Origin of the sequence: Janthinobacterium sp. BJB401, from assembly GCF_013372745.1 — a bacterium.
GTDB lineage: Bacteria > Pseudomonadota > Gammaproteobacteria > Burkholderiales > Burkholderiaceae_D > Janthinobacterium > Janthinobacterium rivuli.
Map to the genome: position 1 here is coordinate 1 of NZ_JABXFH010000002.1, position 230,686 is coordinate 230,686.

The window sequence follows — 230,686 nt, forward strand, 5'->3', positions numbered from 1 at the left end:
TCGACGGCGCCCCCGTCGAGGTGCTGGTGGCCGCATCGACGGCGCCGGCGGCGATCGCCGAAGTGTCGCGCCGTTTCGGCCAGATCCAGCTGACGGTGCTGCCGCGCGGCGAACTCGATGCGGCCATTGCCGGCGCCTACGCGGGCGGCGGCGGCGACGCCTCGCAGATGGCCGATGAATTCGACGCCGACCTGGATCTGACCAAGCTGCTGCAGGACGTGCCGGCCATCGAGGATTTGCTCGAATCGTCCGACGACGCGCCCGTCATCCGCATGATCAACGCCTTGCTGACGCAGGCGCTGCGCGAAGGCGCGTCCGATATCCACATCGAGCCGTTCGAGCAGACCTCCGTCGTGCGCTTCCGTATCGACGGCAGCCTGCGCGACGTGGTGCGCCCCCGCAAGGCCATTCACGGTTCGCTGATTTCGCGTATCAAGATCATGGCGCAGCTCGACATCGCGGAAAAGCGCTTGCCGCAGGATGGCCGCATCACCCTGCGCGTGGGCGGCAAACCCGTCGACGTGCGCGTCTCGACCCTGCCGACAGGGCATGGCGAACGGGCCGTATTGCGTTTGCTGGACAAGGAAGCGGGCCGCCTCGACTTGCAGCACCTGGGCATGAGCGCGCCCATGCTGGGGCAGTTCGACGGCTTGATCACGCAACCGCATGGCATCGTGCTCGTCACGGGCCCCACCGGCTCGGGCAAGACGACGACCTTGTACGCGGCGCTGTCGATGCTCAACGCCACCACCACGAACATCCTGACGGTGGAAGACCCGATCGAATACGACCTGGCCGGCGTCGGCCAGACGCAGGTCAACCCGCGCATCGACATGACGTTTGCCAAGGCCTTGCGGGCGATTTTGCGGCAGGATCCGGACGTGATCATGATCGGCGAGATCCGCGACCTGGAAACGGCGCAGATCGCCGTGCAGGCCTCCTTGACGGGCCACCTGGTGCTGGCGACCCTGCACACGAATGACGCTTCGGCGGCCGTCACGCGCCTGCTCGACATGGGCATCGAACCGTTCCTGCTGTCCTCGTCCTTGCTCGGCGTGCTGGCGCAGCGCCTGGTGCGCAAATTGTGCGGTTCGTGTAAAACCTTCGATGGCGAGTACTGGCAGGCGGTCGGCTGCGAGCATTGCGGCCAGACGGGCTACCAGGGGCGTGTCGGCGTATATGAACTGCTGCGCACGACGGAGCAGATCCGCGCGCAGATCCACAACCGCGCGTCGGAAGCGGAAGTGCGCGCGGTGGCCCTGCAGGACGGCATGACGAGCATGCGCGACGACGGCGAACGCTGGCTGCGCGACGGCACCACCACGCAGGCTGAATTGCTGCGCGTGACCAAAGACTAGGCCCGCCACCATGCCCGCATTCCGTTATGAAGCCGTCGACGCGCAAGGGGCCACCCGCAAGGGCGTGCTCAATGCCGACAGTCCCCGTTCCGCGCGCGCCGAGCTGCGCGTGCAAGGCCTGGTGCCGCTGGCCGTCGAACCGATCGCCGCGCAGGTCGACGCCGCCGGCGTCACCAAACGGCGCGGCTTCGGCGAGCGCCTGTCCAGCACCGAACTGGCCCTGTTTACGCGCCAGCTGGCCAGTTTGCTGGAAGCGGGCCTGCCGCTGGAGCAGGCCTTTTCCGCCTTGCTGGAACAGGCCGAGCGGCCGTATCTGCGCGATCTGATCGCCTCGATCCGCTCGGAAGTGATCGGCGGCGCCGCGTTTTCCGACGTGCTGGCGCGCCATCCGCGCGATTTCGCGGAAATTTACCGGGCGCTGGTGGCGTCGGGCGAGCAGATCGGCCATCTGTCGCGCGTGCTCTCGCGCCTGGCCGACTACATCGAGCGGCGCAATGCGCTGGTGCAGAAGGTCAAGCTGGCCTTTACGTATCCGGCCATCGTCACGGTGGTGGCGTTTTCCATCGTGATCTTCCTGCTCACCTACGTGGTGCCGCAGATCGTTTCCGTATTTGCCAACACCAAGCAAAAGCTGCCCATGCTCACCGTGATCATGCTGGCGCTGTCGGACTTCGTGCGCAACTATGGCCTCATCGTGGCCGTGATCCTGGTTGGCGCCTGGTTCGCCTGGCGCCGCGCGCTGCAGCAGCCGGCCCTGAAACGGCGCTGGCATACCTGGCTGCTGACGGCGCCTTTGTACGGCAAGTTCGAGCGCAGCCTGAACACGGCGCGTTTCGCCAGCACCCTGGCCATTACCACGGGGTCCGGCGTGCCGATCCTGCGCGCGCTCGACACGAGCCGCGACACCTTGACCAATGTGGCGATGCAGGAACTGGTGGCGGACGCCAGCGGCGCCGTGCGCGAGGGCGTCAGCCTGGCGCGTGCGCTGTCGGCGCAAAAGCATTTTCCGCCCATGCTGATTCACATGATACGCGCCGGCGAAATCACGGGCGAGCTGCCGGCCATGCTGGAACGCGCCGCCAGCGCGCAGGAGCAGGACCTGGAACGCCGCACGCTCACCATTGCGGGCCTGCTGGAGCCGGCCCTGATCCTGGCCATGGGCGTGGTGGTGCTGCTGATCGTGCTGGCCGTGCTGATGCCGATTATCGAAATCAATCAGCTCGTAAGATAAGAATCCAAGGAAGCCATGAAGCGTTTGCCTCAAGTTACAAGTTTGCTCGCCGTCGTGGCGCTGTCCGTGTCGCTGGCCTACTGGGCCATGCAGCTGTTCAAGGCGCCGCAACGCCCCATCAATCCGCCCCCCAATCCGGTGGTGCAGGATGCCAGCGTGGAGGCGGGTGCTTCGCTGTTCGGCGGCCAGGTCAGCGTGGCCACGGCCAGCAACTACCAGCTCAAGGGTGTGGTGGCCGCCGGCAATGGCCGCGGCAGCGTGGCCATCATCTCGACCGATGGCAAGCCCTCCGTGGCCTTGCCGGAGGGGGCCGAAGTGGTGCCCGGCGTGACGGTGCTGGAAGTGCATGCGCGCCACGTGCTGCTGCGCGATGGCGGCGTGAGCAAGCGCATCGACCTGGTGGCCGACGACAAGGCGCTGGCCTTGCCGGGGCCGGTGTCCGCCACCCCGACGCCGGCCGCGGCTCCTGCACCGGCATCGAACCTGGTGCCGCCGCCGCTGCCGATGGAGCAGCAGCGGCCGGCGACCATGATGCCGGCGCCGCAAGTGAGCGGCAGCGTGCCGCCGCCGTCAAACTAACGCTGTTTTTATCGTATTTTGCCGATGGCGCCATGCCGCCATCGCCACAGGAGTCTTCATGTTCTCGATCCGTGCCGTCCTGGCGGGCTGCGTGGCGGCGCTGTGCGCCTTGCCGCAAGCCGGCGCCGCCGCCGACGTCCCCGCCGCTACGTCTTCCCCTGTTTCCACCGTCGCCGTTCCCGCGCCGGCGCGTCCGCGCATCGCCCTGGTGCTGTCGGGCGGCGGCGCGCGGGGCCTCGCGCATATCGGCGTATTGAAAGTACTGAAGGAGCTGCATGTGCCGATCGACATGGTGGTCGGCACCAGCATGGGTGGCGTGGTGGGCGGCGCGTATGCGGCCGGCGCTTCCGTGGCGGACCTGGAAAAGATGGCACGCGAGACCAACTGGGCGCGCGTGGTGGCCGACCGGCCGCCGCGCGACGAACTGGCGTTCCGCCGCCGCGAGGAAGATTTGCTGCTGCCGTCGCGCATCGAGTTTGGCACCAGCCGCAACGGCATTTCCACGCCGCCGGCGGCGGCCAGCAATGCGGCGCTGGAAATGGCGCTGAACCGGCTGCTGCCGGCCGGCATGCGCGACCGTCCCGCCAGCCAGCTGCCGCTGCCTTTCCGTTCGGTGGCGTCGGACCTGGTCAATGGCGAGCTGGTGGAGCTGGTCGATACGCCTTTGTTCCTGTCGATGCGTGCCTCGCTGGCCGTGCCGGGCGTGTTTGCGCCCGTGCGCGTGAACAACCGGCTGGTGGTCGATGGCGGCCTGGTACGCAATCTGCCCGTCGACATGGCGCGCGCCATGGGCGCCGACATCATCATCGCCGTCAACGTGGGCACGCCGCTGGCGCCGGAAAAAGACCTGGGCAGCGCCATCGGCGTGGCGCAGCAGATGCTGCAAATCCTCACGGAGCAGAACGTGCAGCGCTCGCTCAAGGAATTGCGTCCGCAGGATATCCTGGTGGCGCCCGACCTGACGGGCGTCAGTTTCCTCGACTTTGAAAACTATGCGCGCGCCATGCGTGCCGGCGAGCAGGCGGCGCAAGCCTTGGCCGCCCGTCTGGCGCCACTGGCCCTGCCGCCGGAACAGTATGCGGCGCGCGAGCAGCTGCGCCTGGCGGCGCCGGCCCTGCTGGACGTGGCCCTGCCGCTCACGCGCCTGGCCGTGGAGAGCGAAGGCGAGATCAATCCACGCATCCTGCAGGCGCAATCGGGCCTGGTGGAAGGACAGTCGGTCAGCCAGGAAGATGTGCTCAAGGCGGCGGCCAGGCTGTATGGCCGCGGCGATGTGGCGCGCGTGGAGACGGACGTGGTCGACGCGGGCGACCAGCGCACGGTGAGCATCAAGGCCGTCGAGGCACCATGGGCCAGCAACCGCCTGCGCGTGGGCCTGGAACTGGCCAGCGATTTCAGGGACAGCAATAACTTTGCCCTGAAGCTGCTGCACGTGCGCTCGAATCTGAACAGCTGGGGCGGCGAGTTGCGCAGCACGGCGCAGATCGGCAATGAACGCGGCTATGGGGTGCAGTTCTGGCAGCCGCTGGGCGCCGGCAACCCGTGGTATATCGCGCCGCAGTTGCAGTACACCTCGTCAGCCATGGATGTGTTTGACAAAGGCCGGCGCAGCGCGCGCCTGGCCTATAACGGCCAGACGGCGGCACTGGTGCTGGGACGCCAGTTCGGTACCTGGGGCGATCTGCAGTTCGGCGTCGCTCGTACGGAAGTCAAGGGCAGGCGGGCGATTCCGGCCGACCCTACGCAACCGGAATCGCGCGCGCTGGGCACCACGCAGTTCGTGCGATTTCGCGCCGATACACTCGATTCGCCGGGCTTTCCCACGCGCGGCGCCCTGCTTGAGGCCATCTGGACGCGCGATACGACCACGGGGGTGGGCGAGGCGGCCCTGGGCCAATCGTCCATCACGGGCCTGAAGGCCTTTGGCCGTGGCAACTGGGCCGGTCACGTGTATGGCGAATGGGCGCGCTCGCAGCGTGACGAAGCGCCGCTCAATCTCGGTGGTTTCCTGCGCTTGTCCGGCACGGAATTTGAATCGGTGAGAGGACGCAGTATCGCCTTCGCGCGCTTCGTGATGGCGCGCCGCATCGGTTCCCTGCCCAGCACCCTGGGCGGCGTGGTGCGGGCCGGCTTTTCGCTGGAGATGGGCGGCGGCTTCGATCAGAGCGAGCGCTGGAAAAGCAGCAAATTCACTCAGGCCAGCAGCGCCTTTGTGTCCGTCGATACGCGCTTCGGTCCCGTATATGTGGCGGCGGGCGCGACCAAGGGTGGCGAGAGCACGCTCTATCTGTTCCTGGGACCGGTCTGGTAGGGCGCCGCGGGGGCGGCCGTGCTGCGGCGCAGGGCCGTGAAGGCGGCAAATTCCCATGAGCGAAAGCCCAGCAGCAGGGTAAAGCCGTCGCGCTCGGCGGGTGCCAGGCGCCGGTCGTTCTGGTGCAGGCGCGCCAGTTCCTCGGCCAGCTGGCGGATCTTTTGCACCAGTTCCTGCGCGCTCGACAGCGACAGGCGCGCCGGGATGCACATCAGGGTTTCGCCAGCGCCGTCAAAATGCCCGCTGAAATAATCGGCCACCACGTGTTCGCGGAAGTACTGCTGCACCGGACCGTCGGCCAGCCAGTGGAAGGCGTTCGAGACGCGCAGGCTGTAGCGGTTCAGCGGCTTGAGTTCGATCAAGCCCAGCCGGTCCAGCTCGGCCAGGCAGCCGATGCATTCGGCCTGCGTCAGCGCATACGTTTCCACCACCTGCTCCAGGCTCCAGTGGCCGAGGCAGCAAATCGCCACCAGCAGCAGGCGCGGATGCGCCACCAGCGACCTTTCCTGCACCAGGGTGAGCGTGTCGGCATGCGGCGTGATGTCGGCCGCGCCGCGCAGCACATCCTCCATGGCGATGCCCGAGGCCTTGCAGATCAGGGCCAGGCGCGACAGCGACATGTCGTGCTGGCCAAACATGCGCTTGACGCTCGATTCGCTCATGCCGATGCGTTCGGCCAATACCTTGTACGTGATGCCGGCGGCGCGCAGTTGGGTGCGCAGCACGCGCAAAACCAGTTCAGGTGAACTCACGATAGTTCCTTTATGCAAGTTTGGTAGCGGATGACGGTACCGAATGTAGCCGTAAATGGCACTTTGCACAAGATGATAGTACTTTTCTGCAAAAGCGATGACACTCCCGCTTGTGGCTCGCGCAGCGCGCTACAACCAGGCAATCCATCCACTTGTAGAGGTTATCCATGTTCTCCAAATTTCATTTTTCAGCAGCGCTGCTGGCGCTGGCCGCCATCGCCCCCCTGCATGCCGCCGCCGCCGAACCGACACCGGGTCCGTTCTATGCGGGCGCCAGCTATGGCTTTCGCGCCAGCACCGGCCTCGATTGCATCGCCGGACAAAGCGATTGCGACAAGAGCAGCAAGCGCAATGGCAAGGCCTACCTGGGTTACAGTTTCGACGCGCTGCCGTTTCAGGGCGGCGTGGCCCTGCCTTCGATTGAGCTGGTGGGGTATATGGGTGGCGAGGTCAAGTCCGGCTTCGACACGGAAGCCGGCAAGCGTGCGGGCCGCGGCAAGTTCACGGGCCTCGGCATGCAGGGCGTGCTCGGTTACCAGTTTGACGCGTTTACACTGAGCGGGCGTGCCGGCGCGGCCTACACGCAGGGCAAGGTCGATTATCTGGGCGGCGGTTCGGACAAGAAGAGCAAGATTGGCCTGACCTACGGCATCGGCACGGCGTATGCGCTGAACCAGAATTGGTCGCTGCACCTCGACTGGGACCGCGTGCCGGTCAAGTACAACAGCAAGCAAACGACCAAGGTCGACATGTTTTCGCTGGGCGCGTCCTACCGTTTCTAAGGGGATGCTGCTGCGGCACAGAGTGGCCTGATGGCGGACGCCCCCAAAATGGGGTGTCCGCGGGCGGCCTATTTGTCTGTTTCCACCTTCAACAGCAGTTTCGCCAGCAGGCGTTTTTCCTGCTGGCGCTGGCCTGACACGGTTTTCACGTGCGCCCCGGCGGCGCGCTGCAGGGCGGCAGTGGCGACCGGGTTGCGCGGTTTTTGCGAGGGCTCGACGCGGAACTGCATTTTCTGCCGCGTCGCCAATGCCTTGTTTGCCATCGGTTCCCCCTTCCTTCTTACAGCACGTAGCGCGACAGGTCCTCGTTGACCGACAGCGCTTCCAGGCGTTCGTTGACATACGCGGCGTCGATCACCAGCAGGTTTTCCGTGGTGCTGCTGCCTTCGCTGGCCGTAAACGACACTTCTTCCAGCAGCTTTTCCATCACCGTGTGCAGGCGGCGCGCGCCGATGTTTTCCGTGCGCTCGTTTACCGAATAGGCGATTTCGGCCAGGCGCGTGATGCCTTCCGGCGCGAACTGCAGTTTCAGGTTTTCCGTCGCCAGCAAGGCTTCGTACTGCATCGTCAGGCAGGCGTCGGTGCTGGTGAGAATGCGCTCGAAGTCCGAGATCGACAGCGATTCCAGTTCCACGCGGATGGGGAAGCGCCCCTGCAGTTCCGGGATCAGGTCCGACGGTTTCGATAGGTGGAAGGCGCCCGAGGCGATGAACAGGATGTGGTCCGTGCGTATCATGCCGTACTTGGTGTTGACGGTCGTGCCCTCGACCAGCGGCAGCAGGTCGCGCTGCACGCCCGCGCGCGAGACGTCGGCGCCGCCGGACTCCGAGCGCGAGGCGATCTTGTCGATTTCATCGAGGAAGACGATGCCGTTCTGCTCGACGTTCTGGATGGCCTTCTGTTTCAGCTCATCTTCGTTGAGCAGCTTGGCCGCTTCTTCCTCGACCAGCAGTTTCAAGGCTTCGCGGATCTTGACCTTGCGCGCCTTCTTGCGCTGCCCGCCCACGCCCGAGAACATGGACTTGATCTGTTCCGTCATTTCTTCCATGCCCGGCGGCGCCATGATTTCCATCTGCGGGCCTGCCTCGGCCAGCTCGATCTCGATTTCCTTGTCATCGAGCTCGCCCTGGCGTAAGCGCTTGCGGAAGGTCTGGCGCGTGCTGTCGCCGCTGCCGCCCGTATCCACAGCCGCGGCCGTATTCGGCGTGAAGCCGAAGTCGCGCGCCGGCGGCACGAGGATGTCGATGACGCGGTCTTCGGCCGCATCTTCGGCGCGTGCGCGCACCTTCTTCATTTCCAGCGCGCGCGTCTGCTTGATGCCGATGTCGATCAGGTCGCGGATGATGGTGTCGACGTCGCGGCCCACATAACCGACTTCCGTGAATTTGGTCGCTTCGATCTTAATGAACGGCGCCTCGGCCAGCTTGGCCAGGCGGCGCGCGATTTCCGTCTTGCCGACGCCCGTGGGGCCGATCATGAGGATGTTCTTGGGCGTGATTTCATGGCGCAAGGGCTCGGCCACCTGCTGGCGGCGCCAGCGGTTGCGCAGGGCGATGGCGACGGCGCGCTTGGCCTTGGCCTGGCCCACCACGTGCTTGTCGAGTTCGGTAACGATTTCCGACGGGGTCATGTTCATGATCATAGTTGGCTTTCTATTCTGTGCTCGGGGGACGCTTATTCCAGCGTCTCGATGATGTGCGACATGTTCGTGTAAATGCACAGTTCCGCGGCGATGGTCAACGATTTCTTGACCACCTCGGCCGGCGACAAGTCCGTGTTTTCCTGCAGCGCCTTGGCGGCCGACTGGGCATAGGTGCCGCCCGAGCCGATGGCGCCGATGCCGTCTTCCGGCTCCAGCACGTCGCCATTGCCCGTGATGACCAGGGTCGACTCGCTGTCGGCCACCAGCAGCATCGCTTCCAGGCGGCGCAGCACGCGGTCGGTGCGCCAGTCCTTGGCCAGTTCGACGGAGGCGCGCAGCAGATTGCCCTGGTGTTTTTCCAGCTTGCCTTCGAAGCGGTCGAGCAAGGTAAAAGCGTCGGCGGTGCCGCCGGCAAAGCCGACCAGGACCTTGCCCTGATACAACTTACGCACTTTGCGGGCCGTACCCTTCATGACGATGTTGCCGAGCGTTACCTGGCCATCGCCGCCCAGGGCGACTTGCTTGCCGCGCCGGACGCAGAGGATGGTGGTGCCGTGAAATTGTTCCATAGTGACCTCAAAAGATTCGTGCCGATGCGTGCAAGGCCATGCGATTGCGCGCCCATGCTACAAAAGTGGGGATGGAAAAGGCAATTGCAAGCGGCACTTGCCGCTGCAGTGCCTGCTTCAGTGTAGTCGGCGCGGGACGAAAAAAAAGCACGCAACCAAAGGTTGTGTGCTTTTTTATGCGCCATCGCGCAGCCGCCGGGGCGGCCGCGCAAGGGGAGGGTGATCAGTCGCCGTACAGCTTTTGCTTCAGTTCGCGCCGTTGCTGGGCTTCCAGCGACAGGGTGGCGGTCGGACGGGCGATCAGGCGGGGGATGCCGATAGGCTCGCCCGTTTCTTCACACCAGCCATAGTCGCCGGCGTCGATGCTGGCGATCGATTGCTGTACTTTCTTCAGCAATTTGCGCTCGCGGTCGCGCGTGCGCAGTTCCAGCGCATGCTCTTCCTCGATGGTGGCGCGGTCGGCAGGGTCCGGGACGAGCACGGTTTCACGCAAGTGTTCCGTGGTTTCGCCGGCGTTTTTCAGCAGGTCTTTTTCAAGCTGCTGCAGGCGCGCCTTGAAGAATGCCAGTTGTGCCGGATTCATGTAGTCATCTTCGCTCATGGCGCGAATTTGGTCTTCGCTGATGAGTGGGATGTCTTGGTTGGCGGCCGGGGTCGATTTATTAGTTTTGGTCATAACTTCGCTTACCTTCGATACGACAGAGTTTTCAAATTGATCAGTTGATGCGGCGATACCGAGCAACTGTACAGGTTCCGCTTGGCATTGCTGTCCCGCTGTACTGCGTGCGACCTTGGCTTGCCGGCGTAAGCCAGGACTACCGGCCGGCTAAGGTGCCATGTTGATAACTTTTTACCGCTCTATGCCAGTCGCGCTATGCGCGCGTCAACAGGCGTGTTGGGTGGATCGGTTGCATGCCTGGCATGCGGCCAGCGGCAGTTTGCCAGCATTTCATGACAGGCGAACGACATGGGCCGTTTTCGTCGCTGATTTTGGCACGCTTTGCTTTATATTGCCATCCCGATTTGTTGACTAGCCGATCAGAAACGGCTACTTGTTGGTTTCTACCAGCAAGATGGGTGTCGGACAGCGGGAAAGCGTGCTTAACTTTCCCTTTTGTTTCTGCTTTGCAACGGGTACTTTGCAAAACCCGGCTAGTTTATACCAAACATTGTTCGAGTCCGCGAATAAAAATGTCTTTTGGTAGATTCTTGCCAATAAACACCATTTTGCTGCCACGCACTTCGTTTTCGCCCCATTTGGCGCCCAGGTCGCTGCCCATTAGCTGGTGCACGCCTTGAAACACCACCTTGCGCTCGGCGCCCTGCATCAGCAGCACGCCCTTGTAGCGCAGCATGCGCGGGCCATACACTTGCACCAAGCCGCCGAGGAACTCGTCGAGCTTGGCGCTGTCGAACGGTTGCGTACTTTTGAAAACAAAGGCGGCGATATCGTCGCTGTGCTGCGCATGGTGGTGGTCGGCATGGCCGCAATCGGTGGCGCAGGCCGCAGTGTGCTCATGCTTGTGTTCATGTGCGTGCTCATGCTTGTGCTCATGTGCATGGTCATGATCGTGCACATGCGCCGTTTCCGTGGCGAGGAAATCCGGGTCCAGTTCCAACTTTTCATTCAGGTTGAAACCGCGGATGTCGAGCACTTCGGCCAGCGGCGCGCGGCCGAAATCGACCTTGGCGATCGGGGCGCGGGGATTGATGCGCTTCAAACGGCGCGTCAGGATGTCCACGGCCTCTTCACTGACGAGGTCGGTTTTCGACAGCAGCAGCTTGTCGGCAAAGCCTACTTGCCGCTGGGCTTCCTCGTATTCGTCCAGTTGCTTCATGGCATGACGGGCATCGACCACCGTGATGATGGCGTCGAGCATGTAGTGGCTGCCCACTTCCTCGTCGACAAAGAAGGTTTGCGCCACGGGGCCGGGATTGGCCAGGCCCGTCGTTTCGATCACGACGCGGTCGAAGGCCAGCAGGCCGGCCTCGCGCTTGCGCGCCAGTTCCGTCAGGCCCACGATCAGGTCGCCGCGCACGGTGCAGCAGATGCAGCCGTTGTTCATCTCGATGATGTGTTCGTTGCTATCCTGCACCAGGATTTCATTGTCGATGTTTTCCTGGCCAAACTCGTTTTCGATCACGGCGATGCGCATGCCATGGTCTTCCTGCAGTATGCGGTTGAGCAAGGTGGTTTTGCCTGCGCCCAGGAAACCGGTGAGGATGGTGGTTGGAATCAGTGCCATGAGAGATGCCTTGTAATCGGTGGTGCCGCCGCGCAAGCGGAAGAATGCGGACGATTATGCCGGAATTTTGCAAAAGCTTGCAAATGCGCGCCGATCCGCTTGATATGGATCAGGCTGGCCAGCGGGTGCGGCTGCCTACTTGAGCTTGGCGCGCGGGTGCGCCTGGTCGTACACGTGCGCCAGGTGCTGGAAGTCGAGGGCCGTGTAGACCTGGGTCGAAGTGATGCTGGAGTGACCCAGCATTTCCTGCACGGCGCGCAAGTCGCCCGACGATTGCAGCACGTGCGAGGCGAACGAGTGGCGCAGCACGTGCGGGTGCACGTTGGCGGGAATCTCGGTGGCCAGCGCGTGCGCCTTCAGGCGCAGCTGCAGCACGCGGGGCGAGATGCGCGTGTCGCGCGTGCTTAAAAACAAGGCAGCACTGCCATCGGCCGCCGGCGGGCGCACGCCCAGCCAGGCAGTCAGGGCCACGAGCGCCGCCTTGCCGACCGGCACCTTGCGCATCTTGCTGCCCTTGCCCGTGACGATGACTTCGAAGCTGGCCATGTCGAGCCAGCCCAGCGAGGCGGGCTGGCCATTTTCCGCCTTGCAGTAATGGGTGTCCAGGCTGGTCAGTTCGGACACGCGCAAGCCGCTGGAATACAGCAGTTCGAACATGGCGCGGTTGCACAGCTGTTCCGGTTCGGCCGCGCCTTGCTGGTGTTGCGCGGGCGCCACGAGGCGCACGGCGTCGTCCACCGACAGGGCTTTGGGCAAGGTTTTGGCCCGCTTCGGGGCGCGGATGCCGTCGACGGGATTGGCGTCGAGCGTGGTCTCGCCGCTGAGCCAGTTGAAAAAACCGCGCCACGACGACAGCTTGCGGGCGATCGAGCGCGGGTCGAGGCCGCCGGCGTGCAGCTTGGCCGTGTAGCGGCGCACTTCGTTGTGCGCCAGCGCCGTCCAGGGCGTATTGCCGCTCAGTTCCAGCAAGGCGCGCAGGTCACGCCCGTAGGCGTCGAGCGTATGCGGCGACAGCTTGCGCTGCGTGGCCAGTTGCGCCAGGTAGGCGTCAAGCCACTCGGCCTTGCCGCGCACCGCGTTCATGGCTGACTCAGGCAGGCGAGCCGGCGCGCAGCGCGGCCAGGGCGGCGCTGGCTGTGGCGCCGATATGCACGAGGAAATCCGTGCCCATGCTCGAGGTAAAGCGTTCGCTGTCGGGCGAACCGAGCACCAGCAGGCCGAAGGTGCCCGTGGTGTTCGGGGCGCGCAGGGCGATCATGACGGTCGATTCGATCTTGTCAGCTTGCAACCAGTGCACGGCTTCGAAATCGCGGTTGCTGCCGCAGTACGGGGTTTGCAGGCTGTTGGCGAACATGCGCACGTCGGCCGTGACATCTTCCGTGAACCAGCCGTCGGCGTGTTCCGGCAGCACTTGCCACAGGCGCAGGCTGACGTAAGGCACGTCGAAATTGCTTTGCAAGGCATCGACCAGCACGCGCGGCATGTCCGCATCGTTGCGCACTTGCAGCATGGCCTGGTTCCAGCCGTGGAACTTGCTGGCGATGTCGCCATTTTCCTCGGCCACACGGCTCAGCTTGGACATGCGCAGTTCCAGCGCCTTGTACTTGTCGCGCATCACTTCCATTTGCCGCTCCTGCAGCGAGATGGTGCGTCCCGTCAGCGGACTGCTCAGCTTGACCTCGCCGAGCAGGGCGGTATGCTCTTCGAAGAAATTCGGGTGCTCGCTCAGGTACTGGGCGACGGTGCTGGAATCGAGTGTGGCGGTCATTGAGAATATCTGTCAGTGAAAGTTGAACACTTCATTCTAACCGAGAGTGCGCCGGCATAGGCGCAAAGGGGACGGTAGCGATGCATTTTCCGCGCGCCCATGAAAAAAGCGGCATGGTTGCCCATGCCGCCTTGTACTCCTGGTTCAGCAGTCACCCGCGGAGGGTGACTGGCCGGCCATTAGAAGTTGTGATGCAAGCCCAGACCGATGTAGGTCTTCGACACAGCATCCTTGCGGTTCGAGATGTCCGCGTACAGGTAGGTGCGTTTCGACAGGTTGTAGTCGTAGCCCAGCGATGCTTGTTTGGTTTTGGTCACGCCGTCTGGCGTTTTTTGACCGTAGCCAGCGCGAACCTTGCCTGGGCCGACGTCGTAGTTGGCGCCAACCAGCCATGCTTTGGTGTCGGTGTTGATGATCTTGAAGTTGCTGTCATCCTGATGCTGGTACGACGCCATCAGTTTCAGTTCCGTTACCGGATTGAACGATGCGGCAACCGACCACAGCTTGGCTTGCACGCCATTGCGCTCATATGCGGCCATACCGGCGAACTGGCCGTAGTTGTACGTGGCCGAGACCGAGTACGGATTCGACTCTGGCGCGGCATTGGCAGCCACCGGGTAGTTGTTGGCTGGTGGCGTAGCTCCAGGTCCAGGGAATGCCGGATTGTTATTGGCTTCCTTGGCGGCGACAGTGGCGTTGAACTGGAAGCCGCTGATGACTGGCGAGTTGTAGAACACGGCATTCGAGAAGCGGTTACGCGAGTTGCCGGTTGCGCTCAGCGGATCGCTGCTGTAGGCGGCCACCGTGATGTCGGTCTGGAAGCCGGCTGGCGTAGGCATGCCCGACCATGGTTCGAACGCGGTGCTCGATTCCTGGAAGGCGGTCAGGCCGCGGCCCAGACGCACCATACCGAAGTTGCCTTGCAGGCCGACGCGGCTTTGACCCTGGAACAGCGGACGGGAGTTGCTTTCCAGCGTACCCGTATCGGATTCATAGCGAATTTCCAGTTGGAAAATAGCTTTCAAGCCATTGCCCAGATCTTCCGTGCCTTTGAAACCCAGCTTGTTGTTGTCGCGCTTGGTGACAGCGGTGCTCGAACCGGTCATTTTGCCCAGGCCAGCATCGATCGTGCCGTAGATTTGGACGGACGACTGCGCTTGTGCGGTTGCGGCAAAGGCGCCGAAGAGTGCGAGGGCAACGAGTGATTTTTTCATGTCTTATTCCCTATTAAAAGTGAGTTCCGTCCGAGATCCGAGCAGATTGAAACACGCTAACTGTCGCGTTTCGATGAATGAACCTTAATTCGTCGGCGCGCAAGACGTGCGGGATTGGTCAAATATGCGTGAAAAGATTGGTGAAAAGCGGCATAACTGCATGCCCCTGTTGTATTTTTGTAACGCGCGGTTTCTGCCGATCCTGCGCCGATGGCAAGCGTTTCCCCATCGCCACGGTAGCTGCGCATTGTGATATTGGCATGTCAGGGCTTGGACATTGTTGCGGTGAATCAAGTTCTTGAGGCCGCTTTGGCGGATTTATGACACAAGGACGTTACACTAAGGGAAGGCCTGCATTGATGGGCCTGGAGACGGCTCACTCATTAGAATCATTGACTCAATATCGAGAATCGATGGCAAATCGCGAAACATTAGGATTGATCAAGGGAGCGCGCGCGGGCGATGTGGCTTGCCAGCTGGCGTTGGGACGCGTGTATCTGTTTGGGCAGGGAGTGCCGCAAAGCCTGCCGACCGCCTTGCACTGGCTGGCGCGGGCGGCCCAGGAGGATAGCGCGGAAGCGTGCTTGCTGATCGGCACGCACGTGCCGTTCGAAGTGGCGCAACCGTCGGCCAAGGTGCTGATCCCGTATTACGCGCAGGCATTCGACGCGGGCCTGGTGCAGGCGGGGCTGGTGCTGGCGCAGCTGGTGCTGGGCAATGCCGCCAGCCACAGTGAAGCCTTGCGCGCCAAGGCGCGCGTGGCACTGGACGCCGCCGTGCGCGCCGGCTTGCCCGATGCGCAATGGTTGTTATCCATGCAAGAGGGATCTTCCGCAGCCTGCGGGCCGGACACCAGCGCCGCTGGCGAGAAATCCATCGATGGCGACGCGCCGCTGCATGCCTGGCTGGAGCAGGCATGGAGCCAGGGCAACCATGCGGGCTTCCTGTCGCAAGGCTTGCCGCTGGCGCGCGAGCTGCTGCAGCGCCAGGCGGCCGCCGGGGCGCGCACGATCACCCTCGACGCGCAGCAGGTGCTGTTGCTGTCGCGTTGCGCCCAGGCCCTGGCGCCTGGCGGCGATGCAGAGGGCTGGCAGTGTTGCGAGCTGGCCGCGCATGGCGGCGACCGTACGGCGCAGCTGGAGCTGGGGCTCGGCTATGCGCGCATGGATGCGCATGGCCAGCGCCTGGCCACGCGTAACGGCGCGGCCAATTTCAAGCGGGCCGTGCGCTGGCTGACCCAGGCTGGCGAGCAGGGTCTGGCCGAAGCCTGGTTCGTGCTGTCGCGCATCTACACGAAACCGGAATTTTCCCAGCGCAATGTGGTCGAAGCCCATTCCTGCCTGGAGCGTGCCGCCGACCTGGGGCATGGTCCGGCCCAGCTCGAGTGCGGCATGCATGCCTGGCGCAATCGCCGCGACGGCGTCAACAACGATGTGCGGGCCGCGTACTGGCTGCTGCAGGCGCAGGCGCAAGGCAGCCGTGAAGCGGAGGCGGCGCTGGCGAAGATCGCGCCGCAAGGCGAACCCGGCGACTGGGGCCAGTGCGCCGCCTTGCACGCCGATGGGCATTTGCGGCAACTGGGCCAGAGCCACCCCCTGCTGGCGGCACGGCTGGCATTGGCGCGCTGCTTTCATCTGTCGCGTGCCGAGGCGCTGCTGCTCGATATCCATGCGGCCGATCAGGGGCATTGTCTGTTGATCGATATCAGCGCCACACATGGACGCGGCAAGCGGCGCCTGGTGCTGATCCGCACGGCGCAGGAGCGCCAGCTGCTCGATCAGGCGGTGCGTTTGTTCGAGCGCGTCGATTGCGGCGTGGCGGGGCCGGAAGGCAATTACCGGCAGCGCCTGTACCGCCTGAAGTGCTACCTGGCGGAACTTGATGTCGCGCAGGAACAGCAGTTCCTGGCGGCATGATGCAGCGTTGATTACAGCTCGATCGTGCCTTCGAACACGGTCACGGCCGGACCCGTCATCAGGACGGGCTGGCCGGGGCCTTGCCAGGCGATCGACAGTTCGCCGCCGCGCGCGCTGATGCGCACGGGGGAGTCGAGCAAGCCGCGCAGGATGCCGGCCACGGCGGCGGCGCAGGCGCCCGTGCCGCACGCTAGGGTTTCGCCCGCGCCCCGTTCAAACACGCGCAGTTTCACATGATGACGGTCGACGATCTGCATGTAGCCGGCGTTGACCCTGCGGGGAAAGCGCGGATGGTGCTCGATGCGCGGGCCCGTCACTTCCAGGTCTTGCGCATCGACATCGTCGACCACTTGCACGGCGTGCGGGTTGCCCATCGAGACGACGGACACCAGCACGGGAGAGGGTTGACCCGGCAAGGCCAGGTCCAGCGGCCAGACAGTGTCGTTGCCTTGCGCTACACCGTCCAGACCGAGGGCATCGAAGGGTACCAGCGCGGGTTCGAGCACGGGCGCGCCCATGTCGACCGTGATGCTGCCGTCGAGTTCCAGGCGCGGCGCGATGATGCCGGCCATGGTTTCCACGCGGATGCTGTCCTTGGTCGATAAGCCCTTTTCGCTGACGAATTTGACGAAGGCGCGCGCGCCGTTGCCGCATTGCTCGACTTCGCCGCCATCGTTGTTATAGATGCGGTAGCGGAAGTCGCAGCCGGGCAGGCGCGGCTTTTCCACCACGAGGATCTGGTCGGCGCCGATGCCGAAACGGCGGTCGGCCAGGCGCTGCCACTGGGCCGGCGTGAAGTCGATCTCTTGATGGATGGCGTCGATGACGATGAAGTCATTGCCGGCGCCATGCATTTTGGTAAATTGGAGTTTCATGGTCTGCCGTATCACTTGTGCTGGTTATAGAACGACGCTTCGCCTTCCGGACGCGTCTTGAAGCGTTTATGCGTCCAGAAATACTCGGCTGGCGCTTCGCGCACGCGCTCCTCGATGAATTCGTTCATGCGGCGCGTGGCGGCCGTGATGTCGTCGCCCGGATAGTCATCCCACGCCGGGTAATACGTTACTTGCCAGCCCTGGTAATTGGGCAGGAAGGTGGCGATGACGGGAATGACTTGCGCCTTGGCGGCCAGCGCCAGGCGCGCCGTGGCCGTCAGGGTGGCGGCAGGCACGCCGAAGAAGGGCACGAATTCCGCATCCTTTTCGCCGAAATCCATGTCCGGCAGCATGAAATACGGCAAGCCGTCGCGCAGCGCGCGCAGAATCGTCTTGATGCCGTCCTGGCGCGTAAACAGCTTGGGCGGCTTGAAGCGCGAACGGCCATTGCGCAAGGCTTGGTCGAAGGCGGCGTTCTTTTGCTGCACATACATCGACGAGGCGGAGATCTCCATGGCGGTGGCGGCGCCGGCCACGTCGAGGCAGACGAAATGCGGGCACAGCAGGATGGTCGGCTTGGCCGCGATCTGCTGGCCCGGGAAGGCGGGCACCTTCCTGATCAGGCGGTTCAGACGCGCTTCCGACGACCACCACAGGATGCTGCGTTCCCACACGCTGCGCGAATACGCCTGGAAATGCTGGCGCGCCAGGGCCACGCGTTGTTTTTCCGTCAGTTCCGGCATGCACAGGCGCAGATTCGTCAGGGCGATCTTGCGCCGCGCGGGCATGGCGATGAACAGCAGGCTGCCGACGGCCACGCCGAAACGGCCGAGGATGGGTAATGGCAGCCAGTGCAGCAGCCACATGAAGGCGATCAGCAGTCTCATGCCTGCTCCCCGGCGGCGTCGGGCGTGGCGGGCGTGGGCGGCGGTGCGCCGCGCGGCACTTTATAGCGGTTGTAGCTCCACAGGTATTGCGCCGGGCTGCGCGCGATCAATTGTTCCATGGCCGCGTTGATCGTGCGCGCCTGCTCGGCCGAAGTGCTGTCCAGCGATTCGGTAAACGGCACGAAATGCACGACATAGCCGCGTCCGCCCGGCAGGCGTTCCGCGTAAGTGATGATGACTTCGGCGCCGCCCATCTGCGCCAGCTTGGCCGGCAGGGTCATGGTGTAGGCGGGGCGGCCGAAGAAATCGGCCCACACGCCTTCGCCCTCTTGCGGCACCTGGTCGGGCAGCAGGCCGATCGGCTGGCCTTTTTTCAGGCATTTGGCGAAGATGCGCACGCCCGACATATTGGCCGGCGCCAGCATCAGGTTTTCGCGCGCGCGGGCCCCTTCGATCAGCGGTTTCAAGGCGGCGCGCTTGGGCGGACGGTACATCACGGTCAGCGGCGTGCGCAGTGCGATCTGTTGCGCAACGATTTCAAAGCAGCCCAGGTGCGGCGTCAGGAAGACGATGCCGCGGCCGTGTTGCAGCGCCTTTTCCACCAGTTCCCAGTTTTCCACCGTCGCATGGCGCGCCACGCGTTCGGCCGGCGCGCACCAGATGAAGGGCAATTCCAGCACGCTCTTGCCCGCTTCGGCCACGGCCGTGTGCAAGTGTTGCGAAAACCCCGCACCTTGCATGTTCTCGCGCATGCGGCGGCGGTAGGACGGGGAAATGGCGTAAATCACCCAGCCGAGCGCAGCGCCCAGGGCATGCAGGACGGGCAGGGGAAAGATGGACAGGAAGCGGAAAATTGGGACTAACATGTATAAGCTGTTTCCAGGAATGGCGTGTTGCCGTGCCAAAATTTTTTAAGAAGCGTAAAATACCACGTATGCAGTAACCGCTGAGTTAATAGACAACTTGCGAAGCGGAATATAAATATCGCTAAAGCGTCGCAGGCAAAATCCTCTTTACTGCGACAGAACATTCACATAGTAAACAGGAGCTTGCAATGTCAAACGACTATCTCTTCACTTCCGAATCCGTCTCGGAAGGCCATCCCGACAAGGTTGCCGATCAAATTTCCGACGCCATCCTTGACGCCATCCTGACCCAGGATCCAGCCGCCCGCGTGGCTGCCGAAACCCTGTGCAACACCGGTCTGGTGGTGCTGGCTGGCGAGATCACCACGCACGCCAATGTGGATTATATTCAAGTTGCGCGCGAAACCATCAAACGCATCGGTTACGACAACACGGAATACGGCATCGACTACAAGGGTTGCGCCGTGCTGGTGGCCTACGACAAGCAGTCGCCGGACATCGCGCAAGGCGTCGATGAAGGTGCGGGGATTGACTTGGATCAAGGCGCTGGCGATCAGGGCTTGATGTTCGGCTACGCCTGCGATGAAACGGCCGAGCTGATGCCCGCCGCCATCCACTACGCGCACCGCCTGGTCGAGCGCCAGTCGCAACTGCGCAAGGATGGCCGTCTGCCATGGCTGCGTCCGGATGCGAAATCGCAAGTGACCCTGCGCTACGTCGATGGCCGCCCCGTCGGCGTGCACACGGTGGTGCTGTCGACCCAGCATGCGCCGGAAATCTCGCACAAGCAGATCGAAGAAGCCGTCATCGAAGAAATCATCAAGCCGATCCTGCCGCGCGAATGGCTGACCGACACGAAATTCCTCGTCAACCCGACGGGCCGTTTCGTCATCGGCGGTCCGCAAGGCGATTGCGGCTTGACCGGCCGCAAGATCATCGTCGATACCTACGGTGGCGCAGCCCCGCACGGCGGCGGCGCGTTCTCGGGCAAGGATCCATCGAAAGTCGACCGTTCGGCAGCCTACGCGGCCCGTTACGTGGCGAAAAACATCGTCGCGGCCGGTCTGGCGCGCCAATGCCAGGTGCAGGTCAGCTACGCCATCGGCGTGGCCAAGCCGATCAACATCACCGTCTACACGGAAGGCACGGGCGTGATTCCCGACGCGGAAATCGCCAAGCTGGTGCTGGCGCACTTTGATTTGCGTCCAAAAGGCATCGTGCAAATGCTCGACCTGCTGCGCCCGATCTACCAGAAGAGCGCCGCCTACGGCCACTTCGGCCGCGAAGAGCCGGAATTCACGTGGGAACGCACGGACAAGGTCGCCCTGCTGCGCGACGCCGCCGGCCTGAAGTAATCTAGTCCAACTCGCAAGAAAAGCGTCCCGGCCTCTGGCCGCGGGCGCTTTTTTTATGTGTTGTTACATGGCAATAAATGGCGAACAAACTGGCGCGCCGGCCTTGCCAATGTTAAAATCCACAGTCCGAGGAGCGTTGCGACGAAGAAATTCGCCAGGCTCGGAATATCCTGCAACTGCGCTCACGTACCTTTTTCAACTGAAAGGAGGGCGTGATGAACGCCGTACTCAAATCGCAACACGACTACACCATCGCCGATATCACCTTGGCCGCATGGGGCGACAAAGAAATCAAGATTGCTGAAACGGAAATGCCTGGCCTGATGGCCATCCGCGAAGAATTCGCGGCAGCGCAGCCTTTGAAAGGCGCGCGCATCACCGGTTCCATCCACATGACCATCCAGACCGCCGTGCTGATCCAGACCCTGGAAGCACTGGGCGCGCAAGTGCGTTGGGCATCGTGCAACATTTACTCCACGCAAGATCACGCTGCCGCCGCCATCGCCGCCGCCGGCACGCCTGTGTTCGCCATCAAGGGCGAGTCGCTGGATGACTACTGGGAATACACGCACCGCATTTTCGAATGGCCTAGCGTGGACGGCAAGGCTGTCTACTCGAACATGATCCTCGACGATGGCGGCGATGCCACCCTGCTGCTGCACCTGGGCGTGCGCGCGGAAACCGATCTGTCGGTGCTGGCGAATCCCGGTTCGGAAGAAGAAATCTGCATGTTCAACTCGATCAAGCGTCATCTGCTGGCCGACCCGACCTGGTACTCGAAGCGTCTGCCCGAAATTCTCGGCGTGACGGAAGAAACCACCACCGGCGTGCACCGTTTGTATCAAATGCACAAGGAAGGCAAGCTGGCTTTCCCTGCGATCAACGTGAACGATTCCGTCACGAAATCGAAATTCGACAACCTGTATGGCTGCCGCGAGTCCCTGGTCGACGGCATCAAGCGCGCCACCGACGTGATGATCGCCGGCAAAGTGGCCGTCATCGCCGGTTACGGTGACGTCGGCAAGGGTTCGGCCCAGGCCATGCGCGCGCTGTCGGCGCAAGTGTGGGTAACGGAAGTCGATCCGATCTGCGCACTGCAGGCGGCGATGGAAGGCTACCGCGTCGTGACCATGGATTACGCCTGCGAACACGGCGACATCTTTGTCACCTGCACCGGCAACTACCACATCCTCACGCACGATCACCTGACGCGCATGAAAGACCAGGCCATCGTCTGCAACATTGGTCACTTCGACAATGAAATCGACGTCGCTTCGTTGAAACAATACGAGTGGGAAAACATCAAGCCGCAAGTCGACCACATCATCTTCCCGTCGGGCCGCCGCATCATCCTGCTGGCCGAAGGCCGTTTGGTCAACCTCGGTTGCGGCACGGGCCACCCGTCGTACGTGATGAGCTCGTCGTTTGCCAACCAGACGATCGCCCAGATCGAACTGTACGCGAATACGGCCAACTACCCGATCGGCGTGTACACCCTGCCAAAACACCTGGACGAAAAAGTCGCCCGTTTGCAACTCAAAAAGTTGAATGCGCAGCTGACGGAACTGACGCAAGAGCAAGCCGACTACATCGGCGTGCGCACGGAAGGTCCTTATAAACCTGAACACTACCGCTATTAATCGGTAGTCCGGGGCTGTAACTCACCCTCTGAGGGCCGGCGCCTGCCGCCGGCCTGACCCTACTTTTGACAGGCTAGAGAAATGCGCTTGCTACTGATTTGGTTTATCAATGCGGCAGCCCTGTTTGCCGTCCCTTACCTGATGCACTCGGTGACGATGAGCAGCGGCTGGACGGCGCTGCTGGCTGCTGCCGTGCTGGGGCTGGTCAATGCGCTGATCCGTCCTTTGCTGATCCTGCTGACCCTGCCTGTGACGTTCTTGTCGCTGGGCCTGTTCATTTTGATCATCAACGGCTTCATGTTCTGGCTCGTGGCGCAGATAATCGACGGTTTCCATGTCGCCAGTTTCTGGTCTGCCGTGGGTGGTGCCATCTTGTACAGCATCATTTCCTGGGCCCTGTCGACCTTACTTTTGAGTAGCGACGATGGAAAAGCATAATTTCAGTATTGAGTTTTTCCCGCCGAAAACCCCGGAAGGGGCGGAAAAGCTGCGCGCCACGCGTGTCAAATTGTCTGAATTGCATCCGAAGTATTTCTCGGTGACCTTTGGCGCTGGCGGTACCACGCAGCAGGGTACGCTGGACACCGTGCGCGAGATCCTGGCGGCCGGCGAACAGGCCGCACCGCATTTGTCTTGCGTGGGCGGCTCGCGCGAATCGATCCGCGCCGTGCTGGCCGACTTCAAGGCGGCCGGCGTGAAGCGTATCGTGGCCTTGCGGGGCGATTTGCCGAGCGGCTATGGCGCTTCGGGCGAGTTCCGCTATGCCAACGAGCTGGTGGAATTCATCCGCGCCGAGACGGGCGACCATTTCCATATCGAAGTGGCCGCCTATCCGGAAGTGCATCCGCAAGCCCGTTCGCCGCAGGACGACCTGAACGCGTTCGCGCGCAAGGTGCAGGCTGGCGCCGATGCGGCCATCACCCAGTACTTCTACAATGCCGACGCGTATTTCCAGTTTGTCGAGCAGACGCAGAAGATGGGCATCAACGTGCCCATCGTGGCCGGCATCATGCCGATCACGAACTACACGCAGCTGATGCGCTTTTCGGACATGTGCGGCGCGGAAATTCCACGCTGGGTGCGTCTGAAACTGGCCAGCTTCGGCGACGACAGCGCATCCATCAAGGACTTTGGCCTGGACGTGGTGACGGGCTTGTGCGAACGCCTGCTGGAAGGCGGCGCGCCAGGCTTGCATTTCTATAGCATGAACCAGGCGGCGCCCACGACCGCATTGTGGCAGCGCCTGGTGAAATAAACCTTCTGATGCGTCAGAGCAGATCGCCCTCGGTCACGATGTGATCGAGGGCGATGTCGTATTCGCCGTTGGGAAAGCTGGCCGTCAGGCAGGCATACGCGATGCCGAGGGTGCGCGGACGCGGCGTGGCCGCCAGGGTGCGGTCGTAATAGCCGCCGCCATAGCCGAGCCGGTAACGTTGCTCATTAAAACCCAGGCAGGGCACGAGCAGGGTGGCGGGCGCCGCACGCAGGCGCAAACGGGCCGGCACGGCCACGCCCATGCCATCCTTGACCATGGGCTCGCCCGGCGTCCAGTCGGAAAATGCCAGCGGCGCATGCTTTTCCAGCACCACCGGCAAGCTTAATTGCACGCCGCGCGCGGCCAGTTGCGCATAGGCGCCGTGCAAGTCCGGCTCGCCGTGCAGGGGCCAGTACACGCCCAGTTCCTCGACATTTTCCTGCGCGCACCAGTCCAGCAGGCGCTGCGCGATGGCCGCATCCCACCTTACTCGCCTGGCGTCGGGCAGGGCGCGGCGGGTCGCCAGCAAGGCTTTGCGCAAGCCGGCTTTTTCCTGTGGCGCAATGGGTGGCCGTGCAGCCGGATCGCATGTTATTCTAGGGTCGCTATTCATATCACCATCAAGTTAAGATTGAGAGTCGTACATTGATTTCCCCACTGAAATGGATTGCCGGCACGATGCTGTGTGTTGCATCGGCCTTGTCTCCCCTGGCCGCCCTGGCCCAGGTATCCGCCACCGCAACGCCTGCCGCGCCCGACACGCGCAGCGAGGACGATGCCTTCCTGCTGCTGCGCGACGCCGCGCGCAAGGATGACGTCGAAAAAGCCGACTTTTATGCGGGGCGCCTGACGAATTACCAGATTCCATCGTATGTTGACTATTATCGGCTGAAACCGCGCATCAAACTGCTGACCGAGGCGCAATTTCGCGATTACCTGAACCGCTACAAGGGTAGCGCCATCGCCGACCGTTTCCGCAACGACTGGCTGCTGGAGCTGGGCCGCAAGCGCGACTGGGTTGTGTTTGATGAGCAATATCCGCAATTCGCCCTCGACGATGACACCCAGCTCAAGTGCTACGCGCTGATGTCGCGCGCCGCCAAGGGCCAGAACGTGGCGGCCGAGGCGCGCAACCTGCTCGTCTCGCCTCCCGGCTATGGCGAAGCGTGCGGCAGCCTGATCGCGGCATTGGCGCAAAATGGCCAGTTCGACACGAACGACCTGTGGGCGCAGATCCGCCTGGCGGGCCAGACCAACGCCACGGGCCCGGCGCGCCGCATCGCGCTGCTGCTGGGCGCGTCCGACGCGAAGATGGCGCAAGCGATCGACTTGCCGGCGCTGGTGCTGGCCAAGGGCGCGGGTCTAAGTCGCGCCGACCACGAGATGTATTTGGTGGCCGTCGGCCGCATGGCGAAAAGCACCCTGAAACTGGGCGTGGTGGCCCTGCAAAAGGCCAGTGCGCAACTGACGCCGCAGGAGCAAGCCATCGGCTGGGCCAGCCTGGCCCTGCAAGCGTCGTACTCGCTGGCGCCGGAAGCGTTTGAATATTGGCAAAAAACCAATGGCGCGCCATTGACCCAGGAGCAGATGCAGTGGAAAACGCGTATCGCCTTGCGTGAAGGCAACTGGCCGCTGGTGAAAACCGCCATCCAGGCCATGCCGGCGTCCCTGCGCGCCGATCCTACCTGGGTCTACTGGCTGGCGCGCGCGCAGCAGGCGGAAACGCCGGGCCGCCCGAACGCGCAGGCCGATGCCCTGTACCGCACAATCAGCGAGCAATCGAATTTCTATGGCTTGCTGGCCAATGAAGAGCTGGGCAACCACCTGGTACTGCCGCCGCCGGGCCAGCCCATCACGCCGGCGGAAATCGCCGCCATGGCTGCCAATCCGGGTTTGCAGCGCGCCTTGAAATTTTTCAACATGCGCTTGCGCTTCGAAGGCACGCGCGAGTGGAACTGGGAATTGCGTTCGATGACGGACCGCCAGCATCTGGCGGCCGCGGAATTTGCGCGCCAGAACAATGTGCTCGACCGCATGGTCAACACCTCGGATCGCACGCGCCTGGAAGTGGACTATACGCAGCGCTATCCGACGCCGCACGACGACGTCATGCATCCGGCCACGCAAACCCTGGGCCTCGACAAGGCCTGGGTGTATGGCTTGATCCGCCAGGAATCGCGCTTCATCATGGATGCGCAGTCGCACGTGGGCGCGTCCGGCCTGATGCAGGTGATGCCGTCGACGGCCCGGTATGTCGCCAAGAAGATCGGCCTCACCGATTTCGTCACGGAAACCTTGAGCGACGTGCGCACCAACGTCTTGCTGGGCACGAATTACCTGAACATGGTGCTTGGCGGTCTCGACGGTTCGCAAGTGCTGGCCAGCGCCGCCTACAACGCGGGGCCGGGGCGCTTGCGCATCTGGCGCGCCACCATGACGCGGCCGCTGGAAGGCGCCATCTTTGCCGAGATCATTCCGTACACGGAAACGCGCGGCTACGTGAAAAACGTGATGGCCAACGCCACGTATTACGCGGCCTTGTTCGAGAAGAGCCCGCAGTCGCTGAAAGCGCGCCTGGGCACCGTGGGCCCGAAAAACAGCGCCATCGCGGCCGATTTGCCTTGAACCATACTATTGATAGCTGACCATGCAAACGACCATCCTTGATCCCAGCCTGACGCAAACCCTGGCCGCCGCGCGCGAACCGGGCCTGACCCTCATCATCGGCAACAAGAATTATTCGTCCTGGTCGATGCGCCCGTGGGTGGCCATGACGGCCTTCGGCATCCCGTTCCAGGAAGTGCGCGTACTGCTCGACCAGCAGGACACGGCCACCAAAATCGCCGAATATTCGGCCTGCGGCCGGGTCCCCGTGTTGCTGGCGGGCGAGATCACGATCTGGGACAGCCTGGCCATCTGCGAATACCTGGCCGAGCAGTTTCCCGACAAACACATGTGGCCGCAAGACGTGGCCGCGCGCGCCATGGCGCGCTGTGTCTGCGCGGAAATGCACTCGGGCTTCACGGGCTTGCGCACGGATATGTCGATGAATATCAAGGCCAAGTTGCCGGGACGGGGCCGCACGGCCGCCGCGCAGGCGGACATCGGCCGCATCAGCGAAATCTGGGAAGAGTGTTTATCGCGCTTTGGCCACCACCAGTTCCTGTTTGGCGACTTTTCCATCGCCGATGCGTATTTCGCCCCCGTCGTCATGCGCTTTCGCACGTATGGCGTGAGCCTGGCGCCGGCGCTGAACGCGTATTGCGAGCGCGTGCAGGCGCACCCGGCCGTGGCCCGCTGGATCACGGAAGCGCTGGCGGAGACGGAAGTGGCTGCCAAGCACGACGCGGAACTGCCTGATTAAGAAAAGAGTGTTATGAAGATATACACGGTCGGTGGCGCGGTGCGCGACCAACTGCTGGGCTTGCCCGTGAAAGACCACGACCACGTGGTCGTCGGCGCCACGCCGGAAGACATGCTGCGCCGGGGCTTCCGGCCCGTCGGCAAGGATTTTCCCGTCTTCCTGCACCCGAAGACGCAGGAAGAATACGCCTTGGCCCGCACGGAGCGCAAGACGGCCCCCGGCTACCGGGGCTTCGTCTTCCACACGGCGCCCGACGTCACGCTCGAAGACGACCTGGTGCGGCGCGACCTGACCATCAACGCCATCGCCCAGGCTGAGGACGGGACGTTGACCGACCCGTTCGGCGGTATTCATGATATCGAGAACAAAATCTTCCGCCACGTTTCCGATGCGTTCGGTGAAGATCCCGTGCGCATCTTGCGCCTGGCCCGCTTTGCCGCCCGTTTTCATACTTTCACTGTCGCCCCGGCCACCATGGAACTGATGCGCCGGATGGTGCAGGACGGCGAAGTCGACGCCCTGGTGGCCGAGCGCGTGTGGCAGGAAGTGGCAAAAGGATTGATGGAAGCGCGGCCGTCGCGCATGCTGACGGTGCTGCACGAGTGCGGCGCGCTGGCGCGCGTCATGGGCGAAATCAGCATCAGCGAACGCTTGCTGCAAGTGGTCGACCATGCCGCCGCGCAAGGTCATGACTTGCCCGTGCGCTTTGCCGTCTTGATGCTGCATATGAGCAAGGATGCCATCGAACAACTGAGCGAGCGCCTGCGCGTGCCCAACGAGTGCCGCGAACTGGCCGTCATGGCGGCGCGCGAGCTGGACAATATCAACGGCGCGCTGGCGCTGAGCGCCGAAGCGATCGTCAGTCTGTGCGAACGCTGCGACGGACTGCGCAAGCCGCAGCGTTTCGTGCAGATGCTGGACGCCATCGCCTGCGATGTGCATGCACAGGATCCTGTATTTCCGCAGTCCGCCTGGCTGCAAGCCATGCTGGCGGCCGTGCGCGGCGTGGATGCGGGCGCGCTGGCACAAGCTTGCGCACAGGAACCGAAACGCATTCCGGCCGTCATCCATGCGGCGCGCGTGGAGGCCGTCACGAACGCGATCAGCAGCACGGAGCTGCCATGACCCTGCCCAAATTGTTCCAGAACCCGTTTCGCCGCTGGCTCAGCCGTAGCGGCGGCGGGCGTCCGAGCGTGCTCGTCAAGCAGTTGCATGAGCGCGACCGGCGCCGCATGATGAAGCATTTTCTTTCTCTGGAGAAAAGCGACCGCCTGCTGCGCTTTGGCAGCGCCTTGCCCGATGAGCTCGTGGCCCAGTACGTGCAAAAGATGGATTTCTCGCGTGACATGATTTATGGCGTCTACAACAGCTTGTTCAAGCTGGTGGGCGTGGGGCATCTGGCGTTCGCGCCGAAGGACACGTCGCCGGCGAAAAGTATCGTGACGGACAAGGAGCAGGTGGCCGAGTTTGGCGTGTCCGTGTCGAAATCCATGCGCGGCATGGGGGTCGGTTCAAAACTGTTCGAGCGGGCGGCGATTCACTGCCGTAACAACGACGTCGATACGCTGTACATGCATTGTCTGTCGTCGAACAAGACGATGATGCATATCGCCAAGAAAGCGGGCATGGAAATCCAGCGCGACTATGGCGAAGCCGATGCCTACCTGAAGCTGTTGCCGCCGAACCCGAGCAGCATGCTGCAGGAAGCCGTGCAGGAGCAGTTCGCCATGTTCGACTACACGTTCAAGGCCAACGCGCGCGCCGCGTTCAAACTGTGGGATCGTTTGCCGGGGCGCAAGAAGAAGCCCGGACCGCCGTCACCGCCGTCACCGTCGTCACAATAAGGGCAGGGCCGTCGTATCCTTGATGCGCTGCAAGGCAAAGCTCGATTTGACGTCCAGCACGGCCGGGTGGCGCAGCAGGGTCGCCATCATGAAGCGCGAAAAGTGCTCCATGTCTTCCACGTGCACGCGCAACAGATAATCCATTTCACCCGTCATCGCGTAGCAGGCCACCACTTCCGGCCATTGCGCCACGGCCACGGCGAAGTCGGCGCGCGGCGAGGTGTTCGTCACCAGATTCGGCGCCAGCACTCTTGCCGTGCTGTGGGCATGGGCGGAGGCGTCGCTGTGCTTTTCCAGCCGCACGTTGACGTAGGCCAATAGCCCCAAGCCGATCTTTTCCGGGTCCAGCAGGGCCACGTACTGGCGGATCACGCCCGCTTCTTCCAGCCGTTTGACGCGGCGCAAGCATGGCGACGGCGACAGGCTGACCTGCTCGGCCACGTCCTGGTTCGACAGGCGGCCATCGGCCTGCAGGACGGCGAGGATCTTGCGATCCGTTTTATCCAGCGTAATTTTGCTCATGCTTCCTCCGGTGGTTCGTGTTTCACGCAATATTATTGCGCAAATCATGATTGTTCGGGAGATCTTTGGCATTTAATGCCCACAGACCGCGCCTATACTGTGCGCTACTTCTTGGAGGAGACATCATGCAATTTCAGCCTTGGGATAACCCGATGGGTACCGATGGTTTCGAGTTCGTCGAGTATGCAGCACCAGACCCAAAAGCATTGGGCAAGCTGTTCGAGAACATGGGCTTCACGGCCATCGCGCGCCACCGCCACAAGGATGTGACCCTGTACCGCCAGGGTGACATCAATTTCATCATCAATGCCGAACAAGATTCGTTCGCGCAGCGTTTTGCGCGCCATCACGGCCCGTCCGTGTGCGCCATCGCCATCCGCGTCGACGACGCGGCCTTCGTCTACCGCCGCGCGCTGGAACTGGGCGCCTGGGGTTTCGACAATAAAACCGGTCCGATGGAACTGAATATCCCCGCCATCAAGGGCGTGGGCGATTCGCTGCTCTACTTCGTCGACCGCTGGCGCGGCAAGGGCGCCGACAAGGAAAACGCAGCGGCGCCAGGCGGCATCGGCGACATCAGCATCTATGACGTCGACTTCGTCGCCATTCCCGGCGCCGTTGCCAACCCCGTCGGCCATGGCCTGACCTATATCGACCACCTGACGCACAATGTGCACCGTGGCCGCATGAAGGAATGGGCCGGTTTCTATGAAAACCTGTTCAACTTCCGCGAAGTGCGCTATTTCGATATCGAAGGCAAGCATACGGGTCTGAAGTCGAAGGCCATGACTTCGCCATGCGGCAAGATCCGCATTCCGATCAACGAATCGTCGGATGACAAGTCGCAGATCGCCGAATACCTGGATCAGTACCACGGCGAAGGCATCCAGCATATCGCGCTGGGTACCGATGATATCTATGGCTCCGTGCAAGGCATGCGCGATACGGGTATCGATTTCCAGGATACGATTGAAACGTACTATGAGCTGGTCAACCGCCGCCTGCCGAACCACGGCGAGCAGCTGGAAGAACTGCGCCGTTTGCGCATCCTGATCGATGGCCACAGCACGGAAACGGAACGCGAACTGCTGCTGCAAATCTTCACGCAGACGGTGATCGGCCCGATTTTCTTCGAGATCATCCAGCGCAAGGGCGACCAGGGCTTCGGCGAAGGCAATTTCCGCGCCCTGTTCGAATCGATCGAGCTGGACCAGATCAAGCGCGGTGTGCTGAAAGATACGAGCGCGGCGTAAGCTGGTGGTGCCTGCAAAAAGAAGCACTAAAAAGCAGCAAAAGGTACGAACGCAGGAGTGCAGTGCAGCAAAAGAACTGCGCGCCTTCCTGTGGTAGTCTACGACAAACAAGTCATTTTTCCGCACCGGCATGCTCACAAAGCGCGGCCGGTACGTGTGAGTTCAACCGACTTTGCACGCGTAGCACAGAGAATAATGGAGACAAGTAATGAATGCACCAATCAAGGGCTCGAGTCTTGAGCCGGGCGCGCACGCGTCCGAAATTTCGCTAAACGACAAATACACCTTGGAGCGTGGCCGCGCCTTCATGACGGGCACGCAAGCGCTGATCCGCCTGCCCATGCTGCAGCGCGAGCGCGACCTGAAGGCTGGCCTGAATACGGCCGGCTACATCACCGGTTACCGCGGTTCGCCTGTGACGTCCGTCGACATGACGGCGATCAAGGCAAAAAAATATCTCGATGAACACCACGTCAAATTCCATCCGGGCCTGAACGAAGACCTGGCCGCCACGGCGGTGTGGGGCACGCAGCAAACGAATCTGTTCGAAGACGCGAAATACGACGGCGTGTTCGGCATGTGGTATGGCAAGGGCCCCGGCGTCGACCGCTGCGGCGACGTGTTCAAACACGCGAACAACGCCGGTTCCGCCAAGCATGGCGGCGTGCTGGTGCTGGCCGGCGACGACCATGCGGCCAAATCCTCGTCCACGGCGCACCAGTCCGACCATATCCTGAACGCCTGCGGCATTCCCGTGCTGTATCCGTCGTCGGTGCAGGAATACATCGATTACGGCTTGCATGCGTGGGCCATGAGCCGCTACACGGGGCTATGGGTGTCGATGAAATGCGTGACCGACATCATCGAGTCGGGCGCCGCCGTCGATTTCGACCCGGACCGCGTGCAGATCACCCTGCCGACGGACTTCGAGATGCCGGCCGGTGGCCTGAACATCCGCTGGCCCGACACGGTGCTGGAACAAGAAGTACGCATGAACAGCTACAAATGGTATGCGGCGCTGGCCTATGCGCGTGCCAACAAGCTCAATAAAATCATCTGGGACAGCCCGAAGGCGCGCATCGGCATCATCACGGCCGGCAAATCGTATCTGGACACGCGCCAGGCGCTGGCGGACCTCGGCATCGACGAGCAGACGGCGTCCGACATCGGCATCCGCCTGTACAAGATCGGCATGACCTGGCCGCTGGAAGCGGACGGCGTGCACGAATTTGCCAAGGGCCTCGATGAAATCCTCGTGGTGGAAGAAAAGCGGCAAATCCTCGAATACGCGCTGAAGGAAGAGCTCTACAACCTGAAGGATGGCGAGCGTCCGCGCGTGGTCGGCAAGTTCGACGACACGGGCGAATGGAGCAACCAGAAAGGTACCGGTCACGGCGACTGGCTGCTGCCGGCCACGTATGAACTGAACCCGGCCATGATCGCCCGCGCGATTGCCAGCCGCATTTCGCGCTACTACGCGGGCCACCCGGTCGAGCAGCGCGTGAAGGAGCGCATCGCCTACCTGGAAGCCAAAGAGAATGTGCTCAAAGCGATCAGCGTGAAACCCGATCCGCAAAAGGACCGCACGCCGTTCTTCTGCTCCGGCTGCCCGCACAACAGTTCCACGAAAGTGCCGGAAGGCTCGCGCGCGCTGGCTGGCATCGGCTGCCACTACATGGTGCTGTGGATGGACCGCGAAACGTCGACGTTTACCCACATGGGCGCCGAAGGCGTCACCTGGGTGGGGCAGGCGCCGTTCACGAATGAAAAGCACGTGTTTACCAACCTTGGTGACGGCACGTATTTCCACTCGGGCATCCTGGCTATCCGCGCCGCCGTCTCGGCCAAGGTGAATATCACCTACAAAATCCTGTTCAACGATGCGGTAGCCATGACGGGCGGCCAGGAATTCGACGGGCCATTATCTCCGGCCATCATTTCGCGCCAGATCGCCGCCGAAGGCGTGGGCCCGATCATCGTCGTCACGGACGAACCGGAAAAATACCCGGACGATTACGCCTGGGCCGAAGGCGTCACCGTGCGCCACCGTTCGGAATTGATGGACGTGCAGCGCGAACTGCGCGACATGCCGGGCGTGTCGGCCATGATCTACGACCAGACCTGCGCCTCGGAAAAACGCCGCCGCCGCAAACGCAATGAATACCCGGACCCGGCCAAGCGCGCCGTCATCAATGAAGCCGTCTGCGAAGGCTGCGGCGACTGCTCCGTGCAATCGAACTGCCTGTCGGTGGAACCGCTGGAAACGGAACTGGGGCGCAAGCGCCAGATCAACCAGTCGTCCTGCAACAAGGATTTTTCGTGCACGACGGGTTTCTGCCCCAGCTTCGTGACGGTAGAAGGCGGCGGCTTGAAAAAGCCGAAAAAAGCTGCTGCCGCCGACAAGGATGCGCCAGCCGCGCCGGCCTTGCCGACACCGACGATTCCCTCGACGGCCGAGCCGTTCGGCATCCTGGTCACCGGCATCGGCGGCACGGGCGTCGTCACCGTCGGCCAGATCCTGGCCATGGCGGCCCACGTGGAAGGCAAGGGCTGTTCCGTGCTGGACATGAGCGGCCTGGCGCAAAAGGGCGGCCCTGTCATGTCGCACGTGCGCCTGGCGGACCGCCAGGAAGACATCCACTCGACGCGCGTCGGCACGGGTGCGGCTGATCTCGTGATCGGCTGCGACCTGATCGTCACGGCCAGCCGTGACGCGCTGTCGCGCATGGGGGAAGGGCGCAGCTGGGCCATGATCAACTCGACCAGCTCGTCGACGGCCGCCTTCGTGAAGAACCCGGACTGGCAATTCCCCGGTGCTTCCGCGCGCATGGAAATTGAAAAGGCCTGCGGCAGCGACCACGTGGACTTCATCGACGCGGGCCAGATCGCCACGGTGCTGATGGGCGACTCGATCGCGACGAACATGTTCATGCTGGGCTACGCCTGGCAAAAGGGCAAAGTGCCATTGAGCGAAGCGGCCATCATGAAAGCCATCGATTTGAACAACGTCTCGGTGGCGTTCAACAAGGCCGCCTTCAACTGGGGCCGCGCCGGTGCCCACGACGCGGCCAGTCTGGTGCGCATGACAACGCCAGCCAAGGTGGTGGAATTCAAGCGCATCGAAACGCTCGACGACCTGATCGAAAAACGGGTCGCCCTGCTGACGGCCTACCAGGACCGCGCGTATGCGCAGCAGTACCTGGATTTCATCAAACAGGTACGTGCCGCCGAAAGCGCCTTGAATGGCCCGCATTTGCGTCTGACGGAAGCCGTGGCCCGCTACTTCTACAAGCTGATGGCGTACAAGGACGAGTACGAAGTGGCGCGCCTGTACACGGACGGCGCCTTCCAGGCGAAGATCGCCGCCATGTTCGAAGGCGACATCAAGCTCAAGTTCCACCTGGCGCCCCCGATCATGGCCAAGACCGACGCCCAGGGCCATCTGGTGAAGAAGGAATTCGGCCCGTGGATGATGAAGGCGTTCGGCGTGCTGGCCAGGTTCAAGGGTTTGCGCGGCACGGCGTTTGACATCTTCGGCCACACGGCCGAGCGCAAGATGGAGCGCGCGCTGATTCTTGAGTACCGCGCGACGGTGGGCGGCTTGCTGCCGAAACTGACGACGGCCAAGCTGGCGCAAGCCGTGGCCATCGCCAGCATCCCGGAAGACATCCGCGGCTATGGCCACGTGAAGGAGCGTCATTTGAAGGCGGCGAAAGAGAAGGAAGCCAGTCTGCTGATCGCCTTCAATGCACCGACGCCGCTGCCGCCCGTCGTGGCAGCACCCGTGGCGGCCACTGTGGCGTGATGGGGTGAGCGAAACACAGTAGCAATGGCGCCTGCGGGCGCCATTTTTTTGTATCAAAGAAAACAACGTCTGCTGGCAAAACGCATTATAATTTTTAGATAATTTCTTTTCAGAAAGTTTGTCATGCATTCCCTGCGCCTCTCGTCCCTGGCCGTTCCTCTCGTATTGTTGTTGAGTGCCTGCGGCGGAGGCGGAGGAGGCGGCAGCGATAGCGCGCCCGTCGTGCCACCCTTGACGCCGGTGGGCCCGACGGCGTTGGTCGCGTCCTCGACGGTCGCAAACCGCTGCGAGGCACCGCGCAGCGGCAGCAGCATCGACAAGTCTGGCAGCTTGCTCGATGAGCAGACGTGGGTGCGCAGCTGGATCGATGAAACGTATCTGTGGTACCGCGAAGTGCCGACCACCTACCAGCCGCAAAGCTTCACCACGGCCAAGGCGTATTTTGATGTGCTGAAAACGACGGCCACGACGGCGTCCGGCAAGCCGAAGGACCAGTTTCATTTCACCTTGCCGACGGCAGAGTGGGAAGACTCGCTCAACGGCGTGGAACTCGGTTACGGCATGCTGCTGGCGTTGACGCGCACCACGCCGCCGCGCACGGCGGTGATCTCGATCGTCGAGCCAGGCTCGCCGGCCGACCGGGCGGGCTTGCGGCGCGGCGACGTGCTGCAAACCGTCGATGGCGTCGATTTCGTCCATGCCCCCGACGCTGCCAGTGTGGGTATCCTTAACGCCGGCCTGTTCCCCAAGGCGCAAGGCACGCACGCGCTGGGCTTCAGCCGCAACGGCGCGCCCCTGTCCGTGAGCCTGACGGCGCTGGACGTGAGCACCAGCGCCGTGCAGAACGAGCGCATCATCGACACGCCGACGGGCAAGGTGGGCTACCTGACCTTCAACACCCACAACAACGTGGCCGAACGCCAGCTGGCCGAGACCATGGGCCGCTTCCAGGCGGCCGGCATCAGCGACCTGGTGCTCGACGTGCGCTACAACGGCGGCGGTTACCTCGATGTGGCCAGCGAACTCGCTTACATGATTGCCGGCCCGCAAGTGACCACCGGCAAGACCTTCGAACAGGTGCTCTTCAATGACAAGACGCGGCCGGAAGCACCCGTGCCATTCCATGCGCAAAGCCAGGGCTTTCCCGCGCCCAATCCCCTGTCCAAGGGGACGGCGCTGCCCACGCTGGGTCTCAAGCGCGTGACCTTGCTGACAACGGGTAATACCTGCTCGGCCAGCGAAGCCATCATCAACGGCTTGCGCGGCGTGGACGTGCAAGTGAACCTGATCGGCGGCACGACGTGCGGCAAGCCCTACGGTTTCTATCCCACGCCCAATTGCGGCACCACGTATTTTGCCGTGCAGTTCCAGGGCGTCAACGCCAAGGGCTTTGGCGACTTTGCCGACGGCATGGCGCCGACCTGCGACGTGGCCGATGATTACCAGCACCAGCTGGGCGATCCGGCCGAAGGCATGCTGGCGGCGGCGCTGCGCTACCGCAGCAGCGGCAGCTGCACGCCGGCCACGGGCGCCATCAGGCTGTTGAGTTCGATCGAGAGTCCGGCCGACACGGCCACGCGCCTGTTGCGGCCACTGCACAAGGAAATTGCCATCATGCGCCGCTAAAGCGTATATTCCTGCCATGCGCCAGGGTCAGCGCGTAACGATTTCCTGCTCATGAATCTTTCTATATAACAATTTTGATATATAGAAAGATGAATCCATTCGTTCTGGAATGACTGGCATTTTGCTATCTTCCCGCTTTTCTCCCACCTTGAGAAGCGCAACGATGTCGAAACAGTTCAAGTTAACCCCGCTCAGCCTTGGCGTACTGGCCATCCTGGGCGGCACCGCATGGCAGGCGCACGCGCAAACGCAAGCGCCCGCAGCGGATCAGCAGCCAGCGGCCACCCCGCCAGCCGTCGTGGTCACCGGTTCGCGCATTCCCCGCGCCAGCCTGGAAGGCCCGTCTTCCGTCACCATCCTGACCGGCGATGAAATCACCAAGCAAGGCTACAAGAACGTCTTCGACGCGCTGACCAGCCAGGTGCAGAACAGCGGCTTTACGCAGGGCGAGGACTACGGCAATACCTTCACGCCGTCGGCCAATACCATCAGCCTGCGCGGCCTCGGTCCAAACCATACCCTGATCCTGCTGAACGGCCGCCGCCTGGCCGACTTCCCCATCGCCTATGACGGCGCCGTCAACTTCACCAATCTGGCGAACATCCCGGCTAGCATTGTCGACCGCATCGAAATCCTCAACGGCGGCGCCTCGGCCATCTATGGTTCCGACGCCATCGCCGGCGTGGTCAACGTGATCCTGAAAAAGCAGGCGGAAGGCTTCGATATCAACGTCAAGGTTGGCGGTACCTCGCGCGGCGGCGCCGGCAACCAGCGCGTGCAATTGACGGGCGGCGGCAATGTCGACAAGCTGCATACCCTGTTTAGTGTGGAACTGAGTGAACGCGACCCGCTGTGGAGCATGGACCGCGACTTCATGACCAGCCGCTCCGGCGTGCCGACCACGATTGCTTCGCGCCGCACCCAGGCCTCCGGCACGTCCGGCAGCTATGTCGACCTGGGCGACACCTGCAACCAGTTCGGCGACATGTTCGGCGGCAGCGTCGTCAAATACCAGGCGAAGAATGGCAGCTATTGCGCCAGCCCGAAAGCCCGTCCGACCTACTGGACCACGCAGACCAAGAACAGCAGCCAGAACGTGTTCGGCAGCGCCAATTACGAGCTCGATGCGGAGACCACGCTGTTTGCCGATTTCCTGCTTGGCAAGAACAAGACCGTCAACACGACGCGCGGCCCGTCGTGGACCTCTGCCTCGCTGAACGGCGGCTCTTTCCTGAACCAGAACACCGGCGCCTACGAAGAGTGGACCCGCTTCATGGCGCCCGAGGAAATCGGCGGCGTGCAGCGCTACAAGCGCAGTTGGGAGGATGTGGCCACGGCCATCTCGCTGGGCGCCAAGGGCCGCATTCCCGGCACCGCCTGGCAGTATGAAGCCAACTACAACGCTTCCATCTACAAGAGCGAAGGCCACACGCCGCGCATGTTGTCGAACATCGACAGCTTCTTCCTGGGGCCCAAGCTGGGCACGGACGCCAAGGGCGTGGCCATTTACGCGCCGGATGCGGCGCGCCTGTCGCGCCGCCTGACGGCTGCCGAATTCGACGGCATCACCGGCTACAGCGACAGCCGTGACAAGGCCTGGACGAATACCCTGAGCCTGGCCACGAATGGCGACCTGTTCCAGCTGCCTGCCGGCACGGTGAAAATCGCCACGATTGCCGAGGCGAGCAAGCAGGGCTTCAGCAACGAACCCGATGCGCGCATCGACCAGGGCTATTTCAATATCGCCACCGGTTCGGGCACCACGGCCGGCACCCGTTCGCGCTATGCGCTGGGCGCGGAATTGAATGTGCCGCTGCATGAGAAGCTGACCGGTACCGTGGCTGGCCGTTATGACCGCTACAGCTTTGCCGGCCGCAAGGAAGGCAAGTTCACCTACAACGGCGGGCTGGAACTGCGCCCGGCGCCGGAGCTGCTGTTCCGCGCCAACTACGCCACCAGCTTCCGCGCGCCGGACATGAACTACATCTACCAGGCCCGCGGCAAAGGCTATTATGCGAGCACCACCGACTACTACCGTTGCGACGCCGCCGGACAAGCCATCGACGGCTGCGAGTACGCGAATAAATCGCCTGGCGCCGATTACGTGCAGAACGGCAGCCGCGAGCTGCAGTCGGAAAAGGGCAAGTCCTTTGGCGTGGGCGCCGTCTGGTCGCCAAGTGCCAATTTCGACGTCTCGGTCGACTACTGGAACATCAAGATCGACGACCTGGTGACGAACCTGGACGCCGACAAGCTGCTGCGCGACGAATCCGATTGCCGCCTGGGCAAGGCCGACATCGGCTCGCCGACCTGTATCGATACCGTGGGCCGCATCGAGCGTTACGCGGCCAATGCCTTGAACAAGGCGGGCGAGATCAAGACCATCACCGTCAACCCGATCAACGCGGCCAAGCAAAGCAGCAGCGGCATCGACGTCAGCCTGAAGTATTTGCTGCGCACGGCAGACTATGGCCGCTTCGCCTTCAAGGCCAACTACGCCCGGGTGCTGAGCAAGAAATCGCAGCAATTCGCCGGTGACGCAGAGACCGATGAAACCAAATCGATGACCAACAGGGACTGGCCCGACAAGCTGAACCTGAGCGTCAACTGGGGCGCAGGCGACTGGTCGAATACCTTGCTGGTCAGCCGCTACGGCAAGGTGCCTGACTCTGCCGGCAAGGGCTACCTGACGCCGACGGCGCTGGCCAACATCAGCACCGTGTACCGCATCAACGACCGCGCCACCGTGTCGCTGATCGTCAACAACGTCTTCGACAAGATCAAGCGCGACACCAGCAACGGCTGGCCGTACTACCCGATCGGCAACTACAGCCCGCAAGGCCGCCAGGGATGGGTCGAATTCAACTACCACTTTGGCTCGTAATTCACGCTTGCCAGAGCAAGGCCGGAGCAGCTGACGCTGTTCCGGCTTTTTTATTTGCCACGGCGTTTTTATCTCACCGCCACTCTATAATTGCCCGCTTGTCCTCTCTCGATGGAGTTTGACCCATGCTACGCCACGCCGTGTTGTCCGCCGCCTTGTTGTCTCTGTTTTCTGCCCCTGTATCTGCCGCTTCGCCGTTGACCACGGTGGCCGAGCGCTCGGGCTTTTTAAATACGGGCCGCTACGCTGAGGTGGAAGTCTTGTGCCGCCAGTTCCAGGCGCGCTATCCAAAGCAGGTGCGCTGTGTGGAATTTGGCCGCACGCCGGAAAACCGCCCCATGCTGGCGCTGGCCGTTTCCAACACGGGCGCGCTGACGCCGGACGCGGCCAAGCTGCGCAAGATACCGGTACTGCTGGTGCAGGGTGGTATCCATGCGGGGGAAATCGACGGCAAGGATGCGGGCTTCTTGGCCTTGCGCGAAGTATTGGAGGGCAAGGCGGCGCCCGGCGCGCTCGATAAACAGGTGCTGCTGTTCGTGCCCGTCTTCAATGTCGATGGCCATGAGCGCTTCGGCCAGTGGAACCGTCCGAACCAGCGCGGCCCCGTGGAAATGGGCTGGCGCAGCACGGCGCAAAACTACAATCTGAACCGCGAATACATGAAGGCCGATACGCCCGAGATGCAGCACATGCTGGCGCTGGTCAATGCCTGGGATCCGCTGGCGTATGTCGACCTGCACGTCACCGATGGCGCCCAGTTCGAACCCGATATCTCGATCCAGGTCGAACCCGTACATGCAGGCGATGCTGCCCTGCGCGTGGCCGGCACGGCCTTGCGCGACAATGTCCTGGCCGATCTGGCCAAGCAGGGCTCGGACCCGAAGCCGTTCTATATTTCGTTTGCCGAGAACGACAATCCGCAATCGGGTTTTGTCGATTCGGCGCCGAACCCGCGCTTCTCGCACGGCTATTTCCAGCTGCGCAACCGCTTCGGCATGCTGGTGGAAACCCATTCGTGGAAGGATTATCCGACCCGCGTGCGCATCACGCGCAACACCATCGTCTCGCTGCTGTCGCAAGTGGCGCAGCATGGCGCGCAGTGGCGGCAGACGGCGCTCGAGGCGGACGCGCGCGCCGCGCAGCTGGCCGGCACGACCTTGCCGCTCACGTATAAAACCACGGACAAGAGCCGCATGATCGCGTTTCGCGGCTACGCCTACACGCGCACGCCATCCGAAGTATCGGGCACGCTGATGACGCGCTACGACGAAACGACGCCGCAGATCTGGAACGTACCCCTGCGCGACGAGATCGTGCCCGACCTGCAGCAGGCTGCGCCGAAAGCCGGCTATCTGGTGCCCGCCGCGCAGGCGCAGATGGTGGCGGCCAAGCTGCGCCAGCACGGCGTGTCGTACCAGGTGCTCGCCGGCGCGCCGGGCAAGCTGCCGGTCGAAACCTTCCGCGCCACGGCCGTCAAATTCGGGGCGCAGTCGTTCGAGGGACGCCAGACGGCGGCCGTGCAGGGCGAGTGGCAGAAAGAGGAGCGCGTGATCGCTGCGGGCGCGCTGTACGTGCCCGTCAACCAGGCCAAGGCGCGCCTGGTCGTGGCCCTGTTCGAGCCGCGCGCGCCCGATTCCCTGCTGGCCTGGGGCAGTTTCAATACGGCCTTCGAGCGCAAGGAATACATGGAAGAATACGTGGCCGAAGACGTGGCGCGCGCGCAGCTGGCGGCCGACCCGGCGCTGGCGGCGCAGTTCCACGCAAAGCTGGCCAGCGATCCTGTATTTGCCAAGAGCCCGGCCGCGCGCCTGGAGTTCTTCGCCCGCCGCCACGCTTCCTGGGATGAGCGCCTGAACCTGTATCCGGTGCTGCGCACGGATGCCGCGCCGGCCGGCCTGGCATTGCCGCCGACGCGCACACCGAAGTTGTCACATCGCGCAGATTAATCGAAAGAAAATGCTATTCTCCGCTCGATGATGGCGCCGCCACCACGAGCAGGGAACAGGCATGGTCGACAAAACACTCTATAACCAGCACCGCGAAGCGTTTTTTCGCCTGTGCGACGCCGTCGGTGAGAATCAGGTGGAACAGGTGCGCAGCCTGCTGGAGGCTACACCGCTGCTGTTGACCTTGCGCCGCTACAACATGGATGACGGCGAATCGCTGCTGCACCTGGCCGCGGCCGGCGGCAGCCGCGAGGTCTGCGCCCTGCTCGTATCGCTGGGCATGGACGTCGATCTGCCCCTGCCCGGTTACCGCAACCTGACGCCGCTGGATGCGGCGGCCAGCCATGGCCACCTCGATACCTGCCGCTGGCTGCTTGAGCAGGGCGCCGCCGTCGATGGCCTGCCGGACAATATACTCTCGCCGCTGGACAGCGCCTGCGTTGGCGGCCACCAGGACGTGGTCGCATTGCTGCTGCAGCGGGGCGCCAATCCGAACCGCCTGCATACGCGCTGGAACCAGGCGCCCGTCGATATCGCCACCGGCTGGGGCTTTCCCGCCATCGCCCGATTGCTCGCTGCCGCCGGCGGCGTGAGCATACTCGACGTGCCGCAGCAAGCGGCCGCGTCGCCGCAGGAGGCGATCCGCACCTTCATGCACAACAGCGCCGGCTGGGTGCTGCCGGCCGTGTTCAGCCCGGACAGTGGCGACGCGCGCTTTTCGCTGGGCATCAGCTGCATCGGCGGCAAGCGCGATTTCAAGCTGTTGTTTACGGTTGGCCTGTTCCAGCAATCCCCGATGACGGAGCTGGCTGTGTGCCTGCCGGCCCGCTGGCCGCTGACCGTGCACGGCTTCGCGGAGCACAGCCCCTGGCGCTTTCCCGTGGCGCTGCTGGCACGCCTGGGACGGCGCACGCTCGACCAGGCCAGCCTGGCGGCGGGCGAGCTGCTGCGGCGCGACGATCCGCACCTGGCGGACCTGGCCTGGCCGGACGGCGTCGATGCGATGCTGGCCATCGACAAGCGCTGGAATCCGGCGCCGGAGGAAGAAGACATCGCCGACGATGACAAGGTCACCATCTATCTGCTGGTGCCGGTGACGTTCACGAAGAAAGGCGCGCCCGACGCCAGCGCCTTGCCGGCCTTGATGGAGCGCAAGCTCAAAGGCAGCTGGAAAGTGTCGGCCTTGCCCATCCCCGTCATTGGCTAGCGCCGGCCTGCACGCGCGCATGGCCAGATCAAGCCGGCCAGCTTGCAGCAATGTTATCCTGCCAATAAATTTTCCGCGTCCGCGCTCACCTGTTCCCCGGATTGGTTTTCCATGACACAAAAAATTCTACTCCTGAGCGTTTCGGCCGGCGCCGGCCACATGCGCGCGGCGCAGGCCATCGAGGCATATGCGGCGCGCGATGGCCACGGTGGTGGCCCTGCGGCGCTGGCCCTGCATCTCGACGTGATGGATTTCGTCACGCCCGCCTTCCGCAAGCTGTACACGGATTTCTATATCAAGCTGGTCAACAAGGCGCCCGCGCTGTGGGGCTATCTGTATCACGCCACCCACGACGCGCCGCGCGACAGTTCGATGCAGCGCTTGCGCCGCGGCGTCGAGCGCCTCAATACGCGCGCGCTGATGACGCAGATCGCCGCCTTCCAGCCCGACGCCATCCTCTGCACGCATTTCCTGCCGGCCGAACTGCTGTCGCGCGCACTGCGCCAGCAGCAGCTGGCTTGCCCCGTGTGGGTGCAGGTCACGGATTTCGACTTGCACCGCATGTGGGTGCACGAGCAGATGCAGGGCTATTTCGCCGCCACCGACGAAGTGGCGTTCCGCATGCGCCACGAAGGCATCCCCGCCGAGCGCATCCACGTGACGGGCATCCCCATCATGCCCGCGTTCGCGCAGGCGCCCGATCGCGTGCAGTGCGCGCAGGCGTTTGGCCTCGATCCGCGGCGCACGACGATCCTGCTGATGGGCGGCGGAGCGGGACTGGGCAGCCTGGAAACGGTCGCCGCGCGCCTGCTGGCGCTGCCAGGCGACTTCCAGCTGATCGTGCTGGCGGGGAAAAACGCCGCCGCGCTGGTGGCGCTGCAGACACTGGCCGGCCAGTATCCGGGCCGGCTGCTGGCGCAAGGCTTCACCAGCGAAGTCGAGCGCCTGATGGCGTGCGCCGACCTGGTGATCACCAAGCCGGGCGGCCTGACCACGTCCGAATGCCTGGCGCTGGGCTTGCCCATGATCGTCAACTCGCCGATACCCGGCCAGGAAGAGCGCAATGCCGACTATCTGCTGGAGCAGGGCGTGGCCTTGAAGGCATTCGATGCCGTCACCCTGGAATACCGCGTGCGCCTGTTGCTTGAACATCCTGAACAGTTGCAAGCCATGCGCGCAAAGGCGCTGGCCCTGGGCCGTCCGCGCGCCGCCTGTGACGTGTTGACGCAGGTGCTGGCGCAGAGCGTGGCATGACGGGCGCCGTAGCAAAACCCTGGCAGATCGCCCTGACGCTGGCCTGGGTGGCGCTGCTGGGATTATTTTTTGCGCAGGTGGAAATCCAGATCGAAGGCGCGGCCGGCTGGGCCGCGAACCTGCCCACCTGGCGCATCGAAAGCCATTGGCTGCTCGATATCTTCTGGGGCGGGCGTCCGATGACGGGCTACCATGCCTGGGTCTTTCCCTTTATCGCCCTGTTTTTCCATTTCCCCATGATCTTCCTGGCGCAATGGTCGCTGCGTCTTGAATGTCGCGCCATCGGCTGCATCATGCTGTTCTGGATCATCGAGGATTATCTGTGGTTCGTGCTCAATCCCGCCTATGGCGTGGCGCACTTCAATCCGGCCCACATCGCCTGGCACAAGCACTGGCTGTGGTGGGCGCCGACCGACTACTGGGTGTCGCTGCTGCTGGCCGGCGTACTGCTGTGGTTTTCATACAAGAGGAAGTCATGACCTTGCCACCCTCGTCGTATCTCCTGCTGTTGTCCCTGGCCCTGGCGGCCGGTTCCGCCGGCGCGCAGGCGCCCCTGCCGTCGCAGCGCAATGCCGAGTGGGCCACGCCGCTGCCGCAGGTGTCGAACCTGCACCAGGTCACGCCCGTCCTGTACCGCAGCGCCAGGCTCGATAGCAGCGACGTGGCCCAGCTGCAGGCGCTGGGCGTGAAGACGGTGATCAGCCTGCGCTCCTTTCACTCAGATACGCAGGTGCTCGATGGCAGCGGCATCCGTGCCGTACGCATTCCCATCAATACCTGGGCCATCCGCGACAAGCACGTGATCGACACCATGCGCGCCATCCGCGCCGCAGCACAGCAGGGACCCGTGCTGCTGCATTGCCTGCACGGCGCCGACCGCACGGGCATGATGGCAGCCATGTACCGCATGCTGTACCAGGACTGGCCGCGCGAGAAGGCGATCGACGAGCTGAAAAATGGCGGGTACGGCTATCACGCCGTATGGAAGAACATCGAAAGCTACCTCAAGCGCGTCGACGTGGCGGCACTGCGCGCGCAGATTGACGGAAAGGCTCCCTGAGCCATGCTGCTGGAGAGGCGTGACTGCCTCCCATCGCCGGCACTGACCGCGCATTCGCGACACATTAATAAAACCCGATCACCGCGCCGCTGGACAGGCGCTCTTCCCTTGGCAGCGATGTTTCATGCGAAAAAAAATGGTAGATCTCGGGATCTTCCAGCCAGCTCACTTGGCCGGAAGGCAGGCCTAGCCGGATAGCGGCGCTGGTGCTCCATTTTTCACGGTCATTGTCGGGCAAGGCGCTGCATTCCTCGAGACAGCACAAGCGCCTGGAGACCACATCATCCATGCTGGGCGTGGTGCTGGCATGGGGCGGCATCGAGCCACCCCATTGCAGCCACAGGGCCATGTCCGGCCAGCGTATGCATAGCACGATCCAGCGCTGGTATTGCGCCAGCGACGGCACCGGCAAGCCATGGCTTATCCGTGCAATGCGCAGCAGCAGCACAAAGCGCACGAAATTGAGCGTGCGCTTGATTTCCCGTGGCCCGCACGCATACTCTTTGCTGATGCCGCGCAGGACGGTCTGCACGTCTTTGCCATCCCGCATGAATTGCGAGCTGGCGCGGCGCTGCCGCTCACTGGCGTCCTGTGGCGCCTCGCTTTTCGTCCGGGCATGCGTTTGCGCTTCCGCTGCGCCGGCATGGGAAGCCTGTTGTGCCCCGGATCCTGCCGACGCGGTAGCGCCGGCCTGCGATTCCGAGCCGATCAGATAATCGATAAATTTGCCATTTTTCAAATGCCGGCTGGGCGGAATGGTAAACGCCAGCTGGATGAATTTGTCCATGAAGCGCCATCCCAGCGGCACCAGTTTTTCATAGGAGGGCAATTGCTTCTTGATGTCCCTGTGCGCGTGCTCGAGCGCCGCCGCCACGATCTGCGGATCCATGCCGATCACAAACAGGAATTCGGATTGGTCGCCTGCCAGGAACGTGTTGATACCCTCGACGACGCTGGCAATTTTGCCGGGCGAGCAACGGTCGAGGTCATCGATGAAGATGACCAGGGGCGCGATGACGGACGCGCCATCGCCATGTTGCGTGCGACGCTGGGGCAGAGAGTGCATCACGCGTCGCAAATCCTGGTGAATCTGGTGCATGATGCCGACCGTCCTGGCATAGTCGGGCACGCGGACATATTCCGCCAGACTGAATTTGGCAGGCTCGTCCGCTACCTTTTTTCTACTGCTGAAGAAGGCCTGTACCGCATACACGGTAATCGCAATTTGCGTGCCGATGGCTGTCGGAATGGCCACGGCAGCGGCATCGAGCCATGTCCTGATCGCCGCAGGCAGACTATCGGGCGGAATGAGCGACACGCTCACCAGACTGATGATCAGGCCCATGGCGCCCAGCAGCCAGCGGCGCACCTTGATCCACCAGAAAGTGCCGACCCGGTCATAGATTTTTCTGCGCACCACGCCATCGTCTATGCGCGACAGATTCAGGCGCAACAGGAATAGCTCGCGTTCGACAGGGCTCAGCCGGTCGCTGACCTGACTGACGATGGCGTCCACCAGGCCGGCCCAGACTTGCTCGGAACTTTCGTATTTCCAGGCATTGAACCAGACGGTCCAGCGCTTGCTTTCGTCGACGAATACTTGCTTGTCGGGCCCGGATTTCCGGTCGAGAAAGCGCAGCACATCGCGCGTCTTGAACGTGCCGCTTTCTGGCTCGGCGGGCCTCGGAGGATCGAGCTGATGCTGGATCTGGCGCATCAGCGAAGATTTGCCGGCGCCCCATGGCGCCTGGATGCTGATACTGATGGAGCCGCGGGTTTGGTCGCTGGTGAGGAAAGCCACGATCGCGATCGCGTATTGCGCAAATTCCATGTAGTCCAGCAATGAAGGGTGGTCATGCGCCAGAATGTCGAGTACGTTTTCGGGTGATTGCTGGGCCACCTTGGCCAGCGGGTGCCGTTCGTAGGCGGCTTGCAGCTGTGCCATGTCGATGCCCATCTGGTGCAGCAAGGACATGAATTTGCCTTCCTTTAAGGACCATAGCGCGCTGATCAAGTCGCCCACCGTGACGCTGTCGCGACCGGCCTGGCGTGCCGCGACAGCCGCATTGCTCAGCCATTTTTCGGCATTCAGCGAATAGGTAAGCTCGTCCTTACTGGTCTCGCTGGCCAAGGGGGCGCTGATACTGCTGTATTGGAACGAAAAATATCCGGACCATGTCGCCTGCAAGCTCTCACCGGCCAGTTCCTTGAGTGCGCGGCTAAAAAAGAGCGCGTCGGGCGGCGCCTGTATTGATGGCTGTACAAGGTCATCGGCCCTGGCCAGGGTGAACAGCATCAGGCTGGTGGTGATCGAACGTGACGGCGGATCTTTCATTGTGGCCAGCGCGTGGGCCTGGCGCAGCAATGCCAATAGCTCGCTGCCCGGGGCAGGCATCGCTGGCCGTTCTTCCACCAGCGCCGACCTGGACTCGGTGTTGCCGTCTGACTGTTCTCTCATGATGGCCGCTCCTCGATTGGCCGGCCGGGTATCCGGGACACTCAGGCTGCCATGCTTGATTTTTCGCCTATTTGACGTGCGCCATCTGTGCCAGATCAATCGTCTGGCTGTCTGTGCCAACCTGCTTTCAGGCATGGATTTGGACATGCCGGGGGCGAATCAGGCATGATTGCGATTCCAATCACGTTTTACCGGACTCCGCATGGAACACCACAGCTTTCTCATCAACATACTGTTTTACCTGGTCGCCGCCATCATCATGGTGCCGCTGGCCAAGCGTCTGGGCATGGGCGCCGTGCTGGGCTACCTGGTGGCTGGCGTCGTCATCGGACCGTGGGGCCTGGGCCTGATCAAGAATGTCGAGGTGATCCTCAGCTTTTCCGAATTCGGCGTGGTGCTGCTGTTGTTCCTGATCGGGCTGGAACTCGAACCGAAACGCTTGTGGCTGCTGCGCCGGCCGATTTTCGGCTGGGGCGGGGCGCAGGTGGGCGTCGTCAGCGCGGGCTTGTGCGCCGTGGCCATGGCCTTTGGCGTGGACTGGCGCACGGCGCTGGTCGGTGCGCTGGGACTGTCGCTGTCGTCGACGGCCATCGTGCTGGCCACCTTGGGCGAACGCAAGCTGATGACTACGCCGGCCGGTTCCGCCGGCTTTTCCATTTTGCTGTTCCAGGATATCGCCGCCATTCCCATGATCGCGCTGGTGCCGCTCTTGGGCGGCCTCGTCACGCACAGCGGCGAACCGGGCTGGCTGCGCGTGGCCAAGCTGGCCGCCGTGCTGGCGGCGCTGGTGATCGGCGGGCGCTTCCTTGTGAACCCCATTCTGCGCTTCATCGCCAGGACGGATTTGCGCGAAATCTTCACGGCCTTCGCCCTGCTGCTGGTGATCGCCATCTGCGTGCTGATGGAATCGGTGGGCCTGTCGATGGCGCTGGGCACCTTCATGGCGGGTGTGCTGCTGGCCGATTCCGAATACCGCCATGAGCTCATTTCCGACCTGGAGCCGTTCAAGGGCCTGTTATTGGGCCTGTTCTTCATCGCCGTCGGCATGTCCGTCGATTTCGGCGTGCTGCGCGCCCAGCCGCTGCTGATCCTGGGCCTGGTGGCGGGGCTGCTGGCGGTGAAAATCGCCTTGCTGTACGTGCTGTCGAAGTTTGTCGACATTCCCCGCGGCCAGCAGCTGTTCTTTGCGCTGCTGCTGTCGCAGGGCGGCGAATTCGCCTTCGTCGTGTTTGCCGCCGCCGAGGCCGCGCACGTGTTTGCGCCGGAGACGGCCGCGCTGCTGGTCGTGGTGGTGACCCTGTCGATGGTGGCCACGCCCTTGCTGCTGCTGGCGCACGACAAATTCGTCGCGCCGCGCCTGCAGAGCGACAAGAAGCGCCGCCCCGACGACCATATCGAGGCGCAGGACAACCCCATCGTCATTGCCGGCTTCGGCCGTTTCGGCCAGATCATCGGCCGCCTGCTGGCGGCCAACAAGATCGGCGTGACGGTGCTCGATCACGACCCGGACCAGATCGACCTGCTGCGCAAGTTCGGCTTTAAAGTGTTTTATGGCGACGCCACGCGCGTGGACTTGCTGGTGGCGGCCGGCATCGAAAAGGCCAGGGCGCTGGTGATCGCCATCGACAACGTGGAAGACAGCCTGGCCCTGGTCGACGCGGTGCGCCTGCGCCTGCCCGAATTGACGATACTGGCGCGCGCGCGCAACGTCACGCATTACTATGAATTGATGAAGCGCGGTGTGACCCTGATCGAGCGCGAGACGTTCGCGGCGGCCCTGCTGCTGGGCGAGCAGACCTTGCAGCAGGTGGGCTTCAGCGCGGAGCGGGCGCAGCGCGCGGCCGGCATCTTTGGCCGGCATAACCTGAAAACCCTGCTGGAAGTGGCGCCGCACTTCCAGGACCAGCAAAAAGTCATGTCCCTCACGCGCCAGGCGCGCGAGGAGCTGGAAGACATGTTCGAGAGCGATGCGGCGGCGTTTGCGGCAGAGAAGGTGGAAGACGGTAGGCCGGATTAGCGGCGGAGCCGCGTAATCCGACACAGTGTTGGCGTAGGTGGTGGTGTCATCATCCGCTTGCCGTCGGCCAGCGGCGCATAGATGGCGTAATAGTCGCGGTGAAGGAACGCACTGGCGCGCCGTTCGTCACGCTTTTCGACCGTTCGCCTGGCACATTGCGCCGTTCGTGTGGCGCCGCTGGCGTGGCCGGCGGCGCGCCGCTACGCTGGACTTCTTTCTACTCCGGAGTCCCGCCATGCTATCGCTCAAAGCGCTCGACAAAACCTACGACAACGGCGTTCACGCCATCAATAACGTCAGCCTGGAAATTCCCGCCGGTCTGTTTGGCCTGCTCGGGCCGAATGGCGCCGGCAAGTCCTCGCTGATGCGCACCATCGCCACCCTGCAGGATCCCGACAGCGGCAGCATGCGGTTCAATGGCGTCGACGTCGCCAGCGACAAGGCGGCGCTGCGGCGCCAGCTCGGCTACCTGCCGCAGGATTTTGGCGTCTATCCCCGGGTCAGCGCGGTCGAGCTGCTCAATCACTTTGCCATCCTGAAGGGACTGCATCAGCGGGGCGAGCGGCGCGAGGCGGTCGAGGCGCTGCTGCAGCTGACCAATCTGTGGGAGGTGCGCAAGCGCGCCGTCGCCAGCTATTCGGGCGGCATGCGCCAGCGCTTCGGCATCGCCCAGGCGCTGCTGGGCGCGCCGCGCCTGGTGATCGTCGACGAACCGACCGCCGGCCTGGATCCCGATGAACGCCAGCGCTTCCTGAACCTGCTGGCGCGCATCGGCGACAACGTGGTGGTGATCCTGTCGACCCACATCGTCGAAGACGTGACCAATCTGTGTCCCCGCATGGCCATGATCGCCAAGGGGCGCGTGCTGATCGACGGCGCGCCGCAGGCGGCGATCGCCACCTTGCAGGACCGCGTCTGGCGCCGCAGTGTCAGCGATGCCGAACTGGCGCAGTACCAGCGGCACTGCACGGTGCTGTCGAGCCGACTGGTGGCGGGCCGCACGCAGATCAACGTGTATGCGGACAGCCAGCCCGATGACGGTTTCCGACGCGTCGAACCGGACCTGGAAGACGTCTACTTTCTGCAACTGCGCGCTGCCTGAGGAGAACACCATGTGGCAGGAATTTTTTCGCTTCGATTTGCGCTACCAGTTGCGCCAGCCCTTGCTGTGGCTGATGACGGTGCCTCTGATGGCCGGCGCCTTTTTGACGGCTGGCAGCCCGACCTTCCGCCTCGGCGGCGGCATCGGCAATGTGCACCTGAACGCGCCGGCCGTGATCGCCAACCAGCTTGGCGTACTGAGCATGCTCGCCATGTTCCTCGTGCCCGTGTTCATCGCCGGCGCCGTGCTGCGCGACAGCGACGCCGGCATCGCCGACCTGCTGTACGCCACGCCGATGCGCAAGCGCGACTACCTGGGCGGGCGCTTCCTGGCCGGCCTGGCGGCCTGCCTGCTGGTCTTCGTGCTGGTGCTGCTGGCGATGATGCTCGGTTCGCTCACTTCCGCTGCCGATCCCGAGCGGCTCAACCCCGTCACGCCGCTGCCCTATCTGTGGAGCTTTGCCGTCTTTATCGTGCCCAATGTGCTGTTTGTCGCCGCGCTGCTGATGCTGCTGGCCGTGGCCGGGCGCTCGATGCTGCTCGTGTACGTGGGCGTGCTGGCGTTTTTCGTGCTGTGGGCGGCTTCCGGCCTGCTGGCCGGGCGTCCCGCGCTGGCCATGACGGCGGCCTTGCTGGACCCGTTCGGCGTGCGCGCCCTGGCGCTGGCCACGCGCTACTTCACCAGCGCGGAAATGAATACGGCGCTGCCGCCGCTGGCCGGCCTGCTGCTGGCCAACCGCCTGCTGTGGAGCGTGCTGTCGCTGTCGCTGCTGGCGGCCACCATCTGGCTGTTCAAGCCGCAGCGCGCCGGCGCTGCCCGCAGCTGGTTCCGGCGCGCCGCCCGCGCGCAGCCGGCACCTGTTGCCATCGCCGCGACCGGCCCCGCGCTGCGCCCCGTCACGCCGCAGTTTGGCATGGCCACGGCATGGCGGCAGTTCTGGCATGTGCTGCGCTTCGACACCTTGGGCGTGCTGAAAAGCGTGCCTTTCCTCGTCATGCTGTTGCTCGCGCTGGCCAACTTCATCGCCAATGTCAGCGTCGGCGGCTTGCGCTTTGACAGCGTGCCGTATCCGCTGACGCGCCTGATGCTGGTCGAGCTGGCCGACAGCCTGAATGTTGTGCTGGCCATCGTCGTGATGTTCTACAGTGGTGAACTCGTATGGCGCGACCGGCAGGCGAAGATCGCCGACCTGACGGATGCCCTGCCCGTGCCGGGCTGGCTGCCGCTGCTGGCCAGGTGCGGCGCCTTGACCGCCGTGGTGGCCGTGTTCCTGGGCGCCGGCGTGCTGGCGGCGCTGGCGGTGCAACTGCTGCAGGGCGGCGTGCGCCCGGAACCGCTGCTGTACCTGCAAGGCACGCTGATGAACACCGCCTGGTTCGTGCTGATGGCGCTGGCCATGCTGGCGCTGCAGGTCATCGTCAACCAGAAATATGTCGCGTATGCGCTCTCGCTGTTGCTGGTGATGCTCAAGCCGCTGCTGACCGCGCTGGGCTTCGAGCATCCGCTGTACCGCTTTGCCTCGCTGCCGGAACTGGTGTACTCGGATTTGAACGGCTATGGCGGCCTGCTGGCCGGCTGGCTGTGGTTCGCGCTGTACTGGACGCTGGGCACGGTGGCGCTGCTGCTGGTGGCGCAGGCTTTTCGCCCGTCGGGGCGCGCGGCCCGCTGGCGCGTGCGCTGGTCGCAAGGCGTGCGGCGCCTGCACGGCGCCAGCGGCTGGGCCCTGGCCCTGAGCCTGGCTGGCTTTGCCGTCAGCGGCAGCTGGATCGCCTACAACCTGCACGTGCTGAACCACTATCAGTCCGGCGCGCAGCAGCTCGATGCGCGCGCCGACCATGAGCGGCGCTACCGCCAGTATCTGGCGCTGCCGCAGCCCGGCATCACGGCCATTGCGGCCAATGTCGACCTGTATCCGGCGCAGCGCAGCGCGGCGATACGTGGCCGCTATCGCGTGAAGAATCGTGGCGCGACGCCGCTGCGCACGCTGTACCTGCAGATGGATACGGCGGCGCAGACCACCTGGCAGGCACTGCCCGCGCACCGCGTGCTGGTCGACGATGCGCGCCATGGCGTGCGCATCATCGAACTGGCGCAGGCGCTGGCGCCGGGCGCGACGCTCGATCTCGCGTTTCTCGTCAACGTGCGCCAGCAGGGCTTTACGGCCAGCGGCCAGCCCGAGGGCGTGCAGCACAACGGCAGCTATTTCACCATCGAGCAGTATTTCCCGCACCTGGGCTACAACGCGTCGCAGGAGATCGCGGACAGCGGCGAACGCCGGCAGCGCGGCCTGGGCGCGCCGCATGGCATGCCCAAGCTCGACGACCTGCAGGCGCGCTACAGCAATTACTGGAAGCAGTGGGGCATCTATGGCGACCTGGTCGACTTCCAGACCACCATTTCCACCAGCGCGGACCAGGTGGCGATCGCGCCGGGCACGCTGGAGCGCAGCTGGGAAAAGGATGGCCGCCGCTATTTCAGTTACCGCATGGCGCAGCCGGCGCTGCCTTTCTTTGCCTTCCAGTCCGGCCGCTGGCAGGTGCGGCGCGCGCAATGGCAGGATGTGGCGATCGAGGTGCATCACGATGCGAAGCACGCGTGGAATACCGGCAGCATGATCGCCGGCGCGCAGCAGGCGCTGGCCTACAACACGGCGCACTTCGGCCCCTACCCGCAGCGGCACTTGCGCATCGTCGAGTTTCCCCTGTACCAGCAGTATGCGCGCAGCTTTCCGGGCCTGATTCCGTTTTCGGAGTCGCTCGGCTTCATCAGCGACCTGCGCGACCCCGATGGCGTCGACCATGTGTTCTATGTCACGGCGCATGAAGTGGCGCACCAGTGGTGGGGCGACCAGCTGATCGCCGCCAACGTGCAGGGCAGCGGCATGCTGACCGAATCGCTGGCCGAGTATTCGGCGCTGATGGCGGTGGAGCAGCGCTACGGCGCCGAGAAGGTGCGGCGCATCCTGCGCTTCGACCTCGATGCCTACCTGGCCGGCCGTGGCCGGGAGCAGGGCCGCGAACTGCCCCTGTTTCGCAGCGAGGGCCAGGCGTATATCGAGTACCGCAAAGGCAGCCTGGCGTTCTACCGCCTGCGCGTCGAAATCGGCGAAGCGGCCTTGAACCGCGCCCTGAAAGCCTTCCTGACGCAGCATCGCTATCGCAGCGCGCCCTATGCGACCAGCCGCGACCTGCTGTCCTTTATCCGCGCCGAAACGCCGGCGGCGCAACAGCAGCTGGTCACCGACCTGTTCGAGCGCGTCGTCCTGTACGACAACTGCCTGGCCGGCGCCAGCGCGCTGCGCCGCGCCGACGGCCGCTGGGACGTGACCTTGCAAGTGCAGCTGGCCAAGCTGGAAGCCGACGGCAAGGGACGCGACACGCCGCGCGTCTACGATGAACCGGTCGATGTGGCGGTATATGCCGATGGCGCACCACAGCGCCTGCTGTACCGGGGCAAGCACCGCTTGCCCGGCGGGGCGTCATCGGCGGCGGTGACGGTGACGGTCGATGCGCCACCGGGCGAAGCGGTGCTGGACCCGGAGCAGCTGCTGATCGAACGCAATGCGGTGGACAACCGCCGGCGCGTACAGCTTACAGGCGGTTGAGTTGCCTGAAGACGAGGGCGCGCCGGCGCGACATGCCCACGCGCAGGTCGCCGTGCAGGGTGAGCGTCATGCCGCCTGCGGGCGCCGGCGCGATGCCCGTCACGCTGGCGAGGTTGACGATGCGGCTGCGGCTGACGCGCATGAATTTCGCCGCGTCCAGCCGCGCTTCAAGCTGCACCAGTGAGCGCAGCAGCAGCGGACGGTGATTATCGAAATACACGCGCGTGTAATTGCCTTCCGATTCGAACAGCGCGATATCGTCGAGCGCCACGAACCAGCAGCGCTCCCCATCCTTGATGAAGACCTTGCCATCGGCGGCCACCGCCCCGGCGTCCTGGGGCGCGGGCCGGCGCTTTTCGAGCGCTTGCGCCAGGCGTGGCGGATCGATGGGTTTGAGCAGGTAGTCGAGGGCGCTGACGTCAAAGGCGCGCAGCGCATAGCGGTCGTAGGCCGTGGTGAAGATCACGGCCGGCGCTTGCGCGAGCGCCGCCAGCAGATCGAAGCCGCTGCCATCGGGCATGTGCACGTCGAGGAACACCAGCTCCGGCGCCAGCGCCGCGATCTGCTGCAAGCCTTCCTGCACATTGGCCGCTTCGCCGACCACGCTGACCCATGGATGCTCGAGCAGCAGGCGGCGCAACTCGTCGCGCGCCAGCCGTTCATCGTCGATGATCATCACGCGCATGTCTTCTCCCGGGGTAGTGTGACGGTGGCGATGACCCAGCCATCGTGTTCGGCCAGGCGGCAGGTGGCGCCCGCGCCAAACAGCAGATGCAGGCGCTGGCCGGCATTGGCCAGGCCCACGCGCGTCGAGCCGCTGTCGGCTGCCAGCTTGCCCTGGTTCGCCACGCGCAGCAGCACCGTGTCATCGGCGCGGCGCGCCTCGATGCGCACGGCGCAGGGGCCGGTGCTGCGCTCGACGCCATGCTTGATGGCGTTTTCGACCAGGGTTTGCAGCAGCATCGGCGGCAGTGCCACGGCCTCGAGGCCGGGGTCGATATCCTGGCTCAGTTGCAGCCGCTCTTCAAAGCGCAGCTTTTCCATGCCGAGATAGGCTTGCAGCGCGGCCAGCTCGGCGTCGAGCCGTACCGTGCCGGACAAGCCCGTCTGCAGATTGTGGCGCATCATGGCGGCCAGCTGGTTCATGGCGCGCGCGGCCGCCTGCACGTCCTGGAACATCAGCGCGCGGATGCTGTTCATGCTGTTGAAGAAAAAGTGGGGATTGACTTGCGCCTGCAAGGCGCGCAATTCGGCGTCCTTGACATGGATTTCCAGCTGCAGCTTGTCGAACGCCAGCCGCGTGGCGTGGCGGCGCGCCAGCGCCAGGGTGTACAGCAGCGTCCACAGCGCGAACACGATATACCAGATCACCGTCAGGATCGCCACGGTGGCCGGCAGTTCGGCGCGGTCCTGCAGCAGGGCGCCGTTGCGGAACAGCAGCTCGGCCAGCAGCACGGCGCCCGTTTGCAGCACGCTGAGCAGCAGCAGGCCGGCGCCGATGCGCGCCAGCGGCAATCTGTCTTGCGCTCCCTTGATCCAGCCATGGCGCCGCAGGTGGTTGCGCCAGCCGTGCGACAGGCCCAGGCCCGTCAGCGCGCAAAAGACCTTGGCCACCGAGAACCACAGCACCTGGTCTGTGTAGCCGCCGCCCCAGGAGGCGTACACGCCCAGCGCCGCCAGCGCGCCCCAGCCGGCGCACTGCGCGATCCAGTAGTCGCGCGGCGTGCGCACGGTCAGGCTTGTTGCAGCGCGATGGTGCCGAACGTGGTCGGCGTCGAGCACGGCTCTTCATCGAAGGCGATGTCGCCCATGGGGCTGGCCACGCCGTCCGCTTGCAAATCCTTGAAGCCGAACAGTTTCGGATCCATCAAGTGCGATGGCGCCACGTTCGACAGGGCCGAGAAGATGCTTTCCACGCGGCCGGGGAATTTCTTGTCCCATTCGCGCATCAGGCCCTTGATCTGCTTGCGCTGCAGATTTTCCTGCGAACCGCACAGGTCGCATGGAATGATGGGGAAGCCTTTGACTTCCGCATAGCGCTGCGTGTCTTCTTCCTTCACGTAGGCCATCGGGCGGATGACGATGTGCTTGCCGTCGTCCGATTGCAGCTTGGCCGGCATGCCTTTCAGTTTGCCACCGAAGAACATGTTCAGGAAGAACGTTTCCAGGATGTCATCGCGGTGGTGGCCCAGGGCGATCTTGTTGGCGCCCAGCTCGTCGGCCACGCGGTACAGGATGCCGCGGCGCAGGCGCGAGCACAGTGAGCAGGTGGTTTTGCCTTCCGGGATCAAACGCTTGACGATGCTGTAGGTATCCTGGTTTTCGATGTGGAAGGCCACGCCCAGTTCCGTCAGGTAGGCGGGCAGGATTTCCGGCGGGAAGTTCGGCTGTTTCTGGTCCAGGTTGACGGCGACGATGTCGAAGTGAATCGGCGCGCGTTCGCGCAAGGTCATCAAAATGTCCAGCAGCGCGTAGCTATCCTTGCCGCCGGACAGGCAGACCATCACCTTGTCGCCGTCTTCGATCATATTAAAATCGCCGATGGCTTGCCCCACCAGGCGGCACAAACGCTTGTGCAGCTTGTTGTTTTCCAGGGCGATCTTTTCCGCCTTCTTGCGCGCCAGTTTCTGCGCTTCCACGTTGGCCGGGAATTCCACGGCCGTTGTCGTCGTTTCCATGACTGCGGTGTCGTTCATATTGCTCATGCTTCATCCTTGATCTTGAATACTTCCACGCCCACGCCTTCGCAGTCGGGATACACGTCCGGTTTCATGCTTGATACGCGCGCGGCGCGCACGCGCGGGTGCGCCAGCATGGCGGCCAGCACGTCGTCGACCAGGCTTTCCTGCAGCTGCACGTGGCCTTGCGCCATGCGTTTGGCGATGGTTTCGCGCATGAAGTCGTAATCGACCACTTCTTCCAGCTGGTCATCCTTGGGCGTCGACAGGGCCAGGGGAATGTACAGGTCGACGTTGATGAGGACGCGCTGCTCGCCCTTTTTCTCGAAGTCGTAGACGCCGATGTTGATGAGGACTTCGTAATTGCGCAGGAACAGGCGGCGGCAATCGGCCAGGCGAGGGTGGAACAGGGCGGACGACATAGTTTTACCTTTTAGGGAATGCTGGAATGCTGGAATGCTGGTTGTTTGGTGTGGCTGCTGATTATTTGGTCAAAAACATGACGTCGCGCGGCAAACCGATCAAATGCTGGCCGCCATCGACCAGCAGGGTCGTGCCCGTCAGCGCGCGCGCGCCGGCCACGTAACAGACGCTGTCGGCCACATCTTCTGGCGTGCTGGAGCGTCCCAGCGGCGTGTTTTCATGCGCCTTGGCAAAGTTCGCTTGCGTCTGCTCGCCGGAAACCATGGTGATGCCGGGGGCGATGCCCACCACGCGCACTTTCGGCGCCAGCGCCTGGGCCAGCATGGTGGTCGCCGACAACAGCGCCGCCTTGGACAGGGTGTACGACAAAAAATCAGGATTGAGATTGTACAGTTTTTGATCCAGCAAGTTGATGACCACGGCTTGCCCGCCTGCCGGGGTGGCCTGGTACAGCGCCTGCGCCAGCAGGATGGGGGCGGCCAGGTTGGCGTGCATGTGGGCGTCGAGCGCGGTGAAGGAAAAATCGCCCGCATTGTCGTATTCAAACAACGATGCGTTGTTGACCACACAAGTAACGGGCCCCAGCGCCGCCTGCGCCTGCGGCAACAGCTGGCGCACGGCGTCTTCCTGCGCCAGGTCGCAGGGGAACGCGTGCGCGCGGCGGCCCAGCGCGGCGATTTCCGCCACCAGACTGAGCGCTTCCTCGCGCGAGTCGCGGTAATGCACGGCGATATCCCAGCCGTCGCGCGCCAGGCCCAGGGCGATGGCGCGGCCGAGCCGGCGCGCGGCGCCCGTGACGAGGGCGACGCGGGGAGTGCTGTCGAATGGCGTTGTCGTTGCTTCTGTCATGTCTTTGCTATGGTTGAGATATTCGGTGGACGCCACACTGGCGGCATGCGCCGCCGATTCGCTACAATGCGGGAATGTCTCTTCCCGCACCCGATAGCGACGCGCTGGCCGCGTCCCATGCCTTGCAGCACCAGATTGCCGCCGAAATCGCGCGCAATGACGGCGCCATTCCCTTTGTCCGCTTCATGGAGCTGGCGCTGTATGCGCCTGACCTCGGCTATTACAGCGGCGGCGCCGCCAAGCTGGGCAAAGATGGCGATTTTACAACCGCGCCGGAGATTTCGCCCCTGTTCGGCGCCACCCTGGCCCATGTGGCAGCCGCTATTATGGCGCAAACGGCCCCCCGCATCCTCGAATTCGGCGCCGGCACGGGCAAGCTGGCCTGCGATATCCTGACGGAAGCGGCGCAGGCCGGCATCGCCATTGAACAGTATGCGATCGTCGAATTGTCCGGCGAATTGCGCGCGCGCCAGGAGCTGGCGCTGGCCGGCTTCCCGCAAGTGGTGTGGCTCGACGGTTTCCCCGACAGTTTCGAGGGCGCCGTGTTCGGCAATGAAGTGCTCGACGCCATGCCCGTCAACCTGATCAGCAAGACGCCTGCCGGCTGGTGCGAACTCGACGTCAGCATTGCCGACGGCCAGTTCGTGTTTGTCGAACGGCTTGCCGGCGATGACGTGGCCGCGCAGATCGCCGCCCAGGTGCCGGACGCCGATGCCTTGCCGGTCGGCTATGTCACGGAAATTCATGGCGTGGCCTGCGGCTTCATGCGCTCGCTGGCGCGCATGCTGACCAATGGCAAGGGCGGCGCGGCCGTGCTGTTCGATTACGGTTTTCCTGCGCACGAGTATTACCTGGACTTGCGCGCCACGGGCACCCTGATGTGCCATTACCGCCATCATGCCCACGCGGAACCGTTTTATCTGCCCGGTTTGCAGGACATCACGGCCCACGTCGACTTTACGGCCATGGCGGTGGCGGCGCAGGATGCCGGCCTTGACGTGCTCGCCTATATGAACCAGGCGTCCTTCCTGCTGGGCGCGGGCCTCGGCGATTTGCTGCTGCGCACCGATCCGCAGCAGGTCAAGACTTATTTGCCGCAAGCCAGCGCCGTGCAAAAGCTGGTGTCGCCGGCCGAGATGGGTGAATTGTTCAAGGTGCTGGTGGTGGGGCACCAGGTGGCGTTGCCGGAAGCGCTGTTGTCCAGCGACCGCAGTCACCGCCTGTAAGCGCCCGCAATATCAAGGCAGGGCAGTGCCGCCCTGCAATTTCCTGTCCGCCAGTGGTTATTATCTTGTCATATCGTATATGATGACCGACACAGCACGGTTCCATCCTGCAAGAACCCGTCGCCGCGCACCGATTTCAAGATAGAACGATGGGAAAGATACACACACACTATGACAACCTGAAAGTGGCGCGCCTGGCGCCGCAGGAAGTCATACGTGCCGCGTACAAAGCCCTCAGCCAGAAATACCACCCGGACAAGAATCCCGGCGACGAAAAGGCCGCCCGCATCATGGCGATCCTCAACAGCGCCTATGGCACCTTGTCCGATCCCCAGCGCCGCAAGGAACACGACGAGTGGATCGCCGCCGAGGAGTGGGAAATCGAATGGCTGGAAAGCACCCACCAGGAAGAAGGCAAGAGCCGCGATGGCCGCGCGAAAGGCCATGCCCAGCCGCATGAACACACGTGGGCGCAGGATGTGCCGCCGCCGAAGGGCAAGGCGCGGCGCGGCTTGCAACCCGTCTGGCGCAACTGGCGCTGGTGGCTGAGTTTGCTAGTCTGCCTGCTGCTGGGCTGGCTGGGCGCCTTGCTGATGCTCGATACGTCGCAGCCCGTGCCTGCCGCGCTGGCGTCGGCCTGGAGCGGCCTGGCCCGCGACGGCGCCCAGCCCCATGCGGAAACAGCCACGTCTGCGGCCAGTGCCGCCTCGTCGCCATCGAAAGGCGAGGCCGTGGCCGTCGATAGCTGGGCCGTGGGCAAGCCGTATGCGCCCGAACCCCCGCAAGCGAAGACGCCCGAGATCCGCGTGCTGGCCGTGTCCCAGCTGAGCCTGAAAGGCGTCCCGCCCGCCTGTGATGGGGCCGGCAAAGCCGAGTCCCCATCGCTGGTGGCGCCGAATGGCGAACCCTGGCCGGCCCATTCCGGCTATGTCGATGGTTTCCCGATTGGTAACAAGGGGGATGAACTGGCCGTGAGCATCGACAACAGCGGCAATGCCGCGCCCGTGTTCGTCAAGCTGTATGACACGGAGCGGCGCTCGAACGTGCGCTACCTGTATATCCTCGCGTACGACAAGCTGCTGGTGGAGCAGCTCAGCGCGGGCAAGTATGAAGTGCGCTACCAGGCCGTCGGGCCAGGCCAGGACAATTGCGGCGGCGCCACGCGCAGCGGCGCCTCGGCCTCGTCGCCGTCCGCCAGCGAAGGCGGTACGCAGAATCCTGTTGTAAGCAGCATCTAATCTGATTATGCTTGATAGGCGTCAACGCAGCGTCCACATCGAACTTATCCATTAGGAGTATTCATGACCGACCTCAAAGCCGATGCAGATGATAACTGGCTGCTCGACGAAGATGAGCCGGTGGCCAGTCCTGCCGGGCTGGCCGCGCCCGACCAGCGCCTGTGGCGTGTCCTGATCGTCGATGACGACGTCGATGTGCATGCGGTCACGCGGCTGGCGCTGCGCAATGTCAGTTTCAAGGGGCGTGAACTGGAACTGTTTTCCGCCTACAGCGGCCGTGAAGGGTACGAGATCCTGCGCGACACGCCCGATATCGCGCTGGTGCTGCTCGACGTGGTGATGGAAACGGATGATGCGGGCCTGATCCTCGCCAAGCGCATCCGCGCCGACCTGAACAACTCCATCGTGCGCGTCGTGCTGCGCACGGGCCAGCCGGGCCAGGCGCCCGAGCAGCGCGTCATCATCGAATACGACATCAACGATTACAAGGCCAAGACGGAACTGACGACGCAAAAGCTGTTTACCACCGTCATTTCGGCCCTGCGCGCCTACGAGAGCCTGATGATGCTCGAACGCAGCCGCATCGGCCTGGGCAAGATCCTCGCCGGCGCCACCAATCTGTACCAGATCCATTCCCTGCGCGAATTCGCTTCCGGCGTGCTGAACCAGGTCAGCGCCATCCTCGACGTAGGCGCCGACGGCGTGCTGTGCCTGATGCAGGGCGGCGCCGGGCGGCCCGAGGTGGTCGCCGCCACGGGCACGTATGCCGTGCTGGCCGAAGCGGAAGCCTTGCCGGCCGACCATGCCCTCACGCCCACCATCGCCAAGGCGTTCGCGGAAAAGCGCAGCCAGTTCGAGCATCCGGCCAATGTGCTGTTCATTCATACGGAAGGCAACCGCGAGCTGGCCATTTCCGTTACGCCGCCGTGGCCGCTGGCGCAGATCCAGCGCGATCTGCTGGAAGTGTTTTGCCAGCGCATCGCCGCCGCCTTCGACAACCTGTACATGTTCGGCCAGCTGCGCAAGGCGCAGGAAGCGACCGTGGTGGCGCTGGCCGACCTGGCCGAGTTCCGCGACAGCGACACGGGCGGCCACGTGCGGCGCGTGCAGCTGTTGTCCGACGCCATCGCCCGGCGCATGCAGCAGCGCGGCGTGTACGCCGACGAGCTCAGCCCGCAGCTGCTCGACATGATCGGCCTGGCCAGCATTCTGCACGACGTGGGCAAGGTGGCCACGCCGGATGCCGTGCTGCTCAAGCCGGGCAAGCATACGGATGAGGAACGGGCGCAGATGCAGCTGCACGCCGGCGTCGGTCGCAGCATATTGGAACGGGCCGCCAACATGGTCGACGGCGTCAGCTACCTGACGTATGGCGCGCAGATCGCCGGCGGCCACCACGAACACTTCGATGGCGCCGGTTATCCGAACGGCCTGAAAGGGCGCGACATTCCCGTGGCCGCGCGCATCGTTGCCGTGGTCGATGTTTTTGACGCCTTGCTGCACGAGCGGCCGTACAAGGAGCCGTGGCCGTATCCGCAGGTGCGCGAATACATCGAGCAGCGCAGCGGCAGCCAGTTCGATCCGGAAGTGGTGACGGCGCTGCTGGAGCTGATCGACCACGAGCCGCAACTGTGGCATCCGGAGCACGCCAGCGCTTGAGCCGCCACTTCGTTGGCATTTTTCGGCACGCCGCCATTCCCTTGCGCGCGGCGCCGTCATATACTCGGCAGCCTCATGCTGGCTGGCGCCACGCACCAGTGTGGCGCGCCGCGGAGTTTTCGGACATCACGACATGAAAGAACTCAAGGGCCTCAGCGCGCTGATCATCGAGCCGCATCCGGGCATGCGCGCCAGCCTGCACAATATGCTCAACCTGTGCGGCCTGGCGAAGATCGATGACGCGGCCAGTTCCGGCCAGGCGATCCGCATGCTGGGCAGCAAATCGTATGATCTGATCCTGTGCGAATACGATCTCGACGGCGGGCAGGATGGCCAGCAGATGCTGGAAGACTTGCGCCACCACAAATTGATGCATGCCTCGACCATGTTCTTCATGGTCACGGGCGAAGGCAGCTTCGCCAAGGTGGTCAGCGCCGTCGAACTGCTGCCCACCGATTACATCCTCAAACCTTTTACCGCTGACAACATGCTCGAGCGCATCGGCCGCGCGCTGGACAAGCGCAATGCCTTCGTGCCCGTGTATGAACTGATCGACGTGGGCAATGAGCGCGCGGCGATTGCCGCCTGCGCCGAGGGCGCCAGCCTGTATCCCCGTTATGCCACCGATTTCCTGCGCCTGCGCGCGGAACTGCATTTGCTGCTGGGCGAGGCGGCCGACGCCGAACCGATCTACGCGGGCCTGTACCAGGCCAAGTCCATCGGCTGGGCGCGTCTGGGGCAGGCCAAGACGCAGTTCCTGCTGGGGGAATACGAAGCGGCGCAGGGCACGCTGGAAGGGCTGCTGGAAAACAACAAGCGTTTTCTCGACGCGTATGACTGGCTGGCGCGCACGCATCTGGCGCAAGGCAAGCCGGACCTGGCGCAGGAGGCCCTGAGTGTAGCGGTGGCCCTGTCGCCGCATGCCGTGCGCCGCTTGCGCCGTCTGGGTGAGGCGGCCCTGGCGGCCGACGATATCGAGATGGCGGAAAAATCCCTCAAATTGGTGGTCAGCAAGGCCAAGTATTCGGAATTCCGCGACCCGGAAGACCATGTGCGCCTGGTGCAGACCCTGGTGCGCAAGGGCGACCCGCTGCAGGCGGGCGCCGTGATCCGCGACCTCGACAAGTCGATGGGCGGACAAAAGAATGCGGAACTGTGCAGCGCCCTGTGCAGCGCCATGCTGCATGCGCATACGGGCAACGAGGAGCGCCTGCAGCAATCGCTGGACGCGGCGCTGGCCGCCAACCGCCACAGCGTGGGCGGCTCGACCATGCTGAAAACGGAACTGGCGCGCCATTGCCTGGCGCATGGGCGCGAGGATGGGGCGGCCGAGGTGATGCGCGAAGTCATGCGCAACGCGCCCGACAGCGCCGCCATGACGCGCGCCATGGCCGTGTTTGAACAGGCGGGACGCGAAGAGCTGGCCAAGGCGCTGGCGCGGCAAAGCCGCCAGGAAGTGGCCGCCATGGTGGCGGCAGGCGCAGCCAGGGCGGGAGAGGGCGATTTCCGCGGCGCCGTCGACCTGATGGGCGAAGCCGTCACGCGCTTGCCCGATAATCCGCAAGTGGTCTTCAATGCGGCCGTGGCCGTGCTGAAATGCCTGGAGCACGAGGGATGGGATGAACGCATGGGACAGCAGGCGCTGACGTTTATCGCCGGCGTGCGCCGCCTGGACCCGCGCAATCCCAAATTGCCCGTGCTGTCGGGCCTGCATCAGCAGTTGTTGCGCAAATATAAGCCTTTGGGCATCTCCTGGATGCATCCGCCTGATGCCCGCTAAAGGGGGAAATGCGGGGCGAATGACGGAAAAATGCGGCTTCCCGGCAGGGGCGATAAAAAAAATCCAAAAAAAGAAGACTTTTTCTCGCCAACCCTTGCACATTCTCAAATCGGGAGCTTATAATCACGCCCCGAAGCAGCCAACTTCTTCTTTATACGCAAATGCAGCAGTCAGGCATCAGTAAATAAGGTTGACAGTTGTGAGTAGATGCTTCATACTCTGCGGTTCCCGCGGAGGGGTGGCCGAGTGGTTAAAGGCGACAGACTGTAAATCTGTTCTCTATGAGTACGCTGGTTCGAATCCAGCCCCCTCCACCAAGTTTTTGCAAGGAAAACTGGGTAGTAGCAAAAAGCAAGTGAAGATAAAGTGAACGATACCTCGCGGGTGTAGCTCAATGGTAGAGCAGAAGCCTTCCAAGCTTACGACGAGGGTTCGATTCCCTTCACCCGCTCCAGTTTCCGTTCAGATGCTTGATGCATCGCATGCAACAAATTACAGCCCTTGTAGCTCAGTGGTAGAGCACTCCCTTGGTAAGGGAGAGGCCACGTGTTCGATCCACGTCAAGGGCACCAGAATTCGCAGCAGGCAGCACAGAAGCAATTCAAACCAGACCGTCGGGCGTGTGCCTGAGCAATCTAATCAAATCATTAGGAGTTCAAAATGGCAAAAGGTAAATTCGAACGGACCAAGCCGCACGTCAACGTCGGCACCATCGGCCACGTCGACCACGGTAAAACCACGCTGACCGCTGCAATCGCAACGGTTCTGTCGAAGAAATTCGGCGGCGAAGCTAAAGCATACGACCAGATCGATGCAGCACCAGAAGAAAAAGCGCGCGGTATCACGATTAACACCGCTCACGTCGAGTACGAAACGGAAACGCGTCACTACGCGCACGTTGACTGCCCAGGCCACGCCGATTACATCAAAAACATGATTACCGGTGCTGCCCAGATGGACGGCGCGATCCTGGTGTGCTCCGCAGCTGACGGCCCAATGCCACAGACCCGCGAACACATCCTGCTGGCCCGCCAAGTTGGCGTTCCATACATCATCGTGTTCCTGAACAAGTGCGACCTGGTCGACGACGCAGAGCTGCTGGAACTGGTTGAAATGGAAGTGCGCGAGCTGTTGTCGAAGTACGAATTCCCAGGCGACGACCTGCCTATCATCAAAGGTTCGGCACGTATGGCGCTGGAAGGCAAAGAAGGCGAAATGGGCGTTGACGCGGTTCTGCGTCTGGCCGATGCGCTGGATGCTTACATCCCAACGCCAGAGCGCGCTGTTGACGGTGCTTTCCTGATGCCAGTGGAAGACGTGTTCTCGATCTCGGGTCGCGGTACCGTTGTGACCGGTCGTATCGAGCGCGGCATTGTTAAAGTCGGCGAAGAGATCGAAATCGTTGGTATCACCGATACCGTCAAAACGACTTGCACCGGCGTGGAAATGTTCCGCAAACTGCTGGACCAAGGTCAAGCAGGCGACAACGTTGGTCTGCTGCTGCGCGGCACCAAGCGTGAAGACGTGCAACGTGGTCAAGTTCTGGCCAAGCCAGGCTCGATCAAGCCGCATGCACACTTCACCGGTGAGATCTATGTTCTGTCGAAAGACGAAGGCGGCCGTCATACGCCATTCTTCAACAACTATCGTCCACAGTTCTACTTCCGCACGACGGACGTAACTGGTTCGATCGAGTTGCCAGCAGACAAAGAAATGGTCATGCCAGGCGATAACGTGTCGATCACCGTCAAGCTGATCAACCCGATCGCGATGGAAGAAGGTCTGCGCTTCGCTATCCGTGAAGGCGGCCGTACCGTCGGCGCCGGCGTGGTTGCAAAAATCCTCGCATAAGGAAATGTTATGCTTCCACCCGGGGCGTCCTGGGTGGTAGAATAGCACTCCTCGAAAGTTTTACGTAGGGACGTAGCTCAATTGGCAGAGCGTCGGTCTCCAAAACCGAAGGTTGGGGGTTCGATGCCCTCCGTCCCTGCCACCGTCAAGGTGCAGGGCACCGAAAGTAGAAAAATGTCAAATCAATCCGTGCAAACCGTTAGCACGTCGAGTGACAAGATAAAAGTCGCGCTGGCAATAGTGGCTGCGATTGCAGGAGTAGTCGGGTTTTATTACCTGGCAGGCCAACCAGCTCTGGTGCGTGCAAGCGCGCTTGTGGCTGGTTTGGTTATTGCTGTTGCGCTCTTGTATATCTCGACGACCGGCCGTGAATTTCTCAATTTCGCCAAAGAAGCTGTGCGCGAAACCAAGAAAGTCGTTTGGCCTACCCGCAAAGAAGCCACGCAGATTACTGCGATCGTGTTTGCCTTTGTGCTGGTCATGGCGATTTTCCTGTGGGGCACGGATAAATTGCTCGAGTTTTTGTTGTATGACGTAATTCTGGGTTGGAAAAAATAATGAGCGAAAATGTGCATGATGAAGCGGCGGACGAGTCCGTTCCGGGCGACGCTCCGGTAGCGGACACTGGTGCAGCGCTGAGCGTGCCAGTCAGCAGCAAGCGCTGGTATGTCGTGCATGCTTATTCCGGCATGGAAAAAAGCGTCATGCGCGCACTGACCGAGCGCATCGAGCGCGCGGGCATGCAAGACCAGTTCGGCCAGATCCTGGTGCCGATCGAAGAAGTTGTCGAAGTCAAAAATGGTGTGAAGTCCGTCACCGAACGTCGTTTCTATCCTGGCTATGTGCTGGTTGAAATGGAAATGACGGACGAGAGCTGGCACTTGGTCAAGAACACCAGCAAGGTTACCGGTTTCATTGGTGGCAAGTCGAACAAGCCGACGCCGATCTCCGCGCGCGAAATCGACGGCATCATGAAGCAGATGCAGGAAGGTGTTGAAAAGCCCCGTCCAAAAACCTTGTACGAAGTGGGCGAGCAAGTCCGCATCAAGGATGGTCCGTTCACCGACTTCAACGGCAATGTCGAAGAAGTCAACTACGAGAAATCCAAAGTACGCGTCTCGGTCACCATTTTCGGCCGCGCTACTCCGGTAGAGCTCGAATTCGGCCAGGTCGAAAAAGTTTAAGTTGTATCAGCGCCACCAGGAGCGTCGCGGCAGTCTCAGCGAAATCCGGTCAGAGGAGCCCCGCCAGGGTAGGATCGGCGGGGCGCTACTACTCAATCCAAGATAGGAGCCATCATGGCAAAGAAAATCATTGGTTTTATCAAGCTGCAAGTGCCAGCTGGTAAAGCAAACCCATCCCCACCAATCGGTCCAGCTCTGGGTCAACGTGGTCTGAACATCATGGAATTCTGCAAGGCCTTCAATGCACAGACCCAAGGTCTGGAGCCAGGCATGCCGATTCCAGTCGTGATCACCGCGTTCGCTGACAAGTCCTTCACCTTCGTGATGAAGACGCCTCCAGCAACCTACCTGATCAAAAAAGCTGCTGCGATCACCAAAGGTTCGCCGAAGCCACATACCGACAAAGTCGGTACGCTGACCCGCGCACAAGCTGAAGAAATCGCTAAATTGAAAACCCCTGATCTGACCGCTGCCGACATGGATGCTGCTGTACGCACCATCGCTGGTTCCGCTCGTTCGATTGGTATCACGGTGGAAGGTGTTGTATAATGGCTAAGTTATCCAAACGTATCAAGGCTTTGAAAGCCAAAGTCGACCGTACCAAAGTGTACGCTTTCGACAACGCTGTCGCTCTGATCAAAGAGTGCGCAACGGCCAAGTTCAATGAATCGATCGACGTATCGGTACAACTGGGTGTTGATCCTAAGAAATCCGACCAAGTGGTGCGCGGCTCCGTCGTGCTGCCAGCTGGTACCGGCAAAACCGTACGCGTGGCTGTATTCGCGTCGGGCGAAAAAGCGGAAGCGGCCAAAGCAGCTGGCGCCGACATCGTTGGTATGGAAGACCTGGCTGAGCAGATCAAAGCCGGCGACATGCCTTTCGACATCGTTATCGCTTCGCCAGATACCATGCGTATCGTTGGTACCCTGGGTCAGATCCTGGGCCCACGCGGCATGATGCCTAACCCGAAAGTTGGCACTGTTACTCCTGACGTCGCTACCGCCGTGAAAAACGCGAAAGCTGGTCAAGTTCAGTACCGTACCGACAAATCCGGTATCATCCACGCTACCATCGGCCGTAAATCGTTCGCTGACGCAGATCTGAAGTCGAATCTGGTCGCACTGATCGACGCACTGAACAAAGCCAAGCCAGCATCGAGCAAAGGCGTGTACCTGCGCAAAGTTTCGCTGTCGTCGACCATGGGCGCTGGCGTCCGTGTTGATCAGGCTAGCCTGGCAGCTTAAGTAACAGAATCAAGTCCTGTAGCGCCTTCGGGCGCTGCGGGCGCATCTTTGGGCTGTCTGTCCGGTGTTCGCACCAGGCAGGCAGACAATCAAAGACCGTTGGGCCGACTGTGATCGCACATGCAGAAGGTTAATAGGCTTGCCGGCAACGGCAAGTGCCCAACGCAGATGGTGTACCCGAACAAGTTTTGTAGTCCTCATGCTGCGTGAATCCATCCGCTCAGTTTAGTACTTCTTGACTTCGGACGCCGTGTTCGAACCGATGCAAGGCGCTCAACCACTCGGTTGTGATTGCCGAACATCATTTAAGGAGGTTGACCGTGAGTCTCAATCTGAATGACAAAAAGGCCGTCGTCGCCGAAGTTTCCGCACAAGTAGCAAATGCGCAAACGATCGTCGTGGCCGAATATCGTGGCATCCAGGTTGGTCACTTGACGCAACTGCGTGCTAAAGCGCGTGCCCAAGGCGTGTACCTGCGTGTGTTGAAAAACACTCTGGCTCGTCGCTCCGTTGAAGGTACCGCATTCGCCAGCCTGGCAGATGCCATGACCGGCCCGTTGATCTACTCGATCTCGGCCGATGCCGTTGCAGCAGCTAAAGTCATCGCTGACTTCGCTAAAACCAACGACAAACTGGTCATCAAAGCAGGTAACTACGCAGGCAAGCCGCTGGATACAGCTGCTGTCACCGCGTTGGCGAGCATTCCTAGCCGTGAAGTCCTCATTTCGCAGTTGTTGGGCGTTATGCTGGCTCCGGTTTCGGGCTTTGCACGTGGTCTGGCTGCCCTGGCAGCGAAAAAAGGCGAAGGCGCCGAAGCTCCTGCAGAAGCAGCAGCAGAAGAAGCCCCAGCAGCCGCTTAATTGCGCGCGCTTTTTTCTCTCAGTACCAATCTGATGTAACTAACGTAATAAATTTAGGAGTTTCAAAATGGCAATTAGCAAAGACGATATCCTGGAAGCAGTTAGCGCCATGTCCGTAATGGACCTGAACGACCTGGTTAAAGCATTCGAAGAAAAATTCGGCGTGTCCGCAGCAGCAATGGCTTCGGCCGGTCCTGCAGCAGGCCCAGCAGCAGCTGCTGAAGAACAAACCGAATTCAACGTCATCCTTGACACCTTCGGCGCAAACAAAGTTGGCGTTATTAAAGCAGTTCGCGAAATCACCGGCCTGGGCTTGAAAGAAGCTAAAGACCTGGTCGATGGCGCACCAAAAACTGTGAAAGAAGCAGTGTCGAAAGCTGACGCTGAAGCAGCACAGAAGAAACTGGTAGAAGCCGGCGCAACCGCTTCGATCAAGTAATATCTGTACCGGCGGCAGTTAGCGCCCGAGTCAAAGTCTGAGGTTTCCCCTCGCAAGGGGGGAAATCCGACTTTGGCTCCTTTGTCGTCTGCATCGTATTTGTCATGTAGTTGTAGCAGCAGTTTTTATTCGATTCAAGCCGGAAAGCAGAGCCTTGAGGTTTCGTCTGTGTCACACGCAGCGGTGCAAACGAACACTTGCAAAACCTGAATTTTCTATCCTTTCTGTCACTCACGGAGTGTCCATGCACTACTCATTTACTGAGAAGAAACGCATTCGCAAATCATTCGCGAAGCGCGCCAACGTTCACCACGTTCCGTTCCTGCTGGCGACCCAGCTCGAGTCTTATCATAGCTTCTTGCAAGAGGACATAGCACCGTCCGGCCGCAAGAATGATGGCCTGCAGTCGGCTTTCACTTCGATTTTCCCTATCGTGTCGCACAATGGTTTTGCGCGTCTCGAATTCTTGTCGTACGTTCTGGGCGATCCTGCCTTTGACGTCAAAGAATGTCAACAACGTGGCCTGACGTTCGCGTCGCCGCTGCGCGCGAAAGTGCGCCTGGTGATCCTGGACAAGGAATCGCCAACCAAGCCCGTCGTCAAAGAGATGAAGGAACAGGAAGTCTACATGGGCGAATTGCCGCTCATGACGACCACCGGTTCGTTTGTTATCAACGGCACGGAGCGGGTTATCGTTTCCCAGCTGCACCGTTCGCCTGGCGTGTTCTTCGAGCACGACCGCGGCAAGACCCACTCGTCCGGTAAACTGCTGTTCTCCGCGCGTATCATTCCTTACCGCGGTTCGTGGCTGGACTTCGAGTTCGACCCGAAAGACATCCTGTTCTTCCGCGTCGACCGCCGCCGCAAGATGCCAGTAACGATCCTGCTCAAAGCCATCGGCATGTCGCATGAGCAAATCCTGGCGAACTTCTTCGTCTTCGACAATTTCAACCTGCGCTCCGAAGGCGCGGAAATGGAATTCGTCTCCGAGCGTCTGCGCGGCGAAGTGGCGCGTTTCGACATCGTCGACAAGTCGGGCAAGACCCTGGTGCTGAAAGACAAGCGTATCAACGCGAAACACGTGCGTGATATCGAAGCTGCCGGCATCAAGCACATTTCCGTACCGGAAGACTACCTGCTGGGCCGCGTATTGGCGAAGAACATCGTCGATGGCGATACCGGTGAAGTCGTCGCTTCCGCGAACGATGAGCTGACCGAAGATCTGTTGGGCCGCCTGCGCGACGCCAACATTTCCGAAATCCAGACTTTGTACACGAACGACCTGGATCAGGGCGCCTACATCTCGCAAACCCTGCGTATCGACGACACCGCCGATCAGATGGCTGCGAAAGTGGCGATCTACCGCATGATGCGTCCAGGCGAACCGCCAACGGAAGACTCCGTTGAAGCGCTGTTCAATGGCCTGTTCTACAACTCGGACCGCTACGACCTGTCGGCCGTGGGCCGCATGAAGTTCAACCGCCGCATTGGCCGCGATGAACTGACCGGCGCCATGACCCTGTCGAACGAAGACGTGTTGGCCGTGATCAAGATCCTGGTGGAACTGCGCAATGGCCGCGGCGAAGTCGACGATATCGATCACCTGGGTAACCGTCGCGTACGTTGCGTGGGCGAACTGGCCGAAAATCAATTCCGCGCCGGCCTGGTGCGTGTTGAGCGCGCCGTCAAGGAACGCCTCGGCCAAGCCGAAGCGGACAACCTGATGCCGCACGACCTGATCAACTCGAAGCCGATTTCGGCCGCGATTCGCGAGTTCTTCGGTTCGTCCCAGCTGTCGCAGTTTATGGACCAAACCAATCCTCTGTCGGAAATTACCCACAAGCGCCGCGTATCGGCTCTGGGACCCGGCGGTCTGACACGCGAACGCGCCGGCTTTGAAGTGCGCGACGTGCATCCGACCCACTACGGCCGCGTCTGCCCGATCGAGACACCGGAAGGTCCGAACATTGGTCTGATCAACTCGCTGGCTCTGTATGCCCGCCTGAATGAATACGGCTTCCTGGAAACCCCGTACCGCAAGGTCGAAGGCTCCAAGATTACCGATCAGATCGACTACCTGTCCGCCATCGAAGAAGGCCGCTACATCATCGCTCAGGCGAATGCGACCATCAACGACGAAGGCATGCTGTCCGATGAACTGGTCTCGGCCCGTGAAGCCGGCGAAACCATCCTGGTCTCCCCAGAGCGCATCCAGTACATGGACGTGGCGCCTGGTCAGATCGTTTCCGTCGCTGCCTCGCTGATTCCGTTCCTCGAACACGATGATGCAAACCGTGCATTGATGGGCGCCAACATGCAACGCCAGGCTGTGCCTTGCTTGCGTCCGGAAAAAGCGCTGGTCGGTACCGGTATCGAACGCACCGTTGCGGTCGACTCGGGCACCACCGTGCAAGCGCTGCGTGGCGGTATCGTCGATTACATCGATGCGGGCCGTGTTGTGATTCGCGTCAACGATGACGAAGCGACCGCTGGTGAAGTGGGCGTCGACATCTACAACCTGATCAAGTACACCCGTTCGAACCAGAACACCAACATCAATCAGCGTCCTATCGTGCAAGTGGGCGACCGTGTTGCCAAGCGCGACGTGATCGCCGACGGCGCATCGACCGACCTGGGTGAATTGGCGCTGGGCCAGAACATGACCGTGGCCTTCATGCCATGGAATGGTCTGAACTTCGAAGATTCGATCCTGATCTCGGAAAACGTCGTCAAGGACGACCGCTACACCTCGATTCACATCGAAGAGTTGTCGGTTGTTGCTCGTGACACGAAACTGGGCGCGGAAGAAATTACGCGCGACATCTCGAACCTGGCTGAAAACCAGCTGGCTCGTCTGGATGAATCCGGTATCGTCTACATCGGCGCGGAAGTACAAGCCGGCGACACCCTGGTTGGTAAAGTGACGCCGAAAGGCGAAACCCAGCTGACCCCGGAAGAGAAGCTGCTGCGCGCGATTTTCGGCGAAAAAGCTTCGGACGTGAAAGACACGTCGCTGCGCGTGCCTTCGGGCATGATCGGTACCGTGATCGACGTGCAAGTCTTCACCCGTGAAGGCATCGTGCGCGACAAGCGTGCCCAGCAAATTATCGATGACGAACTGAAACGCTTCCGTCTGGATCTGAACGACCAGATGCGTATCGTTGAAGGCGATGCCTTCCAGCGTCTGGAAAAAATGCTGATCGGCAAAGTTGTCAACGGCGGCCCTAAAAAGCTGGCCAAAGGCGCCAAGATCACCAAGGATTACCTGGCCGATCTGGACAAATACCACTGGTTCGACATCCGCCCTGCGGACGACGATGCAGCGGTAGCGCTGGAAGCGATCAAGGAATCGATCAACGAGAAGCGTCACCAGTTCGATCTGGCCTTCGAAGAGAAGCGCAAGAAACTGACGCAAGGCGATGAGCTGCAACCAGGCGTGCAAAAAATGGTCAAGGTGTACCTGGCCGTGAAACGCCGCCTGCAGTCGGGCGACAAGATGGCAGGTCGCCACGGTAACAAGGGTGTGGTTTCCCGTATTGTTCCTGTGGAAGACATGCCATACATGGCCGACGGCACGCCAGCCGACGTTGTGCTGAACCCGCTGGGCGTTCCTTCGCGGATGAACGTTGGTCAGATTCTCGAGACGCACTTGGGCTGGGCTGCCAAGGGTCTGGGTATCCGCATCGGCGAAATGCTGAAGGCGCAAACCAAGGTCGAACAAGTGCGCAAGTACCTGACGACGATCTACAACGACAATGGCCGCGCGGAAGATCTGGATAACTTCGACGACGAAGAGATCATGAAGCTGGCGGAAAACCTGAAAAAAGGTGTTCCATTCGCCACGCCAGTGTTCGACGGCGCCAATGAAGAAGAGATCCGCCGCATGCTGGACCTGGCGTATCCGGACGACATCGCCAAGAACCTGGGCATGACCGCTTCGAAAAACCAGGTGACCATGTATGACGGTCGCACCGGTGAAGCGTTCGAGCGCAAGGTCACTGTCGGCGTCATGCACATGCTGAAACTGCATCACTTGGTCGATGACAAGATGCATGCGCGTTCGACCGGTCCTTACTCGCTGGTGACGCAACAGCCACTGGGCGGTAAAGCCCAGTTCGGTGGTCAGCGTTTCGGTGAGATGGAAGTCTGGGCACTGGAAGCGTATGGCGCGTCGTATGTCTTGCAAGAGATGTTGACCGTCAAGTCCGATGACGTGAATGGCCGTACCAAAGTGTACGAGAACCTCGTCAAGGGCGACCACGTGATCGACGCCGGCATGCCGGAATCGTTCAACGTGCTGGTCAAGGAAATCCGTTCGCTGGGTATCGATATCGACCTCGAACGCAACTAAACGACAGCACCCTGTCATTTGGTTTGGGAAACACAAAGCCCGGCTGGGAAACCACGCCGGGCAATGTAGTCTCAGGAATATAGAAATTTAATCACCTCTGGAGTGATACATGAAAGCACTGCTCGATCTATTCAAGCAAGTACAGACCAACGAGACCTTCGATGCAATCAAGATCGGTCTCGCTTCGCCTGAGAAAATCCGTTCGTGGTCCTACGGCGAAGTCAAGAAGCCGGAAACCATCAACTACCGTACCTTCAAGCCTGAGCGCGACGGCCTGTTCTGCGCCAAGATCTTTGGCCCGATCAAGGATTACGAATGCCTGTGCGGCAAGTACAAGCGCCTGAAACACCGCGGCGTGATATGCGAAAAGTGCGGCGTCGAAGTCACCTTGGCCAAAGTGCGCCGCGAGCGCATGGGCCACATCGAGCTGGCCTCGCCTACCGCGCACATCTGGTTCCTGAAGTCGCTGCCGTCGCGTCTGGGCATGGTCCTGGACATGACCCTGCGGGACATCGAACGCGTGCTGTACTTTGAAGCATACGTCGTGACCGATCCAGGCATGACCCCGCTGAAGAAGTGCCAGATCATGTCGGAAGACGACTACGCCGCCAAGTACGAAGAGTACGGCGACGACTTCACCGCCTTCATGGGCGCCGAAGGTATCCGTGAACTGCTGCGCTCGATCGACATCCACCGCGATGCCGAAACCCTGCGCGTGGAACTGAAGGAATCGAAATCCGAAGCCAAGATCAAGAAATACGCCAAGCGCCTGAAAGTGCTGGAAGCGTTCCAGCGTTCGGGCATCAAGCCTGACTGGATGATCATGGAAGTGCTGCCAGTGCTGCCGCCAGAACTGCGTCCGCTGGTACCGCTGGACGGTGGCCGTTTCGCGACCTCGGATCTGAACGATCTGTATCGCCGCGTCATCAACCGTAACAACCGTCTGAAACGCCTGATGGAGCTGCGCGCTCCAGAGATCATCACGCGCAACGAAAAGCGCATGCTGCAAGAAGCGGTCGATTCGCTGCTGGACAATGGCCGTCGCGGCAAAGCGATGACCGGCGCCAACAAGCGTCCGCTGAAGTCGCTGGCAGAGATGATCAAAGGTAAAGGCGGCCGTTTCCGTCAAAACTTGCTGGGCAAACGCGTCGATTACTCCGGTCGTTCGGTCATCGTCGTGGGCCCGCAATTGAAACTGCATCAGTGCGGCTTGCCGAAACTGATGGCGCTGGAACTGTTCAAACCATTCATTTTCAATAAACTGGAACTGATGGGTCTGGCTACCACGATCAAGGCCGCGAAAAAGCTGGTCGAGATTCAAGAGCCGGTCGTGTGGGACATCCTGGAAGACGTGATCCGTGAACATCCGATCATGTTGAACCGCGCACCTACGCTGCACCGTCTGGGTATCCAGGCGTTCGAGCCAGTCCTGATTGAAGGCAAGGCCATCCAGCTGCACCCGCTCGTCTGCGCCGCATTCAACGCCGACTTTGACGGTGACCAAATGGCGGTCCACGTTCCTCTGTCGATCGAAGCGCAGATGGAAGCACGCACCCTGATGCTGGCATCGAACAACATCCTGTTCCCATCGAACGGCGAACCATCGATCGTTCCTTCCCAGGATATCGTGCTGGGTCTGTACTACGCGACCCGCGAAGCGATCAATGCGAAGAACGAAGGGATGATGTTCCCTGACGTGTCGGAAGTGATCCGCGCCTACGACAACAAGGAAGTCGAACTGACGACCCGCGTTACCGTGCGTATTACCGAATACCCGAAAAACGCCGAAACGGGCGAATTCGAGAAAACGGTTACCCGCTACGAAACGACGATTGGCCGTGCGATCCTGTCGGAAATTCTGCCGAAAGGCCTGCCGTTCTCCGTCCTGAACCGCGCGCTGAAAAAGAAAGAAATTTCCAAGCTGATCAACACGTCGTTCCGCAAGTGCGGCCTGCGCGCCACCGTGGTGTTCGCAGACAAACTGATGCAATCGGGTTTCCGCCTGGCGACACGCGCCGGTATCTCGATCTGCGTCGACGACATGCTGGTACCGCCGCAAAAAGTGACCCTGATCGCGACGGCCGAATCGGAAGTCAAGCAGATCGAACAGCAATACGCCTCGGGTCTCGTGACCGCCGGCGAGCGTTACAACAAGGTAGTCGATATCTGGGGCAAAACCTCGGATGAAGTCGGCAAGGCCATGATGGACCAGCTCAAAGTCGAAGACGTGATCCGCCGCGACGGCACCAAGTCGACGCAAGAATCGTTCAACGCCATTTACATGATGGCCGACTCCGGCGCGCGCGGTTCCGCAGCCCAGATTCGCCAGTTGGCCGGTATGCGTGGTCTGATGGCCAAACCGGATGGCTCGATTATCGAAACGCCGATTACCGCGAACTTCCGCGAAGGTCTGAACGTTTTGCAGTACTTCATTTCGACCCACGGCGCTCGTAAAGGTCTGGCCGATACGGCGCTGAAAACGGCTAACTCCGGTTACCTGACGCGTCGTCTGGTTGACGTGACGCAAGACTTGGTGGTGATCGAGGACGATTGCGGCACCATGAACGGCGCCGTCATGAAGGCACTGGTCGAAGGTGGTGAAGTCATCGAACCGTTGCGTGACCGTATCCTCGGCCGCGTGGTGGTGCATGACGTCGTCAATCCTGAAACCCAGGAAACGCTGTACGAAGCCGGCACCCTGATGGACGAAGACATGGTCGAAGAGATCGAGCGTCTGTCCATCGATGAAGTCAAGGTCCGCACGCCACTGACTTGCGACACGCGCTTCGGCCTGTGCGCCAAGTGCTATGGCCGCGATCTGGGCCGCGGCATGCTGGTCAACGCCGGCGAAGCCGTCGGTGTGGTGGCAGCGCAGTCGATTGGTGAGCCTGGTACCCAGCTGACCATGCGTACGTTCCACATTGGTGGTGCGGCATCGCGTGCAGCAGTGGCATCGTCGGTGGAAGCCAAGTCGAACGGTACCATCCGCTTCACGGCAACCATGCGTTACGTGACGAACGGCAAGGGCGCGCAAATCGTCATTTCCCGTTCCGGCGAAGTGCTGATCACCGATGACCATGGCCGTGAGCGTGAGCGTCATAAAGTACCGTACGGTGCGACCCTGATCGTCAAGGACGGCATGGTCATCAAGGCCGGTACGGCCCTGGCAACGTGGGATCCGCTGACCCGTCCGATCATTACCGAATACGCCGGTCAAGTGCGTTTCGAGAACGTCGAAGAAGGCGTCACCGTTGCCCGTCAGGTCGATGAAGTGACCGGTCTGTCCACCCTGGTGGCGATCGATGCGAAACGTCGCGGTTCGTTGACGAAAACGTTGCGTCCGCAAGTCAAGCTGATCAACGACGCGAACGAAGAAGTCAAGATCGCCGGCACCGAACACTCGGTGGCGATCGGCTTCCAGGTCGGCGCGCTGATCATGGTCAAGGACGGTCAACAGGTATCGGTTGGTGAAGTGCTGGCACGTATTCCTACCGAATCGCAAAAAACGCGCGATATTACCGGTGGTCTGCCGCGCGTTGCGGAACTGTTCGAAGCGCGCTCGCCGAAAGATGCCGGTATGCTGGCGGAAGTCACGGGTACGGTTGCGTTCGGTAAAGAAACCAAGGGCAAGCAGCGTCTGGAAATCACGGACATGGACGGCAACAAGCATGAGTTCTTGATCACCAAGGACAAACAAGTGCTGGTGCATGACGGCCAAGTCGTGAACAAGGGCGAGATGATCGTGGACGGCCCGGCCGATCCGCAAGACATCCTGCGCCTGCTGGGTATCGAAGCGCTGGCACGTTACATCGTTGACGAAGTGCAAGACGTGTACCGTCTGCAAGGCGTGAAGATCAATGACAAGCACATCGAAGTGATCGTGCGTCAGATGCTGCGCCGTGTTCAGATCGTCAATGCCGGCGACACCAACTACATCGTTGGCGAGCAGGTAGAGCGTTCGGAACTGCTGGACGAGAACGATCGCATGGCCGTTGAGAACAAGATTCCAGCGACCTACGAAAACGTCTTGTTGGGTATTACCAAGGCATCGCTGTCGACCGATTCGTTCATCTCGGCCGCATCGTTCCAGGAAACCACCCGCGTGCTGACCGAAGCGGCGATCATGGGCAAGCGCGATGGTCTGCGCGGCCTGAAAGAGAACGTCATCGTCGGCCGTCTGATTCCTGGCGGTACGGGCCTGGCCTTCCACCGCGCACGCAAAGAGAAAGAAGCGTGGGAAGTGGAAGAGCGTCAAGCACTGCTGCTGGCCGAGAAAGCCTCGATGGCTGGCGAAGCTGCCGAAGCGCTGCAGGACATCGAAACCCAGCAACACCACGGCGACGAAGCGTAATCTACGCTGCTAGCTGACAAGAACGGCACCTTCGGGTGCCGTTTTTTTTATGTCCGTTACTGCGGCCTTCCACCGCGCACGCAAAGAGAAAGAAGCGTGGGAAGTGGAAGAGCGTCAAGCACTGCTGCTGACCGATAAAGCCACTCTGGCCGGTGAAACCACCGACGACCTGCTGGCCATCGAAACCCAGCAACACCACGGCGACGAAGCGTAATCTACGCTGCTAGCTGACAAAAAACGGCACTTTCGGGTGCCGTTTTTTTATGTCCGTTACTGCGGCCTTCCACCGCGCACGCAAAGAAAAGAAGCGTGGGAAGTGGAAGAGCGTCAAGCACTGCTGCTGACTGATAAAGCCACCCTGGCCGGGGAAACTACCGACGATCTTTTGGCTATCGAAACCCGGCAACACACGACGAAGCGTCATCTTTATCAAGCAGCGTACAATTTATAGTTAATTGCAATCGCATGGATGTCGTCCGCTTTATTTTCCTGGGAATTTTTAATCATTTAATTGATGGAAATTTCAGGTAATAGAAAAGATTTATTGCGTATGCCATTCAACGGTCATTCATTAATTATTTAACTTATTAAATATATGCATCTGCGCTGTTCGCTGATAAGAACGGCACCAGGGAGAAATTCCTGGTGCCGTTCTTTTATGTCCATGACTGCGGCCTTCCAGCGCACACGCAAACAGGACGCCGCACCCAGGGACGCTATGGCGTCAGCAAGTCTGCAGTATTGACCGGCACTCTTTTTTGCTGGCATCGTAAAACACATAGACGGCGGCGTCGTCATGAAAACAGCCGTCCACCGGGAGTTGCCCCAGAAATACCAGCGGACCGTCCGCCTCGATGGGCCAGCTCGGCGCTTGCAGCCAGCGGGGCGGCTTCTTCGCATAGCGAAATAACGCGAGCAATTGCGCCCGCAGCCACTGCGTCCGTTCACTTTTTTTCGCATGCGGCGGTGCCTTGTCCAGCAGTGCCGCCACATAGGCCAGATCCACATCCAGCCACTTCGGTTGCGCCGCCAGCAAAAGCGCGTGCAGCTGGCCAGGCTTTTCCGAGACGCATAGCGGAATGCCGGCGGCGTGCAAAAACTCGGCCAGGGCGCCCTGCGCGTTCAGCACATCCGCCGGATTGTGCAGGTCGAGCGATATCAGATAGTGATACAGCGTGTGCCCCGCATGCGCATACCTGGGCGCCGGCTGCGCCGACAACAGGCGCTCTGTTTCTGCGTCTTCATATAAAAGGTGTTCAAAGGCCGCCGTATCAAGCTGTCCTCCGACAAACCCGACCACGCTGCTGGTGGTTGATGACATACAAGTGTTCCCCTGAAAGTATGGTTCATTGGCAACTGCGAGTGTGAGAGGGCACGCCGTTTTCCGATCGATCGGCAGTGCGCAACCATGGCGATTATGCACGATGCCGTCCTGCCGGCACACTCTGTTGTCGCATAGCAAAAGCACGCATGCCACGCCAATTTTCGGCGTGCTCATGCTAATATCTGGCACATGATTGCCCAAGCCCTGTTTACTCCCGCCCAGCAGAAACTGCTGGGACTGCTCTTTGTCCGCGTGAATGAAGGTTTTCACTTGAACGAGATCATGCGCTTGACGGGATTGGGCAGCGCGTCGGCGCAGCGCGAATTGCGTCGCCTGCATGATTCCGGGCTGATCACGTCGGAGCGGATCGGCAATGTGCGGCGCTTCTGGCCCAACAAGGAAAGCCTCGTGTATCCGGAATTGAGCGGACTGGTGCAGAAAACCTTCGGCATCGTCGGCGTGCTCAGCATGACCCTGGCTCCCTTGCGTGCGCAGTTGCACCTGGCATTCGTGTCGGGCGCCACGGCGAAGGGGCAGGACATGCCTGGCAGTGCCATCGATTTGCTGCTGGTGGGCGAAGAAGCCAATTATGGCGATCTGTTGACGGGATTGGCCCCGGCCGAGCGAACCTTAAGGCGTAAAATCAATCCCAACCTATATACGCTGGCCGATTATCGCCGGCGGCTGCGCGAAGGCCAGCCATTTCTGCTGCAGGTATTACAGCAGCCGAAGTTGTTTGTGATCGGCGATGAAACGCTATTGCATGCGCTGGCATTGCCTGATTCTTCATTACAAGCGAATGACATGCCATCTGTATTCTAAAGGCCGGGCCTGGCATTCAATTTCCGATGCATGAAATTGTTGGCCAGAATAATATCTGAGGCGGATTGATCGTATGATGAATAAACTACAGGCTTTCGGTTTAATTGTTTCCCAGGCGGTGCGCGGAGAATTAACATTTCCCACGAGTGTTAATTCCGCATTGCAATTGCAATTGGCCCTGGCTGAACCGGACTGCCATATCGACCATGCGATCAAGCTGGTATTGGCCGAGCCCTTGCTGGCGGCGCGCACGGTCGCGCTGGCCAACTCGGCCGTGTACAGCCGCGGCGATGCGGCGCCTGTGACCAGCGTGCGCGCCGCCGTCATGCGCATGGGTTACCGCAATCTGTACGCGCTGGTGGCGGCCATGGTGGTGCGCCAGTTCGGCAGCAAGATCATCGATCCCGTCTTGCGCCAGAAGGCGACCCAGTTGTGGGAGCACACGGCCCATGTGGCGGCGCTGGCGCACGTGCTGGCCCGCCGCGTGACGCACGTCGATGCCGACACGGCGCTGTTCGCCGGCATCGTGCATGAGGTGGGCGGCTTTTACCTGCTGTCGCGCGCCGATGAATTCCCCGGCCTGCTCGACGACGATGCCGATCACTGGATGGAATCGGCCGAAGAAATCATTTCCCGCGAAGTCATGAAGAAGCTCTTGATCCCGCGAGCCGTCAGCGAAGCCATCGAAGGCTTGCGCGATGGCTTGCTATCGATCCCGCCCGACTCCCTGCTCGACACCTTATTGTTGGCCAAACAACTGTCGCCCGTGCAGTCGCCCTTGCAGGTGACGTACGTGGAAATGCTCACACCCTCCGATTCCGTCATCGATTTCATTATCGATAACGAAACCCTGCAAAGCATCCTGGCCGAGTCAAACGAGGAAGTGCGTTCGATGAGCGCCGCGCTGCTCGTCTGAGCTCGTCTGAGATCAGCGCATTGCTCGTCTGCCCCGGCCGCGTTGCCTGCCAGCGTGTCTGCCAGCGCCGATCAGGGGCCGGGATGCAGCACCACCTTGATGCATTGCTCCTGTTTCTTCTGGAAGATCTCGTAGCCATGCGGCGCTTCGTCCAGGGTCAAGTGGTGGGAAATGATGGCGCCGGGATCGAGTTCGCCCCGTTGTATCCGTTCCAGCAGCGGCTGCATGTAGCGCTGCACGTGTGTCTGCCCCGTCTTGATGGTCAATGAACGGTTCATGATGGAGCCAAACGGGATCTTGTCGCTGAAGCCGCCATATGCGCCCGGTACCGAGACGACGCCGCCATTGCGGCATGCCATCAAGGCTTCGCGCAGGGCCGTGGGACGGTCCGATTCCAGTTTCATCGTCTGCTTGAGGCGGTCGTAGATATAGCTGATGCCGGAACCGTGCGCTTCCATGCCGACGGCATCGATACAGGCATCGGGTCCCCGTCCTCCCGTTATTTCACGCAGGGCATCGGGCACGTCCACCGCATCGAAATGCAGGGTTTCCGCACCGGACAGTTCGCGCGCCATGCGCAGGCGTTCCGGGTAATGGTCGATGGCGATGACGCGTTCGGCACCGAGCAGGAGAGCGCTCTGGATGGCGAACTGTCCCACCGGGCCGCAACCCCACACGGCCACCACCTGTCCTGGCGTGATGGCGCAGGCTTCGGCCGCCATGTAGCCGGTCGGCAGTATGTCCGAGAGGAACAGCACCTGTTCATCCTTGAGCTCGTCCGGCACCTTGATGGGGCCGACGTCGGCAAACGGCACGCGCACATATTCGGCCTGGCCGCCCGCGTAGCCGCCCGTCAAATGGGAATAACCAAAGATGCCCGCGCCCGAGTGGCCCCACATCTTTTCTGCCATGTAGGCATTGGGATTGGAATTCTCGCACACCGAGTACAGCTGTTGTTCGCAAAAGAAGCAGCGTCCGCAGGCAATGGGAAACGGCACCACTACCCGATCTCCTACCTTGAGCTTGCGTACCGCGGAGCCCGTTTCCACCACTTCGCCCATGAACTCATGGCCGAGGATGTCGCCCTGCTCCATACTGGGCACGACGCCATTGTAGAGGTGCAAGTCGGAGCCGCAGATGGCCGTGGAACTGACTTTGATGATGGCGTCGCCGGGATTGAGGATGGCGGGATCGGGCACCTGTTCGATCCGTACGTCGCGCTTGCCGTGCCAGCAATTGGCTTTCATGACACACCTCCGTTTGCTTGCGGCCGAGGGGCCAGTGCCGTGCCGCCAGCCTTGTGCAGCAAGCGCGTCTTGAAACTGCGCTTGCCCGACGGCTGGCCCTCGGTGGTGCTGACCTCGCCCGTTTCCATCCACTGCTTGAAGCGGCGCAAGGTGGTTTCGATCTGGTAGGCGGGCGCCTGGCTGAACAGGCCGGCCACGGCAGTGCCCACCTTGCCGGCCGGCGGCTGCATGTGCAGCTGCATGGTCACCACGGTGCCGCGTCCGTCGGGTGCGGGCGACAGTTCCAGCGCTCCTGTTTCCGCATGGTTTTCCGCCGCGCGCCAGCGCATGCCCTGGCCTGGACGCTCTTGCGTCAGTTCGCCTATCCATACGCCTTCGACGCTGTTCCAGCGCGAGCGGTGCGCATCGATTACCTGCACCGATTGCAGGCCCGGCATGAAGCGGGGCAAGTTTTCCAGGTCGCGCCAGGCGCGGTAGCAATCGTCGGCGGAACGGTTGACGATGACGCTCTTTTGCAGCGCCAGTCCCGCTTCGCCGGGGGCGGGCAATTCGCTCAACTTGCGCGGCGCCAGTTGTGCGCTGGCGATATAGTCGATGGCCGTCACGCCCGCCACCACGGCTGCCGTCGCCGCCAGCCGCGTGCGCGCATTGCGCCGGCTGGCCATGGCCACACCCAGCAGCGACAGGTCCATGGCGTCGCCGGCGATGCGCGACCAGCGCCATGCCGGCCGGGTTTCTCCGCGCAGCAAGGCCACGCCGCAAGCCATTTCGCGCAAGCCGATGGCGCGTATCCAGAAGGACGAGACGCCGCGCAAGCCGCTGGCCCGCGCCAGGCCCTGCGGCGCCACTAACTGGGCCAGGCCCAGGCCGATGCTGAGCCAGCCAAGTGCCCTGATCATGGCATGGTTGCCGTGCGCGGTAGCGTCGGGAATGTGCCGCTGCAGCCGTCCATCGGCCTGGCCGCGCGTGCTCGTGTAATGAAGAATGGCGTCATGGCCATGGGCCGATGCGCCAGCATCATCGGGTATCTCCATTGACGCTTGCCATGCGTGCGGCCTGGCCGTGGCGCCATCGCTAATGTCTTCGTTTTGCATGCTGCCTCCCTTCTATGTATGGGAATTAGGCAGCATGGTCTGGTACGCGTTCCGGCAGGCGTGCGCGAGATGCGCTGGAACTGCGCCAGATCAAATATCGGCACGAAAAAAACGGCAGCCCGGACTGGCGCTGCCGCTATTGCGGGAGGGGCTTAATTTACTTCTGCTGGGCGATCCACCGGTCGACCTTGGCTTCCAGCAGTTTCAGGGGCAGGGTGCCGTCGCTCAGCACGACTTCGTGGAACTTCGGCAGGCTGAACTTGTCGCCCAGCGCCTGCTGCGCGCGCTGGCGCAGTTCGACGATTTTCAGCGAACCGATCTTGTAGCCCAGCGCCTGGCCCGGCCAGGCCATGTAGCGTTCCGTCTCGCTTTTCGCCACGGCGTCATAGCCGAGGGTGTCGCGCATGTACTTGATCGTCTGTTCGCGCGTCCAGCCCTTGGTGTGCAAGCCCGTGTCGACCACCAAGCGCACGGCGCGCAGCATCTCGTCATTCAAGTGGCCGAAATACTGGGCCGGATCCTCGAACAGGCCCATTTCCTTGCCCAGGGTTTCCGCATACAGGGCCCAGCCTTCCGTGAAGGCATTGTTGCCGCCGAAACGGCGGAAGTTCGGCAAGTCCATCTCTTGCACCAGCGCCAGATGGAAATGGTGGCCCGGTTTACCTTCGTGCAGGAACAGGGTGGTCATGCCCGTGTCGCCATACAGTTTCGGATCCGTGACGACGGACCAGAATACGCCGGGGCGCGAACCATCGGCGGCCGGCGCCGTGTAGTGGTCGGCGGCCGTGTCGCGGCTCAGTTCAGGTTCCAGGCGCAAGTCCAGCGGCGCCTTCGGCACCAGGGTGAACAGGGCTGGCAATTTGCTGTCCAGCAGCACGTTCAGCTTGCGATAGACGTCGAGCACTTCCTGTTCCGTCTTGAACGGGCGGAATTTTTCCTGCTGCGACACCCACACGGGCAGGCCGGCGGCCGGGCCGTTGTAGCCCATCTTCGGGCCCACGATCGCATATTGTTCCTGGATGCGCGCCACTTCCTTCAGGCCGATGGCGTGGATCTGCTCCGGTTTCAGATCCGTCGTGGTGCTGCTGGCCACGCGCGCCTGGTACCAGGCAGCCCCATCGGGCAGGGCGCTCCAGCCGCTGCTCGCGCGGCTGGCTGGCAGGTAATCGCGTTCCATGAAGGTGGACAGGCGCTGCAGCGCAGGCATCAGCTTGGCTTCGATGATGACGGTGTAGGTTTGCGTCAGGCGCGCCTTGTCCGCGGCGGAAAAGCTGGCCGGCAAGTTCTTGATGGGCGTGTAATAGACGCTGTCTTGCGGCGTGGCGCTGACGAGTTTCTTGAATTGCGGCAGGGCCGATTCCGTCAGCGCCTTCGGCAGCACGATGCCTTTTTGCATGCCGACGCGCATATTGGAGATGGCCTGGTCTATCCAGCCCGGCAACTGGCCGATACGGCTCAGGTAAGCGTCATACTCCTTGACGGTGGTCAAAGGCTGCGATGCCTCGCCACCCGCATAATTGGCCAGGGTGACGGGCATGCTGTCCATCTGGTTCAAGGGCAGCAGGTATTCGGGGAAGCGCTCGAAGCTCAGCGCCGTGGCCAGTTCATAGTCGAGGATATCGTAGTTGATCTGGTCCTGGTGCGACAGCTGCGCGCGGGCAATGCTGCGCAGCGTCTTCTGGTACTGGCGGTACAGCGCGAACTGTTTGGCGCGCGCGGCGGGCACGATGGCTGAACCGAGCTGGTCGTCAAAACGGTTGTCGCCGCTCTCGGTGGCGTTGATCGGCTCGAAACGGGCCAGCGCATCGTAGTACTGATCGGCCACGACCTGCAACCGCTGCTTGGCTTGCGGCGCGCTGACGGCCACGCTTTTGGCTGCGGACTGGGCCGCTTGCGCCATGGGCGCATGGGCGAGCAACAGAGAGATGGCCAGGGTGCCGAGGGTGCCGGCGGCAAAACGATGCTTCATGCGCGAAGTCCTTTGTAAGGAGGGTATGAACGGAGGCGTTGTGGGTCGGGGTGGCCGGTCGCGATGGAGCAGCCGGGGCGTAAGCATACGCCATTGCCCAGTACGTTTGGATAAATTGTACGAGGGGAATGTTGCTATTTTGCCGTAGGCGGCAAGGCCGCTTTCATCGCTTGCCAGTGGCTGCTGGTCAAGGGCAGGCAGGCGGGGCAGGGCGTGGCGGCGATCAGGCTGCGGATCTGCTGCGCGCGCGCCGCCGTTTGCGGGTGCGAAGAAATCCAGTCGGGCACCTTGGCCTTGTCCTTGTCATCGAGCTTCTGGAAAAAGCTGAGCATGCCATCGGGACGGATGTGTGCGCGCTGCAAGGCGAGCAAACCGCGGCGGTCCGCCTCTTCTTCCATGTCGCGGCTGAAATACAGGGTGCCGGCCTGGTGCGCCAGCATGGCGGCCACGGCGCTGATGTCGCCGATGGTCACGCCCACGAGGGCACCCCAGCCCAGGCTGCTGATCATTTGCCGCAGCGAATGGCGCTGCTCCACGTGCTGCACTTCATGCGCCAGCACGCCGGCCAGTTCGCTCGGATCGGCTGCCTGACGCAGCAAGCCTGTATGCACGACGATGATGCCGCCGGGCATGGCAAACGCGTTGACCGTGTCGTCGTTCTTGATCAGCCAGCGGTATTGGTAGCGCGAACCGGCCGTCAGCTTGCGGCCGATCTCCTGCACCGTCTGCTGCGCCACACCGCTTTCGCTGATGCCGCCTTGCGCGCGCACTTGCGACAGGGCCAGTTCGCCCAGCTGTTTTTCCGTCGACAAAGGGATTAATCCTGCCAACGCGCCGATGGCATGGCCGCCTTGCCACCACAGCAGGGCGGCCGCGACGACGGTCGCGCCCGTCAAGCCGGCCAGCCAGCCCGATACTTGTCGCCGGTTGCGCTGGCGCTCGCCCCACAGGCGTTGCAGTTGCGGCTGCAGCGCGGCCGGCGCTTCGCGCAAGACGATGGCGATGTCGCTCGCGGTCAGCGGTTTCAGCGACGCTTGCCGGCCTTGGTCGTCGAGCCAGTTCAGGAACAGTTCCGGTCCGTCGACACCGCCCACGCTGACGACCAGCTGCGCCACGTCGACGTTATAGCCGGGCGCATCGATGGCCAACTGCGCACCGAAAAAATGCGCGCTGACGGCCGTGCCGGCCGGGCCGCCATCGGGGCCGGTCAGCAGCGCCTGGAATGGCGTCATGCGGCGGCCTCGGCAAAGCGGCTTTCGTACAGGGCCGCCATCAGGTCGGATTGGCTGATGATGCCGGCCAGGCGTTCTTCATCGTCGAGGATGGGAATATGGTGGTAGCCGGCGTCGGCCATCAGGGGGACCAAATCGATGATGGGCGTGCCCAGGCGGGCCGTGTGCGGCGACGGCGTCATCAGCTGGCCCACCACTTCCGGCTTGTCGCTATGGGACAGGCCGCTGCGCTGCAGCAGGCCGCGCAGGCGCTGGCGCATGCCTTGATAATCGTCGAGGCCGCCATGGCGCAGGAAATCCGTCTGCGTGATGATGCCGATGACGCGGCGCGCGCGGTTCAGCACGGGCAGGGCGCCCACCTGGTGCTCGCGCATGGTGCGCCAGGCCACATCGAGCGGCGTGCCGAATTCCACGCTGAGCACGTCTTTCGACATGATGTCGGCGCAGGTGACGACGCCGAAGCGGCGCTGGTAGGCGCGCATTTCCGTTTGCAGGAAGATCGCTTGCAAATCATCGCGGCTGATGTCGAGCACTTCGCTGTGCTGGCGCAGGACGGCATCGAGGTCGTCCGGCGAAAAGCCCAGGCGGTTGCTGGGCACGTCATCCTTGGTGGCGTGCGGATGCGGCGCCACCAGCTGCTGGATGTGCGGGTAGCGGCGTCCCGTCAGGTTGTTGTACAGCACGGCGCAAGCGACCAGCACGGCGGAATTGAACAGCACGGTAATGAAGACGAATTCAAAGCCGGCCGCATGCACGCTGGCGCCGCCAACGACGGTGGTGAGCGCCACGGCGCCGCCCGGTGGATGCAAACAGCGCAGGGCAAACATGGCGCCGATGGCCAGGCAGGCGGCCAGCGCCGCCACGCCCACGCTCGATCCCAGCCATTTCACGCAGGCCATGCCGACCAGGCCGGAGACGACGTTGCCGCCCACCACGGACCACGGTTGTGCCAGCGGGCTGGCCGGCAGGCAGAACAGCAGCACGGCCGAAGCGCCCATGGGCGCGATCAGGTAGACGCTGGCACTGTCGGGGGCCAGCAGGAAATGGCAGATCAGGCCCGTCAGCAGCAAGCCGCAGATGGCGCCCGCGCAGGCGCGTAATTGTTCGCGGCGGCTGCCGTTGTTCGGTTGCGGCAGCCAGCGTGCCAGGAAAGAAGTCGTCATGGGGGAGGGCGCGTTCGGGCCGCGTTGCTCAGTCTGAGCCCAATATTATCCCATGCGTTCCATTTCGCTGCCTGCGGGCATTAATCCTCGGCGCAGACGGCATGCAGGCCGTGTTGTTCCAGCAAGCTCCTGGCAGCTGCCACGGCGGACGGCGCCGGCTTGCTGCTGGCGCAGGCATAGATGTCATTGAGGACCGTCGCCGCATCCTTGTGCGTGACAGCGGCCATCAGCTCGGCCAGGTTGCGGTCGGAAAAGTGTTCGTACAGCAGGGCCAGCACGGGGAAATACGCCGTGTCTGGCATGCCGCCGGGATAGGCGCTGCGCAGCATGCGCGCGGCGCCGGACAAGGTCGGGGGCAGGGTATCTGGCATGCTCAAGCGGCTACTCCTTGTTGGCGCTGATACGTGCTTATATGTTTTCCGCATAAGCACAGTGCAATTAAATGGTGGATATTTCCTACAGGTACGCATATTCTAGACAATCACACTAGCTGACAGCTGTTCAGCTGGTCCCAACGATTTCTCTCAGGAGCCCGCATGCGCTTTTCTATTTTCCTTGCCAGCCTGCTGCTTGCCGGCACCGCCATTGCCGCTGCCCCAACGCCGAGCAACCCTGTCGCCACGCCGCATTTGCCGTACAACGCGGCAGCCGACGCCAAGGCCGACGTGGCCCGCGCGCTGGCCGAAGCGAAGGCGGCCCACGTGCCTGTCTTGCTGATCTTTGGCGCCAACTGGTGCGAGGATTGCCGCGCGCTCGACAAGGCATTGAAGGAAGGCAAGAACGCCGAGTTGATGCAGCAGCAGTTCAAGGTCGTCAAGGTCGACGTGGGTAACTTCGACCATAACCTGGACGTGGCGCACGCCTATGGCAATCCGCTCAAGAAAGGCATCCCGGCTGCCGTGCTCGTCTCGAGCGATAATAATCAAGTGCTGTACGCCACCAAGGGCGGCGAACTGGCGAATGCCCGCCGCATGAGCGAGAGCGGCATTTATGATTTCTTCAAACAAGCGGCCAGCGTGAAAGCGCCGGCGATTTAATCCCCTTTAAAACTCTTCCCACGCATCGCTGGCCGGCGCTGCCGGGCGCGATGGCGTGGGCAGTCTGGGCTGGTGCGCCGGCTGCCGAGGCTGGGGCTGCGCCGCATGCCCGGATTCTTCCAGCTTGAAGACGCTGACCACGTGCGCCAGCCGGCCTGCCTGGTCTTGCAAGGACTGGGCCGCCGCCGCCGCTTCTTCCACCAGGGCCGCGTTTTGCTGGGTGGCATCATCCATTTGCGTCACTGTGGCATTGACTTGCGCGATACCCTGGCTTTGCTCCTGGCTGGCCGAAGCGATCTCTCCCATCAGATCGGCGACTCTTTGCACGGAGACAACGATGTCCTGCATGGTGGCACCGGCCGAGTCGACCAGCTTGCTGCCCGCTTCCACCTTGCTGCCCGAATCGACGATCAAATCCTTGATTTCCTTGGCCGCCTGGCTTGACCTCTGTGCCAGATTGCGCACCTCGGTGGCCACCACGGCAAAGCCGCGGCCCTGTTCGCCCGCGCGGGCCGCCTCGACGGCAGCGTTCAGGGCGAGGATATTGGTTTGAAAGGCAATGCCGTCGATCACGCCGATAATATCGGCGATCTTGCGTGAACTTTCCGTAATCGCGCCCATCGTCTGCACCACTTGTCCCACCACTTCACCACCCTTGACGGCGTGGCTCGAGGCTGACACCACCAGCTGATTGGCCTGGCGCGCATTGTCCGCGTTCTGTTTCACGGTCGACGTCAGTTCTTCCATGGCCGCCGCCGTCTCTTCCAGGCTCGACGCCTGGGCTTCCGTGCGCGCCGACAAGTCCAGGTTGCCCGACGCGATCTGGCTCGATGCGCTCGCAATGGAGCCCGTACTGTCGCGAACTTCGCGTATCGTCACGTTCAGCGACGCGACGAAGCGGTTGAAGGCGGCAGCCAGCGCGCCGACCTCGTCTTCCGATTCAACGGGCATGCGGCGGCTCAGGTCGCCATTGCCGCTGGCGATTTCGCTGAGCATGTCGGCCGCCCGCGCGACGGGGCCGGCAATGGCGCGGCTGATGACATAAATGATGAGCAGGGCGATGCCGCCACCGACGAGGCCGGCGATCAGGGCGGCGATCAGGGCCGAACGCGTGACGTTGCCCAACACTTCCGCTTCCGGCACTTCGGCCATCACATACAGATTCAATTCCGGCACGAAAGAGGCGGCCACGAGCTGCTTGCCGGCCGGCGCCGCATAACTGGCATAGGCGTATTTGTTGCCGGTCAGCAGAGTCTTGCTCAATGCTTCATTGAAACCGGGCAAGTCTTTCAATTGATGCTTGCCGTCGGCCAGGGCGGGATCGCGGTGGATCAGCAGGTTGCCGTCGGCGCGTACCAGGTAAACATGGCCCGTCTGGCCGACCTTGTAGCTACGGATGGTCTCGGCCATGGCGTCGACGCTCAGGCCCATGCCGGCAATGACGGCCTTGCCGCCGGCCGTCTGGCCCCGTGCGTTCAGGAACAGCATGAAACTGCCCGAGGCCGGATCGCGGTCCAGATTGATCGTGTGCTGTTTGTTTTCATCGAGCATGCTGAAGAACCAGTGATCGGCTGGCAGCTGCTTGTCCAGCGTACGGATCAGGCCCGCATCGGTCATGTACCTGGACGCCGCTTGTGAACTCCAGCTGACGACGGCCGCCTTGTTTTTTTCCTTGAGCATGCGGGCATAGCGCTGGAACGTGACCAGGCCGTTTTCCGCCAGGTCCGCATCTTCCCAGTCTTGCAGGAAGACATCATTGGCCATCGTCTGCACCACCGATAGCGGCTGGCTGATCTGGCGCAGCACGTCGTTGCGGATCTCGCCCACCTGGGCCGGCAGTTCCTGGCCGACGACGCGTTCGCGCACATAGTCGCTGCTCATGCGCACGCTGAGGAAAGAGGAAATGCCCATGAACAGCAGCAAGCATAAGCCCATGCTGAACATCAATTTTTTCTGAATGGAGAGGTGACGAAGCAGATGCATGGACGACCCTGGGAATGGGCCCGCGCGCCTGGCAGAGGGTGCCGGACATGCACAGGCAAGTGCGCAGTATAGCGACCGATAGGGTGGCGATATGGGGAGAATGCCGTATTTAATTGATGAGCGTTGCTGTGCGGCAACGATTGCAGGATATTAACATGCGCAACTTTCATGCGCATCCGTACTGCGCGGAAAAACGTTCAGGCAGGCAAGCCGTGAGCGATCAATTCCAGCGGCAATTCCGTGCTGCACTTGATTTGTTCCATGGAGAAGGCGGACGACACGCCCGTCAATTGCACGGCCTTGATGAGCTTTTTATAAAACGTGTCGTAGCCCTTGATGTCGGTGGTGACGACTTTCAGCAGGTAGTCGATGTCGCCGCTCATGCGGTGAAATTCCTGTACCTCGGGCAAGACGATGACGGCGGCGGCGAAGCGGCGCAGCCATTTTTCATCGTGCTGTCCCGTGCGCACGCTGACGAAGACGGTCACGGGCAAGCCCACTTTTTGCCGGTTGACGATGGCCACGCGGCTCTCGATATAGCCCTCTTCCTCCAGGCGCTTGACCCGCTTCCAGCACGGCGTGCTGGACAAGCCGATCTTCTCGCTGAGGGCGGCGATCGACAAGGTGCCGTCCTGCTGCAGGGCGGCGAGGATGGCGCAGTCGAATTTGTCGAGCTGAGTACTTGGTGAATTCATTTTGTTATTCCGTATTTTGTGGCATAAACATGCTGCATGGTACCTTGTTTGCAGCATTTTTTGGCATATCTTCACGGAGGCAGGCCGGTAGACTATCCATATGTCCCAGCCGCCTGCGCTGCACTCTTTTTTTATAGAATATTCAGACTGCCATCATGAAAGAAATCTACCTCGACAGCAATGCCACCACTTGCGTGCTGCCCGCCGCCGTTGCCGCCGCCCGGCAAGCGATGGAGCAGGGCTATGGCAATCCCAGCAGCATCCACGCGACGGGATTGCAGGCCAAGGCCATGATGGATGGCGTGCGCCGGCGCGCCAGCGGCTTGCTGGGCGTGGGCGACGGCCGCCTGATGTTCAACAGCGGCGCCACCGAAGGCATCCAGACGGCCGTGCTGTCGGCCCTGTGCGCGCTGCGCGAACGGCGCGCTGCGGGCAAGCGCATCGGCAGCCTGCTGCTGTATGGCGCGACCGAGCACAAGGCCGTGCCGGAAAGCCTGGCGCACTGGAACCGCTTGCTGGGCCTGAACCTGGAAGTGCGCAAGCTGCCCGTCGATGCGCAGGGACGCCACGATCTGCAGGCGCTCGATGCGCTGATCGGCGACGCCGCCATGCTGTGCACGATGGCGGCGAATAATGAAACGGGCGTCGTCAGCGATTTGTCCGCCATCGCCCAGCTGCTGCAGGAGCGCGGCGCGGATGCCTACTGGATGGTCGATTGCGTGCAGGCGCTGGGCAAGCTGAAACTGAACCTGGCCGCCACGCGCATTGATTACGCGCCGTTTTCCGGCCACAAGCTGTATGCGCCGAAGGGCATCGGCATGCTGTACGTGCGCGCGGGTGCGCCGTTTACGCCCTTGATGATGGGCGGTGGTCAGGAAGCGGGCTTGCGCTCGGGCACGGAAAACATGGCCGGCATCGCCGCCCTGGGCGCCGTGCTGGCCGCGCTCGACGATGGCAAGACCTTCCGCAGCCACGCCGACCTGGCCGCGTTCCGCGAGCAGCTGGTGGCCAGCCTGGAACGCGCTTTCCCCGGCATCGTGTTCAATATGCCGTTCGACTTGTCGTTGTCGACGACGCTCAATTTTTCCGTGCCGGGCCTGTCCTCGAAAGAATTGCTGGACCTGTTCGACGCGGCGCGCGTGCGCGTCAGCTCGGGCAGCGCCTGTTCCGCCGCCAAAGCGCTCCCCAGTTATGTTCTGGAAGCGATGCACGTGCCGCAATGGCGCGCCAGCTCGGCCATCCGTTTGTCGTTCGGCCCTCTGATTGACGCGGCGACCATTACCGCCGCGTGCGCGCGCATCGAGCGCTGCGGTGAAGCGCTGCGCAGCAGTTGCCTGTTGCCGTCGGCGCTGGCGCCATCGCCGCAGGATGGCGTGATTCAGTTGAGCGTCGATGGCCAGTGCACCTGGCTGCTCAGCGACGCTGCCAGCGCCAGTTGCGTCGTCATCGACCCTGTCGCCGCGCTCGTGCCGCGCCTGGCCGCCTTCATCCGCTGCCAGCACCTGGCCTTGCGCGCCATCGTGCACACGACGGCGCCAGCCGACCATGGCGTGGCGCGCCTGGCCTTGCTGCAGGAACTCGAGATCGAACAAGTCGGTCACGTCGATATCGATGGTGAACTGGCACTGGGCCAGCAGCGTTTGCGCCGCATCGAATGCGGTGATAACCATGTGTATTTGCTGGAGCAGCGCTTCGCCTTCATCGGCACCCTGGCGCCCGACGCCTTGACGCCCCTGCTGGATGCGGCGCTGCTGACGCCAGACACCGTGCTGTGCGTGTCAGGCGACGACGGCAGTATTTGCGGCACCGTGCACAGCGTGCAGGACGGTAGCGTGCCGTCCGCCGAATTCCAGCTCGATGCGGCCGCCTTGCCCGCCTTCCTGCGCCAGCATCCCGACGCCATCCTCGTCGACGTACGCGAAGCGTATGAACACGCGGCGTGCGCCGGCACGGTATTCGAGGGTTGCGAGGTGCGCAGCGTGCCGCTGAGCCGGCTGGCGGGACAGGTGGCCGCATGGCTGCAGCAGCCACAGCGCCCGCTGGTCTTTTTCTGCCGCAGCGGCAACCGCAGCGCGCGCGCCAGCGCCTGCCTGCGTCGCCTCGGTCATGGCGCCGCATGGCAACTGAACGGCGGCATGGCGATGGCGGAAGCGACGCGCCACCCGCTGGCCATCGCGGCCTGAGCATCTTGAAATTTCCTCCTTGAAATATTGCTCCGTGCCATCACCGGCACGGAGCAAGCTATTCGTTTCCTTGCGGCATTTTTTCACTGTCCAGTCTGCAAATTTCTTTGCCGACACGCTGCCAAAGCGCTAGCTATGTACGCTAGCGCACGGTCTTGCCTGCGTCGCCCTCCTACGATGAAGTTCAGAAAATCTCCCTATACCCTGAGATTCGTCGCAACGCTCCGGCGCTTCGCTTTCCGTCTTCGCCAGTGTCCGATCGTGTTCTTCCAGACTGGGCCAGCGTGACGGTGGCCGCTGGTTGCCTGCGCGCACCTAGCGAGGCCCAAGTTGAAAGAGTACACAGCAGTTGTCACGCAGCAGATCAAGGAACAGATTTCCAAAGTTAAAGAAATCTTCCGCGACCACTCCCTTGCACCGGACACCTTCGACGCCGCGCGCGACGATGCCTTGCCCCTGCGTTCCGAATTATTCAGCGCCATGCAGATGGCCGCCCACGGCAAGCACGTGGCCGCCGGCCATGCGGTAGGGCGGCACCACGGCCGCGACCGCTTGCTGGCGCGCCTGGCCGACAATGCGGCCCTCATCACGGCCACCGTCAACGAGCTGACGGCGACCGTCAAAAGCGGACGCCAGGTCACGCCCGCGTCAGAATGGCTGCTCGATAATTTCTATCTGATCGAAGAGCAGATCCGCACCACGCGGCGCCACTTGCCGAAGAACTACAGCAAGGAGTTGCCACGGCTGACCTCCGGCGCGGATGCGGGCTGTCCGCGCGTGTATAAAATTGCGCTGGAAATCATCTCGCATGGCGATGGCAGGGTCGACCTGGAAAACCTGTGCCACTTCGTCGAGGCTTACCAGGACGTGGCCACCCTGACCCTGGGCGAGCTGTGGGCCGTGCCCATCATGCTGCGCCTGGCCCTGATCGAAAACCTGCGCCGCGTCGCCGTGCGCGTGGCCGACGACCGCATGCAGCGCGACCTGGCCAATACCTGGGCCGACCAGATGACGGAGATCGCCGAGCGCAATCCCAGCGGCTTGATCCTGCTGGTGGCCGACATGGCCCGTTCGAATCCGCCGATGACCAGCGCTTTCGTGGCCGAATTGTCGCGCCGCCTGCAGGGACAAAGTTCCTCGCTGACCCTGGCGCTGTCGTGGCTGACGCACAAGCTGGCCGAGTCGGGCCTCACCATCGAGCAGCAGATCCAGTCCGAGATCGGGCAGCAGGCGGCCGACCAGGTGTCGATCGCCAACAGCATCGGCAGCCTGCGTTTTCTCGGCACCATGGATTGGCAGGAATTCGTCGAGACCATGAGCGTGGTCGAGCAAACCTTGCGCCTGGACCCGGCCGGCACCTATGGCTTGATGGATTTCGCCACGCGCGACAGCTACCGCCACGCCATCGAACGCATCGCCAAACGCAGCGCGCGTAGCGAAGTGGAGGTGGCCGAGATGGTGGTGCAGCTGGCGCACACGCATGGCAACGGCAATGACGCGCGCCGCGGCCACATCGGCTTTTACCTGGTGGGGCGCGGCGTGCTGGTGCTGGAAAAGCAGGCCGGCGCCAGGCTGCCGTTCGTCGAAGCGCTGCAGCATACGGCGCGCGCCGCGCCGCTGGCCGTCTACCTGGGCGCCATCTGCTTCCTGAGCCTGGCGACGAGTGCCTTGCTGCTCGAGCGCGCCGTGCGCCATGGCGTGCAGGGCTGGCCCCTGGCGGCGCTGGGCGCGCTGGCGCTGCTGGGCAGCAGCCAGCTGTCTGTCGCCGTGGTGAACTGGCTGGCGACCCTGATGACGTCGCCGCATCCGCTGCCGCGCATGGATTACCAGGCCGGCATTCCATCCGATGCGCGCGGCATCGTCGTCGTGCCGACCCTGATCTACAGCCAGGAAAATGTGGCGGCCCTGTGCGAGGCGCTGGAAGTGCGCTATCTCGCCAACCGCGACCCGAACCTGCGTTTCTGCCTGCTGACGGACTTCGTCGACGCCGAGGCGCAAACGATGCCCGGTGATGAAGCCCTGCTGCGCCAGGCGCAGGAGACCATCCGCGCCCTGAACGAGAAGTACCGCGTGGAGGGCGTCGAGTTCAAGGAAAACGGCGACCCCGCCGACCCCGAGGAGCTGGGCCATGTGGGGCCGTTCCTGCTGCTGCACCGTCCGCGCCTGTGGAATTCGCAGCAGAATGCGTGGATGGGGCAGGAGCGCAAGCGCGGCAAATTGTCCGACCTGCACGCGTTTTTGCGCGGCGGCGCGCGCGACAAATTCTCGCTGGTGGAAGGCGAGTTGCGCGGTCTGCGCACGATCAAATACGTGATCACGCTCGACACGGATACGCAGCTGCCGCGCGACGCGGCACGCGAATTCATCGCCACCATGATGCACCCGCTGAACCGCCCCGTGCTGGACGCTGCCGGCACGCGCGTGGTGGCCGGCTACGGCATCCTGCAGCCGCGCGTGGCCGTGGCGCTGCCCAGCGCAAACGCCTCGCGCTACGAGCTGCTGTGCGGCGGCGAACCGGGCATCGACCCGTACACGCGCACCGTCTCCGACCTGTACCAGGACGTGTTTTATGAAGGCTCGTTCATCGGCAAGGGCATCTACGATCTCGACATGTTCGAGCGTGTGCTGGGCCAGCGCCTGCCTGACAATAAAATCCTCAGCCACGATCTGCTGGAAGGCTGTTATTTGCGCGCGGGCCTCTTGAGCGACTCGCAGCTGTACGAGGAATATCCGGCCCGCTACGACGCCGACGTGAGCCGCCGCCAGCGCTGGATACGCGGCGACTGGCAGCTGGTCGGCTGGCTGCTGGGCCGGGTGCCGGGCCGCGCCGGCAAGCGCGAACGCAATCCCTTGTCGATGCTGTCGCGCTGGAAGCTGTTCGACAACCTGCGCCGCAGCGTCGTGGCGCCCGCCACTACTGTGTCGCTGCTGCTGGTATGGGGCTTTTTGCCGCACGTGGCCTTCTGGAGCGCGGCCGTGCTGGCCATCATCTTCCTGCCGCCCGTTTTTTCGGCCCTGTACGATCTGCTGCGCAAACCGCGCGACACCTTGTGGCGCCAGCACCTGGCCGCCTTCGAGCGGCGCTGCGGCGTGCAGTTTTCGCACGCCATGCTGACCCTCGTCTTCCTGCCGTACGAAGCGTGGATCAGCCTGGACGCCATCGTCCGCACCCTGTGGCGCCTGGGCGTGTCGCACAAGCATTTGCTCGACTGGCGCGCCTCGAACCTGCATGTATCGTCAGGTTCGCAGGCCGACAGCTGGCGCGCCATGTGGTACTCGCCCGCGCTGGCGCTGGCCACCTTCGGCGCCTTGCTCCACTGGCGCCCCGAGGCCTTGCCGGCCGCCGCCGTGGTGCTGCTGCTATGGCTGGCCGCCCCCGCCATCGCCTGGTGGATCAGCCGCCCCATCGAACGGGCCGTGGCGCGCCTGTCGGCCGAGCAGGGACGTTTTTTGCATGGCGTGGCGCGCAAGACCTGGGCGTATTTCGATACCTTCGTCGGGCCGGACGACCACTGGCTGCCGCCCGATAACATGCAGGAGCATCCGAATTTGGTGGTGGCGCACCGCACCTCGCCGACGAATATCGGCCTGGCGCTGCTGGCCAACCTGACGGCCTACGATTTCGGCTATCTCACCCTGGGCCAGCTGATCGAGCGCAGCCGCGCCACCCTGCACAGCATGGGCGAGCTGGAACGCTTCCAGGGCCATTTCTATAACTGGTACGACACGCAAACGCTCAAGGCGCTGCAGCCGATGTATATCTCGACCGTCGACAGCGGCAACCTGGCCGGCCATCTGCTGACCTTGCAGCCGGGCCTGGTGGAACTGTACGACACTCCCATCATCGGCGTGCAGATCGTGCAGGGCATCCGCACGACGGCGCAGGTGCTGCAGGAATTCATCGCCGCCGAAGGCGAGGGCAAGGCCATGCGCGAGAGCATGACCCTGCTGCAGGCGCAGGCCGCGCCCGCCAGCCTGGCCGAATGGCATGCCTATCTCGCCGCCGCGAATGGTGCGGCCGATGCGCTGCTGTCGCTGACCTTGCAAAGCGAGGATGGCGACCTGTCCATGTGGGCGGGAGCCTTGGCGCGCCAGTGCCGCGCGGCGCTGGCCGAGTTGCTGCAACTGGCGCCGTGGGCGGCACACGCGGGCGTCGATGCGACGCTGATGCGCGTGCCGACCCTGCGCGAACTGGCCAACCTGGAAGCGCCGGAAGGCACGCCGCCCGAACTGGCGGTGCTGCTGGCGCAGGGCCGCGAACAGGCGGGCCGCCACATGCGCGACATCGCCCACGCAGCGGGCCAGGCGCGCGACTTCGCGCAGATCGAATATGGCTTCCTGTACAACCCGGCGACAAAACTGCTGGCCATCGGCTACAACGTCAGCGAACGGCGCCTGGACCCCAGCTACTACGACTTATTGGCTTCCGAAGTGCGCCTGGCCAGCTTCATCGCCATCGCCCAGGGCCAGCTGCCGCAGGAGCACTGGTTCGCCCTGGGCCGCCAGCTGTGCATGGTGGCTGGCCAGCCCGTGCTGCTGTCGTGGAGCGGCTCGATGTTCGAGTACCTGATGCCACTGCTGGTGATGCCGAACTACCCGAATACCCTGCTCGACCAGACCTACCACTCCGTCATCGAGGCGCAGATCGATTACGGGCGCCAGCGCGATGTGCCGTGGGGGATTTCCGAGTCCGGCTACAACACGGTCGACGCCAGTTTGAACTATCAATATCGCGCCTTTGGCGTGCCGGGGCTGGGCCTGAAGCGGGGCCTGGCCGACGACCTGGTGGTGGCGCCATATGCCAGCATGATGGGCCTGATGGTGCAGCCGGAAGCGTCATGCCAGAACCTGCAGCGCATGCAGGCGGCCGGCTACATGGGCCGCTACGGCTTTTTTGAAGCCATCGATTTCACCACGGCGCGCCTGCCGCGCGGGCAGGGCAGCGCCATCATCCGCTCCTTCATGGTGCACCACCAGGGCATGGGTTTTCTGGCCCTCAGCTATTTGCTGCACGACCGCCCGATGCAGCGCCGTTTCGAGTCCGATCCGCTGCTGCAATCGGCCTTGCTGGTGCTGCAGGAACGCACGCCGCAGGCCGGCGCGTTTTACTCGAACACGGCCGAACTGGCGGTGCTGCGCAGCGGCGCGCCCGAGCAGGCCATGCCGATGCGCATCCTTACGCAAGCCAACAGCGCCGTGCCGGAAACGCAGCTGCTGTCGAATGGCCGCTACCACGTCATGGTGAGCAATGCGGGCGGCAGTTACAGCCGCTGGAAAGACCTGTCCGTGACGCGCTGGCGCGAAGACAGCACGCGCGATAACTGGGGCAATTTCTGCTACCTGCGCGACCTCGATGACGGCGCAGTCTGGTCCACCATGTACCAGCCCACCCTGGCCGAACCGAAGAAATACGAAGTGATTTTTTCCGAAGGGCGGGCCGAGTTCCGCCGCGCCGACCATGGCCTCGACCTGTACACGGAAATCGTCGTCTCGCCCGAGGACGACATTGAAATCCGCCGCACGCGCATCAGCAATAATTCGAACCGCCAGCGGCGCATCGAGATCACCAGCTTTGCCGAAGTGGTGATGGCGCCGGCGGCGGCCGACGCGGCCCATCCTGCGTTCAGCAAGCTGTTCGTGCAGACGGAAATCCTCGCGCATGAAAAGGCGATTTTATGCACGCGCCGGCCCCGCTCGAAAGAGGAGCAGATGCCGTGGCTGCTGCATGTAATGACGGTGCACGATATCGAGCGCTATGAAGTATCGTTCGAAACGGACCGCGCGCGCTTCATCGGCCGCGGCAACACGGCGCAGCTGCCGCAGGCGCTGCAGGAAGGTGGCCCGCTCAGTGGCGGCCACGGCTCCGTGCTCGACCCCATCGTGGCCATCCGCTACGTCATCACGCTCGAACCCGACCAAGCTGTGACGGTCGACAGCGTGACCGGCATGGTGGAGCAGCGCGAGGCGGCCCTGCACCTGATCGACAAGTACCAGGACCGCCATCTGGCCGACCGCGTGTTCGAGCTGGCCTGGACGCACAGCCAGGTGGTGCTGCGCCAGTTGAATGCCAGCGAAGCGGACGCGCAGCTGTATGCGCGCCTGGCCAATGCCGTGATCTATCCGAATGCGGCCCTGCGCGCCGAGGCCAGCATCCTGATCAAAAACCAGCGCGGCCAGTCCGGCCTGTGGGCGTATGCCATTTCCGGCGACCTGCCCATCGTGCTGCTGCAGATACGCGACGCGGCCAATATCGAACTGGCGCGCCAGATGGTGCAGGCGCACGCCTACTGGCGCCTGAAGGGATTGATCGTCGACCTGGTGATCTGGTACGAAGAACAGTCGGGCTACCGCCAGCTGCTGCACGACCAGATCATGGGCCTGATCGCCTCGGGCATCGACGCGCAAGCGATCGACCGCCCGGGCGGCATTTTCGTGCGCCTGGCCGAGCAGATCGCCAACGAAGACCGCATCTTGCTGCAATCGGTGGCGCGCGCCATCATCAGCGACTTGCGCGGCACCCTGGCCGAGCAGGTCAAGCGTCCACCGAGCCCCGTGCTGCGCATGCCGCCGCTGCTGCAGGATCCGGCCCGCGAACAGGGCGGCGTGCCGCACCGCGCGCCAGAGCGCGAGCTGATTCTGGAAAATGGCCTCGGCGGTTTTACGCCCGATGGGCGCGAATACGTGATCACCACGGCAGAAGGCAAGCAGACGCCGGCACCGTGGTCGAACGTGCTGGCCAATGCGCAATTCGGCACGGTGGTATCGGAAGCGGGGCAGGCATATACGTGGAGCGAGAATGCACATGAATTTCGCCTCACGCCATGGCAGAACGATCCTGTGTCCGACCTGTCCGGCGAAGCGTTTTATGTGCGTGACGAGCAAAGCGGCCAGTTCTGGTCGCCCTCGTCGCTGCCCGCGCGCGGCAGCGGCGATTACGTCACGCGCCACGGCTTCGGCTACAGCGTGTTTGAACATAGCGAAGGCGGCATCGCCACGGAATTGTGCACCTATGTGGCGCTCGATGCGGCCGTCAAATATTCGGTGATCAAGGTGCGCAACGACAGCGGCGTGCCGCGCCGCCTGTCCGTCACCGGTTACGTGGAATGGGTGATGGCCGACTTGCGCGCCAAGTCCGGCATGCACGTGGCCACCGAGATCGACACGATCAGCGGCGCCCTGTTTGCGCGCAATAACTACAACACGGAGTTTTCGGGCCGCGTCGGCTTTTTCAATACCGACGCGAGCATCCGCTCCATCACCTGCGACCGCAATGAATTCATCGGCCGCAATGGCAGCCTGGCGCAGCCGGCGGCGCTGCGCCGCGTGCGCCTGTCCGGCAAGGCGGGCACGGGACTGGACCAGTGTGCCGCCATTCAGGTGCCGTTCGAACTGCAGCCGGGACAGGAGCGCGACATCGTCTTCATCCTCGGCGTGGGCGGGCGCCGCAATGCCGACGCCAGCACCATGGTGCAGCGCCACGCGGGCAAGGAAGCGGCGCGCATGGCACTCGACGCCGTGCGCGCGCACTGGGACAGTACTCTGGGCGCCGTGCGCATCGAAACGCCCGATCCGTCGCTCGACGTGATCGCCAATGGCTGGCTGATGTACCAGACCATCGCCTGCCGTCTGTGGGCGCGCAGCGGCTATTACCAGTCGGGCGGCGCCTACGGTTTCCGCGACCAGCTGCAAGATGCGATGGCGATGATACACACGGCGCCGCAGCTGCTGCGCAAGCATTTATTGCTGTGCGCGGGGCACCAGTTTGTCGAGGGCGACGTGCAGCACTGGTGGCATCCGCCGTCGGACCGGGGCGTGCGCACGCACTGCTCCGATGATTACCTGTGGCTGCCGCTGGCCGCCTGCCGTTATGTGATCGCCACGGGCGACGTCAACGTGCTGTCGGAAGTGGCGCCCTTCATCGAGGGGCGCGCCGTCAAGCCGGAAGAGGATTCGTATTACGACTTGCCCGTGCGTTCGGGCGAGTCGGCCGACCTGTACGAACACTGCGTGCGCGCCATCCGCCATGGCCTGCGCCTGGGCGTGCACGGTTTGCCGTTGATGGGTTCCTGCGACTGGAATGACGGCATGGACAAGGTGGGCGAACACGGCAAGGGCGAGAGCGTGTGGCTGGCCTTCTTCCTGTACGAAGTGCTGCAGCGCTTTGCCGAAGTGGCCCTGCTGCGCGGCGACGCTGCGTTCGCCCAGTTCTGCCGCGACGAAGCCGTGAAACTGGCCGCCAACGTCGAGGAACATGCGTGGGATGGCGAGTGGTACCGGCGCGCGTATTTCGACGACGGCACGCCACTGGGATCGCACACGAACGAGGAATGCCAGATCGATTCGATTTCGCAAAGCTGGGGCGTGCTGTCGGGCGCCGCCAACCAGGAGCGCGTGGCCGGCGCCATGCGCCAGGTCGATGCGCGCCTGGTGCGCCGTGATTCCGGCGTGATCCAGTTGCTCGATCCGCCGTTCGACAAGGCCGACCTCAATCCCGGCTACATCCGCGGCTATGTGCCCGGCGTGCGCGAGAACGGCGGCCAGTACACGCATGCGGCCATCTGGACGGCGATGGCGTTTGCCCGCATGGGCGACGGCGAAAAGGCGTGGGAACTGCTGCGCATGATCAGTCCCGTGCGCCATGGTGCTGACGCGCAGGCGGTGGCGCGCTACAAGGTGGAACCGTATGTGGTGACGGCCGACGTGTATGCCGTCGCGCCGCACGTGGGACGCGGCGGCTGGAGCTGGTACACGGGATCGTCGGGCTGGCTGTACCGGCTGATCGTCGAATCCCTGCTGGGCCTGACGCGCGAAGCGAACGTGCTGCGCATGGCGCCGACCATGCCGGCCGAGTGGGACAGTTTCAAGCTGCATTACCGCTTCGGCGCCAGCAGCTATGCCATCACGGTGGAGCAGGCGCAGGGGCGGCCTGCGGGCTTGTCGCTCGATGGCGTGGCGCAAGTGGGCAACAGCATCGCCCTGCGCGACGAGGGCCGCGAGTATGCGGTGCTGCTGCTGGTCTAGTCTTGCCAGGTGTCGTCATCGGGCCGGCGCCGGCCAAGCAGCAGGATCAGGCCGGCGCCGAGCAGTAACAGGTCGCGCGTGCGCACTTCGGGTGCGGACTGCGTTGCCGTCTGAGAGGGGTAGCTCACGGGTGTCGCCATGGCGGCGGGGCACTGGCTTGCGCAGGCGGCCAGGCACAGCGCCGCCACTTTTCCATTTAACTGCATAGATTCCTCAAGAAAGCGCGCCGACCGTTCGGAATCGGCGCGCCGGTATTCATGTCCACGACATTGTAATTATGAACATGAATATTGTAAATGAGAAATTATCTGTGCTTGTGTCAAAACCCCAGTGCCGCACCCGCACCGAGCAGGGTCGCCACGCCCAGCACGGCAAACACCAGCGCCGCGATGCCGTGCACGAGGCGCAGCGGGACGCGGTTGGCGATCCTGTCACCCAGGTAGACGGCCGGCACGTTGGCCAGCATCATGCCGAAGGTGGTGCCCAGCACGACAGAGACAATATCGTGATAGCGCGCCGCCAGCGCCACCGTGGCCACCTGCGTCTTGTCGCCCATTTCCGCCATGAAGAAGGCGATCAGGGTGGTCAGGAAGACGCCGTACTTGGCCAGCTTCGTCTCGTCTTCATCGAGCCTGTCGGGGATCAGGGTCCAGGCGGCCATGGCGAGGAAGGACACGCCGAGCACCCAGCGCAGCACGTCCGGCCCCAGCATGCTGGTGATCCAGGCGCCGACGACGGCGGCAAACGCGTGATTGGCGATGGTGGCGACGAAAATGGCCAGCACGATGGGCAAGGGTTTGCGGAATTTGGCGGCCAGCAGAAAGGCCAGGAGTTGGGTTTTGTCGCCGATTTCAGCGAGACCGACGATGCCGGTGGAGATGAGGAATGCTTCCATGAGATTGCAAGAGGTACGCGGGCCGGACGAATTAACCAATGATCCACGGGCGACTCCGGCCCATGCGGCCGCCCTGGATCAATGGTCTCGTCAAGTTTCTCAACCACCTGCACCATGGCCTGCGGGCCAATCATGTTGATACAGGTTCCCGCGGCGTGACCGCGGGACGACTACTCCCCAATGTTCGAGGCGCATCATACGCCAATGCCTGCGCCGGCGCCAGTGCTGCCAGGGCACGGTGCTACCTGGTGTGTGGGACTTCGACAACAATGATCGATTTGAAAACAGACTCGACTTAGAATGCAGTTCTGTCCACGACTCCCAGATGGAATGCGCCATGCCGGTCCTTGTCCGCTTGCTTGCCTTGTGTTTGACCCTGTTTGCTCCCTTGTCCGGCCTGTGCGCCGCGGCGCCCTTCGACGACAAGTTCCGCCAGCTGGAAGAACTGCTGCCCACGCCGAACAACTACCGCACGGCGTCCGGCGCACCCGGCCACGCCTACTGGCAGCAGCGCGCCGATTACGTGATTCGCGCCACGCTCGATGAGGAACGCCGCGCCATCACGGCCAGCGAACAGATCACCTACCACAACCGCTCGCCCGACAGCCTCGCGTATCTGTGGCTGCAGCTGGACCAGAATGGCTTGCGCCAGGATGCCGATCAGCGCCGCGTATTGAGCGCCCCATCGCGCCAGGCCTGGCTCAGTGGCAGCGAGGACGAGGCGCTGAAGTTCGAGGACTTGCGCGCCATCCATGCGGGCCGCGAATTTGACGGCGGCTTCAAGCTCACCGCCGTGAAGGCGGCCAGCGGCAAGCCGCTGCCGCATGTGGTCAACCAGACCATGCTGCGTATCGATTTGCCGGCGGCGCTGGCGCCCGGCCAGAGCATCACGTTCAATATCGACTGGTCGTATCAGATCAATGACCAGAAGGTACTGGTCGAGCGCTCCGGCTACGAGTATTTTGAAGACGACAAGAACACGATCTTCCAGATCGCGCAGTGGTTCCCGCGCATGGCCGCCTACTACGACGCCGTCGGCTGGCAGCACAAGCAGTTCCTCGGCTCCGGTGAATTCACCCTGGAGTTTGGCGACTACGAGATGTATCTGACGGTGCCGGGCGATCACGTGGTGGCCGCCACGGGAGAGCTGCAAAATCCTGCTAGCGTGCTCAGCGCGGCGCAGCGCGAGCGCCTGGCGCGCGCGAAAAACAGCAACACGCCACTGCTGGTGATCACGCCGCAGGAAGCGCTGGCGGCGGAAAAGGGCCGCGCGGCGGGCATGAAAACCTGGCACTTCAAGGCGGCCAATGTGCGCGACGTGGCGTGGGCGTCGAGCCGCAAGTTCATCTGGGATGCGCAGGGACTCGATAGCGGCGGCAAGCGCGTGATGGCCATGTCGTATTACCCGAACGAGGGCAACCCGCTGTGGCAGCAGTACAGCACGCGCGCCGTCGTGCACGCGATCGAGCAGTACAACAAGTACAGTTTCGACTATCCGTATCCGAATGCGATCTCCGTCAACGGCGCCGTGGGCGGCATGGAGTATCCGATGATTGCGTTCAATGGCGGACGCCCCGTGAAGGACAAGAAGACGGGGGAGCTCACGTACTCGAAGACGGCCAAATATGACCTGATCGGCGTGATCATCCATGAGGTGGGCCACAATTATTTCCCCATGATCGTCAACTCCGACGAGCGCCAGTGGACGTGGATGGACGAGGGCCTCAATTCCTTCCTGCAGTACCTGGCCGAGCAGGCGTGGGAAGAGCATTTCCCCTCATGGAATGGCGAGCCGCGCAAGATCGTCGACTACATGCGCAGCCAGAACCAGGTACCGATCATGACCAATTCCGAGTCCCTGCTGCAGTTTACGGCGAACGCCTACGACAAGCCGGCCACGGCGCTCAACATCCTGCGCGAGACCATCCTCGGGCGCGAACTGTTCGACTTCGCCTTCAAGCAGTACGCCTTGCGCTGGAAGTTCAAGCGCCCGACGCCGGCCGACTTTTTCCGCACCATGGAAGACGCTTCCGGCACGGACCTAGACTGGTTCTGGCGCGGCTGGTTCTATACCACCGACGCGGTCGACATCAGCATCGACGGCATCAGCGAATATGGCGTGAGCACGAAGAACCCGGAAGTCGAGAAAGCGTGGAAGAAGGCGCAGAAGGCCGCGCAGCCAATATCGATCTCGGACCAGCGCAACAAGGCGCTGCCGAAGAAGGTCGACATCGATCCCGCGCTGAAGGATTTCTACAACCAGCATGATGACTTCACGGTCACCAACAAGGACCGCAACAGCTATGCGGAAGAACAGGAAACGCTGGAGCCGTGGGAGCGCAAGCTGCTGGAACAGCGCAACATGGGCAAGCATTTGTACCTGGTCGACTTTTCGAATATCGGCGGCCTGGTGATGCCGCTGATCCTGGAAATCGAACTGAAAAGCGGCAAGAAGATCATCGAGCGCGTACCGGCCGAAGTGTGGCGCTATGCGCCGCACAAGATCAGCAAGGTGATCGTCACGGACGAGCCGATGGTGGGCCTGGTGCAGGACCCATACTGGGAGACGGCCGACATCGATACCAGCAACAATAGCTGGCCGAGGAAAATTACGCCATCGCGCCTGGAGTTGTTCAAGCAGGACCGCGACAAGAACAACCTGATGAAGGATGTTAATACGCCGCTGAAGGCGCCCGAGGCCAAGCCCGAAGTCCGGTCAGATACGAAATAGGGAAACAGCGCCGGCCGGTCCGGCGCTTTTTTCTGCCGGCCTGCGCCGGAAGTGCTATTCTGCGCGACGCCCCGGCGCACACGGACCGGGGCTTTCGCAAATCATTCAAAAGACGACCATGCAAACTTTGACCTTTCTGCGCGCGCTGGGCTGTGCGCTACTTTGCCAGGTAACCCTGGCAGCGCACGCCGACCCCCTCAGCTATGCGCGCTACGACCAGGTGCGCACGCGCGACCTGCAGCTGGACCTGAAAGCGGATTTCAAGCAAAAGACGCTGTCCGGCTATGCCGAGCTGTCCTTGAACTGGATCGATCCGGCGGCGCGCACTTTGGTGCTCGATACGCGCGATTTGTCGATCGCCAAGGTGCAGGTACAGGACAAGCGCGGCGCATGGCAGATGGCGCCGTACCAGCTGGACAAGGCCGACCCGGAAAAGGGCCAGGCGCTGCGCATCACCACCACGGGACAGCCGGGCAAGGTGCGCGTCTACTATCACACGGCGCCGAACGCCATCGCGCTTCAGTGGCTCACGCCGCAGCAAACCATGTCGGGCAAGCTGCCTTTCATGTTCAGCCAGTCGCAAAGCATCAACGCCCGCTCGTGGGTGCCGTCGCAGGATACGCCAGCCGTGCGTTTTACGTATAGCGCGCGTATCGATGCGCCTGCGGGCATGCGCGTCGTGATGAGCGCCGAGAACGATGAAAAGGCGACGGGCAAGGGCGGCTGGAAATTCAGGATGCCGCAGCCGATCCCATCGTATTTGCTGGCCATCGCCATCGGCGAACTGGAAGTGCGTAAACTCGGTCCCCGCTCCGCCGTGTATGCGGAACCGCCGCGCATCAAGGCGGCCGAATATGAGCTGGCCGACACGGAAAAGATGATACAGGCAGCCGAAGCGCTGTATGGTCCGTATGGCTGGGGGCGTTACGACATGATCGTGCTGCCGCCATCGTTCCCCTACGGCGGCATGGAAAACCCGCGCCTGACCTTCCTCACGCCGACCATGATCGCGGGCGACCGCAGCCTGGTCGACCTGATCGCGCATGAACTGGCCCACTCGTGGTCGGGCAACCTGGTCACCAACGCGTCGTGGAAGCACATGTGGCTCAACGAAGGCTTCACCACCTACGTCACCACGCGCATCGTCGAGCAGCTGTATGGCAGCGACGTGGCGCAGATGGGCGTGCAGGTCGACCAGGAAGAACTGGCCGCTGCGATCCGCGAACTGCCGGCGGCGAAAACGGCACTGATCACGCGCGATGCGGACGCCAACCCGGCCGAAACGTACACGGACGACGGCATCATCTACCCGAAAGGCGCCTGGTTCCTGGCCACCATGGAGCGTCGCGCCGGCCGCGCCGTGTTCGATCCCTTCCTGCGCGGCTGGTTCGACCAGCACGCGTTCCAGAGCGTGACGACGGAGCAGTTCATCGCCTACCTGCGCAAGAATTTGCTGGCGCAGCATCCGGACGTGATGCCGGAAGCGGAACTCGATGAATGGCTGTATGGCACGGGCGTGCCGGCCAGCGCGCAGCGCGTCGTTTCGCCGCGCCTGGCGCTGCTCGACCAGCACCGCGACGCCTGGTTGAAAGGCACATTGCCGACGAAAGACCTGGGCATGGACAAGTGGATCGCCATCGAATCGATGCACTTCCTGAACGACATCAACAACAAGGCCAGCGCGGCGCAATTGCGTGAGCTGGATCAGGCCTACGGCGTGGGCAAGAGCGGCAATAATGAAGTCGCGTACCGCTTTTACCTGGCCGCCGTGAACGCCGGCTACGACGTGCACCAGCCCTTGCAGACGTTCCTGATGAGCGTGGGCCGCCAGAAGTTCGTCGTGCCCCTTTACAGCGCCTTGATGAAGACGCCGCAGGGCCATGCCTGGGCCAAGGACGTGTATGCGAAAGCGCGCGAACGCTACCACCCGGTGACGCAGGAAAGCGTCGATAAATTGATGGCCGCGCAAGCGCATTGAACCTTCTTTGGACATCTTGACCATGCATACCATGAACCGTCTCGCCGCCGCCATCGTGCTGGCGTTTTCCAGCATCGCCGTGCCGGCGCTGGCTGTTGACGCGGCCCCCGTCGTTGCCGCCGCACCCACACCCGCATCCGCGCCTGCCTTCGATCTTGAGCGCGACGTCGCCACCGCCCTGAAAGTGTTCGACGTGCCCGGCATGGCGATCGCCATCGTCAAGGATGGCAAAGTCATCGCCGCCAAAGGCTTTGGCGTGCGCAAACTGGGCGAACCGGCGGCCGTCGATGCGCAGACCCTGTTTGAAGTGGCGTCGAACTCGAAAGGCTTCACGGCCGCCGCGCTGGCCATGCTGGTCGACGATGGCAAGCTGGCCTGGGACGATCCTGTCACCAAGCACCTGCCCGGCTTCCAGATGTACGATTCCTACGTGACGGGCGCCATGACCATCCGCGACCTGCTGACGCACCGCAGCGGCCTGGGCCTGGGCGCGGGCGACTTGCTGTGGTGGCCAACCACCACGTTCAGCACCGACGAGATCATCGAGAAGCTGCGCTACATCCGTCCGGCCACGAGTTTTCGCAACAGCTATGCCTACGATAACCTGCTGTATATCGTGGCCGGCAAGATCATCGCCGACAAGGCGGGGAAAAGCTGGGGCGAGGCCATGCATGAGCGCATCCTGGCGCCGCTGGGCATGACGGGCACCACCACCAGCCTGGCTGAAAATGCGGGCAAGCCCGACGTCGCCAGTGCGCACAGCAAGATCGACGGCAAGATCGCCGCCGTCAAATCGATGCCCGTGCCGAATGCCGTGGGCGCCGTCGGCATCAACACGAATGCGGAAGATATCGCCAAGTGGATGATGGTGCTGCTCGACGGCGGCAAGATCGCCGGCGTGAAGGACAAGGATGGCAAGGACGCGCGCCTGTTCAGCGAAAAGCAGGGCCGCGAAATGTGGACGGCGCAAACGCCGATCAAGATTTCCGAACCGAAGCCGGCGCTGGCCGCGACGAAACCGAATTTCAGCGCGTATGGCCTGGGCTTCCAGCTGCGCGACTACAAGGGCATGAAAGTGGCCATGCACGGCGGCGCGCTGCAGGGCTTTTATTCGCGCGTGGTGATGGTGCCGGAAGCGAAACTGGGCGTGGCCATTCTGACCAATGCGGAAAATGGCGGTTCCATGACGGCGCTGCAATGGCGCATCCTCGACCATTACCTGCAGGCGGCGCCGTCGGACTGGCTGGCGCTGGTGGCCAAGGTGGAGCAGGACCAGCATGCGGAAGAGGTGAAAAAGCAGGGCAAGGCGTCGAGCGCGCGCGCGGCGAAATCGCAGCCATCGCTGCCGCTGGCGGCGTACGACGGCGAGTATGAAGATGCCTGGTACGGCAAGGTCATCATCAAGCCCGAGGGGAAAAAGCATATCCTCAGCTTCACGCGCACGCCGGACCTGACGGGCGAGCTGGAACACTGGCAGCACGACACCTTCATCGTGCGCTGGAAAGAGCGCAATTTCAACGCCGATGCGTACGTGACGTTCTCGCTCAATCCCGATGGCAGCATCGACCGGGTAAAAATGGCGCCCGTGTCGGCCGAGACGGATTTCAGCTACGACTTCCAGGACCTGAGCCTGGTGCCGGTGAAGCCGAAGGAGGCGAAGAAATAAAAGGTCGATACCAAAACCGCAGCCTGGTCTGCGGTTTTTTTCGCCTGTTTCCATGCAAATGCGCGGCAGGAGGGCGGCGAGCCGGTTTTTATTCCATGAAATGGGATGAAAAAGAAACGTTATCTTGTTTTCTTGTTTGCGTATTTACTAACTTTTTAAGGTGGTACTATTTCCATGCGCCATGAAATTCGTCTGTCGACAGGCGGTTTCTGGCGGCTGACGTCTTTGTCTTCCAGTGGTTTATATAACGACTCAACTCTTTGGGAATGGGATAAAAATGATCAATGTGAAAAAAGCCGTATTTGTCTTTTGCGCCGCCGTTGGTTTTGCCGGCGCCATCAGTTCTTCCGCGTTTGCCCTGCCAACCCGTGAAACCTGCGAGGAAGCCTACACCGCCTGCGTAACGGATGGCGATGCCAATGCCTGCACCCTGGTCAAGCGCCTGTGCGGCGTGTACGGCATCTACCTGTAAGACGGCATTCCAATCCGTGGTCGGGCGGCGCGCCGGAGTGGTGCGCCGCCGTTTGTTTTGCTATGGCTTGACGAACTTCAGGGTCATGCGGTCGCTCTCGCCGATGGCCGTGTACTTGGCCCGATCCACGTCCTTGTTGGCGTAGGTCGGTGGCAGCGCCCAGACGCCGCCCTGGTGGTCCGCCTTGTCTTTCGGATTGGCGTTGATGTCCGACTTGGCCGCCAGTTTGAAGCCAGCGCCTTCGGCCAGCTTGATCACATACGCTTCATGCATGTAGCCGCTGCTGGCCGTGGCGTCCTGCGCCTGGCTCACCGGCAGGCGGTGCTCGACGACGCCGAATACGCCGCCTGGTTTCAGGCTGTCATACACTTCCTTGAACAGGGTCTGCATGCCCGCCTCGCCGATCGGTATCCAGTTGTGGATATTGCGGAAGGTGAGCACCATGTCGGCCGTGCCCTTGGGCGCGATGCGGTAGGTGGTCGGTGGCGCGAAGGCACCGAGTTCCACCTTGCCGAAGGCGGCTGGATTGGCGTCGAGTTTTTGCTGGAAGCGCGCCGCGCCACGGCGTGCGCCTTCGCTGGCGGATTGGGGATCGTTGCCGGCGGCGATCAGCTTGCCGTGGTCGCGCAGGTAGGGCGCCAGGATCTCCGTATACCAGCCGCCGCCAGGCGCCAGTTCCACCACCGTCATCGTCGGCTTGATGCCGAAGAACGTCAGCGTTTCATACGGGTGGCGGGCGCCGTCGCGCAGCGCGTTGGCCGGCGTGCGCGCACTGCCGGCGATGGCTGCTTTCAGGGCCGTGTCGCCCGCATCGGCGGCCAGTGCCGCGCCGCTGCCGCCACAGGCCAGCATGACCGTCAGGGCCGCGGCCAGGAATACTCGCTTCATCATCATATGCTCCATGCGTGATTGGATCGGTTGGTCAATTGGTGGCGATCGCCATCAACGCCGATCATCGGGCAAGCACGCTGGCCGGTCAAGCGGATTCCGTCCCCCATGCGGCGGCATACGCGGGCATCTCGCTGGTGTTGAGCGCATCGGCGATGGCCGCGCCACGGCCGTGCGTAAACGGCAGTTCGCCCGTCCAGGCGGCATGCGCCATGTCGTCCGCGTCGTCGAGCGGTCCGCCCTTGCGCTGCTTGACGGCGCATTCGTCGAGCGCGATGCGCAGCACGGTGGTGGCCGCGTATTCCTTGGCGCTGCCGCCGCGCACGTGCGCCAGGCGTCCCGGCGCCAGCTTCTCCATCAACGCATCCATCGCCGCATGCTGCTGGCCGATGTCGCTGACTTTTTCAAACTGCCCATACACCATCGCCGAGCGGTAGTTCATCGTGTGATTGAAGGCGGAGCGCGCCAATACCAGGCCGTCGAGATGGGTCACCGTCACGCATACGCCGGTTTCGCGCAGCAGCTGCTTGAGCATGCGGCTGCCGTTCGAACCATGGATGTACAGGTGGCCGCCGATGCGCCAGCAGGCGGTCGGGATGCAATGGTTTCCGTGTTCGTCGTGGAAGGCGATATGGCACAGGTAGGAGGCGTCGAGGATGGCGTACAGGGTGGCTTGCTCGTAGCTGGCCAGTTCGGCGACGCGGCGCACGCGGGTACGGGGGCTGGGGGGCAGGGCGGTAGCGGTCATGGCGGAAGTCCCGTTGGTTGAAGAGGAAGGCCGCACTATAATCGGCATCTGGCCCTGAAAAAAGATCCAGAAGTGAGAAATAATTTAGAGCCACAAGGTAAGGAGGCACATGGATTTTGCTTTGCTGCTGAACGCGTTCGAGTGCACGCACCGCGAGCGGGGCTGGCCGCGCCAGCGCCTGCTGCATGAATGCCTGCGCGCGGCGATCCGCGGGGGACAGCTGGCGCCCGGCACGCGTCTGGCCGCCACGCGCGTGCTGGCCGCCGAACTGGGGTTGGCGCGCAATACCGTGCTGTACGCCTACGAGCAATTGGCCAGCGAAGGGTTTGTCTTGCCGGACCGGCGCGGCACCGTCGTCGCTGGCAGCGCCGGGGTGCCGGTGGCATCGTCGGTGAGCGGTGGCCATGATGGATTATCGCGCCGGGCCCGGCATTTGCGCGGCGTGTCGGGACAGGATGCCAGCGCGGCGCTGGTGTTTCCCGCCGACGCCATGGGGGCGTTCGCGCCCGGCGTGCCGGCGCTCGACGAATTCCCGCTGGCGCAGTGGCGCCGCATGCTGGACCGCGCGTGGCGCGCGCTGACGCCGCGCCAGCTCAATTACGGCGACCCTGCCGGCGAGCCGCAACTGCGCATGGCCATCGCCGAGCATTTGCGCGCCGCGCGCGGCGTCGTCTGCGATGCGGGCCAGGTGTTCATCACGGACGGCACGCAGAGCAGCCTCGATGTTTGCCTGCGCGCCTTTGCCGACCAGGGCGACACCTTGTGGATCGAGCATCCCGGCTATGGCGGCGCGCTGGCGGCGGGCCGTGGCGCCGGCATGCAGGTGGCTGGCATCGCCGTTGACATGGATGGTATCGCGCCGACGGATGACGACTGGCGCGACACGCCGCCGCGCCTGATCTACACGACGCCGTCGCACCAGTATCCGACGGGCAGCGTGCTCAGTCCCGCGCGCCGCATGGCGCTGCTCGAACGCGCCCGCGCGGCCGGCGCGCTGATCATCGAAGACGATTACGACAGCGAGTTTCGCCATGGCGGCCCGCCTCTGGCCGCCATGCAGGGACTGGTGGCAGACGCCCCCGTCGTGTACCTGGGTACCTTCAGCAAGACCATGTTTCCCGCCTTGCGCATCGCCTTTATCGTCGTGCCGGCCGCTCTGGCCGTGGCCTTCGCGCAGATGCAGGCGCAGGGCGCCGCGCGCGGACGCGTGGCCGAACAGCTGGCGCTGGCCGAGTTCCTGCGCAGCGGCCTGTTTGCGCGCCACGTGCGCCGCATGCGCCGCCTGTATCGCCAGCGCCGCGATGCCTTGAGCGAAGCCCTGCAGCGCCATGCGTGTGGCGGCGCGGCCATCCATGGCGGCACGGCCGGCATGCACCTGGCGCTGCGTTTTCACGATCGCGCATGGGATGACCTGGCGCTGAGCAGCAGCGCCGCGCAGGACGGCATCGTGGCGCTGGCCCTGTCCGCGCATGGCACGGGCGAGGGGACGGGAGAAGAGCCAGGCTGGAACGGTTTCCTGCTCGGTTATGCGCAGGTGCCGGCCGAACACATGGATGGCCTGGCGCGTCGGCTGGGCGCGCTGCTGCCGGCGTGATGCAGCTATGTTATTGCTGATCCTGCATCCACTGCTTCAAGCCGTTGACCCAGTTCTTGGCGGGCAGGTTGAACTGCTTCTTGATGGTGGCGGCGCGTTCGTATAGCTCGCTGAAGTCGAGCGATGGCGATTTTTTGAAGGCCAGTACGACGATGTTTTCATCTTCCACTTCCGGCACCCACACGACGGCGTCGAAGACCAGCTCCATCGCCTGCAAATTTTTGTCGTAGTTGGGGAAGTCGCCGAAGACATTCGTGCACATGATGCCGTCGTCCGTCAGGCAGTCGAAGCAGGCCTGGTAGAACTCGGGCGTGTCGAGCACGGGGCCGCGCGCGTCCTCGTCGTACAGGTCCACTTGCAGCGCGTCGACCGTGCCGTGATTGGCCGGATCGAGCACGAAGTCGAGCGCATTCATTTCACGCACATCGAGGCGTGCGTCGTTCGGCGGCAGCGCGAACTGGGCGCCGCAGATGGCGATCACGTTCGGATTGAGTTCGATGGCCGTGACCGAGGCGTCGGGGAAGCGGCGGTAGCTGAACTTGGTCAGCGCGGCGCTGCCCAGGCCCAGCTGCACGATGCGTCTGGGCTGCGTCTTGAACAGCATCCACATCATCATCATCTGCACGTATTCGAGCTCGATGGCGTCGGGCTTGTCCAGGCGCATGGCGCCCTGCACCCATTTGGTTCCCAGGTGCAGATAGCGGATGCCACGGTGTTCGGTGGTGGTGGCCGGCGGGTGGCCGGGGTGGCTGAAAGCGGTATGGCTGGTGGAGGTAAAGTCGGTCGTCATGGCGCCAGTTTAGCAGCCGGCCGAAAAAAAGACGCCGTAGCGTCTTTTGGGTGGGGAGCTCAAGATTGCTTGCGGCGCCGTGCCAGGAAGCCCAGTACGCCCAGGCCGGCCAGCAGCATGCCATACGTTTCCGGTTCGGGAACGGGGGCCAGGTTCAGGTTGAAGGTGCCGCCATAGCTGCCGCCATTGCTGTTGCCCATGACGGTGAGGACCATCGGACCGTTGAACAGCAGGCTGGTTTGCGCCAGCACTTCGCCCTGGGCATAGCCGAAGACGGTGGGGCCGCCAAAACCCGTCAGGGCGATGCCGTTCAGGTCGGCGCCGCTGAAGTTGATGGAGGCCGCATCGCTGCCCGTGACCGACAGGTTGGCCAGGAAGGCTTGCGCGGTCGAGCCGAAAGTCGCGTCGGGAGTGAAGGTGAAGGTGTCGGTAAATTCACCGAGCGGATTGGGCGTGGCGTTGAAGCCGCCCGTCCACAGGTTGCCGGTGGTGTTGCTCAGGTCCACGTTGTACGCTGTCGCCTGCGCTACGCCGATGGAAGCTGCGCTCAGGAGCGCCACTGCGATGAGTGATTTCAGTTTCATTTTTATCCCCGCGAAAAAACGATTGATGTTTCAAAAAAACCGTGCCGCTCAGATAAATTATCGCCAGGACATTTCATTGTCAATGAGCTATTTTTATATCATTATGCAAACTTAAATAGCTTATTTCTAACACACGGGCATGGCGCTCGCGATGTTGCAATATTAAAAACTCTAATTGTCAATATAATACTGAAAAATAATTGCGGAGCATGTGATCAAAAATTCGTTGCACGGGAAATTAATTTCCAGTCAGTAATGGAAGGATCAAGGTCACCGCCAGGCCGCCGCCCTCGCGGTTGGCCAGGGTGATGCGCCCGCCATGGGCTTCGGCGATTTCGCGCGCCAGGGCCAGGCCCAGTCCCGTGCCGCTGCGCTTGGTGGAATAAAACGGCACCAGCGCGTTTTCCAGCACGGCGCCGCTCATGCCCGGGCCACGGTCGCGCACTTCGATGCGCAGCTGCCCTTGCGCCAGGCTGACGTGCAGGCCGATGTGCTCCTCACGCGAGCCCGATTCCAGTGCATTCTTGAGCAGGTTCAGCAGCGCCTGCTGCATTTGCGCCGCATCGAACACGGCCTCCTGGGCGGGTGGTATGCAGTCGAGCGTGAAGGCCGCCTGCGAGGCCAGGCCGTCGAGGAACGGCTGCCACTCGCACGGCGCCAGGCGCGGCGTGGGCAGCTTGGCAAAGCGCGCATAGCCGAGGATGAAGGTTTCCAGGTGGCGCGTGCGTTCCTCGATGGTGGCGAGGATTTGCGGCAGGCGTTCGGTCTGGCCGCGGCGTACCAGCTCGGCGCCGGAATGGGCCAGCGAGGCCAGCGGCGCCAGCGAGTTGTTGAGCTCATGGCTGATGACGCGGATGACTTTTTTCCAGGTCTGCACTTCCTGGCGCCGCAGTTCCAGGGTCAGCTGGCGCAACAGCAGCAGTTCGTGCTTGCGCCCGTTCAGGCTGAAGCTGCGCCGCGCCAGGTGATACACCTCTTCCTGCTCCCCCTCGCCGCTGGTAAACAAGCCATCGCTGGCGCGCGCCAGCGCTTCGGCCAGGGCCGGTGATGCCTCGCGCACGATATCGGCCAGGTGGCGCCCTTCGAGCCGGCGGCCGTGGTGCAGCAGCTGGCGCGCGGCCAGGTTGGCGTAGACGATGGCGCTGCCCTCGGCCACCAGCAGCATGGCCACCGGCGTGTTTTGCACCATGGTGTCGAGCAGCAGTTCGCGCTGCACCAGCTCCAGGCGCTGCTTGCGCAGCACGTCGCCCAGCGCATTGTGGGCCGCCACCAGGTCGGCCAGTTCATCGTTCTGCGGCCAGCGCAGGCTGAAGCCGAAGTCGCCGTCCTGGTAGCTCGTCACCGTGCCGCTCAAGGCGCGAAACAGCGACAGCATCGATTGCAGCTGCGCGCGGATGGTAATGACGGCCACCGGCAGCACGCACAACAGGGTACCGGCCAGCACCAGCAGCGGCTGGCCCGGCAAAAAATGCGCGAGCAGCAGGGCGATGACGATGCCCAGCACCAGCAGGGTGACGATCAGCGCCGTCCAGCGCGTGAGCAGGGAGAGGCGCATGGGACGGTAGGCCATCAGCCGCGCGCGATGCCCAGGCGTTCCATGCGCCGGTACAGGGCCTGGCGCGACAGCCCCAGTTCCTGCGCCGCCTGCGCCACCACGCCGTGCGCGCGCGCGAGCGCCGCGGTGACGCTGTCGCGGTCCGGCTCCGTCGCGGCGCCATCGTGCGGCGCGCGCGGCGATGGCATCCCCGCCAGCGGCAAGCCCGTTTCCTGCGCGCCGATCACCGGGCCGGCCGTCAGCAGGCTGGCGCGCTGCATGACGTTTTTCAGTTCGCGCACGTTGCCTGGCCAGCCGTGCGCCAGCAGGGTCGCCTGCGCTTGCGCGTCCAGGGTTTTGTCACTGCCCAGGAAGTGCCGCGCCAGCACCAGGATGTCGAGCGGACGCTGGGCCAGCGGCGGCAGGCGCAGTTCGATCACGTTGAGGCGGTAGAAAAGGTCTTCGCGAAACGTGCCGGCCTTGATCATCGCCGGCAGGTCGGCGTTGCTGGCGCTGATGACGCGCACTTTCACTTGCCGTTCGCGGTTCGAGCCGAGGCGCTCGAAGCGTCCCGTTTCCAGCACGCGCAGCAGTTTCATTTGCCCGGCCAGCGGCAGGTTGCCGATCTCGTCGAGGAACAGGGTGCCGCCATCGGCCGCGTCGAACTTGCCGTCGCGCGCGCGCGTGATGCCCGTGTAGGCGCCCGCTTCCGCGCCGAACAGTTCCGCCTCGATCAGCTCGACCGGCACGGCGCCGCAATTGAGCACGACGAAGGGGCCGCCGGCGACCTGGGAATTGGCTTGCACGATGGCGGCGATGCGCTCCTTGCCGCTGCCGTTCGGCCCCGAAATGAGCACGGGCACGTCGGCCCGCGCCACCTGGCACGCCAGGTGCACGACGCGCTCCGTGGCCGGGTCTTGCCACACCATGCCGCGCAAGTCGAAGTCGTGTTCCAAGGCGTGGCGCTGGCGCTGCTCGGCCACCACGCGCTGGCGCAGCGCGCGGTTGGCCTGTCCCAGTTCCAGCAGGTTCTGCACGGAAGCGATCAGACGCCGGTCATCCCATGGCTTGGCCAGGTAGTCGGCCGCGCCCGACTTGATCAGGTCGACGGCCGCGTCGAGCTGGGTCCAGGCCGTCAGCAGGATCACGGGCAGGTCCGGGTAGCGCGCGCGGATGGCGTGGAACAGCGCGCTGCCTTCCTCGCCCGAGGTGGTGTCGGCCGTGAAGTTCATGTCCTGCACCACCAGGTCGATGGCGTGGCGCTCGAGCAGCTGCAAGCCTTCCTCGGGCGAGGCGGCGCGCACGGCGTCGATCTCGTGCAGGGAGAACAGCACGTCGAGCGCGATGGCCACGGCGGCATTGTCGTCAATAATCAGTACGGTAGGCATGCGCGCAGCATATCACTCAGGTGCCGGCTCAGGTACTGCGGGTGGCAGTGGCCGGCGAAATGCTGGCCGCGCGCCAGGCCGGGCCGTACACGGCGCCCACGCCCAGCAGCCAGAACACGAGCGCGCCGGCCAGCAGATAGACGGGTGGCAGGCGGGCCATTTCCAGCTGGCTGACCAGCAACTGGTTCAAGCCCAGGGCCAGCAGCACGCCGCAGGCCACGCCGACGCTGGTGATCATGAAATTCTCCGTCAAAAAATAGCGCAGGATGTCGACGCGGCGGGCACCGAGCGCGCGCCGCACACCGATCTGCTTGCGGCGCTGCGTCACCCACAGGCTGGCGATGCCGACGATGCCGCTGGCCGTCACCAGCAGCAGCAGGGTCGACACGGCGATCAGCATCCATGACAGGCCGCGGTCGGCCCGGTAGCGTGACGTGCGGTGCTTTTCCAGGGTATCGGTGCGTACCAGCAGGCGGTCGCTGGTGGCAGTGCGGATGGCTTGCTCGGCCTCCTTCATCAGACGGTCGCGCTGGCCCGGTTCGGCGCGCACCGCATACAGCAACGAATCGCGTCCGCCCGTCAGGCGCGCCGGCATCAGGATCGAATATTCGCCTTCGGCCTTGACCTGGCCCACCTGCGTCTGCAGCCGTTCAACGACGCCGACCACGCGCAGTTCGGGATCATCGGCCCCGTTGCCCCGGTACAGCGTCTTGCCGACAAAGCTGGTTTCGCCGGGCCAGATTTTTTGCGCCGCGGCGAGCGTCACGATGGCCACCGTGGGGTAGCGGTCGTCGACATCTTCATCGATCTCGGGTACCTCCTCAGGCAGGAAGTCGCGTCCTTCCACCAGCTTCAAGCCATAGGTCTTGACCAGGGCATCGGGGGTGACGTAGGTCGAGATGTTGGCGCTGGGCGTGACCTGGCTGCGCTTGGCCGACACGCTGGTGGAGTTGCCGGAGCGCGACAGCACCGCCTGCGACGTTTGCGCCACCGACAGCACGCCCGGCAAGGCGCGCAGCAGGGCCGCCTGGCGCTTCTGTTCGGACAGCTGGCGCTGGTGGTTGCCGCGGTTCATGTTCTGGATATGGACATAAAAAATATCGTTTTCAGCGGCCACGCCGGTGGGCCGCGCGGCCACGGCCTGGCGCAGGTTGACGATGTGCAGGGCATTGGCCAGGATGGCCAGGCTGATCGCGATCTGCACGGCCACCAGGATGGCGCCGGTTTTGCTGCGCATCAGCGCCGACAGGATGGGACGGATTTCCATGCTGGACCTCATGTTGTGTAAAGGATGTTCATTGGGATTTGAGCTGGATCGCCGGCGTCACCTGGCAGGCGCGCCAGGTGGGCAGCAGGCCGGCCAGCAGGGCCGCCAGCACCGACATGGCAAACGTCAGCAACAGCATCGGCACATCCATGTGCGCCACGGTGCCCAGTTCCTTCGACTGCTGGCTGACTACGGCCAGCGCGCCAAACGCCAGCAGCAGGCCGATCACGCCGCCGGCCAGGCCGATCACGCCGCTTTCGATCAGGAACTGGCGGAAGATGTCGCGCCGCGTGGCGCCCAGCGCGCGGCGGATGCCGACTTCACTGGCGCGCACGGAAAACTTTGCCAGCAGCAGGCCGATGGTGTTGACCAGGCATAGCAGCAGAAAGCCGAAGGCCAGCCAGGCCGCCAGCTTGTTGTCGTTGTCGACCACCTTCAGGAAGGCCATCCATTCGTTCAGGTCGTACAGCTTGTTGGGCGCATTGCGCATCATGCGTCCCAGCTTGCGCTGCTCGCCCGCATAGGCATCCAGATACTGCTGCAACTGGCCACGCTCGCCGCTGCTGGCCATCTCGAACCAGAACTGCAGCCAGGTGCAGCCCGAAGCGAGCCTGCCCTGGTAGCCGGGTGCGTTATTGTCGCCGTTGCAGCTCATGCCGCCGTCGTGTTCCGTCTCGTGGCGAATCGCGCTGGCAAACGGAATGAAGAATTCGTCTTCCGCGCCGAAAGCGCCCTTGCTGCCGATGATGCGGTGCGGGCGTGGCACCACGTCCCAGGTCGCCAGGACACCCGTCACCATGTAGGGCCGGCCCAGCACCGTCACGCGCTGGCCGACCGGGTTGTTCGAGCCCACCAGTTTTTCAGCCAGCGCGCGGCTCAGGACGATCACGTCGGCGCCGCTGGCGTCATCGGCTTCGCTCCACGGCTGGCCGTACAGGAAGGGGGCGTCGAACATGCTGAAAAAATCGCGCGTGGGCGCAATGCCCTGGGCATTGAAAGACCCGATATCCTTGCGTGCCGGCTCGACCGGACCGGCCACGCCGTACATGACGGTGCGGCGCACGCCCATCTTGCTGGCCATGAAATTGCGCGCATCGATATAGCTCATCTGGGCTTGCGAGAAGCCGGGCTTGTCGCCGGGGACGTAGCCTTTGACGGGCAGGATGTCGATCATCGGCACGAACATGCGGTCGCTCTTGTGCGGCAGCGGATCGCCCGACATGGCGTGCAGGATGGTGACGGTGGAGACGCTGGCGGCCACGCCGACGGCCAGGGTCAGCACCATCAGCGCCGTCAGGGCGCGGTTGCGGCGCAGGCTGCGCAGGCCCAAGGTGAAATAGTAGCGGAACATGGTTTCTCCTTACGCTGTCACGGGGTGCTGCGGCCTGGCCGACAGCGTGGCGCGGTGCTGCACCAGATCCGACACCTGGCCGTCGATGATGTGCACATTGCGCTGGCTGCGCAGCGCCAGTTCCGGATCGTGGGTGACCATCAGGATGGTGGTGCCTTGCGCGTTGATGTCTTCGAGCAGTTCCATCACGCCGCGCGCCATCTGCGTATCGAGGTTGCCCGTCGGTTCATCGGCCAGCAGCAGCTTGGGCGAGCCGGCCAGCGCGCGCGCGATCGCCACGCGCTGCTGCTGGCCGCCCGACAATTCGGCCGGATAATGCTTCATGCGCGACGCCAGTCCCACCTTGGCCAGCGCTTCTTCGATGCGCTCCTTGCGTTCGGCGCGGTTGAAGCCCCGGTAGCGCAGCGGCACGTCGACGTTGTCGAACAGGGACAGGTCGGGAATCAAGTTAAAACCCTGGAAGATGAAGCCGAGTTTTTCATTGCGCAGGCGCGAGCGGGCATTGTCGTCCATGCCCCGGACGTTGACGCCGTCGAGGATGTATTCGCCGTCCGTGAATTCCTCGAGCAGGCCGGCGATGTTCAGGAAGCTCGTCTTGCCCGAGCCGGACGGCCCCGTGACGGTGACGAATTCACCTTGTCGCACATGGATGTCGAAGCCGCGCAGCGCGTGGGTTTCGATCATGTGGGTGCGGTAGACTTTGCTCAGGTTTTGCATGCGCAGCATGGAGGACTCCTGGTTGGATGAGTGTTGTTAATTGAGCGAGACGCGGGCAGCGTTCTCGAAGTTTTCCGTGCCGGCGACGACCACCTTGTCGCCCAGCTTCAGGCCGTCGAGGATTTCCACGGCCGACACGCTGGTCGCGCCCAGCTTGATCGGTGTGCGCATCGCCACGCCATCGCGCACGACGTAGGCGAAACGGCCGCCTTCGGCTTCGACGAAGGAGCCGCGCGCCAGCATCAGCACATTCGGTTTTTCATCGATCAGCAGGCGCGCCGCCACGCGCTGGTTCTGGCGCAGGCCGGCCGGCTGCTCGCCGTCGAAACGCACGCGCGCCAGCACCTGGTTTTTCACCACTTCCGGCGACAGCGCCGACAGCTTGCCGGTCGCCTTGATGACGCCCGTTTCGATCTCGGCGCGCATGCCCAGGCCGATGTCGGCCACATACGTTTCCGGCACCTCGAGCTCGATTTCCAGCTGCGACAGGTCGACCAGGGTCATCAGGGCCGTGTTGGCTTGCACCACGCTGCGGTTGGCCACCGACAGGGTGCCGATGAAGCCGTTGACGGGCGCGCGCACGGTCAGCTCGTCGACCCGGCGCTGGGCATTGTCGCGGCTCAGGCGCTGGCGTTCGAGTTCATTGCTTTTTGTTTTCAGGGCCAGGGTCACGTCTTCGCTTTCCAGGCCTGCCGCCTGCGAAGCGTGCTTGCTGCGGATATCGGCCGAATTCAAGGCATCCTTGGCCTTCTGGTAATCGATCTTGGCGATGATGCCCACCTGCGCCACGCTTTCGTAGCGTTCCAGCGTGCGCTGCGCGGACAGGCGCTCGATTTCGGCCGTATCGGCTTCGCGCCGCGCCAGCAGTTTCTGCTTCTTGGCCAGGATCTGCTGGCGCGCCACTTCCGCCTCCAGCTGCTGCACGCTCGATTGTTCGCGCTTGAGCGCGTCGGACAGGTCCGGCGACTCCAGCACGGCCAGGATGTCGCCCTTTTTCACCGTGTCGCCCGCCTTGGCTTTCAGCGTGACGGTGGCCACCGTGGTCGAATAAAGGGTCGGGCTGATCGAGGCGACCACGCGGCCAGTGACGGCCGCGTCGCGGATCAGGGTGCCGCGCGTGACCTCGGCGATGCGCAGGCGGCTGCTGTTGACGGAATGCTCGCTGTTGCGCCAGCCGGCAACGACAGCGATGGCGGCACCGATGACGATGACGGCGCCGGCCAGCAGCAGGGCGCGTCGCTTGTGGCGCTGGCCCGGCGGGGCGGTCAGTACGGCGTCTTGGGAGGAAGTATCGCGGATCATGGTCATGTCTCGTGAAGGATGCGTTTTCCAATGCACGATTCGTGCCAGTTGTTAAGTCATTGATTTGAATGGAAAAAAATTCTCGTGTCCGGCTGTCCGAAGTGTCCGCGCTGTCCAGCATGTCCGTCCGCGCAAGTTGTGCTTGATAAATTGGCAATCGCCTGCATCTGCTGTGGCGACTCCTTTTTTGACTCTTCCCCAGGCGCCATGCATCCGTTCCTCCAGCAACTTTTCCCTGCCCGTGCCTTGGCGCCAGCGCTCGACTATCCTTTTGCGCGCAGCGACGTGGCGATGCTGCAACGGCTGACGGGCGAGGCGCCAGCGCTCGACGGCCAGACCTGGAATGAGCTGCTGCTCGACCAGTATGCGTCGCAACTGGCGCGCGAGACCAGCATCTTCGGCCAGCAGGAGCTGCACCGGCGCCTGAGCGGCGGCCAGGCCGATCCGGCCTCCATCGCGCGCGTCCGGCGATTGCTGGACGAGCCGGCCCAGGCGGCCAGCCTGCAGCAAGCCTGCCGTCCCTTGCGCCAGGCCGATACGGAAGTGAGCGAGACCCTGTTCGGTGCGGCGCTGCCGCCGGCGCCATGGTGGGGTGCCTGGCTATGGCTGGTGCCGCTGGCCTTGTTGCTGGCCATCGCCGCCAGCTGGTTGGCAGGTTGGCCGGCGCTGTTTGGCGTGCTGGCCGCCTGTGTTGCGCTGATGACCGTGCAAGTGCGTTTTTACGAAAGCGCCAAGCTGTGGGAACGCACGCTCGATACTTTGCGCCACCTGCTGAAAACCCGTGCCGCGCTGGTGCGGCTCGATGTGCCGGCAGCCTCGTCATTGGCTGCCGGTAGCGCGCAGGCGGCCAGGCTGACGCGCGCCATCGAGCGCTCGTTGCTGCATTACGTGCCCTTCATCGATACGCTGCTGGTCGAATATGGCGACTGGCTGCTGCTGAAAAACGTCAAGCGCTATTTCCGCACGCGCCAGCTGGTGGCGCGGCAGCTGCCCTTCCTGCGCGAGACCTTTACCCAGGTGGCCCAGCTGGAAGCGGACCTGGCGCTGGCGCGGCAGCTGCGTGCGGCCCCCGTGTTTTGCTGGGCGGGCACCGCGGCGCCGCGCGCGCTGGCCTTGCAGGGTATGCGGCATCCCTTGCTGGAGAATGCCGCGCCGCTGTCGTTCGGCGTGCAGGGCAAGGGCTGCTTTATCTCCGGCCAGAACGGTATCGGCAAGAGCACCTTGCTGCGTTGCATAGGCCTGAACCTGGTCTGCGCGCGGGCCTTTGGTTTCTGTTATGCGGACAGCGCCGATGTGCCGCACCTGGTCGTGTATGCGAGCATGCAGAATGAAGACTCGCTCGATGGCGGCGAAAGTTTGTATATCGCCGAATTGCGGCGCGCGCGCGAATTGCTGGCGCTGGCCGAGGAGGGCGCGCCGGCCCTGTTCCTGATCGATGAAATCTTCCGCGGCACGAACCACCTCGAGTCGGTGGCGGCGGCGGCCGCCGTGCTGCACTCCCTGGCCGCGCGCCACCTGGTGATCGTCTCGTCGCACAACCTGGTATTGGGGCCGCTGCTGGAAGACTGCCTGGCGCCATGGTGCGTGCGCCGCGATGACGCCGGCGCGCTGCTGCTGGCGCCCGGCGTGCTGCAAGCAACGAATGGCATCGCCCTGCTGGCCCAGCGCGGTTTCGACGCCGGCATCGCGGACAAGGCCGGCCGCGTCTTCGACTGGCTCAGCACGCACATGGCGCAGCCGGCCGATTGCGGTGGCGTGCTGGACATGGCTTGAGGACATGCGCTCCCACGTGATGGTTTGTATTGACATCGTCAATACGTATGCTAATCTTTTTAAATGGACGTGCACTTCACCCTGGGGGCTGATGCGTTTGTATGGGATGCTGCCAAGGCGCAGCTGAACCAGCGCAAGCACGGTATCCGGTTCGAGGAGGCTGCGCAGGTATTTGGCGACCCGCTGCTGGTGCTGGTGGAAGCCTCGCGTAATCAGGAGGCACGCGATGCCGCCATCGGTTTCGATGCTGCCGGGCGGCTGCTGTTCGTGGTACATGTCGAGATTGAGGACGTCGCCATCCGCATTATTTCCGCCCGTATGGCGGATCACAAGGAGGAAACTGCATATGCTGTCTGACCGCTTGAAAACCCGCCTGGCGAAAGATCGCCCCATGACGTCGATTACCTTGCGCATTCCGGTCGACGTGGTGGACGCCATGAAAGAGATCGCGCCATTACGCGGCTTTGCCGGTTATCAAACGCTGTTGAAGGCCTATCTGAGCGACGGCTTGCGCCGCGATGAGGCGCAACTGGCGCAGGGCTCGACGGCGCGGCTGATCGCGGCGCTGAAAAAGCGCGGCGTGCCGGAGGCTTTGCTGCGCGATGCCGAGCGCGATGCCGAACGCCATTCCGCGGCGGCCTGACAGTCGCCCGCCCGCCGCTTACTTTTCCTGCTTTTCCGGCGTGCTCTTGTCGATCACTTCGCGGCAATCGCCGCGGATGATGGCGTTGTCGTAGTTGGTCCAGCCATAGCTGTCGACGTAGCGCTTGTGCTGCTTGAAGCGGGGGCTGGCGATGCTCCATTCGGGCTGTTCGCCGGCAAAGCGGATGTCGCCCAGGTCGAGCAGCGTATGGAACATGTTTTCCGTCGACAGGCGCGCCTTCTGATGGCGCCGCAGCTGCGTCACCTTGTCCGGATAGTGCTGCTGGAATTGCGGCGAATACCAGACGAAGGCGGGCACGTGGAATTCGAACTGCGTGTTGTGGCCGTGGAAGGCCAGGCGGCAAGTGCCGTCGTACAGGGTCTGGCCGTGATCGGCCACGTAGACAAGCGAGCTGCGCAGGGCGGTGCGCTGGCCGTCGTCCTTCAGCATGCCGATCACGTTCGACAGGAACCAGTCCGTGTACAGGATGGAGCTGTCGTAGCTGTTGTTGAGCTGCGGCTTGATGGCCGTGTCCGTGTAGACGGGCTTGTCGACGCCGAACAGCGACGGCTGCCACTTGTCGAACGCCTTCGGATAGCGCTGGCTGTAGTTCCAGTGGCTGCCCAGGGTGTGCAGCACGATGAGTTTTTTCGGCGCCGGGTCGGCCAGCGCGTTCTTGAATGGGTCGAACAGGATCTGGTCGAAGTTCGAATTGTTGGTGAAGCCGCCCAGGTTCAGGAATTGCACCACGTCCGCTTCCTTGGCAAAGACGGACACGGGCGTGTCGAACTGGCCGAACGAAATCTGGTTCGACAGCCAGTAAGTCTTGAAACCCGCTTCCTTGTAGGCGGTGAGGAAGGATTTCTCTGAAAAACCATCCTTGAGGCTTTGCGTGGCCGGCTTGCGCGAGATGATGACGGGCACGGACAGGCGCGTGGCGGAAACGGCCGTGATGACGTCGGCCAGCGGCACCAGGTTGCTTTCCTGTTTCAGCAGGGGATTGGTGTCGCGTTCATAGCCGTTCAGGCTCCAGCGGTCGTAGCGCGACGATTCGCCGATCACCATGACCACCACTTCCGGGTGGGGATCGGGCTGTTGCTGGTGCGCGCCGAAACGGAAGCTGCTGCTTTTCTGTCCCAGCTCGGCCAGGTACCGGCGTTCTTTGTAGAAATCGAAGCCGCGCGCGGCCAGGCCGAAAGGCCAGGAATTGCTGACGGTGTCGAAGGCGTAGGGCAGGCGCGCCCAGTGGGGCAGGCTGGGCCAGCCCAGGCCCGTTTCGTCGGCGCCGGCGATGCTGGCGTTCTCCGGCTTGCTGCTTTCCTCGTCTTCCTCGGCCGTTTCATCGTCGGCCGAGCTGGCGTCGCCGAAGCCGGAGGCGCCCGCCTTGCCGCTGGCCGCCGGCCCGCTGGCCTTGGCCGGTGCGGTGGCGCTGTGCAGGACCTTGGCCTCGAAACCGAATTCATGGCCATAGGCCCAGAAGCCGCCCAGCAGGAGCAGCAGCACGAAGGCGGCCGGGCGCGTCTTGCCGCGCCAGTCCAGGTCGCGCGTGCGCGTGGCCGCATACCAGCTCAGCGCGCACCAGGCGATCACGCCCAGCATGACGGCGCCCATCAGCCACACTTTTTGTCCGAGGAATTCCATCGCTTCCTTGGGGCTGGTTTCAAAGATGATGCCCAGGTGGTGCGTGGAAATACCCTGGCCATAGAAGATGAACAGGTAGATTTCCGTCGGCAGGGCCAGGAAGGCGGGCACCAGCAGCCAGTGGAAATACGCGGGACGCTTGAACACGCTCCAGACGGCCAGCCAGGCCAGCAGCTCGAACGTGAGCATCTGCCAGGGATGCTCGAGCGCACGTCCCAGCAGCGCGGGGATGAAGGGTACGGCCGTCAGCAAGGCATACGTCAGGAGCAGGAACAGATAGTCAGGGCGAAGCAAGGAGCGCATAAGGGAGGGCAGCGAAAAATGTCCGCTATTATCAATCCTTTTGTTGTCTTGCGGTCATACAAGAATGTGCGCGCCAGATGCTTGGTGGCAGAGAAAGAATGTCAAATCGTCAAGCGCCGCGAGGCGGCGGCGTCTGCGCGCTGCGGCCAAAGATTAGTCAAAATGCTACAAAAGTGCCGTTTTTTTGCCTTTTTTTATAGCAAAAAGCGGTAAACAGATTGACCCCCTGTAACACAAGGTCTAAACTAGCGAGTTCTCGATTTTATTCTGCTCATCGTTTACGTATTGCTTGGCATTTCATGGCCGCTCCTTATCGAGTGGCTGCGGGCGCCTCCGGTGTGCAGTAGATGAAAGCGGGACGAGGTTTTAGTCGCCGGGCATCTTGCCCGGGTTATTAATCGTAGTTTTTTGTTGGATTTATAACGATGCCAACCATCAATCAATTGATTCGCAATCCACGCGTCGCTTTGACCGTGAAGAGCAAATCGCCGGCGCTGGAAAACAGCCCGCAAAAACGTGGCGTCTGCACACGTGTTTACACCACGACTCCAAAGAAGCCTAACTCGGCTCTGCGTAAAGTCGCTAAAGTTCGTCTGACCAATGGTTTCGAAGTCATTTCGTACATTGGCGGTGAAGGCCATAACCTGCAAGAGCATAGTGTTGTGCTGTTGCGCGGCGGTCGCGTCAAGGATTTGCCGGGTGTGCGTTACCACATGGTTCGCGGTGCCCTGGATACCCAAGGCGTTAAAGACCGTAAGCAATCGCGTTCGAAGTACGGTACCAAGCGCGCTAAAGCTGGCAAGAAGTAATAAGTTGTACGCAGCAAACCCAAGTTTCGCTCAGTGGCAACTAGCTAAGTGAATGTAGTCGACCGCATCTGGTCGAGTAAGTGGAAGACTATGATGGTCGTCCGCGAGTGTGCGAAGAACGCGCGCTCAACTGAAGATTGAAAGGAATTGATATGCCACGTCGTCGTGAAGTACCCAAGCGCGAAATTTTGCCAGATCCAAAATTCGGCAACACTGATGTCGCTAAATTTGTAAACGTGCTGATGCTGTCCGGTAAGAAATCGGTTGCAGAAAACATCATCTACGGTGCTTTCGAGCACATCGCAGCAAAATCGGGTAAAGATCCACTCGAAGTTTTTGCTACCGCAATCAACAACGCCAAGCCGTTGGTTGAGGTGAAATCCCGTCGCGTCGGTGGTGCAAACTACCAGGTGCCGGTCGAAGTTCGCCCAGTCCGTCGTATGGCTCTGTCCATGCGTTGGTTGCGTGAAGCTGCTAACAAGCGCAGCGAAAAATCGATGCCACAACGCCTCGGCGGTGAGCTGATGGAAGCGGCTGAAAGCCGCGGCGGCGCGATGAAAAAACGCGACGAAGTCCATCGTATGGCTGAAGCGAACAAAGCGTTCTCGCATTTCCGCTTCTAATATAAAGCCAGCTACCGCAAGGCGGCTGTCAAGCATCTGTTGTTCGAGGCCGGGCTCATTTTTGCAAAAAAATGCTGCTCGGTTTTGTCCATTCATTTAGGATTAATTATGGCCCGCAAGACCCCCATTGAGCGCTATCGTAATATCGGTATCTCCGCTCACATCGATGCAGGTAAGACGACCACGACCGAGCGCGTCCTGTTCTACACAGGCGTGAACCACAAGCTGGGCGAAGTCCATGATGGCGCTGCCACCACCGACTGGATGGCACAAGAGCAAGAGCGCGGTATCACGATTACCTCGGCTGCTGTTACGTGCTTCTGGAAAGGCATGGCTAACAACTTCCCAGCTCACCACATCAACATCATCGACACCCCAGGCCACGTTGACTTCACCATTGAAGTAGAACGTTCGATGCGCGTGTTGGATGGCGCCTGCATGGTTTACTGTGCAGTCGGCGGCGTGCAGCCACAATCGGAAACGGTATGGCGTCAGGCTAACAAGTACAAAGTGCCACGTCTGGCCTTCGTGAACAAGATGGACCGTACCGGCGCCAACTTCTTCAAGGTCTACGATCAGATGCGTTCGCGTCTGAAAGCCAACCCAGTACCTATTCAGATGCCTATCGGCGCTGAAGATGTCTTCACCGGTGTTATCGATCTGGTCAAGATGAAAGCGGTTATCTGGGACGACGCGTCGCAAGGCATGAAGTTTGAATACGGCGACATTCCTGCACACCTGGCCGCTGATGCTGCCAAGTGGCGCGAGAACATGGTTGAAGCCGCTGCTGAAGCGTCGGAAGACCTGATGAACAAGTACCTGGAAGAAGGCGACCTCTCGGAAGAAGAGATCAAGGCTGCCCTGCGTCAGCGTACCATCGCCAGCGAAATCGTTCCAATGCTGTGCGGTACCGCCTTTAAAAACAAGGGCGTACAAGCCATGTTGGACGCGGTCATCGAGTACCTGCCATCGCCAATCGACATTCCACCTGTCCCAGGTCTGGACGAGGACGAGCAGCCAGTCGAGCGCGCCGCTGACGACAATGAGAAATTCTCGGCATTGGCGTTCAAGATCGCAACCGATCCGTTCGTTGGTCAGTTGTGCTTCATCCGTTGCTACTCGGGTACCCTGAATTCGGGCGACTCGGTGTTGAACTCCGTGAAGCAGAAGAAAGAGCGTATCGGCCGTATCGTGCAGATGCAAGCGAACGAACGCGAAGAAATCAAGGAAATGCGCGCTGGCGACATCGCCGCCGTTGTGGGTCTGAAAGACACCACCACTGGCGATACGCTTTGCGACGAGAAAGCCAGCGTCGTTCTGGAGCGCATGGTCTTCCCTGAGCCAGTGATTTCGCAGGCAGTCGAGCCAAAAACCAAGGCCGACCAGGAAAAAATGGGCCTGGCGCTGAACCGCCTGGCTGCAGAAGATCCATCGTTCCGCGTGCGTACCGATGAAGAATCGGGCCAGACCATCATCGCCGGTATGGGCGAGTTGCATCTGGACATCATCGTTGACCGCATGAAGCGCGAATTCAACGTTGAAGCGACCGTCGGCAAGCCACAAGTGGCTTACCGCGAAACGATCCGTAAAGTGTGCGAAGAGTCGGAAGGCAAATTCGTCAAGCAATCGGGTGGTCGTGGTCAATACGGTCACGTGGTTCTGAAGATCGAACCGCAAGAACCGGGCAAGGGCTTCGAATTCGTTGACGCGATCAAGGGCGGTACCGTTCCTCGCGAATACATCCCTGCAGTTGAAAAAGGTGTGCGCGACACGCTGACTTCGGGCGTGATGGCTGGTTACCCAGTCGTTGACGTGAAAGTCACGCTGTTCTTCGGTTCGTACCATGATGTTGACTCGAACGAAAATGCATTCCGCATGGCCGCTTCGATGGCATTCAAAGATGGCTGCCGCAAAGCATCGCCAGTCATCCTGGAGCCAATGATGGCCGTGGAAGTGGAAACGCCGGAAGACTACGCCGGTACCGTGATGGGCGATCTGTCGTCGCGTCGCGGCATGGTGCAAGGTATGGATGAAATTGCTGGCGGTGGCGGCAAGATCATCAAGGCCGAAGTGCCTCTGTCGGAAATGTTCGGTTACGCTACGTCGTTGCGTTCGTCGACCCAAGGTCGTGCGACTTACACGATGGAATTCAAGCACTATGCTGAAGCACCTAAGCATGTGACTGAAGCAATCGTAAGCTCGAAAGCTAAGTAATAGAAGTTCCGGGCCGGCTTTCACGAGAATGCCGGTCCCTACATTTAAATCATTGTTCTAAGGAAGAATAAAATGGCAAAAGGTAAATTCGAACGGACCAAGCCGCACGTCAACGTCGGCACCATCGGCCACGTCGACCACGGTAAAACCACGCTGACCGCTGCAATCGCAACGGTTCTGTCGAAGAAATTCGGCGGCGAAGCTAAAGCATACGACCAGATCGATGCAGCACCAGAAGAAAAAGCGCGCGGTATCACGATCAACACCGCCCACGTCGAGTACGAAACGGAAACGCGTCACTACGCGCACGTTGACTGCCCAGGCCACGCCGATTACATCAAAAACATGATTACCGGTGCTGCCCAGATGGACGGCGCGATCCTGGTGTGCTCCGCAGCTGACGGCCCAATGCCACAGACCCGCGAACACATCCTGCTGGCCCGCCAAGTTGGCGTTCCATACATCATCGTGTTCCTGAACAAGTGCGACCTGGTCGACGACGCAGAGCTGCTGGAACTGGTTGAAATGGAAGTGCGCGAGCTGTTGTCGAAGTACGAATTCCCAGGCGACGACCTGCCTATCATCAAAGGTTCGGCACGTATGGCGCTGGAAGGCAAAGAAGGCGAAATGGGCGTTGACGCGGTTCTGCGTCTGGCCGATGCGCTGGATGCTTACATCCCAACGCCAGAGCGCGCTGTTGACGGTGCTTTCCTGATGCCAGTGGAAGACGTGTTCTCGATCTCGGGTCGCGGTACCGTTGTGACCGGTCGTATCGAGCGCGGCATTGTTAAAGTCGGCGAAGAGATCGAAATCGTTGGTATCACCGATACCGTCAAAACGACTTGCACCGGCGTGGAAATGTTCCGCAAACTGCTGGACCAAGGTCAAGCAGGCGACAACGTTGGTCTGCTGCTGCGCGGCACCAAGCGTGAAGACGTGCAACGTGGTCAAGTTCTGGCCAAGCCAGGCTCGATCAAGCCGCATGCACACTTCACCGGCGAGATCTATGTTCTGTCGAAAGACGAAGGCGGCCGTCATACGCCATTCTTCAACAACTATCGTCCACAGTTCTACTTCCGCACGACGGACGTCACTGGTTCGATCGAGTTGCCAGCAGACAAAGAAATGGTCATGCCAGGCGATAACGTGTCGATCACCGTCAAGCTGATCAACCCGATCGCGATGGAAGAAGGTCTGCGCTTCGCTATCCGTGAAGGCGGCCGTACCGTCGGCGCTGGTGTTGTTGCAAAAATCCTGGCTTAATTCTTAAGCCTGCATAAAAGAAGACGCGTCGTCGCCCGGCGCCCTTCTTTTTATTCAACTGCCGGGGTTGGCAAGCATTTTGGTGCTATCATGTCGACCCTGACGGTTGTTGCGTCAGAAATTCCCGTATGACCTCATTGCCGTGCAGACCGCGCGGTTCGTTCTTTTAAGGAAATATCATGTCGGCACCAAACCAAAAAATCCGTATCCGCCTGAAGGCTTTCGATTACAAACTGATCGACCAGTCCGCTCTGGAAATCGTTGAAACCGCGAAGCGCACCGGCGCTGTCGTCAAAGGCCCAGTACCACTGCCTACCCGTATTCAGCGTTTCGACGTGCTGCGTTCCCCGCACGTCAACAAAACTTCGCGCGATCAGTTCGAGATCCGTACGCACCAACGCCTGATGGACATCGTTGACCCAACGGACAAAACCGTTGACGCGCTGATGAAGCTGGACCTGCCAGCTGGTGTTGATGTCGAAATCAAACTGCAATAATTGTTTTTAAGCAGGCCGGCGGGGTGTCCCGCTGCCTGATGATGGGGCCGGGCCTGCTCACGATCGTGAGTGCGCCCGGCCCCATTGCTATTGGTGCCAGCGCATCTCTGCAAAATCGCTTTACAGTGCCGCGGCTGGACGATAAAGTTGCCGCATGCTTAATGCCCTCGATACCCACCTGTTAAATGCAGCTCCCCGTGAGCGCCTGCGCGGCTGGCCGCGTTTCCTGACCGAATTTTTGTATTTCGGCATCAAGGAGGCGAGGTCGTGCCTGTTCGTGGGGCTGTTTTTCGCTGCCGTGTTCCTGGTGCCGCGCGCCGGCCTGTTCGGCCTGCCGCGCTATGACGTGCTGCTGCTGGTGGCGCTGGCGATCCAGGGCGCGATGCTGTGGAGCGGGCTGGAAACGTGGGATGAATTGAAAGCCATCTGCCTGTTTCATGCGGTCGGCTTCGCGCTGGAGGTGTTCAAGGTGTCGGGGACGATCCAGTCGTGGAGCTATCCCGACTTCGCCTACACCAAGGTGTTTGGCGTGCCCCTGTTTTCCGGCTTCATGTATGCGGCCGTCGGCAGCTACATCATCCAGACCTGGCGCCTGCTCGACATGCGGATCCGCCACCATCCGCCATACTGGATGGCGGTGCTGATCGCGCTGCTGATTTACGCCAACTTCTTTACTCACCACTACATCGGCGACTATCGCTGGTACCTGGCCGCCTGCGCGCTGGGCCTGTACGCGCGCACCAGCGTGGTGTTCCGTCCGCTCGACCGCGACCGCAGCATGCCCTTGCTGCTCGGTTTCGTGCTGGTCGGCTTCTTCATCTGGCTGGCTGAAAACATCAGCACCTTCTGGGGCGTATGGCGCTATCCGAACCAGCTTGGCGCCTGGTCGGTCGTGCATGTCAGCAAATGGAGCTCGTGGTCGCTGCTGGTGGTGATGACGTTCACCATCGTGGCCCACCTCAAGCACATCAAGGCCAGCATCCACGTCGCCCAGCCCTAGGCCGGGCACCGGAAGTCTCTTATTGCAGGCTGGCCGCGACGGCTTCAAAGCGCGCGCCCAGTGCCGCCTGCGGACCGCCTTGCAGCTGCTTCGCGTACTGGCGCAGCACTTCCGCCGAATACGTGCGCGAGGCGGGCGACAGCTTCGGCAGCAGCGGCAGCACGCGTTCCAGATAGCCTGTGCCTTCCTGCCATTTGCCTTGCGCTGCCAGGGCCGACGCCAGTTCCACCATGCGCCGGCCGACGCGCGCGTCGCTGCGCGGCTGCGCCGCTTCTTCCGTGGCCAGCGCTTGCCGGTACAACTGCTCCGCTTCCGCATTCTTGCCCTGCAAACGCTTGATGCGGCCCAGGTTGTACTGGCGCTGCGAGAGGACATCCGCGCTGGCCCCGGCTTGCTCGGCGCTGCGCAGCGCCTGTACGCAAGCCAGTTCCGCTTCGCCAAACTGGCCCTTGAGTTCGGCCGCGTTGCAGGCGTCGTGCTGTTCATTGGAGGTGGTGAGCGTCGCTGGCGCCGCGCAGGCGGCCAGCAGGCTGACGGCGCATAGCAGGCTGATGGTATGGGTCTTCATAGTCTCCTCGGACGGGTGTCAAACACGGTGTATCGGTGGAGTCATGCCGTAATAAATATACTATAAGTTTTTTGGGATGGGCGGCTTTTTGCCAGCGCACGCGATTGACGCCGCTTGCGTGCTTCAGGGATACTCCGGGCTTGTCCATTAATGCGTGCCGCCGCCATGTCCAAGACTGTCCTGATCGTGGAAGATGAACAGGCGATTGCCGACAGCATCGCCTATGCCTTGCGCACGGACGGCTTTACGCCGCGCCATGTGATGCTGGGCGAGCACGCCCTGGCCGCGTTGCGCCCAACGCCAGGCGAAGCCGCGCAGATGCCCGTTCTCGTGGTGCTCGACGTGGGCTTGCCCGACATGAGCGGGCTGGAAGTGTGCCGCCGGCTGCGCCAGTTTTCCGAGGTGCCGGTGATCTTCCTGACGGCCCGCAGCGACGAGATCGACCGCATCGTCGGCCTGGAAATCGGCGCCGACGATTACGTCACGAAGCCGTTTTCGCCGCGCGAACTGGTGGCGCGCATCCGCGTCATCCTGCGCCGCGCCGGTGTTGCGCAAGCTCCCCGCGAGACTGGCATGACGATAGCCGCGCCTGCCGCCGCGGCCGCGCCGGCGCGCTTCGAGCTGCGCGCGCTGGAGGCGAAAGTGCTCTTTCACGGCCAGCCGCTGGACCTGACCCGCTATGAATACTTGTTGCTGAAAACTTTGCTTGAGCATCCGGGCCACGTGCTGTCGCGCGCGCAGCTGATGGAGCGCGTGTGGAGCGGGGCGCCCGACACGCTTGAGCGCACCGTCGACGCGCACGTCAAATCGCTGCGCGCCAAGCTGCGCGCTGTCGATGCGCAGGTCGACCCCATCCAGACCCACCGTGGCCTCGGCTACAGCCTGGCCGGCGCATGAAGATCGGCCTGCGCATCCTGCTCGGCTACTTCCTGATCGTCGGGCTGGCCGCGTGGTTCCTGCTGAATGTCTTCATGGAGCAGGTCAAGCCGGGCGTGCGCTCGACCCTGGAAGACACCCTGGTCGACACTTCGCAGCTGCTGGCCAGCCTGGTGGCGCCCGACCTGAAGGCGGGCACGCTGGCGCAGTCGCCCGTGGCCGAACGCATGCAGGATTACGCGCGCCATGGCGTGGACGTGAATATCAATGGCGTGCGCAAGCGCACCCTCGATTACCGCATCTATATTACGGACCGGCACGGCATCGTGCTGTTCGATTCCAGCGGGAGCGACGTGGGGCGCGACTATTCGCGCTGGAATGACGTGTACCTGACCTTGCAGGGCAAGTATGGCGCGCGCAGCACGCGCAGCCGGCCCGACGACGAGATGTCGACGGTGATGCACGTGGCCGCGCCGATTCGCGACGGCAATGAGGTGATCGGCGTGCTGACGGTGGCCAAGCCGAACGCCAGCGTGCAAGCGTTTGTCGAGCGCAGCCAGCGCAAGATATTGCAGCGCGGCGCCATCCTGTTGCTGCTGTCGCTGCTGATCGGCCTGGCATTTGCCTGGTGGCTGCACCATGCGCTGGGCAAGCTGATGCATTACATCGGCGACGTGGAAGCGGGGCGCAAGGTGGCGCTGCCGGCGCTGGGAAAGAACGAGATCGGCACTTTGGGGCGGGCGCTCGAGGCGATGCGCACGCGCCTGGAAGGCAAGGAATACGTGGAGCAGCTGATGCACACCCTGGCGCACGAATTGAAAAGCCCGATCGCCGCCATCCAGGCCTCGGCCGAGCTGCTGCAGGAAGACATGCCACCGGTCGAGCGCCGCCAGTTTCTCGCCAGCATCCTGGAACAGAATGCGCGCCAGCGGCAGCTGATCGACAAGCTGCTGGCCCTCGTGCGCGTGGAAAAACAGCAGCGCCTGGATAACCCTGAGCGCATCGCGCTGGCGCCCCTGCTGGCGCAAGTGGCGCAGGACGCGGCCGCCACCCTGGCGGCGCGCGGCGTGCGCCTGCAGTTGCAGGCGGAAGAGGGCAGTGTGGCCGGGGACGCCTTGCTGCTGCGCCAGGCGCTGGGCAATTTGCTCGACAACGCGGCCGGCTTTGCGCCACCGGGCAGTTGCATCGACCTGACGGCGCGGCGCCAGGGTAGCCAGGTGGAAATTGCCGTGCGCGACCGTGGCGCGGGCATCCCCGCGTATGCGCTGGAACGCGTCTTCGAGCGTTTCTATTCCCTGCCGCGCCCGAGCGCCGGCAAGAGCACGGGCCTGGGCTTGCCCTTCGTGCGCGAGGTCGCGTCGCTGCATGGCGGCACGGTCGAGGTGCTCAATCATGCGGATGGCGGCGCCTGTGCGCGCCTGTGTCTGCCACTAGCCTAGCGCACTTTATTCTCCCGCTTCACACAGACTGCATCGTCAGCGCACACAGCTTTTTTACACTGGCCACCTTACTTCAAGGATGCGCCATGCAAAAAACTCTGTTAGTCAAAGCGTTGATCGTGTTCGGCCTGATGTTGCTGATCGGCCTGCCTTTGCTGATGATTCAGGAAACGATCAAGGAGCGGATGGAATTCCGCCAGGAAGCCGTCAACAGCATCGCCGCCGATTCGGTGCGCGAACAAACCATCATCGGTCCCATCCTCGTGATCCCGTATGTGGAGCAATATGACGAGCGGGTCGAGATCGCCGTCGACAAGGAGCAGAAAGGCAGCGTACCGGCGCAGACGCAGGTGCAGCGCCGCGTCATGCAGCGCCGCTTGCTGGTGTACCCGAACCTCTTGCTGCAGGAAGGCACCATCGAGACCGACCGCCGCTACCGTGGCATCCACCAGGTGCTGGTGTACAGCGGCCAGCATGCGTTCAAGGGCGACTTCACGGTGCCCAGTCTTGAGCAGTTGCCGCGCAAGACGCCGGATGCGCGCGTGACCCTGGGCGAGCCGTTTGTTGCCTTGTCCATCGAGGACGTGCGCGGCATCCGCAACATCCCGAAAATCGACTGGGGCGGGCGCCAGATCGAATTCGAACAGGGCACCGACCTGTTTGCCTTCCGCAGCGGCCTGCATGCACCCCTGGGCGCCATGCCGCTGGCGCAAGCGCAGCAGGTGAAATTCAGTTTTGACCTGGGACTGGACGGCATCGAACGCCAGCATTTCGTGCCGGTGGCGAAAAACAGCCAGATCAGCATCAAGTCGAACTGGCCCCATCCGCAGTTTGGCGGGCGCTTCCTGCCGTCGCCGAAACACCGCCAGATCAATGCCGATGGCTTTCAGGTCGAATGGAATATCTCGTCGCTGGCCAGCAATGCGCAAACGCAGCTGAGCACGATCGAGGGCGAGTTCAAGGTGCCCGACAGCGCACCGCTGGGCCAGGTGGACCGTTTCAGCGTCGGCTTCATCGAGCCGATCAATGTGTATTCGCAGTCGGACCGGGCCACCAAGTATGGCTTGCTGTTTGTGGCGCTGACGTTTGCCGCCTTCTTCATCTTCGAGATACTGAAGAGTCTGCCGATCCATCCCGTGCAATATCTGCTGGTGGGCCTGTCGCTGGTGATCTTCTTCCTGCTGCTGGTGGGCCTGGCCGAGCATATCGCTTTCCTTGCCGCTTACCTGATCGCCAGCGCCGCCTGTATCGCGCTGACCAGTTTTTACCTGGCGCATGTATTGCACAACGCCTGGCGCGGCATCGGCTTCGGCGTGGCGCTGACCATGCTCTATGGCGCCCTGTACGGATTGCTGAACTCGGAAAACAATGCGCTGGTGATGGGCAGCATCCTGCTGTTCGCCGTCCTGGCCGCCATCATGGTGGCGACGCGCAAGGTTGACTGGTATCAGATTGGCAAAGGAGCGCCGCAGGAATAGGGGCATCCGGGCGCCATGCGCCTCCGCATTTGCAGCCAGCCGTGACGGTGATATGTCCTGGCTGGCTTTTTATTTGGCCGGGAGGAACGTGGCACAATAATTGGTAGTTGGTTGGTATTGTTTACGGTATTCTATTGGCATTGCTTTTTAAGTAATGGCGGGCGCCTCGGCGCCGGCCCGGGGCGATGCGAGGATGGCGTGTCTTCCTGCTTGTTCTTCCATCTGATAAACGGAGACGAAATATGATCAAGAAGACGATGGCTTTCCTGTTTGCGCTGGGCCTGAGCGCCTCGTATGCGGTTGCCGCCGGCGATGTCACGCAGTGCTATAGCGAGTGCGGGCAGAAAGTGGCCAATTGCCGCGCGCATCTCGGCGGCAGCCCCATCTGCGAGGACCTGTACGAGCATTGCTTGGCCAATTGCCAGAAGTAAGCACCTGCTCCCGGCAGCTTGCCTGGGTGCGCATTAATTCCTGAAAAACACACAATTGGAGACATGCATGTACAAGAAAATCGCGGTATTCCTGTTTGCCATCGGCTGCAGCGCCTCGTATGCCATGGCTGGCAATGATTGCACGCTGGAGTGCGCCATCCGGGCCAACACGTGCTCGGGCGGCATGCCAGGCTCGGCCTCGAGCCCGATTTGCGAGATGGTCTACCAGCATTGCATCGAGCAGTGCAAGGTCTGAGCTGAGTCGCCCTCCGTCGGGCGCCAGGCCTGATACAGGAGGGCAGGATGGAGGAGGGCAAGGGGCGCGTACGCCGTGTACGCGCCCTTGTTGTTTCCGTGGCTGCCACTGACTTGCCGCCGGCGGCGCCCGGTCCGGCAGGCCGCATGCCGCCGTGCTTTGCGGCCGTTAAATTGCCTTGCGGCAGCGTTTTTCAGGCGCGCCGACAACTCCCGCAGGGGCGTCTTGCAACACTTTGACATACCTCGTGTTAACTTGTTGCGTCAAGGGTTTTTGTGCTATATACTAGCCGGCTTCGGTATGGATTCGTCTTTTTTGAGTCCTACGTTACTTTGTAGTTAAACAAGCCCCGCCCAATCGCAGGTGGGAATGGAGAAAAAATGAGCCTAGGCCTTCTCGGTCGCAAGGTTGGTATGATGCGCATTTTCACGGATGAAGGGGATTCGATTCCTGTCACCGTGTTGGACGTATCGAACAACCGTGTTGCGCAAATCAAAACCCCTGAAACAGATGGTTACTCCGCTGTTCAGGTCGCATTCGGTCAACGTCGCGCTTCCCGCGTGACCAAAGCTGTTGCTGGTCATCACGCTAAAGCTGGTGTTGAAGCCGGTACTCTGTTGAAAGAGTTCCGTGTCGACGCTGCCAAAGCCGCTGAACTGAAAGCTGGCGATGTTGTCGCTGCTTCCCTGTTCGAAGTCGGTCAAAAGATCGACGTGCAAGGCGTTACCATCGGTAAAGGCTATGCAGGCGTTATCAAACGTTACCACTTCGCTTCTGGCCGTGCAACGCACGGTAACTCGCGTTCGCACAACGTTCCAGGTTCCATCGGTATGGCACAAGATCCAGGTCGCGTTTTCCCTGGTAAGCGCATGACCGGTCATCTGGGTGACGTTAACCGTACGATCCAGAACCTCGTGATCGCCCGTATCGATGCCGACCGTCAGCTGTTGCTGGTCAAAGGCGCGATTCCAGGTGCGAAAAATGGCCAGGTAGTTGTCTCGCCAGCCATCAAAACCAAAGCCAAGAAGGGAGCTTAAACGATGGAACTCAAGCTTCTGAATGCGCAAGGTCAAGCCGCCTCGAACGTTGCTGCAGCCGATACGATTTTCGGCCGTGACTACAATGAAGCGCTGATCCACCAAGTCGTCATCGCTTATCAAGCGAATGCACGTAGTGGTAACCGCAAGCAAAAAGACCGTGAAGAAGTTCACCACACGACGAAAAAGCCATGGCGCCAAAAAGGTACCGGCCGCGCTCGTGCTGGTATGTCGTCGTCGCCACTGTGGCGCGGCGGTGGTCGGATTTTCCCGAACTCGCCTGACGAAAACTTCACCCACAAAGTGAACAAAAAGATGTATCGCGCAGGTATCTGCTCGATCCTGTCGCAGCTGGCCCGCGAAGAGCGCCTGATCGTCATCGACGATCTGACGATCGACGCGCCAAAAACCAAGCTGCTGTCGCAAAAATTGAACGGCCTGGGCTTTGATTCGGTTCTGATCATCACCGACGTTCTGAACGAAAACCTGGAACTGGCATCGCGCAACCTGCCTAACGTACTCGTCGTTGAGCCACGTCACGCAGACCCGATGTCCCTGGTGTTCTACAAGAAGATCCTGGTCACCAAAGCTGCATTGGCCAAGATTGAGGAGATGCTGGCATGAGCGCGATTTTGAAACATAGCGAAGAACGCTTGATGAAGGTGCTGTTGGCGCCCGTGATTTCCGAAAAGGCCACCATGGTCGCGGAAAAGAACGAGCAAATTGTATTCCGCGTACTGCCGGATGCAACCAAGCCTGAAATCAAGGCAGCGGTCGAACTGCTGTTCAAGGTTGAAGTTCTGTCCGTGCAAACTGCAAACCGCGAAGGTAAGCAAAAGCGCACCGGCAAGTTCAACGGTCGTCGTAACCATACCAAGCGTGCTTTCGTGTGCCTGAAGCCTGGCCAGGAAATCAACTTCTCCGAGGAGGCTGCATAATGGCACTCGTTAAGATGAAACCAACCTCGCCAGGCCGTCGCGGCATGGTGAAGGTGGTGAATGCCGACCTGTACAAAGGTCGTCCATTCGCTGCCCTGGTTGAAAAGAAATCCAAGACCGCTGGTCGTAACAACAACGGTCACATCACCACCCGTCATATCGGTGGTGGTCATAAGCAACACTACCGCTTGATCGACTTCAAGCGCACCAAAGATGGTATTCCAGCGAAAGTGGAACGTATCGAATACGATCCAAACCGCACCGCGAATATCGCTCTGCTGTGCTACGCCGACGGCGAACGTCACTACATCATCGCAACCAAAGGCATGGCCGTTGGCGACAGCGTGATGAACGGTTCGGAAGCACCGATCAAATCGGGTAACTGCTTGCCAATCCGTAACATCCCAGTCGGTACCGTGATGCATTGCGTCGAAATGCTGCCAGGTAAAGGTGCCCAAATGGCACGTACCGCCGGCGCTGGCGTTGTGCTGATGGCACGTGAAGGTACCTACGCTCAAGTGCGTCTGCGCTCGGGTGAAGTACGTCGCGTGCACATCGAGTGCCGTGCAACGGTTGGTGAAGTCGGCAATGCCGAGCACAGCCTGCGTAAAATCGGTAAAGCTGGTGCGATGCGCTGGCGCGGTGTTCGTCCTACCGTTCGCGGTGTGGTCATGAACCCGGTCGATCACCCGCACGGTGGTGGTGAAGGTAAAACAGCAGCTGGTCGTCATCCAGTTTCGCCATGGGGCCAACAGACCAAGGGTAAGAAAACACGCAGCAACAAGCGTACGACTTCCATGATCGTCTCGCGCCGCGGCAAGAAATAAGGGGTAGCACATGACACGTTCATTGAAAAAAGGGCCGTTCTGTGACGCCCACCTGGTGAAAAAAGTTGAAGCCGCGCAAGCAGCCAAAGACAAAAAGCCAATCAAAACCTGGTCGCGTCGTTCGACAATCATGCCTGACTTCATCGGCCTGACGATCGCGGTTCATAACGGCAAGCTGCACGTGCCGGTTTATGTTTCCGAAAACATGGTTGGTCACAAGCTCGGCGAATTCGCACTGACCCGTACGTTCAAGGGCCATGCAGCTGACAAAAAGGCTAAGAAATAATGGAAACTAAAGCTATCCTCAAAGGTGTGCGCCTGTCGGACCAAAAGGGCCGCCTGGTTGCTGACCTGATCCGTGGCAAGAAAGTTGACGCTGCACTCAACATCTTGCAATTCAGCCCGAAAAAAGGTGCTGCGATCATCAAGCGTGTTCTGGAATCGGCAATCGCCAATGCGGAACACAATGATGGCGCGGACATCGACGAATTGTTCGTGAAAACGATCTACGTCGAAAAGGGCCCGGTCCTGAAGCGCTTCACCGCGCGTGCAAAAGGCCGTGGCGACCGTATTTCGAAACAATCCTGTCACGTTTACGTGACTGTCGGTAACTAAGGAGCCACGATGGGTCAGAAAATTCATCCAACCGGTTTCCGTCTGGCGGTCACCCGTAACTGGGCTTCGCGCTGGTATGCAGGCAACGGTAATTTCGCTGCCATGCTGAACGAAGACTTGAAAGCACGTGCTTACCTGAAAAAGAAACTGAAGAACGCTTCCGTTGGCCGCATCGTTATCGAGCGCCCAGCCAAGAACGCGCGCTTCACGATCTACAGCTCGCGTCCAGGCGTGGTCATTGGTAAAAAAGGCGAAGACATCGAAGTACTGAAGTCCGCGCTGACCAAGATCATGGGCGTACCTGTTCACGTGAACATCGAAGAAATTCGCAAGCCAGAAATCGACTCGCAACTGATCGCCGATTCGATCGCTCAGCAGCTGGAAAAACGGATCATGTTCCGCCGCGCCATGAAGCGTGCAATGCAAAATGCAATGCGCCTGGGTGCTCTCGGTATCAAGATCATGTCGTCCGGCCGTCTGAACGGTATCGAAATCGCGCGTAAAGAGTGGTACCGCGAAGGCCGCGTGCCTCTGCATACCCTGCGCGCCGATATCGACTACGGTACCAGCGAAGCGTCGACCACCTACGGCATCATCGGTGTCAAGGTGTGGGTATACAAAGGTGACCGCGCGCCTAACGGCGATGCACCAGTCATCGATACCCCAGCTGACGAGAAGAAAAGCCGCGGCCCACGCCGTGACGATGGCAAGCCAGCTGGCCGTCCACGTCCAGCCGGTGCCGGTGCGAAACCATCCACAGCACCAGGTGCACGTGTGCGTACCGCCGCTAAACCGGCCGCCGCAGCAGCACCAGCTGAGAAAGCAGGAGAATAATCATGCTGCAACCAGCACGCAGAAAGTATCGTAAAGAGCAGAAAGGCCGTAATACCGGTATTTCGCACAGCCGCGGCACCGCCGTGTCGTTTGGCGAATTCGGTCTGAAGGCAGTTGCGCGCGGTCGTATCACTGCGCGTCAAATTGAAGCGGCGCGTCGTGCAATGACGCGTCACATCAAGCGCGGTGGCCGTATCTGGATCCGTATTTTCCCGGACAAACCGATTTCGAACAAACCGGCTGAAGTCCGTATGGGTAACGGTAAAGGTAATCCTGAGTACTACGTCGCTGAAATTCAGCCAGGCAAAGTACTGTACGAAATGGATGGCGTTGATGAAGCGCTGGCACGGGAAGCATTCCGTCTTGCCGCCGCTAAACTGCCACTGGCGACGACGTTTGTCATCCGCCAAGTCGGCCAATAATTGGAGTTGTATATGAAAGCATCTGAACTCCGCGGCAAGGACCAGCCAGCTCTGCAAAAAGAGCTGAATGACCTGTTGAAGGCACAGTTCGGCCTGCGCATGCAAATCGCTACGCAGCAGCTGAGCAACACTTCGCAGCTCAAGAAGGTACGCCGCGATATCGCGCGTGTGAAGACGGTAATGAATCTGAAGGAAGCCAAATGAACGAACCAGTGAAACAGTCGCTCAAGCGCACGCTGATCGGTAAAGTGGTTTCGGACAAGATGGACAAGACCGTTACCGTTCTGATCGAGCGCCACGTAAAACATCCTTTGTATGGCAAGATCATCATGCGCTCGAACAAGTATCACGCGCATGACGAGACCAACCAAGTCAAGGCCGGTGACACGGTCGAGATCCAGGAAGGTCGCCCGATCTCCAAAACGAAGGCATGGACGGTGACACGTGTGGTTCAAGCCGCACCAACCGTTTAAATAAAAACCACCGTTTCGGCGGTGGCTTTTAATTAGTACTTGCAGGCCCGCAAATTGTATGTAATACTTGCGGGCTTCGTTCATGTAACGCCGCAAAGTGTCTGGCCACAGACAGTAGCATTCGCGGTCAGTTGATGTATGAAGGTCATGCACCCAAACAGTGAAGCCCAGCAGGGCGGCTCTGGCGGGACCAAGACTGACCGTGGGTCTACATTGTGTGGATTCTTCGGCTTAAGTTGGGAAAGAGAATACTATGATTCAAACTGAAAGCCGGCTCGAAGTGGCTGACAATACCGGTGCCAAAGAAGTAATGTGCATCAAGGTATTGGGCGGCTCCAAGCGCCGTTATGCTGGCATTGGCGATGTGATCAAGGTAACCGTTAAGGTTGCTGCGCCACGTGGCCGTGTCAAAAAAGGTGAAATTTATAACGCCGTGGTTGTGCGCACCGCTAAAGGTGTTCGCCGCCAAGACGGTTCCCTGGTGAAGTTCGACGGCAATGCCGCCGTTCTGTTGAACGCCAAGCTGGAACCGATCGGTACCCGTATTTTTGGACCTGTCACACGCGAACTGCGTACTGAGAAGTTCATGAAAATCGTGTCCCTGGCACCGGAAGTCCTGTAAGGAGTCGTAATGGATAAGATTCGTAAAAACGACGAAGTCATCGTTCTGACCGGGAAAGACAAGGGCAAACGTGGTGTGGTACAGCAGCGTATCGATGCTGAACATATCGTGGTTGACGGCATTAACATCGCTAAAAAAGCGACTAAGCCAAACCCGATGACTGGCGTAACTGGTGGTATCGTCGATAAGACCATGCCAATTCACGTGTCCAACGTTGCATTGTTTAATGCAGCGACTGGCAAGGCAGATCGCGTGGGTTTCAAAGAAGTGGACGGCAAGAAAGTTCGCATCTTTAAATCCTCCGGCGAAGTAGTGAAGGCTTAAGAAATCATGGCACGTCTCCAAGAATTCTATAAAGAAAAAGTCGTTGCCGACCTGACCAGCAAGTTTGGTTACAAGTCGGTAATGGAAGTTCCACGCCTGACCAAGATCACCCTGAACATGGGTGTTGGTGAGGCTATCGCGGATAAAAAAGTTCTCGAGCACGCAGTTGCTGACTTGACCAAGATCGCCGGCCAGAAGCCAGTGACCACCAAGTCCCGCAAAGCGATCGCAGGCTTCAAAATCCGTGAAGGTTACCCGATCGGTACGATGGTCACCCTGCGCGGCGCTCGCATGTACGAGTTCCTGGATCGCTTCATTACCGTGGCTCTGCCGCGCGTACGCGATTTCCGTGGTGTGAACGGCCGTGCATTTGATGGTCGTGGCAACTACAACATCGGTGTCAAGGAACAGATCATTTTCCCTGAAATCGAATACGACAAGATTGACGCGTTGCGCGGTATGAATATCAGCATCACGACAACCGCTAAGACCGATGACGAAGCCAAAGCTTTGCTCGCCGCCTTTAAATTCCCTTTCAGGAACTGATCATGGCCAAACTGTCACTGATTAATCGTGAGATCAAGCGTGCTGACCTGGTGGCGAAATTCGCCCCTAAGCGCGAAGCTCTCAAGGCCATCGTCGATGACCAATCGAAATCGGAAGAAGAGCGCTACGAAGCTCGCCTGAAACTGCAGGCGCTGCCACGTAACTCGAACCCGACGCGTCAACGTAACCGTTGCGCCATCACTGGTCGTCCGCGCGGCACATTCCGTAAATTCGGTCTGGGTCGTATCAAGCTCCGTGAATTCGCCATGCGTGGTGAAATTCCGGGTATGACAAAAGCAAGCTGGTAATAGGAGAATATGCAATGAGTATGAGCGATCCTATCGCCGATATGCTGACCCGCATTCGCAATGCACAAGGCGTGCAAAAGACGACCGTGGCCATGCCATCGTCGAAAGTCAAAATTGCGATTGCCAGCGTCCTGAAGGACGAGGGTTACATTGAAGATTTCGCTGTTGCCGAAGCTGGTGGCAAAGCGGAACTGAAAATCGGTTTGAAGTATTATGTTGGCCGTCCCGTCATTGAGCGCTTGGAGCGCGTGTCCCGTCCGGGTCTGCGCGTCTACAAGGGTAAAGACGAGATCCCTGTTGTGATGAATGGCTTGGGTGTGGCGATCGTGTCGACTCCGCAAGGCGTCATGACTGACCGCAAAGCACGCGCTACCGGTGTCGGCGGCGAAGTTATTTGCTACGTGGCTTAAGGAGTTACACATGTCTCGAGTAGCTAAAATGCCTATCGTAGTGCCAGCTGGCGCCGAAGTCGCCATCTCCGCACAAGCGATCACCGTAAAAGGCCCGCTGGGCGTACTTTCCCAGGCCCTCACCGGCCAGGTCAAAGTGGAAAACAATGCAGGAACCCTGAGTTTCGACGTGGCGAACGACAGCCGCGAAGCCAATGCCATGTCCGGCACGCTGCGCGCACTGGTCAACAACATGGTTGTTGGCGTCACCAAGGGTTTCGAGAAAAAGCTGAACCTGGTAGGCGTGGGTTACAAGGCGCAAGCTCAAGGCGACAAGCTGAATCTGTCCCTGGGTTTCTCGCACCCTGTAGTGCATGACATGCCAGCTGGCGTTACCTGCGCAACACCAACCCCGACCGAGATCCTGATTAAAGGTATCGACCGTCAACAGGTTGGCCAGGTAGCCGCTGAAGTTCGTGCTTACCGCGCTCCTGAGCCTTATAAAGGCAAGGGCGTTCGCTATGCGGACGAAGTGGTTAAGCTTAAAGAAACCAAGAAGAAGTAATTAGGGGCTGACGATGGATAAGAAAGAATCACGGCTTCGCCGCGGACGCCAAACCCGCATCAAGATTGCGGAATTGAAAGTAAATCGCTTGTCGGTGCATCGCACCAACCTGCACATTTACGCCAACCTGATCAGCCCGGACGCTAAAGTCCTGGTTTCGGCCTCGACGGCTGAAGCGGAAGTTCGCGCTGAACTGGCAGGCCAATCCGGCAAAGGCGGCAATGCCGCTGCTGCAGCCTTGATCGGCAAGCGCGTCGCTGAAAAAGCGTTGAAAGCAGGGATTACCGAAGTTGCGTTTGACCGCTCCGGTTTCCGTTACCACGGCCGTGTGAAAGCGTTGGCAGAAGCCGCACGCGAAGCCGGTCTGAAGTTCTAAGGATCAATCATGGCAAAAATGCAAGCAAAAATGCAAAGCGACAAGCCGGATGATGGCATGCGCGAAAAAATGATCGCGATCAACCGCGTGACCAAAGTGGTCAAGGGTGGTCGTATCATGGGTTTCGCCGCGCTGACCGTAGTTGGTGATGGCGATGGCCGCGTCGGCATGGGCAAGGGCAAATCGAAAGAAGTGCCAGTTGGCGTGCAGAAGGCAATGGAAGAAGCCCGTCGCAACCTGATCAAAGTACCGCTCAAAAACGGCACCTTGCATCACACGGTTGTTGGTCGTCACGGCGCCTCCAAGGTCCTGATGAACCCAGCTAAGCCTGGTACTGGCGTTATCGCTGGTGGCGCAATGCGCGCTATCTTCGAAGTGATGGGCGTGACGGACGTGGTGGCGAAATCCACCGGTTCGAACAACCCATACAACCTGGTACGCGCTACGCTGGACGGCCTGTCGAAAATGAGCACTGCTTCCGATATCGCTGCCAAGCGCGGCAAGTCGGTCGAAGACATTCTGGCTTAAGGTGGACAAAATGACAAACACAGTCAAAGTGCAATTGGTCAAGGGCTTGATCGGTACGCGCGAATCGCATCGCGCTACCGTGCGCGGTCTGGGTCTGCGTCGTGTAAATTCGGTTTCCGAATTGCAAGACACCCCATCCGTACGCGGCATGATCAATAAAGTATCGTATCTCGTTAAAGTTGTCGGGTAAGCCTTCGGGCTTACACGAACGGAGCAAATCATGGAATTGAATACTATTGCACCAGCCGAAGGCGCTAAGCACTACAAGCGTCGCGTCGGTCGCGGTATCGGCTCCGGCCTGGGTAAAACCTCGGGTCGTGGTCACAAAGGTCAGAAATCGCGTTCGGGCGGCTTTCATAAAGTCGGTTTCGAAGGCGGTCAGATGCCTCTGCAACGCCGTCTGCCTAAGCGCGGTTTCAAATCGATGCACGCAACCTTCAAAGCTGAAGTGCGCCTGTCCGATCTGAACAACCTGGCTGTTGGCGATGTCGACATTCTGGTCTTGAAGCAAGCTGGCGTTCTGGGCGTGTTGGCCCGTGACGTGCGCGTGATCTTGTCCGGCGAAATCACCAAAGCGGTGAATTTGAAGGGCTTGAAAGTGTCCGCTGGCGCGAAAGCAGCCATCGAAGCAGCCGGCGGCTCGGTAGCCTGAGTTGACCGCTAACAGCTTGATCGGAGCGAAAATTGGCGACTAATCCACAACTTGCTAAAAGTGCAGCGGCCGGTTTCCCTTGGGGACGGCTCTGGTTTTTGCTTGGCGCATTGGTGGTTTATCGTATCGGTGCTCACGTCCCGGTTCCCGGGATTGACCCGACACAATTAGCCTCGCTGTTCAAGGAGCACGAAGGCGGCGTCCTGGGCATGTTCAACATGTTCTCGGGCGGTGCCTTGTCTCGTTTTACAGTGTTTGCGCTGGGTATCATGCCTTATATCTCGGCCTCGATCATCATGCAATTGCTGTCGATCGTGTCACCGCAGATGGAAGCGTTGAAAAAAGAAGGCGAAGCAGGTCGTCGCAAGATCACCCAGTACACCCGGTATTTCACGGTTGCCCTGGCACTGTTCCAAGCGTTAGGCATTGCAGTCGCACTGGAGTCGCAAGCTGGTCTGGTGTTGGAACCTGGTCTTGCATTCCGCTTCGTGACGGTCGTCACTTTGTTGACCGGAACAATGTTTTTGATGTGGTTGGGTGAGCAAATTACCGAGCGTGGCTTGGGGAATGGCATCTCGATCATCATTTTTGCCGGGATTGCAGCAGGTCTGCCGTCGGCGTTGGGTGGCTTGTTCACTCAAGTGTCGAATGGTTCGATCGGCAGCTTCAGCGCGATTTTCATCGTGATCCTGGTAGCACTGGTAACGTACTTCGTCGTATTCGTCGAACGTGGTCAGCGCAAAATATTGGTCAACTATGCGAAGCGCCAGGTAGGCAACAAGATTTATGGCGGTCAAACCAGCCATTTGCCGTTGAAGCTGAACATGGCCGGCGTGATCCCGCCGATCTTTGCTTCTTCGATCATCTTGTTCCCGGCCACTATCGTGGACTGGTTTTCAAAGGGCGCCGACAACGCTAACCCTGCGGTGCGGTTCTTGAAAGATTTGGCAGCATCGATGGGGCCTGGTGAGCCTATCCATGCGCTGTTGTACGCAGTGGCGATCGTGTTTTTCTGTTTCTTCTATACAGCGCTGGTATTTAACAGCAAGGAAACAGCGGATAACTTGAAGAAAAGCGGTGCGTTCATTCCCGGGATCCGTCCAGGCGAACAGACAGCCCGTTACATCGACAAGATCCTGACACGCTTGACACTTGCCGGCGCAGTCTACATCACCCTGGTGTGTTTATTGCCGGAATTTATGCAAGCCCAGTGGAAAGTACCATTCTATTTCGGCGGTACTTCTTTATTGATTATTGTAGTTGTCACCATGGATTTCATGGCGCAAGTACAGAACTACGTGATGTCGCAGCAATATGATTCGCTGCTGCGCAAAGCAAATTTCAAGGGCGGAATTCCGACGCGTTAAGCGCGGTAAACATACCGAATGGCAAAAGACGACGTCATACAGATGCAGGGCGAGATTCTTGAGAATCTCCCAAATGCAACATTTCGAGTGAAGCTGGAGAACGGACACGTGGTGCTCGGGCATATTTCAGGTAAAATGCGGATGAACTATATTCGCATTCTCCCTGGAGACAAGGTGACGGTGGAGTTAACGCCGTACGACCTGAGCCGAGCCCGCATTGTGTTCCGTACCAAGTAACACACTGAATCAAACCAAAGAAGCGAAAGAAAGAGCCCAAAAATGAAAGTTCTCGCATCAGTCAAGCGGATCTGCCGCAACTGCAAGATCATCAAGCGCAAAGGCGTAGTCCGCGTTATCTGCGTGGAACCACGTCACAAGCAGCGTCAAGGTTAATCGAGGAATAACAAATGGCACGTATTGCAGGGGTTAATATCCCAAATCATCAGCATACCGTTATCGGCCTGACGGCCATCTACGGTGTGGGCCGTCCACGCGCAGAGAAAATCTGTGCATCGACCGGTGTAGCAACCAACAAAAAGATCAAAGATCTGGATGACAGCGAACTGGAAAAGCTGCGCGATGAAGTAGGTAAATTCATCGTCGAAGGCGATCTGCGTCGTGAACTGTCCATGAACATCAAGCGTTTGATGGATCTGGGTTGCTACCGCGGCATGCGTCATCGTAAGGGTCTGCCTTGCCGTGGCCAGCGTACGCGTACGAACGCACGTACCCGCAAGGGACCGCGTAAAGCCGCTCAATCGCTGAAAAAATAATCCGCTAGGGAATAATTATGGCTAAGTCGCAAAATAACGCCGCATCAGCACGCGTGCGTAAAAAAGTTAAAAAGAACGTCGCTGAAGGCATCGCACATGTCCACGCTTCGTTCAATAACACCATCATTACCATCACCGATCGTCAAGGCAATGCCTTGTCGTGGGCTACCTCCGGCGGTGCAGGCTTCAAGGGTTCGCGTAAATCGACCCCATTCGCAGCGCAGGTCGCCGCGGAAGCCGCTGGTAAAGTGGCTGTTGAGTGTGGCGTCAAGAACCTGGAAGTACGTATCAAGGGCCCAGGTCCTGGTCGTGAATCCGCCGTTCGCGCGCTGAACAACCTGGGCATCAAGATCACCGAGATCCAGGACGTGACGCCGGTACCGCACAACGGTTGCCGTCCACCGAAACGTCGTCGTATCTAAGATAGTGTTGCAGAGGGCGCTTCGGCGCCAGCTGCTTTGCTGTCTGTTGTAACTCAGTACAGTTGTGTGAAAACGCTGGAGCAGGGAGCCGGAAACGGTTATACTGCCCGGCTGTTCTTGCCTGTCAAATCCTGTTTGACGGGTTTTTCGTTTTCAGCCACCGTCTGATTGAAACCAAATCAGACTAGCGCCTAACCGCATCAGTGTGTTTGATCATGCATGTGGCTGGGGCGTTATCATTTAAAAAAAGGAAGTATCGTGGCACGTTATATCGGACCTAAAGCAAAACTTTCCCGCCGTGAAGGTACAGACCTGTTCCTGAAGAGCGCACGTCGCTCGCTGGACAGCAAGTGCAAACTGGACGTCAAGCCAGGCCAGCACGGTGTCAAATCCGGCGCCCGCACCTCGGACTACGGTAACCAACTGCGCGAAAAGCAAAAAGTCAAGCGCATGTACGGCGTGCTGGAACGTCAATTCCGCCGCTACTTCGCTGAAGCAGACCGTCGTAAAGGCAACACCGGCGAAACGCTGTTGAAGTTGCTGGAAACGCGTCTGGACAACGTTTGCTACCGCATGGGCTTTGGCTCGACCCGCGCTGAAGCGCGTCAATTGGTCAGCCACAAAGCGTTCACCGTGAACGGTATCGTTGTGAACATCGCTTCGTACGCAGTTAAAGTTGGCGACATCGTTGCTGTTCGTGAAAAATCGAAAAAGCAAGTGCGTATCGTTGAAGCACTGTCGCTGGCTGAACAAGTTGGTATGCCTAGCTGGGTTTCGGTTGATGCCAAGAAAATGGAAGGTACTTTCAAGTCCCTGCCAGAGCGTAACGAAATCGCTAACGACGTCAACGAATCGCTGATCGTCGAGCTGTACTCGCGTTAATAGCAGTTAGCACCATCACCGCCCACTCGTTTTCTTTCGGGTGGGCGTTTTACTAATGCCATCAGCCTTATCGGTGTAATGAGCCGAGGGTATTGAAAAGGACATTTCATGCAAAACAGTTTGTTGAAGCCACGTATTATCGATGTTGAAGCTCTCGGTGCAGGTCACGCCAAGGTCGTGATGGAACCGTTCGAGCGCGGCTATGGCCACACATTGGGTAACGCGTTGCGCCGCGTTCTGCTGTCGTCGATGGTAGGCTACGCGCCGACCGAAGTGACGATCGCTGGCGTCGTCCACGAATATTCCTCCCTCGATGGCGTGCAAGAAGACGTCGTCGATCTGTTGCTGAACTTGAAGGGTGTGGTTTTCAAAGTCCACAACCGCGATTCGGTAACCCTGACCCTGAAAAAAGAAGGCGAAGGCGCGATCCTGGCCTCCGATATCGACCTGCCGCATGACGTCGAACTGATCAACCCTGACCACGTGATCGCCCACCTGACCGCTGGTGGCAAGCTGGACATGCAGATCAAGGTTGAAAAAGGCCGCGGCTACGTTCCTGGTAACGTGCGTCGCCTGTCGGAAGACACGAACAAGACCATCGGCCGCATCATTCTGGATGCGTCGTTCTCGCCAGTGCGCCGCGTATCGTACTTCGTTGAATCGGCTCGCGTTGAACAACGTACCGACCTGGACAAGCTGATCATCAACATCGAAACCAACGGCGTAATCTCGCCGGAAGAAGCGATCCGCCAGTCGGCCCGCGTTCTGGTGGACCAGTTGAATGTGTTCGCCGCCCTGGAAGGCACGGAAGCCGCCGCCGAAGCGCCATCGCGCGCTCCGCTGGTCGATCCTATCCTGTTGCGTCCAGTCGACGACCTGGAGTTGACCGTGCGTTCGGCGAACTGCCTGAAAGCGGAAAACATCTACTACATCGGCGACCTGATCCAACGTTCGGAAAACGAACTGCTGAAAACGCCAAATCTGGGCCGCAAGTCCCTGAACGAAATCAAGGAAGTGCTGGCATCGCGCGGCTTGACCTTGGGCATGAAGCTGGAAAACTGGCCGCCTGCCGGCCTGGAAAAGTAATTCGTAGTTGTAGCAAACTGCCTGGGACAGGTGTCCCAGGCTTTTATTTTGTAGTACCAAACCGGCCCGCGATGAAGCTTCTGCCTCATTGATCGAAGAGCTGGAATTTAAACACTCACCGAAAGGATTTATCATGCGTCACGGTCACGGCCTCCGTAAACTGAATCGTACCTCGTCCCACCGTCTGGCAATGCTGCGCAACATGACAGTATCGCTGCTGCGTCACGAAGCGATCAAAACCACCCTGCCAAAAGCAAAAGAACTGCGCCGCGTTGTCGAGCCAATTCTGACCCTGGGCAAAACCGATTCCCTGGCAAACAAGCGTCTGGCCTTCAACCGCCTGCGCGACCGTGAAATGGTCGTCAAACTGTTCGCTGAACTGGGCCCACGTTTCGCCAACCGTAACGGTGGTTATGTACGTATCCTGAAAATGGGTTTCCGCGTCGGCGATAACGCTCCTATGGCGTTCGTTGAACTGATGGATCGTCCAGATACGACCGAAGCAGTTGAAGTTGCTGGCGAGTAATCCCAGTAATTGCATCTGAGAAAGCCAGGCCTAGCCTGGCTTTTTTGTTTTCTGCTGCAGCTATCCTTGCTGCGGTGTACTATTCTTCTTTCGCGCCGGCCCGGCACAAGCGCTGCCTGCTCCGCGCGTCCTCTGTCGAATGGTCGAAAAGGTAGTTCATGTCCCGTTTCCCCTCCAGCGCCACCGCGCGCGCCGCTCCCCTGCATCAACTGCTACTCTGGTTTGCCACCTGTTTACTGCTGGCCATGGCCGTCTTTGGCGCCAGTCATGCCCGTGCCGACGATGAATTCCTCGATCCCGAACTGGCCTTCAAGTTTTCCGCCCGCATGCAGGATCCGTCCACCATCGCCGTCACGTATGTGATCGCCGATGGCTACTATATGTACCACGAACGTTTTAAATTTGAAGCTGTGGGCGCCAAGCTGGGCACGCCCGTGTATCCGGCTGGCAAGGTCAAGTTCGACGACACGTTCCAGAAGAACGTGGAAACGTTCCGCAAGACGCTCACCATCACGATACCAGTGGACGCGGCAGGCGCGTTCACCCTGAAGGCGACGGGCCAGGGCTGCTCCGACAAGGGCTTGTGCTATGCGCCGCAGGATGCCACGGCCCAGCTCGTGGGCGGTGGCGGCGGCCAGAGCATGGCGCCGGGCGGCTTGCCGTCGAAATTCGCCTTGCCCGCCGCGCCCGCAGTCGACACGGCGGCCGTCAACGGCCCGCAGGCGCAAGCGTCGCCTGGCGTGTCCGTGCTGAGCATTCCCCAGGCGAACATCACCAGCACGCCCGAGCCGGTCGCGGCGGCGCCCGTGGCGGCAAGCGCCGCGCCGGCGCAAAGCGAGATGGGCAAGATCGAAGCGGCCCTGAAGGGCGGCAAGCTGCTCGTCATCGTGCCGCTGTTCATGCTGCTGGGACTGGGCCTGGCTTTTACGCCGTGCGTGCTGCCGATGGTGCCGATTTTGTCGTCGATCATTATCGGCGATGGTGGCAAGGTCAGCCGTTCGCGCGGCTTGCTGCTGTCGCTGACGTACGCGCTGGGCATGGCCATCGTCTACACGGCGCTGGGCGTGGCGGCTGGTCTGGCGGGGGAAGGCCTGGCGGCGCAACTGCAAAATCCGTGGGTGCTGGGTTTCTTTGCCTTGCTGATGGCGGGCCTGGCCCTGTCGATGTTCGGTTTTTATGAGCTGCAAGTACCGGCTTTCCTGCAAGGCAAGCTGACGTCCGTGTCGAACCAGCAATCGTCGGGCCGCCTGGCGGGCGTGTTCGTCATGGGCGCCATTTCCGCCCTGATCGTGGGGCCATGCGTGGCCGCTCCGCTGGCCGGCGCCTTGCTGTACATCAGCCAGACGCGCGACGTCGTCATCGGCGGCGGTGCCCTGTTTGCCATGGCCGTGGGCATGAGCGTGCCCTTGCTGTTAGTGGGCGTGTCGGCCGGCACCTTGCTGCCGCGCGCCGGCGCCTGGATGGATGCCGTCAAGCGCTTCTTTGGCGTGCTGCAGCTGGGCGTGGCCTGGTGGCTGGTCTCGCCCGTGCTGCCGGGCGCCGTGCAAATGCTGGGCTGGATGGTCTTGTTCGTCGGCTACGGCATGTATCTGCTGGTGGGCAAGAGCGGCGCGAAGAACGCCTGGGTAGCCAAGGCCTTTGGCCTCGTGTTTGCCGTGCTGGGCGCGATGCAACTGGTGGGCGTGGCCAGCGGTGGCCGCGACCCGCTGGCGCCGCTGGCCCACCTCGGTGGTGGCCAGGTGCATGCGCAACCATTTATGCGCGTAAAAACCGTGGCGCAGCTCGACGCGGCGCTGGCGCAATTGAATGGCAAGCCGGCCCTGCTGGACTTTTATGCGGACTGGTGCGTGTCGTGCATCGAGATGGAAAAACTGACCTTTGTCGATCCCGCCGTGCGCGAGAAGATGGGGCAAGCCGTGCTGCTGCAAGTGGACGTGACGGCCAATGATGCGGACGACAAGGCCATGCTGAAACGTTTCCAGCTGTTCGGCCCGCCGGGCATCATCATGTTCAACCCGCAGGGACAGGAGATCGCCCAATCGCGCGTAATCGGCTTCCAGAACGCCGCCACTTTCCTGACCTCGTTGCGCAAGCTCGACGGGCAATAAGCGGTCGCTTGTCTCGCGAATAAGAAAAAGCCTGCAATGCAGGCTTTTTCTATTTCTGCGCCAGTTAAAACTTAACCAGCTTTGGGCTGCTGATGCATGCCATGGTGCCCGCCGCGGTGGCGGCCACCGTGCTTGCCGCCAGGCACGCTGTCATCAAACATTTTCTTTTGCTCCGGCGTCAGCACGGCGTAAAAGGTTTTCAGCGAGGCCAGGCGGCTTTCCTGATCCGCGATGCGTTCCTTCGACATGGCGATCCATTGCTCCATGCGTTCCGGGGCCGACAGCTTGGCCATCGCTTCGCGCTTGGCTTTCCAGTCGCCCATCGGTTTTTTCGGCGCGTTGGCGGCCGTGAAAGTGGCCCAGGCCGGTTCTTGCGCGGCCGTCAGCTTCAGCTTGTCGTGCAGACGGGCCTGGTACTTGGCCATGCGTTCGGCGGGATTGCTTGCGCGGTGCTGGCCGCGCTGGCCCTCATGTTGCATCTTGCTGCTGGCGGCAGGCGCGCTGGCGGCCGCTTCCTGGGCGTGGACGGTCAGCGATGCCGCGCCCATGCCGAGCACGCTCATGGCGATGATCAAATTCTTGCGCAGGGTTGTCATTGAGGCGTTCATCTGGATTCCTTTGTAAAAGTGGGGGATGTACATGTTGCTGCACATGAATCCATGGTGGACTCTCCATGTTTCCCCGAAGTGTCCGCTGTCAGACAGTTTGTATCTATATGTTTCTTCGGGTCTTCTATATACAAGACGATACAAATGCGCTGTGCAAGGGCAGGGGAAGTGGGGATAATTCGTACCATGGAACCCACTTCTACAATTCTCATCGTCGACGATGACCGCGATATCCGCAGCTTGCTGGCGGACTACCTGGAAACGAACGCCTACCGCACCCTGGGTGCGGCAGATGGCACGGCCATGTGGAAAATCCTCGACGAAACGCGGCCCGACCTGATCGTGCTCGACTTGAACTTGCCAGGCGACGACGGCCTGACCTTGTGCCGCAAGCTGCGCGCCCAATCGACGGTGCCCGTGATCATGTTGACGGCGCGCAATGAACCGCTGGACCGTATCCTGGGCCTGGAAATGGGCGCCGACGATTATTTGCCGAAACCGTTTGAACCGCGCGAATTGCTGGCGCGCATACGCAGCGTGCTGCGCCGCAGCCATGCCATGCCGTCGAACGTGCCGTCGGACAAGGCGCAGCAAATCCGCTTTTCCGGCTGGACCCTGGACCTGACGGCGCGCCATTTGCTCAATCCCACGGGCCTGGTGATCATGCTGTCGGGGGCGGAATTCCGCCTGCTGCGCGTGTTCCTGGAGCACCCGAACCGCGTGCTCAACCGCGACCAGCTGCTGAACCTGACGCAGGGCCGCGACGCCGACCCGTTCGACCGCTCGATCGATATCCAGATCAGCCGCCTGCGGCAAAAGCTCGGTGAAGATGCCCGCTTGCCGCAAATCATCAAGACCGTGCGCAACGGCGGCTACGTGCTGGCCGGCCAGGTCAATGTGGAGCCGCACGCGTGAAGGCCTTCCTGGGCTCGATGACGGGCAGGGTCTTCATGTTTTTGCTGATCGGCATCGTCGCTTCTGCCGCGCTGACGCAGTGGCTGGCCGTGGGCGAACGCCAGCGCGCCATCGAGCAATACCGCGACTATCACGCCGTTGAGCGGGCCGAGCAGCTGGTAATGGCGGCCGACGTGGTGCCGCTGGCCTCGCGCGCCGCCTATCTGAAAGTGGCCAACAAGGGCAGCGTGCGCCTGGAGCTGCGTCCCGATACGGAACATACGCCTGGCGCGCCGACGGAGTTTTCCACCGCCCTGCAAGCCAAGCTGGGCGAAGGATTCAAGGTCAGCGCGCTGGCCGAACGGCCGGCCGCCTGCGTCAAGCCGCGCCAGAGGGCGGGCATGTTTTCCGCCAAGCCATGGGGCGGCACGTGCGAAAACCTCGACGTGCGCATGCAGGACGGCCACGTGCTGCGCCTGATGGTCTTGCCGCCGCGCCAGCAGCCGCCGTTCAACGAACACAACGACTGGATGACCCTGCTGCCTTTCCTGATCAGCATCGCCATCCTCGCCTACCTGGTCACGCGCATGACCATGCGCCCGCTCAAGCAGCTGGCGCAGGCGGCGAAAGACCTGGGCAACGACATCAACCACCCGCCGCTGACCCTGTCGGGCGCCAGCGAGATCCGCCAGGCCAGCGCCGCCTTCAACGCCATGCAGGCGCGCATCCGCCAGCATATTTCCCAGCGTACACAGATGCTGGCGGCCATCACGCACGACTTGCAGACGCCGCTGACGCGCTTGCGCCTGCGCCTGGAAAAAGTGGCCGATACGGAATTGTATGACCGCCTGGTGGGCGACCTGTCGGCCATGCAAAGCATGGTCAAGGAAGGGCTGGACCTGGCCCGTTCGATGGACAGCACGGAAGCGATGCAGGCGCTCGATCTCGATTCCCTGTTAGACAGCGTCTGCTCCGACGCGGCCGACGCCGGCCAGAAAGTCAGCCTCGGTGGACAGGCTGCCATGGCCTTGATGGCGCGTCCGATCGCCATGCGGCGCTGCCTGGTGAACCTGATCGACAATGCCGTCAAATATGGCCAGTACGCGCAGGTCACCGTCGAACGCATTCCCGGCGCCGCGCGCATCCGCATCCGCGATGGCGGGCCGGGCATTGCACCAGATCAACTGGCGAAAGTGTTCGAACCGTTTTACCGCATCGAGACGTCGCGTTCGCGCGAATCGGGCGGCACGGGCCTGGGCCTGACCATCGCGCGCAATATTGCCGAGCAGCACGGCGCCACGGTTTTGCTGTCCAATCACGTCGACGGTGGACTGGAAGTTACCCTGATCGTGCCAGAGTATTACGCAGGAAAGTGAGCATTTCCATGCGACAATATTGTGCTTTATGCCCCCTGGCAACTACATTCAACCTGCGGCCCTGCGCTGCAACAGCGTGACAGAACAATGAAAAAGACTAGTCTGGCAATCCTCGTGGGTGCGGCCCTGTGTATCGGTGGCGGCATCTGGTATTTCAACCATCAGCCAGGCAAGGTGGCCGGTGGGCAGGATGGCAAAGGGGGCAAGGGCGGGCAGGCGCCGACGACGGTGAGCGTGGTCACTCCGGTACGCCAGGATGTGCCGATGGTGCTGCAAGCCAATGGCAGCGTGATGCCGATCAGCAGCGTCGATTTGCACCCGCAGACGACCAGCACGATTACCAAGGTGCATATCCGCGAAGGCCAGTTCGTCAGGCAGGGCGAGCTGATGTTCACCCTGGACGCGCGCAGCGAGCACGCGAATGTCGACAAGGCGCAGGCGCAGGTCTTGCGCGACCGTGCCTCGGTACAGGACTTCGAGCGCCAGCTCAAGCGCAACCAGGATTTGCTGAGCAAAAATTTCATCGCCCAGGGCGCCGTCGATACCCTGCAAAGCCAGCTCGACGCGGCACGCGCCTTGCTGGCCGCCGACCAGGCCGCCTTGCGCGCCGCCCAGGTCGACTCCAGCTACACCGTCCTGCGCGCCCCGCAGAGCGGCCGGGTGGGCGCCATCAATGTCTATGCGGGCAGCCTGGTGCAGCCGACCACATCGCTGACCAGCATCACCCAGCTCGACCCGATCGACGTGGTCTTCACCTTGCCGGAAAGCAGCCTGTCGGGCTTGCTGGCGGCGCAAAAGGCGGGCGAGGTGCCCGTCACGGCGCTGTTGTCGGACGCGGGCGGCAAGCAGCTCGATGGCAAACTGAACTTCATCGACAATGCCGTCGATCCCGCCACGGGCGTGATCAGGATCAAGGCCCGTTTCAATAATGGCGGCACCGATTTGTGGCCAGGCCAGTACGTCAATACGCAGCTGACCGTGCGCACCCTCAAGGAGGCGCTGGTGATCCCGCAAAACGCCATCATCACGAGTACCGCCGGCACCTTCGTGTACTCGATGGAAGCGGACAATACGGCCAAGATGCGAAAGATTGCCCGCGTGTATGCATTCGGGCCGAATGCCGTCGTCACCGGCCTGGCGGGCGATGAAAAAGTCATCGTCGATGGCAAGCAGAACTTGCGTCCGGGTAGCAAGGTGCGCCTGGTGGAAAAACACAAGGCAGCCGATGGCGCCGCCGCAGCGCAGGGCAAGCCAGCATGAACCTGTCCGAACTGAGCATCCGCCGCCCCGTCATGGTGCTGCTGCTGTCCCTCTCCATCATCCTGGCCGGCGTGCTGGCCTACCTGCAAATTCCCGTGGCGGCCTTGCCGAGCTACAACACGCCCGTCATCAACGTCAGCGCCGACCTGGCCGGCGCCAGCCCGGAAACCATGGCCTCGTCCGTGGCCTTGCCGCTGGAAAAACAGTTTTCCACCATTTCCGGCCTCAGCCTGATCACGTCCACGAGTACCTTGGGCAATACTTCGCTGACCCTGGAATTTGACGCCAGCATCAACGTCAACGAGGCGGCCGTCGACGTGCAGGCGGCCCTGCTGCGCGCGCAGCGCCAGTTGCCGACGGAAATGACCGACTTGCCGTCCTACCGCAAGGTCAATCCGGCCGATGCACCCGTGCTGTTCATCCAGATGACGTCGCCTTCGCTGAACTTGTCGGATCTTAACGATTATGCGGAAAATCTGATCGCGCCCAGCCTGTCGACCTTGCCTGGCGTGGCCCAGGTTATCGTGAATGGCCAGAAGCGCTTTGCCGTGCGCGTGCGTGCCCGTGCCGACCTGATGAATGCGCGCAATTTGACGATGGACGAGCTGGCCATTGCCTTGCGCACCTCGAATACGAATTCCCCGCTGGGCATCCTTGACGGCCCCAGCCAGACCCTGACCATCCAGGGCAATCCGCAAATGATGAAGGCGGCCGATTTTGCCGAACTCATCGTCGCCAGCCGCAACGGCCAGCCCGTGCGCCTGAAAGACGTGGCCGAGGTGGAAGACAGCTTTCAATCGATCAAGGCCGTCGGCAGTTTCAATGGCGAGCGCTCGATCAGCCTGATGGTGCAGCGTCAGCCGGACGCCAACACCGTGCAAGTGGTCGATGGCGTGCGTCGTTTGTTGCCAGGCTTCAAGGAGCAATTGCCGCAATCGATACAGATCAGCCTGGTCAACGACCGTTCGCTGTCGATCCGCGAAGCCATCCACGACGTGAATCTGACCCTGGCCCTGACGGTGGTGCTGGTGGTGCTGGTAATCTTTTTGTTCCTGCACCGCGCGGCCGCCACCTTCATTCCCGCCGTTACCATGCCGATCTCGCTGCTCGGTGCTCTGGCCCTGCTGTACTGGCTTGGCTACAGCCTCGACAACGTTTCCCTGCTGGGCATAACCCTGGCCGTGGGCCTCGTCGTCGACGATGCCATCGTGGTGCTGGAAAACATCGTGCGCCATATCGAGATGGGCAAGAAGCCGATACGCGCGGCCCTGGAAGGGGCGAAAGAGATGGGCTTTACCATCATCTCGATTTCCGTCTCGCTGGTGGCCGTGTTCATCCCCATCTTCTTCATGCCGGGCGTGATCGGCTTGCTGTTCCATGAGTTCGCCGTTGTCGTCTCGCTGGCCGTGCTGGTGTCCGCCGTCGTGTCGCTGACCCTGGTGCCGATGCTGGCCAGCCGCTTCCTGCCGGCCGACTCGCGCGAGCACAATGACAGCGACCCCAGTCATGGCGAAAAAACCTTTATCGGCCGCCATTTCGAGGCCGGTTTCACGGCATTGCGCAACGGCTACGTGCATTTGCTCGACAAGGCCCTGGCGCACCGCAATGTGGTGCTGTTTGTTGCCGTGTGCACTTTCGCGCTGACGGTGCTGCTGTACGCGACCATTCCGAAAGGGTTCTTCCCCGAGGAAGACCTGGGCCAGATCCAGGTGAATACGGAAGCGTCGGAAGACATCTCATCTGCGGCACTGCAGGATTTGCAGGCGCGCGTGGCGGCCGTGCTCAAGGCGGACCCGAGCGTGCAGGATGTGACCTCGTTCGTCGGCGGTGGCAACACGGGCCGCATGTTCATGGTCTTGAAACCGCGCAGCGAGCGGCCGAAAATGCCTGTGGTGCTGGAAAACCTGCGCCGCGCGGCGGGCACCGTGCCCGGCATGGCCGTGTATTTCCGGCCCGTGCAAAACTTGCAGCTGGGCGGACGCCAGAGCAAGAGCCGTTACCAGTACACCTTGCAAAGCGTCAGTCCCGACGCATTGAATGATTGGGCGGAAAAGTTTATTGCCGGCATGCGCACGGATCCCGCCTTCCGCGACGTTACCAGCGATTCGCAGATCAAGGGCTTGCAGGCATCGCTCCGGATCGATCGCGACAAGGCCAACCTGCTGGGCGTGCAAATGTCCGACATCCGCACGGCCCTGTACAGCGCCTTTGGCGAGCGGCAAGTGTCGACCATTTATTCGTCGGCGGCCAGCTATTACGTGATCCTGGAAGCGGCCACGGCCGACCGCCAGTATGACGATGCGCTCACGCGCGTGTCCGTGCGCAGCAAGACGGGCGAGCTGGTGAAACTGTCGAGTATTGCCTACGTGGAACGCACGATCGGCCCCACGTCCGTCAATCACCAGGGGCAGTTGCAGGCCGTCACCATCGCCTTCAACCTGGCGCCGGACGTGCCGCTGGGCATTGCCACGGGCAAGATCGACGCGATGGCCAAGGACATGAGCTTGCCGGCCTCCATCATCACGCGCTATGGCGGCGACGCGGCCGTGTTCCAGAGCTCGCAAGCTAGCCAGATCATTCTCATCATTGCCGCGCTGGCCGTGATCTATGTGCTGCTTGGCGTGCTGTATGAAAGCTATATCCACCCGCTGACCATCCTGGCCGGCTTGCCGTCGGCGGCCGTGGGCGCGCTGCTGACCTTGCGCCTGTTCGGCATGGACCTGACCATGATCGCCATCATCGGTATCCTGATGCTGATCGGCATCGTCAAGAAAAACGCCATCATGATGATCGACTTCGCCCTGCATGCGCAGCGCAACGACGGCCTGGCGCCGGCCGAGGCCATCCGCCAGGCGTGCATCCTGCGTTTCCGTCCCATCATGATGACGACGGCGGCGGCCCTGATGGGCGCCTTGCCGATCGCCCTGGGCCTGGGCGCCGGCGCGGAATTGCGCCAGCCGCTGGGTCTGGCCGTGGTCGGCGGCTTGCTGTTTTCGCAAGTGATTACCCTGTTCATCACCCCCGTCATCTATCTGTTCCTCGACAAGTACAGCGGCACGGGGCCGTTGACGGACGAGCAATTGGTGGCGCTCGACAACAAGTCCTGAGCCGCCACACGGCCACCACCGGCGCCCCGTTCCTCAGTGAATGCGGCGCCGGTTTTGTATGGGCCGTGATACATACGGTAACAACCGTCAAGGCATGGCTCGGGTACGCTGATACCGCTGCAAGGAATGTCGCTATCCTGTACGCTTCGGGTTGGAAATGCCGAGGAAGTGTTCCCAAAGGCTAGGGACTCTGGCACTATGGCTGCCCTGTAATGTTATTTCTTCGCTACACAGAAAGCACGATTCATTTTGCATGACACGACCCATTTGATGGCTGCCGATTCCGATGTTTGCCCCACCTGCGGGCAAGTGATCCAGCCGCCACCGGCCTACGGGTCCAGGACCAGCACCATGCGCAAGGTGGCGCTCGGCGTGTCCGTCTTGCTGCACGTGCTGCTGGCGGCGTATGTCCTGTTGCGCAGCGACACGATCGAAAAGATCCCGCCGCCGAAGAAGGAAAGCGCGATGGTCTACATCGCGCCGCTGAAAGACAAGCCGCAGCCGAAGCCGCAACCGAAACCCACGCCGAAACCGAAGGACACGAAAGTGGCCAAGGTGAAACCGCCGCCGGCGCCGAGCAAGCGCGTGGTGACGAAAGACGTGCCGCGCGACAAGCCGAAACTGGAAACGTTTACGCCGCCGCTGGTGTCGAAAGTGCCGTTGCCGCCGCCGCCCGCTGAAGACATGAGCTCGATGATCGAGCAGCGCCGCAAACAGCGCCAGGCGCAAAATCCCGCGCCGCCGGCCGAGGAAAGCGAAAACGACCGCGCCATGCGCGTGGCCAAGGCGAATATCGCCGGCGCCCAGGGGCGCAATTCCGGCAGCGACCGCGAGGATTCGGGCGGCGTGTTTTCCATCGTCAACCAGACTTCGTTCAGCGCGGAAGTCAAGTTCAAGGGCTGGAATGGCAACTTCAAGCGCAACTGGCTGAAGCAGGAAAAAGTCGAGCTGGGCAATGAGCCCGATATCGAAACGGCCATCGTGAAAAAGATGATCCAGCTGATCCGTGCTGAAAAGCCTGGTGATTTCGTCTGGGAATCGCGGCGCCTGGGACGCAACGTCAATCTCAGCGCCCGCGTGGAAGACACGGCCGAGCTGATGGCCTTCCTGCGCCAGGAATTCTTTTCCGAAAAGCGGCCAGGGCCGGGACGGCGCTAGGCGCGAGGACGCGCTGCCATAAAAAAAGGCTGCACCGTGTGAACGGGCAGCCTTTTTTACGCAGCGTTGATTTCGATCAAGCCGGTTTGTCGGTTCCGGCTTCCGGTTCGACGTCGTCTTCCATCTCGATCAGTTCGACCATCTGGGCCGCGCCATCTTCGCTGATGCCGGCCAGTTCCATGATCTTGTCGTTGGCTTCGTCGATGCCGACGCGCTTCAGAGCCGAGAACAGTTGCACGGTGAACGGGAAGCCGATGCCGTCTTCATCCACATAGCTGTCGAGCTTGGCTTTCGCCTGGCGCAAGGCGTTCACGGATTCATTGCGGTTCAGCTTATCGACCTTGGTCAGAATGCAGTGGATCGGTTTGCCCGTCGGGGCGAACCATTCCAGCATTTGAATGTCCAGGTCGGTGAACGGGCGGCGCGAATCCATGATCAGGATCAAACCGGCCAATTGCTCGCGGCGTTGCACGTAGTCACCCAGCAGGCGCTGCCAGTGCAATTTGGCCGAGCCCGATACTTCCGCGTAGCCATAACCCGGCAAGTCGACCAGCAGGCATTCGATCTCTTCGACGATGGTGGCATCCTTGCGGTGCTGCGCCACGTGAGCGCCGCCGATGGAGAAGTAGTTGATGTGCTGGGTACGGCCAGGTGTCTTGGAGGCGAACGCCAAGCCTTTCTGATTACACAAGATGTTGATGGCGGTCGATTTACCGGCATTGGAGCGGCCGGCAAAGGCGATTTCCGGCACCGTGGTATCGGGCAGGTCACGCAATTGGTTGACGGTCGTAAAGAAGCGGGCTTGCCAGAGTTTTGACATGGGAATAGTAAAGCAACAAAAGGGAGCGATAAGGGAGCGATAACGCCAAGAAGCTATTGTACAATAAGGGGTTGTTTATTGTTGCCGGCGTAGCAGCGATGCGGCTTGCGGCCCTGAAAATAAAGCAAAAATCCACAGGGCGCGGCAATGTCCACCACTAATTTCTCACTGTCTCAGGGTGCCTGAATGAATCGTGCGTTTTCACCGTTGTTCAAATCCATGCTGCTCGCTTTGCTGGCTGTATCGGCAACTGCCTCCGCGGTCGAAGCACCGAAACCGGCTGTCAAGGCCGACGCTGCCAAGGGCGCTGCCCTGTACGCCGATGGCGATGCGGCGCGCGGCTTGCCTGCCTGCGTCTCCTGCCATGGCGCGGCCGGCAATTCGACCATCACGGTCAATCCGAAGCTGGCCGGCCAGCACGAAAGCTATATTTACAAGCAACTGGTCGATTTCACCACGCCGCAGCGCAACCAGCCCGTCATGACGACGTACGCGAAGATGCTCAGCGACGCCGACAAGAAGAATATCGCCGCCTACCTGGGCACGCAGCTGTCCAAGCCGGGCGCCGCGAAAAACAAGGATACGATCGACCTGGGCAAGAAAATCTACCGTGGTGGCATTGCTTCCAAGCAAGTTGCCGCCTGCGCCAGCTGTCATGGCGCGACGGGCAATGGCATTCCCGTCCAGTATCCGCGCATCGCCGGCCAGCACCAGGATTACACGGTGGCCCAGCTGACGATGTTCCGCAGCACCAAGGCTGATGCCCGCAAGAACAGCGCTGAAATGCACACCATCGCCGCCCGCATGTCGGATGACGAGATCGCTGCCGTGGCCGACTATATCGCCGGCCTGAAGTAAGTTTTCATAGTGGCAAGCGATTGCCAGGCGCATCAGTGCGCGTGAACAAGGGCGGCCGTGTCAACGGGCTGCCCTTTTTCATGGCAGGGGCCAAACAGGAGTATGCTGCCGCCTTGCGCGGAGAAACACTCTGCTCCATGCCTACATTTTCTTGAAGATTGCATATCCCGTATGAGTATCCACGTATGAGCACAGGCACGACCGGAATCGAGTTAAAGACCCAACGCCGCAGCCTGGCTGAATTCGTCGAGCTGGTCTCGTCGATGCGCTTTGCCATCAGCCTGCTGACCCTGATCGCCGTCGCGTCCATCATCGGCACCGTGCTCAAGCAAAACGAGCCCATGCCCAATTATGTCAACCAGTTCGGCCCGTTCTGGTTCACCGTTTTCGACAAGCTGAGCCTGTATTCCGTGTATTCGGCCTGGTGGTTCCTCGTCATCATGGGCTTTCTCGTCGCCTCGACCTCGCTGTGCATCGTGCGCAATGCGCCGAAGATGCTCAAGGACATGCGCAGTTGGCGCGAAACCGTACGCGAGCAATCGCTGCGCAATTTCCACCACAAGCTGGAATGGCAGGCGCCGCTGCCGCGCGCCGTGCTGGCGCAGCAGATGGTGATGCGCCTGAAAGACGCCGGCTACGGGGCCAAGGTGGTCGAGAAGGACAACGCCACCCTGGTCGCGGCCAAGCGGGGCGCGGCCAATAAATGGGGCTATATTTTTGCCCACGGCGCCATCGTCATCATTTGCGTGGGCGGTTTGCTCGATTCGGAAATGCCGATCCGCGTACAGCAATGGTTCTTTGGCAAGACGCCGTTCTCCGGCAGCGGCGTGATCGCCGATATTCCTGCCCAGCACCGCCTGAGCCTGTCGAACCCTACTTTCCGCGGCAACACCATGATTCCGGAAGGCTCATCGAGCAACACGGCCATCATTCCCCAGGCCGATGGCGTGCTGATCCAGGACTTGCCCATCACCATCCTGCTAAAAAAATTCCACATCGATTTCTACAGCACCGGCATGCCGAAGCTGTTTGCCAGCGATGTCGTCATCACCGATCATGTGACGGGAGAAAGTTTTCCTGCCACCATCAAAGTCAACCAGCCGCTGTTGTACAAGGGCCTGGCCCTGTACCAGTCCAGCTTTGAGGATGGCGGCAGCAAGCTCAAGTTGACCGGCTTTCCCATGACGGGCAAGACGACGAAACGCTTCGATATCGGCGGCGAAGTGGGCAGCAGCACGCCGCTCGAACGCAGCGATGGCAATTCCTACACGGTGGAATGGTCGGGTTTCCGCCCGTTTAACGTGGAAAACCTCAGCGCGGGCCAGGATGTGCGCGCCGTCAGCAAGGCGGAAAGTTTCAACGATAAATTCGCCGTCGGCCTCGATAAACGCCTGGGCTCGGCCGCGAAGAATGCGAATAACAAGGACCTCAAGAACGTGGGGCCATCGGTGCAATACAAATTGCGCGACAAGACGGGCCAGGCGCGCGAGTACCAGAACTATATGCAGCCCGTCACCGTGGATGGCACGACGGTGTTCCTGGCCGGCATGCGCGTCAACCCCAGCGACCCGTTCAGCTATCTGCGCATCCCCGCCGATGACAATTACAGCGTGAACGAATGGATGCGCTTGCGTGCCGCGCTGCAAGATCCGGCATTGCGCCAGCAGGCGGCCACGCGCTATGCGGCGCGCGCCATGCCGCAAGCGGGTGCGGAAGCCTTGCGCGGCCAGTTGCAGGAATCGGCCGCGAAGAGCCTCGGCATCTTTGCCGGCAATGGGCAAGAGGGCGGTTTCCTCGCCATTTCGCGTTTTCTGGAGAAAATTCCTGCCGCCGAGCAAGAAAAAGCGGCCGATATCTTCATGAAGATATTGAATGGCAGCCTGTGGGACTTGTGGCAGGCGGCGCGCGCCCAGGATGGCTTGAAGGCCATCGAGGCCGATGACAAGCACGGCCGCTTCCTGCAACTGGCCACGAATGCGTTGTCCGACAGCTTCTTCTATGGCGCGCCCGTATATCTGCAACTCGACGACTTTACGGAAATCAAGGCGTCCGTGCTGCAGGTGACGCGTTCGCCAGGCAAGAGCGTCGTCTACCTCGGTTGTTTGTTCCTCGTGATCGGCGTATTTTCCATGTTTTATATCCGCGAACGCCGCCTGTGGGTGTGGATCAAGGATGGCGAGGGCGGCAGCGAAGCCTTGATGGCCATGAGCACGCAACGCAAGACGCTGGATTTCGAAAAAGAATTTGAGACTTTGAAGGCAAAGCTGCCGCAATCGGCGTAAGCTGCGCTGAGTTGGATTGGCTGAGTTTCGGGACGCTTGCGCGTCGCCGGGAATGGAGAAAATGATGGAATTGGCAAACAAGCAAATATATACGCAGGAACCAGGATTTTTCAAGCGCCTGAGCCTGATCGATTGGCTGTATGGCGCCGGCTTGCTGGCCGCATCCCTGTTCGGCCTGATGCGTTTTGGCGCCTTCATGGATATCTATGAAAAAGCCATCCTGCTGGCCGCGGCGCCCACGTTCGCGTGGCTGGGGTGGTACTGGAAGCCCGTGCGCTGGCTGATCCCCGTGGCGGCCGTGCTGTCGCTGTTCGCCATCGAGCTGTACGCGGGTCATCTGGAAATGGCGAACCAGAAATTCTTCCTGAAATACATCTTGTCGAGCCAGTCCGCCATCCTGTGGATGGGCACGCTTTTCGTGCTGTCGACCCTGTTCTACTGGATCGGCCTGGTGGCGCGCTCGGAATTCGGCTCGTCCGTCGGCTCCCTGCTGTGCTGGGCCGGCGTCGTGCTGGGCCTGACGGGCATGCTGGTGCGCTGGTACGAGTCTTACCTGATCGGCGCCGACGTGGGCCACATCCCCGTGTCGAACCTGTATGAAGTGTTCATCCTGTTTTCCCTGATCACGGCCATGTTCTACCTGTATTACGAGCAGCACTACGCGACGCGCCAGCTGGGCGCCTTCGTCATGCTGGTCATTTCGGCGGCCGTCGTCTTCCTGATGTGGTACACGGTCACGCGCGACGCGGCCGAAATCCAGCCGCTGGTGCCGGCCCTGCAAAGCTGGTGGATGAAGATCCACGTGCCTGCCAACTTCATCGGCTACGGCACCTTCGCCCTGTCGGCCATGGTGGCGGCGGCCTATCTGCTCAAGTCGAGCGGCTATCTGGTCGACCGCCTGCCATCGCTGGAAGTGCTCGACGACGTCATGTACAAGGCCATTTCCGTCGGCTTCGCTTTCTTCACGGTAGCGACTATCCTGGGCGCCCTGTGGGCGGCCGAAGCATGGGGCGGCTACTGGTCGTGGGACCCGAAAGAAACGTGGGCGCTGATCGTCTGGCTCAACTATGCAGCCTGGCTGCACATGCGCCTGATGACGGGCTTGCGCGGCCGCGTCGCCTCGTGGTGGGCCCTGGTGGGCTTGCTGGTGACGACGTTTGCTTTCCTGGGCGTGAACATGTTCCTGTCGGGATTACATTCTTACGGCAAGTTGTAATTGATTTTTGCATGACAGAAGCGTCATGAACGGCCCGGAAAAACTGGTGTAAGGTATATCCAATAACCTTTTTCCGGAGCCGCCATGTTGATCAAGCGCAGTCCCAACGGCATTGAGTTGCCGTATTCTTCCGAAATCACGCCGCGCGCCGTGTTTGAATCGCGCCGCAGCTTCATCAAGCAAGTGGCGCTGGGCTCGATGTCCAGTGCGGCCTTGCTGGAAATGGCCAGCCGCGAAGCGTTCGCGCAAGGCACCAATCCCAAGCTGGCAGCCAAGCTCAATCCCGCCTATTCGGCGCTGGAAAAGCAGACGGCCTATAAAGACGCCACCACCTACAACAATTTCTACGAATTCGGCACGGACAAGAGCGACCCGGCGCAAAACGCGGGCACCTTGCGCACGCGGCCGTGGACGGTCAGCATCGAAGGCGAAGTGAAAAAGCCGATGACGCTCGATCTTGACGCGCTGCTGAAGCTGGCGCCGCTGGAAGAGCGCGTCTACCGCCTGCGCTGCGTGGAGGGCTGGTCGATGGTCATCCCGTGGGTCGGTTATTCCTTCTCGGAAATCATCAAGAAGGTCGAGCCGACGGGCAATGCCAAGTATGTGGAATTCATCACCCTGGCCGACAAGAAGCAAATGCCGGGTGTCGGCAGCAGAGTGCTGCAATGGCCCTATACGGAAGGCTTGCGCATCGACGAGGCGAACCATCCGCTGGCCTTGCTGACCCTGGGCATGTATGGCGAAACCTTGCCAAACCAGAATGGCGCGCCCGTGCGCATGGTGTTGCCGTGGAAATATGGTTTCAAGTCAGCCAAATCCATCGTCAAGATTCGCTTCGTCAAGGAACAGCCGCGCACATCCTGGAACCTGTCGGCGCCGTCCGAATACGGTTTTTACTCGAATGTGAACCCCAACGTCGATCATCCGCGCTGGTCGCAAGCTTCCGAGCGGCGCATCGGCGAAGACGGTTTTCTCACGCGCAAGCGCAAGACCCTGATGTACAACGGCTACAACGATGTCGCTTCCTTGTACGCGGGCATGGATCTGAAGAAGTTCTTTTAAGGAAAGACCATGGCCCTCAACCCCACAGCTAGGCAGTTGTCGCTGCTGAAAAGCCTGATCTTTTTGCTGGCGCTGCTGCCGTTTGCCCGCATGGTCTGGCTCACGTACACGGGGCAACTGGTGGAGCCGCTGGAATTCATTACGCGCGGCACGGGCGACTGGACCCTGTATTTCCTGTGTATCAGCCTGGCAGTCACGCCCTTGCGCCGCCTCACGCAATGGAACTGGCTGATCAAGCTGCGGCGCATGCTGGGCCTGTTCGCGTTTTTCTACGCGGCGCTGCACTTCACCACGTTTTTATGGTTCGATCACTTTTTCGATGTGCAGGAAATGTGGAAGGATGTGCTCAAGCGGCCATTCATCACGGTGGGGTTTATTGCCTTCGTCTTGCTCATTCCGCTGGCCGTGACGAGCACGAACGGCATGGTGAAACGCCTGGGGGGCAAGCGCTGGCAGTGGCTGCACCGGCTGATTTACATCATCGCGCCGCTGGGCATTTTGCACTTCTGGTGGATGAAGGCGGGCAAGCATAATTTCGCGCAACCGATCCTGTTCGGCGTCATCGTCGCGCTACTGCTGTTAATGCGCGTTTATTTCGCCTGGAGCAAGCGGGAGAAGAGCGCCAGGGCGGCCAAGGCTGCCACCCCGGTACGCTCGACCTAGGTTGCTGGCACGATCACCGGTGGCGGCGGCACGGGCGCCGGTTCGACCGGGCCTTTGGCTGGTGCACCCTTGGCCGCTGGCGGCTTGGGCAGGTACAAAGGACCGGGCTGGCCGCAGCCGGCCAGGATGCTAGAAACCACAATGGCGGTGCCGATATAAAACGCTGAGGATGACTTCACGATTAGAATCACGGTTTGATTAAGATCTTTGGAGTGTAGCATGAGCGAATCGGAATTCCTGGCCCTGGCCGAAGCCACCCTGACCCAGATCGAGGCGGCGCTGGACCGGCTGAACGATGAAGACGTGCTCGACGTCGAATGCAGCCGCAGCGGCAATGTGCTGGAAATCGAGTTCATCGACAACGGCACGAAAATCATCGTCAACAGCCAGGCCCCCATGCGCGAAATGTGGGTGGCCGCCCGTTCCGGCGGTTTCCACTACAAGCGCGTGGGCGACGAGTGGATCAACACGCGCGACGGCTCGGAACTGTTTGCGGCCCTGTCGGCCATGGCCAGTGAGCAGGCGGGCGCGACGGTGGTCCTGAAGTAATTGTTTTAGCCGCGCGCAATAAAAAAGGGCAGCCTTTGCAGGCTGCCCTTTTTGCGTCAAACGATCTTAAAACAACTCGTTCTTGACGGCTTCTTTCGCTTTTTCTTCCTCCGGCGTGCCGCGCGCCGCGCCTTCCAAGCTGCCGACGCCCGTGCCCGGTGGATTTTCCGCATAGTAATACTCGTCGCCCACGTGGATCAGCCCTTCCGGCACGGCGCGTTCCTCGACGGGAATGCTCTTCAGGGCTTTCGCCATGTAGCTGATCCAGATCGGCAAGGCCAGGCCGCCGCCCGTTTCCCGGTTGCCCAGGTTGCGCGGCTGGTCGTAGCCGATCCAGGCGATGCCCACCAGCTTGGCCTGGTAGCCGGCGAACCACGCATCGATGGAATCGTTGGTGGTACCCGTCTTGCCGGCCAGGTCAGGGCGTTTCAAGGCCATGGCCTTGTTCGCCGTGCCGAAGCGCACGACGTCGTTGAGCATGCTGTTCATCATGAAGGCATTGCGCTCGTCGATGACCCGGTTGGCTTCCTCGCCCGCCAGGTCCGGCTTGGCTTGCGACAACACATTGCCATCGCTATCGGTCACCTTGGCGATCAGATACGGGTTGATCTTGTAGCCGCCGTTGGCGAACACGGCGTACGCGCCCGCCATCTGCAGCGGCGTCACGTTGCCGGCGCCCAGGGCCAGGGTCAGGTACGGCGGGTTCTTATCCGCGTCAAAGCCGAAGCGCGTCGCGTATTCCTGGCCATACTTGGCGCCGATCTTGTGCAGGATGCGGATGGAAATCATGTTCTTCGATTTCATCAAACCCTTGCGCATGGTCATCGGACCATCGTATTTGCTGTCGTAGTTCTTCGGTTCCCACGCCTGGCCGCCAGTCTGGCCCGCGTCGAACGAGATGGGCGCGTCGTTGATGATGGTGGCAGGCGACAGGCCCCGTTCCAGCGACGCGGAATAGATGAAGGGCTTGAAGGCCGAACCGGGCTGGCGCCACGCCTGTGTGACGTGGTTGAACTTGTTGCGGTTGTAATCGAAGCCGCCCACCATGGCGCGGATGGCGCCGTCCGTGGTGCTGGCCGAGACGAACGCCGATTGCACTTCCGGCATCTGCGTCAAGACCCAGGCGTTGCCTTCCTGCATGACACGGATCACGGCGCCGCGCTTGATGCGGCGGTTCGGCGCCGCTTTGTCCGAGAGCCAGGCCGCGCCGAAGGTCAGGCCGGGGCCGGTAATGGTGATTTCCTCGCCGGCCGAGGTGACTGCCTGCAGCGATTTGGGCGATGCCTGCAGCACCATGGCGGCGATGATGTCGTCGCTGTCCGGGTGGTCGGCCAGTTCCGTCTCGATCGCGTCATCGGCTTCGGCCTTGGTTTTCGGAATCTCGATATACGCTTCCGGGCCGCGGTAGCCGTGGCGTTTCTCGTAATCCATCACGCCCTTGCGCAAGGCGATGTAGGCGGCGTCCTGGTCGGCCTTGGTGATGGTGGTGTAGACGTTCAGGCCGCGCGTGTACGTGTCCTCCTTGAATTGCTCGTAGACCAGCTGGCGCGCCATTTCCGACACGTATTCCGCGTGCACGCCGAAGGCGCTGCTGTCGGTTTTCACTTTCAGCTCTTCATTCTTGGCTTCCGTGTATTGCTCTGGCGTGATGTAGCCCAGCTGCGCCATGCGCTGCAGGATGTATTGCTGGCGCATGCGCGCGCGTTTCGGATTGACGACGGGATTGTAGGCCGACGGCGCCTTCGGCAAGCCAGCCAGCATGGCCGCTTCGGCCACGGTCAGGTCCTGGATGTTCTTGCCGAAATAGATTTGCGCGGCCGAGGCGAAGCCGTAGGCGCGCTGTCCCAGATAAATCTGGTTCATATACACTTCGAGGATCTGGTCCTTGCTGAGATTCTTTTCGATCTTCCAGGCCAGCAAGACTTCATACGCCTTGCGTTTCAAGGTCTGTTCGCTGGACAGGAAGAAATTGCGCGCCACCTGCTGCGTGATGGTCGAGGCGCCTTGCTTGGCGCCGCCCGTCAGGTTGTGCAGGGCCGCGCGCGTGATGCCCAGGTAATCGACGCCGCCATGTTCATAGAAGCGGTCATCTTCGATGGCCAGCACGGCTTTCTTCATGACATCGGGAATATCCTTGATGTGCACCATGTTGCGGCGCTCTTCGCCGAACTCGCCGATCAGCACGCTGTCGGACGTGAACACGCGCAGCGGCATCTTGGGCTTGTAATCGGTCAAGGTATCGAGCGCCGGCAGGTTCGGATAGGCCATGGCCAGGCCAAAGACCACCAGCAAGACGCCGACGATGCCCAGGCCCAGCAGCGATGCCAGGGCCATCAGCAGGAAACGTTTGGGTTTGCTGCCCTTGGTGGGCGGCTTCGAGCCAGCGGGGCCAGCGGATTTTGAAGATGTCATGCGTCGTATGTCTTTCGGTTAATTATGCCGGCCAATTATAAGCGAGCTTGCCGGGGTGGCAGCGCGCCGTGGCGCTTGCCTGGGGGACAGTCGAAACTTGCCGATACTCTATATAAGCGTGTATTGGCTCGCTGGCAACCAGGATTTGGTAACAATTATTCTGCGCCAGATCACGGCCCGGCCAGATAGGCGCCGCGCGCAGCAGACGCCGGCGTGAAATCCATTTACAAGCCAGCGCTGCCGGGACTAGGCTTTCGGATGGCAGGAATCCCTCCCACGCTGACGTTTCTCCATGAAAAACATATCCATCAGCAATTTTCTTGGCATCGGCTTGCTGGGCGTCGACATCGCGGACGATGCCGTGCGCGTGGTCGAGTTGCGGCGCCGGCGTGGAAAACTGTCGTGCCGGCATTGCGGCGCCGCCGCGCTGGCGCCCGGCGTGCTACTGGAGGGCAATGTCGAGGACATGCAGGGCCTGGCCGATGCCCTGCGCCAGGCTCATCGCGACAGTGGCAGCACCTGCACGCGGGTGGCGCTGGCCATGCCGGCCACGGCCCTAATCACGCATGCGATCCGCTTGCCCGCCGGATTGCCGGAAGAGCAGCTGGAAATCCTCGTGGAACTGGAAGCGGGGCAATACATGCCGTTCGCGCTGGAAGACGCCAGCCTGGATTTTTTCATTCTCGGCCCCGCGCCGCCGCTGCCCGGCACGACAGGCAAGGAAGTCGACGTGCTGCTGGTGGCGGCGCGGCGGGCCAGCGTGCAGCGCCGTCTCGATGCGACCAGGGCGGCGGGCTTGCTGGCCGTCGTCATGGATAGCGAGGCGCTGGCCTTGCAGGCGGCGCTCGCCCAAGGTGGCTGGCAAGCCTTGCCCGACGGTGGCGTGGCCTACCAGCTGGCCTGGGGCCTGGCCTTGCACCGGTACGCCCGATGACGGGCCGGGCGCCCATGCAGCGCATCAACTTGTTGCCGTATCGCCCCGCGGCACGGCGCAGGCGCATTCAGCTGCTGCTGTGGCAACTGGCGGGCGGGGCGCTGCTGGGATTGCTGCTGGCGTTGGCGGCAGGCGCCTGGCTGCGCCAGCAGCTCGACGCGCAACTGGGCCGCCAGGAGAGCTGGCGCAGTGCCATGCAACAAGTCGATGCCATGCTTGTCGCTGGCCGGCGGGTGCAGGGTGAGACGGCGGCGCTGCTGCTGCGCCAGCAAGCCATTGCCAGTTTGCAAGAGCAACGCAATGCCTGGGTGCGCATGCTGGACGCGCTGGCCCGGGCGATGCCGGCCGGCGTTTCCTTGCACAGTGTGCGCCAGGAAACAGCGATGGTGCGCTTGCAGGGGCAGGCTGCATCGCAGGACAAGGTCGCGGCATTGCTGCTGGCGCTCGGGCAGGCGGCGCCTTGGTCCCGTCCGGAAGTGTTGGAAGTGCGCGGCGCGGCCAATGGCGCCGTGGAATGGACGATACGGCTGGCTTTGGCACCCGATGGACAATCTTAGTGGTGGAGGTTGATCATGCTGAGCTTGAAGACCGCGTCGCTGTGGCCGCTACCCGCGCGCCTCGCTTGCGCCACCCTGGCCGCTACGCTGGTGGCCGCGCTGCTGCACGCCGTGTGGCTGGCTGGGCTGATGACTGCCGTGCAGGTGGCGCAAAGTGAGGAGGCCCGCTTGCGCGCCACTTATCTGTCGGCGCGGGCCAGGGCGCAGCAGTTGCCGCAATGGCGCGCGCAGCAGCGCCAGGCCGGCGCCGAACTGGCCCTGCTGGAGCAGCAATTACCCGATCAGCAGGCGATGGCGCAGCTGTTGACGCAGATTAACGCCGCAGGCCAGTCGCGCGGCTTGCAATTTTCCCTGTTCAAGCCCGGTGCGTCCCAGCCGCAAGCGCCGTATGTCGCCTTGCCGATCGCCATACAGTTGCGTGGCGGCTACCACGCCATGGGCGCGCTGCTGGCGGATTTGGCGGGCCTGCCGCGCCTCGTCACGGTGCACGAACTGGCCTTGAACCTCGGCAAGGATCGCTTGCTGACCCTCGATGCCGTGCTGCACGCGTATCGCTTGCCTGAAGCGGGGGAGCGGGCGGCGCAAGCGGCATTGTCTCCAAAGACCAGCGCGCCCGCAGTGACACCAACTTGGCGCCCGCTTGCCGCCGTCGCGCCGTATCCCTACGCGGCGGCGGCCCTGTCCGATCCTTTCAATGCATTGCCGCCAGCGCCCGAGTCCGGTCAGCGTGGCGGCGTGGCGGGGCCTGATCCGCGCCGTGTGCGCGAAGCGCTGGAAAGCGTGGCCTTGCCGGCCATCAGCATGGTCGGCAGCGTGCAGCAGGACGGCCGCCTGAGCGCGCTGCTGCTGGCGGGCCAGCGTGTGTACCGGGTGGCAGTGGGCCAGTACCTGGGGCAAGATCACGGCGTGGTGACGGACATCAGTGAACGGGCGCTGCAGTACCGTGAATTGCTGCGCGAGGCGGATGGCCCCTGGCGCGAGCGGCGCGGCAGCCTGGCTTTGCAGGTGGCGGGGGCGGGGCCGAAGGCCAGCTTGCCCGAGGCGGCGCCGTGAGGCCGCGCCGCATGTTCTGGGCCGCCATGCTGTGTCTGCATGCCAGCAGTCTGGCCCAGGATGCCGTGGTGAACGTATCGGCGCCGCGTCTGTATGCGGGCGACAAAATCTCCGTTGATTTCCAGAACGTGGGCGTGCGCGCGGCCCTGCACATCCTGGCTGATGCGTCCGGCCAAAATATTGTCGCCAGCGACAGCGTGGCGGGCAACGTGACCCTGCGCCTGCGCGACTTGCCGTGGGACCAGGCGCTCGACGTGCTGTTGCTGGCCAAGGGCCTGGAGATGCGGCGCAATGGCAGCGTGCTGTGGATCGCGCCGCGCGAGGAAATGCTGGCGCGCGAAAAACTGGAGCTCGAAGCGCGCGCGCAGATCGCCGAACTGGAACCCTTGCAATCAGCCATCTTCCAGCTCAATTACCAGAAGGCCGAAGCGTTCCGCAGCGTGTTCGGCCTGGATGCGGGGGAAGGGCGCAGCCGCTTGCTGTCGCGCCGTGGCAGCGTGCTGATCGAGCCGCGCACGAACCAGCTGTTCGTCACCGACGTACCGGTGCGCCTGGAGCAGATCCGTCAATTGATCGCGAAGACGGATATTGCTACGCGGCAAGTGATGATCGAGGCGCGCATCGTCGAGGCGAACGACAGTTTCAGCCGCAACCTGGGTGCGCGCCTGGGTTTTACGGACCAGCGCCTGGCGGCGAGCCAGTTGCCCGGTTTTTCCCTGGGCGGCGGCGGGCGCCGCGCGGCCATCGGCGGCAGCTACCAGGGCGTGGGCGAGGCGACGGGGCAAACGGTGGCCGGCAGCGGCGCTTTCGTGCCGAACTCGCAATTCGTCAACTTGCCCGCCGCCAGCATCAATGGCTTGCAGCCGGCCAGCTTCGCCCTGAGCCTGTTTTCGGCGGCCGCCAACCGTTTTCTGAACCTGGAACTGTCCGCGCTGGAAGCGGACGGCCGGGGCAAGATCATTTCCAGTCCCCGCGTGGTGACGGCCGACAAGGTGCTGGCGCTGATCGAGCAGGGCATCGAGCTGCCGTACCAGGTGGCCACCAGCAGCGGCGCCACGTCGATCACCTTTCGCAAGGCGAACCTGCGCCTGGAAGTGACGCCGCAGATCACGCCGGACGGCAACGTGGTGCTGGAAGTGGACGTCAACAAGGACAGCGTGGGCCAGGAAACGCGTTCCGGCTTTGCCATCGACACCAAGCACGTGCGCACGCAAGTGATGGTGGAAGACGGCGGCACGGTGGTGCTGGGCGGCATTTATCAGCAATCCGAGCGGGGCACGGACAGCAAGGTGCCGCTGCTGGGTGACATCCCCGTGCTCGGTGTTTTTTTCCGCAGCACGGGCCGCAGTCAAGAAAAAACGGAACTGATGGTGTTTATTACGCCGAAAATAGTGGCAGATCGGCCAGCAACACGTTAATGTCACATCTTTACGTTTAAGTAACAATGCAAACGAAAGCGGACTGATGGCGACTATGCGGAATGTATCTTTGAGCAATATTTATTGGAGTCGGGTAGCGAATTGGCTGGTCTTGCTGGCGCTGGGCGCCTTGCTGGCCGCGTGCGGCGGCGGTGGCGGCGATCCGACCATCGATGGCGGCGGCAGTGGTGGCAATGGTGGCACGTCGGCAGGCGTTCCAGCGACGGTCAGCGTCAGCTTGCTTAATGCGAATGGACAGGCCAGCAATACCATCAGCAGCAGTGTGTCGCTGACGGCCAGTGCGGTGGTGCTCGACAAGAATGGTGCCGGAGTCTCAAATGCATTGGTCACCTTTGCGGCAGACAATGCGCTGGTCCTGTTTACGCCGGATATCGGTACTGCACTGACGGATGGCAAGGGTGTGGCCAGTGTCACTATGCGTCCGACTGGCATTGCCGCGAGCGGCGCTGGAACGCTGACGGTCGCTGCCGTCAAAGATGGCGTGACGGTCAGCGGCAGCACGAACTTTGTTGTTGGTGCTACCAGCGTCGTGTTCGGCGAATTGACGTTGTCGCCGGCATCGATCAGTGCTTATGGCACCTCACAAGTCTCGATAGATGTCCTGTCCGGTGGCGTGAAATACACGAACCAGAGCATCGCGGTCAATTTCAGTTCGACTTGCGTGACCGCAGGCAAGGCGACGCTTGCCAGCGTGGTGCAGACAGTCAACGGCAATGCCAGTGTCGGATACCGCGATCAGGGCTGCGGCATGAAAGATACGATTACGGCATCGGCCAGCGGCATTGCCGGCAGCCGCAGCGCCGCCTTGACGGTTGAAGCGCCCAAGGCCGCGTCGATCCAGTTCTATGCCGCCGATCCTGTCGATAAATCCATCGTCATCCAGGGCGAAGGCGGCTTGTTGCGCAAGGAAACCGCCACCTTGAAATTCCGCGTCTTCGATATTTCGGGCAATCCGCTGGCGGGACGCGAGGTGGTCTTCGAGAAAGCGGATACGGCCGCCAACGTAACATTGAATCTGGCCACAGGGATCACCGATGTCAATGGTGAAGTGACCACCACTGTTAATTCCCGCAACACGCCGTTGTCCTTCCGTATCAAGGCGACGCTGAAAGGACAGGATATTTCGACCTTGTCCGATTCCATCGTCGTCACCACGGGCGTGCCTGTCCAGCGGGCCTTTTCACTGTCGATGAGCGATAGCAATCTGGAAGGCTTGACGCTCGATACCAACGGCAACGTGCCATCGGCATCGGTCATGGTGGCGATCGGGGACAAGTTTGGCAACCCGGTTGCCGATGGCACGCCAGTGGTCTTCCAGAGCAATGTGGGTGTCGTGGGCAGTTCCAGCAAGGGCGGCTGCAACACCCAGAATGGCGCGTGCTCCGTCGATTTCCGCGCGCAGGATCCGCGCACGCCGATACCGAATCTGCCGGCCACCGTGTGCAACGGCCCCCTGGGCAGCAGCGACTTTACGCGTGCCGGCGTGGGAACGATTTGCGCCAGCACCAGCGATGGCAGCGCCACGCCCATCTTTGACCGCATCGGTTTCTACATGAGCGGTAGCGTGCCAGGCAAAGTTTTCCTGAATGGCGGCACGGAGCTGACCCAGGGAATGAATGTGAATGACCTGGGTTCGGTGGGCAGGACCGCGTCGAAAGTCTTTACCCTGCAGATTAACGATATCAATGGTAATCCGATGCCTAGCGGTACGACTATCGAAATTAGCAACATTGTAGGTGCGTCCGCTGGTGGGGTATCGCCTTCCAGTGTACAGAAAATCTTCCCCAATATTGCCACTCAGACCGTGCCCTACCAAGGAACCAGCCATATCGTTACCATCGGCAGTACTGTGGCGCCGACGTGCACGGCACCCAATTTCGCCACTTTCAATATTAATGTAACAACTCCACATTTACGAATGACCAGCTATCCGTTTAAACTGACGTTCACATGCCAATAATGGAGTCACAGGGCGACAGTGGCAAGACAGGGTTGTCGCCTGAGTGAAATGCAAAAAGTGTCCGAAATTTCCAACAGTAATATTTTTCTTGTCGGCCTCATGGGCGCAGGCAAAACCACGATCGGGCGCATCCTGGCCCGCAAGCTGGGCTTGCGCTTTGTCGATTCCGACCACGAAATCGAGGCACGCACGGGCGCGACCATCCCGTGGATCTTTGAAATCGAGGGCGAGGCCAGCTTTCGCCGGCGCGAGGCCGAGGTCATCCGCGACCTGAGCGCCCAGCAAGGTATCGTCATGGCCACGGGCGGCGGGGCCATCCTCAATGCCGACAGCCGCGCCTACCTGAAGGAACGGGGCACGGTCGTGTATCTGCGCGCCAGCGTCAGCAACATCCTGGCGCGCACCAGCCACGACAAGAATCGTCCGCTGCTGCAGACGGCCGACCCGCGCAGGAAGCTCGAAGAGCTGACGGCGCAGCGCGAGCCCCATTACATGGAAGTGGCCGACATTGTCATCGACACGGGCCGTCCTAACGTACAATCGATGGTCCAGACCATCCTGATGCAGCTGGCCAGCCTCGAATGCGAAGCTTCGCCCAACTGCGTCATTCATGCAGAGCCTTCGATGAACGAGCAATCCAAAATGTTGTTGAGCGTAGACCTCGACGAACGCAGTTATCCGATCGCCATCGGTCCCGGCCTCTTGGCTGACGCCGATTCGCTGCTGCGCCATATCAGCGGCCACAAGGTGGCCATCGTCACCAATACCACCGTCGCGCCCCTGTATCTGGGCCGCCTGCAGGCGGCGCTGGCCAGCGATGGCCGCGAAGTGATCTGCATCGTCCTGCCGGACGGCGAAGAGTATAAAAACTGGGCCAGCCTGATGCAGATCTTCGACGCGCTGCTGGCCAATAAATGCGACCGCAAGACCACCCTGGTGGCGCTGGGCGGCGGCGTGATCGGCGACCTGACCGGCTATGCGGCCGCCAGCTACATGCGCGGCATCGGCTTCGTGCAGGTGCCGACCACCCTGCTGGCGCAGGTCGATTCCTCCGTCGGCGGCAAGACGGGCATCAACCACCCGCTGGGCAAAAACATGATCGGCGCCTTCTACCAGCCGCGCGCCGTGATCGCCGACACCTCGACCCTGGAAACCCTGCCGGCGCGCGAGCTGTCAGCCGGCCTGGCTGAAGTGATCAAGCATGGCGCCATCATCGATGCCGCGTTTTTCGACTGGATCGAAGCGAACATGGCCAAGCTGATGGCGCGCGACAAGGGCGCCCTCGCATATGCGATCGCCCGCTCGTGCGAAATCAAGGCCGATGTGGTGCGCCAGGACGAACGCGAAGGCGGCTTGCGCGCCATCCTGAACTTCGGCCACACCTTCGGCCACGCCATCGAGGCGGGCCTGGGCTACGGTCACTGGCTGCACGGCGAAGCCGTCGGCTGCGGCATGGTGATGGCGGCGGACCTGTCGTGCCGCATGGGCTATATCGACCAGGCAGCCGTCGAGCGCGTGCGCAAACTCGTCGCCGCCGCTGGCCTGCCCGTCAAGGCGCCGGACCTCGGTGTCGCGCGTTGGTTGGAACTGATGGAGGTCGACAAGAAGAACGAGGGCGGCGCCATCAAATTCATCCTGTTGAAACCGCTGGGCAGCCCGAGCATCACGTCCGCACCCCATGAACTGGTGCTGGCCACCCTGGCCGCCGGAGTGCAATAACATGCTGCCGGAAGACTTCCTGGCTCCGTATGCGGCCCACTCGGCACAGGGGCAGGGACGTCGCTTTGCCGAGGCGCCGCACGCCTCGCGCAGCCAGTTCCAGCGCGACCGCGACCGCATCATCCATTCCTCGGCCTTCCGCCGTCTCGAATACAAGACCCAGGTATTCCTCAACCACGAGGGAGACCTGTTTCGCACGCGTCTGACGCACAGCCTGGAAGTGGCGCAGGTGGGGCGTTCGATCGCACGCAACCTGCGCCTGAACGAAGACCTGGTGGAAGCCATCGCGCTGGCGCATGACCTGGGCCACACGCCGTTCGGCCACGTGGGCCAGGACGTGCTCAATGAATGCATGCAGGAGCATGGCGGCTTCGAACACAACCTGCAAAGCCTGCGCGTGGTCGACACGCTGGAAGAACACTACGGCGCCTTCGATGGCTTGAACCTGATGTTCGAGACGCGCGAAGGCATCTTGAAACACTGCTCGCTGGCGCATGCGCGCGAACTCGGCCCCGTGGCACAGCGCTTCATCGACCGCACGCAACCGACCCTGGAAGCGCAGCTGACCAACCTGGCCGATGAAATCGCCTACAACAGCCACGATATCGACGACGGCCTGCGTTCCGGCCTGATCACCATCGCCCAGCTGGAAGAGGTGGAATTCTTCGGCCGCCTGTGGCGCGAGGTGCAGCAGGCGTTCCCGGGTCTGTCGGGCCGGCGCGCCATCTACGAAACCCTGCGCCGCCTGATCACGGCACTGGCCGACGATCTGATCGTCACCTCGACGCAGCTCATTGCCGATGCCGCCCCGCGCGACGTCAACGAAGTGCGCGCCAGTGCCCCGCTGATCCGTTTTTCGGACGCCATGCGCAAGGACGCGACGGACCTGAAACGCTTTTTACGGGCGAACCTGTATCGCCACTACCAGGTCAACCGCATGCGCGTAAAGGCGAGCCGCATCGTGCGCGAACTGTACGACAGCTTCATGGCCGAACCTGCCCTGCTGCCGCCCGACTATCAACTCAAGGATGGCGACGTCACGCAACAGGCGCGCAAGATCGCCGACTACATCGCCGGCATGACGGACCGCTACGCGATCCGCGAGCATCGCAGGCTGTATTCGCTCGACGAGCTGTAACGGTCACTGCGGGCACTGACATGCTCGCGTGACGCTGCGTGTCGGGTTACGCCGTGCCGGCTAACCCGACCTACCAATACAGGCGGTCATGGGGAATCCGACAACATTGCTGGCGCGGCGCCTTTACTCCGCATTGTCGATCCTGTCAATTGGCATGATCATCTAGGTCCCCACCCGATCACCCCAATATCCCCGCAGCACCTTCTTTTCTATCATGGCAGCAAGTCAACAAGGGCTTGCCGCCCATAGTCAAGGAGAGTGTCATGATTGAATCGCGCCGCAGTTTCTTGCGCGCCTTGCCAGCCGTAACCATCGGGGCGGCCATCGCGCCGCTGCCCAGCAAGGCCGCAACGAAGGGCGAAGGCGGCCAGCGCTGGGCGATGGTGGTCGATGTGCAGAAATGCATCGGTTGCCAGGCTTGCACGGTCTCTTGCATCATGGAAAACGCCGTGCCGGAAAACAGCTTCCGCACCGTCGTCTCGACCTATGAAGTCAAGGAAGAAAACCGCTGCGGCACCTATATGCTGCCACGGCTGTGCAACCACTGCGCCAATCCCCCCTGCATTCCCGTCTGTCCCGTGGGCGCCACCTTTCAGCGCAAGGATGGCGTCGTCGTCGTCGATGGCGACCGCTGCGTGGGCTGCGCCTACTGCGTGCAGGCGTGCCCGTACGACGCGCGCTTCATCAACCACGAAACGGGCAAGGCCGACAAATGCACGTTCTGCGCGCACCGCGTCGACGAAGGCTTGCTGCCGGCCTGCGTGGAAACCTGCGTGGGCGGCGCGCGCATCTTCGGCGACCTGAATGACACGGAAAGCCTGGTGCACCAGCTGCTCACCGAGAACAAGGTGAAGGTGCTCAAGCCCGAGCAAGGGACCCAGCCCCACGTGTTTTACCTGGGACTGGACACGCGTTTCGCCGGCCACGTCGAAGGCGAAGCGACTCTTTGGCAACCGAGCAAACACGGGAAATAAACCATGGACAGCCACATCACCGAAATTGTCAACGTCACGCGCGAAGCGGCATGGTTGCCGTGGGCGGTGCAGTATTTTTTCCTCATCGGCCTCAGTTACGGCAGCTTCATGCTGACCTTGCCGTACTTCGTTTTCGGCCGCAAGGCGTATGAACGCCTGGGGCGCATCGCGCTGCTGGCGTCCCTCGTCTGCGGCATGACGGCGCCCGTGGCGTTGCTGGCCGACTTGCACGGGCCGGGCCGCTTCTACCACTTCTATATTTACTTCCAGCCGCAATCGTGGATGTCGTGGGGCTCGTTCTTCATTCCTCTGTATCTGGGCTGTCTGATGCTGTACGCGTGGCTGGCGCTGCGCGTGGACTTTTCCACGCGGGGGCAGGGCCAGGATCGCCTGGCCTGGGCCTACCGCCTGCTGGGGCGCGGTGGCGCCGCATCGCGCAAGGCCATCGTCACCGCCGCCGCCTTCACCTTGCTGGCCGCCTTTGTCGTGGGCCTGTACACGGGCATGGAAGTGATGGTGGTGCGTGCCCGCCCCCTGTGGTTCACGCCTTTCCTGCCGGCGCAATTTGCCGCCACGGCATTCGTGGGAGCGGTGGGCCTGGCGCTGTTGTTCAACCGTTTCCTGCCGGGCCGCGAGCAGGCGCTGGAAGTGTCGCTGAACCGCGCGCTGGCCCTGTCGCTGGCGCTGGTGCTGGCGCTGGGCGGCGGCTGGCTGTTCGTCAGTCTCTCCGGTGTGAGCGCCAGCCACAGCATGGCGTTCACCCAGGTGGCCGGCATGCCGCAATGGCAGTTCACGGCCGTCTGGGCCGTGCTGTCGTCCATCGTGCCGATGGCCCTGGCCATCTGGCGCCCGGCCACGAGTGGCCTGGTCAATGGCCTGATCGCGCTGCATAGCGCCTGGATGATGCGCTGGACGATTTTCATCGGCGGCCAGACGATCCCGAAAACGGGCGCCGGCCTGTATGACTACCACCTGCCAATGGGGAACGATGGCTTGATGGGGATTATCGGCACGGCCGGCCTGTGGATCGCGCTGCTGTTGCTGATGCTGGAATTTTTGCCATGGGCCGGACGCATGCTGCGCAACCGTCCCGCCATGGCCACGCACTGAGGAGTCAAAAATGAACGAACGCACAAACAACGACGACCGCAACGACGGCCCTGAAGACGAAAACGAAAAACGCCGCAAGCTGCTGCGCTACGGCGCCATTGGCGGCGGCCTGGCCGCCTTTGCCGCCAGCTTTTCCACCACGGCCGGCCGCATGGTCGACCACGCGCTGGGTAAAGATAAACCCGTGCAGAAACTGCATGGCAACTCCCGGCCGCCCGAGTTTTCCGTCGACACGGCCACGGGCAAGCTGACGGTCAATCCTGACCAGCAGGTCAGCTATACCATGTGCATGGGCTGCACCACGTTTTGCGGCGTGCGCGTGCGCCTGGATAAAAAAAGCGGCAAGGTGCTGCGCGTGGCGGGCAACCCGTACAGCCCCCTGTCGGCCGATCCGGCGCTGCCATATCAAACCTCGATACGCGACAGTTTTGTGTCGCTGTCGCGCTTCCAGGAAAAGGGCTTGAAGGGCCGCTCGACGGCTTGTGGCCGCGGCAACGGCGTGCTGGAACAGATGGAGTCGCCGTTCCGCGTGCTGGCGCCCATGAAGCGTGTGGGACCGCGTGGCGGCGGCCAGTGGGAGCCGATCGCTTTCGATCAACTGGTCAAGGAAGTGACGGAAGGCGGCGACCTGTTTGGCGAGGGCCACGTGCAGGGCTTGCGTGCCTTGCGCGAACTGGAAAAACCGATCGATCCGGCGCAGCCGGAACTGGGCCCGCAAGTCAATCAGGTGGGCCTGATGTGCAGCACCGACGATGGCCGCCTGGCGTTCGGCACGCGCTTTTTCAAGCAGTCGTACGGCAGTCTGAACCTGGTCAACCACGGCTCGTATTGCGGCGGCGCCTACCGCAGCGGCTCGGGCGCCATGTTCGGCGACATGAAGAAAATGCCGCATGCGAAAGTGGACCTCGAAAACACGGAATTCTGTATTTTCGTCGGCACGGCGCCGGGCAATGCGGGCAACCCGTTCAAACGCCAGGGCACCCTGATCGCCAAGGCCCGTTCCGGCAAGCGCGAATTCAGCTATGTCGTCGTCGACCCCGTGCTGACGAATGCGGACAGCCTGGCCGCGGGCGACCGCAGCCGCTGGGTGCCGATCAAACCGGGCACGGACGGCGCGCTGGCCATGGCCATGATCCGCTGGATCATCGAGCACGAACGCTATGACCGCAACTTCCTCGTGCAGCCGAATCTGAAGGTGGCGGAAGCGGCGGGCGAAGCCGCCTGGTGCAATGCCACGCACCTGATCATCAACGAAAAGGGCCACGCGCGCGACGGCCGCTACCTGCGCGCGTCGGACATCGGTGCGGTGGAGCTGGCGGAAGAAGAGCGCTACAAGGATGGCGACGCTTTCTGCGTGATCGACGCCGCCACGCAAGCCATCGTGCCGCACAATGCCGCCAAGGGCGAGGCGCGATTGTTCTTCGACGGCCCGCTGGACGTGCTTGGCGCGCCGCTGCACCTGAAGACGGCCATGACGATGCTGAACGAAGAAGCGCAGCGCCACAGCATGGATGAATACTCAAGCGCCTGCGGCATCGGGCGCGACATCATCGAAGGCCTGGCGCAGGAACTCACCAGCCATGGCAAGCGCGCGGCCGTCAATGCGCACGGCGGCATGATGTCGGGCGCCGGGTTTTATAACGCGTATGCGCTGGTCATGCTCAATACCCTGATCGGCAATTTGAACCGCAAGGGCGGCACCCTCGTCAACGGCGGCAGCTTCAAGGATGCGGGCCCCGGTCCGCGCTACAACCTCGAGAGTTTCGACGGCGAGATCAAGGCGGCCGGCATGCCGATCGGACGCAATGTGCCGTATGAAAAAACCTCGGAATTCAAGCTGAAGAAAGAAGCGGGCAAGGCGTATCCGGCCAGGGCGCCGTGGTATCCGAACGCGCCCGCGCTGGCGACCGAGTGGCTCACCAGCGCCATGAACGGCTATCCGTACACTCTGAAGGCGCTGATCCTGTGGAGCTGCAATCCCGTCTACGGCATCACGGGCTTGCGCGCGCAGATCGGCAAAGAGCTGGCCGATCCGAAAAAGATTCCACTGATCGTCGCCATCGACCCCTTCATCAATGAAAGCTCGGCATTTGCCGACTACCTGCTGCCCGATACCTTGCTGTATGAAAGCTGGGGCTGGGCCGGCGCCTGGGGCGGCATGCCCGTCAAAATGAGCACGGCGCGCTGGCCCGTGGTCGAACCGCGCGTGCAAAAAACGCTGGACGGCCAGACCATCTGCATGGAATCGTTCTTCATCGCGCTGGCAAAAACGATGGCCTTGCCCGGCTTCGGTCCGGACGCCTTGCAAGACACGGATGGCCAGCGCTTCCCCCTGCAGCGCGCGGAAGACTGGTATCTGCGCGGCGGCGCCAACATCGCCTGGCAAGGAAAAACGTCCGTGCCTGACGCCAGCGACGACGACATCGAGCTGTCCGGCGTTGCCCGCATCCGCCCCGAACTGGAGCGCACCCTGAAGCCGGAAGAGTGGCGCAAGGTGGCCTTCATGCTGGCGCGGGGAGGGCGCTACCAGAGCTATGGCGAGATGTTCGGCCTGCGCCTGCCGCCACCCGCGAACCCCAAGGCGCAGGCTGCTCCGGTGCCGGTGATCGACGAGACGCCGTACCCGCAGGACTGGTCCACGCACCGCTATCTGAAGCCGATGATGCTGTACAACGAAGGCCTGGGCGTGAGCAAGAACAGCTTGAGCGGCAAGCGTTTCCCCGGTACGCCCACGTGGAGAGTCGCGGCGTTTGCCGACGGCACGCCCGTACGTAAAACCTATCCGGCCAGTGAATGGCCGTTCGAGTTGATCAGTTTTAAGTCGGCGCTGCAAAACTCGTACAGCATCGGTGCGCGGCGCTTGCGCGGCATCCATCCCGACAACCCGGTCGCCGTGCATCCTGACGATGCGGCGCGCTTGAAGCTGCAAAATGGCGATGAAATTTACCTGGAGACGCCGGGCGGCAAGGCCAGGGCCACGGTGATGCTGCGACACGGCGTGCAGCGCGGCGTGATCGCCATCGAACACGGTTTCGGCCACAAGGAGCACGGCGCGCGCGCCCACCGCATCGGCAAATCGCGCCAGCCCGACGAGCCGGCAATCGGCGCCGGCATCAACCTGAATGACCTGGGGCTGACGGACCCGAGCCGCGGCGACAAGAACGTGTTTGTCGATCCCGTCTCGGGCACGTCGGTGCGGCAGGGACTGCCGGCGCGCATCGTGCGGGTTTAGATTTGTCCACCTGCCATCAGCAGCCGGGCCACCTCGGCTGCTGAGTGCAGGCCCAGTTTTTCCATCGTGTTATGGCGGTGCACCTGCACCGTTTTATCGCTGATGCCCAGTTCGCGGGCGATGACTTTCGAGGCTTTGCCTTCGGCCATCAGCAGCGCCACTTCGCGCTCGCGCGCGGTGAGCCTGGCCAGTGCCGTTTGCGCCGTATTCGCGCTGGCGGCGCTGCGGCTTTCTGCCACGCTGCGGGCCACGGCGCGCGAGACGGCGTCCAGCAATACCTGATCCTTGCACGGCTTTTCCAGAAAATCGCAGGCACCCGCCTTCATCGTTTGCACGGCCATGGCCAGGTCGCCGTGGCCACTGAGGAAAATCACAGGCAGCGAGATCGCATGGCGCGACAACTCCTGCTGCAGCTCCAGCCCGCTCATCAAAGGCATGCGCACGTCGAGCAGCAAGCAGCCAGGCGCCTGACCCTCGTAGCGCTGCAGGAAATCGCGCGCCGACTCGAACGTTTCCACTTTCCAGCCGGCCGAATCGAACAGATAGGCCAGCGAGCGGCGCATGGCGGCGTCGTCGTCGACGACAAAGATGATCGCATCGCTTTCACTCATGGTGTTTCCTCTTGTATTTCCTTGTGCGCTTCCATATGACTATCTTCGGGCAGGCGGAACCAGACCGTCAAGCCCGGCGCATCCGCGTTGGCGTGTGCCGACAGGCTGCCGCCGAACGATTCGATGATGCTTTTGCTGAGCGACATGCCCAGGCCCAGGCCTTCGGCCTTGGTGGTGAAAAATGGTTCGAACAATCGCGCCATCTGCGCCGCATCGAGGCCGCAGCCGGCGTCGCGCACGGCCACCGTGCAGGCGCCGTTTTCACGGTGCAGCAGCACGCCGATGGGATGTGCGGGATTGTCGCTTTCCACCTGCGCGTCGAGCGCATTTTTCAATAAATTGAGCAGCACCTGCTGCACTTGCTGCGGGTCGGCCAGCACGCGCGGCGCAAGCCTGGCGCTGTCGTGGCGCCAGTCTATCCTTGCCTGTGGATGGGCCGCGCGGAACAGCGATACTGCTTGCTCCACGGCGTCGGCCAGGGCGAAGGCCGTGCTGTGCGCGGGACGTTTTTGCGCCATCGCGCGGATGTGGCGGATGATGGCGCCCGCGCGCTCGCTTTGCGTGGCGATTTCCTGCGCGCCGTCGAGCAGCGGCGCCGCGTCGAGGCGGCCCGCCGTGATGCGGCGCGCCATGCCGCGCGCGAAATTGCCGATGGCCGCCAGCGGCTGGTTCAATTCGTGCGCGATGGCGCTGGCCATCTCGCCCAAAATCGCCAGGCGCGCCGTGTGGTCGAGCGTGGCCTGGCGCTGGCGCGCCTGCTCTTCCAGCGCGCGCTGCTGGTGCTGGGCCGCGCGCAATTGCTCCGTGCGCCGGCTGACCAGGTATTCCACGCGCACCGTGTGCACGGCCCAGGCCACGAGCAGGGCCAGCACCAGCAGCATCCAGCCCCAGTAGCGGCGCAGCGCCGTCTCGAACGTCAGCTTGTCCAGATAGGCGTAGGGACCGATGTGCAAGTCGCGGAACAGTTCATCGACGATCTGGTAATCGCTGGGCACCGTCCAGCTGTAGCCTTCTTCGGTGCGCGGCATGGCCAGCAGGGCCTGCGCCACTTTTTTTGCCAGCGCGGGCGGCGTCTGGCGCAGGGCCACGAAGGGCCAGTCCGGATACAGCCGCGACGAGCTGGCGCAGCGAAAGCCGGGTATCGGGCGCGTGGTGATCACGCGCAGTTCCTCGGCCAGCACTTCACCGCGCGCCACCATCTGTTCCAGCAAACAGGTGCGCACGATGCCCGCATCCATGTGCCCGGACCTGACGGCGTCGATGATCTGCTGCGAGGGAAAACCGCTGTAGCGCAGGCTGGCAAAATCGTGCGCGGGATCGATGCCCGCTTCGCGCAGTTCGCGCGCGGCGATCTGGTAGCCGCCAAAGGCGTCGGGCGCCACGGCCATCACATTCTTGCCCGCCAGGTCGGCCAGGTCATGCAGCGGCGACGCGCTGCGCACGACGATGGCCGAGCCGATGGCCTGGCGCGGCGAGTCCGTCCATGGCGATTCCAGGGTGGCGATGCGGCTGGCGCCGTCGCTGTGTTCCAGCGCCACGTAATGGCCGCTGCTGGTGATGGCAAAGGCGATCGCTTGCGACTGCACGGCGCGCGTCAGGCCCGCCTGGTCATAGTCGGCCAGGATGAAACGGATGCCGGGAATGCTGGCTTGCAGGTGGCGCGTCACATACGACCAGTCCTGCTGCACGGCGTCGCCGCCCTTGTAGGCCAGCACGCCTATTCTCACCTCTGGCACCTCCGGTAGCGCCGTGTCGGCATGCACTGGCGCGAGCAGGAGGGCCAGCGCCAGTAGGACAAGCCTGCGCACTAAAACATGCTGCGCTGCGCCGAACGCGCATCGCCGAACAGCTCCAGCAGCAGTTTTTTGATGGGGGCCGGCAGCGGCGCGTCCGCGATTTTCGCGCCGTCGTACCAGACGTGCATCGCTTCCCCGGCCAGCGCCAGGCGGCGCGCCAGGGTGATGCGGCAGGGCACGATGTGCAGCTTGTAGTGCGTGAAGACGTGCACGATGGGCAGCAGCCGTTCCTGTGTTTCAATCTCGCCAAATGGCGCCACGGCGCGCGCCAGCGCATCCTGGTCGATGTCGCGCGGAGAGTCTGCATCGGCCAGTACGTGGCCATCGAGTTCGGGCAGGGACAGCAAGCCGCCCCAGATGCCGGAACCGGGGCGCTGCTCCAGCAGCACCTGGCCGTCGTCGATGACGACCAGCATCACGGCGTGTTTTTCCGGGCTGGTTTTCTTCGGCTTGCGCACAGGTAAGTCTTTAACCCGATGGGTGGCGTAGGCCACGCAGCGCGGCTGCAAGGGGCAGCGGCCGCAATCGGGGCTGCTGCGCGTGCACAGGGTGGCGCCGAAGTCCATCAGGCCCTGTGTGTAGGCTTCGATGCCGGTCTCAGGCAGCAGCGCTTCGGCGCGGCGCCACATGGCTTCCTCGACCCGTTTTTCGCCCGGATAGGCATCGATGCCGAAGGTGCGCGCGAACACGCGCTTGACGTTGCCATCCATGATGGCCGCGCGCGTGCCGCTGGAAAACGCGGTGATGGCGGCCGCCGTCGAGCGGCCGATGCCGGGCAGGTCGGCCAGCAGGGCCGGGTCGCTGGGGAACACGCCATCGTATTCGGCCACCACGCGCTGCGCGCACTTGTGCAGATTGCGCGCCCGCGTGTAGTAGCCCAGGCCGCTCCATTGCGCCATCACGTCTTCGACGGGCGCGCTAGCGAGGTCGCGCAGGGTGGGGAAGCGTTCGAGGAAGCGCGCGTAGTAGCCGAGTACGGCGGTCACCTGCGTTTGCTGCAGCATGATTTCGGACAGCCAGATCAGGTAAGCGTCGCGCGTGTTTTGCCAGGGCAGCGCGTGGCGTCCATGCTGCTTTTGCCAGGCGATGACGGTGGCGGAAAAAGTCGGGTCGACGTAATTTTCAAAAGACGCTGTGCCCGTGGCGGGCGAGAGCGGATGCAGCAAACGTTTCATGCAGAGTTTCCAGTGTTTTTTTGTTAGGTCGCGCTGGCGGCGCGCAAGGCGGCCAGCAATTGCGCCAGCTGCGCCTTGTCGCGTTCGAGCGCCGCCAGGCTGGCTTCGAAGCCGGCGATTTTCTGTTCCAGGCTGCCCGTGGCGTCGTGGATGCGCTGGATCGAGGCAAAGCGCAGTTTCAGCTGCTCCTTGTACTCGACGATCTGCGCTTCGAGCGGCGCCATGATGACTTTCAGCCAGGCGCTGGCGTCGTCATTGGCGTTGGTGAAACTGCGGCGCACGCGCGAGGCGATGGTGTCGAAGAATTTTTCCATCAGCACGACGCGGCTGGTGGTGAGCAGGGTCGCCGTACCGAACTGCTTATGGTAGACGGCTTCGATATCGGCGATCTCCTGGCGGTAGCGGGCCAGCGAAAACGGCATCGGCAAGGCCAACGCCAGGCCATGCTCGGAGGCGAATTTTCGGTACATCACGTTCATCATTTCCGTGATCTCGGCCGTCTTGCCTTCCGAGCGGTCCAGGTTGCTGGCGATGCGCTCGAAATACTGGCGCACGGCTTCGCGCAGGCCCGTGAAAAAGCGGCTGCGCTGCATGGCGGCGCGCACGCCGTCGATATCGTCGCGCACGATGTCCATGCCCAGGCTTGTGTACAGCTCCGTCGACAGGCGGGTAAACACGGCGCGCGTGGCCTGCAGTTTGAACAGGCTGCTGTCGAATTCCTTCTTCTCGATATCGATGCGCCGCATCATGTGCGCGATCACGCTCTGGTTCTTGCCGCGCAGGCTGTGCAGCTCGTGCAGCTGCTCGGCGATGCCGCGCGCGCGGGCCGCTGCCTGCACCTGCTGCGCCGCTTCGATGGCGTCCAGGTCGAACGCCAGCTGGCGCCGGATGATGTCCTTGCGCGCGGGGATCAGCTCCTCGAACAGGGCCGTCTCCAGCGCCTGCAAGCGGCTCTTTTCCAGCAGCGCCGCATCGTGGTTGATCTTGCCCACCAGGGCCTTTTGCGCCGAGACGGGAAACACCTGGCTCGCGTCCAGCGTCAACAGATGCGCCACGCTGGCTTGCTGGCGTTCGATCGCCTGCGCCACCTCGGCATCGCCGCGCAATTCGTCCCACATGCTGTCGATCTTGTTGAGCACCACCAGGCGCCCGGCGCCGGCGCCGATATGGTTGCGCCATACCTCGATGTCGCTGCGTGTGACGCCCGTGTCGGCCGCCAGAATGAACAGCACCGCGTGCGCATTCGGGATCAGGTTCAGTGTCAGTTCCGGTTCCGTGCCGATGGCGTTCAGGCCTGGCGTGTCGAGGATGACGAGGCCCTGTTTCAGCAGCGGATGGGGGAAGTTGATGATGGCGTGGCGCCACATGGAGATTTCCACCTGGCCGTGCTCGTCGAGCATGGCGGGGGCATCCGCATCGTCGGCGTCGTACAGGCCGTAGCGGGCCGCTTCTTCCACGCTGACTTTTTTCGTCAGGCTGACCTGGCGGATGGCGTCCTGCATGTCGTCGCCCGCCTCGATGTTCAGGGGCAGGACGGTCCAGGCGGCGGGCAGGTCGCGGTAGTCGCTGGTCGACAGGTTTTGCGCGCGCGTCTCGATGGGCAGCAGCCGGATCGATGGCGGCCAGGCCGCGTCGTACAGCAGCTCGGTGGGACACATGGTGGTGCGGCCCGCGCCCGAAGGCAGGATGCGCTGGCCGTAGCCGGCAAAGAAGATGGCGTTGATCAGCTCGGATTTGCCGCGCGAGAATTCCGCCACGAAGGCGACGGATAAACGGTCGTCGAGCAGGCGGGAACCACAGCGCGCCAGGCGCAGCGCGGAGGCGCCGTCGACCAGGCCCGCCGCGCTGGCGGCTTGCCGGTATGCCTGCAAGGCGGCCTGCACGTCCTGCCGCCATGCGCTGTATTGTTCCAGGTCTCTGACCATCTGCTCCCCTTTATTTTTGACAGTTCACGCAGTAAAACGTGGAACGCTGTCCCTGCACGATCTGGCGGATAGGCGCGCCGCAGACGCGGCAGGGCTTGCCCGCGCGGTTGTACGTGAAATACGTTTGCTGGAAGTAGCCGGACTGGCCGTTCACGCCGATAAAGTCGCGCAGGGTGCTGCCGCCTTGCACGATGGCTTCGGCCAGCACGTCGCGGATCGCTTGCGCCAGTTTCTCATAGCGGGCCAGGCCGATGCGCCGGGCCGGTGTCTTCGGGTTGATCCCCGCGCGGAACAGGCTTTCGGAACAATAGATATTGCCCACGCCGACGACGATGTCGCCCGCCATCAGCACCTGCTTGATGTTGGTGCCCTTGTTGCGCGTTTTTTCGAACAGCAACTGGCCCGTGAAGCCGCCTTCCAGCGGTTCCGTGCCGAGTCCCCGCAGCAGCGCGTGGCCGTCCAGCGGTCCGTCGGCCTCGTCGTGCCACAGCACGGCGCCGAAGCGGCGCGGGTCCGTCATGCGCAGCACCTGGCTGCCCCCCTGCGCGTCTTCCACGACGAGGTCGAAATGGTCGTGTTTTTGCGCCTCCGTCCCCGGCGGCAGCACGCGCAAATGACCGGACATGCCCAGGTGGATGATCAGGGTGCCGTGGCGAAAGTGGATCAGCAGGTATTTGCCGCGCCGCCCCGTCAGGCCGATGGTTTGCCCGGACAATTGGTCGCCCAGGGCAGGGGGGAAGGGCCAGCGCAGGCCGTCGCGGCGCAGCACGACGGAGCGCACGGCGCGCCCTTCAAGGTGGGGCGCGACACCGCGCCGTGTGACTTCGACTTCTGGCAATTCTGGCATAGGGCTCGAATAGTGGAAAACCGGGTAAAAAACAGGCGGGTTGCCGGCCGATGGCTGGCCCGGACACGCTGCGCCGCCACGACATATATATTTCGTTACATACGTGAAGTACGCGATAGCCGCGTTGGGCGTAGAATCAAACTTTGCCGTTTAGCCAGGATCCGCCTTTGAAAAACGCTTTCGCCATTGTAACCTTGTCCGCCCTGATGGCCACGCATGCCATGGCACAGACGCCTGTCGCCCCTGCCGAGGCTGCGGCCGGCCCCACTGCGGCCGCGCCCGCCGCGCCGCAGGAGCCGGACACCTCCAAGGAGGGGGCCGGCGGCGACGGCTTGCCGAAGGTCGAATTGAGCAGCGACTTGCTGTACAAGCTGACCAAGGCTGAGATGGAATTCAAGAGCGGCCAGTGGCAAGGGCCGTACGTGACGATGATGGTGGCGGCGCAGCAGACGCGCGATCCTCGCCTGGCGCGCCGCGCGTCCGAAATGGCGCTGGCCGCCAAGCAGGGCAGCGAAGCGCTGGCGGCCATCCGCCTGTGGCGCGAGCTGGCGCCCGAATCGGATGAGGCGACCCAGTTCTTCCTCGGCTTCGTCGTGTTGACGGACAAGATCGAGGAAGCGGAGCCGATTTTTGCCGAGCGCCTGGCCAATGCGCCAGGGGGCGCGCGCGGCGTGGCCCTGTTCCAGATGCAGCAGATCCTGTCGCGCTCGAATGACAAGCTGTTTGCGTATGCCATGCTTACGCGCCTGGTGCAGCCCTACCTGGACATGTTCGAAGCGCACCTGGTGCTGGCGCAAGGCGCCCTGTCGCTTGGCGAGCGTGAGCGCGCCATCCGTGAAGCGAACAAGGCGCTGGCCATCAAGCCGAATTCCGAACTGGCCGTGCTGACCCTGGCGCAGGTGACGGGCGAACCGGAGGCGGCAAACAAGGTGCTGGCCGCCTTTTTGCAAAAGAATCCGGACGCCGTCGAAGTGCGCGGCGCGTATGCGCGCCTGCTGGTCGAGCAAAAACAGCTGGAGCCGGCGCGCGACCAGTTCCTGCTGCTGCTGAAAAGCCAGCCCGATAATCTGGGCGGCCTGTATGCGCTCGGCATCGTGGCGCTGCAGCTGGAAGACACCAAGGGCGCGGAGCAGTACTTCAAGCGCTTCCTCGCCGTGCTCGACAAATCTCCTGGCGACGCGCGCGATCCGTTCAAGGCCCTGATGATACTGTCGCAGATCGCCGAGACGCGCGGCGATACGGCCGGCGCCATCGCCTGGCTGGACAAGGTCGACAACAGCGCATCAAGCGGTTATGTCGAGGCGCGCTTGCGCCGCGCCCAGCTGATCGCCCGTGGCGGCAATCTCGATGCGGCGCGCAAGGCGCTGACGGAAATCGAAACGGACGATCCTGCAAGCCAGGCGCAGGTGCTGCTGGTCGACGCGCAATTCCTGCGCGACGCCGGCTACGTGCAAAGCGCGTACACGGTGCTGGAAAATGCCTTGCTGCGCTTCCCCGATAATCCGGAACTGCTGTACGACTACGCCTTGCTGGCCGAGCGCCTGGATAAGCTCGAGCTGATGGAAGCGAGCCTGCGCCGCGTGATGGCGCTGGCGCCCGACAATCAGCATGCCTACAACGCCCTCGGCTACTCGCTGGCGGAACGGGGCATCCGTCTGCCCGAAGCCCATGCACTGATCGAAAAAGCCTTGCAGATGGCGCCGGGCGACCCCTTCATCATGGACAGCATGGGTTGGGTGCAGTTCCGCATGGGCAACCTGGCCGCCGCGGAAAACGCGCTGCGCCGCGCGTATGCCGTGCGCAGCGATCCGGAAATCGCCGTCCACCTGGGCGAAGTCTTGTGGCAAAAGGGCGACAAGGCCGAAGCGCAAAAGCTGTGGCGCGAAGCGCAAGGCAAGGACCCGAAAAACGACGCGCTGAAAAGTACCCTGGCGCGCTTGAATGTCAGTTTGTGATTATTGAACCCAAGGACAAATGCTGGGGTCAGACCCTGCAGGGGGAATGCGTTCCAATGGAACGCATTCCGATCCCGCAGGGACTGACCCCGGATTTTGCACTTGGGGTGGACTCAAAAAATTTCCCATGCCAAAAAACCTCTTTGCTCTCACCGCTCTTTGCCTGTCCCTCTCGGCCTGCTCAACCCTGCCATCTCCCTTCTCGTCCGGCGCCGCGCCCTCCGGTAAAGCCGTCGCTGCTTACCGCGACCAAGTCGAGCTGACGGGCCGCCTGAACGTCGTGTACCAGAAAGATGACAAGCCGGAATCGGCCACCGTCAATTTCAACTGGCAGCAGACGGCGCAGCGCACGGATGTGACCTTGTATTCGCCCGTCGGCAGCACCCTGGCGACGATCGCCGTCACGCCGCAGCAAGCCGTGTTGACGCAAAGCGGCAAGGCGCCGCGCAGCGCGCCCGATGTCGATACCCTGAGCGCGCAGATGCTGGGCTGGTCCTTGCCCGTGTCGGGCTTGCGCGACTGGCTGCAGGGCTATGCCGTGGGCGCCGATGGCAAGCGTTTCGTCGCTTCGCCGGCCAACGACAGCGTGACGACCAAAGACGGCTGGCGCCTGCGCTATGTGTCGTGGCAAGAAGTAGGGCAAAATGCGTCTGACAGTACACCGGGCGCCTTGCCCCAACCGCGGCGTATCGATGCCGAACGCAATGCCAGCGCGCAGGCCGATGCCGTGTCGCTGCGCATCGTGCTCGATCCCGCCCCATCCGCTCAAGCACAATGACGTTGACTACCCTGAATAACTGCCCGGCGCCGGCCAAACTGAATTTATTTCTGCACGTCAACGGCCGCCGCGCCGATGGCTACCATCTGCTGCAGACGGTGTTCCAGCTGCTCGACCATGGCGACACCCTGCACTTCACGCTGCGCGACGACACGGCGATCCACCGCGTGACGGAACTGGCCGGCGTGCCGCAAGAGCAGGACCTGATCATCCGCGCCGCGACACTGCTGCAGGCCGAAGTGTTGCGCCGCACGGGCGCCTTGCCGCGCGGCGTCGATATCGCCATTGACAAGGTACTGCCCATGGGCGGCGGCCTCGGTGGCGGTTCGTCCGACGCGGCCACGGCCCTGATGGCCTTGAACCGCCTGTGGCAGGCGGGTTTGACGCGCGAGGAATTGATGGCGCTGGGCTTGCCGCTGGGCGCCGACATCCCGTTTTTCATCTTTGGCGAAAACGCCTTTGCCGAAGGCGTGGGCGAAGCCCTGCAGCCCGTCGCCACGCCGGAATGCTGGTACGTCGTGATCGAGCCGGGCGTGCAAGTGCCGACCGCCGCAATTTTTTGCGCGGAAGGCTTGACGAGAAATACCGAACCCGTCACAATAGCGGACTTTTCCAGGTACCTCGCAGAAGGAAGCGATGCGGGTGGGTTTGGTAAGAATGATTTACAGCAAGTGGCATGCAGTCTTTTCAAGCCGGTAGCAGATGCGGTAGAATGGCTGGGTGCTTACGGTGAGGCCAGGATGACTGGTTCCGGTGCTTGTGTGTTTAGTGCGTTTGATAGTCAGGAAGAAGCGGATGCGGTGCTCAGCAATGTGCCACCAGTCTGGATCGCCTGGAAGGCAAAAGCGCTGAATCGCCACCCGATACTCACGATGTTGTAGAGAGCAAAAAAAGATTTTGCTTAGCGTCAAATAGTCGGTATAATACCGGCCAACATGACGGCAAGCAGTCAGTAACGTAGGGGAATCGCCAAGCTGGTTAAGGCACTGGATTTTGATTCCAGCATGCGAAGGTTCGAATCCTTCTTCCCCTGCCACCGTTTCACCGTAGTCTGTCGATGCGAAGTTAGCGTCCAGTACGGGAAAAAGCAGATATGTCGCCACGCGGCATATTCTAAACAATGACTGACCGGGCCTATGCCCGGTTAGTGCTTTTCAAGACTTCTATATCACCTCTTGGGACTCCCATGGCTTACGAAAACCTGATGGTTTTTACCGGCAACGCGAATCCAGCGTTGGCAGAGGGGGTCGCAAAAAACCTCGGCATCCCTCTCGGTAAAGCAAACGTTTCGAAATTCTCCGACGGCGAAGTAATGGTCGAGATTAACGAAAACGTGCGCGGCAAGGATGTTTTTGTTTTGCAATCCACCTGTGCTCCAACCAACGACAGCCTGATGGAAATCATGCTGATGGTTGATGCCTTGAAACGTGCTTCCGCTGGCCGCATCACCGCCGCGATTCCTTACTTCGGCTACGCCCGCCAAGACCGTCGTCCCCGCTCCGCGCGTGTGGCGATTTCGGCCAAGGTGGTGGCGAACATGCTGGAAGAAGCCGGTGTCGAGCGCGTCCTGATCATGGACTTGCACGCTGACCAGATTCAAGGTTTCTTCGATATCCCAGTCGACAATATTTACGCTTCGCCAATTTTGCTGGGTGACCTGCAAAAGAAAAACTACCAGGATCTGCTGGTCGTGTCGCCTGACGTCGGCGGTGTGGTACGTGCGCGCGCCCTGGCAAAACGCCTGGGCTGCGACCTGGCCATCATCGACAAGCGTCGTCCAAAAGCGAACGTGTCCGAAGTGATGAACATCATCGGTGAAGTCGAAGGCCGCAACTGCGTGATCATGGATGACATGGTCGACACGGCAGGCACCTTGACCAAGGCCGCTGAAGTGCTCAAAGAGCGCGGCGCGAAAAAAGTCGTGGCGTATTGCACGCACGCGGTGCTGTCGGGCCCGGCGATCGACCGTATTTCGGCCTCGCCACTCGATGAGCTGGTCGTGACCGATACGATCCCCCTGTCCGAAGCGGCCCTGGCCTGCGGCAAGATCCGTCAATTGACGTGCGCGCCGCTGCTGGCCGAGACGTTCAAGCGCATCATCAAGGGTGATTCGGTTATTTCCCTCTTTATCGATTAATTCGATAATAGAAACAGACGTAATGCCTGCGGCGCGACCGGCTTTTTGCCTGTTGCGCCGCAGTGTTTTAGTTTTCGGGGTGTTTTGCACCCATTTTCGAGGATTCCTGGTCGCGGGTATCCTCATAACACAAGGCGCAAGCCTTGTTCTTCTTGGAGTTTCACATGAAAGTTATCGCATTTAAACGCGAATTGCAAGGTTCCGGAGCGAGCCGCCGCCTGCGCATTTCCGGCCAAACCCCTGGTATCGTCTACGGTGGCGCTGAAGCCCCTGTGCTGATCTCGCTGGATCACAACGCCCTGTACCACGCGTTGAAAAAAGAAGTGTTCCACTCGTCGATCCTGGATCTGGAAATCGACGGCGTTTCCCAGCAAGTTCTGTTGCGCGACTTCCAAGTCCACGCATACAAACAACTGGTTCTGCACGCTGACTTCCAGCGCGTTGACGCATCGCAGCCTATCCACGTGAAAGTGGCTCTGCACTTCATCAACGCTGACGTTTCCCCGGCAGTCAAACTGCACGGCGCGACCATCAGCCACGTTGCCAACGAAATCGAAGTCGCTTGCCTGCCAGGCAAACTGCCAGAATTCATCAACGTTGACCTGTCGAACATCGACGTCGGTCACTCGCTGCACGTAGGCGACCTGGTCCTGCCAGCTGGCGTGACCGTTGTCACCCACGGCGCCAACCTGACCATCGCTACCGCTTCGGTACCGGCTGGCCACGTTGCTGCTGAAGCCGCTGCTGCTGAAGTTGTTGCTGACAAGAAGTAATTCTGCCGCCGCAGCAATGCGGTAGTCGCAAGGAAAAACCCGCCAGGTTCGCCGCGCGGGTTTTTTTCCGTCCGTTTTCACCGATAATGCTTTCTTTTACATTGCAGACACAGCCATGCCCATACGCCTGATCGTCGGCCTCGGCAACCCGGGACCCGAATACGAACAAACCCGCCACAATGCCGGCTTCTGGCTGGTGGACAATCTTGCCAACAGCTTGCCCGGCACGCGCTTGCAGCGCGATTCGCGCTACAACGCCATGCTGGCCAAGACTTCCATCGGCGGCAAGGAAGTCTGGCTGCTCGAACCGCTGACGTTCATGAACCGCTCGGGCCAGTCCGTGGGCGCGCTGGCGCGCTTTTTCAAGATCGCCGCCGATGAAGTGCTGGTCGTGCACGACGAGCTCGACTTGATGCCCGGCATCGCGCGCCTGAAGAAGGGCGGCTCGGCCGGCGGCCATAATGGCTTGAAGGACATCACGGCCGCGCTGGGCACGCAGGATTACTGGCGCTTGCGCCTGGGCATCGGCCATCCGCGTACCCTGAGCCTGCAGCAGCAGGTGGCCGACTTCGTGCTGCACCGCCCGCGCCGCGAAGACCAGGAGCTGATCGAGCAGGCGATAGAAAAATCCTTGCAGGTCATGCCGCAGATCGTCGAAGGCAAGTTCGAGGCGGCGACCATGAAGCTGCATACGGCCTGAGAACAGGCCCTGATGGCGTCACGATGCGGCTGTTTTGGCGTCATTTGCCCATCATCGGGCTTTTGAAGCGCGCGCGACACGGGTACAATTGACCCCTTGAAATGCAGCACACGCACTATCCCCGGAAAAGGGCGAAGAATCGCCCGTTTTCCCTAACAGCACGGCAAGCACGCCGATAGACGGCGCCATGTGCTTTGATTATTAAAGGTTTTCCATGAGTCTCCAATGCGGTATCGTCGGCTTGCCGAACGTCGGCAAGTCCACCCTGTTCAATGCACTGACGAAAGCCGGCATCCCGGCTGAAAACTATCCGTTCTGCACCATCGAGCCGAACGTCGGCGTCGTCGAAGTGCCAGATCCGCGCATGGATGCGCTGGCCGCCATCGTCAAGCCGGAACGCATGGTCAACGCCATCGTGGAATTCGTCGACATCGCCGGCCTGGTGGCCGGTGCATCGAAGGGCGAGGGTCTGGGCAACCAGTTCCTGTCGCACATCCGCGAAACGGACGCCATCGTCAACGTCGTGCGCTGCTTCGAAGATGACAACGTCATCCACGTGGCCGGCAAGATCAACCCGCTCGACGATATCGAAGTCATCCAGACCGAACTGGCGCTGGCCGACATGGGCACCGTGGAAAAAGCCATTCACCGCGAAAACAAGAAAGCCCGCTCGGGCGACAAGGATGCGGCCAAGCTGCTGGCCATCATGGAACGCATGATGCCTTTCCTGAACGATGCGAAACCCGTGCGCGCCATGGGCCTGGACGCCGACGAAATGGAACTGATCAAGCCGCTGTGCCTGATCACGGCCAAGCCGGCCATGTTCGTGGCCAACGTGTCCGATTCGGGCTTCACGAATAACCCGCTGCTGGACCAGCTGACGGCCTACGCACAAGCGCAAAACGCGCCTATCGTCGCCATCTGCGCCGCGCTGGAAGCGGAAATCGCCGACCTGGACGATGCCGACAAGGGCGCTTTCCTGGCCGACATGGGCATGGAAGAGCCAGGCCTGGACCGTCTGATCCGCGCCGGCTACAAGCTGCTGGGCTTGCAAACCTACTTCACGGCAGGCGTGAAGGAAGTGCGCGCGTGGACCGTCCCCGTGGGCGCCACGGCGCCGCAAGCGGCCGGCGTGATCCACACCGACTTCGAACGCGGCTTCATCCGCGCGCAAACCATCGCCTATGACGACTTCATCGCCTACAAGGGCGAAGCGGGCGCCAAGGAAGCGGGCAAGATGCGCGCCGAGGGCAAGGAATACGTCGTCAAGGATGGCGACGTGCTGAATTTCCTGTTCAACGTCTGACGAACGCGGTTGCTGGCCCATGCCGGCAACTGGTATCAGTCCATTGCGAAATGCCGCTCAATAACCTGGGCGGCATTTTTTTGTCCGTGATTTGAAAAGGCTTGCCATGCAGTCAGAGAAGCAACCGCTCGTTTCCATTGTCATGGCCACGTATAACCGGAGCAATATCCTCGGGTATGCGATTCAATCGCTACTCGCCAGCACCGTGCAGGATTGGGAGCTGATTGTCGTCGGCGATTGCTGTACCGACGATACTGCCGAGGTGGTCGCCGCATTCGGCGACGCGCGCATCCGCTTTGTGAATCTGGAAACTAATTTCGGCGAGCAGACGGGGCCCAACAATCTCGGCATCAGCCTGGCGTGCGGCACCTATCTCGCATTCCTGAATCACGATGACCTGTGGTTGCCAGATCATTTGCAGAGCAGTATCGATCTTCTCGAACGCACTGGAGTCGACCTGGTCTTTGGCCAGGGACTGGTGGTTTTGCCGATCGGATATCACATGGTGGGGGCGCTGGCGGAAGGCGTGCAAGCGTACCGTCCGTGGATGGACGTGCCAGCTACTCTGTGGGTCATGCGGCGTGAACTGGCCCTGCAGATCGGCCCATGGCAGCCATCATGGGAAGTGCGCTGCTGGCCGTCGCAAGCCTGGTTGCACCGGGTATATCGCGCGGGGCGGCCGATGCTGGCCCATCCCCGCATCGGCGCCATCCTGATACAGTCTGGCAGCCGCAGCAATGCCTACCTGGACCGGCAGCACAGCGAGCATGCGTACTGGTGGGCGCACATGCAAGATCCGCTCAATATTTTGCAGGCTGTCACCACGCTGTATGGCAAAGTGGGCCGTGAGCGGCTGATTGCGCCGCTACAGTCGGCCATGACGACCATGAAAGCACTGTCGCGCCGTCTTTGTTATATGTTGGGACTGTGGCCGCCGCATCCCGGCTTCTGGCTCAAATATTGGCGCAAAGGGACGTTTATACGTGAATTGCGCCGCCGCCGGGGATTGAAGGACATGCCGCGGCGATAGATAATACGATTGCAATACATAAGAGCATTTTTATAAAATTTCTGGGGGTAGATCTGGTGGCTGAGAAAGATAACTGGTTGTTGGCTGGCGCGAAGCAGGATGGCGAAAGCATTACCAAGGAATGGAAGCCGAAGGCGCCTGCCTTGATCGATGGCGTGATCTTTCAGGAAATCAAGCCGGTGTTGACGGCGTACGGCAGTCTGACTGAAATTTTCCGTACTGAATGGGTGCCTGGTGCGGCGCAGATCGGCCAGATATTTGCCTCGACCCTGGAGCCGGGCGGACTGAGCGCCTGGCATGCGCATGCCATCACGACGGACCGCCTGTTCGTGGCGGCCGGCCAGATGCGCGTGGTGCTGTACGACGCGCGCGCGGATTCGCCCACCTTTGGCATGCTCAACGAATTCAAGCTGGGCACCAGGCGCCCCGGCCTGCTCGTCGTGCCGCCCCGCGTCTGGCACGGCGTGCAGAATTACTGCGGCACGCCGGCCATCCTCGTCAATGCGGTGGACCATGCGTATCGCTATGATGCGCCGGATCACTGGCGCGTGCCGGCCGATTCGGACACGGTGCCGTATCGTTTTTCCAACGACAGGCATGGCTGAGATGCCCGGCCCGGCTGAACGATGCGCCTGAACCGTCTCGCGGGTTTTTCAGCCGGCCCCATCTTGTCGCTGCTGTGCAGCCTTGCCACCGTGCCTGCCGTGGCCTGGCTGTTTCCGCCTGCCGACATCGGCAAGCTGGATTTCTTCATGACCGCGTGCACGGTGGCCGGTTTGCTGCTGTCGCTGGGGCTGGATAAGGCTTTCCTGCATGAATACCATTACAGCACCGCGCGTAGCGGTTTGCTGAAAGCGTGCCTGCTGCCGGCCGTGCTGCTCGCGCCCATGGCGCTGGCCGTGATACTCGTGTTTGCCGCGCCGGTAGCGCAGCTGTTGTTCGATGCGGCGCAGCCTGCATTGGCCGTCCTGTTCGCTGCCGGCATGCTGAGCGCCCTGGCTAATCGCTTGATCGCGCAGCTTTTCCGCATGCAGGAGCGCGCGTGGGTATTCAGCATGGCGCAGGTTTTGCCGAAAATCTCGCTGCTGTTGCTGCTGCCTGTGCTGTGGTGGGATCCGCAGCGCAATTTCGTGCACCTGGCAAGCCTGGTCGTGGCCACCACCTGGCTGGTCACGTTATGGCTGTTGTGGCATGCGCGCGTATCGCTGGCGCAAGCCTGGGCCGCCGCCGTGGACCGGGTGCTGCTGCGGCGCCTGCTTTCCGAGGCAGGGCCCCTGCTGGTGAGCGCCATTGGCTACCTGTCCATGTTGTCGGCCGGCATGGGCTTGCTGCGCATTTTTGCCGGCTTTGACGAGCTCGGTATTTATGCGCTGGCCACGCGCGTGGCCGCCGGCGCCTGGCTGGTGCAGTCGATTTTTACGATTATCTGGATACCGCAAGTACACAAATGGGCCGCCGCCGGCGGCGACCTGTCGAATATCGCGGCCATTTGCCGCCATGCGCAAGCCGTCGTGGTGGTGGGCTTTTGCCTGGCGGGCGCCCTGGCCTGGCTGATCGGATGGGTCTTGCCTTCCAACTATCATGGCGTCGCGTATCTGGCGGTGGCCACCGTGGGCCAGCCGCTGTTGTATGCGCTGGCGGAAGTGAGCGGCGTCGGCATCAGTCTGGCCCGCCGTCCCTCCTTATCCATCGCCGCTTTCGCGGCAGGCTTGCTGGGCACTTTGCTGGCCGGCGCCGTGCTGGTGCCGCGCTGTGGCGCCACGGGCGCCGCCGTCTCGCAGCTGCTGGGTTTCCTCGTGTATTTTGTCGTCAAGACGGAGCTGGGCATGCGCGTCTGGCGTCCGCTGCCGCGCCGTTCGCTGTATCTGAGCGCCTGCCTGCTGTCGCTGCTGGCGGCGGGCCACGCGTTTTTTGCCCAGCGCCTTGGAGTGCTTGCTCCGCTGGCGTGGGGCGTGCTGCTGGCGGCCGCACTGTACGTCTGCCGGCCTTCGCTGCGGGCCGCGTTCAGGCTACTCAAGCCCGTCCGGCAGCTAGGCTGACAGCGTTTGCCGTCCGTCGCCGTATTGCGCTTTCCTGACCACTCCGCGCGAGGACCGTGCCGATGGCTTGAACCGGGGCGTCAACCTGGCGCCCGGCTTGCCCGTGCCGCGTCCACCGAAAGCGGAAACCTTACTCAATCCCAGCTGGGCGTTTTACGACACCAAGGACAAGGGCGCCATGCTGCGCGGCGAGCTGGACTTGAACGCGCAGGTGATGGCGTATGCGGCCGTGGGGGCCAGCCGGGCCGATTACCAGTCGACGGGCGCCTACCTGATCCAGGTGTTCAACACGGCCGGCGACTACCGCACCAATCTTGCCGACCTGGGTTTTGACGTGGAAAAGCAGTCAGCGGAAATTGGTTTGCGGGGCAAGCTGCGCACGGGCGACATCGGCCATCAATGGGCCATCAACGCCACGTATTATCACCACACGGACAAGCAGTACGGCCGCCGCAATACCTTGGCGAAAGACTGGATCACGAACATCTACCACCCCGTCTGGGGTCCGGCGACGCGCTTCGAGGCGCCGCAAATTTCCAAGGCGGAATTGCGCCTGGCCAGCGTCGGCCTGGTCGACACGCTGTTTTTTGCGCAAGACACCGTGCAGCTGACGGTGGGTCTGCGCCGCCAGGAAGTACTCAGCGACAGCTTCAACATCAAGACGGGCGCGCGCACCTCGCGCTATGACAAAGGCGCCACCACGCCGGCCGTCGCCCTGCTGGTCAAGGCCAGCAAGACTATCTCTCTGTATGGCAATTACATCGAAGGCTTGAGCCAGGGCGCCACGGCGCCGTTGACGGCGGCCAACTCGGGCGAGGTCTTTGCGCCCTACAAGTCGAAACAGGCGGAGCTTGGCGTCAAGGTCGACCTGGGCGAGTTCGCGCATACGCTCAGCGTGTATGAAATCAAGCGGCCCAGCAGCTATGTTGACCCGGTCAGCAATGTCTTTTCCTTTGGCGGGGAACAGCGCAACCGCGGCGTAGACTGGGGCTTCTTCGGTTCGCCCCTGCGCGATGTGCGCCTGATGGGCGGCGTGGCGTATGTCGACCCCGTCTTGAGCAAGACCGTGGGCGGCAGCAACCAGGGCAAGCAGGCAACGGGCGTGCCCAAGCTGCAAGCCAAGCTCGGCGTCGAGTGGGATACACCCGCCATCCCCGGCGTGACCCTGACGGCGAATGCAACGGCGGCATCGAAGCAATACATCAATGCCGACAATTCGATGTCCGTGCCGGGCCGCACCGTGTTTGACCTGGGCGCCCGCTATGCGACGCAGGCGGCGGGCCGGCCCCTGACCGTGCGCGCCAGCGTGACGAACGTCGGCAACCGGGCGTACTGGGCGCTACCGCAATGGACCAGCCTGGGCCTGGGCGCGCCGCGCACTTTCATGCTGTCGGCCACGACGGAGTTTTAATCCGGCTAGTCGTCTGGACCCCGCGCCAGACTGTCCGAGCGGCGCCACGTCCACATCAGGCCGATGCCGGCCGAGGTGCCGCTGTTCTGGCGCAGCAGGGGGCTGGCGCGGTTGGCGGCGCCTGAGTAGTTGTCGTAGCGCAAAAAAGCAAAGGCGCGCCAGTCCCGCTGCAGCCGGTACGAACCGCCGAGGCCCAGGCGCGTGAGCATCAGCCCGCTTTTTGCTGCATACGCGGGGCGCTGACTGGTGGCAAACGCGGGGTTGACGCCATACAAGTAATCGTTGATGGCGGCATTGCCCAGCACGGCGCCCAGGCTGGCATCGACGTGCCATGCCTGGCCGTCATCGTTCAGACGGTAGAGCAGGCGCGGCTCGAAGGTGGCGCCCTGGCGGCGCAGGCCGCCGCGCGCTTCGATGACGGCGCGCAAGGGCAGTTCCAGTCCCAGGCGGCTGTGCTGGGTCGGCTCGGCCAGCTTGATTTTCAGGCGCGGGCCAAATTCCACCAGCGTACCCAGGTCGGGCATGCCGCGCCGGGCCGGCACGTCGCTGGAGCGGGCCGGCAGGGACAGGGCAAAACCGATATCGAAGTCGAGGCGGTCTGTGTTGAACAGGCGCGCGCCCACGCCGGAGCGGTCTGCGCGCAACACTTTCCCGCGATAAATCAGATAGGGCAGGGCCAGGCTGCGCGTCGAGCGCTCGCTGGCGCCAGGATAGGCGGGCGTGACGGCCGTGCCGCCAAACACGCCCGCTTCCCATAAGGGCAGCGGTGCTTCGGCGGCGCGCGCCGGCGCCAAGGCGGCGAAGAGGGCCGATGCTGTCAGCCAGGTGCGTGCGATATTCATCGAGGAACTCCGCAGGGTTTGCCGGCCTGTAGCGATTCCAGCGCCTTCTCGCTGAGCGCGCTCGATTGACCGCTTTTCTTTGCCAGCGCGATGGCCTGGCGGAAATGAAATTCGGCCGCATCGTCGCGGCAGGCTGCGCTGGCGGCCCGTCCCGCCTCGTGGTGCAGCCGCGCCTGCCAAGCGGGATCGCCATGGCCCAGTTCGACATTCCCGACGGCGTCCGCGTAGTTGCGCATGGCTAGCGCCCAGTCGCCCCGGCTGGCCGCCTCGCGTCCGAACTGTTCCTGCTGCGCCGCCGTGCGCAGTTCGATTTGCGTGGAGCAGGCGCTCAATGCCATCAAGACAAGCGGCAGGACGAGGCAGGACCGGAAGGGGAACAGTGTGGACATGGCGCCACTGTAGCGCATGGGAAGGCGCGCACGTTTGCCCGATACGCATGAATTCGGGATTTCCCCCGGCATGGATGACATATAATTTGCACACGACTTTGTTATTTTTGACAGTACACTTCACGGGAGCACCATGTTTTCACGCAAATTCCATTCTTGTGCACAGCTGATGCTGGCAACCATGCTGATGGGCTTTATCGCCGCCTCCCCGGCGCGCGCGCAGCAGGCGGCCGCCAAATTGCCGAATGTAGTGATTCTGGCCACGGGCGGCACCATCGCTGGCAGCGGCGCCGACAGCACCACCACCGTCGGCTACACCTCGGCCACCGTGGGCGTCGAGCGCCTGATCGCGGCCGTGCCGGAATTGAAAAAAGTGGCAAATGTGAAAGGCGAGCAAGTATTCCAGATCGCCAGCGAAAGCATGGGCAATAGCCACTGGCTGGCCCTGGCCAAGCGCATCAACGTGCTGCTCGCCTCGAACGAGGTCGATGGCGTGGTCGTGACGCACGGCACCGACACCATCGAGGAAACGGCGTATTTCCTGAACCTGACCGTGAAAAGCCATAAACCGGTGGTCGTGGTGGGCGCCATGCGTCCCTCGACGGCCATTTCGGCTGACGGCCCGATCAACCTGTACAACGCCGTGATGCTGGCAGGCAGCAAGGAAGCCGTGGGCAAGGGCGTGCTGGTGGCCTTGAACGACCAGATCAACGCCGCGCGCGAAGTGACCAAAACCAACACTTCGACCACCGACACCTTCAAGTCGCCGGAACTGGGCATGCTTGGCTACATTCAGGGCAGCAAGGCCTTCTTCTACCGCCAGTCGACGCGCAAACATACCCTGGAATCGGAATTTGACATCAGCAAGCTCGATGCCCTGCCGCAAGTGGACATCGTTTACGGCTACGCCAACATGAACCGTGTCGGCATGGACGCCTTCATTGCCGCTGGCGCCAAAGGCATCATCCACGCTGGCGTGGGCGATGGCAGCGTGGCCGCGCAAATGAAGCCGGCCCTGGTGGAAGCGCGCCAGAAGGGCGTGCTGATCGTGCGTTCGAGCCGTGTCGGCCAGGGCATCGTGGCGCGCAATGGCGAAGCCAACGACGATGAACTCGACAGTGTCGTGTCCGACACCCTGAACCCGCAAAAAGCCCGCATTCTGCTGATGCTGGCCCTGACCAAAACAAATAGCACGCAAGAAATCCAGCGTATTTTCTACACGTATTGATCCTTCTCATGCCAGGCCAGCCTTATTGGCTGAGCCTGGCCGATTTACGCTTGCCCGCTTTGCTGCCATACTTCGCTTCTGAATAACTTCCTGGCAGAAGCAGCAACACTGTTCCTTGTCCCTGGTTCATGGCTATCCTGTCCGACATCATCCTGTATCCGATCAAATCGTGCGCCGGCATCCATTTGCGCGAAGCGGTCCTGACGCGCTCGGGGCTGATGAGCGAGCACGTGTTCGACCGCGAATGGATGGTGGTGGACGCGCAGGGTCGCTTCCTGACCCAGCGCGAACATCCGCGCATGGCGCTGATCGTGCCGTCCATCAAGGCCACCACGCTGGAATTGCGCGCGCCGGGCATGCTGCGCCTGGAAATCGAGCTGGGTTTGCCGCATCCGCAACTGGCACCGATGCTGGACGTGCAAGTGTGGGACGATAGCGTGCGCGCCTACGATTGCGACGACGTCACGGCCACCTGGTTTTCCAACGCCATCGGCGTGCCGTGCCGGCTGGTGCGCTTTCACCCGGACGTGGTGCGCGCCACGAGCACCAAATGGACGGACGGCGTGGCTGCCGAGACCATGTTTGCCGATGGCTACCCGGTGCTGATCGCGGGCAATGCTTCGCTCGATGATGTCAACGACAAGCTGCGCGCCGCCGGCCGCGAGGCCTTGCCGATGAACCGTTTCCGTCCCAACCTCGTCATCGGCGACATCGGCGCCTTTGAGGAAGACTACGCCGACTTCCTGCAATTCGGCGCGACCGTGCTAAAGCCCGTCAAGCCATGCTCGCGCTGCCCGATCCCATCGGTGGACCAGGCCACGGGCGTGCCCGGACCGGACCCGCTCGACGTCATGCATGGCTACCGCGCCAAGCCCGAGCTCGACGGCGCCATCTGCTTCGGCATGAACGCCATCGTCACCGAAGGCGGCGATGAGCGTATCGTGGTGGGGCAGGACATCGGTTTCGAACTGGCATTTTAAGCATGGCGCCCGCACACAAGGGTTTAAGGTTTCTATGAATCAAGCAATACCGCCGGATCCGCGCATTGCCAGCCTCGAAGCCGAAAACCAGGCCTTGCGGGCGCGCATGGCTTTCCTGCTGGAACAGGTCGAGCGCAATCACGACATCATGTGCCGCCACCAGGCGTTCGACCTGGAAATCGTCGGCGCGTCCACGTTTCCCGAACTGATCGGCACCATCTTCCGCACCTTGCCCGTGATTTCCGACCTCGACGGCGTTACCTTGAGCCTGCTCGACGAGGATGACGATATCGTGCTGGTGATGGAAAAGCTGGGCGTCGATTTCAGCGCCTTCCCGCAGTTGCTGTTCGTGCATGCCGTGGCGGAGCTGGGTTTTGCCGCACCAAAGCCCGTGGCCGAGGGCGAAGCGGCCTTGCCGCCGATGCCGCTGCTGGGGGCCTTCGATGCGGCCGTGCATGGCCCGCGTTTTCCGGGTATCGATGCGCTGCGCAGCGTGGCACTGGTGCCCTTGCTGCGCAACAAACGCCTGATTGGCAGCCTGAACCTGGCCAGCAGCGACGTGACGCGCTTTACGCCCGCGCTGGGCACGGATTTCATCAAGCACATGGCGTCCATCATCGCCATTTGCCTGGAAAACGTGATCAGCAATGAAATGCTCAAATACATCGGCTTGACCGATTCTCTGACGGGCGTCTACAACCGCCGCTATATCGACCGCCGCCTGCTGGAAGAAATTGCCCGCGCGCGGCGCCAGAATTATTGCATCTCATGCATGTATATCGACATCGACCATTTCAAATTGGTCAATGACACGTACGGCCACCAGGGCGGCGATGAAGTGCTGCGCGAAGTGGCGACGCGCATCCGCACGGAATTGCGCCGCTCGGACGCGCTGGGCCGTTTCGGCGGCGAAGAATTCGTCGTGCTGCTGATCGACGCCGATCTCGATAGCGCCACGTTTGTTGCCGAACGCATCCGCGCCAGCATCGCCGGCACCATGTTCGACTTGCCGGGCAGCGCGCAAGCGTGGGTCAGCGTGTCGATCGGCGTGGCCAGCCTGGAAGCGGACGCGGCGCTGCTGCCGATCGAAACGGTGGCGCAGCAACTGGTGGCGCATGCCGACCAGGCCCTGTACCAGGCCAAGGCCGATGGCCGCAACAAGGTCGTCAGCTGGCAGGCGCAGCCCGGTTAATTACTTTAACAGTAAAGTTTCCGCTTTGGCCACGGCGTCGGCCGTGCCGCGCAGCACCACCACGTCGCCGCTGGCCAGTTGCGTCTCGGGCGTGACATCAAGGCGGCCGCGGCCGCGGCGAATGGTTGTCACGGCAGCGCCGCAGCCGGCCACGTCGATCGTGCTCAGGGGCAAGCCCACGCAGTGCGCGCCTTCGCTGACGGTGACCGTATGCAGGCGCTCCAGCTCGGCATCGTCACCCGCGTCGCTGGAACCGTGGAAATAGCCGCGCAGGGACGCATAACGCTCCTCGCGCGCCGCCTGCACCCGGTGCACCACGCGGCGCAGGGGCACGCCCATCATGATCAGCGCGTGCGAAGCGAGCATCAGACTGCCTTCCATCAATTCCGGCACCACTTCGGCCGCGCCCGCCTTCTTCAATTGGTCGAGGTCGGTATCGTCGTGGCTGCGCACGATGACGGGCAAGGTCGGCGCCATTTCGTTAAGCAAATGCAATAATTTCAAGGCCGAGGGCGTGTTGGCGTACGTGATCACCACGGCGCTGGCCCGGTAGATGCCGGCCGCCACCAGGCTTTCGCGCCGTCCCGCGTCGCCATACGAGACATGCGCTCCGGCCAGCTGCGCTTCCTGCACCCGCTCGGGGTCCAGATCCAACGCGTGGTATTCGATCTTTTCTTCCGCCAGCAGGGTGGCCAGGCTTTGCCCGCTGCGCCCGAAGCCGGCGATCAGCACGTGTTTCTGCGAGGCCATGGTGCGCGTGGCGATCTTGGTCAGCGCCAGCGATTGCATCATCCAGTCGTTGGCCGCCAGTTTCATGACGATGGCGTCGGACTTGGCGATGAGGAAGGGCGCCACCAGCATCGACAGCACCATCGACGCCAGCACCACCTGCACGACGAACGGGTCCATCAGCTTGATGCCGCCAGCCAGGTTCAGCAGCACGAAGCCGAACTCGCCCGCCTGCGCCAGTCCCAGCCCCGTGCGCAGGGCCACGCCGTTGCTGGACCCGAACAGCCGGGCCAGGCCCGCTATCAGGGCGAATTTCAGCAGCACGGGACCGCACAGCAAGAGCAGCACGAGCCACCAGTTATCGAGCACCACGCGGATATTGAGCAACATGCCGACGGTGATGAAGAACAGGCCCAGCAGCACGTCGCGGAAGGGCTTGATATCCTCTTCCACCTGGTGCTTGAATTCCGTCTCGGAAATGAGCATGCCGGCTACAAACGCGCCGAGGGCCAGCGACAGCCCGGCCCGCTCCGTGATCCACGCCGCACCGAGGGTAATCAGCAGCAGGTTGAGCATGAACAATTCTTGCGAGCGGCGCTTGGCGACGATGGTGAGCCAGCCGCGCACCAGTTTCTGGCCGATGAACAGCAGCAGGATCAGTACGACGAGGGCCTTGCCGCCGGCCCAGGCCAGGGTTTCGGCCAGGTTGTCCGAATCGCGCGTGAGGGCGGGAATCAGGATCAGCAGGGGCACGACGGCCAGGTCCTGGAACAGCAAGATGCCGATGATCTTGCGGCCGTGTTCGCTTTCGAGCTCCAGCCGTTCCGTGAGCATTTTCGAGACGATGGCCGTCGACGACATGGCCAGCGCACCGCCCAGGGCGAAGGCGGCCTGCCAGCTCAGGTGGATGTAGGCGGACAGGTAATGTCCGACGAGCCAGCCGAAGACGACGGTGGCGATGATGGTGGTGACCACCTGCGCCATGCCAAGGCCGAAGACGATGCGCCGCATGGCGAGGAACTTGGGCAGGGAAAATTCGAGCCCGATGGAAAACATCAGGAAGACGACGCCGAATTCGGCCAAGGTGTGGCTGGCCTCGTTTTCCGCCGCCAGGCCCAGCGCGTGGGGGCCGATGACGATGCCAACGGCCAGGTAGCCCAGCATGGGCGGCAAATGCAACATTCTGAAAGCGACCACGCCCAGCACGGCGCTGCCGAGTAACATCAGGGTCAGTTCAAGCGAGGAAAACATGGGTTGCCCGGTACGGTCAATGGAAATCGTTGTTTGTTGTGACTGGCAAGTTTTTTGCTTTCCTAATTCGTTTATACTTTGGGCATGAGTGTAACCCATGAAAAAACAATGCTGAAAGCTTTTGATCGAATTGACATGCAAGCGACGACCGAGCGCGCTGTCGCGCTGGCCCGCACCACCTTGCAGATCGAGTCCGACGCCATCGTTGCGCTGCACGCGCGCCTGGCCACGGACGACAGCGTGGGCCGCGCCGTGGCGCTGTTGCTGCAATGCAAAGGAAGAGTCGTCGTCTCGGGCATCGGCAAATCCGGCCATATCGCGCGCAAGATTGCCGCCACCCTCGCTTCCACCGGCACGCCGGCCCTGTTCGTGCATCCGGCCGAAGCTGCCCATGGCGACCTGGGCATGGTCACCTCGGAAGATGCTTTTATTGCCATATCGTACTCCGGCGAGTCGTCGGAACTGATGGCCATCATGCCCGTCGTCAAGCGCATGGGCGGCGTGCTCATTTCCATGACGGGTAAACCGAATTCCAGCCTGGCCCAGCTGGCCGACGTGCACCTGGATGTTTCTGTTGAAAAAGAAGCCTGTCCGCTGAACCTGGCGCCGACGGCCAGCACCACCGTCACCCTGGCCCTGGGCGACGCGCTCGCCGTGGCCTTGCTCGACTTGCGCGGCTTCAAGGAAGAAGATTTCGCCCGCTCGCATCCGGGTGGTGCCCTGGGCCGCCGCCTGCTCACGCACGTGCATGACGTCATGCGCAGCGGCGAACGGGTGCCGCAAGTGCCCGTGCAGGCATCCCTGCTGCAGGCGCTGGAAGAAATGACGAAGAAGGGCATGGGCATGACGGCCGTCGTCGACGCGGACAACCGCCCTGTGGGCGTGTTTACGGATGGCGACTTGCGCCGCATGTTCGAGCGCGTGCAGGATTTCACGCAAGTGGCGATCCGCGACGTCATGCATGCGCAGCCGCGCAGCATCGCGCCCGAACGCCTGGCCGTCGATGCCGTGGCCGTGATGGAGCAGTTCCGCATCAACCAGATGCTGGTCGTCGATGCCGACGGCAAGCTGGTGGGCGCGCTGCATATCCATGATTTGACGCAAGCGAAGGTGATCTGATGGACAGCGTAGCGGACAATCTGGCACGCGCGGCCAAGGTCAGACTGATGATCTTTGACGTCGATGGCGTGCTCACCGACGGCAGCCTGCATTTCGGCCCGGACGGCGAGATGATGAAAACGTTTAATGTGTATGATGGCCTGGGCATCAAGCTGCTGCAGGAATCGGGCGTGCAGACGGCCATCATCAGCGCGCGCCGCTCGGCCATCACGGCGCGCCGCGCGCAGGACCTGGGCATTACCCATGTGCACCAGGGCGGCCACGACAAGCTGACGCCGTTTCGCGAACTGCTGGCGCTGACGGGCTTGACGGAAGAGCAATGCGGCTATATCGGCGACGACGTCATCGATGCCCCCATCCTGAAGCGCGTCGGTTTTGCCGTCAGCGTGCCGGGCGGGCGTCCGGAAGTGCAGGGCCTGGCGCACCATGTGACGCAGGCCGGCGGCGGCCGCGGCGCCGTGCGCGAGATCTGCGAATTCCTGCTGCGCGCCCAGGACAACTATGTGCGCGTCATGGCGCCGTTCCTGGAGTGAGGCGCGCCTTGCCGCCAGTGATATTGGAAAGTGTGAAACCCTATGCGTAAGCCAGGAGGCGCCCATCGCTGGCGCACGATTTTTACCCTGCTGGGCGCGGTTGTTGTCGCGCTGGCCAGCTTTTGGCTGCTCGAAGTGATGAACAAGAATAGCCAGGACATCAAGGCCAGCAAACATTTGGATGAGCCCGATTATTTCATCACCAATTTCAGCCTGGTGCGCATGGATTTGACGGGCAAACCCAGCTATATCGTGTCGGGCACCAAGCTCACGCATTATCCGGCCGACGATTCGTCCGATATCGACCAGCCCTTCGTGCGCAAGCTCACGCCAGGCATGCCGCCGTTGAACATGAACGCGGAACTGGCGCATATCGACCAGGACAATACCCGGCTGCAACTGCACCGCAAGGTCGTGATCGACCGCGTGGCCAGTCCGAAGGCGCAGAACCTGACAGTCAGGACGGAAGCGCTGACGGTGTTCCCGGATGAGGAAAGAATGGAAACGGACGTGCCTGTCGATATCCTGACGGGCGCCTCGCGCCTCAATGGCGTCGGCATGAAGGCCAATAACGCCACCGGCGTGGTGGAAGTGCAGAATGCGCTGCGCATGGTCCTACCGCCGAAACCGCGCCCGGCCGCGGCGGCAAAATGACAGAATGAAACAAGGAAACCATACTATGAAGAAGATCTTGCTGTTGACCGTATTTTCCCTGGCCATCATGGGCGTGGCGCATGCCGAGAAGGCCGATTCCGAGAAGGAAGCCGTCATCACGGCACGCAGCGGCCACGTCGATGACGTCAAGCAGGTGCGCACCCTGACGGGCGACGTCGTGCTGGTGAAGGGCACCCTGACCATGAAGGCGGGCCGGGCCCTGATCACGGAAGATCCGCAAGGCTACCAGTTCATTACCTTCTGGGCCGATCCCGGCAAGCTGGCCACCTTCCGCCAGAAGCGCGATGGCGCGGGCGACCTGTGGGTCGAAGGCGAAGCGGAGCGCGTGGAATACGACAACAAGACGGAAGTGGTGAAACTGTTTTCCCGGGCCAAGTTGACGCGCCTGGAAGGCACGAAAGTGACCGACGTGGCCAACGGCGCCTTCATCTCGTATGACAGCCGCAAGGAAGTGTTTGCGATGGAAAATTCCAACAGCGGCACCAGCACGCCCGATGGCGGCAGCGTGCGCATGGTGATCCAGCCGAAGACCAAGGCGCCGGCGGCGGAGAAAGCGCCGGCCACGCCCGCGCCAGGAAAGAAATAATGGAAAATACACGTTGCGGCAGCACCCTGATCGTTCGCGGTCTGCAAAAAACCTATGGCAAGCGGCAAGTCGTGCATGATGTCTCGCTGCAAGTCGAATGCGGCGAAGTGGTGGGGTTGCTGGGCCCGAACGGTGCCGGCAAGACCACCTCGTTCTACATGATCGTCGGCCTGGTGCCGTCCGATGGCGGCAGCATCGATATCAGCGGCGTGGACATTTCCAGCCTGCCGATCCACCGCCGCGCGCAGATGGGCCTGTCCTACCTGCCGCAGGAAGCGTCCGTCTTTCGCAAGCTGACGGTGGAAGACAATATCCGCGCCGTGCTGGAAATCCAGACCGTCGAAGGCCGTCCTTTGAAGAAGGCCGAGATCGAGGAGCGCCTGGATAAATTGCTGGCCGACTTGCAGATTGAAAAGTTGCGCGAGAACCAGGCCTTGTCCCTGTCGGGCGGCGAGCGCCGCCGCGTGGAAATCGCCCGTGCGCTGGCCACCGATCCCCGTTTCGTGCTGCTCGACGAGCCGTTCGCCGGCGTCGATCCGATCGCCGTGATCGAGATCCAGCGCATCGTGCGTTTCTTGAAGGAGCGCAATATCGGCGTGCTGATCACCGATCATAATGTGCGCGAGACGCTGGGTATCTGCGACCGTGCCTACATCATCAACCAGGGCTCGGTGCTGGCGTCGGGACGCCCCGACGACATCATCGCGAACGAGTCGGTACGCCGGGTCTATCTGGGCGAACACTTCCGCATGTAAGCCAATGAAACAATCATTGCAGCTGCGCACTTCGCAGCACCTGGCACTGACGCCGCAGTTGCAGCAATCGATACGCCTGTTGCAATTGTCTACCCTGGAATTGCACCAGGAACTAGAGCAATTGCTGACGGACAATCCCTTGCTCGAACGCCTCGATGATCCGCTCGACCGTTCGCTGCGCCTGCTGTCCGATGGCGCCTTGAGTTCCACGGCGGCGCCGGCCGAAGCGCCGCCCCAGCCGCCAGGCCAGGAAGCGCCCGCCGCGCCGGCCGAAGCGGAAACTTTTGATGGCGAGGCGGGCGACAGTCCGGCCGCAGCCGAGGGCGGCGACAGCGACTGGAGCGAGGCGAGCCGCGGCAAGGCGCCCGACGACGAAGATTCGCGTCCGCAATTGGAAGCCCATCACTGCACCCTGCGTGAGCACCTGATGGAGCAGATGCGCGTGACGGTGCTTGAATTGCGCGACCGCGCACTGGTCGAGCTGATCATCGACGCGCTCGACGACAATGGCTACCTGGAAGAGTCGCTCGACGACATCCTGGCGCGCCTGCCGGAAGAGCTGGAAATCGACGCCGACGAGATGCGCACGGCCTTGTCGCTGCTGCAAAGTTTCGATCCGCCGGGCGTGGGCGCGCGCAATGCGTCCGAATGCCTGGCCCTGCAAATCAAGCGCTTGCCGCACATCGCCATGGTGACGCGGCGCATGGCCCTCGTCATCGTGGAAAAGCACCTGGCCTGGTTTGCCCAGCGCGATTTCAACAAGCTGAAAAAAGCCCTCGATTGCGACGATGAAGACTTGCGCGAGGCGCAGACGGTGATTCGCCAGTGCAATCCGCATCCGGGTGCCGTATTCGCCTCGGACGTGTCCGATTACGTGGTGCCCGACGTCGTCGTCAAGCGCGCGCGCAATGGCTGGCAAGTGACCCTGAACAACGACGTCATGCCGCGCCTGCGCGTCAACGCCATGTACGCCAACCTGCTCAAGCAGGGCAAGGGCGAGGGCGCCATGGGCGCACAGTTGCAGGAAGCCAAGTGGCTGATCAAGAATATGCGCCAGCGCTTCGACACCATCCTGCGCGTGGCACAGGCGATAGTAGAAAGACAAAAGAACTTTTTCTCGCATGGGGCCGTTGCCATGCGCCCCCTTGTGCTCCGTGAAATAGCTGATACACTGGGTTTACACGAGAGTACTATCTCGCGGGTAACAACTCAAAAGTACATGCTGACCCCGCACGGCATGTTCGAGTTGAAATATTTCTTTGGTAGCCACGTCGCCACCGAAGCGGGGGGCGAAGCGTCATCGACGGCGATACGGGCATTGATCGTGCAACTGACAGGAGCAGAAGACCCTAAAAATCCTTTATCCGACAGTAAGATTGCGGACATGCTGGGGGAACAAGGCATGGTGATTGCGCGACGTACTGTTGCCAAATACCGGGAAGCGTTGAAAATTCCGCCAGTGAGCCTGCGTAAGTGTTTGTAAGTTTTTTTCGGTTCCTCTGCGGGCCGGATAGGATGGACCGCACGAACCCGATCATCTTTAGGAGTGTGTATGAATCTCACCATCAGCGGACATCATCTCGAAGTGACACCAGCCATCCGTGAATACGTACAAACGAAGCTGGAGCGCGTGAAACGTCATTTCGATCAAGTTATCGATATCGCCGTGATTCTGACCGTGGATAACCTCAAAGAGAAAGAAAAACGTCAAAAGGCTGAAGTCAACCTGCGTTTGAGTGGCAAGACTGTCTATGTGGAAAGCCTGGCGCACGACCTGTACGCCGCGATCGATACCCTGATCGACAAGCTCGATAGGCAAGTGATGAAATACAAAACCAAAGTGCAAGGGCACGGTAAAGAGGCGATCAAGCATCTGCCAGACAACTCCGAGGAAGACGCCGTCGTCGCCGTTTAAGGCCACCCGCTTCCAGCAGTTGTGATCAACTAAGGGCGCACATCTTGCGCCCTTTTTTGCGCCTGGACCTGTTGAACGCAATCTTCCCCGCGCAAGGGCTAGAATGTTTGCACTTTCACTTCTTTCCTGCCTGCCATGAGCGACTTCGTCCAGACCTCCATCCGCAACCGCACCGGGCACATCGTGCTCGACCGTCCGAAAGCCTTGAATTCCCTGTCGCTGGAGATGGTGCGCGCCCTGAGCGCGGTCCTGCTGGCCTGGCGCGACGATCCGCACGTGGACGCCGTCGTTATTCGATCGAGCAGCGAAAAAGCCCTGTGCGCCGGCGGCGACATCCGCTTCTTTTACGATGCGGGCCTTGCCACGCCGCAAGGCGGCAGCGCCTTGCTGGAAGATTTCTTTACGGAAGAATACGCCTTAAATCATGTGATTCATTTCTATCCGAAACCGTATATTGCCGTGATGGACGGCGTGGTGATGGGCGGCGGCATGGGCGTGGCGCAAGCCGGGCCAGGCAACCGCCTGCGCATCGTCACGGGCCGCACGCGCATGGCCATGCCGGAAGTTAATATCGGCTTGTTCCCCGACGTGGGCGGCAGTTATTTCCTGTCCCGCCTGGCCGGCCAGCTGGGCCTGTACCTGGGCTTGACGGGCCTGACCATCAACGCGGCCGACGCCCTGTACACGGGTCTGGCCGATGTCTACCTGCCCGAGGCGCAGATGGGGGCGCTGCTGGCCCTGTTCGACTCGACGCCGGGCGAGGCCTTGCCGGTGGCCATCAAGGCGCTGGCGGCGCCGTTCCAGGCCGGGGCGGGGGTATCTTCCCTGGCGACGGCGCGCGCGGCGCTGGACCGCCATTTCGGCGCGCCGTCCGTGGCTGCCATCATGGCCTCGCTGGCGCAGGACGACAGCGCATTCGCCACCAAGGCGCTGGCGGCCATGCGCCTGCGTTCGCCCTTGATGATGTCGGTGACCCTGGAATTGCTGCAGCGGGGCGCTCACCTGGGCGTGGCCGATTGCCTGCGTCTGGAGCGCACGGTGGTGCGCCATAACTTCGAGCATGGCGAAGTGCTCGAAGGCGTGCGCGCGCTGGTGGTCGACAAGGACAATGCGCCGCGCTGGAATCCTGCCAGCCTGGACGAGGTCGACACGGCCAAGGTGGCGCGCTTCTTTGCCCCCGTCTGGCCGGCTCAAGCGCATCCGCTGCGCCACCTGAATTAACTAGGAGCGTTCGCGGTGGCGCAGCACGACTCTTTCGTTGGGGCCGAAGTACTGCGCCAGCCGTTCCGCCATGTACACGGAACGGTGCTGGCCGCCCGTGCAACCGAGCGCCACCGTCAGGTAGCTGCGGTTGTCGGATTTGAATGACGGCAACCATTTTTCGATGAAGGCGCGGATGTCTGCCAGCAGTTCCAGCGCGCTCGGCTGCGCGTCGAGGAAGGCGATCACGGGCGCGTCGCGGCCGTCGAGCGGGCGCAGCGCCAGGTCGTAATAGGGATTCGGCAAGGCCCGCACGTCGAAGACGAAATCGGCGTCCAGCGGCACGCCCAGCTTGAAGGCGAACGATTCGAAGAACAGGGTCAGCGGCGCGCGCTCGGAGGCGACGATATCCTTGATCCAGGCACGCAGCTTGTTGGCGCTCAGTTCCGACGTATCGATCACATGGCCCAGCTGTTCGATGGCCGACAGGCGTTCGCGTTCTTCCGAGATGCACTCGATCAGGGTGCGGCGGCTGGCGGGATTCTGGTTCGGACGCAATTCGTGCGACAGCGGATGGCTGCGCCGCGTTTCCGAGAAGCGCGCCACCAGCGAATGCGTGGTCGCCGTCAGGAACATGACCTTGACGTCGTGCCCCTGGTCGCGCAGCAGAGCCACATTGTGCGGCAGGCTGGTCAGCGACTCGGCGCTGCGCGCATCGACGGCGACGGCCAGTTGCGGTGTGCCTTCGTCGAGCAGGGTTTGCACCAGGCTGGGCAGCAAGGCCGGTGGCAGGTTGTCGACACAATAGTAACCGGTATCTTCCAGCACATTGAGCGCGACGGATTTACCGGAGCCGGATATTCCGGTGATAAGGACGATATGCATACGCCGATCATACAATAAAGATCGACGCTCTGCTCCCAAGGCAATTATCTTTACAAATTATTGCAATTATTGTTCGAGTCAATGTGGGGTCAGACCCGTCGGGTCGGACCCCGGTAATTAATCGCCACTCATTGCCAAACGTTGCCGCTCCATGAACTCCTGCAAGGTATCGATGCCGCGCAGTTGCAGAATCGTATTGCGCACGGCCGCTTCCAGCAGCACGGCAATGTTGCGGCCGGCGGCGACGGGGATGACGACCTTGCGCACGGGCAAGCCCAGCACGTCTTCCGTGGGGAACAGGAAGGGCAGGCGCTCGACTTCTTCTTCCAGCGCGTTGCGGCGCACCAGGTGGACGATCAGCTTCAGGCGCATCTTGCGGCGCACGGCCGTTTCGCCAAAGATGGCCTTGATGTCGAGTAAACCCAGTCCCCGCACTTCCAGCAGGTTTTGCAGCAGCGGCGGGCAGCGGCCTTCGATCATGTTGGGCGCGATGCGCGAGAATTCGACGGCGTCGTCGGCCACCAGGCCGTGGCTGCGTGAAATCAGCTCCAGGCCCAGCTCGCTCTTGCCCAGGCCCGAATCGCCCGTGATCAGCACGCCCACGCCCAGCACGTCCATGAACACGCCATGCATGATGATGCGTTGCGCCAGCTTTTTCGACAGGTAGACGCGCAGGAAGTCGATCACTTGCGCGGCCGGCAGCGGGGTGGAGAACAGGGGGATGTTTTGCTCGTCGCAGATGGCGAGGATGTCGGGCGGCGTTTCCAGCCCCTGCGCAATGATCAGCGCGGGCGGCCCGCCGGCGATCAGCTCGCCAATCACGTGGGTGCGCGTGTTGACCTTCAGGCGCTGGTAGTAATTGATTTCCTGGTGGCCAAAGACCTGGATGCGGCCCGGATGGATCAGGTTCAAGTGGCCCACCTGGTCGGCGGCCGACGAGACGTCGCCCGAGATCAGGCGCTCGCCGCCGGGGAAGCCGGCGAACCAGCCCAGTTGCAGACTTTCACGATTGTCGTCGTACAGGCGTTGTATCGTCAGCGGCGTTTGCAACATGGCAGTCTTCTTCAGGAGTGGAGGAATACCTGAAGTTTAACCCGCCGCTTGCAGACTGGGTTGCCAATTGACGATGCGCGAATGCACGGATTTCGGTTCCGGATCCGTGGCCAGCGCCGTACGGAAGGCATCGTCGGAAAACATTTCGGCGATTTCCGACAGGATTTCCAGATGTTGCTGGGTGACATGATCGGGAATCAGCAGGAAAAACAGCAGATTGACGGGCTTGCCATCGGGCGACTCGAACGGAATCGGCTCGGCCAGACGCACGAAGGCGCCCAGCGGCGATTTCAAGGTTTTGCTGCCCTTGACTCTGCCATGCGGCACGGCCACGCCATGGCCCAGGCCAGTCGAGCCCAGGCGTTCGCGGGCAAACAGATTGTCCGAGACGGTAGAGCGGGCGATGCCGTAATTGTTTTCGAAGATCAGGCCGGCTTGCTCGAAGGCGCGCTTTTTACTGGAGACTTCCAGGTCCAGCAGGACGTTTTCGAGGGATAATATTTTGCTAAGATTAGTCATGACACTCAATGAAATGGTGCAATGCGCAGAGGGCTTGCGAGCCGAATTATAGGCCTGTTTCGGCGGCCTGTAACGCCAATTCTCAACAGTATACGCCCGCTGCGGGCGCAGTGGGCGCTACAGCCCGCGTAGCCATCATTTTAGCAAAAAAATAACATCGGCATGTATCGGCTATTTCCTGATTAAAAACACGCGGCGCACCGGTTTTTCCGCCGCCGAATGCCGATTTTCCGATTTTTCACCGTCTGTGACATGCTCTGCGGCACTACTGCAACGTTGTTTTAAAACACAGTCAACATTCCTGTTGGCATGGTTTCGTGGTGTTGCGCGATGTTACTCAATCAATGTTACTGGCGCGCATTGCGCAGATTGCCCGGCATCGCTCCCGTGCTGAAGTTGCTGCGCCAGGGATTGATATCGAGGCCGCCGCGGCGCGTATAGCGCGCATACACGGACAGTTTTTGCGGCTTGCACTGGCGCAAGATATCGACAAAGATGCGCTCCACGCATTGCTCGTGGAATTCATTGTGCTCGCGGAAACCGATCAGGTAGCGCAACAGGCTTTCCTGGTTGATCTGCGGTCCCGCATACTCGATCTGCACGCTGCCCCAGTCGGGCTGGCCCGTCACCAGGCAATTCGATTTGAGCAGGTGCGAAACGAGTTTTTCTTCCACGGGCGCATCATCGAACGCCGCCTTCAAGAGCTGCGGCGAGGGCGTGTATTGCGTGATTTCCAGATCCAGGCGGTCGAGCAGCACGCCGTTGAATTCGCCCATTTTCAGCTTGCCGAAATCTTCCTGCAAGGTCAGTTCCACGTGCACGGGCGCGCCGAAACCGTTCGATAAATCCTGCTTGAGCAGGGCCAGCAGCGCATCCGCGCTATCGAGCTTGGTCTGGTTGAACGAGTTCAGGTACAGCTTGAACGATTTCGATTCGATGATGTTGGGCGAATCGGCCGGCGCGCTGACCTTGGCAATGGCCACCTGCGGCTTGCCGCGCTGATTCAGCCACGACAGTTCATACGCATTCCAGATATCGAGGCCGAAGAAGGGCAAAGTGCCGTGCAGTTCCAGCTCGTCGCGCTTGCCCTGGCGCGGAATCGGAAACAGCAATTCCGGCGCGTAATCGGTGCGGTAGGCGGAGCTTTTGCCCAGGGGAGACAGTTCGGCGAGATCGTTGGTGGTGGTCATGGTCGTGTGGCGTAGTTCGGTCAAGGACGCATGGTAGCCTATTTCAACCCAACGGCAAGGACCGGGGTCGGACCCTGCAGGGTCCGACCCCAGCATTTGCAGTTGGGTTACTAACTATTTACCCCAGGAACAGTTTGTACACAGGATTGCTGCTCTCATCCCAGTAACGGTAGCCCAGGGTATCGAGGAAGCGGGCGAACTCTCCCATCTCGTCTGGCGGCACTTGCAGGCCGATCAGGATGCGGCCCACGTCGCCGCCCTGGCTGCGGTAGTGGCAAAGTGAAATATTCCAGTTCGGCGCCATGCTGTCGAGGAAGCGCATCAGTGCACCCGGCCGTTCGGGGAACTCGAAGCGGTACAGCAGCTCGTCTTGCGCCAGCCGGCTCTTGCCGCCGACCAGGTGGCGGATGTGCGACTTGGCCAGCTCGTCGTGGGTCAGGTCCAGGGTCTTGAATTCGTGTTCCTCGAAAGTCTTGGCCAGCACGCTCGACTCATGCCGGTCGGCAATTTGAATGCCGACGAACACGTGCGCGGCTTTTTCATCGCTGATGCGATAGTTAAATTCCGTCACGTTGCGCGCGCCGATGAGCGAGCAGAAGCGCTTGAAGCTGCCCCGCTGTTCGCGCATGGTGACGGCAAACACGGCTTCGCGGAATTCGCCCAGTTCAGCCCGTTCCGCCACAAAACGCAGCCGGTCGAAATTCATGTTCGCGCCGCTGGCGATGGTGACCAGGGTTTCATTGTTGACGGGATGCTTGGTCAGGCTGGCCCGTTCCACATAGGCCTTGGCGCCGGCGATGGCCAGTGCGCCCGATGGTTCCAGGATGGAGCGCGTGTCCGTAAACACATCCTTGATGGCGGCGCAGATGGCGTCCGTGTCGACCGTGATGATTTCATCGACATACGCCTGCACCAGGCGGAAGGTTTCCTCGCCGGCAAGGCGCACGGCCGTGCCGTCGGCAAACAGGCCCACGTCGTTCAGGGTCACGCGTTCGCCGGCCTTGAGCGAGCGGGCCATGGCGTTCGAATCGACGCTTTGCACGCCGATGATCTTGATGTCGGGACGAATCTGTTTCACGTAGGCGGCAATGCCGGCGATCAAGCCGCCGCCGCCGATGGGGGCGAAGATGGCGTGGATGGGGCCGGCATGCTGGCGCAGGATTTCCATGCCGATCGTGCCTTGGCCGGCGATCACGTCCGGGTCGTCGAACGGGTGCACGAAGGTCAGCTTCTGTTCCTTTTCCAGGGTCAGCGCATGGTTGTAGGCATCCGTGTAGGACTCGCCGTGCAGCACCACTTCCACGTTCACGCCGCCGCGCCCCTTGACCGCCTCGACTTTCACCAGCGGCGTGGTGGTCGGCATGACGATGACGGCGCGGCAACCCATGCGCGCGGCCGACAGGGCCACACCCTGGGCATGGTTGCCGGCCGAGGCGCAAATCACGCCGCGTTTGCGTTCCGCTTCGCTGAGCTTGGACATCTTGTTGTAGGCGCCACGAATCTTGAAACTGAACACGCTTTGCATGTCTTCGCGCTTGAAGTAAATCTGGTTGTTCAGGCGCTGCGACAGGGCAGGGGCCAGTTCCAGCGGCGTTTCAGTAGCGACGTCATAGACGCGGGCGGTCAGGATTTTCTTGAGGTAGTCGATGTTCATAGTCTGCAAGCAAGTGATTCTGGGCCAGAAAGGGTCTGGAGCGTGTCGGGCGATAGCGGCGGCGCCGCGGCGGATAGCCTGGCGACAATAATGCTCTGTGGAACTGCGGGCGGGTATGCCTTTGCCGGCCGGCGCGGATTGTGCGGCGCGCAAGCTGCTCTTCATTATAATGGAGAGCCTTACCGCATCGCGAAGTGTTCCATGATCGAATCCGCAATCGCCTGGCTGCTGCAGCTGATCGCAGCGCCGGAAGTCGGGCTGACATCGGTCTTTCTGATCAGCTTTATTTCCGCCACCTTGTTGCCGCTCGGCTCGGAGCCGGCCGTGTTTGCCGTCATCAAGGCCAATCCCGCGCTGTTCTGGGCCGCCATCGGCGTCGCCACCCTGGGCAACACCCTGGGCGGCATCGTCGACTACTGGCTCGGCTACCGGGCCAAGCAGGCGTTTGCCAAGGAGCGCGACACGCGCTGGTTCCGCTGGCTGGCCCGCTATGGCGCCAAGACCATGCTGCTGGCCTGGCTGCCCATCGTGGGCGACCCCCTGTGCACCCTGGCAGGCTGGCTCAAGCTGCCGTTCTGGCCCAGCGTGGCCTACATGGCCGTCGGCAAGTGCGCGCGCTACCTGACCATGACGGGCTTGCTGCTCTACGTGCCTGATGGCGTATGGCACCGGATTGGACAAATGCTGGCGTAGTGGCACGCAAACGGGGCGTAATGCAACGCCAGTTTGCCCCATTTTTGGGCAGTTCGATAGTTTGTAGTAGAGTCCTGTTCTTGGCATTTTTGCGTCGAAAAATCAGCAAGTCTGGTTTTTTATTCATGAAAAATAGGGCTTTTCCATATTTGCTATGGTAGCGGATGAGGTGCTTAAACCTTGGGCGGAATAAGGCTGTTCCCGCATGGTGCGGCGCAATAAGATAAAATGGGCCTTTAGGGTCCAGTCCACATCGTCACCACACTCCATGAACGCTCCCGCACATATCCAAGCTTTACTGGCAGAAACGCCCAATGGTCCCGCAGCAAGCCGCCTGCGCGAAATCCCGTATAACTACACGTCGTTTTCCGATCGCGAGATCGTCATACGCCTGTTGGGGGAGGACTCCTGGCGCCTGCTCGACGAGCTGCGCGGCGCCCGCCAGACGGGCCGTTCGGCCCGCATGCTGTACGAGGTGCTGGGCGACATCTGGGTCGTGCGCCGCAATCCCTACCTGCAGGATGACTTGCTCGACAATCCGAAGCGCCGCCAGGGCTTGATCGATGCCTTGCATCACCGCCTGGCCGAAGTCGACAAACGCCGCCTGGGCATCGATGCGGCCGGCGGCGACGTCGCTGCCAGTGGCGAAGCGCCGGAAGTCGCCAAGGCGCGCAGCGCCAATGTGGAGCTGCTGCTGAAAGCGGCCAGCAAGGCCGTGGCCGACTTTGGCGACGAATTCCGCAAGACCTATGACTTGCGCAAGCGCACGGTCAAGGTGCTGGGCCGCTACACGGAAAAGCACAATGTGCGCTTCGACGGCATGACGCGCGTGTCGCACGTGACGGACGCCACCGACTGGCGCGTGGAATACCCGTTCGTCGTGCTCACGCCCGACACGGAAGAGGAAATGGCCGGTCTCGTCAAAGGCTGTATCGAGCTGGGGCTGACCATCATCCCGCGCGGCGGCGGCACCGGCTACACGGGCGGCGCGATTCCATTGACGCCGATGTCGGCCGTCATCAACACGGAAAAACTCATCACCCTGGGCGCCGTGGAAATGACGGTCTTGCCGGGATTGAGCCACGAATACGCGACGATCAATTCGGGCGCGGGCGTGATCACGAACAAGGTGTCGGAAGCGGCGGAAAAGGCCGGCTTCGTCTTCGCCGTCGACCCGACCTCGGCGCACGCTTCATGTATCGGCGGCAACGTGGCCATGAATGCGGGCGGCAAGAAAGCCGTGCTGTGGGGCACGGCGCTGGACAACCTGGCCTCGTGGCGCATGGTCGACCCGAACGGCGACTGGCTCGACGTCACCCGCCTCGACCATAACCTGGGCAAGATCCACGATATCGCGCTGGCACGTTTCCAGCTGGAATGGCGTCACCCAAGCACGCGCGACGCAAGCAAACCGAATGCGCCGTTCAAGACGGAAATCCTGGAAATTCCTGGCCGCAAGTTCCGTAAAGAGGGCCTGGGCAAGGACGTCACCGACAAATTCCTCGCCGGTTTGCCGGGCATTCAAAAGGAAGGCTGCGACGGCCTGATCACGTCGGCGCGCTGGATTTTGCACAAGATGCCGAAGTTCGCCCGCACCGTCTGCCTGGAATTCTTTGGCCAGGCACGCGACGCGATCCCGTCGATCGTGGAAATCAAGGATTACCTCGATGGCTTGCCGGCCAAGGGCGAGCAATACACGACCATCCGCCTGGCGGGCCTGGAACATCTGGACGAGCGCTACCTGCGCGCCGTCGGCTATGCCACCAAGTCGAAGCGGGGCGTGCTGCCAAAGATGGCCCTGTTTGGCGACATCGTCGGCGATGATGAAAATGCCGTCGCGCAAGCGGCGTCGGAAGTGGTGCGCATCGCCAACACCCGCGTGGGCGAAGGTTTTGTGGCCGTCAGCCCGGAAGCGCGCAAGAAATTCTGGTTAGATCGTGCCCGCACGGCCGCGATCGCCAAGCACACCAACGCTTTTAAAATCAATGAAGACGTCGTCATTCCCCTGAACCGCATGGGCGAATACACGGATGGCATCGAGCGCATCAATATCGAACTGTCGATCAAGAACAAGCTGCAACTGGCCGACGCCCTGAGCGAATTCTTTGGCAAAGGTAATTTGCCAGTAGGCAAGAGCGACGATGCGTCCGACGACCGCGTCGACGATGCGGAAATGCTGGGCGACCGCGCCGAGCAGGCACAACAGCTGCTGGCCCAAGTCACGGCCCGCTGGACCTATCTGCTGGCCCAGCTCGACCGTCCGCTGGCGGACGTGAAGGGCGAATTGGCCGAACTGGGCATGGAGCGCTTGCTGCCCGTGTTCGATGCGCGCCTGGAAACGCAGCCGGACGCCACCCTGTTCGACGTGGTGCAGGACCGCACCGTACGCATTACCTGGAAGCAAGAGATCCGCGCCCAGCTACGCCAGATCTTCAACGGCGCCGCCTTCAAACTGATCCTCGACGAGGCCACCGCCATCCATGCGCGCATCTTGCGTAGCCGCGTGTTTGTCGCGTTGCACATGCATGCGGGCGACGGCAACGTGCACACGAACTTGCCCGTCAACTCGGACAATTACGAAATGCTGCAGGACGCCCACGAAGCCGTGGGCCGCATCATGATCCTGGCCCGCTCGCTGAACGGCGTCATTTCCGGCGAACATGGCATCGGCATTACCAAGCTGGAATTTTTGACGGAAGAAGAAATCGGCGAATTCCGCAGCTACAAGCAGCGCATCGATCCCGAAGGCCGTTTTAATAAAGGCAAATTGCTGAACCTGCCGGGCATGGGCGCCGACTTGCGCAATGCCTATACGCCATCGTTCGGCCTGATGGGCCATGAATCCTTGATCATGCAGCAAAGCGATATCGGCGCCATCGCCGACAGCGTCAAGGATTGCTTGCGTTGCGGCAAGTGCAAGCCCGTGTGCTCGACGCACGTGCCGCGCGCCAACTTGCTGTACTCGCCACGCGACAAGATTTTGGCGACCTCGTCCCTGATCGAAGCCTTCCTGTACGAAGAGCAGACGCGCCGCGGTATTTCCATCAAGCATTGGGAAGAGTTCGAGGACGTGGCCGATCATTGCACCGTGTGCCATAAATGCGTCACGCCTTGCCCCGTCAACATCGATTTCGGCGACGTGTCGATGAACATGCGCAACTTGCTGCGCAAGATGGACAAGAAGAGCTTTAATCCCGGTACCAAGGCGACGATGATGTTCCTCAACGCCACCGATCCCGTGACCATCAACGCCACGCGCCAGGTCATGATCGGCTGGGGCTACAAGGCGCAGCGCCTGGGCCACGATTTGCTGAAGAAGTTTGCCAAGAAGCAGACCAAGGCGCCGCCGCCATCGACGGGCAAGCCTCCCGTCAAGGCGCAGGTGATCCACTTCATCAACAAAAAAATGCCGGGCAACCTGCCGAAGAAATCGGCGCGCGCGCTGCTCGACATCGAAGATGACAAGGTCATTCCGATCATCCGCAATCCGAAGACGACGACGGCCGATACGGAAGCCGTGTTCTACTTCCCCGGTTGCGGTTCGGAGCGCCTGTTCTCGCAAGTGGGCCTGGCCACACAGGCGATGCTGTGGGAAGTGGGCGTGCAGACCGTCTTGCCACCTGGCTACCTGTGCTGCGGTTATCCGCAGCGCGGTGCCGGGGAATTCGACAAGGCCGAGAAGATGATGACGGACAACCGCGTCCTGTTCCACCGCATGGCCAACACGCTCAATTACCTCGACATCAAGACGGTGCTTGTCTCGTGCGGCACCTGCTACGACCAGCTGGCAACGTATCAGTTCGAGAAGATTTTCCCTGGCTGCCGCATCATGGATATCCATGAGTATCTGCTGGAGAAAAACGTCAAGCTGGAAGGCGTCAACGGCACGCGCTATATGTACCACGAGCCATGCCACAATCCGATGAAGCTGCAGGAGTCTAGCAAGACCATCAATTCCCTGATCAGCACGGTAGATAACGTGAAGATCGAGAAGAATGACCGTTGCTGCGGTGAATCGGGTTCCCTGGCCGTCACGCGTCCCGACATTTCCACGCAAGTGCGTTTCCGCAAGGAAGAAGAGATGGTCAAGGGCGCCGACAAGCTGCGCGGCGACGGTTTTACCGGCGACGTGAAAATCCTCACCAGCTGCCCGTCGTGCCTGCAAGGCCTGTCGCGCTACAATGACGATTCGGGCACGACGGCCGACTACATCGTCGTCGAAATCGCCAAACACTTGCTGGGAGAGAACTGGATGCCGGATTACGTGAAACGCGCCAATGACGGCGGCATTGAACGGGTGCTGGTGTAATGTCCACGCCTTGCGATCTGTGCAACTTGCTCGATGGCTACGCCAACAAGCAAGGTCTGGAGACCTTGCTGTGGCGCAGCGAGCGCCTGTCTGTCGTGGCCGTCGATGACGCCGCCTATCCCGGCTTTTGCCGTGTGATCTGGAACAAGCATGTGAAGGAAATGACGGATTTGACACCCGGCGAGCGCAACTACGTCATGGAAGTCGTGTGGCAAGTCGAGCTGGCCGTGCGTGAAGTGATGCAGCCGGAAAAGGTCAATGTGGCCAGTTTCGGCAACATGACGCCGCACGTGCATTGGCACGTGATTCCCCGCTACCGCGACGACGCGCATTTCCCGAACCCCAGCTGGGCCGTGGTCCAGCGCGAGACGGCGCCGGAAGTCCTGGCCGCGCGCCGCGCGCTGCTGCCGGCCTTGCGCGACGCCATCATTCAACGTTTATCCGCATAAAGTATCGTCATGACTGAAAAAATAGCAACTCCGCAACCGACCGGCTTGACCGTGCACAACCAGTCGCGCGTGCTCGACGTGGCGTTCGATGATGGCAGCGAATTTGTCTTGCCGTTCGAATACCTGCGCGTGTACTCGCCGTCGGCCGAAGTGCAGGGCCATGGCAAGGGCCAGGAAACCTTGCAATTAGGTAAGCGCCTGGTCGGCATCACGGGCATCGAGCCGGTCGGCAACTACGCCGTGCAGCCCACCTTCAGCGATGGCCACAATTCCGGCCTGTACACCTGGGCCTATTTGTACAAGCTGGGCGCGGAAAAAGACAAGCTGTGGCAAGCTTACCTGGACCAGCTGGCGGCAGCCGGCTACCCGGGCGACAGCGGCCGCGACGCCAAGGCCGACATGACGGTCAAGCAATCTTCCGGCCACGTCCACGGACCGAGCTGCGGGCACAAACACTAAGCTGAAAAAATAATGCGGTAATCTGTCGGATAACCGCCGCCCCGTTCGTCGTATTAATGCCCGCGCTTGCGGGCATTTTTCTTTTGGAGAAGAGACTATGGAATACCTGATCCTGATCTACGCCGACGAGGCGCGCTATGCCACCATGCCAGACGAGCAGATGGCCAGTCTGATGGCCGACTTTGCCAGCTATACGCAGGCGCTGGAGGCGGCCGGTGTGCTGCGCGGCGGGGCCGAGCTGGCGCCTGTGGGCAGTGCCACCAGCGTGCGGGTGCGCAATGGCAAGCCCGTCATCACGGATGGGCCGTTCGCGGAAACCAAGGAGCAGCTGGGCGGCTACTACCTGCTAGCCTGTGCCAACCTGGACGAGGCGCTGGCCTGGGCCGGGCGTTGTCCGGCGGCCTCGCTGGGCACCATCGAAGTGCGGCCTGTCACGGCATAAACATGGCCGGCGACGCCCTGTCGGCCGTCGAGCACGTCTTTCGCCAGGAAAGGGGCAGGGTGCTGGCCGGCCTGATGCGGCGTTTCGGCGACCTGGACCTGGCGGAAGATGTGTTGCAGGAAGCGTGCCGCAAGGCGCTGGAACGGTGGCCGCGCACGGGCATCCCTGATAATTCCGCCGCCTGGCTCAGTTCCGTGGCGCGCAATGCGGGGCTCGATCACGTGCGCCGGGCAGGCAAGAGCGTCGGCGAGGCCGAGGCCGTGTTCTCCGGCCTGCCGGCGCCCGTGATTGAAGAAGCGCACGCCATCGAAGACGACCGCCTGCGCCTGCTGTTCATTTGCTGCCATCCCGCGCTGGCGCCCGAGGCGCAGGTGGCGCTGGCCCTGCGCACCTTGTGTGGCCTGTCGACGGGCGAGATCGCACGC

200 protein-coding genes, 5 tRNA genes, 2 pseudogenes and 2 riboswitches (1 of these 209 cut by a window edge) are annotated in these 230,686 nt (G+C 61.9%); of the genes and pseudogenes, 147 read left to right on the forward strand and 60 right to left on the reverse strand.

The features are described 5' to 3' along the window. The 4 genes from gspE to HWE17_RS01725 form a co-directional block, all read left to right on the forward strand. A partial coding sequence (gene gspE, locus HWE17_RS01710) for a type II secretion system ATPase GspE (RefSeq protein ID WP_176387628.1) occupies positions 1-1,358 on the forward strand: 1,358 nt, incomplete at its 5' end. 10 nt (positions 1,359-1,368) lie between these two features. Then, entirely contained in the window at positions 1,369-2,589 is a 1,221-nt protein-coding gene (gene gspF / locus HWE17_RS01715; RefSeq protein ID WP_176387629.1) for a type II secretion system inner membrane protein GspF, read from the forward strand. Positions 2,590-2,604: 15 nt separating this feature from the next. Next, positions 2,605-3,168: a type II secretion system protein N gene (locus tag HWE17_RS01720; RefSeq protein WP_099401234.1), complete on the forward strand. Its 564-nt coding sequence runs from the start codon at positions 2,605-2,607 to the stop codon at positions 3,166-3,168. A gap of 58 nt (positions 3,169-3,226) precedes the next feature. After that, positions 3,227-5,479, forward strand: a complete 2,253-nt coding sequence (locus tag HWE17_RS01725; RefSeq protein ID WP_176387630.1) for a patatin-like phospholipase family protein — start codon at positions 3,227-3,229, stop codon at positions 5,477-5,479. Here the strand turns inward: HWE17_RS01725 and HWE17_RS01730 are convergent. Beyond that, complete coding sequence (locus HWE17_RS01730; protein ID WP_035823864.1) at positions 5,452-6,231, reverse strand: helix-turn-helix transcriptional regulator; 780 nt, start codon at positions 6,229-6,231, stop codon at positions 5,452-5,454. The genes HWE17_RS01725 and HWE17_RS01730 overlap by 28 nt on opposite strands. 167 nt (positions 6,232-6,398) lie before the next feature. Here HWE17_RS01730 and HWE17_RS01735 point away from each other — a divergent pair, with 167 nt between their 5' ends. Next, complete coding sequence (locus HWE17_RS01735; RefSeq protein ID WP_176387631.1) at positions 6,399-7,013, forward strand: outer membrane protein; 615 nt, start codon at positions 6,399-6,401, stop codon at positions 7,011-7,013. A gap of 68 nt (positions 7,014-7,081) precedes the next feature. Here the strand turns inward: HWE17_RS01735 and HWE17_RS01740 are convergent, their stop codons facing one another. The 8 genes from HWE17_RS01740 to HWE17_RS01775 all read right to left on the reverse strand — a co-directional run bounded on the left by HWE17_RS01740 (position 7,082) and on the right by HWE17_RS01775 (position 14,452). After that, a complete protein-coding gene (locus HWE17_RS01740; protein ID WP_034753063.1) occupies positions 7,082-7,276 on the reverse strand; it encodes a hypothetical protein in 195 nt (64 codons plus the stop codon). A 17-nt stretch (positions 7,277-7,293) separates the two neighbouring features. Next, a complete protein-coding gene (hslU, locus tag HWE17_RS01745; protein WP_035828527.1) occupies positions 7,294-8,649 on the reverse strand; it encodes an ATP-dependent protease ATPase subunit HslU in 1,356 nt (451 codons plus the stop codon). Positions 8,650-8,687: 38 nt separating this feature from the next. Then, the gene (gene hslV / locus HWE17_RS01750; RefSeq protein ID WP_035823869.1) at positions 8,688-9,224 is read right to left on the reverse strand and encodes an ATP-dependent protease subunit HslV; all 537 of its coding nucleotides are present in this window, start codon (positions 9,222-9,224) and stop codon (positions 8,688-8,690) included. 223 nt (positions 9,225-9,447) lie between these two features. After that, on the reverse strand, positions 9,448-9,900 hold the full coding sequence (gene dksA / locus HWE17_RS01755; RefSeq protein ID WP_034753066.1) for an RNA polymerase-binding protein DksA: 453 nt from the start codon (positions 9,898-9,900) through the stop codon (positions 9,448-9,450). 481 nt (positions 9,901-10,381) lie between these two features. After that, a complete protein-coding gene (locus HWE17_RS01760; RefSeq protein ID WP_176387633.1) occupies positions 10,382-11,470 on the reverse strand; it encodes a GTP-binding protein in 1,089 nt (362 codons plus the stop codon). 135 nt (positions 11,471-11,605) lie between these two features. Then, positions 11,606-12,553, reverse strand: coding sequence for a tyrosine recombinase XerC (locus HWE17_RS01765; RefSeq protein ID WP_176387634.1), 948 nt, complete (start codon positions 12,551-12,553; stop codon positions 11,606-11,608). Positions 12,554-12,560: 7 nt separating this feature from the next. Next, on the reverse strand, positions 12,561-13,238 hold the full coding sequence (locus HWE17_RS01770) for a DUF484 family protein (protein WP_035823876.1): 678 nt from the start codon (positions 13,236-13,238) through the stop codon (positions 12,561-12,563). Positions 13,239-13,417: 179 nt separating this feature from the next. Then, complete coding sequence (locus HWE17_RS01775; protein WP_176387635.1) at positions 13,418-14,452, reverse strand: porin; 1,035 nt, start codon at positions 14,450-14,452, stop codon at positions 13,418-13,420. A gap of 413 nt (positions 14,453-14,865) precedes the next feature. Here HWE17_RS01775 and HWE17_RS01780 point away from each other — a divergent pair, with 413 nt between their 5' ends. Beyond that, the gene (locus HWE17_RS01780; protein ID WP_176387636.1) at positions 14,866-16,368 is read left to right on the forward strand and encodes an SEL1-like repeat protein; all 1,503 of its coding nucleotides are present in this window, start codon (positions 14,866-14,868) and stop codon (positions 16,366-16,368) included. An 11-nt stretch (positions 16,369-16,379) separates the two neighbouring features. On the opposite strand, the gene dapF is transcribed toward HWE17_RS01780, so the two are convergent. Genes dapF through HWE17_RS01795 form a run of 3 tightly spaced genes read right to left on the reverse strand, consistent with a single transcriptional unit; the run spans position 16,380 to position 18,996 of the window. Then, the gene (gene dapF, locus HWE17_RS01785) at positions 16,380-17,243 is read right to left on the reverse strand and encodes a diaminopimelate epimerase (protein ID WP_176387637.1); all 864 of its coding nucleotides are present in this window, start codon (positions 17,241-17,243) and stop codon (positions 16,380-16,382) included. 11 nt (positions 17,244-17,254) lie between these two features. Further along, complete coding sequence (locus HWE17_RS01790) at positions 17,255-18,130, reverse strand: lipid A biosynthesis acyltransferase (RefSeq protein ID WP_176387638.1); 876 nt, start codon at positions 18,128-18,130, stop codon at positions 17,255-17,257. Further along, the gene (locus tag HWE17_RS01795; protein WP_035823886.1) at positions 18,127-18,996 is read right to left on the reverse strand and encodes a lysophospholipid acyltransferase family protein; all 870 of its coding nucleotides are present in this window, start codon (positions 18,994-18,996) and stop codon (positions 18,127-18,129) included. The genes HWE17_RS01790 and HWE17_RS01795 overlap by 4 nt, the downstream gene beginning before the upstream one ends. A gap of 188 nt (positions 18,997-19,184) precedes the next feature. Between HWE17_RS01795 and metK the strand changes: the two genes are divergently transcribed. The 4 genes from metK to metF all read left to right on the forward strand — a co-directional run bounded on the left by metK (position 19,185) and on the right by metF (position 23,246). Then, positions 19,185-20,351: a methionine adenosyltransferase gene (gene metK / locus HWE17_RS01800; RefSeq protein WP_035823888.1), complete on the forward strand. Its 1,167-nt coding sequence runs from the start codon at positions 19,185-19,187 to the stop codon at positions 20,349-20,351. 122 nt (positions 20,352-20,473) lie between these two features. After that, positions 20,474-20,542, forward strand: a riboswitch (S-adenosyl-L-homocysteine riboswitch). A gap of 24 nt (positions 20,543-20,566) precedes the next feature. Then, on the forward strand, positions 20,567-21,991 hold the full coding sequence (ahcY, locus tag HWE17_RS01805) for an adenosylhomocysteinase (RefSeq protein WP_176387639.1): 1,425 nt from the start codon (positions 20,567-20,569) through the stop codon (positions 21,989-21,991). Between the two features lie 81 nt (positions 21,992-22,072). After that, positions 22,073-22,429 (forward strand): phage holin family protein, encoded by a 357-nt coding sequence (locus HWE17_RS01810; RefSeq protein WP_176387640.1) that lies wholly within the window; start codon positions 22,073-22,075, stop codon positions 22,427-22,429. Further along, complete coding sequence (metF, locus tag HWE17_RS01815) at positions 22,416-23,246, forward strand: methylenetetrahydrofolate reductase [NAD(P)H] (protein WP_176387641.1); 831 nt, start codon at positions 22,416-22,418, stop codon at positions 23,244-23,246. Before HWE17_RS01810 ends, metF begins: the two co-directional genes overlap by 14 nt. Before the next feature lie 13 nt (positions 23,247-23,259). Here metF and HWE17_RS01820 read toward each other — a convergent pair whose 3' ends face one another. Beyond that, the gene (locus HWE17_RS01820; protein ID WP_176387642.1) at positions 23,260-23,787 is read right to left on the reverse strand and encodes a 5-formyltetrahydrofolate cyclo-ligase; all 528 of its coding nucleotides are present in this window, start codon (positions 23,785-23,787) and stop codon (positions 23,260-23,262) included. 104 nt (positions 23,788-23,891) lie between these two features. On the opposite strand from HWE17_RS01820, the gene HWE17_RS01825 reads away from it, so the two are divergent. Genes HWE17_RS01825 through HWE17_RS01840 form a run of 4 tightly spaced genes read left to right on the forward strand, consistent with a single transcriptional unit; the run spans position 23,892 to position 28,454 of the window. Next, a complete protein-coding gene (locus tag HWE17_RS01825; protein ID WP_176387643.1) occupies positions 23,892-25,871 on the forward strand; it encodes a lytic transglycosylase domain-containing protein in 1,980 nt (659 codons plus the stop codon). A 22-nt stretch (positions 25,872-25,893) separates the two neighbouring features. Then, positions 25,894-26,610, forward strand: a complete 717-nt coding sequence (locus HWE17_RS01830; protein WP_035823898.1) for a glutathione S-transferase family protein — start codon at positions 25,894-25,896, stop codon at positions 26,608-26,610. A gap of 12 nt (positions 26,611-26,622) precedes the next feature. Continuing rightward, positions 26,623-27,735 carry a multifunctional CCA tRNA nucleotidyl transferase/2'3'-cyclic phosphodiesterase/2'nucleotidase/phosphatase gene (locus HWE17_RS01835; protein WP_176387644.1) on the forward strand — a complete coding sequence of 371 codons (1,113 nt, stop codon included), beginning with the start codon at positions 26,623-26,625 and terminating at the stop codon, positions 27,733-27,735. Then, complete coding sequence (locus HWE17_RS01840; RefSeq protein ID WP_176387645.1) at positions 27,732-28,454, forward strand: GNAT family N-acetyltransferase; 723 nt, start codon at positions 27,732-27,734, stop codon at positions 28,452-28,454. Before HWE17_RS01835 ends, HWE17_RS01840 begins: the two co-directional genes overlap by 4 nt. Here the strand turns inward: HWE17_RS01840 and HWE17_RS01845 are convergent. Then, positions 28,446-28,976 (reverse strand): Lrp/AsnC family transcriptional regulator, encoded by a 531-nt coding sequence (locus HWE17_RS01845; RefSeq protein WP_035823904.1) that lies wholly within the window; start codon positions 28,974-28,976, stop codon positions 28,446-28,448. The genes HWE17_RS01840 and HWE17_RS01845 overlap by 9 nt on opposite strands. Positions 28,977-29,101: 125 nt before the next feature. Between HWE17_RS01845 and hppD the strand changes: the two genes are divergently transcribed. The 9 genes from hppD (at position 29,102) to HWE17_RS01890 (ending at position 44,011) form a co-directional block, all read left to right on the forward strand. Beyond that, positions 29,102-30,229 (forward strand): 4-hydroxyphenylpyruvate dioxygenase, encoded by a 1,128-nt coding sequence (gene hppD, locus HWE17_RS01850; RefSeq protein ID WP_070304536.1) that lies wholly within the window; start codon positions 29,102-29,104, stop codon positions 30,227-30,229. A gap of 208 nt (positions 30,230-30,437) precedes the next feature. Continuing rightward, the gene (locus HWE17_RS01855) at positions 30,438-34,034 is read left to right on the forward strand and encodes an indolepyruvate ferredoxin oxidoreductase family protein (protein WP_176387646.1); all 3,597 of its coding nucleotides are present in this window, start codon (positions 30,438-30,440) and stop codon (positions 34,032-34,034) included. Between the two features lie 123 nt (positions 34,035-34,157). Continuing rightward, positions 34,158-35,660, forward strand: coding sequence for a S41 family peptidase (locus HWE17_RS01860; RefSeq protein ID WP_176387647.1), 1,503 nt, complete (start codon positions 34,158-34,160; stop codon positions 35,658-35,660). Positions 35,661-35,823: 163 nt separating this feature from the next. Next, entirely contained in the window at positions 35,824-38,544 is a 2,721-nt protein-coding gene (locus tag HWE17_RS01865; protein ID WP_176387648.1) for a TonB-dependent siderophore receptor, read from the forward strand. A gap of 125 nt (positions 38,545-38,669) precedes the next feature. After that, entirely contained in the window at positions 38,670-40,490 is a 1,821-nt protein-coding gene (locus tag HWE17_RS01870; protein ID WP_176387649.1) for a M14 family metallopeptidase, read from the forward strand. Between the two features lie 61 nt (positions 40,491-40,551). Beyond that, on the forward strand, positions 40,552-41,697 hold the full coding sequence (locus tag HWE17_RS01875) for an ankyrin repeat domain-containing protein (RefSeq protein WP_176387650.1): 1,146 nt from the start codon (positions 40,552-40,554) through the stop codon (positions 41,695-41,697). 111 nt (positions 41,698-41,808) lie between these two features. Beyond that, positions 41,809-42,951: a glycosyltransferase gene (locus HWE17_RS01880; RefSeq protein WP_255206080.1), complete on the forward strand. Its 1,143-nt coding sequence runs from the start codon at positions 41,809-41,811 to the stop codon at positions 42,949-42,951. Next, the gene (locus HWE17_RS01885) at positions 42,948-43,430 is read left to right on the forward strand and encodes a hypothetical protein (RefSeq protein WP_035823918.1); all 483 of its coding nucleotides are present in this window, start codon (positions 42,948-42,950) and stop codon (positions 43,428-43,430) included. Before HWE17_RS01880 ends, HWE17_RS01885 begins: the two co-directional genes overlap by 4 nt. After that, complete coding sequence (locus HWE17_RS01890) at positions 43,427-44,011, forward strand: tyrosine-protein phosphatase (protein ID WP_176387651.1); 585 nt, start codon at positions 43,427-43,429, stop codon at positions 44,009-44,011. The genes HWE17_RS01885 and HWE17_RS01890 overlap by 4 nt, the downstream gene beginning before the upstream one ends. A gap of 64 nt (positions 44,012-44,075) precedes the next feature. Here the strand turns inward: HWE17_RS01890 and HWE17_RS01895 are convergent, their stop codons facing one another. Further along, positions 44,076-46,616 (reverse strand): P-loop NTPase fold protein, encoded by a 2,541-nt coding sequence (locus HWE17_RS01895; protein WP_176387652.1) that lies wholly within the window; start codon positions 46,614-46,616, stop codon positions 44,076-44,078. A 55-nt stretch (positions 46,617-46,671) separates the two neighbouring features. On the opposite strand from HWE17_RS01895, the gene kefC reads away from it, so the two are divergent. The 3 genes from kefC to HWE17_RS01910 all read left to right on the forward strand — a co-directional run bounded on the left by kefC (position 46,672) and on the right by HWE17_RS01910 (position 53,192). Then, positions 46,672-48,486, forward strand: coding sequence for a glutathione-regulated potassium-efflux system protein KefC (kefC, locus tag HWE17_RS01900; RefSeq protein ID WP_176387653.1), 1,815 nt, complete (start codon positions 46,672-46,674; stop codon positions 48,484-48,486). 235 nt (positions 48,487-48,721) lie between these two features. Then, positions 48,722-49,588, forward strand: coding sequence for an ABC transporter ATP-binding protein (locus tag HWE17_RS01905; protein WP_099401254.1), 867 nt, complete (start codon positions 48,722-48,724; stop codon positions 49,586-49,588). 10 nt (positions 49,589-49,598) lie between these two features. Next, positions 49,599-53,192 carry a M1 family aminopeptidase gene (locus HWE17_RS01910; RefSeq protein ID WP_176387654.1) on the forward strand — a complete coding sequence of 1,198 codons (3,594 nt, stop codon included), beginning with the start codon at positions 49,599-49,601 and terminating at the stop codon, positions 53,190-53,192. Here HWE17_RS01910 and HWE17_RS01915 read toward each other — a convergent pair. From HWE17_RS01915 to HWE17_RS01935, 5 genes are all read right to left on the reverse strand, one after another. Beyond that, complete coding sequence (locus HWE17_RS01915) at positions 53,179-53,877, reverse strand: LytTR family DNA-binding domain-containing protein (protein WP_176387655.1); 699 nt, start codon at positions 53,875-53,877, stop codon at positions 53,179-53,181. The two genes, HWE17_RS01910 and HWE17_RS01915, sit on opposite strands and share 14 nt — an antisense overlap. Beyond that, positions 53,868-54,974: a sensor histidine kinase gene (locus HWE17_RS01920; RefSeq protein WP_369681699.1), complete on the reverse strand. Its 1,107-nt coding sequence runs from the start codon at positions 54,972-54,974 to the stop codon at positions 53,868-53,870. The genes HWE17_RS01915 and HWE17_RS01920 overlap by 10 nt, the downstream gene beginning before the upstream one ends. Beyond that, positions 54,926-55,870, reverse strand: a complete 945-nt coding sequence (gene ttcA, locus HWE17_RS01925) for a tRNA 2-thiocytidine(32) synthetase TtcA (protein ID WP_255206089.1) — start codon at positions 55,868-55,870, stop codon at positions 54,926-54,928. The genes HWE17_RS01920 and ttcA overlap by 49 nt, the downstream gene beginning before the upstream one ends. Positions 55,871-55,893: 23 nt before the next feature. After that, positions 55,894-56,292, reverse strand: coding sequence for a dihydroneopterin aldolase (locus HWE17_RS01930; RefSeq protein ID WP_102297542.1), 399 nt, complete (start codon positions 56,290-56,292; stop codon positions 55,894-55,896). A 61-nt stretch (positions 56,293-56,353) separates the two neighbouring features. Next, positions 56,354-57,142, reverse strand: a complete 789-nt coding sequence (locus HWE17_RS01935) for an SDR family oxidoreductase (protein WP_176387656.1) — start codon at positions 57,140-57,142, stop codon at positions 56,354-56,356. A gap of 74 nt (positions 57,143-57,216) precedes the next feature. On the opposite strand from HWE17_RS01935, the gene HWE17_RS01940 reads away from it, so the two are divergent. The 18 genes from HWE17_RS01940 (at position 57,217) to HWE17_RS02025 (ending at position 77,539) form a co-directional block, all read left to right on the forward strand. Then, positions 57,217-58,368, forward strand: coding sequence for a class I SAM-dependent methyltransferase (locus HWE17_RS01940; protein ID WP_176387657.1), 1,152 nt, complete (start codon positions 57,217-57,219; stop codon positions 58,366-58,368). A gap of 149 nt (positions 58,369-58,517) precedes the next feature. Next, on the forward strand, positions 58,518-59,606 hold the full coding sequence (locus HWE17_RS01945) for a J domain-containing protein (RefSeq protein ID WP_176387658.1): 1,089 nt from the start codon (positions 58,518-58,520) through the stop codon (positions 59,604-59,606). A 63-nt stretch (positions 59,607-59,669) separates the two neighbouring features. After that, the gene (locus HWE17_RS01950; RefSeq protein ID WP_099401259.1) at positions 59,670-61,265 is read left to right on the forward strand and encodes a DUF3369 domain-containing protein; all 1,596 of its coding nucleotides are present in this window, start codon (positions 59,670-59,672) and stop codon (positions 61,263-61,265) included. A 133-nt stretch (positions 61,266-61,398) separates the two neighbouring features. After that, positions 61,399-63,045: a tetratricopeptide repeat-containing response regulator gene (locus tag HWE17_RS01955; RefSeq protein WP_176387659.1), complete on the forward strand. Its 1,647-nt coding sequence runs from the start codon at positions 61,399-61,401 to the stop codon at positions 63,043-63,045. Between the two features lie 232 nt (positions 63,046-63,277). Continuing rightward, positions 63,278-63,362 (forward strand) — tRNA-Tyr (locus HWE17_RS01960). 63 nt (positions 63,363-63,425) lie between these two features. Then, positions 63,426-63,499: transfer RNA gene (locus tag HWE17_RS01965), tRNA-Gly, on the forward strand. 43 nt (positions 63,500-63,542) lie between these two features. Next, positions 63,543-63,617, forward strand: a tRNA-Thr gene (locus HWE17_RS01970). Between the two features lie 88 nt (positions 63,618-63,705). Then, positions 63,706-64,896 (forward strand): elongation factor Tu, encoded by a 1,191-nt coding sequence (gene tuf / locus HWE17_RS01975; RefSeq protein WP_034753125.1) that lies wholly within the window; start codon positions 63,706-63,708, stop codon positions 64,894-64,896. Between the two features lie 66 nt (positions 64,897-64,962). Next, positions 64,963-65,038 (forward strand) — tRNA-Trp (locus tag HWE17_RS01980). Between the two features lie 32 nt (positions 65,039-65,070). After that, positions 65,071-65,454 (forward strand): preprotein translocase subunit SecE, encoded by a 384-nt coding sequence (gene secE, locus HWE17_RS01985; protein WP_035823944.1) that lies wholly within the window; start codon positions 65,071-65,073, stop codon positions 65,452-65,454. Further along, entirely contained in the window at positions 65,454-66,080 is a 627-nt protein-coding gene (nusG, locus tag HWE17_RS01990; protein ID WP_034753130.1) for a transcription termination/antitermination protein NusG, read from the forward strand. The genes secE and nusG overlap by 1 nt, the downstream gene beginning before the upstream one ends. A 114-nt stretch (positions 66,081-66,194) precedes the next feature. Next, positions 66,195-66,629 carry a 50S ribosomal protein L11 gene (gene rplK / locus HWE17_RS01995; RefSeq protein WP_034753131.1) on the forward strand — a complete coding sequence of 145 codons (435 nt, stop codon included), beginning with the start codon at positions 66,195-66,197 and terminating at the stop codon, positions 66,627-66,629. Continuing rightward, on the forward strand, positions 66,629-67,324 hold the full coding sequence (gene rplA / locus HWE17_RS02000) for a 50S ribosomal protein L1 (RefSeq protein WP_034753134.1): 696 nt from the start codon (positions 66,629-66,631) through the stop codon (positions 67,322-67,324). Before rplK ends, rplA begins: the two co-directional genes overlap by 1 nt. 320 nt (positions 67,325-67,644) lie before the next feature. Then, a complete protein-coding gene (gene rplJ / locus HWE17_RS02005; RefSeq protein WP_034753621.1) occupies positions 67,645-68,184 on the forward strand; it encodes a 50S ribosomal protein L10 in 540 nt (179 codons plus the stop codon). Between the two features lie 67 nt (positions 68,185-68,251). Continuing rightward, entirely contained in the window at positions 68,252-68,623 is a 372-nt protein-coding gene (gene rplL / locus HWE17_RS02010; protein WP_034753136.1) for a 50S ribosomal protein L7/L12, read from the forward strand. 244 nt (positions 68,624-68,867) lie between these two features. Beyond that, positions 68,868-72,974, forward strand: a complete 4,107-nt coding sequence (gene rpoB / locus HWE17_RS02015) for a DNA-directed RNA polymerase subunit beta (protein ID WP_099401261.1) — start codon at positions 68,868-68,870, stop codon at positions 72,972-72,974. Positions 72,975-73,083: 109 nt separating this feature from the next. Then, on the forward strand, positions 73,084-77,325 hold the full coding sequence (gene rpoC / locus HWE17_RS02020) for a DNA-directed RNA polymerase subunit beta' (RefSeq protein WP_034753138.1): 4,242 nt from the start codon (positions 73,084-73,086) through the stop codon (positions 77,323-77,325). Positions 77,326-77,374: 49 nt separating this feature from the next. Beyond that, entirely contained in the window at positions 77,375-77,539 is a 165-nt protein-coding gene (locus HWE17_RS02025) for a hypothetical protein (protein ID WP_176387660.1), read from the forward strand. Between the two features lie 510 nt (positions 77,540-78,049). On the opposite strand, the gene HWE17_RS02030 is transcribed toward HWE17_RS02025, so the two are convergent. Beyond that, on the reverse strand, positions 78,050-78,919 hold the full coding sequence (locus tag HWE17_RS02030; RefSeq protein WP_176387627.1) for a hypothetical protein: 870 nt from the start codon (positions 78,917-78,919) through the stop codon (positions 78,050-78,052). Between the two features lie 12 nt (positions 78,920-78,931). On the opposite strand from HWE17_RS02030, the gene HWE17_RS02035 reads away from it, so the two are divergent. Beyond that, positions 78,932-79,471 (forward strand): ArsR family transcriptional regulator, encoded by a 540-nt coding sequence (locus HWE17_RS02035; RefSeq protein WP_255206090.1) that lies wholly within the window; start codon positions 78,932-78,934, stop codon positions 79,469-79,471. A gap of 76 nt (positions 79,472-79,547) precedes the next feature. Further along, complete coding sequence (locus HWE17_RS02040; RefSeq protein ID WP_035828534.1) at positions 79,548-80,387, forward strand: HDOD domain-containing protein; 840 nt, start codon at positions 79,548-79,550, stop codon at positions 80,385-80,387. Positions 80,388-80,458: 71 nt separating this feature from the next. On the opposite strand, the gene HWE17_RS02045 is transcribed toward HWE17_RS02040, so the two are convergent. From HWE17_RS02045 to HWE17_RS02070, 6 genes are all read right to left on the reverse strand, one after another. Continuing rightward, complete coding sequence (locus HWE17_RS02045) at positions 80,459-81,634, reverse strand: zinc-dependent alcohol dehydrogenase (protein WP_176387661.1); 1,176 nt, start codon at positions 81,632-81,634, stop codon at positions 80,459-80,461. Beyond that, complete coding sequence (locus HWE17_RS02050) at positions 81,631-82,728, reverse strand: SRPBCC family protein (protein ID WP_176387662.1); 1,098 nt, start codon at positions 82,726-82,728, stop codon at positions 81,631-81,633. Before HWE17_RS02050 ends, HWE17_RS02045 begins: the two co-directional genes overlap by 4 nt. A 157-nt stretch (positions 82,729-82,885) precedes the next feature. Beyond that, positions 82,886-84,697 (reverse strand): DUF885 family protein, encoded by a 1,812-nt coding sequence (locus tag HWE17_RS02055; protein ID WP_099401266.1) that lies wholly within the window; start codon positions 84,695-84,697, stop codon positions 82,886-82,888. 134 nt (positions 84,698-84,831) lie between these two features. After that, positions 84,832-85,929 carry a M48 family metallopeptidase gene (locus tag HWE17_RS02060; protein ID WP_176387663.1) on the reverse strand — a complete coding sequence of 366 codons (1,098 nt, stop codon included), beginning with the start codon at positions 85,927-85,929 and terminating at the stop codon, positions 84,832-84,834. Beyond that, entirely contained in the window at positions 85,926-87,092 is a 1,167-nt protein-coding gene (locus HWE17_RS02065; RefSeq protein WP_176387664.1) for an HPP family protein, read from the reverse strand. Before HWE17_RS02065 ends, HWE17_RS02060 begins: the two co-directional genes overlap by 4 nt. Positions 87,093-87,172: 80 nt before the next feature. Further along, positions 87,173-87,463, reverse strand: coding sequence for a DUF3349 domain-containing protein (locus HWE17_RS02070; RefSeq protein WP_235211849.1), 291 nt, complete (start codon positions 87,461-87,463; stop codon positions 87,173-87,175). Positions 87,464-87,628: 165 nt separating this feature from the next. Between HWE17_RS02070 and HWE17_RS02075 the strand changes: the two genes are divergently transcribed. Continuing rightward, positions 87,629-88,129, forward strand: coding sequence for a co-chaperone YbbN (locus HWE17_RS02075; RefSeq protein WP_035823964.1), 501 nt, complete (start codon positions 87,629-87,631; stop codon positions 88,127-88,129). 6 nt (positions 88,130-88,135) lie between these two features. Here the strand turns inward: HWE17_RS02075 and HWE17_RS02080 are convergent, their stop codons facing one another. Continuing rightward, positions 88,136-90,112 carry a methyl-accepting chemotaxis protein gene (locus HWE17_RS02080; protein ID WP_176387665.1) on the reverse strand — a complete coding sequence of 659 codons (1,977 nt, stop codon included), beginning with the start codon at positions 90,110-90,112 and terminating at the stop codon, positions 88,136-88,138. 197 nt (positions 90,113-90,309) lie between these two features. Next, positions 90,310-90,807, reverse strand: coding sequence for an Lrp/AsnC family transcriptional regulator (locus tag HWE17_RS02085; RefSeq protein ID WP_035823969.1), 498 nt, complete (start codon positions 90,805-90,807; stop codon positions 90,310-90,312). Between the two features lie 155 nt (positions 90,808-90,962). Here HWE17_RS02085 and HWE17_RS02090 point away from each other — a divergent pair, with 155 nt between their 5' ends. Both HWE17_RS02090 and HWE17_RS02095 read left to right on the forward strand, forming a co-directional pair. After that, entirely contained in the window at positions 90,963-92,990 is a 2,028-nt protein-coding gene (locus tag HWE17_RS02090) for an aminotransferase class V-fold PLP-dependent enzyme (RefSeq protein WP_176387666.1), read from the forward strand. Between the two features lie 330 nt (positions 92,991-93,320). Next, positions 93,321-102,011, forward strand: a complete 8,691-nt coding sequence (locus tag HWE17_RS02095; protein ID WP_369681700.1) for a glucoamylase family protein — start codon at positions 93,321-93,323, stop codon at positions 102,009-102,011. On the opposite strand, the gene HWE17_RS28570 is transcribed toward HWE17_RS02095, so the two are convergent. Then, positions 102,008-102,139, reverse strand: coding sequence for a hypothetical protein (locus tag HWE17_RS28570; protein ID WP_255206081.1), 132 nt, complete (start codon positions 102,137-102,139; stop codon positions 102,008-102,010). The genes HWE17_RS02095 and HWE17_RS28570 overlap by 4 nt on opposite strands. A gap of 191 nt (positions 102,140-102,330) precedes the next feature. Beyond that, positions 102,331-102,906, reverse strand: a complete 576-nt coding sequence (locus HWE17_RS02100; protein ID WP_176387667.1) for a TMEM165/GDT1 family protein — start codon at positions 102,904-102,906, stop codon at positions 102,331-102,333. Positions 102,907-102,915: 9 nt separating this feature from the next. After that, positions 102,916-103,097, reverse strand: a riboswitch (yybP-ykoY riboswitch). A 146-nt stretch (positions 103,098-103,243) separates the two neighbouring features. Between HWE17_RS02100 and HWE17_RS02105 the strand changes: the two genes are divergently transcribed. From HWE17_RS02105 to HWE17_RS02120, 4 genes are all read left to right on the forward strand, one after another. Further along, the gene (locus HWE17_RS02105; RefSeq protein ID WP_176387668.1) at positions 103,244-105,637 is read left to right on the forward strand and encodes a M1 family aminopeptidase; all 2,394 of its coding nucleotides are present in this window, start codon (positions 103,244-103,246) and stop codon (positions 105,635-105,637) included. A 118-nt stretch (positions 105,638-105,755) separates the two neighbouring features. Continuing rightward, a complete protein-coding gene (locus tag HWE17_RS02110; protein ID WP_176387669.1) occupies positions 105,756-107,615 on the forward strand; it encodes a M1 family metallopeptidase in 1,860 nt (619 codons plus the stop codon). A gap of 22 nt (positions 107,616-107,637) precedes the next feature. Then, on the forward strand, positions 107,638-109,281 hold the full coding sequence (locus tag HWE17_RS02115) for a serine hydrolase (RefSeq protein WP_176387670.1): 1,644 nt from the start codon (positions 107,638-107,640) through the stop codon (positions 109,279-109,281). A gap of 277 nt (positions 109,282-109,558) precedes the next feature. After that, entirely contained in the window at positions 109,559-109,753 is a 195-nt protein-coding gene (locus HWE17_RS02120) for a hypothetical protein (protein WP_176387671.1), read from the forward strand. 60 nt (positions 109,754-109,813) lie between these two features. On the opposite strand, the gene HWE17_RS02125 is transcribed toward HWE17_RS02120, so the two are convergent. Then, on the reverse strand, positions 109,814-110,641 hold the full coding sequence (locus HWE17_RS02125; protein ID WP_176387758.1) for a class I SAM-dependent methyltransferase: 828 nt from the start codon (positions 110,639-110,641) through the stop codon (positions 109,814-109,816). An 88-nt stretch (positions 110,642-110,729) separates the two neighbouring features. Beyond that, entirely contained in the window at positions 110,730-111,389 is a 660-nt protein-coding gene (locus HWE17_RS02130; RefSeq protein ID WP_176387672.1) for a pyridoxamine 5'-phosphate oxidase family protein, read from the reverse strand. Between the two features lie 109 nt (positions 111,390-111,498). Here HWE17_RS02130 and HWE17_RS02135 point away from each other — a divergent pair, with 109 nt between their 5' ends. After that, positions 111,499-112,983: a PLP-dependent aminotransferase family protein gene (locus tag HWE17_RS02135; RefSeq protein WP_176387673.1), complete on the forward strand. Its 1,485-nt coding sequence runs from the start codon at positions 111,499-111,501 to the stop codon at positions 112,981-112,983. A gap of 10 nt (positions 112,984-112,993) precedes the next feature. Here the strand turns inward: HWE17_RS02135 and HWE17_RS02140 are convergent, their stop codons facing one another. The 8 genes from HWE17_RS02140 to HWE17_RS02175 all read right to left on the reverse strand — a co-directional run bounded on the left by HWE17_RS02140 (position 112,994) and on the right by HWE17_RS02175 (position 121,916). Next, positions 112,994-113,773: a spermidine synthase gene (locus tag HWE17_RS02140; RefSeq protein WP_176387674.1), complete on the reverse strand. Its 780-nt coding sequence runs from the start codon at positions 113,771-113,773 to the stop codon at positions 112,994-112,996. Between the two features lie 59 nt (positions 113,774-113,832). Beyond that, positions 113,833-114,357, reverse strand: coding sequence for an FxDxF family PEP-CTERM protein (locus HWE17_RS02145; RefSeq protein WP_099401279.1), 525 nt, complete (start codon positions 114,355-114,357; stop codon positions 113,833-113,835). Between the two features lie 238 nt (positions 114,358-114,595). Continuing rightward, positions 114,596-115,912, reverse strand: coding sequence for a PAS domain-containing sensor histidine kinase (locus tag HWE17_RS02150; RefSeq protein ID WP_255206082.1), 1,317 nt, complete (start codon positions 115,910-115,912; stop codon positions 114,596-114,598). Between the two features lie 14 nt (positions 115,913-115,926). Further along, positions 115,927-117,279 carry a sigma-54 dependent transcriptional regulator gene (locus tag HWE17_RS02155; RefSeq protein ID WP_176387676.1) on the reverse strand — a complete coding sequence of 451 codons (1,353 nt, stop codon included), beginning with the start codon at positions 117,277-117,279 and terminating at the stop codon, positions 115,927-115,929. A gap of 28 nt (positions 117,280-117,307) precedes the next feature. Beyond that, positions 117,308-118,546 carry an ABC transporter permease gene (locus tag HWE17_RS02160; RefSeq protein ID WP_035823992.1) on the reverse strand — a complete coding sequence of 413 codons (1,239 nt, stop codon included), beginning with the start codon at positions 118,544-118,546 and terminating at the stop codon, positions 117,308-117,310. A 28-nt stretch (positions 118,547-118,574) separates the two neighbouring features. Beyond that, positions 118,575-119,897, reverse strand: coding sequence for an ABC transporter permease (locus tag HWE17_RS02165; RefSeq protein ID WP_035823994.1), 1,323 nt, complete (start codon positions 119,895-119,897; stop codon positions 118,575-118,577). A gap of 9 nt (positions 119,898-119,906) precedes the next feature. After that, positions 119,907-120,623, reverse strand: coding sequence for an ABC transporter ATP-binding protein (locus HWE17_RS02170; protein ID WP_035823997.1), 717 nt, complete (start codon positions 120,621-120,623; stop codon positions 119,907-119,909). 27 nt (positions 120,624-120,650) lie between these two features. Further along, complete coding sequence (locus HWE17_RS02175; RefSeq protein ID WP_176387677.1) at positions 120,651-121,916, reverse strand: efflux RND transporter periplasmic adaptor subunit; 1,266 nt, start codon at positions 121,914-121,916, stop codon at positions 120,651-120,653. Between the two features lie 207 nt (positions 121,917-122,123). On the opposite strand from HWE17_RS02175, the gene HWE17_RS02180 reads away from it, so the two are divergent. The 3 genes from HWE17_RS02180 (at position 122,124) to HWE17_RS02190 (ending at position 124,332) form a co-directional block, all read left to right on the forward strand. Continuing rightward, positions 122,124-123,689, forward strand: coding sequence for a DNA mismatch repair protein MutS (locus tag HWE17_RS02180; RefSeq protein ID WP_255206083.1), 1,566 nt, complete (start codon positions 122,124-122,126; stop codon positions 123,687-123,689). Between the two features lie 63 nt (positions 123,690-123,752). After that, entirely contained in the window at positions 123,753-124,046 is a 294-nt protein-coding gene (locus tag HWE17_RS02185; protein ID WP_035824003.1) for a BrnT family toxin, read from the forward strand. Next, on the forward strand, positions 124,036-124,332 hold the full coding sequence (locus HWE17_RS02190) for a hypothetical protein (protein WP_035824005.1): 297 nt from the start codon (positions 124,036-124,038) through the stop codon (positions 124,330-124,332). Before HWE17_RS02185 ends, HWE17_RS02190 begins: the two co-directional genes overlap by 11 nt. 18 nt (positions 124,333-124,350) lie before the next feature. On the opposite strand, the gene HWE17_RS02195 is transcribed toward HWE17_RS02190, so the two are convergent. After that, on the reverse strand, positions 124,351-126,276 hold the full coding sequence (locus tag HWE17_RS02195) for a phosphoethanolamine transferase (RefSeq protein WP_176387678.1): 1,926 nt from the start codon (positions 126,274-126,276) through the stop codon (positions 124,351-124,353). A 425-nt stretch (positions 126,277-126,701) separates the two neighbouring features. On the opposite strand from HWE17_RS02195, the gene rpsL reads away from it, so the two are divergent. From rpsL to HWE17_RS02225, 6 genes are all read left to right on the forward strand, one after another. Further along, positions 126,702-127,085, forward strand: a complete 384-nt coding sequence (rpsL, locus tag HWE17_RS02200; protein ID WP_010394376.1) for a 30S ribosomal protein S12 — start codon at positions 126,702-126,704, stop codon at positions 127,083-127,085. Between the two features lie 152 nt (positions 127,086-127,237). Then, positions 127,238-127,708 carry a 30S ribosomal protein S7 gene (gene rpsG, locus HWE17_RS02205; RefSeq protein WP_010394377.1) on the forward strand — a complete coding sequence of 157 codons (471 nt, stop codon included), beginning with the start codon at positions 127,238-127,240 and terminating at the stop codon, positions 127,706-127,708. A 108-nt stretch (positions 127,709-127,816) separates the two neighbouring features. Further along, complete coding sequence (gene fusA / locus HWE17_RS02210; protein ID WP_034753184.1) at positions 127,817-129,922, forward strand: elongation factor G; 2,106 nt, start codon at positions 127,817-127,819, stop codon at positions 129,920-129,922. Between the two features lie 72 nt (positions 129,923-129,994). Next, entirely contained in the window at positions 129,995-131,185 is a 1,191-nt protein-coding gene (gene tuf, locus HWE17_RS02215; RefSeq protein WP_034753125.1) for an elongation factor Tu, read from the forward strand. Between the two features lie 179 nt (positions 131,186-131,364). Further along, the gene (gene rpsJ, locus HWE17_RS02220) at positions 131,365-131,682 is read left to right on the forward strand and encodes a 30S ribosomal protein S10 (protein ID WP_010394389.1); all 318 of its coding nucleotides are present in this window, start codon (positions 131,365-131,367) and stop codon (positions 131,680-131,682) included. Between the two features lie 154 nt (positions 131,683-131,836). Next, positions 131,837-132,682, forward strand: a complete 846-nt coding sequence (locus HWE17_RS02225; RefSeq protein ID WP_176387679.1) for a DUF817 domain-containing protein — start codon at positions 131,837-131,839, stop codon at positions 132,680-132,682. 19 nt (positions 132,683-132,701) lie between these two features. Here HWE17_RS02225 and HWE17_RS02230 read toward each other — a convergent pair whose 3' ends face one another. Next, complete coding sequence (locus tag HWE17_RS02230) at positions 132,702-133,250, reverse strand: tetratricopeptide repeat protein (RefSeq protein ID WP_051959312.1); 549 nt, start codon at positions 133,248-133,250, stop codon at positions 132,702-132,704. A gap of 165 nt (positions 133,251-133,415) precedes the next feature. On the opposite strand from HWE17_RS02230, the gene creB reads away from it, so the two are divergent. From creB to dsbD, 34 genes are all read left to right on the forward strand, one after another. Next, a complete protein-coding gene (gene creB / locus HWE17_RS02235; RefSeq protein ID WP_176387680.1) occupies positions 133,416-134,147 on the forward strand; it encodes a two-component system response regulator CreB in 732 nt (243 codons plus the stop codon). Next, on the forward strand, positions 134,144-135,565 hold the full coding sequence (gene creC / locus HWE17_RS02240; protein ID WP_176387681.1) for a two-component system sensor histidine kinase CreC: 1,422 nt from the start codon (positions 134,144-134,146) through the stop codon (positions 135,563-135,565). Before creB ends, creC begins: the two co-directional genes overlap by 4 nt. Before the next feature lie 86 nt (positions 135,566-135,651). After that, the gene (creD, locus tag HWE17_RS02245; protein ID WP_176387682.1) at positions 135,652-137,043 is read left to right on the forward strand and encodes a cell envelope integrity protein CreD; all 1,392 of its coding nucleotides are present in this window, start codon (positions 135,652-135,654) and stop codon (positions 137,041-137,043) included. A 242-nt stretch (positions 137,044-137,285) separates the two neighbouring features. Beyond that, positions 137,286-137,474: a hypothetical protein gene (locus HWE17_RS02250; RefSeq protein WP_176387683.1), complete on the forward strand. Its 189-nt coding sequence runs from the start codon at positions 137,286-137,288 to the stop codon at positions 137,472-137,474. A 67-nt stretch (positions 137,475-137,541) separates the two neighbouring features. Next, positions 137,542-137,730, forward strand: coding sequence for a hypothetical protein (locus HWE17_RS02255; protein ID WP_035824017.1), 189 nt, complete (start codon positions 137,542-137,544; stop codon positions 137,728-137,730). 380 nt (positions 137,731-138,110) lie between these two features. After that, positions 138,111-138,767 (forward strand): 50S ribosomal protein L3, encoded by a 657-nt coding sequence (rplC, locus tag HWE17_RS02260; protein ID WP_010394393.1) that lies wholly within the window; start codon positions 138,111-138,113, stop codon positions 138,765-138,767. A 3-nt stretch (positions 138,768-138,770) separates the two neighbouring features. Beyond that, positions 138,771-139,391 (forward strand): 50S ribosomal protein L4, encoded by a 621-nt coding sequence (gene rplD, locus HWE17_RS02265; protein ID WP_034753197.1) that lies wholly within the window; start codon positions 138,771-138,773, stop codon positions 139,389-139,391. Next, positions 139,388-139,705, forward strand: a complete 318-nt coding sequence (gene rplW / locus HWE17_RS02270) for a 50S ribosomal protein L23 (RefSeq protein WP_010394398.1) — start codon at positions 139,388-139,390, stop codon at positions 139,703-139,705. Before rplD ends, rplW begins: the two co-directional genes overlap by 4 nt. Further along, positions 139,705-140,532, forward strand: a complete 828-nt coding sequence (gene rplB, locus HWE17_RS02275) for a 50S ribosomal protein L2 (RefSeq protein WP_034753198.1) — start codon at positions 139,705-139,707, stop codon at positions 140,530-140,532. The genes rplW and rplB overlap by 1 nt, the downstream gene beginning before the upstream one ends. A gap of 10 nt (positions 140,533-140,542) precedes the next feature. Further along, complete coding sequence (gene rpsS / locus HWE17_RS02280) at positions 140,543-140,818, forward strand: 30S ribosomal protein S19 (RefSeq protein ID WP_008444295.1); 276 nt, start codon at positions 140,543-140,545, stop codon at positions 140,816-140,818. Next, positions 140,815-141,147, forward strand: a complete 333-nt coding sequence (gene rplV / locus HWE17_RS02285) for a 50S ribosomal protein L22 (RefSeq protein ID WP_170840583.1) — start codon at positions 140,815-140,817, stop codon at positions 141,145-141,147. Before rpsS ends, rplV begins: the two co-directional genes overlap by 4 nt. Before the next feature lie 9 nt (positions 141,148-141,156). Beyond that, positions 141,157-141,981, forward strand: coding sequence for a 30S ribosomal protein S3 (gene rpsC / locus HWE17_RS02290; protein ID WP_034753199.1), 825 nt, complete (start codon positions 141,157-141,159; stop codon positions 141,979-141,981). Positions 141,982-141,983: 2 nt separating this feature from the next. After that, the gene (gene rplP / locus HWE17_RS02295) at positions 141,984-142,403 is read left to right on the forward strand and encodes a 50S ribosomal protein L16 (RefSeq protein ID WP_034753201.1); all 420 of its coding nucleotides are present in this window, start codon (positions 141,984-141,986) and stop codon (positions 142,401-142,403) included. Positions 142,404-142,415: 12 nt separating this feature from the next. Beyond that, positions 142,416-142,607 carry a 50S ribosomal protein L29 gene (rpmC, locus tag HWE17_RS02300; protein WP_010394412.1) on the forward strand — a complete coding sequence of 64 codons (192 nt, stop codon included), beginning with the start codon at positions 142,416-142,418 and terminating at the stop codon, positions 142,605-142,607. After that, positions 142,604-142,876 carry a 30S ribosomal protein S17 gene (rpsQ, locus tag HWE17_RS02305; RefSeq protein WP_010394415.1) on the forward strand — a complete coding sequence of 91 codons (273 nt, stop codon included), beginning with the start codon at positions 142,604-142,606 and terminating at the stop codon, positions 142,874-142,876. Before rpmC ends, rpsQ begins: the two co-directional genes overlap by 4 nt. A gap of 253 nt (positions 142,877-143,129) precedes the next feature. Next, positions 143,130-143,498: a 50S ribosomal protein L14 gene (gene rplN, locus HWE17_RS02310; protein ID WP_008444317.1), complete on the forward strand. Its 369-nt coding sequence runs from the start codon at positions 143,130-143,132 to the stop codon at positions 143,496-143,498. Between the two features lie 9 nt (positions 143,499-143,507). Beyond that, complete coding sequence (rplX, locus tag HWE17_RS02315) at positions 143,508-143,822, forward strand: 50S ribosomal protein L24 (protein ID WP_034753204.1); 315 nt, start codon at positions 143,508-143,510, stop codon at positions 143,820-143,822. A 6-nt stretch (positions 143,823-143,828) separates the two neighbouring features. Further along, positions 143,829-144,368 (forward strand): 50S ribosomal protein L5, encoded by a 540-nt coding sequence (gene rplE, locus HWE17_RS02320; protein ID WP_010394421.1) that lies wholly within the window; start codon positions 143,829-143,831, stop codon positions 144,366-144,368. A gap of 2 nt (positions 144,369-144,370) precedes the next feature. Beyond that, positions 144,371-144,676 (forward strand): 30S ribosomal protein S14, encoded by a 306-nt coding sequence (gene rpsN, locus HWE17_RS02325; RefSeq protein WP_010394423.1) that lies wholly within the window; start codon positions 144,371-144,373, stop codon positions 144,674-144,676. A 14-nt stretch (positions 144,677-144,690) separates the two neighbouring features. Further along, entirely contained in the window at positions 144,691-145,086 is a 396-nt protein-coding gene (gene rpsH / locus HWE17_RS02330) for a 30S ribosomal protein S8 (RefSeq protein ID WP_034753208.1), read from the forward strand. A 10-nt stretch (positions 145,087-145,096) separates the two neighbouring features. Next, positions 145,097-145,630: a 50S ribosomal protein L6 gene (gene rplF / locus HWE17_RS02335; RefSeq protein ID WP_034778281.1), complete on the forward strand. Its 534-nt coding sequence runs from the start codon at positions 145,097-145,099 to the stop codon at positions 145,628-145,630. A 13-nt stretch (positions 145,631-145,643) separates the two neighbouring features. Beyond that, complete coding sequence (rplR, locus tag HWE17_RS02340) at positions 145,644-146,006, forward strand: 50S ribosomal protein L18 (protein ID WP_010394431.1); 363 nt, start codon at positions 145,644-145,646, stop codon at positions 146,004-146,006. A gap of 9 nt (positions 146,007-146,015) precedes the next feature. Continuing rightward, the gene (rpsE, locus tag HWE17_RS02345; protein ID WP_010394433.1) at positions 146,016-146,534 is read left to right on the forward strand and encodes a 30S ribosomal protein S5; all 519 of its coding nucleotides are present in this window, start codon (positions 146,016-146,018) and stop codon (positions 146,532-146,534) included. A 10-nt stretch (positions 146,535-146,544) separates the two neighbouring features. After that, on the forward strand, positions 146,545-146,724 hold the full coding sequence (gene rpmD, locus HWE17_RS02350) for a 50S ribosomal protein L30 (protein WP_010394435.1): 180 nt from the start codon (positions 146,545-146,547) through the stop codon (positions 146,722-146,724). 30 nt (positions 146,725-146,754) lie between these two features. Next, the gene (gene rplO / locus HWE17_RS02355; protein ID WP_034753211.1) at positions 146,755-147,186 is read left to right on the forward strand and encodes a 50S ribosomal protein L15; all 432 of its coding nucleotides are present in this window, start codon (positions 146,755-146,757) and stop codon (positions 147,184-147,186) included. A 32-nt stretch (positions 147,187-147,218) separates the two neighbouring features. Beyond that, entirely contained in the window at positions 147,219-148,553 is a 1,335-nt protein-coding gene (gene secY, locus HWE17_RS02360; protein WP_010394438.1) for a preprotein translocase subunit SecY, read from the forward strand. Between the two features lie 18 nt (positions 148,554-148,571). Continuing rightward, positions 148,572-148,790 carry a translation initiation factor IF-1 gene (gene infA, locus HWE17_RS02365; RefSeq protein ID WP_005663428.1) on the forward strand — a complete coding sequence of 73 codons (219 nt, stop codon included), beginning with the start codon at positions 148,572-148,574 and terminating at the stop codon, positions 148,788-148,790. A 42-nt stretch (positions 148,791-148,832) separates the two neighbouring features. Beyond that, complete coding sequence (gene rpmJ / locus HWE17_RS02370) at positions 148,833-148,946, forward strand: 50S ribosomal protein L36 (protein WP_010394471.1); 114 nt, start codon at positions 148,833-148,835, stop codon at positions 148,944-148,946. A 14-nt stretch (positions 148,947-148,960) separates the two neighbouring features. Continuing rightward, positions 148,961-149,326 carry a 30S ribosomal protein S13 gene (gene rpsM / locus HWE17_RS02375; protein WP_046681666.1) on the forward strand — a complete coding sequence of 122 codons (366 nt, stop codon included), beginning with the start codon at positions 148,961-148,963 and terminating at the stop codon, positions 149,324-149,326. A gap of 17 nt (positions 149,327-149,343) precedes the next feature. Then, the gene (gene rpsK / locus HWE17_RS02380; RefSeq protein ID WP_010394475.1) at positions 149,344-149,748 is read left to right on the forward strand and encodes a 30S ribosomal protein S11; all 405 of its coding nucleotides are present in this window, start codon (positions 149,344-149,346) and stop codon (positions 149,746-149,748) included. Positions 149,749-150,006: 258 nt separating this feature from the next. Then, positions 150,007-150,630, forward strand: a complete 624-nt coding sequence (rpsD, locus tag HWE17_RS02385) for a 30S ribosomal protein S4 (RefSeq protein ID WP_010394478.1) — start codon at positions 150,007-150,009, stop codon at positions 150,628-150,630. Positions 150,631-150,738: 108 nt separating this feature from the next. Further along, complete coding sequence (rpoA, locus tag HWE17_RS02390) at positions 150,739-151,716, forward strand: DNA-directed RNA polymerase subunit alpha (RefSeq protein ID WP_008444343.1); 978 nt, start codon at positions 150,739-150,741, stop codon at positions 151,714-151,716. 133 nt (positions 151,717-151,849) lie between these two features. Beyond that, positions 151,850-152,242, forward strand: coding sequence for a 50S ribosomal protein L17 (gene rplQ / locus HWE17_RS02395; protein WP_034753219.1), 393 nt, complete (start codon positions 151,850-151,852; stop codon positions 152,240-152,242). 158 nt (positions 152,243-152,400) lie between these two features. Beyond that, complete coding sequence (gene dsbD / locus HWE17_RS02400; protein ID WP_255206084.1) at positions 152,401-154,350, forward strand: protein-disulfide reductase DsbD; 1,950 nt, start codon at positions 152,401-152,403, stop codon at positions 154,348-154,350. Between the two features lie 71 nt (positions 154,351-154,421). Here the strand turns inward: dsbD and HWE17_RS02405 are convergent, their stop codons facing one another. Then, positions 154,422-154,958: a Spy/CpxP family protein refolding chaperone gene (locus HWE17_RS02405; protein ID WP_255206085.1), complete on the reverse strand. Its 537-nt coding sequence runs from the start codon at positions 154,956-154,958 to the stop codon at positions 154,422-154,424. A 186-nt stretch (positions 154,959-155,144) separates the two neighbouring features. On the opposite strand from HWE17_RS02405, the gene HWE17_RS02410 reads away from it, so the two are divergent. The 5 genes from HWE17_RS02410 (at position 155,145) to HWE17_RS02430 (ending at position 162,753) form a co-directional block, all read left to right on the forward strand. Then, positions 155,145-155,873, forward strand: a complete 729-nt coding sequence (locus tag HWE17_RS02410) for a response regulator (RefSeq protein WP_035824023.1) — start codon at positions 155,145-155,147, stop codon at positions 155,871-155,873. Continuing rightward, positions 155,870-157,228, forward strand: coding sequence for an ATP-binding protein (locus HWE17_RS02415; RefSeq protein WP_176387684.1), 1,359 nt, complete (start codon positions 155,870-155,872; stop codon positions 157,226-157,228). The genes HWE17_RS02410 and HWE17_RS02415 overlap by 4 nt, the downstream gene beginning before the upstream one ends. Positions 157,229-157,315: 87 nt before the next feature. Then, positions 157,316-158,488, forward strand: coding sequence for an efflux RND transporter periplasmic adaptor subunit (locus tag HWE17_RS02420; RefSeq protein ID WP_176387685.1), 1,173 nt, complete (start codon positions 157,316-157,318; stop codon positions 158,486-158,488). Further along, positions 158,485-161,595 (forward strand): efflux RND transporter permease subunit, encoded by a 3,111-nt coding sequence (locus tag HWE17_RS02425; protein ID WP_176387686.1) that lies wholly within the window; start codon positions 158,485-158,487, stop codon positions 161,593-161,595. The genes HWE17_RS02420 and HWE17_RS02425 overlap by 4 nt, the downstream gene beginning before the upstream one ends. 270 nt (positions 161,596-161,865) lie before the next feature. Beyond that, on the forward strand, positions 161,866-162,753 hold the full coding sequence (locus HWE17_RS02430; RefSeq protein WP_235211781.1) for a hypothetical protein: 888 nt from the start codon (positions 161,866-161,868) through the stop codon (positions 162,751-162,753). Between the two features lie 76 nt (positions 162,754-162,829). On the opposite strand, the gene yihA is transcribed toward HWE17_RS02430, so the two are convergent. After that, a complete protein-coding gene (gene yihA / locus HWE17_RS02435) occupies positions 162,830-163,573 on the reverse strand; it encodes a ribosome biogenesis GTP-binding protein YihA/YsxC (RefSeq protein ID WP_176387687.1) in 744 nt (247 codons plus the stop codon). A 186-nt stretch (positions 163,574-163,759) separates the two neighbouring features. On the opposite strand from yihA, the gene HWE17_RS02440 reads away from it, so the two are divergent. The 5 genes from HWE17_RS02440 (at position 163,760) to HWE17_RS02460 (ending at position 169,654) form a co-directional block, all read left to right on the forward strand. Then, positions 163,760-164,431 (forward strand): cytochrome c, encoded by a 672-nt coding sequence (locus HWE17_RS02440; protein ID WP_176387688.1) that lies wholly within the window; start codon positions 163,760-163,762, stop codon positions 164,429-164,431. 185 nt (positions 164,432-164,616) lie between these two features. Continuing rightward, complete coding sequence (locus tag HWE17_RS02445) at positions 164,617-166,713, forward strand: cytochrome c biogenesis protein ResB (RefSeq protein WP_099401296.1); 2,097 nt, start codon at positions 164,617-164,619, stop codon at positions 166,711-166,713. Between the two features lie 64 nt (positions 166,714-166,777). After that, positions 166,778-167,929: a c-type cytochrome biogenesis protein CcsB gene (gene ccsB / locus HWE17_RS02450; RefSeq protein ID WP_034753239.1), complete on the forward strand. Its 1,152-nt coding sequence runs from the start codon at positions 166,778-166,780 to the stop codon at positions 167,927-167,929. An 84-nt stretch (positions 167,930-168,013) separates the two neighbouring features. Further along, the gene (msrP, locus tag HWE17_RS02455) at positions 168,014-168,991 is read left to right on the forward strand and encodes a protein-methionine-sulfoxide reductase catalytic subunit MsrP (protein ID WP_176387689.1); all 978 of its coding nucleotides are present in this window, start codon (positions 168,014-168,016) and stop codon (positions 168,989-168,991) included. Positions 168,992-169,000: 9 nt separating this feature from the next. Continuing rightward, entirely contained in the window at positions 169,001-169,654 is a 654-nt protein-coding gene (locus tag HWE17_RS02460) for a sulfite oxidase heme-binding subunit YedZ (RefSeq protein WP_176387690.1), read from the forward strand. On the opposite strand, the gene HWE17_RS02465 is transcribed toward HWE17_RS02460, so the two are convergent. Next, positions 169,651-169,833, reverse strand: coding sequence for a lipoprotein (locus HWE17_RS02465; RefSeq protein WP_092718293.1), 183 nt, complete (start codon positions 169,831-169,833; stop codon positions 169,651-169,653). The genes HWE17_RS02460 and HWE17_RS02465 overlap by 4 nt on opposite strands. A 40-nt stretch (positions 169,834-169,873) precedes the next feature. Between HWE17_RS02465 and cyaY the strand changes: the two genes are divergently transcribed. Next, positions 169,874-170,203: an iron donor protein CyaY gene (gene cyaY, locus HWE17_RS02470; RefSeq protein ID WP_176387691.1), complete on the forward strand. Its 330-nt coding sequence runs from the start codon at positions 169,874-169,876 to the stop codon at positions 170,201-170,203. 66 nt (positions 170,204-170,269) lie between these two features. Here cyaY and HWE17_RS02475 read toward each other — a convergent pair whose 3' ends face one another. Further along, complete coding sequence (locus tag HWE17_RS02475) at positions 170,270-172,615, reverse strand: penicillin-binding protein 1A (RefSeq protein ID WP_035824043.1); 2,346 nt, start codon at positions 172,613-172,615, stop codon at positions 170,270-170,272. Positions 172,616-172,907: 292 nt separating this feature from the next. Between HWE17_RS02475 and pilM the strand changes: the two genes are divergently transcribed. The 10 genes and pseudogenes from pilM (at position 172,908) to HWE17_RS02525 (ending at position 186,731) form a co-directional block, all read left to right on the forward strand. Then, complete coding sequence (pilM, locus tag HWE17_RS02480) at positions 172,908-173,549, forward strand: pilus assembly protein PilM (RefSeq protein ID WP_176387692.1); 642 nt, start codon at positions 172,908-172,910, stop codon at positions 173,547-173,549. A gap of 14 nt (positions 173,550-173,563) precedes the next feature. Further along, the gene (locus HWE17_RS02485) at positions 173,564-174,106 is read left to right on the forward strand and encodes a PilN domain-containing protein (protein ID WP_176387693.1); all 543 of its coding nucleotides are present in this window, start codon (positions 173,564-173,566) and stop codon (positions 174,104-174,106) included. 15 nt (positions 174,107-174,121) lie between these two features. Beyond that, on the forward strand, positions 174,122-175,159 hold the full coding sequence (locus tag HWE17_RS02490; RefSeq protein ID WP_152598823.1) for a pilus assembly protein PilP: 1,038 nt from the start codon (positions 174,122-174,124) through the stop codon (positions 175,157-175,159). 86 nt (positions 175,160-175,245) lie between these two features. Further along, positions 175,246-176,577: pseudogene (locus tag HWE17_RS02495) on the forward strand (type IV pilus secretin PilQ); the annotation flags it as partial. A gap of 70 nt (positions 176,578-176,647) precedes the next feature. Next, entirely contained in the window at positions 176,648-178,558 is a 1,911-nt protein-coding gene (locus tag HWE17_RS02500) for an Ig-like domain-containing protein (RefSeq protein ID WP_176387694.1), read from the forward strand. 48 nt (positions 178,559-178,606) lie between these two features. Next, positions 178,607-180,277 (forward strand): bifunctional shikimate kinase/3-dehydroquinate synthase AroKB, encoded by a 1,671-nt coding sequence (gene aroKB / locus HWE17_RS02505; RefSeq protein ID WP_176387695.1) that lies wholly within the window; start codon positions 178,607-178,609, stop codon positions 180,275-180,277. Position 180,278: 1 nt separating this feature from the next. Beyond that, the gene (locus HWE17_RS02510; protein WP_176387696.1) at positions 180,279-181,415 is read left to right on the forward strand and encodes a deoxyguanosinetriphosphate triphosphohydrolase; all 1,137 of its coding nucleotides are present in this window, start codon (positions 180,279-180,281) and stop codon (positions 181,413-181,415) included. 263 nt (positions 181,416-181,678) lie between these two features. Continuing rightward, entirely contained in the window at positions 181,679-182,389 is a 711-nt protein-coding gene (dsrO, locus tag HWE17_RS02515) for a sulfate reduction electron transfer complex DsrMKJOP subunit DsrO (protein ID WP_176387697.1), read from the forward strand. A 3-nt stretch (positions 182,390-182,392) separates the two neighbouring features. Next, positions 182,393-183,499, forward strand: a complete 1,107-nt coding sequence (gene nrfD, locus HWE17_RS02520) for an NrfD/PsrC family molybdoenzyme membrane anchor subunit (RefSeq protein ID WP_099401306.1) — start codon at positions 182,393-182,395, stop codon at positions 183,497-183,499. Between the two features lie 10 nt (positions 183,500-183,509). Next, positions 183,510-186,731 carry a molybdopterin dinucleotide binding domain-containing protein gene (locus HWE17_RS02525; RefSeq protein ID WP_176387698.1) on the forward strand — a complete coding sequence of 1,074 codons (3,222 nt, stop codon included), beginning with the start codon at positions 183,510-183,512 and terminating at the stop codon, positions 186,729-186,731. Here HWE17_RS02525 and HWE17_RS02530 read toward each other — a convergent pair. Genes HWE17_RS02530 through mutM form a run of 5 tightly spaced genes read right to left on the reverse strand, consistent with a single transcriptional unit; the run spans position 186,728 to position 193,085 of the window. After that, positions 186,728-187,342: a response regulator transcription factor gene (locus HWE17_RS02530; protein WP_176387699.1), complete on the reverse strand. Its 615-nt coding sequence runs from the start codon at positions 187,340-187,342 to the stop codon at positions 186,728-186,730. The genes HWE17_RS02525 and HWE17_RS02530 overlap by 4 nt on opposite strands. Beyond that, positions 187,339-189,150 (reverse strand): sensor histidine kinase, encoded by a 1,812-nt coding sequence (locus tag HWE17_RS02535; protein WP_176387700.1) that lies wholly within the window; start codon positions 189,148-189,150, stop codon positions 187,339-187,341. The genes HWE17_RS02530 and HWE17_RS02535 overlap by 4 nt, the downstream gene beginning before the upstream one ends. Continuing rightward, on the reverse strand, positions 189,150-190,313 hold the full coding sequence (gene mutY, locus HWE17_RS02540) for an A/G-specific adenine glycosylase (RefSeq protein ID WP_176387701.1): 1,164 nt from the start codon (positions 190,311-190,313) through the stop codon (positions 189,150-189,152). The genes HWE17_RS02535 and mutY overlap by 1 nt, the downstream gene beginning before the upstream one ends. A 23-nt stretch (positions 190,314-190,336) precedes the next feature. Then, positions 190,337-192,238: a dynamin family protein gene (locus HWE17_RS02545; RefSeq protein ID WP_176387702.1), complete on the reverse strand. Its 1,902-nt coding sequence runs from the start codon at positions 192,236-192,238 to the stop codon at positions 190,337-190,339. 10 nt (positions 192,239-192,248) lie between these two features. Then, positions 192,249-193,085, reverse strand: a complete 837-nt coding sequence (mutM, locus tag HWE17_RS02550) for a bifunctional DNA-formamidopyrimidine glycosylase/DNA-(apurinic or apyrimidinic site) lyase (RefSeq protein WP_176387703.1) — start codon at positions 193,083-193,085, stop codon at positions 192,249-192,251. A 167-nt stretch (positions 193,086-193,252) separates the two neighbouring features. Here mutM and HWE17_RS02555 point away from each other — a divergent pair, with 167 nt between their 5' ends. The 12 genes and pseudogenes from HWE17_RS02555 to HWE17_RS02610 form a co-directional block, all read left to right on the forward strand. Beyond that, positions 193,253-195,040, forward strand: coding sequence for a tetratricopeptide repeat protein (locus tag HWE17_RS02555; protein ID WP_176387704.1), 1,788 nt, complete (start codon positions 193,253-193,255; stop codon positions 195,038-195,040). 127 nt (positions 195,041-195,167) lie between these two features. Continuing rightward, entirely contained in the window at positions 195,168-195,818 is a 651-nt protein-coding gene (locus HWE17_RS02560) for an outer membrane lipoprotein LolB (RefSeq protein ID WP_176387705.1), read from the forward strand. Then, positions 195,815-196,699, forward strand: coding sequence for a 4-(cytidine 5'-diphospho)-2-C-methyl-D-erythritol kinase (gene ispE, locus HWE17_RS02565; RefSeq protein WP_176387706.1), 885 nt, complete (start codon positions 195,815-195,817; stop codon positions 196,697-196,699). Before HWE17_RS02560 ends, ispE begins: the two co-directional genes overlap by 4 nt. Positions 196,700-196,777: 78 nt before the next feature. Then, a tRNA-Gln gene (locus HWE17_RS02570) sits at positions 196,778-196,854 on the forward strand. Between the two features lie 150 nt (positions 196,855-197,004). Beyond that, positions 197,005-197,955 carry a ribose-phosphate pyrophosphokinase gene (locus tag HWE17_RS02575; RefSeq protein ID WP_034753270.1) on the forward strand — a complete coding sequence of 317 codons (951 nt, stop codon included), beginning with the start codon at positions 197,005-197,007 and terminating at the stop codon, positions 197,953-197,955. A 164-nt stretch (positions 197,956-198,119) separates the two neighbouring features. Then, positions 198,120-198,728 (forward strand): 50S ribosomal protein L25/general stress protein Ctc, encoded by a 609-nt coding sequence (locus tag HWE17_RS02580; protein ID WP_176387707.1) that lies wholly within the window; start codon positions 198,120-198,122, stop codon positions 198,726-198,728. Between the two features lie 115 nt (positions 198,729-198,843). Beyond that, positions 198,844-199,428: an aminoacyl-tRNA hydrolase gene (pth, locus tag HWE17_RS02585; RefSeq protein ID WP_076565268.1), complete on the forward strand. Its 585-nt coding sequence runs from the start codon at positions 198,844-198,846 to the stop codon at positions 199,426-199,428. Positions 199,429-199,642: 214 nt separating this feature from the next. Beyond that, entirely contained in the window at positions 199,643-200,734 is a 1,092-nt protein-coding gene (ychF, locus tag HWE17_RS02590) for a redox-regulated ATPase YchF (protein WP_176387708.1), read from the forward strand. Between the two features lie 106 nt (positions 200,735-200,840). Beyond that, positions 200,841-201,764 (forward strand): glycosyltransferase family A protein, encoded by a 924-nt coding sequence (locus HWE17_RS02595; protein WP_176387709.1) that lies wholly within the window; start codon positions 200,841-200,843, stop codon positions 201,762-201,764. A gap of 56 nt (positions 201,765-201,820) precedes the next feature. Continuing rightward, positions 201,821-202,369 carry a dTDP-4-dehydrorhamnose 3,5-epimerase family protein gene (locus tag HWE17_RS02600; RefSeq protein WP_176387710.1) on the forward strand — a complete coding sequence of 183 codons (549 nt, stop codon included), beginning with the start codon at positions 201,821-201,823 and terminating at the stop codon, positions 202,367-202,369. A 21-nt stretch (positions 202,370-202,390) separates the two neighbouring features. Then, complete coding sequence (locus HWE17_RS02605; RefSeq protein WP_176387711.1) at positions 202,391-203,803, forward strand: lipopolysaccharide biosynthesis protein; 1,413 nt, start codon at positions 202,391-202,393, stop codon at positions 203,801-203,803. A gap of 49 nt (positions 203,804-203,852) precedes the next feature. Further along, positions 203,853-205,214: pseudogene (locus HWE17_RS02610) on the forward strand (TonB-dependent receptor); the annotation flags it as partial. Positions 205,215-205,219: 5 nt separating this feature from the next. Here the strand turns inward: HWE17_RS02610 and HWE17_RS02615 are convergent. Further along, complete coding sequence (locus tag HWE17_RS02615) at positions 205,220-206,056, reverse strand: MipA/OmpV family protein (RefSeq protein WP_176387712.1); 837 nt, start codon at positions 206,054-206,056, stop codon at positions 205,220-205,222. Next, positions 206,053-206,445, reverse strand: coding sequence for a hypothetical protein (locus HWE17_RS02620; protein ID WP_176387713.1), 393 nt, complete (start codon positions 206,443-206,445; stop codon positions 206,053-206,055). The genes HWE17_RS02615 and HWE17_RS02620 overlap by 4 nt, the downstream gene beginning before the upstream one ends. 133 nt (positions 206,446-206,578) lie before the next feature. Between HWE17_RS02620 and HWE17_RS02625 the strand changes: the two genes are divergently transcribed. The 3 genes from HWE17_RS02625 (at position 206,579) to HWE17_RS02635 (ending at position 209,845) form a co-directional block, all read left to right on the forward strand. Continuing rightward, positions 206,579-207,673: a type II asparaginase gene (locus tag HWE17_RS02625; RefSeq protein WP_176387714.1), complete on the forward strand. Its 1,095-nt coding sequence runs from the start codon at positions 206,579-206,581 to the stop codon at positions 207,671-207,673. A gap of 128 nt (positions 207,674-207,801) precedes the next feature. Beyond that, on the forward strand, positions 207,802-208,653 hold the full coding sequence (locus tag HWE17_RS02630) for an MOSC domain-containing protein (protein WP_176387715.1): 852 nt from the start codon (positions 207,802-207,804) through the stop codon (positions 208,651-208,653). A 34-nt stretch (positions 208,654-208,687) separates the two neighbouring features. Continuing rightward, positions 208,688-209,845 carry a diguanylate cyclase gene (locus HWE17_RS02635; RefSeq protein WP_099401323.1) on the forward strand — a complete coding sequence of 386 codons (1,158 nt, stop codon included), beginning with the start codon at positions 208,688-208,690 and terminating at the stop codon, positions 209,843-209,845. Here HWE17_RS02635 and HWE17_RS02640 read toward each other — a convergent pair whose 3' ends face one another. Next, complete coding sequence (locus tag HWE17_RS02640; RefSeq protein ID WP_035824107.1) at positions 209,846-211,825, reverse strand: monovalent cation:proton antiporter family protein; 1,980 nt, start codon at positions 211,823-211,825, stop codon at positions 209,846-209,848. Between the two features lie 108 nt (positions 211,826-211,933). Between HWE17_RS02640 and HWE17_RS02645 the strand changes: the two genes are divergently transcribed. From HWE17_RS02645 to HWE17_RS02680, 8 genes are all read left to right on the forward strand, one after another. Further along, complete coding sequence (locus HWE17_RS02645; protein WP_176387716.1) at positions 211,934-212,944, forward strand: SIS domain-containing protein; 1,011 nt, start codon at positions 211,934-211,936, stop codon at positions 212,942-212,944. After that, the gene (locus tag HWE17_RS02650; RefSeq protein ID WP_176387717.1) at positions 212,944-213,477 is read left to right on the forward strand and encodes an HAD family hydrolase; all 534 of its coding nucleotides are present in this window, start codon (positions 212,944-212,946) and stop codon (positions 213,475-213,477) included. Before HWE17_RS02645 ends, HWE17_RS02650 begins: the two co-directional genes overlap by 1 nt. A gap of 42 nt (positions 213,478-213,519) precedes the next feature. After that, positions 213,520-214,131 carry an LPS export ABC transporter periplasmic protein LptC gene (gene lptC, locus HWE17_RS02655; protein ID WP_035824112.1) on the forward strand — a complete coding sequence of 204 codons (612 nt, stop codon included), beginning with the start codon at positions 213,520-213,522 and terminating at the stop codon, positions 214,129-214,131. 25 nt (positions 214,132-214,156) lie between these two features. Continuing rightward, a complete protein-coding gene (gene lptA / locus HWE17_RS02660) occupies positions 214,157-214,738 on the forward strand; it encodes a lipopolysaccharide transport periplasmic protein LptA (RefSeq protein ID WP_035824115.1) in 582 nt (193 codons plus the stop codon). Next, complete coding sequence (gene lptB / locus HWE17_RS02665) at positions 214,738-215,493, forward strand: LPS export ABC transporter ATP-binding protein (RefSeq protein WP_035824117.1); 756 nt, start codon at positions 214,738-214,740, stop codon at positions 215,491-215,493. Before lptA ends, lptB begins: the two co-directional genes overlap by 1 nt. Before the next feature lie 4 nt (positions 215,494-215,497). Further along, positions 215,498-216,976, forward strand: a complete 1,479-nt coding sequence (locus tag HWE17_RS02670) for an RNA polymerase factor sigma-54 (protein ID WP_101483626.1) — start codon at positions 215,498-215,500, stop codon at positions 216,974-216,976. 69 nt (positions 216,977-217,045) lie between these two features. Then, positions 217,046-217,408 (forward strand): ribosome-associated translation inhibitor RaiA, encoded by a 363-nt coding sequence (gene raiA / locus HWE17_RS02675; protein WP_035824124.1) that lies wholly within the window; start codon positions 217,046-217,048, stop codon positions 217,406-217,408. A 135-nt stretch (positions 217,409-217,543) separates the two neighbouring features. Then, positions 217,544-218,629 (forward strand): enoyl-CoA hydratase/isomerase family protein, encoded by a 1,086-nt coding sequence (locus HWE17_RS02680; protein WP_176387718.1) that lies wholly within the window; start codon positions 217,544-217,546, stop codon positions 218,627-218,629. Here the strand turns inward: HWE17_RS02680 and rapZ are convergent, their stop codons facing one another. From rapZ to ilvA, 5 genes are all read right to left on the reverse strand, one after another. Further along, positions 218,630-219,493, reverse strand: a complete 864-nt coding sequence (gene rapZ, locus HWE17_RS02685; RefSeq protein ID WP_035824128.1) for an RNase adapter RapZ — start codon at positions 219,491-219,493, stop codon at positions 218,630-218,632. It lies immediately after the preceding gene. A 117-nt stretch (positions 219,494-219,610) separates the two neighbouring features. Beyond that, positions 219,611-220,546: an HPr(Ser) kinase/phosphatase gene (gene hprK, locus HWE17_RS02690; protein WP_034753337.1), complete on the reverse strand. Its 936-nt coding sequence runs from the start codon at positions 220,544-220,546 to the stop codon at positions 219,611-219,613. A 36-nt stretch (positions 220,547-220,582) separates the two neighbouring features. Continuing rightward, on the reverse strand, positions 220,583-221,065 hold the full coding sequence (locus tag HWE17_RS02695; protein ID WP_034753339.1) for a PTS sugar transporter subunit IIA: 483 nt from the start codon (positions 221,063-221,065) through the stop codon (positions 220,583-220,585). Between the two features lie 347 nt (positions 221,066-221,412). Then, positions 221,413-222,255 carry an NADPH-dependent 7-cyano-7-deazaguanine reductase QueF gene (queF, locus tag HWE17_RS02700; RefSeq protein ID WP_176387764.1) on the reverse strand — a complete coding sequence of 281 codons (843 nt, stop codon included), beginning with the start codon at positions 222,253-222,255 and terminating at the stop codon, positions 221,413-221,415. Positions 222,256-222,373: 118 nt separating this feature from the next. Beyond that, entirely contained in the window at positions 222,374-223,909 is a 1,536-nt protein-coding gene (ilvA, locus tag HWE17_RS02705; RefSeq protein ID WP_034753344.1) for a threonine ammonia-lyase, biosynthetic, read from the reverse strand. Positions 223,910-224,110: 201 nt separating this feature from the next. On the opposite strand from ilvA, the gene HWE17_RS02710 reads away from it, so the two are divergent. The 6 genes from HWE17_RS02710 to HWE17_RS02735 all read left to right on the forward strand — a co-directional run. Next, complete coding sequence (locus HWE17_RS02710; protein ID WP_035824134.1) at positions 224,111-224,602, forward strand: YqaA family protein; 492 nt, start codon at positions 224,111-224,113, stop codon at positions 224,600-224,602. A gap of 268 nt (positions 224,603-224,870) precedes the next feature. Further along, positions 224,871-228,911, forward strand: coding sequence for a DUF3683 domain-containing protein (locus tag HWE17_RS02715; RefSeq protein ID WP_176387719.1), 4,041 nt, complete (start codon positions 224,871-224,873; stop codon positions 228,909-228,911). Continuing rightward, entirely contained in the window at positions 228,911-229,360 is a 450-nt protein-coding gene (locus HWE17_RS02720) for an HIT family protein (RefSeq protein WP_176387720.1), read from the forward strand. Before HWE17_RS02715 ends, HWE17_RS02720 begins: the two co-directional genes overlap by 1 nt. Before the next feature lie 9 nt (positions 229,361-229,369). Further along, positions 229,370-229,819 (forward strand): gamma-butyrobetaine hydroxylase-like domain-containing protein, encoded by a 450-nt coding sequence (locus HWE17_RS02725; RefSeq protein WP_176387721.1) that lies wholly within the window; start codon positions 229,370-229,372, stop codon positions 229,817-229,819. 97 nt (positions 229,820-229,916) lie between these two features. After that, entirely contained in the window at positions 229,917-230,261 is a 345-nt protein-coding gene (locus tag HWE17_RS02730; RefSeq protein WP_035824148.1) for a YciI family protein, read from the forward strand. A gap of 2 nt (positions 230,262-230,263) precedes the next feature. Continuing rightward, a protein-coding gene (locus HWE17_RS02735; RefSeq protein ID WP_176387722.1) for an RNA polymerase sigma factor crosses the window boundary here: on the forward strand, positions 230,264-230,686 show its beginning. The gene runs 819 nt beyond the window's last position; only the first 423 of its 1,242 coding nucleotides appear in the window; it begins with the start codon at positions 230,264-230,266; its stop codon lies beyond the right edge, outside the window.

Bases quoted from the DNA above. Each gene is read 5' to 3' on its own strand.
- gspF (WP_176387629.1), top strand. From the start codon at position 1,369: ATGCCCGCATTCCGTTATGAAGCCGTCGACGCGCAAGGGGCCACCCGC.
- HWE17_RS01720 (WP_099401234.1), top strand. From the start codon at position 2,605: ATGAAGCGTTTGCCTCAAGTTACAAGTTTGCTCGCCGTCGTGGCGCTG.
- HWE17_RS01725 (WP_176387630.1), top strand. From the start codon at position 3,227: ATGTTCTCGATCCGTGCCGTCCTGGCGGGCTGCGTGGCGGCGCTGTGC.
- HWE17_RS01735 (WP_176387631.1), top strand. From the start codon at position 6,399: ATGTTCTCCAAATTTCATTTTTCAGCAGCGCTGCTGGCGCTGGCCGCC.
- HWE17_RS01740 (WP_034753063.1), bottom strand. From the start codon at position 7,276: ATGGCAAACAAGGCATTGGCGACGCGGCAGAAAATGCAGTTCCGCGTC.
- hslU (WP_035828527.1), bottom strand. From the start codon at position 8,649: ATGAACATGACCCCGTCGGAAATCGTTACCGAACTCGACAAGCACGTG.
- hslV (WP_035823869.1), bottom strand. From the start codon at position 9,224: ATGGAACAATTTCACGGCACCACCATCCTCTGCGTCCGGCGCGGCAAG.
- dksA (WP_034753066.1), bottom strand. From the start codon at position 9,900: ATGACCAAAACTAATAAATCGACCCCGGCCGCCAACCAAGACATCCCA.
- HWE17_RS01760 (WP_176387633.1), bottom strand. From the start codon at position 11,470: ATGGCACTGATTCCAACCACCATCCTCACCGGTTTCCTGGGCGCAGGC.
- HWE17_RS01765 (WP_176387634.1), bottom strand. From the start codon at position 12,553: ATGAACGCGGTGCGCGGCAAGGCCGAGTGGCTTGACGCCTACCTGGCG.
- HWE17_RS01770 (WP_035823876.1), bottom strand. From the start codon at position 13,238: ATGACCGCCACACTCGATTCCAGCACCGTCGCCCAGTACCTGAGCGAG.
- HWE17_RS01775 (WP_176387635.1), bottom strand. From the start codon at position 14,452: ATGAAAAAATCACTCGTTGCCCTCGCACTCTTCGGCGCCTTTGCCGCA.
- HWE17_RS01780 (WP_176387636.1), top strand. From the start codon at position 14,866: ATGGCAAATCGCGAAACATTAGGATTGATCAAGGGAGCGCGCGCGGGC.
- dapF (WP_176387637.1), bottom strand. From the start codon at position 17,243: ATGAAACTCCAATTTACCAAAATGCATGGCGCCGGCAATGACTTCATC.
- HWE17_RS01790 (WP_176387638.1), bottom strand. From the start codon at position 18,130: ATGAGACTGCTGATCGCCTTCATGTGGCTGCTGCACTGGCTGCCATTA.
- HWE17_RS01795 (WP_035823886.1), bottom strand. From the start codon at position 18,996: ATGTTAGTCCCAATTTTCCGCTTCCTGTCCATCTTTCCCCTGCCCGTC.
- metK (WP_035823888.1), top strand. From the start codon at position 19,185: ATGTCAAACGACTATCTCTTCACTTCCGAATCCGTCTCGGAAGGCCAT.
- ahcY (WP_176387639.1), top strand. From the start codon at position 20,567: ATGAACGCCGTACTCAAATCGCAACACGACTACACCATCGCCGATATC.
- HWE17_RS01810 (WP_176387640.1), top strand. From the start codon at position 22,073: ATGCGCTTGCTACTGATTTGGTTTATCAATGCGGCAGCCCTGTTTGCC.
- metF (WP_176387641.1), top strand. From the start codon at position 22,416: ATGGAAAAGCATAATTTCAGTATTGAGTTTTTCCCGCCGAAAACCCCG.
- HWE17_RS01830 (WP_035823898.1), top strand. From the start codon at position 25,894: ATGCAAACGACCATCCTTGATCCCAGCCTGACGCAAACCCTGGCCGCC.
- HWE17_RS01835 (WP_176387644.1), top strand. From the start codon at position 26,623: ATGAAGATATACACGGTCGGTGGCGCGGTGCGCGACCAACTGCTGGGC.
- HWE17_RS01840 (WP_176387645.1), top strand. From the start codon at position 27,732: ATGACCCTGCCCAAATTGTTCCAGAACCCGTTTCGCCGCTGGCTCAGC.
- HWE17_RS01845 (WP_035823904.1), bottom strand. From the start codon at position 28,976: ATGAGCAAAATTACGCTGGATAAAACGGATCGCAAGATCCTCGCCGTC.
- hppD (WP_070304536.1), top strand. From the start codon at position 29,102: ATGCAATTTCAGCCTTGGGATAACCCGATGGGTACCGATGGTTTCGAG.
- HWE17_RS01855 (WP_176387646.1), top strand. From the start codon at position 30,438: ATGAATGCACCAATCAAGGGCTCGAGTCTTGAGCCGGGCGCGCACGCG.
- HWE17_RS01860 (WP_176387647.1), top strand. From the start codon at position 34,158: ATGCATTCCCTGCGCCTCTCGTCCCTGGCCGTTCCTCTCGTATTGTTG.
- HWE17_RS01865 (WP_176387648.1), top strand. From the start codon at position 35,824: ATGTCGAAACAGTTCAAGTTAACCCCGCTCAGCCTTGGCGTACTGGCC.
- HWE17_RS01870 (WP_176387649.1), top strand. From the start codon at position 38,670: ATGCTACGCCACGCCGTGTTGTCCGCCGCCTTGTTGTCTCTGTTTTCT.
- HWE17_RS01875 (WP_176387650.1), top strand. From the start codon at position 40,552: ATGGTCGACAAAACACTCTATAACCAGCACCGCGAAGCGTTTTTTCGC.
- HWE17_RS01880 (WP_255206080.1), top strand. From the start codon at position 41,809: ATGACACAAAAAATTCTACTCCTGAGCGTTTCGGCCGGCGCCGGCCAC.
- HWE17_RS01885 (WP_035823918.1), top strand. From the start codon at position 42,948: ATGACGGGCGCCGTAGCAAAACCCTGGCAGATCGCCCTGACGCTGGCC.
- HWE17_RS01890 (WP_176387651.1), top strand. From the start codon at position 43,427: ATGACCTTGCCACCCTCGTCGTATCTCCTGCTGTTGTCCCTGGCCCTG.
- HWE17_RS01895 (WP_176387652.1), bottom strand. From the start codon at position 46,616: ATGTCCAAATCCATGCCTGAAAGCAGGTTGGCACAGACAGCCAGACGA.
- kefC (WP_176387653.1), top strand. From the start codon at position 46,672: ATGGAACACCACAGCTTTCTCATCAACATACTGTTTTACCTGGTCGCC.
- HWE17_RS01905 (WP_099401254.1), top strand. From the start codon at position 48,722: ATGCTATCGCTCAAAGCGCTCGACAAAACCTACGACAACGGCGTTCAC.
- HWE17_RS01910 (WP_176387654.1), top strand. From the start codon at position 49,599: ATGTGGCAGGAATTTTTTCGCTTCGATTTGCGCTACCAGTTGCGCCAG.
- HWE17_RS01915 (WP_176387655.1), bottom strand. From the start codon at position 53,877: ATGCGCGTGATGATCATCGACGATGAACGGCTGGCGCGCGACGAGTTG.
- ttcA (WP_255206089.1), bottom strand. From the start codon at position 55,870: ATGGAAACGACGACAACGGCCGTGGAATTCCCGGCCAACGTGGAAGCG.
- HWE17_RS01930 (WP_102297542.1), bottom strand. From the start codon at position 56,292: ATGTCGTCCGCCCTGTTCCACCCTCGCCTGGCCGATTGCCGCCGCCTG.
- HWE17_RS01935 (WP_176387656.1), bottom strand. From the start codon at position 57,142: ATGACAGAAGCAACGACAACGCCATTCGACAGCACTCCCCGCGTCGCC.
- HWE17_RS01940 (WP_176387657.1), top strand. From the start codon at position 57,217: ATGTCTCTTCCCGCACCCGATAGCGACGCGCTGGCCGCGTCCCATGCC.
- HWE17_RS01945 (WP_176387658.1), top strand. From the start codon at position 58,518: ATGGGAAAGATACACACACACTATGACAACCTGAAAGTGGCGCGCCTG.
- HWE17_RS01950 (WP_099401259.1), top strand. From the start codon at position 59,670: ATGACCGACCTCAAAGCCGATGCAGATGATAACTGGCTGCTCGACGAA.
- HWE17_RS01955 (WP_176387659.1), top strand. From the start codon at position 61,399: ATGAAAGAACTCAAGGGCCTCAGCGCGCTGATCATCGAGCCGCATCCG.
- tuf (WP_034753125.1), top strand. From the start codon at position 63,706: ATGGCAAAAGGTAAATTCGAACGGACCAAGCCGCACGTCAACGTCGGC.
- secE (WP_035823944.1), top strand. From the start codon at position 65,071: ATGTCAAATCAATCCGTGCAAACCGTTAGCACGTCGAGTGACAAGATA.
- nusG (WP_034753130.1), top strand. From the start codon at position 65,454: ATGAGCGAAAATGTGCATGATGAAGCGGCGGACGAGTCCGTTCCGGGC.
- rplK (WP_034753131.1), top strand. From the start codon at position 66,195: ATGGCAAAGAAAATCATTGGTTTTATCAAGCTGCAAGTGCCAGCTGGT.
- rplA (WP_034753134.1), top strand. From the start codon at position 66,629: ATGGCTAAGTTATCCAAACGTATCAAGGCTTTGAAAGCCAAAGTCGAC.
- rplL (WP_034753136.1), top strand. From the start codon at position 68,252: ATGGCAATTAGCAAAGACGATATCCTGGAAGCAGTTAGCGCCATGTCC.
- rpoB (WP_099401261.1), top strand. From the start codon at position 68,868: ATGCACTACTCATTTACTGAGAAGAAACGCATTCGCAAATCATTCGCG.
- rpoC (WP_034753138.1), top strand. From the start codon at position 73,084: ATGAAAGCACTGCTCGATCTATTCAAGCAAGTACAGACCAACGAGACC.
- HWE17_RS02025 (WP_176387660.1), top strand. From the start codon at position 77,375: ATGTCCGTTACTGCGGCCTTCCACCGCGCACGCAAAGAGAAAGAAGCG.
- HWE17_RS02035 (WP_255206090.1), top strand. From the start codon at position 78,932: ATGCGCTTGACGGGATTGGGCAGCGCGTCGGCGCAGCGCGAATTGCGT.
- HWE17_RS02040 (WP_035828534.1), top strand. From the start codon at position 79,548: ATGAATAAACTACAGGCTTTCGGTTTAATTGTTTCCCAGGCGGTGCGC.
- HWE17_RS02045 (WP_176387661.1), bottom strand. From the start codon at position 81,634: ATGAAAGCCAATTGCTGGCACGGCAAGCGCGACGTACGGATCGAACAG.
- HWE17_RS02050 (WP_176387662.1), bottom strand. From the start codon at position 82,728: ATGCAAAACGAAGACATTAGCGATGGCGCCACGGCCAGGCCGCACGCA.
- HWE17_RS02055 (WP_099401266.1), bottom strand. From the start codon at position 84,697: ATGAAGCATCGTTTTGCCGCCGGCACCCTCGGCACCCTGGCCATCTCT.
- HWE17_RS02060 (WP_176387663.1), bottom strand. From the start codon at position 85,929: ATGACGCCATTCCAGGCGCTGCTGACCGGCCCCGATGGCGGCCCGGCC.
- HWE17_RS02065 (WP_176387664.1), bottom strand. From the start codon at position 87,092: ATGACGACTTCTTTCCTGGCACGCTGGCTGCCGCAACCGAACAACGGC.
- HWE17_RS02070 (WP_235211849.1), bottom strand. From the start codon at position 87,463: ATGCCAGATACCCTGCCCCCGACCTTGTCCGGCGCCGCGCGCATGCTG.
- HWE17_RS02075 (WP_035823964.1), top strand. From the start codon at position 87,629: ATGCGCTTTTCTATTTTCCTTGCCAGCCTGCTGCTTGCCGGCACCGCC.
- HWE17_RS02080 (WP_176387665.1), bottom strand. From the start codon at position 90,112: ATGCATCTGCTTCGTCACCTCTCCATTCAGAAAAAATTGATGTTCAGC.
- HWE17_RS02085 (WP_035823969.1), bottom strand. From the start codon at position 90,807: ATGAATTCACCAAGTACTCAGCTCGACAAATTCGACTGCGCCATCCTC.
- HWE17_RS02090 (WP_176387666.1), top strand. From the start codon at position 90,963: ATGAAAGAAATCTACCTCGACAGCAATGCCACCACTTGCGTGCTGCCC.
- HWE17_RS02100 (WP_176387667.1), bottom strand. From the start codon at position 102,906: ATGGAAGCATTCCTCATCTCCACCGGCATCGTCGGTCTCGCTGAAATC.
- HWE17_RS02105 (WP_176387668.1), top strand. From the start codon at position 103,244: ATGCCGGTCCTTGTCCGCTTGCTTGCCTTGTGTTTGACCCTGTTTGCT.
- HWE17_RS02110 (WP_176387669.1), top strand. From the start codon at position 105,756: ATGCAAACTTTGACCTTTCTGCGCGCGCTGGGCTGTGCGCTACTTTGC.
- HWE17_RS02115 (WP_176387670.1), top strand. From the start codon at position 107,638: ATGCATACCATGAACCGTCTCGCCGCCGCCATCGTGCTGGCGTTTTCC.
- HWE17_RS02120 (WP_176387671.1), top strand. From the start codon at position 109,559: ATGATCAATGTGAAAAAAGCCGTATTTGTCTTTTGCGCCGCCGTTGGT.
- HWE17_RS02125 (WP_176387758.1), bottom strand. From the start codon at position 110,641: ATGAAGCGAGTATTCCTGGCCGCGGCCCTGACGGTCATGCTGGCCTGT.
- HWE17_RS02130 (WP_176387672.1), bottom strand. From the start codon at position 111,389: ATGACCGCTACCGCCCTGCCCCCCAGCCCCCGTACCCGCGTGCGCCGC.
- HWE17_RS02135 (WP_176387673.1), top strand. From the start codon at position 111,499: ATGGATTTTGCTTTGCTGCTGAACGCGTTCGAGTGCACGCACCGCGAG.
- HWE17_RS02140 (WP_176387674.1), bottom strand. From the start codon at position 113,773: ATGACGACCGACTTTACCTCCACCAGCCATACCGCTTTCAGCCACCCC.
- HWE17_RS02145 (WP_099401279.1), bottom strand. From the start codon at position 114,357: ATGAAACTGAAATCACTCATCGCAGTGGCGCTCCTGAGCGCAGCTTCC.
- HWE17_RS02150 (WP_255206082.1), bottom strand. From the start codon at position 115,912: ATGCGCCTCTCCCTGCTCACGCGCTGGACGGCGCTGATCGTCACCCTG.
- HWE17_RS02155 (WP_176387676.1), bottom strand. From the start codon at position 117,279: ATGCCTACCGTACTGATTATTGACGACAATGCCGCCGTGGCCATCGCG.
- HWE17_RS02160 (WP_035823992.1), bottom strand. From the start codon at position 118,546: ATGGAAATCCGTCCCATCCTGTCGGCGCTGATGCGCAGCAAAACCGGC.
- HWE17_RS02165 (WP_035823994.1), bottom strand. From the start codon at position 119,897: ATGTTCCGCTACTATTTCACCTTGGGCCTGCGCAGCCTGCGCCGCAAC.
- HWE17_RS02170 (WP_035823997.1), bottom strand. From the start codon at position 120,623: ATGCTGCGCATGCAAAACCTGAGCAAAGTCTACCGCACCCACATGATC.
- HWE17_RS02175 (WP_176387677.1), bottom strand. From the start codon at position 121,916: ATGATCCGCGATACTTCCTCCCAAGACGCCGTACTGACCGCCCCGCCG.
- HWE17_RS02180 (WP_255206083.1), top strand. From the start codon at position 122,124: ATGCATCCGTTCCTCCAGCAACTTTTCCCTGCCCGTGCCTTGGCGCCA.
- HWE17_RS02185 (WP_035824003.1), top strand. From the start codon at position 123,753: ATGGACGTGCACTTCACCCTGGGGGCTGATGCGTTTGTATGGGATGCT.
- HWE17_RS02190 (WP_035824005.1), top strand. From the start codon at position 124,036: ATGCTGTCTGACCGCTTGAAAACCCGCCTGGCGAAAGATCGCCCCATG.
- HWE17_RS02195 (WP_176387678.1), bottom strand. From the start codon at position 126,276: ATGCGCTCCTTGCTTCGCCCTGACTATCTGTTCCTGCTCCTGACGTAT.
- rpsL (WP_010394376.1), top strand. From the start codon at position 126,702: ATGCCAACCATCAATCAATTGATTCGCAATCCACGCGTCGCTTTGACC.
- rpsG (WP_010394377.1), top strand. From the start codon at position 127,238: ATGCCACGTCGTCGTGAAGTACCCAAGCGCGAAATTTTGCCAGATCCA.
- fusA (WP_034753184.1), top strand. From the start codon at position 127,817: ATGGCCCGCAAGACCCCCATTGAGCGCTATCGTAATATCGGTATCTCC.
- tuf (WP_034753125.1), top strand. From the start codon at position 129,995: ATGGCAAAAGGTAAATTCGAACGGACCAAGCCGCACGTCAACGTCGGC.
- rpsJ (WP_010394389.1), top strand. From the start codon at position 131,365: ATGTCGGCACCAAACCAAAAAATCCGTATCCGCCTGAAGGCTTTCGAT.
- HWE17_RS02225 (WP_176387679.1), top strand. From the start codon at position 131,837: ATGCTTAATGCCCTCGATACCCACCTGTTAAATGCAGCTCCCCGTGAG.
- HWE17_RS02230 (WP_051959312.1), bottom strand. From the start codon at position 133,250: ATGAAGACCCATACCATCAGCCTGCTATGCGCCGTCAGCCTGCTGGCC.
- creB (WP_176387680.1), top strand. From the start codon at position 133,416: ATGTCCAAGACTGTCCTGATCGTGGAAGATGAACAGGCGATTGCCGAC.
- creC (WP_176387681.1), top strand. From the start codon at position 134,144: ATGAAGATCGGCCTGCGCATCCTGCTCGGCTACTTCCTGATCGTCGGG.
- creD (WP_176387682.1), top strand. From the start codon at position 135,652: ATGCAAAAAACTCTGTTAGTCAAAGCGTTGATCGTGTTCGGCCTGATG.
- HWE17_RS02250 (WP_176387683.1), top strand. From the start codon at position 137,286: ATGATCAAGAAGACGATGGCTTTCCTGTTTGCGCTGGGCCTGAGCGCC.
- HWE17_RS02255 (WP_035824017.1), top strand. From the start codon at position 137,542: ATGTACAAGAAAATCGCGGTATTCCTGTTTGCCATCGGCTGCAGCGCC.
- rplC (WP_010394393.1), top strand. From the start codon at position 138,111: ATGAGCCTAGGCCTTCTCGGTCGCAAGGTTGGTATGATGCGCATTTTC.
- rplD (WP_034753197.1), top strand. From the start codon at position 138,771: ATGGAACTCAAGCTTCTGAATGCGCAAGGTCAAGCCGCCTCGAACGTT.
- rplW (WP_010394398.1), top strand. From the start codon at position 139,388: ATGAGCGCGATTTTGAAACATAGCGAAGAACGCTTGATGAAGGTGCTG.
- rplB (WP_034753198.1), top strand. From the start codon at position 139,705: ATGGCACTCGTTAAGATGAAACCAACCTCGCCAGGCCGTCGCGGCATG.
- rpsS (WP_008444295.1), top strand. From the start codon at position 140,543: ATGACACGTTCATTGAAAAAAGGGCCGTTCTGTGACGCCCACCTGGTG.
- rpsC (WP_034753199.1), top strand. From the start codon at position 141,157: ATGGGTCAGAAAATTCATCCAACCGGTTTCCGTCTGGCGGTCACCCGT.
- rplP (WP_034753201.1), top strand. From the start codon at position 141,984: ATGCTGCAACCAGCACGCAGAAAGTATCGTAAAGAGCAGAAAGGCCGT.
- rpmC (WP_010394412.1), top strand. From the start codon at position 142,416: ATGAAAGCATCTGAACTCCGCGGCAAGGACCAGCCAGCTCTGCAAAAA.
- rpsQ (WP_010394415.1), top strand. From the start codon at position 142,604: ATGAACGAACCAGTGAAACAGTCGCTCAAGCGCACGCTGATCGGTAAA.
- rplN (WP_008444317.1), top strand. From the start codon at position 143,130: ATGATTCAAACTGAAAGCCGGCTCGAAGTGGCTGACAATACCGGTGCC.
- rplX (WP_034753204.1), top strand. From the start codon at position 143,508: ATGGATAAGATTCGTAAAAACGACGAAGTCATCGTTCTGACCGGGAAA.
- rplE (WP_010394421.1), top strand. From the start codon at position 143,829: ATGGCACGTCTCCAAGAATTCTATAAAGAAAAAGTCGTTGCCGACCTG.
- rpsN (WP_010394423.1), top strand. From the start codon at position 144,371: ATGGCCAAACTGTCACTGATTAATCGTGAGATCAAGCGTGCTGACCTG.
- rpsH (WP_034753208.1), top strand. From the start codon at position 144,691: ATGAGTATGAGCGATCCTATCGCCGATATGCTGACCCGCATTCGCAAT.
- rplF (WP_034778281.1), top strand. From the start codon at position 145,097: ATGTCTCGAGTAGCTAAAATGCCTATCGTAGTGCCAGCTGGCGCCGAA.
- rplR (WP_010394431.1), top strand. From the start codon at position 145,644: ATGGATAAGAAAGAATCACGGCTTCGCCGCGGACGCCAAACCCGCATC.
- rpsE (WP_010394433.1), top strand. From the start codon at position 146,016: ATGGCAAAAATGCAAGCAAAAATGCAAAGCGACAAGCCGGATGATGGC.
- rpmD (WP_010394435.1), top strand. From the start codon at position 146,545: ATGACAAACACAGTCAAAGTGCAATTGGTCAAGGGCTTGATCGGTACG.
- rplO (WP_034753211.1), top strand. From the start codon at position 146,755: ATGGAATTGAATACTATTGCACCAGCCGAAGGCGCTAAGCACTACAAG.
- infA (WP_005663428.1), top strand. From the start codon at position 148,572: ATGGCAAAAGACGACGTCATACAGATGCAGGGCGAGATTCTTGAGAAT.
- rpmJ (WP_010394471.1), top strand. From the start codon at position 148,833: ATGAAAGTTCTCGCATCAGTCAAGCGGATCTGCCGCAACTGCAAGATC.
- rpsM (WP_046681666.1), top strand. From the start codon at position 148,961: ATGGCACGTATTGCAGGGGTTAATATCCCAAATCATCAGCATACCGTT.
- rpsK (WP_010394475.1), top strand. From the start codon at position 149,344: ATGGCTAAGTCGCAAAATAACGCCGCATCAGCACGCGTGCGTAAAAAA.
- rpoA (WP_008444343.1), top strand. From the start codon at position 150,739: ATGCAAAACAGTTTGTTGAAGCCACGTATTATCGATGTTGAAGCTCTC.
- rplQ (WP_034753219.1), top strand. From the start codon at position 151,850: ATGCGTCACGGTCACGGCCTCCGTAAACTGAATCGTACCTCGTCCCAC.
- dsbD (WP_255206084.1), top strand. From the start codon at position 152,401: ATGTCCCGTTTCCCCTCCAGCGCCACCGCGCGCGCCGCTCCCCTGCAT.
- HWE17_RS02405 (WP_255206085.1), bottom strand. From the start codon at position 154,958: ATGAACGCCTCAATGACAACCCTGCGCAAGAATTTGATCATCGCCATG.
- HWE17_RS02410 (WP_035824023.1), top strand. From the start codon at position 155,145: ATGGAACCCACTTCTACAATTCTCATCGTCGACGATGACCGCGATATC.
- HWE17_RS02420 (WP_176387685.1), top strand. From the start codon at position 157,316: ATGAAAAAGACTAGTCTGGCAATCCTCGTGGGTGCGGCCCTGTGTATC.
- HWE17_RS02425 (WP_176387686.1), top strand. From the start codon at position 158,485: ATGAACCTGTCCGAACTGAGCATCCGCCGCCCCGTCATGGTGCTGCTG.
- HWE17_RS02430 (WP_235211781.1), top strand. From the start codon at position 161,866: ATGGCTGCCGATTCCGATGTTTGCCCCACCTGCGGGCAAGTGATCCAG.
- yihA (WP_176387687.1), bottom strand. From the start codon at position 163,573: ATGTCAAAACTCTGGCAAGCCCGCTTCTTTACGACCGTCAACCAATTG.
- HWE17_RS02440 (WP_176387688.1), top strand. From the start codon at position 163,760: ATGAATCGTGCGTTTTCACCGTTGTTCAAATCCATGCTGCTCGCTTTG.
- HWE17_RS02445 (WP_099401296.1), top strand. From the start codon at position 164,617: ATGAGCACAGGCACGACCGGAATCGAGTTAAAGACCCAACGCCGCAGC.
- ccsB (WP_034753239.1), top strand. From the start codon at position 166,778: ATGGAATTGGCAAACAAGCAAATATATACGCAGGAACCAGGATTTTTC.
- msrP (WP_176387689.1), top strand. From the start codon at position 168,014: ATGTTGATCAAGCGCAGTCCCAACGGCATTGAGTTGCCGTATTCTTCC.
- HWE17_RS02460 (WP_176387690.1), top strand. From the start codon at position 169,001: ATGGCCCTCAACCCCACAGCTAGGCAGTTGTCGCTGCTGAAAAGCCTG.
- cyaY (WP_176387691.1), top strand. From the start codon at position 169,874: ATGAGCGAATCGGAATTCCTGGCCCTGGCCGAAGCCACCCTGACCCAG.
- HWE17_RS02475 (WP_035824043.1), bottom strand. From the start codon at position 172,615: ATGACATCTTCAAAATCCGCTGGCCCCGCTGGCTCGAAGCCGCCCACC.
- pilM (WP_176387692.1), top strand. From the start codon at position 172,908: ATGAAAAACATATCCATCAGCAATTTTCTTGGCATCGGCTTGCTGGGC.
- HWE17_RS02485 (WP_176387693.1), top strand. From the start codon at position 173,564: ATGCAGCGCATCAACTTGTTGCCGTATCGCCCCGCGGCACGGCGCAGG.
- HWE17_RS02490 (WP_152598823.1), top strand. From the start codon at position 174,122: ATGCTGAGCTTGAAGACCGCGTCGCTGTGGCCGCTACCCGCGCGCCTC.
- aroKB (WP_176387695.1), top strand. From the start codon at position 178,607: ATGCAAAAAGTGTCCGAAATTTCCAACAGTAATATTTTTCTTGTCGGC.
- HWE17_RS02510 (WP_176387696.1), top strand. From the start codon at position 180,279: ATGCTGCCGGAAGACTTCCTGGCTCCGTATGCGGCCCACTCGGCACAG.
- dsrO (WP_176387697.1), top strand. From the start codon at position 181,679: ATGATTGAATCGCGCCGCAGTTTCTTGCGCGCCTTGCCAGCCGTAACC.
- nrfD (WP_099401306.1), top strand. From the start codon at position 182,393: ATGGACAGCCACATCACCGAAATTGTCAACGTCACGCGCGAAGCGGCA.
- HWE17_RS02525 (WP_176387698.1), top strand. From the start codon at position 183,510: ATGAACGAACGCACAAACAACGACGACCGCAACGACGGCCCTGAAGAC.
- HWE17_RS02530 (WP_176387699.1), bottom strand. From the start codon at position 187,342: ATGAGTGAAAGCGATGCGATCATCTTTGTCGTCGACGACGACGCCGCC.
- mutY (WP_176387701.1), bottom strand. From the start codon at position 190,313: ATGAAACGTTTGCTGCATCCGCTCTCGCCCGCCACGGGCACAGCGTCT.
- HWE17_RS02545 (WP_176387702.1), bottom strand. From the start codon at position 192,238: ATGGTCAGAGACCTGGAACAATACAGCGCATGGCGGCAGGACGTGCAG.
- mutM (WP_176387703.1), bottom strand. From the start codon at position 193,085: ATGCCAGAATTGCCAGAAGTCGAAGTCACACGGCGCGGTGTCGCGCCC.
- HWE17_RS02560 (WP_176387705.1), top strand. From the start codon at position 195,168: ATGCCAAAAAACCTCTTTGCTCTCACCGCTCTTTGCCTGTCCCTCTCG.
- ispE (WP_176387706.1), top strand. From the start codon at position 195,815: ATGACGTTGACTACCCTGAATAACTGCCCGGCGCCGGCCAAACTGAAT.
- HWE17_RS02575 (WP_034753270.1), top strand. From the start codon at position 197,005: ATGGCTTACGAAAACCTGATGGTTTTTACCGGCAACGCGAATCCAGCG.
- HWE17_RS02580 (WP_176387707.1), top strand. From the start codon at position 198,120: ATGAAAGTTATCGCATTTAAACGCGAATTGCAAGGTTCCGGAGCGAGC.
- pth (WP_076565268.1), top strand. From the start codon at position 198,844: ATGCCCATACGCCTGATCGTCGGCCTCGGCAACCCGGGACCCGAATAC.
- ychF (WP_176387708.1), top strand. From the start codon at position 199,643: ATGAGTCTCCAATGCGGTATCGTCGGCTTGCCGAACGTCGGCAAGTCC.
- HWE17_RS02595 (WP_176387709.1), top strand. From the start codon at position 200,841: ATGCAGTCAGAGAAGCAACCGCTCGTTTCCATTGTCATGGCCACGTAT.
- HWE17_RS02605 (WP_176387711.1), top strand. From the start codon at position 202,391: ATGCGCCTGAACCGTCTCGCGGGTTTTTCAGCCGGCCCCATCTTGTCG.
- HWE17_RS02615 (WP_176387712.1), bottom strand. From the start codon at position 206,056: ATGAATATCGCACGCACCTGGCTGACAGCATCGGCCCTCTTCGCCGCC.
- HWE17_RS02620 (WP_176387713.1), bottom strand. From the start codon at position 206,445: ATGTCCACACTGTTCCCCTTCCGGTCCTGCCTCGTCCTGCCGCTTGTC.
- HWE17_RS02625 (WP_176387714.1), top strand. From the start codon at position 206,579: ATGTTTTCACGCAAATTCCATTCTTGTGCACAGCTGATGCTGGCAACC.
- HWE17_RS02630 (WP_176387715.1), top strand. From the start codon at position 207,802: ATGGCTATCCTGTCCGACATCATCCTGTATCCGATCAAATCGTGCGCC.
- HWE17_RS02635 (WP_099401323.1), top strand. From the start codon at position 208,688: ATGAATCAAGCAATACCGCCGGATCCGCGCATTGCCAGCCTCGAAGCC.
- HWE17_RS02640 (WP_035824107.1), bottom strand. From the start codon at position 211,825: ATGTTTTCCTCGCTTGAACTGACCCTGATGTTACTCGGCAGCGCCGTG.
- HWE17_RS02645 (WP_176387716.1), top strand. From the start codon at position 211,934: ATGCTGAAAGCTTTTGATCGAATTGACATGCAAGCGACGACCGAGCGC.
- HWE17_RS02650 (WP_176387717.1), top strand. From the start codon at position 212,944: ATGGACAGCGTAGCGGACAATCTGGCACGCGCGGCCAAGGTCAGACTG.
- lptC (WP_035824112.1), top strand. From the start codon at position 213,520: ATGCGTAAGCCAGGAGGCGCCCATCGCTGGCGCACGATTTTTACCCTG.
- lptA (WP_035824115.1), top strand. From the start codon at position 214,157: ATGAAGAAGATCTTGCTGTTGACCGTATTTTCCCTGGCCATCATGGGC.
- lptB (WP_035824117.1), top strand. From the start codon at position 214,738: ATGGAAAATACACGTTGCGGCAGCACCCTGATCGTTCGCGGTCTGCAA.
- HWE17_RS02670 (WP_101483626.1), top strand. From the start codon at position 215,498: ATGAAACAATCATTGCAGCTGCGCACTTCGCAGCACCTGGCACTGACG.
- raiA (WP_035824124.1), top strand. From the start codon at position 217,046: ATGAATCTCACCATCAGCGGACATCATCTCGAAGTGACACCAGCCATC.
- HWE17_RS02680 (WP_176387718.1), top strand. From the start codon at position 217,544: ATGAGCGACTTCGTCCAGACCTCCATCCGCAACCGCACCGGGCACATC.
- rapZ (WP_035824128.1), bottom strand. From the start codon at position 219,493: ATGCATATCGTCCTTATCACCGGAATATCCGGCTCCGGTAAATCCGTC.
- hprK (WP_034753337.1), bottom strand. From the start codon at position 220,546: ATGTTGCAAACGCCGCTGACGATACAACGCCTGTACGACGACAATCGT.
- HWE17_RS02695 (WP_034753339.1), bottom strand. From the start codon at position 221,065: ATGACTAATCTTAGCAAAATATTATCCCTCGAAAACGTCCTGCTGGAC.
- queF (WP_176387764.1), bottom strand. From the start codon at position 222,255: ATGACCACCACCAACGATCTCGCCGAACTGTCTCCCCTGGGCAAAAGC.
- ilvA (WP_034753344.1), bottom strand. From the start codon at position 223,909: ATGAACATCGACTACCTCAAGAAAATCCTGACCGCCCGCGTCTATGAC.
- HWE17_RS02710 (WP_035824134.1), top strand. From the start codon at position 224,111: ATGATCGAATCCGCAATCGCCTGGCTGCTGCAGCTGATCGCAGCGCCG.
- HWE17_RS02715 (WP_176387719.1), top strand. From the start codon at position 224,871: ATGAACGCTCCCGCACATATCCAAGCTTTACTGGCAGAAACGCCCAAT.
- HWE17_RS02720 (WP_176387720.1), top strand. From the start codon at position 228,911: ATGTCCACGCCTTGCGATCTGTGCAACTTGCTCGATGGCTACGCCAAC.
- HWE17_RS02725 (WP_176387721.1), top strand. From the start codon at position 229,370: ATGACTGAAAAAATAGCAACTCCGCAACCGACCGGCTTGACCGTGCAC.
- HWE17_RS02730 (WP_035824148.1), top strand. From the start codon at position 229,917: ATGGAATACCTGATCCTGATCTACGCCGACGAGGCGCGCTATGCCACC.